Genomic DNA, 162,640 nt, shown 5'->3' on the forward strand with positions numbered 1-162,640 from the left:
GAAACGGTGCCGGCGGCACCCAAGTGCTCGATCAGCTTGGCAGCCAGCGCCCCACCGAGCTGCACCGACACCACGCCACCCAGCACCATCGCCGTCGGCGGAACCCGCAGTACACCCACGGGTCGATCACATCACGCCACCCCACCACCCCCCGCACACCCCGCCCCTCCAAACACCACGCCCCCGCGTTCAGCGCCACCGCACAGCCCGGTACTCCGACACCGCGGACCCCCGCCAACAGGCCACCGCACGGCGGTACTCCGAGCCGCGCGGGGCCGGCCGGAGCCCCATCCCATCAGTCGCCCGGGAAACCGTCGCGTGGCTGGCGGATCCAGGCGTGGTGGGGTGCTGGGTTGAGGGGTGGTGGTGGCCATTGATGGGCTGGGTCGCCGCGTCGAGACCGAGCCGGGCGGGCGGACGCCGTACGGGCCGGTACGCCGAGTGTCGCGGCGCCGGGTGGGCGGAGTCCCATCCCATCAGTCGCGCGGTAGAGCGGAGCCTGGCCGGCGATCCAGGCGTGGTAGAGGTGCTGGGGTGAGGGGTGGTGGCGGCCATTGATGGGCTGGGTCTCCGCGTCGGCGCCGAGCCAGGGCGGGCGCCGTACGGGCCGGTGATCCGGGCGTCGGGGAACCAGGCCGGGCTAGGGGTGGCGGGTGGAAGCCTGGCCGGGGTGGCGGGTGGACGGGGTTAGGGGCGGAGGGAGTTCAGGCCGTGCCAGAGGAGGTTTTGGAGGGTGGTGGCGACCTTTTCGGGGGTTGGGGTGCCGCCGTTGCGGGTGCGCCAGATGGCTAGGCGTTCGGTCGCGCCGGAGACGGTCTGGGCGACGATCTGGATCTCGTCGTCGTCGGCCGGGTGGTCGGCGGGGAGGTTGAGGCGGACCATTGTCGCGATCAGGCCGACGAACTCGGCGCGGACCTCGTCGGCGGCAACGGCTGCGGGGCCGGCTGACAGCATGCCCTCGTCGACCATCACGGACCAGGTGCGCGGGTGCTCGTCCAGGAAGGTGAACCAGGCGACGAACCCGGCGTACATGGCCTGTTCGGCGTCGGGGGCGGCGAGGACCGCGTCGGAGACGGCGTCCAGGAGTTGGGCTCGCAGGCGGGACAAGCAGGCGAGGAAGAGGCCATCCTTCGAGCCGTAGTACTGGTAGACGAGCGGTTTGGAGACGCCGACCGCGGCGGCGATGTCGTCCATCGACGTGCCCTGGTAGCCCCGCTCGCCGAAGATCCGCTCGGCCGCGTCAAGGATCTCCCGCTCACGCGCCGCGCGATCCCGTCGCCGCTTCGCCGGTACTGCGCTGTCAGTGGTCGAGGTCACTTGCACACTCTAACTGACTCCGAGTAACTTACTGGCAGTAAGTTCATCCTCAGGAGGCTTCTATGACGGCAGGCCAGCATCACCGGATCGTCGTGATCGGCACCGGATTCGCCGGGATCGGGATGGCCGTGCGGCTCAAGCAGGCCGGCTACCACGACTTCGTCGTCCTGGAGCGGGCCGCCGACGTCGGCGGGACCTGGCGCGACAACACGTACCCGGGCTGCCGCTGTGACGTGCCGTCGCACCTGTACTCCTTCTCGTTCGCGCCCAACCCGGACTGGTCGAGCACGTTCTCGCCGCAGCCGGAGATCGAGGCGTACCTGGCGAAGGTGACCGACGGATTCCGGGTCCGGCCGCACATCCGCTTCGGGCACGCGGTCGAGTCGGCGCACTGGCAGGACGATCACTGGCTGATCCACACGAGTCAGGGCGACTTCACGGCCGAAGTACTGCTGTCCGGGATGGGCCCGCTGGCCGAGCCGTCGATCCCCAAGCTACCGGGGATCGAGTCGTTCGAGGGGGAGGTCTTCCACTCCGCGCAGTGGAACCACGACCTGGACCTGAGTGGCCGCAAGGTGGCGGTGATCGGGACCGGCGCTTCGGCGATCCAGTTCGTCCCGGCGATCCAGCCCGACGTCGAGGAGTTGCATCTTTTCCAGCGGACGCCGCCGTGGGTGATGCCGCGGCCTGATCGCAAGATCAGTGTCATCGAGAAGCGGGTCTATCGCGCGTTTCCCCTTGCGCAGAAGGCGGTTCGGGCTGGGATCTACTGGAGCCGTGAGTCGCTCGTACTCGGCTTCGCCAAACTGCCCGCGATGATGAAGCAGGGCCAGAAGATCGCCGAGCGGCATCTGCGCCAGCAGATCCGCGACCCCGAACTGCGCGCGAAGCTGACGCCGGACTTCACCCTCGGATGCAAGCGGGTGCTGATCTCCGACGACTACTACCCGGCCGTCGCGCAGCCGAACGTCGAGGTCGTCACAGAGCCCGTCCTCGAGGTTACCCCGACCGGTATCGTCACCGACGACGGTGTGAAGCACGAGGTCGACACGATCATCTACGGCACCGGGTTCCGGGTCACCGACCTGCCGGTGATGGACATGCTGCACGGCCGCGACGGGGTGACGTTGCGCGAGGCCTGGGCGAATGGGATGGAGGCGCATCTCGGTACCGCGATCGCCGGCTTCCCGAACTTCTTCCTGCTGATCGGGCCGAACACCGGCCTCGGGCACAGCTCGATGGTATTCATGATCGAGTCGCAGATCGCCTACATCCTGGACGCGCTGCAGACGATGGATGCCGAGCGGTTGCGGCAGGTCGAAGTACGGCCGGAGGTGCAGCGTGAGTTCGTCGACGGGGTCCGCTCCTCGATGCGGAACACAGTCTGGACCCGAGGCGGCTGCACCAGCTGGTACCTCGACGCCGAGGGGCGCAACACCACGCTCTGGCCGTCGTTCACCTTCCGGTTCCGCCAGCTGACCAGGCGCTTCGACCGAAGCGAGTACCTGACCCGCTGACCACCGCGCGCGGGCGGCTGGTGAGTCAGCTGCGATGCGCCTCGTCGGCTTGGCGCTCCGGCGGGTGATCGGGTCCCAGGAGTGGCGGTGCAGGGGCAGATCGCCAGCCCGGACAAGACACCGGCGTTTCGCCTAGCCAGCACCTTCGGTTCCGAGCCTCCGAAGCCGGTTAGTCAAGGACCGCATCAGGTTTGGGCGGCACGGCCGGACGGCCACCACTATCTAACCTCCCGAGCAATCGTTTCCCCTCGGTGTGTCGGGGGCTGGGGCTGGGTTCGTTAGTGGTGGCGGTCCGCGCCCCGGTTCTAGTGCTGGCACACGGGCCGCCCCCGGCGCATGACCCGATTTCAGTGCTGGCACGGGCCGCCTGGGCGGTGGCGCATGAGCCAGCGTCCGCGGCTGCGCCCGCCAGTGTCGGCAAGCGATGCATCCGGCGGAGCGGAGCGGGCGTTGCGAGCCGGGCCGGGGTGTCTGCAAGGTCTCGCTATGTGACATTGGGCGTGTTACATTCGATTGGTCATATAGCGAGTCGATCGGAGGGCGCCGTGGTGCTGCTGGTCCCGCTGCACGGCATTGGCGGCCGAGGTGACTTGCCCGTCCCGCTCTGGCTGGCTGTCTACTCCGCCGCCGCGGCAGTGGCCGTCTCCTTCTTCGCTCTCGCCGCCTTCTGGTCGAAACCGCGCTTCGAGCGCACCACCGGTACTCCGCTCCGCTGGCTGACCAACGTGGTCGACGCCCAGCCCACCCGGTGGTTGCTCAAGGCAATCGGATGCACCGCACTCGCGCTGCTGCTCGGGGCAGCGTGGTTCGGCAGCAGCTCACCCGGCCTCAACCCGGCGCCGACCTGGCTCTACGTCTGGATCTGGGTCGGCATCATCCCGCTGTCGCTCGTGTTCGGCCCGGTCTGGCGCCTGGCCAATCCGCTCCGCACCCTCGCCGGACTGCTGCCGCGTACGACGTACCGCGATCTGCCGACGCGCATCGCCTATTGGCCGGCCGTCGCAGGACTGCTCGGGTTTCTCTGGCTGGAGCTTGCCTACCCCGAAGGCTCTCAACCGCTCGTCGTGGCGATCTTCCTCACCGTCTATGCCACAGTGAATGTTGCCGCTGGCATCATCTACGGCCCGCGCTGGTTCGCCACGGGCGACAGCTTCGAGGTGTACGCCGAGGTGCTCGCCAAGCTCAGCCCGCTCGGCCGCGACGAGCAGCACCGGCTCGTACTCCGAAACCCGCTCGCCGGCCTGGCCACGATCCCGCAAGAGCGTGGCATGGTCGGCCTGCTCTGCCTGCTGCTCGGGTCGACCGCCTTCGACGGCATCAGCCGCTGGTCCGCCTGGACCAACCTCACCGGCGAACTCGGCCGGACCGCGCACATCCTCGTCTACACGCTCGGCCTGTTGGTCGCGGTCGCGGTGGTCGCGACTCTCTTCCTGCTCGCCGCCCGGGCGACCGGTTCGGCCCGGATCAGGCCGGGTGGGCTCGGGTACGCCGGCCTGCCAGGCGCTTTTGTGCACTCACTGGTGCCGATCGCGATCGGGTACGCCGTCGCGCACTACTTCTCGTTCGCGATGTTCCAGGGCCAGGAAGGGTTGCTGTTGGCAACGGATCCGTTCGGCCGCGGCTGGGACCTGCTCGGTGTGGGCGATGCGCGGATCGACTATGCGTTCCTGGGCACCGGCCTGATCGCGGCCGTCCAGATCGGCGCGATCGTGCTCGGACACGTACTCGGGGTAGTGTCCGCGCACGATCGCGCGACTCAGCTGTTCCGCCGGCGCCAGCTGCGGCGGGCGCAGTACCCGATGCTGGCGGCGATGGTTGCCTTCACCGCCGGTGGGATAGCGCTGGTGACGGCCTCGTGATCGCGCTGCACATGGGTGGCATTCCCGAGCTGGCGATGGTTCTCGGGCCGATCCTGCTGATCATCGCTTTCCTCAAAATCGCACGCCACAACGAGGCGACTGACGAGGACGACTGGGACGCCGACCTCGGCGATCTGGACGAGCCGCAAAGGATCAGCGGATCTTCACTGCAGTAGCAGCGCCGCTCCTGAGATTGCGCCCGTCGCTCACCTGGACGTGGTAGCTGTACGCCTTGCCGCTCTTCAAGCGGGTGTCGGTGAAGGTCGTTGCGGCCGGCTTCGCCCACGAGTAGGAACTGCGTTTCCAGGAACCGACCTTGGTGGTGCCCCGGAACAGCGTGTAGGTCAAGGCGATGCTGTCCGCGTCGACCACCGTGGGGAAGCTGATCGTCGCCTTGCCTGCGCGCGTGCTCGACGCCTTCGGTGCGCCCGGGCGGCCAGGCTGTGCACCGCCCGGAGCGTTGGTGAAGCGGGTGAGACCCTGCTGGGCGGTGCGGTTCACGCTGGTGAAGTCGCCGCCCACCCACAGGTCGTTGCCGCCGGACGCGAACGCCAGCGGCCCGACTTCCGTCGTACCGCCTCCGTTGGTGTTCGGGTACCACGGGCCGAGCTTGCCGTTGATCGCGCTCTCGACCAGCAGGTGGAAGGTACCGGCGCCTTCCTTGAAACCGCCGTCGCGGCTGCAGTCGTGGGCGTGCGAACCCTTGTAGAGCCAGTTGCCGATCGCCTTGATCGCCTCGGTGGCGCCCAGGCAGTTGTTCTGCCAGAGCAGCTTGCCAGTCCTGGCATCAGCGGCCAGTACGCCGTCGTAGCAGCCTCGCCCGCTGCCGGCGTTGGAGACGAAGACCTTGCTGCCAAGTGTGTCGATGTCCTTGACCCGGCTGACGCAATCCAGGTCTGGCTCCGGGATGGCCGCCGCGGCCGGCATCGAGTAGGCGGCGCCGGTCGTGGTGTTCAGCATCGCCAGCGCGTAGTGGTCGTCGCCCTTGAGCGTGCTGAAGCCGCCGCCGACGAAGACGCGAGTGCCGTTGTCGGACAGATCGATCGCGAAGACCTCGTCGTCCGCGTCCGGATCCCAAGGCAGCAGTACTCCGGTGTTGAGGGTCACGGCGGCCAGGTAGTTGCGTTCAACGTTGTCCACCCGGCCGAACGAGCCGCCGAAGTACACGCTGTTGCCGGAGATCGCGAGCGCGGAGACCCGGTAGGCGACCGCCGGATCCCAGCCGGCGACGAGCTTGCCGGTCGCGACGCTGAACATCGCGAGATGCTTGCGGGGGAGACCGTTGACGGTGGTGAAGTCCCCGCCGATGACGACCCACTTGCCGTTCGGGCTGGTCGCGATGCTCCAGACAGGCCCGTCGAGCTTCGGCGCGAACCGGGTGGGTGCGGCGGTGGTGCGGTTGAACGCGGCGAGATAGGTCCGCGCCGCGTCACCCTGACCGACGCGTTTGCCAGGCTGCCGGATCCGGGTGAACAGGCCGCCGGCGTACACCGTGTTGCCGGCGACGGCGAGCGCGTTCACGCTGGCGTTGGTCTGCCAGGTCACCTGCTTGACCGCGGACAACGCCGACCCGAACCCCGAGGTCGCGGCCTCCACTGGTCGCCCCGAGGGGATCAGTGCCGCCGCGATCACGGCGACGGCCGTGACGAGTACCAGAACTGCCTTCTTCATCAACGTCCTCAGGACTGAGCCAACAAGTGTGACTATCTGCGATCACACGATAACTGTCAGCGCAGCCCGAGCCTAAAGCGGACGCCAATCCTGGGCGCGAACGGCGTAGACGAGTTCGTCGCACCACTTGCCTTTGAAGAAGATGTTCTCGATCAGGTGGCCTTCCTGGCGCATCCCCAGGCGCTCGAGAAGCTTGGTCGAGGCGGTGTTGCCGTTGATCACGTTGCCGCAGATGCGGTGCAGCCCGAGGTCTTCGAACCCCAGGCGGAGTACTGCGCCCGCGGCCTCCGCGGCCAGGCCGCGGCCGTGGTAGCCGTTGTGCAGTGCGAAGCCGAGCTCGCCTTGGCGGCTCGTGTCGCTTTCCCACTTGAGGAGGACCTCGCCGATCACGGTGCCGGTCTCGCGCAGTTCTATCGCCAGTACGAGCCACTGGCCGGGCTCGGTCAGGGCCCCCTGGCCGAGTTTGACCTCCAGTGCCGCGCGGGTCTGTTCGCGGTCCCGGACCGGCCACGGCACGTATCGCACCACTTCAGGGTCGGAGTGGAACGCGAGCAGGTCGTCCAGATCGTCCATCCGGTGCGGCCGGAGGTCGAGGCGGTCGGTCTTGATCGGATAGCTGGGATGCAGTGTCACCGGCGGTCTCCTGTCTAATGCTGTTAGACAGTAATCTAACGGGAGTAGACGACCAGAAGCGAGGGAAATATGAGGCGCGACGCGTCGTCGCACGCGGCCGTGGGAATCTCCGTCGCCGCGATCGTCGAGGCGGCGCTGGCGGCGATCTCCGAGCGCGGGGTCGAGGGGCTGACCATGCGCTCGGTCGCCGAGCGGCTGGAGGTCCGGGCGCCGACGCTCTACCACCACGTCCGGAACAAGGACGAGTTGCTGGAACTGGTCGCCCGCAACGCGTTCGACTCGTTCGGGGCCGAGCGACTGGCCTATCAACGGGTCGAGACGCTCGACGACTGGATCGCGGTGACGACGACGGGTGCCCATCGCCTGCGTGAGTTCTATGCCGGGCACCCCGGCCTGGCCCGCCTGATCCAGGCCAAGGCGACGCCGTACCGGGATGAGGGCGATGGATCGCGGGCGGCGCTGATCCGCGCGCAACTCGTTGCCCTGGTCAACCTTGGTGTCCCGGAACCCGTTGCCCGCAAGGTCTTCGAGACCACGGCCCGATGGACCATGGCCGCCGTCGCCGCGGAACCGGTGGGGGACTCGGGCGATCAGTTCTCGCTAGGCCTGGACTTCTTCCTGCAGGGCGTCAAGGCGCACCTGGCTCAGCCGGTCGAGGGCAGCGCGTCGGGGTCGAGGCCGAGCTCCTCGTAGGCGACGACCTCGATCTCGCGGCCCATCGACTCGCGGAAGGCGGCCACCAGAGCCTGCCCGGCCAGCGGAATGATGTTCTCCAGCGTGCGCTGGATCTCCGGCCAGCGGTCAGCCGGCAGGCCCGCGTCGGCGAACTCGCGCCAGACGGTACTGCGGAACAACTCGACGTAGATCTTGGCGACCGCGTCGGCGTGGTTGAAGAGTTTGGGCAGCATCTCGAAGATCGCGTCCAGCGGGACGCCGAGCTTGATCACCTCGAGGCCGGTGCGGAGCAGATCCGGGTTCGGGATCCGGAGCCGGCCGTCGTCCTGGCGTTCGGCGATACCCAGCTCGACCAGCCGGGTGATGGTGTCCGGGTTGTGCGGGATGCCCGCTCGCTCGGCCAGCTGCTGCTCGGTGATCACCTCGGGCTCGGTCGGCGTCCAGGGGCTGACCAGCGTCTCGAACACGCCCAGCGCGAGAGCGCCGTCTGGGAGCTCGCTCATCATCCGCTCGACCGCCGCCAGCGTGTAGCCCTTGTCGAGCAGCTCGCGGACGAGTGTGAGTCGCGCCACGTGGTCGGCACCGTAGTACCCGGTCCGGCCGGCCAGGCGGGGTGGCGGGATCAGCCCGCGGCCGGCGTACGCGCGGACGTTGCGCACCGTCATGCCCACCTTGGCGGCGAGCTGGTCGACCGTGAACTCTTCCGGGGCCGACTCGGCCGGCATCTGTCCTCCCACCCTTGACAGTGTTCCAGACTACACGTTACATATCTTATGTAACATCATCCATGGCGCATGCTTGGTGTCCGACGCGCAGTACGAACCGAAGGAGTGCCGAATGACCGTCCCCTTGGCGGCCTCGACCGGAACCGCGACGTTCGACCAGATCGTGATCGTCACCGGGCTCGTCTCGGTGCTCTATTTCGCACTCGCCGTACTGCTGTGGCGGGAACGCACCGGACGGGCGACGCTGGTAGGGCGCCTCGCGGACACCATCGGGAGACTGGACGGAGTCCCCCGATGGGCCGCGCTGACGCCGTACCTGCACGCCGTCTCGCTGCTCGCCTGCGCGTTCGGGGTCTGGTGGGACATCGCCGTGCACATCGACAGCGGCCGCGACACCGGCCCGTTCGGTACGCCGGCGCACTACCCGATCTTCTTCGGCATCCTGGGCGTGATCGTGTCCGGCGTCTTGCCGATCGCGCTGGCCCGCAAGCCGTTGCCGGCCCGGACGATCAAGCTGACCAAGGGCTGGCGGATCCCGTGCAGCGCGGCGCTGGTGACGGTGTGCGGCACGTTCGCGCTGGTCGGCTTCCCACTGGACGACGTCTGGCACCGGCTGTTCGGCGAGGATGTCACGCTGTGGGGTCCGACGCATCTGCTGATGATCGGCGGCGTCGTGCTGTCGATCTTCGCCCGGCTGCTCGCCTCGGCCGAGGTCGAGCAACTGGTCGGCATCAACCTGCGCCGGCGCCTCCAGGAGATCGTTGCCGTCGGCGCATTGCTGATCGCCTGGGACCTGTTCAGCACCGAGTTCAACTACGGCGTACCGCAGTTTCCCTTGATCCTGCAGCCGATCCTGATCGTCTTCGGGTCGGCACTCGCCTTCACTTTGCTGCGGTCGCGGCGCGGACCCGGTACGACGTTCGGCGCGCTCGCTGTCTACCTGGTGATCCGCGGCGGTATCGCCTGGGCGGTAGACCAGCCGCTCGGCGAGATCCTCGGCCACTTCCCGCTGCTGATCGTCGAGGCGGCGCTGGTCGAGTTGACGGCACTTGCTCTGGGCAACAAGAACCGCTTCCGGCTGGGGCTCGTCTCCGGCGCGCTGATCGGCACGGTCGGCGTGGCCGCGGAGTACGGATGGAGCCAGGTGTGGATGCCGATCCACTGGCCGGCCTCGATGCTTCCGTCGGCGCTCGGCTTCGGCGTGGTCACCGGCCTCGGGGCTGGGCTGGTCGGTGCCTGGCTTGCCACCCGGTACGCCGAGGTGGCGGGCGAGGTGCGCGACACCCCATCGGTACGCCGGACGCATCAGCTCGGCGCGATCGGGCTGGTCGTAGTACTGGCGGCGCTCTTCTTCTGTGTACCGCGGTCGGCTGATCCGGGGGTGACGGCAACGGTGTCGCTGGAGCCGGTGGCGACCGGGGCGCAGCCGACGGCGTACGTGACGGTGAAGCTGCAGCCTGCTGACGCGGCCGATGGAGCGCGCTGGTTTGAGGCGCTGGCCTGGCAGGGTGGCGGGCAGATGACGCACGCGATGCAGAAGGTTGCTGATGGCACCTATCGGTCGACGGATCCGCTGCCGATGTTTGGCAAGTGGAAGTCGATGGTCAGGCTGCATCAAGGGCCGCGAGACATGGTCGCGATGTGGGTCTATGCGCCGGAAGACCTGGCGATCGAGAAGCCGGCTGTCCAGGTCGGCAACGGGCAGACGGTCGAGTTCATCAGCGAGCAGCAGGTACTGCGGCGCGAGGAGCGGACCGACGTACCGCGCTGGATGTGGAACGGCGGGTACGCACTGCTCGCCGTGGTCGGGTCGCTGGAGATCCTCGGGATCGCCTGGCTGGTCGGTCGCGGTGCGCGCGGTGGTCGGCTTCGTGCGGCTCACCTGGAAGGCTCCAAGTTGGAAAGGGAAACTGCATGACCGGGCGCGCCGGTCTACGGAAGCGGCGAGCGTGGGATCTGCGGGGCAAGAAGGCGCTCGTCACGGGTGCTGCCGGAGCCTTCGGTACGGCGACCGTCGAGCAACTGCGGTCTCGTGGTGCCGAGGTGATCGGGCTCGATCTGCAGAAGAGTGAAGGCGTCATCGAGTGCGACCTGACGCAGGCGGAGCAGATCCCGGGTGCCGTCGACGAGGCGGTCGAGCGGCTCGGCGGGCTGGACGTGCTGATCAACAACGCGGGCATCGGCGTACCGGCTCTCGCAGGGGAGGCGCCGGATGCCGTTGCCCGCAAGGTGATCGAGGTGAATCTCTTTGCTGGCTGGGGCGTCACGGCCGCTGCCATGCCCGTACTGCGGGCCGCGCGTGGGCGGGTGATCTTCGTGTCCTCCGGGCTCGCGTATGTGACGCTGCCGCTCGCCGCGTCGTACTTGGTGTCCAAGCGGGCGATCGACACTTATGCGGATGCGTTGCGGATCGAGAATGGCCGGGCGATCGACGTGAGCGTGATCTATCCGGGGTATGTGCCGACGCCGATCCATGATGCGTCGCTTGCTCGTGGGGTTGATCTTGGGTTGTTCTTGCCGGCCGAGACGGTGGCGCAGGTGGTTGGGACGATCGTCGACGTGGCTGCTTCTGCGCGCCCGCCGCGGAATCGGGCATCCACTCGGTCGACCGGGGTGGGAGTCGCGGTCGCGCGGCATCTACCGTCGGTGGCCGACAGGCTGGTCAGGTTGCGGACCAACCAGCAACGCCGCAAGGGTGGGTTGGGCGAGTGGACGGACAGACTGGGGAAGCTATGACGCAACAGGCTGAGCGATCCGGGGGAGATGTGGCGATGCGGGCTGAGCGGTCCGGGGTGGTTACTGCCGACGGGGTGCGGCTGCATGTCGAGACAACCGGTTCGCAGGATGCGCCGGTGACGGTGGTGCTTGCGCATGGCTGGACTTGCTCGACGCGGAGCTGGCATCACCAGCTCGCCGGGTTGCCTCGGGTGTTGGGGGCGGACGCAGTACGGGTGGTGGCTTACGACCATCGCGGGCACGGGCGTTCGTCGGCGGCGCCGGCTGGTACTACGCGGATCGAGCAGTTGGCGGACGATCTGGCTGCCGTGCTCGACGAGGTCGTCGGGGATGGGCCGGTGGTGTACGCCGGGCACTCGATGGGCGGGATGACCTTGATGGCGCTGGCCGAGCAGCGGCCGGAGCTGATCGGGTCGCGGATCGCGGCGGCCGCTCTGGTCTCCACCTCGTCGGGTCAGCTGACCTCGCGGGCGTTCGGATTGCCCGCGCGACTCGACGGGCCGGCATCGCTGCTGGCTCCTCGCGCGATGAACCTTGCTGGTCAGCGGATGGAGCGACGCGCAGTACGGGCTGCTTGGTTGCAGGGGGCATCGATTCGGGTACGCCGGCCTGCGGTGCGGCAACTGGTGTTCGGGAAGCAGGCGGACCCGGCCGAGGTGGACATCCTGATGGCAGACCTGGCCGCGACACCGGGCCGCTCATTCGCCGGCTTCTTCGAGGCTCTCACGCTGCATGACCGGGAGCACGCGCTGAAGGTGCTCGACGCGATCCCGCTCGAGATCATGCACGGCACCCGCGACCGCCTGATCGGTCCTCGCCACGGGAACCGCCTAGCGCACCTCGCTCCCTCCGCCCGCCTCTGGATGTACCCAGGCGCCGGCCACATGCTGATGCAAGAACGCCCCCGCGACGTAACCCAACGGCTGGCCTCCCTGGTACGCAAGGTCCGCTAGAGCGCACGCATCCTGTTGTTCCGAGCGTTGTGCTCGACCTCGGCCACCCCGAGCGCCTCCAGCACCGGCGGAACGTAGTTCGCGAACCGCCCGCGAAAACCCTTCTTCACGCCGTACCACCCACCAACCGGGTTGTCCTCCGCCCGCGCCCACGCCTCAACCGTCCCGGGCGCCGCGGGCTTCTGCTCATCCGCGTTCCCCAGCACCATCCAGTCGCCATGCGCCGTGAGCATCCCGTGCAGGTCGTCGATACACCGCAGCTGATAACTCAACTTGGTGCTCCCCACCCGACACACCAACTCCGCCGCGTCCTCATCCCGATACACCTCGTACTGCGACCCGCCGGGCGGCGTACTCAACACCCACGGGTCGTCCTTACTCCCAGTTCCGGTGAACGCCATCACAACCCCCTCCTCCCGATGCCCCTTGATTCGCAGGCTACGCCAAGTACTACAGCCGGAGTTCGTGGTGTTGGGCGGCAGGCCCGGACCTCCGCCACTCACAAACCTCTCGTTTCCGCCCGGGAGCACGCCTGTGCACGCTTGGCCGGGTGCGATCAGTTGGGGTTTGTGAGTGGCGGCGGTCCGGCCCGACGCGACGACCGCACGCTGAACATCACGACTCCCTTCGCCCAAGCTCCCTAGTCCCGGAGGCGCCTCCGTCCCACGGACGCGATACCCAGCCCCAACCCGGACTCGCTCGCGTTCCCCGAGCCGTCGCGCGGCCGCCCCCACTTCGTGCACGCGTGAGCGAATCGGCCACCGCGATCCATGCCCACCTCGTGCCCAAAGTCGCCCCCCGGGCCCTACCCAAAGCGGCCGCGACTTTGTGCACGGCGTAGCCATAAACCCGCCAGTAGATGCGGGATCTGGTTCACCGCCGGTCCGCCTCCCGCCGGGCGGCACCAGCTCGTCATCAAGGGAAGCAGTGGTGACTTCTCCGTTCAGGCGACGTACAACCTCACAGTCAAGGACACTGCTGGGCTCTGATCAGCCCACTAGGGTGGCGGGGTGCAGAACCTTCTTTCTGATGTCGTGGTCGTGGATCTGACCCGGGCGCTGGCTGGGCCGCATGCGGCGATGATGCTGGGGGATCTGGGGGCGCGGGTGATCAAGGTCGAGACGCCGGTGGGTGGGGATGACAGCCGGGGGTGGGGGCCGCCGTTCGTCGAGGGGGAGTCGACGTATTTTCTGTCGGCCAACCGGAACAAGGAGTCCGTGACGGCGGATCTGAAGTCCGAAGAGGGTAAGGAGTTTCTGAGCAAGCTGGTGTGCAAGGCCGACGTGCTGCTGGAGAACTTCCGGCCCGGCGTACTGGATCGGCTGGGGTTCTCCGTCGAGCGGTTGCATGAGCTCAACCCAGGGCTGGTGATTTTGTCGATCACCGGCTTCGGGCATGACGGGCCGGAGGGTGGGCGCGCGGGGTACGACCAGATCGCTCAGGGCGAGGGCGGGCTGATGAGCATCACCGGCGCGGTCGAGCCGACCAAGACCGGCGTACCGATCGCGGATCTGCTGGCCGGCATGTACGGCGCCTACGGGGTGCTCGCCGCGCTCCACGAGCGGAGCGTCACGGGCAAGGGGCGCGTGGTCCGGACGAGTCTGCTGGCGTCGGTGGTCGGCGTCCACGCGTTCCACGGCACCAAGTGGACCGTCGCTGGGGAGATGCCCGAGCGGGTGGGCAACCATCACGCGCAGATCGCGCCGTACGGGATGTATCGCACCAAGGACGACATCGTCCAGGTCGCCGTCGGCAGCGAAGGGCAGTGGCGGACGTTCGCGCCGATCGTCGGGCTGGACCCGGCGGACGAGCGGTTCGCGGCGAACGCAGTACGGGTGGCGCATCGTGACGAGCTGACCACGGCGATCGAGGCCGCGTTCAGTGCCGAGCCGGCCGACGAGTGGTTGCGCCGGCTCGAGGAGGCGGGGATCCCGGCGGGCAAGGTGCGTGACTTCCAGCAGGTCTACGACTGGGAGCAGACGCGGTCGCAGGGCCTCCTGATCGACGTCGACCACCCGACCCTCGGCCGCATCCAGCTCCCCGGCCCACCGCTCCGCTTCGACGACAACCCGTACGCCGGTGCGCGCGAAACCAACCTGCCGCCGCCGCGCCTCGGTGAACACGACGAGTCAGTTCGCGCCTGGCTCGAGGAGTAGCAACTTTCCGCCGAACTGCTGCATCAAGGCTGGTAGCGACCCGACCAGCTCTCGGAGGTTCTTGCGATGACGAGTTCACGAGGAGGTGCGGCCCTTCTGGGCGCCGCGCTCTTGACCGGCAGCATGGTGGCGGGTCCGGCGAACGCCACCACCAACGCACCGACCAGCACCGCGAATGCCAAGGCGAGTTGCCAGCAGCGAGTCGGGGAGGTGGAGCGGAATGGATGGGTGGCCGGCTTCACGGTCAATGCCATTCCGCCGACCCGCACGGCTGGGACAGAAGTGCCCCGCGTCTACCCCCAGGGGTTCGTGAGGCTCAGCGGATCCTTCACCTCCGTGCCGACGGTCACCCAGACCGTCGAAAACGATGGCTATCTGGTGCTCGACTCGACGATGTACCACAGCCGCTGGACTCTCGGCTCGGATGGAAAGCTCGTTCCTGACTCGCTGGTGTTGTCGCCTGTCGGTGGCGGCTGGGACTACAACGCCTTCGTGAACTCGGAGTACGCCGTGCCCGGCAGCACGAAGGTCCGGCTGACGCACTACGGCCTGAGCAGGGAAGGCACGCTCTACCGCTGGACGATCCGGAACGGCATCTGGATGGACAGGAAGGCCGCCATAGGGTTCGCGGCGGTCAAGACGATGACATTGATCAGCCAGACGGCGACGTACGACACCTTCCTGGCGATCACCCGTGGCGGGGCGCTCTACACGATCCGCGTGCCGCTGACGTCACCGCTAAAGCCGGTGGTGAAGAAGGTCCGTGCCTCCACCTGGCAGGGATTCGAGCAGTTGATCGCCACCCGCTGCGGTAAAGCCGGCACGTTGCTGCTCGCCATCGACAACGACCTCCAGGTGGCCTACCTGTACGCCATCGGCCACGCGAACGGGCCGTCGACCGTGATTCAGGGCCTCGGCAAGGTCACCGGCGGAGAGTTCGACGCACGGTCGGTCTACCACCGGACCACCTCGGACCCGGGCGTGGACCCGCCACTGTACGGCGAGTAAACGGCTTGCGACGGCACCCTTTCCACCACTGTGGAAAGGGTGCCGTCGTGCGTCCCTGGTGACCTAATCTCGGTGAGGGGTTGACGGTGCGCGCGGCGCAGGTCTAGCGTCCGGGAAATCGATTACTCACCCGATCGCGGAGGTGTCATGCCCCAGGCCGCCGCCCTGGTCCGGATGTCGCGGATCGGCAAGCGCTACGGCGGCGTACAGGCCTGCCGCGACGTCGACTTCACCCTCGGTGCGGGTGAGGTGCACGCGTTGCTCGGCGAGAACGGCGCCGGTAAGAGCACGCTGATGAAGATCCTGTCCGGAGACGTCACCGGCTACGCCGGGCAGATCGAGATCAACGGCTCGCCGGTCTCCTTCAGCGGACCGACCGACGCGCAGGCCGCCGGGATCGCGATGATCCACCAGGAGCTCGACCTGGTGCCTGGCCTGCCGGTCGCCGACAACATCTTCCTCGGCCGCGAGCTCCGCACCCGGCTGCGTACGGTCGACCGGCGCCGGATGGAACGCGAGGCGCGAGCGCTGCTCGAACGCAGCGGTGTCGATCTCGACCCCCGTCGCCCGGTCGGTGAACTCCGGATCGGCGAACAGCAGCTCGTCACGATCGCCAAGGCGATCTCCCTCGACGCGCGGGTGCTGATCATGGACGAGCCGACCTCCGCGCTGACCACGTCGGAGGTCGAGCGGCTGTTCGTGGTGATCCGCGAACTGCGCCGCGGCGGCGTCGGGATCGTCTACATCTCGCACCGGATGGAGGAGATCGCCCAGGTCGCCGATCGCGCGTCGGTCCTGCGCAACGGCCAGAACGTGGCGAGCTTCGACCCACGGACGCTGAGCACCGCCGAGGTGGTCGAGGCGATGGTCGGACGGCCCGTGCAGACGATGTTCACCACGCCGGACGCGGCCACCGGTGACGAGCTGCTCCGGGTCGAGAATCTCGCTCTCACCCCACGCCGTCCACGTCCCGGCCGGCGCGACCCGGCTGGGATCTCGCTCACGGTCCGCGCCGGCGAGATCGTCGGACTGGCCGGCCTGCTGGGCTCCGGACGGACCGAGCTGCTCGAGACCCTGTACGGCGTTGCGCCGGGTGGCACGCGATCCGGGCGGATCGTGTTGCAGGGTCAGCAGATCCAGCCACGTGGACCGCGTCATGCGTTGCGGCACGGGATCGGGTTCGTGCCCGAGGATCGGCGTACGTCGGGATTGGTGCTGTTCCACTCGATCCTCGCGAACACGGTGGTGTCCAGCCTTCCGGCGTACGGGCGGCTGGGGGTGATCGCTCGGCGGATGGAACGGTCCGCGTCGGTGCGGATGGCGGATCGGCTGCGGTTGAAGTTCGGGCGGTTGCAGGACGAGGTCGGCACGCTGTCGGGCGGCAACCAGCAGAAGGTCGTGTTCGGGCGGATGTTGCTGACCGAGCCGCATTTGCTGCTGCTCGACGAACCGACCCGGGGTGTCGATGTCGGCGCCAAGGCAGAGATCTACCGCCTGCTCGGAGAGCTGGCAGGCCAAGGCATCGGCGTACTGCTGGCGTCGTCGGAACTCCCCGAACTGGTCGGCGTCTGCGACCGAGTCGTCGTACTACGCGACGGTCGCGACGTGGCGTCGTTCAGTACCGCGGACTCGGCCGAAGGCGACCTGCTCGCCGCCGCGATGGGAGAAAGCGCTGTGTTCGAAGACGCCGGAGGAGCCCAATGACGGACGTGCAGGACAAGGCTGTGTCAGCGCCGACGGCGGTCGCGGAGAAGTCGGGCGGTGTGGTGGCGACGCTCTTCCGGTTCCAAAGTGTTTTTGGATTGCTTGCCGTGTTCATCGCGGCGATCATCTTCTCGCCGCGACGGGACGGCGAGATCCTGTTCGTCAGCGCCGACAACCTCGCCAACGTCGTTCGGGCGGTGTCCGAGATCGGCATCATCGCGGTCGGTATGACGTTCGTGATCCTGATCGGCGGCATCGACCTGTCCGTCGGCGCCGTACTCGGCCTGGCGGCGGTCGGCTCGGCCGTGCTGATGGTCGAGAGCGACTGGGGTTTCCTGCCGTCCGTCGTTCTGGTACTAGCGATCGGACTCGTCTTCGGTGCCCTGCAGGGGATGGCGACCGCGATGATCGGCATCCAGTCGTTCATCGTCACGCTTGCCGGCTTACAGATAGCCCGCGGCCTGGCCAGAATCTGGTCCGACGGCCAAGGCGTGGCGATTGCCTACGGCAACGGTCCGAACGAGGCGCCCAACTCGTTCGCGATCCTCGGCGAACGGACCTTCGGCGGACTCGTCCCGATCCCGGTACTGATCTTCGCGGTGGTCGCGATCGCCGCCGTCGTCTTCCTCCGGGTCAGCGCGTTCTCCCGGCATCTGTACGCGGTCGGCGGCAACGAGAAGGCCGCCCGGCTGTCCGGCGTACCGGTGATCCGGGTGAAGATCGCCGTCTTCGCGATCTGCGGGCTGCTCGCCGCGCTGGCCGGCATCGTGCATGCCGTCCAGCTCAACCAGGGCAGCCCGAACGACGGAATCGGCTACGAGCTCGACGCGATCGCCGCCGTGGTGATCGGCGGCACCAGCCTGGCCGGCGGCCGCGGCTCCGTCGCCGGAACGGTGGCCGGCGCGCTGCTGCTCGGAGTACTGAACAACATCCTTGCCCTGAACAACATCGAATCGAACATCCAGCTGCTGATCAAGGGACTCGTGATCGTCGCCGCGGCCGCGCTGCAACGACTCCGTCCCGCTTCCTGAAAGGCTCGTCATGCGAAATCTCAAGGCACCCCTGGCCACCGCGGCCGTTGCAGCGCTGGTCCTGGCCGGCTGTGGGACCACCAGTGAACGGACTTCCGACCAGCCACAGGCCGGCAACTCCAAGGAGTGCAAGGGGGCCGACGGCAAGTACACGATCGGGATGAGTCAGGCGAACGTCGCCGAGCCGTATCGGCAACGGATGGACGACGACATCAAGGCGGCGGCCAAGGAGGTGTCGCAGTTCGAGGTGAAGTTCGCCGATGCCGCGCAGGACAACGCCAAGCAGGTCGCGGACGTGGAGAACTACATCACCCAGCAGATCGACCTGCTGATCATCAGCCCGAACGAGGCCAAGCCGCTGACCGCGGTGGTGAAGAAGGCCTTCGACAAGGGCATCCCGGTGCTCGTGCTGGACCGCAAGGTCGAGGGTGACGCGTACACCGGCTTCATCGGCGGCGACAACGTTGAGATCGGCACCGAGGCGGGCAAGTACGTCGCGGAGAAGCTGCTGCCGCAGGGTGGCAACGTGGTGGAGTTGAAGGGCCTGGCCGGCGCGACGCCCCAGGCCGAGCGGCACCAGGGCTTCATCGACGCGATCAAGGCGAACCCGAAGCTCAAGATCGTCGCCGACGCCAGCGGCGACTGGCTGCGGGAGAAGGGCCAGGCGCAGATGGACGCGCTGCTGAAGGCGAACCCGAAGATCGATCTCGTCTACGCCCACAACGACCCGATGGCCGAAGGCGCCTACCTGGCCGCGAAGGCGGTCGGTCGCGAGAAGGAGATGAAGTTCATCGGCATCGACGCGTTGCCGATCCCGTCGGGCGGCATCAAGGCAGTGGAACAAGGCCGCCTCAGCGCCACCTTCACCTACCCGACCAACGGCAAGGAAGCCATCGCCGCCGCCAAGAAGATCCTGGTCGACTGCGGCACCATCGAGAAGACCCAGACCCTGAAGACCCGCCTGATCGACAAGGAAAACGCCGCCAGCATCTACGCCGAGGAGAACCCCACCGGCTGACCCGCCCACGCGCTAACCCCACCCACGCTGCTCCCCACCCCCCAGCTACTGGGCTCCTCCGTCGCCCCTCCGCTGCCTTGGCCAAAGGCGGAGGGGCTGGCTGGATGTGATGACAGGTCGGCGAGCCGTGGCTGACGTCGTGTCAAACGCATCCCAGCTGATTTCTGAGAGTGAACGCGCCGAACGACCCCTTGAGGCCGGCCGTGGCTGTAGGCGTCTTCTGCGTGACCTGCTCCAGGGCAAGGCAGCGGAGGGGCGAGTGAGGAGCCCAGGAGTTGGGGGGTGGGGAGCGGCGACGTAGGAGTCGGGTGGGTGGGGTTTACCGTTGGGAGCTGCCTCGTTTGATCAGGCGGGCGCCGAGGGTGGTGGCTGTCGGTGGCCGGGTGTTGTCCGCGATCCTTGCCAATAGCAACCTTGCGGCGACGGTACCGATCTCGTACGCCGGTTGTGCCACGACCGTCAGCGGCGGGTCCACCAGCGCGGCCCACGGCGCGTCATCGAAGGCGACCAGGCCGACCGCTTTGCCCGGCCGGATCCCGTGCTCCTGTAACGCCTGAAGCACACCTACCGCCATCGCGCTGTTCGCCACCAGTAGTGCATCCGGCGGCTCTGGCTGGTCGAGCAAGTCCTGGGCCGCCCGATGCGCCCCCGCCGCCTTGTACTCAGTACGCCGTACCAGCTTCGTCGTACTCCGTCGGCGGGCCGCCTTCAGCGCGTCGCGGTACCCGGCGAGCCTGTCGTCCGCAGTACGGACTCCTGATGGGCCGGTGATACACCCGATCCGTTGATAGCCCTGGTCTATCAAGTGCGCGGTCGCTTGCCTGGCGGCGAGTCTGGTGTCGACGAGCACGACATCACTCTCCTGCCCCGGCAGCGGTCGATCGACCGCCACGAAGGCCGTTCCGCGCTTCGTCAGCTTCTCGACGCTGGTCGTCGTACCGGTGGGGGACAGGATGACGCCGGCCACCCGCTCCTGGATCGCGATGTCGATGTAGCGGTTCTCCTTGTCGGCGTTCTCGTCGGAGTTGCAGAGCACGACCGAGTAGCCGACCTCGTGCGCGACATCCTCGACACCGCGCGCGATCGCCGTGAAGAAAGGGTTCTCGACGTCGGAGATGATCAGCGCGATGACGGCGGCCTCCTGACGGCGCAGGTTCCGGGCCGGTCCGTTGGGCTGGTAGCCGAGCTCCTCGGCGGCCTTCCGGACCCGCGCGACCAGGTCCGGATCGACCGTGGACTTGCCATTCAGCGCCCGCGACACGGTCGCCGTCGACACCCCGGCCCGGTCCGCCACATCGCTGATCGTCGGCATCGTCCTCCCTTCACTGACCGAACCCTAACCTTCCGGGTAATGGATTACCCAGCTTCTCGCCGTGCACTTTAAGAACACAACCTCCAGGTATGACCAGTGACATGAGAGGATCACCCGCGTGACTGCCTTGCCGAGCGTTTCCTACTCCATCACCGTTCGCCTCGAGGTCCCCGCGGGTGGCTCGACGGTGAGCAAACTGACCACCGCGGTCGAGCACGCCGGCGGTCTCGTCACCGCGCTCGACGTGACCGCCTCCGGCCACGAGCGCCTGCGGATCGACGTGACGTGTGCCGCCGCCGACACCGAGCACGCCGGCCGGCTGGTCGAGGCGATGCGCGCCGTACCGGGCGTCGAGATCGGCCGGGTCTCCGACCGGACCTTCCTGATGCACCTCGGCGGCAAGATCTCGATGGAGGCCAAGCACCCGATCCGCAACCGTGACGACCTCTCGATGATCTACACCCCGGGTGTCGCGCGGGTCTGCCTGGCGATCGCGGCCAACCCCGACGACGCCCGCCGGCTGACGATCAAGCGCAACAGCGTCGCTGTGGTCACTGACGGTTCCGCCGTCCTGGGGCTGGGCAACATCGGCCCGAAGGCCGCGTTGCCGGTGATGGAGGGCAAGGCCGCGCTGTTCAAGCGCTTCGCCGGCATCGACGCCTGGCCGCTGTGCCTGGACACCCAGGACACCGACGAGATCATCGCGGTGGTCAAGGCGATCGCGCCGGGCTTCGCCGGGATCAACCTGGAGGACATCTCCGCGCCGCGCTGCTTCGAGATCGAGGCCCGGCTGCGCGAGGAGCTCGACATCCCGGTCTTCCACGACGACCAGCACGGTACTGCGGTCGTCGTGCTGGCCGCGTTGTTCAACGCGTTGCGCGTGGTCGGCAAGGACATCAGCGAAGTACGCATCGTGCTGTCCGGCGCGGGCGCGGCCGGTACGGCGATCCTCAAGCTGCTGATCGAGGCCGGCGTGCGGGACACGATCGTCGCCGATATCGCCGGGGTCATCCACACCGAGCGCGACGGACTGTCGCCGGAGCTGCGCTGGATCGCGGAGAACACCAACGCCGCGGAGTACAGCGGAGACCTGAAGGGCGCGCTGGCCGGTGCCGACGTGTTCATCGGCGTCTCGGCGCCGAACATCCTGAACGGCGACGACATCGCGACGATGAACAAGGACGCGATCGTCTTCGCGCTGGCCAACCCGGACCCGGAGGTCGACCCGGCGGCGGCGCACGAGCACGCGGCCGTGGTCGCGACCGGCCGCAGCGACTTCCCGAACCAGATCAACAACGTGCTGGTCTTCCCGGGCGTCTTCCGCGGTCTGCTCGACGCGCAGTCGTCGAAGGTGTCGATCCAGATGGAGCTGGCGGCCGCGAAGGCGCTGGCCGGGGTGGTCACCGACGACGAGCTGAACGCCGACTACATCGTGCCGAGCGTCTTCCACCCGGAGGTGCATACACGGGTCGCGCACGCCGTCCGCGACGCCGCCGGTGGCAAGGCGCCGGCCGCGGAGCACTTCCCGGACGACTCACCGGCGCTCGGAGTTTGAGTCACCTGCTTTGATTGACTCCACTTTGAGTGAACCTGTCCTTCGTACGTCTCGTACTGCGTGGTTCTGGCGGGCTGCCTTCGCGGCGGCCTGCCTGATTCACCTGTACGGGGTGTACGCGCCGCGACAGGCCGGCTCCGACGTCCAGTTCCCGTACTCCGACAAGTTCGCGCACCTGCTGCTGTTCGGGGCAGTGGCCTACCTCGGCCTGCGCAGCGGCGTACGGGCTCGCTGGTTGTTGCCTGTGGTCGCCGCCAACGCTGTTGTCAGCGAGGTGGTCCAGTACTACTGGCTGCCGTTCCGCAGTGGCGACCCACTCGACTCGGTCGCCGACCTGTGCGGGGTGGCGCTGGGCGCCTGGCTCGGGTTCCGCGCGCTCCGTGCCCAAAAGTTGCCGAGCACGACATGATGGGTGCATGACGGCCACGACCCTGACCGGCTCGCTGCTGGTGGCGACCCCGCTGCTCGACGAGCCGCCCTTTCGGCGGTCGGTGATTCTGCTGCTGGATCATGACGACGACGGTGCGCTCGGGGTGGTCGTGAACCGCGCCGCCGACCTGGAGGTCGACCGGGTGCTGTCCGACTGGTCGACGACGGTGAGCGAGCCTGGGGTGCTCTTCATGGGCGGCCCGGTGGGGACGGACAGTGCTCTCGCGGTCGCCGAGGTGATCGAGTCGGCCGATCCGCCGGGCTGGCGCGGGTGCTTCGGGCGGATCGGGCTGATCGACCTCGACGTACCACCGGCGCTGCTGGAGGGCGCGATCCAGCGAATGCGCATCTTCGCCGGCTACGCAGGCTGGTCCAGCGGCCAACTGGAAGGCGAGATCACCGAGGGCGCCTGGTACGTCGTACCGTCCGAACCCGACGACGTGTTCAGCCTCCAACCGGAAGGCCTCTGGCGTCGCGTCCTACGCCGCCAAGGCGACCAGATGGCCTACTTGGCGACCTACCCGGACGACCCCACCTACAACTGACTCCCGACTACTCCTTGTTGTCGTCGCCGTCGTCGCCGGGGTTCAGGGACTCCCAGATCTCTTTGCATTCCGGGCAGACCGGGAAGCGCTGGGGGTCGCGGCTCGGGACCCAGACCTTGCCGCACAGGGCGACGACCGGGGTGCCCATCACCATCGCCTCGGTGAGCTTGTCCTTCGGCACGTAGTGCGAGAACCGCTCATGATCGCCCTCGTCCAGCGACGGCTTGGTCCGCTCGTCGGTGACCGTCTCCGCGCCGGGGCTCAGCTGAGTACTCATAGCCACGAGTGTAGGTCGACTCGGCCGCCAACTCCCGCACTTTCTCCACAGGGTGACCGGACTGGAATTGCCCTGTGGACAACCGGGGCAACCCGGGGCAGATGACGGCACTTTGTAGGTATGACCATCACAAGGAGGCACCATGGCAATCATGGAATCCGAACCGCAGTACTCGCCGCCCTGGCGACCGAGCGGCCCGCTGACCAGGGACGACCTCGACCGGATGCCCAATGACGGGCACCGCTACGAGCTCATCGACGGGGCGCTGATCATGACCCCGGCGCCATCGCGCCTGCACCAGCGCGTCGTCGCTTCTGTCTACCGACTGCTGTTCGCTGCCTGCTCCGATGAACTGGAGGTGCTCTTCGCCCCGTTCGACGTCGTCATCTCCGGGAATACCGTCCTCCAGCCTGACCTGTTGGTCGCCCGGCGCGAGGACTTCACCGAGCGCGATCTCCCGACGGCGCCGTTGCTTGCCGTCGAGGTGTTGGCGCCGAGCACGCGCCGGATCGACGTGATGCTGAAATTCTCCCGGCTGGAGGCGGCCGGGTGTGCGTCTTACTGGGTGATCGATCCCGACACGCCGGAGTTGATCGCCTGGGAGATGCGGGACGGGGCATATGCGCAGGTGGCGAAGGCCACCGGTGACGAGGTGGCGCGGTTGACGGCGCCGTTCGCAGTGAGCGTGGTGCCTGCCGATCTGACCTTGTGAGGGATCTCGGGTAACGTTCCTGCACGGCCGACAGTCGACTATCGGGGGAGTATGCCGTCCGTGGATTCGCACGTGCCAGCAGCACCAGCCGTGCTACCTCCGGCCTATCCGGACCGCGCCGCGTGGGGCACTGCGAGCAAGCTGCGGGCCTGGCAGGCGGAAGCACTCCAGCTCTACTTCGACAAGCAGCAGAAGGACTTCCTGGCGGTCGCGACGCCGGGCGCGGGCAAGACGACGTTCGCGCTGACCGTCGCCGCCGAGCTGTTGCATCGCCGGGTGATCGAGCGGATCACGGTGGTGACGCCGACCGAGCACCTGAAGGTCCAGTGGGCCGATGCCGCCGACCGGGCCGGGATCGCGATCGACCCGGCGTTCGCGGGACGCAAGGGCCGGACGAACAAGGACTTCCAGGGTGTCGCCGTCACGTACGCCGGCGTCGCCATGAACCCGCTGGCCTTTCGGGTCCGGACCGAGAAGTTCCGCACGCTGGTCATCCTCGACGAGGTGCACCACGGTGGTGACGCGCTCAGCTGGGGTGAGGGAGTGCGGGAGGCATTCGACCCCGCCACCCGGCGCCTCGCCCTGACCGGTACGCCGTTCCGCAGCGATGACAACCCGATCCCGTTCGTCACCTACGAGCACGGCCACGACGGCGTCGCGCGCAGCCAGGCCGACTACACCTACGGCTACGGTCACGCGCTGCGCGACCACGTCGTACGGCCGGTCATCTTCATGTCGTACTCCGGGGAGATGCGCTGGCGCACCAAGGCCGGTGACGAGGTCGCGGCCCGCCTCGGTGAGCCACTGACCAAGGACCTGACCGCCCAGGCATTGCGTACTGCGCTCGCCCCGACCGGCGAGTGGATGCCGGCCGTGCTGGCTGCCGCCGACAAGCGGCTGACCGAAGTACGGCGGCACATGCCAGACGCCGGCGGGCTGGTCATCTCGGGTGACCAGACCACGGCCCGGGCGTACGCGAAGGTCTTGCGCGAGCTGACCGGCCAGGCGCCGACCGTCGTACTGTCCGACGAGAAGGCGGCGAGCAAGAAGATCCAGACGTTCTCCGACGGCGGGCAGCGGTGGATGGTCGCCGTGCGGATGGTCAGCGAGGGCGTCGACGTACCGCGGCTGGCGGTCGGGGTTTACGCGACGCCGACCTCTACGCCGCTGTTCTTCGCGCAGGCGGTCGGGCGGTTCGTGCGGGCGCGCAAGCGGGGTGAGACGGCGTCGGTGTTCGTGCCGTCGGTGACCCGGTTGCTGAGCTTCGCGGCCGAGATGGAGGTCGAGCGGGACCACGTGCTCGGCCGCAGGAACTCGAACGAGGACGGCGACATCTTCGCTCTCGAGGACGATCTGCTGAAGAAGGCGAACCAGGCCGAGGGCGCGAGCGACGATCTCGACGCGAAGTTCGAGGCGCTCGGGTCGGATGCGAGCTTCGACCGGGTCGTCTTCGACGGTGGTGACTACGGGACGGGTGGCGACATCGGGTCGGACGAGGAGCTGGACTTCCTCGGGCTGCCCGGGTTGCTGGAGCCCGATCAGGTCCGCGAGCTGCTGCGCAAGCGGCAGGCCAAGTCGCTGGCCCAGCAGAAGAAGTCCCAGCGCGGGACCTCCGACCGCGAGGACCCGACCCCGGTCGAGCTCGCCACCCACGAGCAGGTTGCGCTGCTGCGCCGTGAACTGAACGGCCTGGTCGCCGCCTGGCACCACCGGACCGGCCAACCCCACGGCGTCATCCACACCGACCTCCGCCGCAAACTCGGCGGCCCAGCCGCGGCCCACGCCTCCTCCGCCGAACTCCGCGACCGCATCGAACTAATCCGAGACTGGGCCACCCAACGCCGCGCCTAACCCGCGAGGTGCCCTACCCCAAGCCGGTCAGCCGCGTGGAGCTCGGGGTCGATCCGGACCGGCTTGCTCGTCGGCCAGGCGAGCGAGCCCACCAGTGGTGGGCTTGAACATCTTCTGGTGACCTTGGACAGCGCACACCTTGTTCAAGGTCACCGTTAGGGTCCGAGCCCGCCACTGGTGGGTTTGGCCGGGCGAAGGTCAGCGACGAGACCCAACTGGGCACTGTGCCGGCAGGTGCGGACACCGGTGCATACCTAGCACCGGCCAGCAAGCGCTTCCCTCGGCGTGTCGGGGCTCCGGAGCCGGGTCGTGTGTGCGCAGCCGTCCGTGCCCCCGCCGTCTGTGCACGGCCGTCCGTGCCCCCGCCGTCCGTGCACCGGCCGTCCGCGCCACCGCCGTCCGTGCCCCCGCCCTCCGTGCTCCTGTCTGGCTTGGCCCTAACCCCGGTAGACGCGGACGTAGTCGACCTGCATCGACTCCTCGGTGACCTCCGGGGGGATCGCGCTGTAGACGAACATGTCCAGGATCAACGCGTCACCGGTGCCGTCGTACGCGCCCTGCTCGCAGATCTGCTGGCCGTCGAGGTACCAGCGCGTCTTGTCGGGACCCAGTTGCTGCCCGATGGTGTGCCAGTCATTCGTGAGGTCCTCCGGCGACTCGTAGGTGCAGCTGCCACCACCTGACTGGTGGTTGGTCAGGTACAGGTTCCGATGGTTGTCGCTGTAGAACTCGTACGTGTCCTGCTCATTGGACCCATTGCCGTTCCAAGTCCAAGTGGACGGCCAAAACCCTTTCGCAGCAGGCAGTTTCAGCCGCGTCTCCACATAGTCACCGGGCTTGACGGTGAAGGAGTTCGCAGGCTCGTGACCGCACGCCTGCGCCGTCGTGATCAGCCCGCTCGACCACTCGTACCCCGGCTGCGGGTTGTTCTTGCGAGCGGTGATCGTCAGTACGCCGCCACCGACGGCGAGCGCGTCCCACGTGTGCCACTCGAGTTGCTGGTTGCCCTTGTTGCCGAGGCACTGGTCGGCCTCCGCGTTCGAGTGGATCGCCCACTTCCCCCGGTCGATCGCGCTACCGTCGAACTCATCCGCGAAGACGATCTCCCCGGGAGGCGCAGCGGACGCCGCGGGACCCACGACCGCCACCAGCAACGCCGCGGCCGCAGTACCGGCGACAGCGGTAATTAACTTACGCATCAAGCAACGCCTCTCGTCAGATAGTGACGGTCAAACGCTCGCTTGACGGTGGCAGAATGTCAACCTGTGGTCAGCGATTGGGTCCCGACGACCTCGAGCAGCCGGATGGCCTGGTCCGAGGGGGAGCCCGGGTCGGCCGTGTAGAGGATGACGCGCTGGTCGCGATCGGGGATGACCAGGACCTCGCAGACCACGTCGATCCGGCCGACAGCTGGGTGGATGATCGTTTGGCACATGCTCTGCTGCGTCGCGACCTCATGCAGCGCCCAGATCCGGGCGAACTCCTCGCTGCCGTCGACCAGGTCCGCCACCAGCGCCGCGATCGACGGGTCCTCGGGATAGCGCCCGGTCGCCGCCCGCAGATCCGCCGCCGACTCCCGCGCGAACTCGACGGTCTGCTGCTCCCCGAACCGCTCCCGCTGCCGCGACCCGGACAGGAACCGCAGGCGCAACAGGTTCCGCTCCCGCTGCGGCACTGCGGAGAAGTCAGCGATCAGCGCGGCGGCCAAGGGGTTCCACGCCAGTACGTCGTACTTCGCGTCCAGCACCAGCCCTGGTACGTCGAGTCGCGCCAACATCCGCAGTACGCCGGTGCGCACGTCCGACGGCGGTCCCGGCGGTGGCGCGGGCTGCTCCCCAGCCAGCCGGAACAGGTGCGCCCGCTCGGCGTCGGACAGCCGCAGGGCTCGCGCCAACCCAGTCAGCACCGGCCGGGACGGTCGCGGACCACGCCCCTGCTCCAACCGGGTGTAGTAGTCCGTCGACATCGTGGCCAGCCCCGCGACCTCCTCGCGCCGCAGGCCCGGCGTACGGCGGCGGAGTCCGGCGGGCAGGCCCACATCGTCCGGCCGCAGCCGCTCCCGCCGGATTCGCAGGAACTCCGCCAGCTGTGCCCTGTCCATGCACCCAGCATCTCAAGCCCCGCCGGCGCCAACCAGGGACCGCCGATCCCAGGCTCAGCCCGCTCTGCCTGGACCGGGCGAAACGGCCAAAGCTGAAGACCATGACCAACAAGATCGCACTCATCACAGGCGCCAACAAAGGAATCGGCAAGGAGATCGCCAGGCAGCTGGGCGAGGCGGGCTACACCGTCCTGATCGGGGCCAGGGACCTGGCTCGGGGCGAGGCCGCGACCAAGGAACTCGTTGCCGATGGCATCAAGGCCGAGACGATCCAGCTGGAGGTGACCGATCCCGACTCGGTCCGAGCGGCCGCCGCCAAGATCGAGGCCGACCACGGCCGGCTCGACGTCCTGGTCAACAACGCCGCGATCATCCCCGCCGGCGACGCGGGCGTGACCGAGATCGCCGCGGACGTGCTTCGCGCAGGGTTCGAGACCAACGTGATCGGCCTGGTCGACGTCACCAACGCCCTGCTTCCAGTACTGCGCAAGGCCCCCGCCGCCCGCATCGTCAACCTGTCCACCTCACTCGCGTCCTTCACGCTCGTCGGCGATCCCGACTCGCGGATGTCGACCGTCCGGACGCTCGGCTACAACTCGTCCAAGGCCGCGGTCAACATGGTCACGGTGATGCTCGCCAACGAGCTCCGTGGCTCCGGAATCCTCGTCAACGCCGCCGACCCGGGCAACTGCGCGACGGACATGGGCGGCTGGGACGCAGCCCGTACGCCGGCCGAGGGCGCGGCCGTCGCCGTACGGCTCGCCACCCTCGACGCTGACGGCCCGACCGGCGAAGTCCACGCGGAGGCCGGCCGCCTGCCCTGGTGACGCATTCTTCACGTCGTGACATAAGTTCAGGTCTGTGGCCCGTCTGCTGACCGACATCCGTCCGCTGAAGGAGTCAGCTGACTTCCGCCGGTTGTGGATCGGCTCGTCGGTCTCGCAGCTGGGCCAGCAGATGACCGCGGTGACGGTCGCGATCCAGGTCTACGCACTGACCCACTCGACCTTCTCGGTCGGCCTGGTCGGACTCTGCTCGCTGGTCCCACCAGGGTGTGTCTCCTTGTCTCGTGCGTGCTGCGCGGCACTCGGCACGGCACCTGACAAGGAGACACACCCTAGTCATCTTCGGGCTGTACGGCAGCGCGATGGCCGACGCCATCGACCGCCGTACGTTAGTGCGCCGTGTCGGAGGTTCCGTTGCGCTACCGGCGCCCAGGCACGCACCTGACCACCGCTATCGCTAACGCAACCTCCGACACGGCGCACTAACGCTCGTCTCGTCCGGCGGTCTTTGGCTGCTCTCGATGGTGCTGGTCGCCCAGTCCGAGCTGCACTGGAACCGGGTCTGGGTCCTGTACGCCGTCGTCGCCGTGCAGTCGGCGTGTTTCGCGGTCAACAACCCGGCACGGTCCGCGATCATCCCGCGGCTCGTCCGCCCGGAACTCCTGCCGGCCGCGAACACGCTCAGCCAGGCCGCGTTCAACCTCGGCTTCACGGCCGGCCCGTTGCTGGGTGCCGTGGTGATCGCCTGGCAGGGGTTCGGCGCGGCGTACCTGGTTGATGTCCTCACCTTCACCGCCGCGCTCTACGCACTGTTCCGGCTGCCTCCGGTCCCGCCGACCGGGCTGGTACGCCGGGCCGGCCTGCGCTCGGTACTGGAGGGCTTCAGCTTCCTCCGGGCTGCTCCGGCGCTACTGGCGACCTTTGTCGCCGACATCCTGGCGATGGTGTTCGCTCAGCCGCGAGCGCTGTTCCCAGCCGTGGCTGGCGGCTTCTTCGCGGGCGGCGTACGGACTGTCGGTCTGCTGCAGGCCGCGCCGGCGATCGGGGCGCTGGTCGGCGTGCTGTTCTCCGGCTGGGTGAGCCGGGTCCGGCGGCAAGGCGTGGCGATCGTGGTGGCGATCACCGTCTACGCCACCGCGGTCGGGCTCTTCAGGTTGTCGCGCACGATCTGGCTCGGCGTCGCGCTGCTGGCCTTGTCGGGGTGCGGCGGACATGGTCAGCTCGGCGTACCGGAACACCGTCTTACAGTCAGCCGCCCCGGACCCGATGCGCGGTCGGCTCCAGGGCGTCTTCATCGTGGTCGTCGCGTGCGGCCCGAGGCTCGGCGACTTCGTGGCCGGTACGACGGCCTCACTCACCACCCCGACGATCGCGCTGCTAGTGCGCCGCCGTGTGCATCGTCGGCCTGCTGATCCTGCTCGCCTGGAACAAGCCCTTCCGCCGGTACGACTCTGAGGTCCGCGCACTGCGCTGACCTCACCCGCCGGTCGCCAGCTCCTTCAGCACCGTGCCCCAGGACGGCATGTCCGGGTTGATCCGGGTAACGGGCTTACCGCCGACGGTGACGACCGGGCGGTCGCCGAGCGGCTTCTTGAGCTTGATCGGGATGAGCTCGATCTTGCTGTCCGGTGGGCACGGCTCGGTGTCGTCGATCAGCGCGGTGATCTTGTCGTCGGCCTCGGTGACGATCAGTTCGGACGAGCAGTTGAAGCCGAGGCCGAACAGCAGGTTCGCTTCTTTGTCCTTGATCGGGTTCTGCGTCCACTTGAGGTACTTCGGCGGGTTGCCCTTGATCAGCTGGTAGCCGGCGACCGGCTGCTGCGTCTTCTCGCGGACCTCGCCCTCACCGTCGCTGATGAAGTTGCCGAAGATCTTGTCGACGCACGGGTCGGCGTCCGTCTCCTTCTCGTCGATCGCGCCCCAGGCCTTGGCCGCCTGGTAGCAGCCGTTCGCCTCCCGGTTGAGCGAGACGTTGAACCCGACAAGGGCGAGCGCGGCGATCACCAGGGCGCCGGCGAGCATCCGCCGGGACCGGATCTGCCGGGGCCCGAGGGCGGCCGGTTCCTCGCCGCCGGGCGACTGCCGGAACAGGCCCAGCATGCTGTTCGTCCACTGCGGATTGATCAGGGTCGGGACGGCGTACAGCAGGATCAGACCGACGCAAATGGCGATCGCGGGGAGCAGCGCCCAGTAATTTCGCACGGCAGCAAGATACGGGGCCATCGGGCCGTGACCGAAAAACGGTTACGCTTCGGCTGTGCCCGCTGAGACGTCCCAGACGCTGGATCGGGGACTCACCGTCCTCGAGTTGCTGGCGGACGCCCCGGACGGCCTGTCCATCACCGAGCTGGCCGCCTCACTAAGCGTGAGCAGGACTGTCGTCTACCGCCTGGTCAACACGCTCGAACTCCACCGGCTGGTCCGCCGCGACAGCGAGGGCCGCGCCCGGCTCGGCCTCGCCGTGCTGCACTACTCCCGCCGGGTCCAGCCGACCCTGCGAGACGCCGCCCTGCCGGTACTGCGCTCGCTCGCCGAAGACACCGGCGCGACGGCCCACCTGACCGTGGCGGACGGTGACGAGGCGCTCGCGATCGCGGTGATCGAACCGAGCTGGACCGACTTCCACGTCTCGTACCGGATGGGTTCCCGGCACGCCCTCGACCAGGGCGCGGCAGGCAAGGCGATCCTGGCCGGCCGCCGCAAGCCCGACCCCGCCGGCCGCCCCTTCGTCATCACCGCCGGCGAACTCCAGGCAGGCGCCCAGGGCGTCTCCTCCCCGGTCCTCGGCGTCCCAGGCGTAGAAGCCTCCATAGGCGTAGTAGTCCTAGGCAAACTCGACCGCGACTTCGTAGGCCCCCGAGTAGCCCGCGCCGCCGTAGAAGTAGCCAAACGCCTCGCCTAACCCCAGCAACAACCTCACGCCGCTCCGCATCACCTCGCGTCTTCCCCGTGTCTCGTGCGACCTCGCATCTCCCCGTGTCTCGTGCGACCTCGCATCTCCCCGTGTCTCGTGCGACCTCGCGTCTTCCCCGTGTCTCGTGCGACCTCGCGTCTCCCCGTGTCTCGTGCGACCTTGCATCTCCTCGGGTCTCGCGTCACCTGGCGTCACGCTCGCAGTCCGCCACAGGTCCATCCCGCCCGACAGCAGGCATGGATCAGTCCGCCCAGCCCTGGCGTGCGCCACGAGCGATCTGGGCGGACCTCCACCACTGACCAACTCGAGCTGAGGCCGGTTGCCCACGCTCAGCCGGGCCTCCGCAGACGGCGCTGGGTGGGTTTGCTGAGTGGTGGCGGTCCGAGTGCCCCGGGCGCGGGACTCGCGACGCTTCGCGTCGCCTCGTGGCTTGACGTCCGGGGACCAGCCGTCGCCCGGCTCGTGACGCTGCGCGTCACCTCGCGACAGAAACTGCAGGGGCGGTCGCCAGCGCGCCCAGGTGGGTGAGGCGCCGGGCAGGCACAGGTAGGTGAGGCGCCGGCAGGCTCGTGACGCCGCGCGTCACCTCGCGACTGAAACTGCAGCGAGCGGGGTCGCCGGCAGGCACAGGTAGGTGAGGCGCCGGCAGGCTCGTGACGCTGCGCGTTACCTCGCGCCTTGTCTCGCGCGACCTCGCATCGCCTCGCGGGCATCGCCCGCCCGTTAGGGATGAGTAGCTGCGTGCAGCAGCGGCAATACGCGATGGGGCACCTGCTCGGCGAGCGCGATGACTGTCGAGGCTCGTTGGATGCCTCGGACGATGACTACCTGGTCGATCACCCGTTGAAGGTCCGCGTTGGAACGTGCCACGATCCGGCACCACAGATCCTCGGCGCCGGTGATGGTGTAGACCTCCAGGACCTCGGGGATTGCGGCGAGGGCTGCTGCGACCGCCGTGTGGCCTGAGCCTTGTTCGATTTGTAGGGTCGCGAAGGCTGTGACCGGGTAGCCGATGGCGGTGGTGTCGACGTCTGGGCCCCAGCCGCGGACTACGCCGTCGCGGGAGAGGCGGTCGAGGCGGGCCTGGACGGTGCCGCGGGCGACGCCTAGCCGGCGGGATGCCTCCAGGACGCCGACGCGTGGCTCGGCGGCGAAGAGATCGAGGATGCGGGCATCCAGCGCGTCCACTCCAGCCATGTGCCCTCCTTTAGTGTCCCGTAGTCGAGATGGCTTGACGCTGGTCAGGGTGACCAAATAGTCCACAAGAAGCCTGAGAATCCTGATCAGAGTGTCCAGTGAAACATACTTCTGTTGCGCAACCTGTCCGGGCCGGGCAAAGCTCAACCCGAAAGCCGACCCCGACCGGGAGGACCCCGATGACCAGCACCGACCTCACCCCCGCAGAGCTCGACGCCGATCTGGACCTCGACCAGTTGAAGCAGCTTGTCGGCCTGGTGCCGTACGACGAGAGCACCGACCCGTTCCCCGTCACCGCCATGGACGCCGTCGTGTTCATCGTCGGGAACGCGACCCAGACCGCGAAGTACTACCAGCTCGCGTTCGGGATGGACCTGGTCGCGTACTCAGGCCCGGAGACCGGCAACAAGGACAGCAAGGCCTTCGTGCTCAAGGCCGGCTCGGCACGGTTCGTCATCACCGGTGGCGTGACCCCGACGAGCACCCTGCACGAGCACCACCGCAAGCACGGCGACGGCGTCAGCGACATCTCGCTCGAGGTGCCGGACGTCGACAAGTGCATCGCGCACGCCCGCGCCCAGGGCGCCACGGTGCTCGAGGAGCCGAACGACGTGACGGACGAGTACGGCACCGTCCGCCGGGCCGCCATCGCGGCGTACGGCGACACGCGGCACTCGCTGATCGACCGTTCGAAGTACGACGGCCCGTACCTGCCCGGCTTCGTCGAGGCGCAGACGGCCGTGACCCGGCCGGAGGGGCACCCGAAGCGGCTCTTCCAGGCGGTCGACCACGTGGTCGGCAACGTCGAGCTCGGCCTGATGGACGAGTGGGTCAGCTTCTACAACAAGGTGATGGGCTTCGTGAACATGGCGGAGTTCATCGGCGACGACATCGCCACCGACTACTCCGCGCTGATGAGCAAGGTGGTCGCCAACGGCAACCACCGGGTCAAGTTCCCGCTGAACGAGCCGGCCATCGCGAAGAAGAAGTCGCAGATCGACGAGTTCCTGGAGTTCTATGACGGCGCCGGCGCCCAGCACATCGCGCTGGCCACCAACGACATCCTGCGCACCGTCGACATCATGCGCGCCAACGGCGTCGAGTTCCTGAACACGCCCGACTCGTACTACGAGGACCCGGAGCTGCGGGAGCGGATCGGCCAGGTGCGGGTGCCGATCGAGGAACTGCAGTCGCGCAAGATCCTGGTCGACCGCGACGAGGACGGCTACCTGCTGCAGATCTTCACCAAGCCGATCGGTGACCGGCCGACGGTGTTCTACGAGCTGATCGAGCGGCACGGGTCGCTCGGCTTCGGCAAGGGCAACTTCAAGGCGCTGTTCGAGGCGATCGAGCGCGAGCAGGAGCGCCGCGGCAACCTGTGACCGTTGTCCCGACCGACAGGACATAGTCGGCCGTTCGGCCGCCCGCCACGCTCACGGAGCCGGCGGCCGGCCGCGATACAGGCAGTATGTCCTGTCGGTCGGGACACATACCCACCGTGACCCATTCGCGACACACCGTCCTGTGTCCGATTACCGGATTGACTGTCAGGTCAGGGGAGGTTCGCGTACTCTGCCCAATGAGTGTGCGTCGGGGCGTGCGCTCAGGAAGGGTTTTCCGATGAAGACACTGGGCATTTTGCTCAGCACCGCGGGTCTGGCCGGAGGCGGCGTCATCGCCCTGGCCACCTCAGCTCAGGCGGCACCAGCCGCGACCTGCTCAGGTGCCACATCCATCTCGTCCGCAAGCATCCTGCGCGACCATCGACCTCCCAGTTGGGGCAGTGTCCGGCTCGTCCGTGACAGCTGTTCGCAGTACTGGGCCGAGATCACCATGAATCCGCGGCTGACCACCAACCAGAAGGCCAACGCCTATCTGGTCCAGTACGGCGGCGCCAACGCCGGCCGCAGTCTGTCCTGTGACAGCAGCGGTGGCAACGGCGCCGTGACGGCCGGGCAGCGAACCTGCCGGACGCCGAAGGTGAAGTCCACCGACGGCGGCGTCACGTTCGTCGCGATCGCCCGCGAGTTCCACAACTACGGCAGCGGCTACAAAGAGATTTCGGAGAACGCCACCGGGCGGACCCGCTAACCACTGCCATAGGCCCGGAAACCGCCTAGGCTCACGGATATGAACGATCTAGTCGAGCGTCTTCGGCAGGTGCTGCCGCCGGAGGCGCTGGTGACCGATCACGACCGGATCCAGAGCTACCGGTACGACCGGGCGATGTTCTGCCCGGCCGGCGAGCCGATCGCGGTGGTGCTGGCGCGGGAGACCGCTCACGTCCAGGCGGCGGTGAAGATCGCCGCCGACGCGGGCGTCCCGGTCGTGCCCCAAGGTGCCCGGTCCGGGCTCTCGGGCGCGGCGAACGCGCTCGAGGGCTGCCTGGTCATCTCGCTGGAGAAGATGGACAAGATCCTCGAGATCGAGCCCGTCGACCGGTACGTCGTGACGCAGCCCGGCGTGTTCAACGCCGTCCTGTCCCGCGCGGTGGCCGAGCAGGGGCTGTTCTACCCGCCCGACCCGTCCAGCTGGGAGTTCTGCTCGATCGGCGGCAACCTGTCGACCAACTCGGGCGGCCTGTGCTGCGTGAAGTACGGCGTGACGACCGACTACGTGCTCGCCCTCGAAGTGGTGCTGGCCGACGGCCAGGTACTGCGTACCGGCCGGCGCACCGTCAAGGGTGTCGCGGGCTATGACCTGACCAAGCTGATCGTCGGCAGTGAGGGCACTCTCGGCATCATCACCGAGGCGACGCTGGCCCTACGGCCGCAGACGGCCCGGCCGCGCACGATGGCGGCCCTGTTCGATTCCGGTGTCGCGGCCGGCGAGGCGATCGTCGAGATCATCCGCAGCGGCGTCTCGTTGTCGCTGCTGGAGATCATGGATCGGACCACCATCAAGGCGGTCAACGACTACAAGCGGATGGACCTGCCGACCGAGGCCGCAGCCATGCTGATCGCCCAGTCGGACGCGGGTGGCGAAGCCGGTGCCGCCGACGTGGCGACCGTGGCCAAGCTCTGCCGCCAGTACGGCGCGATCGAGTGCATCGAGGCGGACGACCCGGCCGAGGGCGAGTTGCTGCTGGAGGCCCGGCGGGCGGCGCTGATCGCGCTGGAGCAGCTCGGGACGACGATGATCGACGACGTCTGCGTACCGCGGTCCCGGCTCGCGGACTTCATCGGCGCGGTCGAGCAGATCGCGCTCGACCTGGACATCACTGTCGGTGTGCTCGGTCATGCTGGAGACGGCAACATGCACCCGACCGTCGTGTTCGACGAGACCGATCCGGAGCAGGCGGCGCGGGCGCAGGCGGCGTTCGACAAGATCATGGAGGTCGGTCTGGAGCTGGGCGGCACGATCACCGGCGAGCACGGTGTGGGGGTTCTGAAACGCGATTGGCTGGTGCAGGAGATCGGCCCGGTGGCGATCTCGGTACACCGCGCGATCAAGGCTGCCTTGGACCCGAAAAACATCCTGAATCCGGGCAAGGTCGTTTCGTGAGGGTTCTTCCAAGTTCTGTGACTGAACCGCAACGGAACTGCCGAGGCCATTCGACGTTCATGGCCGTCGAATGTGACGTGCCGGCCGCACTATGGAAGGCAGTTGTCTGAAACCGGGGGTCAGTTGTCTGAAAACGGGGGAAACATGGTGAGGCGAGGCAGGAGGTCACCCATGCGAGCAAGGCAGTTTCTGCCGGCCGCGCTGGTACTGGCCGTTCTCGTCGTGCTCTCCGGCTGCGCGAACGGCAGCGGCCTGCGGGTCGAGGGCGCCGACGCGCCGGTCGCCACGTCAACACCCGTTCCGTCGATCAACCGCGGCTTCGGCCCGAGCGAGACGACGACACCCGAGGTCACTCCGGCCGTGATGACGCTGCCGGAGGTCCGCGCCAGCCTGCTCGCCGAGAAGAGGCTGGATCCGTACTTCCGCCAGGTGCTGGTCGGCTGCACGCAGATCCAGCGCTGCCTGACCCGGGGCGCCTCCGTCGACGTGATGAAGAGCGGCCGATCGCAGCTGGTCGTGCTGATCCACACGATCGAGAAATTCGTCATCGGGGCTGTTCTGATGGCCGCCACGCCGACCGGACCACGCCAGGTTTGGAGTTTGAAGGCCGAGCAGTTGAAGATCAATCCCAGCCGGCAGGGCGACCTGGTGGTGGAATCGCAGCTATTCACGCTGGACGACGCGCCTTGCTGCCCGTCCGGACGCCGGGTCGAGGTCTACCGTTGGGTCGGCGGTCAGATGACCAAGGTGAGCAAGAAGGACCAAGAGGGAGACTGAACTTCGGTGGTACCGGAAGAACCGGCAGCGCGCATCCTGATGGTCGAGGACGACGCGGTGATCCGTGAGGCGACCCAATTGACCCTCGAACGCCATGGGTACGACGTCACGACGGCCGAAGACGGCCTGGAGGCGATCGAAAGTTTCGAGAAGATCCATCCGGACGCGGTGATGCTCGACATCATGCTGCCCGGCCTGGACGGCATCTCCGTGTGCCGGCGGATCCGGGAGACCAGCACGGTTCCGATCGTGATGGTGTCCGCCCGCGGCGACGCGCTGGACGTAGTACTCGGGCTGGAGGCCGGCGCGGACGACTACGTCACCAAGCCGTTCGACACCCAGGTGCTGGTGGCCCGGTTGCGTGCCGTGATGCGGCGGGCGGTGGCCGATCCTGAGCGGCCGGCTCCGTCGACCGGCGCGAGCGTGGAGTCGTTCGGCGATCTGGAGCTGGATCGCGAGGCACTCGAGGTACGGCGGGGCGGCAGCACCGTCCAGCTCACCCCGACCGAGCTGAAGCTGCTGATCGAGTTCGCCAACAACCCGGGCGTCGTGCTGAGCAGGTCCACCCTGCTGCAGCGCGTCTGGGACTACGAGTGGGGCGGCGACGGCCGGCTGGTCGACGTCCACCTGCAACGCTTGCGGACCAAGATCGGCGCGGACCGAATCGAAACCGTGCGCGGATTCGGATACAAGCTGCGCGCCTGATGGGCCTGAGGAGCAAGCTAGGCCTCATCTTCGTCCTGGTCTCTTCGCTCGCGATTCTGGTGTTGTGCGTTGCGGTCTATACCCAGGCCCAGTCGGCCCGGCTGGACCGCACGCGCAGTTTCGCGGACGAGCGGATCCAGCTGGCGGCGCAGAGCTACGACCGCAGCGGAGTACCGGTGTTCGGGGCCCGGCTGGAAGACCCGGATCTGCCGCCGCAGTTGCGGGACGCGGTGATGGACGGCAAGCGGGCCACCTTCAAGACCGGCTCGCCGAACGCCAAGATGTGGGCGGCCGTCGGCGTCAAGGACGGCCAGATCCTGTCGATCGTGCAGGACTACGACGTCAACGACCCGTCGATGAACGCCTTGCGCCGGGCGCTGATCATCGGCGGCATCGGCACGGTCGCCCTGGTCGCGCTGGTCAGCGTTGTTGCGGCCGGCAGCCTCTCCCGCCGGATCGTTTCAGTCGCCGGTACTGCGCGCCGCATCGCCGCGGGGGATCTCGACGCGTCGGCCGCGGGCGCCGCGGGCAAAGGCAAGGACGAAGTCCAGGCGCTGGCGACGGCCCTGGACACGATGGCCAGTTCGTTGCGCGGCCAGCTGGAAGCCGAGCGAAGATTCACCGCGGACGTCGCCCACGACCTCCGTACGCCGGTCACCGGCCTGCTGACCGCCGCCGAGCTGTTGCCCCCTGGCCGGCCCAGTGAGTTGGTCCGCGACCGCGCCAAGGTACTGCGGCGGCTGGTCGAGGACCTGCTCGAGATCGCCCGGTTCGACTCCGGCGTCGAGCAGGCTGATCTGGAGCACGTCGGACTGGGCGCGTTCGTGGGATCGGCCGTCGGCCGGTTGCGGATGCAGCAGTCGCTGGCGCCGGACAGTGTCGTGGTCCACCGGATCGGCCGGGAAGAGACGGTGTCCACCGACTCGCGCCGGATCGAGCGCATCCTGGCGAACCTGATCGTCAACGGACTGCGGCACGGCCTGCCGCCGATCGAGGTGACCGTGCAGGGCCGGACCATCGAAGTGGTGGACCATGGCAACGGTTACCCCGAGGAGTTGATTGCCGAGGGCCCCCGTCGGTTCCGGTCCGGGATGGCCGAGCGAGGCGTCGGGCACGGCCTCGGCCTGACCATCGCCGCCGGACACGCGAAGGTGCTCGGCGCCGAGCTGACCTTCGGCACGGCACCCGGCGGTGGTGCCTGCGCTCGGCTGGTTCTGCCCGATAGTCCTGAGACGGAGTCGTAACACAACCTTTCGCGAAGCCGCAGCGTCTCCCCTCATGTCGGGTTCACCAGAACCTGTTACATACGAGGGGAAACCAAGAAAATGCGCACTCGCTCTCAGGTCGTTCGTCGTTCCTTCGCTGTGGTTGCCGGGATCGCTCTGGCCGCCGGTGGGGTCGGCGTGGCCGGCGCGTTGCAGGCCAACGCGACGCCGGACCAGACCACCAGGATCACCAGCACGGACGTCGCGGCCAAGCCGTCGATCACGATCAAGTCGGACAAGGCGACGGCGAAGGTCTGGACCAAGGTCTCCTTCACCGGCAAGACCACTGGCATCGCCGCCAAGTCCGTCGTCCAGGTGCAGCGCCTGCAGAGCGGCAAGTGGGTCAACTTCCCGGCCACCACCAAGGTGACCAGCAAGGGCACCTACTCGGTGTGGGTGCAGAGCGGCCGCGTCGGCGTGAACAAGTTCCGCGTAGTGACCGCCAAGGCCACCAGCACCGCCGTATCAATCAACATCGTCAAGTGAGCAAGCGAAAGCGGCGCCACCCTCGGGGGAGATGGCGCCGCTTTCCCATTGTCTAGTGCACCGTGGTCTAGCGGGTTCCGTAGACGTTCAGCTCGGCGGCCGAACCGAAGACGGCGCCGTTGAGTGAGCTGGTGCCGACGAACTTGACGTATCGGCCCGCCTTAGCGGTGAAGTCCAGCCGCTGGGTGTCCTTGGAGTTGGGGAACTCACCGGTCTTCACCGGCGTACCCCAGTTCTGCCCATCGGCACTGACGTAAACCTCGTACCCCTTGAACATCCCGTTCGTCCCGCTCTGCCGCGGCAGGTAGCTGAACCCGTTCACCTGGTACGCCGTACCGAGGTCGAGCGTGATGTGGTGGGGATAGCCGGCCGGAGTCGGCACCTGGGACCAGGCGGAATGCCAAAGCGTGCTGGGGTTTCCGTCCAGTGCAGCGATGGCCGCCCCATCGGTCGCGACGTCCTCGCTGCTGACGTCGGTCACCTTGATCCGCGACTGCGGAACGATTCCCGGCGGCAGCAGAGTCGCCTCAGCTGACGTGGACGCCTGACCACCGGTTGCCGTGAGCACGTACTTGCCCGCAGGTGTCCCGGCAGGAGGCGTGACCGACCAGGTCGTCGTGACACTGGTGCCAGCGGCAACAGTCGCGTGCGTGGCCGGCGTAGTCGCCGCGACGGTCCAGCCCGCCGGAGCCGCGAGCGCCAGCGTGATGTTGTTGACGGCAACCACATCGTTGTTGGTGTACGTGCTGACCACCGTGTTCTCCTCGCCGGAGACCATGCCGTTGAGGCCGGCCCCGGACAAGCTCAGCGAAGTACAGTCTGCTGCTTCGCTGGAAGCGCCGAGGTCGGTGACGGCGAAGTTGTCCATCACGAAGTCGGCCTGGTCGCCGCCGGAGGAGAGTTTGCGGAGGCCGACCCAGTAGTCGCCACCGCACCCGGCCACGAACTCCTGGCTGAACGTCGCCTTGGTCCGCTGGGCGCCGATCGGGGTGGCCTTCACCTCAACGGATTTGGGCCGGTCCACGCCCTGCACCCAGGTGTACTGCCTGGCCTGACCACTCTCGTAGTCGAAGCTGACCTTGTACTTGTGCCCTGGCGTGAACGGCACGGTCGCCGGGGTCGTCCGGTAGACGAGTCCCTGGTTCTCCTCATGCGACTTCAGCGACCATTCGCCGTCGAGCACATCGTCGACGAGCTTCCCGTTCCAGCCCGCCTGCGTGTACGGCGCGTGCTTGCTAGCCAGGACGGTCCGGGGGTCGGTGGTGCCACCCGCATCGCCCTTCACGAACGGGCCCCAGCCCTGGTCGACATTCTCGAAGTCGTCGACCAGACCGGCTGCCGGGCGCTTGGTCTCGACGACCCGTACGTCGTCGATGCGGACCCGGGCCGCGCCGCTGACGGCCTTGATGGTCAGGTCGGCCGTGATGCCCTTGGCCTCGAAGACCACCCGCGCCCGCTGGTAGTACAGGCCCTGCTTGTCATCGGCGGCAACGCGGTTCATCGCGGTGGACCGGTCGACGACGACGGAGGTGCCATTGACGTCGAGCGTGGTCTTGCGTGATTTGCCCGGCTCGACCTCGATCCACGCGGAGGCGCTGTAGGTGCGGCCGGGGACGAGGCCGCGGATCCGCTGCTTGAGCGTGGTGTGATCCGCTCCCAGCTCGGCGACGTGCTGACCGTTCGGAAGCGTGGCGATCGACGCGTTGCCGGCCGGGTCCCAGGCGTTCAGGTCGCCGGCGTTGAAGCCGGGGTCCTGCAGATGACTACCCTCGCCCCACTGCGGGTCCGCCAGCCGCGGCGCCTGCTCGGGGTACAGGACATAGGGCTGGCCCGGATTGGCGGCCAGCGTCACCTTGCCGTTGCGCACGGGCGCAGTACCGAGCCTGACGCGGCCTGTGTCGGTCAGCTTGTAGACGGTGAAGCGGTCCGTGCTGAAGGCTGCCGGGACCTGCCAGGTGGTCGCGCCACCGGCCGGGTTGTAGTGGTAGAGCTTCTTGTTGCCGTCCCACGGCAGCAGGTACTTGTCGCCGTCGAGCACCTTCGCGCCGCCGACGCTGACCGTGCGCTTGCCATTGGCAACCGTTCCCCGGACGCCGCCGCTGAAGGAGATCTCGTTGCTGTTCCAGTCGAGGATCTTCTGCTGCTGGAGGAACTTGGCCGGCAGGTTGCGCTGCCAGATGTTGGCGTAGAAGGCGTTCCAGTCGGTCTCGCCGGTCCAGCCCTCGAACTCGACGATCGACGTCTGGCCGAGGATCGGGTCGGCGTTCCAGACGTCCTTCTCGTGGTTGCGGACGAACCGGATGATCTGGGAGTTGAGCCCCTTGTTGGTGGCGCCGCCGTAGTCGAGGTCGTTGGCCCAGTGCGACCACAGCGACGAGCGCTCGAACCGGTCGGCCCACTCGGTGCCGATCTGCCAGCCCTGGTCGGCGAGTTGCCGGCTCAGGCCGTCCGCGAGCCAGCCGGACTGGTAGTACACGTCGATGTACAGCTCCCGCAGGTTCTCGTCGGTCTCGTCCCGCAACTGCTGGAAGCGCTTGACGATGTTGCTGGAGGCAAGGTCAGGACGTTGCTTGATGTAGTAGCTCTGGTTCAGCCAGTTCCAGCCCTTGCTGGTCTTGTCGACCAGATCCTCGCTGAACGCGTCGGCCTCCGGGTAGGACTCGGTCGCGTTCACATGTACACCGAAGGCGGCGTTGTAGTCCTTGCCCTTCTTCAGCAGCGTGTTGAGGTCCGTGAGACCGCCGGCCCGCACGTTGTAGTTGCCGCCATAGTCCGGATGGGCCGAGTCGTGGCCTTCCGAGCCGTAGCCCTTCAGTAGCGCCATCTGCCCGAGACCGTCGGTCGCGAGCGAGATCCGCTTGACGTCATCGAGCGTGCGCAGGAACGGATGCGTCGCCTGGCTGGCGAAGTTGAACGGGATGTGGGTCACCACCCGGTTCTTGACCTGGTCGCCACCCTTCGGCTCCGTCATGATCGAGCGGAACGCGATCGCGCCGTCCTGCCAGTCGACGCCACCGTCGTTGTTGGCATCCGGCGTCACCACGACCTTTGCCCACGGCAACGGCTCGGTGTACGGCGAGGTGTCGGCGCGATAGGTCCATTGGCCGCTCCAGACGCCGACCCGGCTGGTCCCGTCGGCAGCCTTGCGGGCCCGGTGCCAGAACCGCGCGCCGTCGTCCACGGACTGCCCGGACGGCTTGTCGTAGACCGAGTTCGACTCGATCCCGGCGGCCAGCCCGCTGGTGTTCACGAACGCGTACGCCGCTCCGGTGGCGGCCGGCTCGGCCGTGGTCGCCGCGGTCACCGGGGTGATCTTGTCGGCGGTCCGCGTGGAGTCCGGATCGAGCGTGGTGAAGGCGGTGGTCGCACCCGCATCGGTGCTCGCGACGGAGACCAGGTCATGGTCCGGAATGTCGATGGTGCGCACCCGGGCGGCCTCGGTGTCGCGCACCGCGTCGATGCTGAAGGTGGTCACCCGGCCGCTCAACGCCAGGCTCGCATCCAGTTCGACGCCAGGCAGTGCATCGAAGGCGAGCTTGTACGTCGCCCGGTTGCCGCTGACCGTCGGCGGTGCGGTCAGCCGGGCGGTCCGGGCGGTGCCGTTGACGGTGACGGTCGAGATCGCGTCGGGCTGTCCGCCCAGCGACTTGCCGGACGCGTTGTCGGCGTACCGGATGACGCGCGGGAAGTCGGCGGCGACGGTCACGGTGAGTTCGGGGGAAGTCAGCGTGAGGTCCGTCGCGGCGGGGCCGGCGGTGGCAGCGGTGGGTGGAATGGCGACGAGCAGGCCGGCCGCGAGCACGGCGGCTGCTAAGGCGGGAATTACGGGTCGAGGCACGGTACGACTCCTGACGGGCGGGTCACTGTGTCAGGGATTCTGTGTACGTAACCGCAAGAAGTCAAGAGAAACAAACACTAATGAACATATTTGGTGAACGATTAAGTTGGACGTGTCCAGACGTGCGGAGGCCTCCTGCCGTACTCAAGGAGTGGATCGAGGCCTCGGTTAGTGGGCGGGAAGGATGCGGCCGGTGACCGAGCCGAGGCCGATGGTGGTGCCGTCGGGGGTGGTCGCGCTGGCCGTGATGGTGACCTCGTCGCCGTCCTGCAGGAAGGTGCGTTCCTCGCCCTTCACCATGATCGGTTCGCGGCCGCCCCAGCTGAGTTCGATGAACGAGCCGCGCTGGTCTTTCTCCGCGCCAGAAACGGTGCCGGAGGCAAACAGATCGCCGGTCCGGACCGAGGCGCCGTTGACCGACAGGTGGGCAAGCATCTGAGCCGGTGACCAGTACATGTCCCGGTACGGCGGACTGCTGACGTGCTCGCCGTTCCAGTACACCTCGAAGGTGATGTCGAAGTTCGTCAGCGCGTCGCCGGCCAGGTAGGGCAACACGGCAGGCTCCTGCTTGCCGAGCGGGACGGCGGCCGCTTCGAGTGCCTCCAGCGACACGACCCAGGGCGAGATCGAGGTGGCGAACGACTTGCCGAGGAACGGGCCGAGCGGCACGTACTCCCACGCCTGCAGGTCTCTCGCCGACCAGTCGTTGACTACGACAACGCCGTACACGTGATCCTTGAAGTCCTCGACCGAGACGGGCTGGCCGAGCGTCGACGGGCTGCCGACGACGTACCCGAGCTCCACCTCGATGTCGAGTCGCTGCGACGGCCCGTACGTCGGTACTGCGTCCGCGGGCGCCTTCCGCTGGCCGCTCGGCCGCACGATGTCGGTGCCGCTGGCAACAACTGTGCCGGCCCGGCCGTGATAGCCGACGGGGAGGTGTTTCCAGTTCGGTAGCAGCGGTTCGGAGTCCGGGCGGAACAACCGGCCGAGGTTCGTCGCGTGCTGCTCCGACGCGTAGAAGTCGACGTAGTCGGCGACCTCGAACGGCAGTTGCATGGTCACCGCGGACTGCGGGATCAGGTGCGGTTCGACGGCGTCGCGGTTGATTTCGTTGCGGACCAGGTCGAGCAGCCACTCCCGGGTCGCGTGCCAGGCCGGGCGGCCGAGCGCGAGGAAGGCGTTCAGCGTCGGCTCGGCGAACAGTTGCGAGCCGTCGAGCATCTGCGCCGACGCGACCGGGGCGAGATCGATCAGCTGGTCGCCGATCGCCGCGCCCATCCTCGGCTCCTCGTCGCCGAGCCGGAAGATGCCGAGCGGCAGGTTCCCGGGCCCGAACGGGGAGTTCGCGGGGATGTCGATCCAGGTCACTGGGCCTCCAGCAGGTTCAGTGCGGTCAGGTCGTGGCGGGGTTCGTCGATACTGCACGACCCGAAGGAGGTGAACCACCTGCGGGTCCCTTCGGCCTGCTCGTCCGAGAGGCCGGCTGCCGTCGCGGCGAGTCTCTCACCGGCCCGCTCCTCCAGTACTGCGGCCACCTCGTCCTGGCCGGCGCCGTCGAGTGAGGCGCGGGTGGCGAGCAGGACGTTCAGGAAGCCGTGATGCTCGAAACCGGTGTCTTCGGCGGTATGGCGAACTGCGTTGTGCAGACCGGCCGTGCACTTGAAGGCCACCTCGCGATCGAGGCAGGCGGTGATGAAGGCGGCGACCTGGTCGGCCGTCGGGAAGAGCGACGCGTCCAGGCCGCCGGTGCGCAGCTTGGCCGCGTACCCGGCGTCGGCGACGACATCGAGCGCGCGCTCCCAGGCGCCGTCCAGGCCGATCTCCACGAAAGCGCTCTCTTCGTCCAGGCAGTCGTCGCAGGCGCGGACCACGCGCAGCGCGTTGCGGGACAGGTCGTCCTCGTTCCGCAGGCGCACCTCGATCGCCTTGACGACAACGTCGGCTGAGCGGTCGCCGTACCGGACGGCCGGTTCGATCCCACCCGCGCCGCCGGTGATGACGACGGCGACCTCGAGCGGTTCGCCGGCCCTGGCGGCCTCCGCGGCCACTTTCATCAGGTCCTCGTCGGTGCAGATGAGCGGACCGACCAGCCCGGCGTACGCCGACTGGCGGTGCAGGCGGTGCGCAGCGACGGCATCGACCAGGGGAAGGTCGCCGGGCGGGAACATGGCCGCGTCGTCGACCAGGTGCCGGAACAGGGCAGGGATGGTTGACATGAGTCCGAGCCTAACGGATGCTTTCGGTAAGCGGACACTGGTGTTCGATAATCGGATTTGGTTTGGGAGAAGGGTCATGGCGTTCTATCGGCAGGCAGGGCGGATTCCGCCGAAGCGGCACACTCAGTTCCGCAAACCGGACGGCGGCCTGTACTACGAGGAGCTGATGGGCGAGGAGGGGTTCTCGTCGGACTCGTCGCTGCTGTACCACGCGGGGGTGCCGTCGGCGATCGTCGACTCCCAGATCTGGGAGCTGCCCGATCTGGCCACCACGCCGAACCACCCGCTGACGCCACGGCACCTGAAGCTGCACGACCTGTTCCTGACCGGCGAGGGCAACAATGTCGTCGAGCACCGCCGGCTGGTCCTCGGCAACGGCGACGTCCGCATCTCGTACGTCGTCGCGGACGACGCGTCGTCGTATTATCGCAACGCCATCGGTGACGAATGCGTCTACATCGAACGCGGCTCCGCGACGGTCGAGACCAGCTTCGGTGTGCTGCCGGCGGCCGAGGGTGACTACGTGATCATCCCGCGCGCCACCACGCATCGCTGGCTGCCGGGCGCGGACGGCGTACAGGCGTATTGCATCGAAGCCAACAGCCACATCGCGCCGCCCAAGCGCTACCTGAGCCGCTTCGGCCAGTTCCTCGAACACGCGCCGTACTGCGAACGCGACCTGCACGCGCCCGGCTCGACATTTGTTGTTGAGGGCAACGATGTCGAGGTACTCGTGAAGCATCGCGGGAACGGGGCCGGGGGCATTGTGGGCAGCCGGATGACCTATGCGACCCATCCGTTCGACGTGGTCGGGTGGGACGGGTGCCTCTACCCGTACACCTTCAACGTGAGCGACTTCGAACCGATCACCGGCCGGATCCACCAGCCGCCACCGGTCCACCAGGTCTTCGAAGCCAACAACTTCGTCGTCTGCAACTTCGTGCCGCGCAAGGTCGACTACCACCCCTTGTCGGTGCCGGTCCCGTACTACCACTCGAACGTCGACTCCGACGAGGTCATGTTCTACTGCGGCGGCGACTACGAAGCCCGCAAGGGTTCAGGAATCGGCCTGGGCTCCATCTCCCTCCACCCCGGCGGCTACGCCCACGGGCCTCAACCGTCAGCCATCGAAGCATCCCTCGGCGCCGAGTCATTCGAGGAGTTGGCAGTCATGGTCGACACCTTCCGTCCGCTGGAACTCGGCGAAGGCGGCGCGGCCGTCGACGACGGCATCTACGCCTGGACCTGGGCGGGCCGCCGCCTGTAGCCCTTTCCCCACGCAGCTCCTGCATCGCCGCAGCCGGGCAGTCGGTAAACTCCTGGCTGCGGCCGAGGCCCGGCGATACGCTGCGCGAATGGCTGAACTGGTGTCGAAGCGTGCGCAGGTCGCGCGCATCCGCCGTACGGCTTTAGCATCAGTCGGGTTGCTGGAGCAATTCCATGGCTTGCTGGGTGGTTTTGGGGAGTCCGGCTTCTTGGAGGAAGCGGCGGATCAAGGAGCGGCCGTCGCCGAGTGGGGCTCCGTAGCGGTGGGCATAGGGACGTAGCACGTCGCTCAGTTGATCTAGATCGACCACAGCGGTCGAGACCGCATCGCGAACCACGCCGGCAAGGTGACCGCCGTCGGTCTGGCTTGCGGCTAGATCTTCGATGGTCCTCGTCGCGGTGGTGACTGGAAGGCCGCTGGCGAGGGACCACGCGTCCGCCGGCAGGTCGGTACTGCGGACGTGGATCCGGATGTCTTTGCGGCGAGTCTGTTTGCGACCGTTGACGGTGAACTCGAAGAGATCGGCATCGAGGTCACCCAGTTCGAGAAGGCGCGCGGCGGAACGATGCGAGACGACCGCATCGATCGGTTGCTCGCTGATCCGCTGTGAGGCGGTCCGCTTCGGGTCCAGAAGGAGCCAGGCCGCTCGCAGGTCGTCCCGCGGGTCGTATCCGCTGCCATTGACCTTGTAGACGCCGTGCTCGAGACGCCGGAGCACCTCGTCGCGGGCAAGCCTGGCCATCGTCGGCCCGGAGACCCCCACGGCAGCAGCTTGTGCCGTCGTCACTAGCCCCCACTGCTCGCTCGCGAGATCTGCGATGTCGAGTAGCGCCACTGCATCACCTCCTCATTGCTACTGCAATATTAGCTCATAGCGACAATTTTGCAGTAGTAGGTCGCGATTGGAAGGCGAGTTGCAGGCGATGCGGTGGGGGGAGTTCTCGCGATGAGGTGGTTGGAAGCGGACCGCCGGCACTCATGAAGTCGTCTCTGGTGGTGTTGGCTTGGTGTGGCTGAGCGTGCGATGGGCGGTGGGCAGCTGCTTTGTGAGTGTTGCCGGTCCGGGTGGCCGGCGGACCACGGTGCCGGGGACGTAGTACGTGTCGGTGGGCGGGCGGACCTGTGGGCTGAGAGGGTGGGGGGATGAGCGATCAGGGTCCGGTGCAGACGTTTGTGGTGGGCGTTGATCGGCAGGCTGCGGCGCAGCGGCGGGTTGTGGTTCGGAAGGTGCAGCGGCGAGGGGCTTGGGCGACTCTGGCGGTTGGGGCCTTGGGCATCGTTGGGGCTGTGGCCGCGTTGATGGCCTTTCGGGGCGCGGGGTTGTGGCCGTTCGCGTTGTTGTTGATCGCGGCAATGGTTCCGCTGGTACTGAGCACCGTCCAGGCGTTGCGGCTGGACAGCGAGCGGCAGCGGTGGATTGCCGCCAACGAGTTGCCGCCGGTGGCGATGCGCATGTCGCCCAAGGGTCTGGAGCTGGCCTGTGAAGGTGCCGCGTACCCGGTGATCCTGCCGTGGGGGACGGTGCACGGGTTCAAGCAGGTGAAGATCTTCGGGCAGTTCGTGCTCGAACTGAAGCTTGCCCCAGGCATCGGTGCGACCACCGCCGGAGTACGAGGGCTGGACCAGCCGGCGGTGAGAGCGGTCGTGAAGCCGAGTCCGCTGCTCAAGCCGACCGGCCTCTATCTGGTGAAATCCCTCGACCAGCCCGTCCACGTGATCGACCAGGCCCTGAAGCACTTCTCCAACGGCAAAGCGTCGATCGTCAGCTAGCGGCAAGGCTCAACACCATGAACGAGAGCTTCACGGTAGGTCTCAACCACCAAGAGGTACTGCGGCGCCGAGCGACCGTACGGCGGACGCGGATGATCGGCGGCAGCGTAGTGTTGCCGGCGATCCTCGCCCTGGCCCTCAGAAGACTCAGCAGGGCAGCGCGCGGAACGAATACCCCTGGGCGGTCAGTTGGGTCAACGCCCGGTCAAGCGCGGCGACGGTTTGGGGGCGGCTGCCGCCGCCGTCGTGCATCAGGATGACGGCGCCGGGGTGTGCGCCGCGCAGGATCGCGCGCTCGATCTTGGCCGCGCCCGGCTTCTCCCAGTCCAAGGTGTCGACGTCCCAGAGCACTTCCCGCTGGTGGTTCGCCGCCGCGACCGCCGCCACGGTCGCGTTCGTGTCGCGGTACGGCGGCCGGAAGCACTTCGACTTCACGCCGCTGAAGATCTCCTGCCGGATCCGCTGCGGGGTCAGGTGCGTGAGCAGCGGGTGGTCCCAGGTGTGGTTGCCGATGGTGTGCCCCTGGGCGCGGGTGGTCTCGACCAGTTCCGGGTACTTCGCTGCCTCACGCCCCAGCACGAAGAACGTCGCCTTCGCGCGATGCCGGGCGAGCACGGCGAGCACTTTCGGGGTGAAGATCGGCTGCGGGCCGTCGTCGAAGGTCAGGTAGATCACCTTGCCGTCGTTGCCCAGCGTCCAGTCGGCCGCAACCGTAGTACCGGTTGGGTGGCTCTTCCGCCCGGCCGCGCTCGGCCGATGACCTGGCTTCGACGAGCCCACCTTCTGCTTCGAGAACTTCGCCTGAATCGGCTTGGCGGGCGCCCGCCAAGCCGGACTGGAGGCGACCCGATGGTTGCCGGCGGCAGACGGTGTGGGCGGTTTGGCCGCGTGGGCCAGGGCGGCTCCGAACAGAATGGCGGCGACGAGCAGCAGTTTGCCGGGCGGCAAGGTCATGGGCGGCATCCTCTCCCGGCGACCGGGCCATCCCCGCATCACCCCCCGGCGTGGCGCACGTATCGTGCCTCTCGGGCAGGCCATTCGGGCTCACAAGCACCAGCCGCCTAAGTAAAGAATCCGACCTGCACGGCAACGTCTTCAACTGGGACTACTTCAAGAACGCGGAGTACGACGACACCGCGCACAACGACATCGGCCTGGCCAAGATCTCCACCCTGGTCGACGCGGTCCGCAGCCAGATCGCGGCGGACCGGCGGGCGCCCAAGCCGCTGATGCTCGACGCCGGCGACACCATCCAGGGCACGCCGCTGGCCTACTACTTCGCCAAGATCCAGCCCATCACGGGCGGCCACCTGCATCCGATGGCCGCGGCGATGAACGAGATCGGGTACGACGCCGCCGCGCTCGGCAACCACGAGTTCAACTACGGCCTCGACCGGGCGGCCGCGATCCCCGCGGGTGAGGTCTCGGTTCGCGACGTCGCCGGGCTCTACATCTTCGACAACACGCTGATCGCGGTCACGATGACCGGTGCTCAGGTGAAGGACTACCTCGAGTTCTCCGCGCGGTACTTCAAGCAGGTCAGCGGCCCGGGCCCGTTCCCGTCGGACCAGGTGACGAACGCCCCGACGCCGACCGCGCCGAGCGGTACGCCGGACTACAACTACGACATCATGGGTGGCCTGGCCAAGCCGATGGCGTACAAGATCGACATCGCCAAGCCGGCCGGCTCGCGGATCACCGACCTCCAGTGCGGCGGTGTGCCGGTGACTGCCGACCAGCAGTTCGTTGTCGCGGTCAACAACTACCGGCAGTCCGGCGGCGGCAACTTCCCGCATGTCAAGACCGCGCCGGTCGTCTACAACCGCCAGGTCGAGATCCACCAGCTGATGATCGACTACGTCACCACCACCGGCGAGGTGAACCCGAACACCTTCCACGCCACCGACTGGTCCCTGACCGCCAACGGCGCCCCCGTGGTGATCAACCCTTGAGGTAAGAGGCAGACTCTTGACGACGGAAAGGCTAAGTGATTTAGTCACTTCGTGACTTACTCAACGGTGGGCGTGACGCCGAGCCTGTCGGACCGGCTGACCGAGGCGATCCTCGGCATCATCCGGGACGCCGGCCTCGGCCCTGGGGACGCGATCCCGTCGGCACGGGAGCTGGCGAAACGCTTCGAGCTGACCACTCCGACGATCCGCGAGGCCCTCCGCAAGCTGGAGGCCACCGGCGCCGTCGAATTCCGTCACGGCTCAGGCACTTACGTAGGCCCGACGATCAACAACGTCGTCCTCGCCAACCCGCACCGCCCACCGATCACCAAAGAGTCGGTCCTGCAGTTGATCGGCGCACGCCTGGTGATCGAGCCTGCGGTAGCGCGCGAGGCAGCCGTCTCGCGTCAGCCGGAGAACCTCGAGCGACTGGAAGCCGCCGTCACCAACGCGCTCACCCCGCCCGGCGGGCCGGCCTTCGCGTTGAACTTCCATGTGGAGCTGGCAGCAGCCTCCGGCAATCCGCTCGTCGAGGAGTTGCTCGCGTCGCTGCTGAAGGTGCGCGTCCGTGAGCAGCAACAGATCCGCCAGTTGTACGACAACCGCAACCGCGACCACGAGGAGCACCGAGCGATCGTCGACGCGGTCCGGGCCGGCGATGCGGCCGCGGCTGAGCGGCTGACTCGGGAGCATCTTGAGCATATTCAGCGCGCCATCGAGGCTGCTGACTTCCCGGAGTTGCCATGAGCAACAAGTTGGCGGAGATGACCACCGACCAAGCGCGGGATGCCGTCCGGCTGGCGCCGTTGGTGATCATTCCGGTCGGCGCCCAGGAGCAGCACGGCGGTGGGATGGCGATGTCCACCGACACCGTCCGCGCGACCGGCGTCGCCGACTTGGTAGCCGGCCGGCTCGACGGCCGTGCGGTGATCGCCCCGCCGGTCAACTACGGCGTATCGCCACACCACCTGGCCTTTGCCGGCACCATGACGTTGTCCCCAGCAACCTTCCAGTCCGTACTGCGTGAGCTGATCGCCAGCCTGCACCGGCACGGCTGGAACCAGTTCCTCGTCATCACCGGCCACGGCGGCAACAACCCCGCGCTCTCGGTACTGGCCCAGGAGTACGTCCTGCAACCCGATCTCACCTTCGCGTGGACACCCATCACGCCCTTGGTCTCCGACCTGATCGCCGCCATGGAGGTCAGCCAGGTGCACGGCCACGCAGGCGAGGCCGAGACCGCCCAGATGCTCTACCTCGCGCCCGAGCTTGTCCAGGCCGACCTCCTGGAGCCCGGCGCCACTCAGCTAGACGAACTGACTCCGAAAGCCCGGCTGTCCCGGCAGGCCCAAGGTCCACGCCTGTCCGTCGGGTTCGACACGTATCACAAGCGTGGCGTCCTGGGTGATCCCCGACGTGCCACTGCCGAGGACGGCCGGCTCCTGGTCGAGACCGCCGCAGACCGCATTGCTGCCTTCGCCGACGAGTTGCTCACGGCCTGACCTCGCGGTACCCCGCACCACTTCACCTTTCACTGGATCGCCCGATGCGTTCCAGGCGCGTGCCTGCCCGCCTGCAGGCCGCCGGCCCGAGGAGGCACCCCTGATGAACCTCACCCGCCCGAAAACACTGCTCGCCGCAGGCCTGGCCGCGGCCGGCCTGGTGACCGCCGTAGCCAGCTCCCCGTTGCTCCCGGCAACGGCCGCGCCCAGCCAGCAGGTCTCCCGCAGTACAGGTTGTCAGAAGCAATCAACTCAACCGGCTGGCACCAGCGCCGACTACCAGTTGGTCAGCGGCGGAATCACCCGGACTTACCGGCTGCACCTGCCGACCGGGTACCGCGCGCAATCGGCGTACCCGCTGATCGTCGTGTACCACGGTCGGGGCAAGACCGGGGCGTTCACCGAGGCCTTCTCGGATCTCTCCAAGCTGAACGCGATCGTTGCCTACCCCAACGGTGTACTCGGTGACGAGGCCAAGCAGGCCTGGCAAGGCGCGCCGTACTCGGCCAAGGGTGTCGACGACGTGAAGTTCACCGCCGACCTGCTGAACACGCTGGAGGCGGGCTTCTGCGTCGACCGGAACGCCGTGTACGCGACCGGCAAGTCCAATGGCGCCGGGTTCACCGGCATCCTGGCCTGCGTGATGGCCGACCGGTTCGCCGCGATCGCTCCCGTCGCCGGCGCGTTCTACCAGCAGGGCAAGCGATGCGAGCCGAGCCGGCCGATCCCTGTGCTCGACATCCACGGCACCGGCGACACCACCATCCCGTACGACGGCGATGGCGAGCGCGACCTTCCGAGCGTGCAGACGTGGGTCCGCGACTGGTCCGTGCGGAACCAGTGCTCGACGGAGCCGCGGACGAGTCAGCTCGGCGACGACACGCTGATCACCACCTACAAGGGTTGCGAAGCGGACGTAGTACACGTCGCTGTTACCGACGGCGGCCACTCGTGGCCCGGGTCCGACGCGTCCTCGGGGCCTGGTTATGTGACCCAGACCTTCGAGGCGCATGAGCTGATCGGTGCCTTCTTCAAGTCGCACAAGTTGAGGAACTGAGATGACCACGACCGCTACCGATCCGAAGGAGCTGCCACGCCTGGTCCGGGCGATGGCCGTGATCGAGCGGGCCGGCAACGCCCTGCCGCACCCGTTCTGGCTGTTCTGGATCCTGTCCGCGATCCTCGCCGTGGTGAGCGCGATCCTCGCGGCGCTGGACGTGTCGGTGGTCTCGCCGAAGGACGGCAAGACCGTCGCGGTGCAGAACCTGCTGTCCGGCGAGGGCCTGCAGATGGCCGTCTCGACCGCGGTCTCGAACTTCGCCGAGTTCCCGCCGATGGCCACCATCGTCGTGGTGATCATGGGTGTCGCGCTGGCCGAGCGGACCGGGTTCCTGCAGTCGCTGATGAAGGTCAGCGTCTCCCGGGTGCCGACCTCGATGGTGGTCTTCGCGGTCGCGTTCGCCGGCACGATGGCGCACGTCGCCTCCGCGGCGGCGTACATCATCCTGGTACCGCTCGGCGGGCTCGCCTTCCGCGCGGTCGGCCGGTCGCCGATCCTCGGCATCGTGGTCGCCTACACGGCGATCGCCTCCGGGTACGACGCCAGCCCGATCCCGACGCCGAACGACGCGATCTTCGCCGGCATCACCGAGGCCGCGGCCAAGACGGTCGACCCGGACGCGTCGATCTCGCCGCTGTCGAACTGGTTCTTCAACATCGCCTCGTCGGTACTGCTCGCGCTCGTCATCACGCTCGTCACCCGGTTGGTACTGAGCAAGCGCGACGACCTGGAAGCGGATCCGGACGCGCCTGGTGACGATCCGGACGCGCTGCGGCTGTCCGCCCGCGAGCGGACCGGGTTGCTGCGGGCAACGATCGTGTTCGGGCTGGCGGCGGTGGCGGTCGTCGCCGTACTGGTCCCGCACGACTCGCCGCTGCGGGGTGAGAACGGCAGCATCGTCGACTCGCCGTTCCTGGACGGGATCGCGATGGTCGTCGCCGTACTCTTCGGGCTGGTCGGGATCACCTACGGCGTCACGGTCGGGGCGATCGAGAAGGCCGCCGAGGTGACGAAGCTGATGGCGGAGGGAATCAAGCAGATGGCGCCGGTGCTGGTGCTGTTCTTCGCGATCGCCCAGTTCCTCGCCTACTTCAGCTGGAGCCGTATCGGCGACCTGCTGTCGGCCGAATCAGCCCGCTGGCTGGGCGATCTGGGCGCGCCGACGGTAGTGATCTTCCTTGGCATCCTGGTGTTGCTGACGCTGATCAACATCCTCGTCACCAGCGGCTCGGCGATGTGGTCGCTGACGGCACCGATCCTGGTCCCGATGATGCTGCTGCTGAACGTCCCGGCCGAAACCACCCAGGCGCTGTTCCGGATCGCCGACTCGGGCTCGACCGCCATCACCCCCATGAGCCCGTACTTCGTGATGGCACTCGGCTTCCTCCAGCGCTACCGCAAAGACGCCGGCGTAGGCACCCTGGCGTCGTACACGATCCCACTGGCCATCTCGATGACGATCGCCTGGACCCTCCTCTTCCTGGCCTGGTGGGCCCTAGGCATCCCCCTCGGCCCCGGAGCCCCAGTCCGCTAGTGGCGACCGGAGGTGCGGGCTAGGTGAGCGTCACGCCCGCAGTGCGTAGGTCTGTGATGGCCTGTTCCGTGCTCCCCGGTGCGACGCCGGCCGTCAGGCCCGTCAGGACCGTAGTACCGAAGCCCTCTCGATGTGCGTCCATGGCGGTTGCCTTGACGCAGTAGTCCGTGGCGATGCCGCAGACGTCTACCTGGGTGACGCCCTTGTCGCGGAGCCAGTCGGCCAGGGGTTTGCCGTTGTCGTGGCATTTGCCTTCGAAGCCGGAGTACGCCGCGGCGTACTCGCCCTTGTCGAAGATCGCGTCGAACGGCTGCGGGTCGAGGTTCGGGTGGAAACCGACGCCGTCGGTGCCGGCGACGCAGTGTCGCGGCCAGGAGTTGACGAAGTCGGGCGTGTCGGAGAAGTGGTCACCCGGGTCGATATGGTGATCCCGGGTCGCGATGACATAGGTGTAGTCCTTCTCGCCCGGCTCGGCCTCGTACCACCGGTGCAGCAGTTCGCCGATCCGGAAGGCGACGTCCGCACCGCCACTGACCGCCAGACTTCCGCCCTCGCAGAAGTCGTTCTGCACATCGACCACGATCAGCGCCCGGGTCATCACAACACTCCTTCTGGGTGTCCTTGACCCCACGGTACAAGCCCGGGCCGCCGTCAGCGGTGATTCCAGGGCGGTCAGCCCAGATCTACGCCATAGTCATGGTGCCGCCGTTCACCCGGACGATCTCGCCCTGGGTGGCGGTGGTCCGGGCCGAGCAGAGGAAGACGATGGCCGCGGCCACGTCGGCGGCCTCGGGCAGGCGGCGAGCGGTGAACTGCTGGGTGAGTTGAGCCAGTACGTCGGCCGGGATCACCCGGTGCTTGCCGTTCTCGAGTGTGATTCCAGGCATCATGATGTTGACCAGTACGCCGTCCTGGCCGAGGTCGTGTTGCAGGCTCGCGATCATCCCGTGCAGCCCGGCCTTCGCGGCGCCGTACGCCCAGGATCCGGCCATGCCGCGCTCGGTCAGGTCGGTCGACAGCAGCACCAGGCGCCCCTGATCCGACTCGCGCAGGGCCGGCGCGGCCTGCTGGACCAGGTGGAAGTTGCCCTCCAGATTGGCGCGCAACACCGGCAGCCACTGGTCCGGTTTGGCGTCCTCGATCCGGGTCGGCCGGTCGCGGAAGTCGCCGCTACCCCAATGGACCGCGTTGCCCACCAGAACGTCGAGGCCGCCGAACCTCTCGACCGTCCCGCCGACAGCGGCGGCCACCGACTCCGGAGCCGCCAGATCCATCGGTACTGCGAACGCCTCGCCTCCCGCCGATGTGATCTCCGCCGCTACTTCGGCGGCAGCGTCCGGACGCGAGTGGTACGTGATCGCCACTCGCGCACCCTCTCGTGCGAACCCCAGCGCGGTCTCCCGTCCGATCCCGGACGATGCCCCGGTCACCAGTACTCGTTTGCCCTGCAATCCCAACTCCACAACGCTTCTCCTCGCGGTAGAGTCGACTCATTAGCCGACTAAGCAAAAGAACTTAGCCGACTAATAACCATCGCGCAACCCGGCCCGACACGCGGCCGCTGATGCCGATCAAGGAAGGGGAGGCTAACCTAAATCGGCAGCCTTATAGCACCTTTCCCCACCGCGTGAGCTTTCCCCGGTGGGATGTGGCCCCGCGGGTGGTTTGCCGAAATTATTTAGGTTAGCCTCACCTAACCAAGGGCGATGGAAAGGACTGGCATGGTCGGGTTGGCGGCACAGGCGGGACATCCGGTGTACGACGTGATCGGGGTCGGGTTCGGTCCGTCGAACCTGGCCCTGGCGATCGCGGCCGGTGAACGCGGCAAGGCGGCGCCCCGGGCGCTGTTCCTGGAGCGGCAGGCCCGGTTCGGCTGGCACCGCGGGATGCTGATCGAGGACGCGACCATGCAGGTGTCGTTCCTCAAGGACCTGGTGACGCTGCGGAACCCGGCCAGCGAGTTCAGCTTCCTCACCTACCTGCACCAGAACGGCCGGTTGATCGACTTCATCAACCACAAGACGCTGTTCCCGCTGCGGATCGAGTTCCACGACTACCTCGAGTGGGCCGCGAGCAAGGTCTCCGACGTGGTCCGTTACGACCGCGAGGTCCAGGCTGTCCGCCCGGTCCGCACGGACGGCGTGATCGACGCCTTCGACGTGACCTCGGCCGGCCAGAACGGTACGTCGGTCGACCGGACCCGCAACCTGGTGCTGGGCGTCGGCCTCAAGCCGCATCTGCCGGCCGGCATCAGCAGGTCGGACCGGGTCTGGCACAACCAGGAGCTGCTCACCCGGGTCCGCGAACTCGACGGCCGGACGCCGGGCCGGTTCGTCGTCGTCGGTGCGGGGCAGAGCGCTGCCGAGGTGACCGCCTTCCTGCACGAGACGTTCCCGCAGTCCGAGGTGTGCGCGGTGTTCTCGCGGTTCGGCTACAGCCCCGCCGACGACAGCCCGTTCGCCAACCGCGTGTTCGACCCGGAGGCCGTCGACGAGTTCTACTCCGCCCCCGAAGACGTCAAGCGGATGGTGCTCGACTACCACGGCAACACCAACTACTCCGTGGTCGACGCCGAGCTGATCGAAGACCTGTACGGCCGGCTGTATCGCGAGCGTGTACTCGGCGCCGAACGGCTGCGGACCTTCAACGTGTCCCGTGTCGTCGACGTGGTCGACACAGACGAGGACGCCGCCGTCACGATCGAGTCGCTCAGCACGGGCCAGAAGACCCAACTGTCGGCAGACGTAGTCGTGTACTGCACCGGCTACCGGCCGGCGGATCCGGTGGCGCTGCTCGGCGAGATGGGTGAGCTCTGCCGCCGGGACCAGGACGGACGGGTCAAGATCGGCCGGGACTACCGGGTGCAGACCACTGGTGAGCTGCAGGCAGGGATCTACCTGCAGGGCGGTGGCACGGAGCACAGCCACGGCCTCGCGTCGTCACTGCTGTCGAATACGGCCATCCGGGCCGGCGAGATCGTCGACTCGATCGCTGCCGCCGCAGCTCGGTCAACCGGCGATATAGCCGATGTCGAGGAGCCGTCCGCAGTACCGGACTTTGCCGGCTCGCACTGAAGCCTTGTCGCGTACTCCGCCCGATCCCTTGAAGTAGAGGTGTGACCCCGCCATGTCCTCCACCTGGCCCGAACTGTTCGCCGCTCGCGTCCGGGAGACCCCCGACGCCGTTGCCGTCGTCTTCGAGGACACCTCGCTGACGTACGCCGAACTGGACGGCGAGTCCACCCGGCTGGCCCGGCTGCTGATCGCAGCTGGGGCCGGTCCGGAGCAGGTGATCGCCCTGGCGGTACCGAGGTCGCCGGCGCTGATCATCGCCGAGGTAGCGGTGCTGAAGAGTGGCGCCGCCTACCTGCCGCTCGACATCGACTACCCAGCCGAGCGGATCTCGTACATGCTCGGCGACGCATCCCCGGTCTGCCTGGTGACCACTGCGGCTCTGGTGGACCGCCTGCCGACGGAGCCTGCGGTCCCGTACGTCGTACTGGACGCTCCGGAGACGCAGGAGCGCCTGGTGGACGGGCCGCTGACCACGGCTCCGCTGCAGGTGACCAACGCGGCCTTCGTCATCTACACCTCGGGTTCGACGGGCCGGCCCAAGGGTGTGGTGCTGTCGCACACCGGGGTCGAGAAGCTGGTCGCGACGCAGACCGAGCGGTTCGGGATCGGTCCGGGCGACCGGATCCTGCAGTTCGCCTCGCCCAGCTTCGATGTGGCCTTCTGGGATCTCTGCTTGGGGCTGCTGTCCGGCGGGCGGCTGGTGATCGTGCCGTCGGAGCGGCGGGTTCCAGGGGCCGAGCTGACGGAGTACGCGCACAAGCACGGCGCTACGTTCATGATCCTGCCGCCTGCACTGCTTGCGGCGCTTCCGGCTGACTTGTCCTTGCCTGCTGGAGCGACGCTGTTGGCAGGCACTGAGCGGGTAGCTCCTGAGTTGGTCGCGCGGTTCGGCCGGGACCGGCGGATGTTCAACGCCTATGGGCCTACCGAGGCCACAGTGAACTCGACACTCGGTGAGGCTCATCCTGACCGGCTGCGGGGAGCCGTAGTACCGATTGGGATCGCTGACCCGATGACCACGGCGTACGTGGTCGATGACGAGCTGGGGCAGGTGTCGCCGGGCGAGCCGGGTGAGCTGTACCTCGGCGGGCCAGGGCTTGCTCGTGGCTACCTGGGACGGCCCGACCTCACTGCGGAGCGTTTTGTCGCCGACCCGTTCGGGGCGCCGGGTGGGCGGCTCTACCGGACCGGTGACCTCGTCCAGGAGAACAGCGACGGTCAGCTGGAGTTCCTGGGCCGGGTAGACGACCAGGTCAAGATCCGTGGCTACCGGATCGAGCCTGGCGAGATCGAGTCCGTACTGCGTGCGCATGAGGCCGTCGACCAGGTCAGTGTCGTTGCACGCGAGGACAGTGATGGCAGTCGGCGGCTGGTCGCGTACGTCGTACCGTCGGCTGCGGCAGGGCCTACGGAGGACGACGGCCGGGTCGACGAGTGGAAGGACTTGCACGAGCTCCTCTACGCAGTGGCGTCCACGGCGGAGGGTGCCGAGGAGGGCTTCACCGGTTGGAACAGTAGCTATGACGGCAGGCCGATTCCGCTGCCGCAGATGCGTTCCTGGCGGGACTCGACGGTCGAGCGCATTCTGGGGCTGCAGCCTCGACGGGTGCTCGAGCTCGGCGCCGGTAGCGGTCTGATCCTGTCCAAGGTCGCCCCTTCCTGTGAGTCGTACTACGCCACCGACCTGTCGGAGCAGGCCGTAGAAGCTTTGCGTGCAAGGGTTTCCGCCGACCCGATGCTGGATGGGAAGGTTCAGCTGCGAGCACAGCCCGCTGACGACTTCACGGGGCTGCCAGAGGGCACCTTCGACGTCGTGGTGCTGAACTCCGTCGTGCAGTACTTCCCCAGCGCGGAGTACCTGGTCGCCGTACTGCGAGGTGCGGTGGAGCGGCTCGCGCCGGGTGGCTCGGTCTTCGTGGGTGATGTCCGCAACGGCCGCCTGCTGCGTGTACTGCGCGCTGCGATCGAGGCGGGCAACAGCAAGGCCAGCAAGGAGCAACAGCGGCGTGCGGTCGACGCAGCAGTCGCCTGGGAGGGCGAGCTGTTGCTGGACCCGGACTTCTTCCCTGCAGCGGCACGGGAGATCCCTGGCGTCGCCGCTGTCGACCTGCAGGTCAAGCGAGCCGGCTACCACAACGAGCTGAGCCGCTACCGCTACGACGTCGTCCTGCGAACTGCTGCGCCTGCCGCCGAAGCCCCTGCGCAGGAGTTGGTGTGGGGCGCTGACCTCGCGGATCTCGATGCGTTAGAGGCGTGGCTGCAGACGCAGCAGCCGGAAGGCGTGCGGGTCAGTGGCGTACCGAACGCGCGGTTGACCGCAGACCTCCATCGGCTGCGTGAGATCGACGGTGGCGAGCCAGTAGCGGCAGGCGTTGACCCGGAGCACGCAGCAGCGGCAGCGAAGCGGCACGGCTATCGGTTCGCCGCTACCTGGTCAGGCGCTGGTCTCGAAGGCGAGCTGGACTTTGTGCTGGCTAAGGACTCGCTACCGGTGAACATTTACCGTCCTGGTGGCGAGGCAAAGACCGCGAACGTCCCCGCCGGCTTCCGGGACATCGCTGCGCTGATGCGGTCGCTGCGTGCTCATGTGGGCGAGCAGTTGCCGGCGTACATGGTCCCGGCGGCCTTTGTGCCGTTGGAGCGGCTGCCGCTGAACCCTGCAGGCAAGCTGGACCGTGCTGCACTCCCCGCGCCGGACTTCAGCGCACTGTCGACCGGTCATGCGCCCAGTACTCCGCGCGAGAAGCTGTTGTGTGCCGCAGCGGCCAAGGTGCTGGGGCTTGAGTCAGTGGGCGTGGATGACGACTTCTTCGCTCTGGGCGGCGACAGCATCCTGTCGATCCAGCTAGTGATCGAGGCGCGTTCCGCTGGGCTCGGCCTGTCCACCCGGCAGGTGTTCGAGCTGCGGACCTGTGAGGCGCTCGCCGCTGTCGCGACCGACGTCACCGACGTACCTACGGCGGATGCCGCCATGAGCCTGGTCGAGTTGAGCCAGGACGAGATCGATGAGTTCGAAGCCGAGTGGGAGCATTCGTGAGCACACCGTCCGGGCTAGAGGACATCCTGCCGCTGTCACCGCTGCAGGAAGGCCTGTACTTCCACACCTTGCTCCGTGAGGGTGGCCCCGACTTCTACACCTCGCAGTTCGTCTTCGACTTCACCGGCCTGGTAGACGCGGCCTCGCTGAGGTCCGCTGCGCAGGGACTCCTCGACCGACACCCGCACCTGCGCTCGGCGTTCCGGCCCCGGCGTACCGGGGAGCCGGTGGCACTGGTGCCAAGGGTGGTCGTGTTGCCGTGGCGCGAGCTTGAGGTCGGCAGTGAGGCCGAGTTGGCGGCACTGCTGGACGCGGATCGGGTAGACGCGTTCGACCCGGCGTCGGCGCCGATGATGCGCGCCATGCTGATCAGGCGCAACGACGGCAACCACAGGTTCGTCTTGACCCATCACCACCTGCTGCTGGACGGCTGGTCGGTGCCCTTGTTCGTCAAGGAGTTCTTCGCCCTGTACGCCGGTACGCAGCTGCCGCCGGCGATGCCCTACCGGAACTACCTTGCCTGGTTGGCGAAACAGGACAAGGAAGCCGCCCGAGCAGGCTGGTCCGAGGCGCTGTCCGGCTTGGACGAGCCCACTCTCGTTGCAAGCGAGGCAGCCGGTACTGCGGCACCGCAGCGACTCACTGCAACCCTGGACGCCGACACCACCGAGCAGCTGGTCGCAGCAGCGCGTGCAGGTGGCTGGACGCCGAGTCTGGCCGTCCAGGCCGCATGGGCGATCGTGCTGGCGAGCAAGACCGGCCGACAGGATGTGGTGTTCGGTACGACGGTCTCCGGCCGCCCGGCTGAGCTGCAGGGGATCTTCGATGCGATCGGCCTGTTCATCAACACCGTGCCGGTCCGGGTCCGGCTCGACCCTGCAGAGACGGTCCGGGAGCTGCTGAAGCGACTGCGGGCCGAGCAGGCGCGGCTGCTCGATCATCACCACCTCAGCCTGTCCGAGATCACCGGGTTGTCGGGGCACGCGGATCTGTTCGACACCATGACGGTGTTCGAGAACTGGCCGGCTTCCGGCGCCGCGGCCGGCTCGGGGCTCGAGCTGACTGGCTTTGAGGTCCGCTCGGTCACACACTACCCGCTCTACCTGGCCGCACTGCCAGGTGAGCAGCTGGAGCTGCGGCTGCACCACCGCCCCGACCTGATCGACGGGGCGGAGGCATCCCGCCTACTCGACCGCTTGGTCCGAGTCCTGCGAACCTTCGCCGGCTCGCTCGACCAGCGCCTGGCAACCGTGGACGCGTTGGCATCGGCCGAGCGCGAGCAAGTGGTCGCATCCTTCAACAACACGTCTGCAGAGGTCGCTCCGGCGAGCCTGGACGAACTGTTCTCCGCACAAGCAGCCCGTACGCCGTCAGCGCCCGCCCTGGTCGTCGATGCCGCCGACGGTCGCGTCGAACTCACCTACGCAGAGCTGGACGACCGGGTGAACCGCCTTGCTCGTCTACTGGTTGATCGCGGAGTCGGCCCGGGTGCTGTGGTTGCAGTGGCTTTGCCGCGATCCGTGGAGCTAGTGGTCTCGGTGTACGCGATCCACCGGGCCGGGGCGGCGTACTTGCCGCTGGACCCGGGGTACCCGGCTGACCGGCTGAAGTTCATGCTGACGGATGCCGGCGCGTCGTTCGTGCTTGCTGAGCGAGCGGGCGCTCTACCGCCTTCCACTGCCGAGGTAATGGTCGTAGGCGAGGTCGAACTGCCGCCTGCGGGTGCTGTCGAGCGCAGGACCAGCCCGGCCCATCCGGCGTACGTGATCTACACGTCTGGATCTACTGGTCGGCCGAAGGGTGTGCTGGTGCCGCATGCCGGTGTCGTGAACCGGTTGGCGTGGATGCAGGGCACGAATCCGTACGGTCCCGGCGACCGTGTGCTGCAGAAGACGCCGGTCACCTTCGACGTGTCGGTGCCGGAGCTGTTCGGGCCACTGACCTGCGGCGCCACGCTGGTGATGGCTAGGCCGGAAGGCCATCGGGATCCGGCCTACCTGGCTGAGCTGATCGTGCGGGAGGGTATTACCTCCGCACACTTCGTGCCGTCGATGCTGGCGGTGTTCCTGGCCGAGCCGGCTGCTGCGGCTTGTACTGGGCTGTCACGAGTGGTGTGCAGCGGTGAGGCTTTGGCGGGCGACCTGGCCGAGCAGTTCCACGCAGTACTGCCGTCAGTGCGGTTGGACAACCTGTACGGGCCTACTGAGGCTTCGGTGGAGATCATCGGCTTCCAGGTGACTGCGGGCGAAGCTCTTGGCGGAGCTGTGCCGATCGGGCGGCCTGTGTGGAACTCGCAGGTGTACGTGCTTGATGCCGCGCTGCGGCCTGTGGCGCCTGGTGTGGTTGGGGAGCTGTACCTGGCGGGCGCTCAGCTGGCCTATGGATATCTGGGGCGTCCCGGGCTGACGGCTGAGCGGTTTGTGGCCTCGCCGTACGGCGGCCGGATGTACCGCACCGGGGACCTCGCGCGGTGGACCGCCGATGGGCTGGTGGAGTTCATCGGCCGGGTGGACGAGCAGGTCAAGCTCCGAGGCTTCCGGATCGAACTAGGGGAGATCTCTGCCCTCATCAGCGTTGATATGGCCGTCTCGCAGGCGGTAGTGCTCGTGCGTGACGAACAGCTCGTCGCCTATGTCGTCGCGCCTCGCGGTATCGACGTCACTGGCTTGCGGGAGCGGCTTGCGGCGACTCTGCCGGAGTACATGGTTCCGTCGGCGTTCCTGCTCGTGGATGAGATCCCAGTGACGGCCAACGGCAAGCTGGATCGCGCTGCCCTGCCCGCGCCGGACTTCACCTCGCAGGTAGGGGCCACTGCGCCGCGTACTGAGCAGGAGCGGTTGCTTGCTGACCTGGTAGCCGGTCTGCTCGGTCTGGACCGGGTTGGTGTCGAGGACGACTTGTTCAGCCTCGGGGCGAACTCGCTGACTGTCATGCGGCTCGCAGCGCGCGCACGTGCTGAGCACGGTCTTGACCTGCCGCTGCGGGCGGTCTTCGAGCATCGGTCGGTGGCTGGGCTCGCGACTTGGCTGGATCAGGCCGGCTCCCAGCAGTTGCAGCAGCCGCTGATGGCAGTGCAACGGCCGTCGCCGCTGCCGTTGTCGCCATCGCAGTACCGGGTGTGGGTCCACCACCGGCTGCAGGGTGACGACCCGACGTACCTGGTGCCGCTGGCGTGGGATGTGGAGGGTCCGCTCGCCGCTGCTGCGTTGCGGTTGGCCTTGGCAGACCTGACCGCGCGGCACGAGATCCTCCGGACGGTCTACCCGGATCACGCCGGTACGCCGTACCAGCTGATCCTCCCGGACGCGCAGCCTGAGCTGGTCGTGGCTGATGTGGCTGCGGCCGAGCTGGACTCGAGGATCGCCGATGCCTCCGCCCGGGGCTTCGATCTCGCCGTCGAAGCCCCGGTGCGGGTCAACGTGTTCCAGACCAGCGAGGCGCGATCCGTTGTTTTGCTGGTGATTCACCACATCGCGTACGACGAGTGGTCGACCGACCCGCTGCTGGACGACCTTGCGGAGGCGTATGCGGCACGACTGAGGGGCAGTGCGCCTGACTGGTCGCCGCTGCTGCTGCAGTACGCCGACTACGCGATCTGGCAGCTGGACCGGGTCGATGCCGTTGCAGATTGTCAGCTCGGCTACTGGCGGGATCAGTTGGCTGGAGCGCCGGAGGAGATCACCCTTCCTCTGGACTTGCCGCGGCCTGCGACGGAGACACATGCCGGTGCGGCGACTCCGATCGCGCTGGACGCCGACCTGACGGCTCGCCTTCGCCAGGTGGCGCAGCAGCACGGTGTGAGCATGTTCATGCTCGCCCACGCCGCCGTGGCCGCCTTGCTGACCCGACTGGGCGCAGGTACCGACCTGCCACTCGGTACTCCGGTAGCGGGCCGCGCCGACGCCGCCTGCGACGACCTGGTCGGCTTCTTCCTCAACACCCTCGTACTGCGTACCGACACCGCCGGCGACCCGTCGTTCGCCGAACTGCTGGAGCGAGTCCGTGGCATCGACCTGGCTGCCTTCGAGCACGCGGACGTCCCGTTCGAGCGGGTCGTCGAGGCGGCCGCTCCGGCGCGGTCGGCGGCTCGGCATCCGTTGTTCCAGCTGATGGTCGTCTACATCGCGGCGGCCGAAAGTGCCGGGCTGCGGCTCGACGGGACCACCGCCCGTTCGAGAACGTTGCCGTCAGCAACTGCCAAGTTCGATCTGTCGTTCGATTTCGTCGAGGATGCCGCCGGTGGCGTGGCGGGGCGGATCGAGTACCGGACCGATCTCTTCGAGACTGCCACTGTCGACGCGCTGGCCGCTCGGCTCGTGTCCGTGCTGGAGCAGGTGGCAGCCGACCCGCGCGTCCAACTGTCGGCGCTGGAGCCTTTGCTGGCTGGGGAGGACTCTCTACTCGACCAGTGGAACGATACCGGCCGTGATGTGTCTCCGACCACGCTGCCTGAGCTGTTCGCTGCACAGGTCGCCAGGACGCCCAACGCCCTTGCACTACTGACAGATGACCTCGAGTTGACGTATGCCGAGCTGGACGACCGGGTCAACCGGCTGGCCCGGCTTCTGGTGAACCGTGGGGTGCTGCCGGGCTCCATGGTGGCCGTGGCATTGCCGCGTTCGGTGGAGCTGGTTACTGCCTTGTACGCGATTCAGCGGGCGGGTGCGGCGTACTTGCCGTTGGACGTGGATCACCCGGCCGAGCGACTGGCCTTCATGGTGGCTGACGCGCAGCCCAGCTGTCTGGTGACGCTTGGCCGACTGGCTCCTTTGGCTGGTGAGTTGCCTGTTGTGGAGTTGGACGCCGCTGCGGTGCAGGACTCGCTGGCAAGCCCGGTGGAAGCGGTTGAGGTCCAGGTCAGCCCTGCGCATCCGGCGTACGTGATCTACACGTCGGGGTCGACTGGTCAGCCGAAGGGCGTGGTGGTGCCGCAGGCCGGCATCGTGAACCGGCTTGCGTGGATGCAGGACGAGTACGGGCTGACCGCTGACGACCGGGTACTGCAGAAGACGCCTGCGGGCTTCGACGTGTCGGTGTGGGAGTTCTTCTGGCCGCTGCAGGTCGGCGCGGCGCTGGTGCTGGCGCGGCCGGACGGGCACAAGGATGCGGCGTACCTGGCCGACCTGATCGTGCGTCGCCGGGTGACGACCGCCCACTTCGTACCGTCCATGTTGGCTGCCTTCCTGGCCGAGCCGGCTGCTGCTGGTTGCCGTCGGCTGTCGCGGGTGGTGTGCAGCGGTGAGGCTCTGCCTGGTGAGCTGGCGGAGCGGTTCCACGCAGTACTGCCGGGTGTGCGGCTGGACAACCTGTATGGGCCTACCGAGGCGTCTGTGGACGTCACCTACTTCGAGGCCTCGCCGGTACCCGTGACGGTGTCGGGCACTGTGCCGATCGGTCGGCCGGTCTGGAACACGCAGGTCTACGTGCTCGATGCGGCGTTGAAGCCTGTGCCGCCAGGTGTGGTGGGAGAGCTCTACCTTGCTGGGGCTCAGCTGGCGCAGGGGTATCTCGGTCGGCCGGGGCTGACGGCCGAGCGGTTTGTGGCGTCGCCGTTCGGTGGGCGGATGTACCGGACCGGGGACCTTGCGCGCTGGTCGGCTGACGGCGTGGTGGAGTTCGTCGGCCGAGTGGACGCGCAGGTCAAGCTGCGCGGGTTCCGGATCGAGCTGGGGGAGATCTCCGCAGCACTGCTGCGCGACCCGGCCGTCTCCCAGGCAGTCGTCGTACTGCGAGGCGAGCGGCCGCAACTGGTCGCGTACGTCGTCGCGCCGAGCGGTGTGGATGCGGACGCGCTCCGGCAGCGCGTTGCGGAGTCGCTGCCGGAGTACATGGTGCCGTCGAGTGTCTTGGTGGTGGATGAGATCCCGGTGACGGCCAACGGCAAGCTTGATCGCGCCGCGCTGCCGGCGCCGGACTTTGCCGCGCTGGTTGGTTCTACTGCGCCGCGGACCTCGTCGGAGCGGTTGCTGGCGACTCTGGTCGCTGGGCTGCTGGGGTTGCCGAGTGTGGGGGTGGAGGACGATCTGTTCGGGCTGGGTGCCGACAGCATCACTGCGATCCAGCTGGCTGGGCGTGCTCGTGGGGAAGGGCTGTCGTTCAGCCCGCGGGCCGTGTTCGAGCTGCGGACGATCGCTGGGCTCGCTGCCGTTGCTACGCAAGAGGTGGTGGCCAGCCAGCCGCGTGAAGCTGCTTGGGGTGCTGTTCCGCTGACACCGATCGTCAGCGCGCACCTGGAGCTGGGAGCGGCTGGGGATCAGTTCAACCAGTCTGCGCTGTTCCGGACGCCTGCTGGGATCACCGAGGAGCAGCTGACCGCAGTACTGCGGGCTGTGGTCGACCGTCATGACGTACTGCGGGCGCGACTCGCTGCGGATGGGTTGGAGATCCCGGAGCCGGGCATGACGCCGCAGGTGCAGCTTGTCGATGGTGATGGCGACAAGAGTGCGGCTGCGGCGGCTGCTGCACGGCTGTCACCGCGCGATGGCGTGATGGTGCAGGCGGTGTGGTTCAAGGCGGCGTCTGGTGGACGGTTGCTGCTTGTTGTCCATCACCTGGCGGTGGATGGTGTGTCCTGGCATGTGCTGGGGGAGGACCTTGCCGAGGCGTGGGATGCGGTTGCTGCGGGCAACGAGCCGCGGCTGGCGGCTAGCGGGGCGTCGTACCGGCAGTGGGCGGGGCAGGTCGGCGACCACGGCGGTGAACTGGCCTACTGGCGAGAGCTGCTCTCGGGGCCGGATCCCTTGCTGGGTGGGCGTCCGCTGTCCGAGCTGGACACTGCGGAGACGACGGCTGAGCTGACTGTCGAGTTGTCGGCAGAGGAGACGGCTACCTTGCTGAGTGTCGTCCCGGCGGCCTTCCACGGTGGTGTGGACGACGTACTGCTGACAGGGCTGGCTCGGGCGGTCGCTGAGTGGCGTGGCGGCGGTACTGAGGTGCTGATCGATCTAGAGCGGCATGGTCGGGAGACCGAGCTTGATGTGTCGCGCACTGTCGGTTGGTTCACCGCTGTGCATCCGGTACGGCTTGACGCCGGTGTGGGTGGGCTTGGCGACGCAGTGAAGGCGGTCAAGGAGCAGTTGCGTGCCGTGCCGGGGTCTGGGATCGGGTACGGCGTACTGCGGTATCTCGATCCGGTGGCCGGTCCTGCGCTGGCTGGGGAGCGGCGGCCGCAGATCCTGATGAACTACCTCGGACGGGTCGGGACGGCTGGCGGGGGCGACTGGTCGCAGTACGGGGATGACTCGCTGCTGGCGCCCGCGCGGGGTGCCGGGATGCCGCTCAGCCATGCGCTGGAGATCAATGCGGTTGCTCGGGATGGCGTGCTGACGGCGACTCTGACGTGGGGCACTGGGGTGCTGGCGCGGGAAGCCGTGCAGGAGCTGGCGGATCGCTGGATCGCAGTACTGCGTGAGCTTGCCGGGCTGACCGTTGGCGGGTTCACGCCGTCCGACTTCGGGCTGGTCAAGGTCGATCAGCCGACGCTGGACACGCTCGCCGCCGAGGTGGACGGGTTGGCGGATCTGCTGCCGCTGTCGCCGCTGCAGCAGGGGCTCTACTTCCACACCGCTTACGAGGGGGGACAGTTGTACGTCGTCCAGCAGCTGATCGAATTATCCGGTCCGGTCGACAGCACAACTCTGCGCAGGGCAGCGGAAACCCTGCTGTCCCGGCACACTGCCCTACGGGCCGCCTTCCGCGAACTCCCCGACGGTCGCTTGGTCCAGGTCATCACCGACAGCCCGAAGCCCGACTGGTCGGAACACACCCTCACCAGCTCCGCCGAGCTGACCGCACTCGCAACCGCGGAACGCGAGCGCCCCTTCAACCTCTCCCAACCACCCCTGATCCGCTACGCCTTGGCCGACCTCGGCAATCGCCACGTACTAGTCCAAACAGCCCACCACCTGATCGCCGACGGCTGGTCTGTCCCCCTGATGATCACCGACCTACTGGCGTCCTACGGCTCCGAGACCGCCGCCCGACCAGCCCCTTCCTACGCCAACCACCTAACGTGGCTGGCCTCCCGCGACACAGACGCCGCCCGAACCGCCTGGTCCGAAGCCTTTGCAGGCGTAGAAGACCCAACCCATCTCGCCCCCGCCCTCGCCGCTGGCGCTGGCAATGGACAGCGGCGGAAGCGGTTTGAGGTGGCGCCGGAGGTTGCTGCGGAGTTGGTGAAGACGGCACGGGAGCTTGGGGTTACCTTCAGCAGTTTGGTGCATGTGGCCTGGGGGTTGGTGGCTGGGCGAGTGACCGGTCGTGGCGACGTGGTGTTTGGGTCTACTACCTCCGGGCGGGGTAGTGAGCTGGTGGGGGTGGAGGAGACCGTCGGGTTGTTCATCAACACCGTGCCGGCGCGGTTGCAGGTGCGGGGTGGTGAGAGTGTTGGCGAGTTGCTCGTGCGGTGGCAGGGGGAGCAGGCTGCGTTGCTGGATCATCAGCACCTCGGGCTGGCGGAGATTCAGCGAGCTGCTGGGGTCAGCGACCTGTTCGACAGCCTCGTGGTGGTGGAGAACTACCCCGTCGGCGACGAGCAGCTGACTGACGCGAGTGGCGCGATCCGGGTCGAGAGCATCGACTACACGGATGCGACGCACTACCCGCTCACCTTGCTGGCCGAGCTGGACGACACGTTGACGTTGGAGCTTCGCCACGATCTGCAGTTGATCAGCGAGCAGGCGGGCGACGTACTGGCTGAGCGGTTCGAGCGGGTTCTCGCAGCAATGGCCGCTGACCCGAGTACGCCGGCTACGGCTGTGCCGGTGATGGGTGATGCCGAGTACGAGCTGACCCTGGGTGCACCCGCCGACGTACCGGAGATCCACGACACCATCGTCGACCGGTTCGCGACCCAGGTGCAGCTGCACGCCGATGCGATCGCAGTGACCGCAGGCGACAGCACCTTGACCTACCGGGAGCTAGACGCCCGCTCCAACGCCCTGGCCCGCCTACTGGTCGACCGCGGCGTCGGCCCTGAGTCGCTGGTCGCCGTTGCGCTCCCACGCTCGGCCGAGCTGATCGTGGCGCTGCTTGCCGTGATCAAGGCCGGCGGCGCCTACCTGCCACTCGACACTGCCTACCCGGCTGACCGCCTCGGCTTCATGCTGGCCGACGCGTCGCCTGTCTGCGTACTGACCACCACCAAGGCCCGTACCGCTCTACCGTCGGGCTCGCCCGTACCGCTGATCCTGCTGGACGACCAGCGTCTGCCGAGCTACAGCGACCCGGTCACAGCCAACCTGCGCCCCGCCAACCCGGCGTACGTGATCTACACGTCCGGGTCGACAGGCAAGCCCAAGGGCGTTCCGGTGCCGCACGAGAACGTACTGCGGCTGCTCGACTGCACGCAGCACTGGTTCGACTTCGACCACACCGACGTGTGGACTATGTTCCACTCCTACGCCTTCGACTTCTCCGTCTGGGAACTCTGGGGAGCACTCCTGTACGGCGGCCGGCTGGTCGTCGTCGACCACGCGGTCGCCCGCAACCCGGAGCAGTTCCGCGAGCTCCTGGCCGCCGAGTCCGTCACAGTGCTCAACCAGACCCCGTCGGCCTTCTACCAACTGATCGAAGCCGACCAGGCGAGCTCTGCCGACCTCAAGCTCCGGTACGTCGTATTCGGTGGCGAGGCGCTCGACCTGTCACGCTTGAAGCCCTGGTACGACAGGCACGAGCAGTCGCCGCGGCTGGTGAACATGTACGGCATCACCGAGACGACTGTGCATGTCAGCTACCTCGCACTGGATGCCGATAGCGCTTCGAACGCGGGCGGCAGCCTCATCGGCGTACCGATCGATGATCTGGCGGTCCGGGTGCTCGACGACAACCTGCAGCTCGCTCCGGTCGGTGTGGCCGGGGAGATGTACGTCGCTGGCGGTCAGCTGGCCAGGGGATACCTGGGACGGCCCGGGCTGAGTGCTGAGCGGTTTGTCGCCGACCCGTTCGGGCCGGCCGGCAGCCGGATGTACCGGACCGGCGACCTTGCTCGGCGTGCTGCTGACGGCCCGCTGGAGTACTTGGGCCGCGCGGACGACCAGGTGAAGATCCGGGGCTTCCGGATCGAGCTTGGTGAGGTGGAGGCTGCTGTTCGCAGTCACCCGCAGGTGGCGTCCGCGGCGGTTGTCGCTCGGGAGGATCGGCCTGGCGTCGTTCAGCTGATCGCCTATCCGGTGGCTGGGCGCGAGCTGGACTTGCAGGCGTTGCGGGTGCACGTCGCGCGGGTGCTGCCCGAGCACATGGTTCCGGCGGCGTTCGTACCGGTGCCCGTCCTTCCGCTGACGCCGAACGGGAAGCTGGACCGCAAGGCGCTGCCCGCACCCGACTTCAGCTCAGCCGTCTCGGAGACGAAGGCGTCCAACCCGACGGAGGAGTTGCTCTGCACGCTCTTCGCCGATGCGCTTGCTCTCGATCGCGTCGGCGCGGACGACGACTTCTTCACGCTAGGCGGCGACAGCATTGTCGCCATCGGCCTGGTCAGCCGTGCCCGCAAACAGGGTTTGCGTCTGACCCCACGCGAGGTCTTCGAACGCCGTACTCCGTCCGCTCTCGCCGCAGCCGTCGTCACCGTCGAGCAGGCAGCCCCGGTGCCGGTAGTTGCCGACGGCATCGGTGCGATCACCCCGTTGCCGATCGTCTCCCGGCTGTCCGAGTGGGGCGGCCGGATCAGCCGCTTCAACCAGTCGATCCAGCTGCAAACGCCGGCCGACGCTGACGAAGCCAGCCTGATCGCTGCACTCCAGGCGGTACTGGATCACCACGACGGCTTGCGCCTGGCCCTGAGCCGCCCTGTGCCGATCCTGTGGTCACTGGAGACCACCGAGCCGGGCAGCGTCAACGCCGCCAGCCTGTTCCGCCGGGTGGCCGCGGGTGACGCTGCGCTGGTAGCGGCGGAGGCGGAGGCGGCTGCTGGGCGGCTGGATCCGGATGCTGGCGTGACGCTGCAGGCGGTTTGGTTTGATGGCGCGCCTGGGCGTCTGCTGTTGGTGGCGCACCACCTGGTGGTTGACGGGGTGTCGTGGCAGGTCCTGGCAGAGGACCTTGCGGCCGCCTACGCAGCCGCGAAGGGCGGAGTAGCTGCCGGGCTCGCGGTTGTGGGGACGTCCTTGCGGGGCTTCGGGCAGGTGTTTGCGGAGCAGGCGCAGGATCCGGCGCGGCTGGCTGAGCTGGAGCATTGGACCACGACACTGGCCCCCGGGGGAGAGCTCCGTCCTGGGCCGGCTGCAACCACCTTCGGCGACGTAGTCGATCACCATGCGACCGTGCCAGCTGAGGTAACGCGTGAGCTGCTGACCACCGTCCCTGCAACGGTCAAGGCGGGCATCACCGACGTACTGCTGGCCGCACTCCGTACTGCGGTCGCCCGCTGGCAGCAGGCCAACGGTGACGCCGTCACGGACCTCCTGGTCGACCTAGAGCGCCACGGCCGCGAAGAGATCACCCCAGGGCTCGACCTGTCTCGCACGGTCGGCTGGTTCACCAGCATCGCGCCGGTGCGGCTGCCCGGCGGTACCGACCCCGCCGAGGTTCTCACCCAGACCAGGGATGCCCTACAAGCCGTACCGGACAACGGCATCGGCTACGGCATGCTGCGCTACGCCAACGCCCGCACGGCTCCTCTCCTGGCGACGCTGCTGCAACCGCAGGTCCTCTTCAACTACCTGGGCCGCTCGAGTTCAGCAGACGCCGACTGGAGCTCCGAGTCAGTCCAGGTAGCCCCCGACGCAGACCTCGGCGTCCCCTACCTCCTTGCAGTAAACGCCGAATGCACCGAGACCGAGCACGGCCCTGTACTGCGAGCCGCCTTCGGCCACGACCCCAGCAAGCTGCCAGAGACCGATGTCGCCGCCCTAGCGCAGTACTGGGTGCAAGCACTGGAGGAGCTAGTCGCACTGAGCGGCAGTGGCATCCTGGCTCAGTTAAGGCCATCAGACCTCACCCTGGTCCAGCTCGACGCCGACCAGCTCGCCCGAGTCACCGAGACCGCCGGTACTCAGCTCGCCGACGTCTGGCCGCTATCGCCCCTGCAGGAGGGCCTCTACTTCCACTCGGCGCTTGACGCCGACTCGGACGCCTACACCGCGCAGTTCTCGCTCGACTTCAACCACCACCTGGACGCAGACAGGTTGCGTGCGGCAGTAGCCGCGATGATGCAGCGCAACCCGATCCTGCGCGCCGGTTTCGCCGCCGACGGGCTGCCGGACCCGGTCCAGTTCGTCGCCGCCCAGCTCGACGTACCGCTGACTGAGGTCGACCTCCGTGACCTGCCGCAAGGAGAGCGCGAAGCCCGAGCCGACCACCTGGCGGCCAGCGACCGGCAGCGGCCGTTCGACGTGGCCAAGCCGCCGCTGTTCCGCGTGCTGTTGATCCGGCTCGACGACAACCTCGACCGGCTGGTGATCAACCGCCAGATGCTGATCTGGGACGGCTGGTCCGGCAGCCTGGTCATCTCCGAACTGCTCGGCCTGTACGCCGCCGCGAACCCCGCCGACGTCGCAGTACCGGCGACGACCTACGCCGACTACCTGCGCTGGCTCTCGGAGCAGGACACGGCCGAGTCAGAGCAGGCCTGGGCAGCGGCCCTCGCAGGCCTGGACGCACCGACACTGGTCGCTCCTGACGTCCGCAGTGCAGCCCCGACCACTCCCGAGCGCACCCACCTGACCCTCGACGCCAATCTCAGCGAAGACCTCCGTACTGCGGCCCGCACCAACGGCGTGACTCTCAACGCCGTCCTGAACTCGGCCTGGGGTCTGGTACTCGCAGCTGTCACCGGCCGCGACGACGTGGTCTTCGGTACGACCGTCTCCGGCCGTCCGACCGATCTCGAGGACATCGACTCGGTCATCGGCCTGTTCCTCAACACCGTTCCGGCCCGGGTCGCGCTCGACCCGGCGGAGTCGGTGTCCGGTCTATTCGGCCGGGTGCAGAGCGACCGGATCGCGTTGATGGCACACGAGCACCTCGGCCTCGGTGCGATCCAGCGCGCGGCCGGGCATGCCCCGTTGTTCGACACTCTCTACGTCCTGCAGAACTTCGTGGACAGCCGCGAGGACGACGAGCTGAGCCGGGAGCACGGCATCGTCGGTTCGAGCAGCTTGGACCACACGCACTTTCCGTTGACGATCGTCGTCGCGCCGGAGGAGCAGATCAAGATCCGGCTGGAGTACCGGACCGATCTGCTGGATGCCGAGCTTGCCGAGGGAATGCTGAGCCGCTTCGTCGGCCTGCTGGAGCAATTGGCCGACCCGGCGACCGCGGCCCGCCCGGTGGCGACGCTCGACGTACTGCGCCCGGCGGAGCACGCGGCGCTCGCGGAGGAATGGGCGGCAGCGGAGCACCCGTTGCCTGAGGCAACCTTGCCCGAGTTGCTCGCTCTGCAGACTGCCGCGATCCCCGATGAGATCGCGCTGGTCTTCGGAGACGAGCGAGTCAGCTACGCGGAACTCGGTGCCCGGATCAACCGCCTGGCACGCTTGCTGCTGGCCGAGGGCGCTGGTCCGGAGGAGATCGTCGCGCTGGCCGTGCCGCGCTCGATCGACACCGTGGTGGCTCTGTTCGCAGTACTGAGCACTGGCGCGGCCTACCTGCCGTTGGAGCTTGACCATCCCGTCGAGCGGCTGGCGGAGATGCTCGACGACGCCAAGCCTCGGCTGCTGATCACGACGACCGCTGTTGGCGCCACGCTCGCGCATACCGGAGTAGCGCTGGTGGCGCTCGACAGTCAGGACGTACGCGGCCGGTTGGCCGGCCTTGCGCCTGATGAGCTGCAGGCGGAGGAGCTTGGGCTGTTCGCTTCGGGGATGCCGCAGCGGCTGGAGCACCCGGCGTACGTGATCTACACGTCGGGGTCGACTGGCCGGCCGAAGGGTGTCGTCACGCCGTACCGGGGGCTGACGAACATGCAGCTCAACCACCGGCAGGAGATCTTCGGGCCGACGGTCGCAGCAGCCGCGCGACGGCTGCGGATCGCTCACACGGTGTCGTTCGCGTTCGACATGTCGTGGGAGGAGCTGCTGTGGCTCGTGGAGGGCCACGAGGTGCACGTGTGCGACGAGCAGCTCCGCCGCGACGCCGAGGGGCTGGTCGCGTACTGCGACCTGCACCGCATCGACGTGGTCAACGTGACACCGACGTACGCGCACTACCTGTTCGAAGAGGGCTTGTTGGAAGAGGGGGATGGCCGTCACCGTCCGCCACTCGTCCTGCTCGGCGGTGAAGCCGTGCCGGCCTCCGTGTGGGACAAGCTGCGAGACACGGACGGTACTGCGGGCTACAACCTCTACGGCCCGACCGAGTACACCATCAACACTCTGGGCGGCGGCACGACCGACAGTGCTACACCTACGGTCGGCAAGGCCATCTGGAACACCCGCGGCTACATCCTGGACGCCTGGCTGCGCCCGACGCTGCCTGGTGTCGCAGGGGAGCTCTACATCGCGGGTACCGGGCTTGCGCGTGCCTATCTGGACAGGCCTGGGCTTACTGCTGAGCGGTTCGTGGCAGACCCGCAGGCTGCGGGCGGCCGGATGTACCGGACGGGTGACCTTGTCCGGCAGCGTCCTGACGGCAACCTGGACTTCCTGGGGCGTACCGACGACCAGGTGAAGATTCGTGGCTACCGGGTAGAGCTCGGTGAGGTCGAGGCCGCTCTGACGCGGGCTCCTGGCGTCGCACACGCCGCAGTGGTGGCTAGGGACGACACTCGCGCTCCCGGGCTCCGCAAGCTGGTCGGCTACATCGTGCCGTCGGAGCCGGATGCAGCATTGGCTACGCAGGTCCGGAAGACGTTGCTGGCGCAGTTGCCGGAGTACATGGTGCCTTCGGCGCTGGTGGTGATGGATGAGTTGCCGCGGAATGCCAACGGGAAGCTTGATTTGAAGGCGTTGCCGGATGCTGAACCGGCCGCTCAGCATGCGCCCAGCCGGCCGCCGGCGAGTGCGGTGGAGGCGACGCTCTGCACGGTGTTCGCGGAGATCCTTGGGCTGGATGAGGTTGGTGCGGATGACGACTTCTTCGCGCTCGGTGGGCATTCCCTGCTCGCCACACGGCTCGTCAGTCGCGTGCGGGCCGAGCTGGACGTCCAGCTGGCGATCCGCGATCTCTTCGAGGCGCCGACGGTCGCCCAGCTCGCCTTGCGAGTCGCCAAGCCTGCTGCAACGGCTCGACCGGCTCTGACGGCACAGCCACGCCCAGAGCGCATCCCACTCGCCGCAGCCCAGCTACGCCTTTGGCTGACCGACGAACTGGACGGCACTGCCGCCTACAACTACCCACTGGTCGCCAGACTCGAGGGCCCGCTCGACCTCACGGCACTGGAGGCCGCAGTAGGCGACGTCGTGCTCCGGCACGAGTCGCTGCGCACACTGATCGGCGAATACGAAGGCGACCCCTACCAGCGCGTCATGGACCCCGCTGACCTCCCGCAGGTCGTAGTACAGACCGACTGCGATGAGTCGCAGGTTGCTGAGCTCGTAGAGCGTGCCGCAAGCCGGCCGTTCGACCTACGGCAGGAACCGCCCATCAGGGTTGAGGTACTGCGCCTAGCGGCTGACCAGTACGTGCTGGCGATCGTGCTGCACCACATCGCCACCGACGAGTGGTCTGACCGTCCTCTCCTCGCAGACCTGGCTACTGCCTACGCAGCCCGGCAAAACGGCAAAGCACCGGCCTTCGAGCCGCTGCCCGTGCAGTACGCCGACTACACCCTTTGGCACCGGCAGCTGCCTGACACCGAGGCACTCGACTACTGGAAGCAAGCACTCGCCGGACTACCCGAAGAGATCCCGCTGCCGGTCGACCGGCAGCGCCCGGCTGACCGCGGTGGTGCAGGCGGTCAGGTCGAGCTGGAGCTCTCGCGCCAGACCTACGACGGTCTGCGCGCCCTGAGCCTTCGCACCGGTGCAAGCATGTCGATGCTCTCCCACACGGCCGTAGCAACTCTCCTGCACCGTTTGGGATCCGGCGACGACATCCCGGTCGGCGTACCGATCGCGGGCCGCAACGACGGTGCTCTCGACGACCTGGTCGGCTTCTTCGTCAACACCCTCGTACTGCGTACAGACTTGTCAGGCGACCCCACATTTGCCGATCTGCTGACGCGGGTGCGCGCCAACGACCTGGCTGCGTTCGACCATGCCGACCTCGGGTTCGACCAGGTCGTCGCGGCGCTCAACCCACCGCGCGTCGCCGGCCGTACGCCGCTGTTCCAGGTCATGACCGGCTACCACCACCGTGCCGGCGACGACGACCAGCTGCTGGGCCTGCCGACCGAGTGGTACCCGGTACCAGCCGGGCCGGCCAAGTTCGACCTCGACTTCACCTTTGTCGACCGTGCCGACGAGAAGCTCATCCTGTTGCTGGACTACGCCCTCGACATGGTCGAGCCAGGGACCGCAGAGCGCCTCCTGCAGTCGATGGCACGCCTGCTGGACCTGGTGGTAGCGACTCCGGATGTCCCAGTCAGCGCTCTGCAACTGCTGGACCAGCAGGAGCGAGCACGAGTCCTCGCCGCCTCCGAAGGCCCGGTAAGGCCGGTGCAGGACGAGTCCCTGATCACGCTGTTCGCCGCCGAGGCCGCCGCTCACCCAGACCGGCGCGCGCTCGTCACCAGCGCCCGCAGCTGGACCTTCGCCGAGCTGGCCGCTCAGGCGGGTGCGGTCGCAGCAGCGCTGGGCGCTGGACCAGAAGACGTTGTAGGCCTCGACCTGCCCCGCGCGGAGATGGTGCCCGCGATTCTCGGTGTCATGGCCAGTGGAGCCGCCTACCTCCCACTGGACCAGGACTTGCCGGCGGAGCGACTCGCCTTTGTCCTCGAAGACGCAGCCCCGGTCTGCGTGCTGAGGTCTATCGCCGACCTAGCGCCGGCCGAGCTGGACCCGGTTGCAGCGCCCGCCGACAGCGCGGCGTACGTGATCTACACCTCCGGCTCCACCGGTACGCCGAAGGGCGTCGTCGGCACTCACCGCGGTTTGAGCAACCTCTATGCCTCCGCGCAGGCAGACGTGATCCTCTCTGGGCAAGCGCGGGTCCTGCACTCGGCATCCTTCAGCTTCGACGCATCGCTGGAGATCCTGCTGTGGCTGATCGCGGGCCATGAGCTGCATGTGGTGGACGTCGAGCAGTTGCACGACCCCGCCACGCTCTACGACTACCTGCAGCGCGAGCAGGTCGACCACCTCGACATCACGCCGAGCTACCTGTCGGAGCTGATCGAGCTGGGCTTCCTTGCCCCCGACAAGTACCGCCCGGCCGTGCTGACGGTGGGTGGAGAGGCGACGCCACCCGATGTGTGGCAGCAGCTGTGCGCCGCTGACGATCTGGTCGTCCACGACATCTACGGGCCCACGGAGTACACCGTGGATGCCTATGCATGGCACGGTCCGGCAGGGGACAAGCCTGCCTGGTCTGCACCGATCGCCAACACCACAGCGAAGGTCCTGGACGCGCGCCTGCAACCTGTCGGCGTCGGTGTCCCAGGTGAGCTCTACCTGTCGGGTCCCGGCCTGACGCGTGGCTATCTCGGCCGCCCCGGGCTCACTGCGGGCAGGTTCGTCGCAGACTCGTACGGCGTGCCTGGTGCTCGCATGTACCGCACAGGAGACCTCGTACGCCGTCGTGCGGACGACAGCCTGCAGTTCCTGGGTCGCGTGGACGACCAGGTGAAGCTGCGCGGCTTCCGCATCGAGCTAGGCGAGATCGAGACCGTACTGCGAACGCATGCCGACGTCTCGGCCGCTGCAGTCATCGTGCGCGAGGACACTCCTGGCGTGCAGCGTCTGGTTGCGTACGTGGTCTCCGCTGGGGTTGAGGCCGACCAACTGCGCGAGTACCTCTCCAGTCGGCTGCCGAGCCACATGGTGCCGGCGGCGTACGTAGTACTGGAGTCGCTGCCGCGCACTGTGGCTGGCAAGCTCGACAAGCGGGCACTGCCGGTTCCCGTGGTTGAGGCTGGGAGTGCTAGGCCGTCGACGGCAGAGGAGGCGTTGCTCGCCGGGTTGGTGGCGGAGATCCTTGGGCTCGAGGAGGTCGGCAGAGATGACGACTTCTTCGTGCTGGGCGGCAACTCCCTGCTGGGGATGCGGTTGCTCAGCCGGCTGCGAGTACAGGCGCCTGTGCTGGCTGCTGGGGTGACTCTGCGGACCGTGTTCGATGCGCCGACTCCTGCTCGACTCGCTGCGCGGCTAGGCGGCGGTGTTGGCAAGAGGCGGCCCGAGCTGGTCGCAGGCGAGCGGCCGGTGCAGCTGCCGCTTTCCTTTGCCCAGCAGCGGATGTGGGTTCTCAACCAGGTCGAGGGCGGACCGGCGTACAACATTCCGCAGGCCTGGTACCTGACCGGAGTACTCGACGTCGAGGCGCTCCGAGCCGCAGTGGGTGACCTGCTGGCGAGGCACGAGGCTCTGCGCACTGTGTTCCCGCAGTGCAACGGTGTGGCCCACCAGGAGATCCTGTCGGCAGTACCCGAGCTGACCGTCTACGAGATCGACCCGAGCGAGCTTGACCGCCAGCTGACGGCAGCATCGGAGTACGAGTTCTCACTGGAGACGGAGATCCCGCTGCGGGCCTCGCTGTTCCGCACGGGCCCTGAGGAGCACGTACTGCTCCTGCTGGTCCACCACATCGCGGCCGACGAGTGGTCGGACGAACCGATGACGCGCGACCTCGGTACGGCGTACGCGGCTCGACTAGAGGGCTCTGCGCCGACCTGGACACCGCTGCCACTGCAGTACGCGGACTACTCGCTGTGGCAGCGGCAGCTGGCCGGTGACGACCAGCTGGCCTATTGGCGGTCGACCTTGTCCGGCTTGCCGGAGGAGCTGTCACTGCCGACCGACCGGTCCCGTCCGCTGGACCCGGACGGGACCGGCGGGGAGGCCCGTTTCGCCCTCGAGCCGGAGCTGACCGACCAGCTGCGAGCAGTGGCGCAAGACAGCGGCTCCAGCATGTTCATGCTGCTCCACGCCGCAGTGGCCGCCCTGCTGCATCGCCTGGGCGCCGGTGACGACCTGCCGATCGGTACGCCGATCGCCGGCCGCGACGACGAGCGACTGGCCGACCTGGTCGGCCTGTTCCTCAACACCGTCGTACTGCGCACAGACGTGTCTGGTGCACCCACCTTCGCGGAACTGCTCAGTCGCGTGCGCAGTACCGACCTGGCGGCGTACGAGAACGCGGACGTGCCGTTCGACCGAGTGGTCGAGGCGGTCAACCCGGCGCGGTCACTATCCCGCCATCCGCTCTTCCAGGTGATGGTGATGTACCTGAACGCGGCCGAGTCCGGGCGCGGCCTGGAGCTGCCGGGGCTCGCCGTCCGGCCGGTGCCGGTGTCGGACACGACGGCGAAGTTCGACCTGTCCTTCGACTTCGCCGACCTGGGCGGGGCGGGGACCGAGGCGAGCATCCGCTACAGCGCGGAGCTGTTCGACCAGTCGACGGCGCAGACCTTCGCCGACCGGCTGGTGGCGATCCTGCGAGCCGTCGCGGCCGATCCGTCGATTCCGCTCGGCGACATCGAGGTGCTGACCGACGCGGAGCGCGAGCTGGTCCTGCACACCTGGAACGCCACTGGAACGACGGTTCCGGAGACGACGCTGATCGACGAGTTCGAGCAGCGCGTCCGCGAAGTACCGAACAACCCCGCGGTCTGGGCCGAGACAGGCCAGGCGACGTACGCCGAGCTGGACCGCGAGGCGAACCAGCTGGCTCGGCTCCTGCGCGAGTACGGCGTACGGCCCGGTGGCATCGTCGGAATCGCGGTACCGCGGTCGGTGTCGATGGTGGCGACGGTCCTTGCCACGTTGAAGATCGGCGCGGCCTACCTGCCGCTCGACCTGAGCCATCCGGCGGATCGGCTCGCCTACATGGTGGAGAACTCCGGAGCCAACCTGGTCGTCGGCACTACGCAGGTTGCAGCAGAGCTCCCGACGGCTGGTCGGGTAGTGCTGCTCGACGAGCCCGACACGGCCGGCCGCGTGGCGCAGTACAGCTCCACGTCTGTGGAGCGACCGGACCTGGGGCTGGAGCAGGCGGCGTACGTGATCTACACGTCTGGCTCTACCGGGAAGCCGAAGGGCGTTGTGGTGCCGCACGAGGGCATCGGCTCTCTGGTGGCGACTGCTGTCGAACGGATGGGGCTGCAGCCGGACAGCAAGGTCCTGCAGTTCGCTGGTGTCGGGTTCGACGTTGCTGTGTTCGAGTTGGCTATGGCGCTGTGCATGGGAGGGGAGTTGGTGATCGCGCCGGAGGAGGTGCGGGTCGCCGACAAGGTCCTGTCGGACTTCCTGACCGAGACCGCCATTACCCACGCCATTCTGCCGCCGTCGCTGCTGTCGGCCATGCCTGCTGACTGCGACCTGCCGGAAGGCATGACGGTGCTGGTAGGGACCGAGACTGTGCCGCCGGACCTAGTGAGCCGCTGGGCCGAGAGGTTGAACCTCCTGGTCGCCTACGGGCTGACAGAGGCGACTGTGAACTCCACGCTCTGGCTGACGCAGCCGGGCTGGGCGGGTGCGGTTCCGATCGGCATCCCTGACCCCAACACGAAGACCTACGTGCTGGACGCGGGTCTGCGACCAGTACCGCCCGGTGTGGTGGGTGAGCTGTACGTCGCCGGTCGCGGGCTGGCTCATGGCTACCTGCGCCGGCCGGGACTCACTGGGGAGCGCTTTGTGGCCGATCCGTTCGGTGCGCCGGGCAGCCGGATGTACCGGACGGGCGACCTGGCTCGCTGGCGCGCCGATGGCAACATCGACTTCCTGGGACGCAGCGACGACCAGGTGAAGGTCCGGGGCTTCCGGATCGAGCTGGGAGAGATCGAGGCGACACTGGCCACGCATCCCGCAGTACGGCAGGTGGCGGTCACTGTGCACCGCTCCAATGGCGTTACTCGGCTGGTGGCCTATGCCGGCTTGGGGGATGAGGTGGTTGAGCCTGCGGAGCTGCGGGCGCACCTGGCGGCGACCTTGCCGGAGTACATGGTGCCGGCGCTGGTGACCGTGCTGGACTCGACACTGCCGCTAACCCCGAACGGCAAGCTGGATCGAGCGGCACTGCCCGTCCCCGACTTCTCCACTGTGACTACCGGGACAGCACCGAGTACTCCGGTCGAAGCAGCCCTCTGTACGGCGTACGCGGAGGTGCTCGGGCTGCCGCAGGTCGGAGTGGATGACGACTTCTTCGCGCTCGGCGGCGACAGCATCGTGGCGATCCGGCTGGTGAGCAAGGTGCGGGCGGCAGGCTTCCGGGTGACACCGCGGCAGGTGTTCCGGCATCGCACGGTCGCGGCGCTGGCCGGGGTGGCCGCTGGCGTTGCCGTTGCTGAAGGCAACGATGACGGGGTCGGTGAGATCCCGCTGACGCCGGTGCTGCACTCGCTGTGGGAGGTCGACGAGCCGCTGGACGGCTTCAGCTCTCCCGCCTTGGTGCAGGTGCCGGCTGGGCTTCAGGAGTCCTTGCTGCACGACGTACTGCGGACTGTCGTGGCGCGGCATGACCTGCTGCGTGCGCGTCTTGTTCGTGGCCCGGAACCGGTGCGGGACAGCGATAGCCAGGCGCCGTGGTCGCTGCGTGTGCCCGCTGAGCAGACCGACCCCGCGCAGTGGACCGAGCGGGTCGACGTGAGTACGGTCGAGGACTTGCCTGGCTACATCGCCGAGCACGCCGCACAGGCGACGTACCGGCTCGATCCGGATGCCGGGCAGATGGTACGAGCGGTTTGGTACGACGCGGCCGGCCGGCCGGGCAGGTTGCTGCTGCTTGTGCATCACCTGGTGATCGACGGGGTGTCGTGGCGGATCTTGCTGGATGACCTGGCGCTTGCTGCTCGCGAGCTGGCTGCTGGGCGGACTGCGGAGTTGGCTCCGGTGCCGACGTCGTTCCGGCGCTGGTCGCAGCTGTTGGTGGATGCTGCGAGTGCGCGGGCTGTGGAGTTGCAGCTGTGGACTGACGTGCTTGCCGGTGCATCGGGCTTGCCTGTCAAGCGTGCTGTGGATCCCAAGCGGGATGTGCTCGGCAAGGAGACGGTCAGGGTGACGCTTCCGACTGAGGTGACGAGTGCCTTGCTGTCGTCGGCGCCGGCTGCCTTCGGGGTCGGTGTGGACGACCTCTTGCTGGCGGCGCTTGGGCTGGCCGTTGCGGACTTTGGTGAACGCCCTGTGGTGGCTGTGCAGACGCATGGTCGGCAGGAGCAAGTTGCTGGTGAGGTTGATCTGTCCAGGACTGTTGGGTGGATCGCTGATCTTGTGCCGGTGCGGTTGGATCTTGCGGGGGTTGACGTTACGGATGCGTTGGCTGGGGGCGGAGCGCTGGCTACTGTGCTGGAGCGGGTTGCTGGCCATAGGTCCGCGCTACCTGACGATGGCGCTGGGTACAGCCTGCTGCGGCACCTCAATCCGGACACCGTGCCGGTGCTGGCTGCTGCGGGAGTGCCGTCGATCACCTTCAACTACGAGGGCCGCTTCGACCGACCGGAGTCGGTTGACTGGGCCAGCGCGGCAGAGTCGGATGACGTGTTCGCCGACTGGGGTGCCGATCGACCGGCGCACTACGCCCTATCGGTCTTCGCGCGCACAGCTGACCGCCCCGAGGGCCCGGTGCTGATGGCCGAGTGGCACGCGCCAGAAGGCGTACTCGAACCAGCCACAGTCGAACACCTCGCAGCCACCTGGACGCAGGCCCTGACTGCTATCGCTAGCTCGACCTGACAGGGCGGTTACGGTCGGGCTCGCGACGCCTCCTCTGCGGCGGACTCATCCTCCGCAGCCGGCGCAGTTTTCAGCCGGTACGTCGTCGGCGGGCGGTTGTCGACTGTGGGGTTGACCCCTCGTCGTGGGGTTAGCCCCTTGGTAGAGCAGGGGGCGAAGCCCTGTTCGAGGGGCTAACCACATCGATGGCTTGCCCAACCCCACCGGGCTCGACCACCTGTATGTCAGACAGTCGAACACTCTGCAGCCGGCACTGCAAAGGCTCCGACCCGGACACCATGATCAACGGTGCCCGGGTCGATGTGCCCTTTAGCAGATATCGAGGTGATCGAAGTCGTACGTCGCGGAGTCCGCGACCGTGTAGATCCTGTCGTCTGCAGGGATGAAGACCTGCTTATTGGGCCCCCAGAAATGGACTTGGGCTCCGCCAGTCTGGTTGTTTTTAACAGCGAGCGCGTCGATGAAGTTCGCGAGCGTCCGCGTTTCGCACCTGAACAGGTGGAAGACGCTGTGTTTGCCGTCGCCTTGGCCGACCGACACGCAGGCGACTCCATCTGCCCAGGAGCACAGAGCCAGCGCCGCGTTCCGATCGGCACTCGACACATTCCGCTGGACCGACTCGCCTGCCAACAGCGGGTAGATCTGCGGTGTCCATCCGGTCGTTCCGGCCGTGACGTTCGGTGCTGCCTGTGCCGCCAGCGGAACAAGGACCGCCGCGGCGATCATCGTCACGACCGTTGCAGCCGCGCGTGTTCCGATTCTTCTCAATCTCATTTTATCCCCTCTGTAGTCGCAACCGATCCAGCCATTTCTGACTCACCCGCTGATTCGGTCCCGACCTTCGACGTGTATTCGTCGGCGACCCTAACTGGCAGCGCAGCCAGCGGTCCACGTATTGCGTCAGGACTAAAACCTCAGTCAAGATCGGCTCGGATCGGAAGGATCTGGCGTGGCCAGACCAGCCCACCCAGCCGGCTAGTGTTGCCCTAGGCAAGCGCCTGGCGCCGCCCCAAGAGAGTCGCGATCAGGTCACAGCGTCAACGGCGCCAGTCGCCATCGATGGGGTTGACCCCTGTTGGTGGGGTTCGCTCCCTGGTAGAGCAGGGGGCGAACCCCCGTACGAGGGGCTATCCACACCGATGGTGCCCGTCGCCAGGCCGACGCGTCCGCGGCGCAGGCGTCGCGAGCACTCGCGGGTGTTAGGTGCGGGTGCCTGACCAGGCTGACCAGAGTTCGGAGTAGCGGCCGCCGGCGCTGACCAGGGCGTCGTGGGTGCCGCTTTCCACCACGCAGCCGTGGTCTAGGACCACGATCTGGTCGGCTGTTGCTGCCTGGGTGAGGCGGTGGGCCACCACTAGTGCAGTGCGGCCTTCGAGCGCCGCACCGGCTGCCTGCTCGAGGATGCGTGCGCCCGCGCTGCCAGCCTCCGCAGTGGCCTCGTCGAGGATCGCGACAGGCGGGTCAATAAGGATGAGCCGGGCAAGAGCCACCTGCTGTGCCTGCGCCGCCGTCAGCTGGAGGCCGTCCTCGCCCACGTTAGTAGACAGGCCATCAGGCAAGGCCAAAGCCCAATCCACAGCGCCGACCTTCGTAAGGGCCGCAACCAGCTCCTCGTCGCTAGCACCCGGCCGAGCCAGACGTAGGTCATCCGACAGCGGTCCGGCAAAGACGTGGACCTCCTGCGTGATCAGTACGACCTGTCGCAGCGCCTCATCAGCACCAGTGATGCTGATACTGCCTTCGGTAGGTTCATGTACCCCAGCGACCAGCTTCGCCAGTGTCGTCTTGCCTGCCCCACTAGCGCCGACCAGCGCAGTACGACTGCCTGCAGCCAGCTCAAGATCGACATCGCGCAGTACTAGATGCCCAGGCTCGTACGAGTGAGTCACTGCCTTCACAGTGACCGCCGCCGGAGTACCAGCTGCCTTGGCGACCGGTCGAGGCGCCGAGGTGTCCAGTTCGACCACGCCGACCAAGCGAGCCAGGCTGACTGTCGCCATCTGGACCTCGTCGAAGAGGAACAGTACGGACGTGATCGGCCCTAGAAGTGCGTGGAAGTAGAGGGCGGCAGCAGTGGCTGCACCGACGCTCACTGCGTCGACGCGGACCAGCCAGAAGCCAGTCAGCAGCACGCTCGTCAGGCTGATCACTTCGGCCAGGTTGAGCCGGTTGAAGAACCGGGTCTGCAGCAGGATCTCGGTGATGCCCAGCTCGGCGTTCGCTCGGGAGCGGCGCTCGACCTGGCGTTCGTGGTCGTCGGTGATGCGTAGCGCGCGGACAGTGGCTGCGCCGCCGATCGTGTTGAGCAGCTGGTGCTGCTGGTCTCCGATGATCGTGCGGTGCTTGGCGTAGAGCGGCATGGAGCGGCGTACGTACCAGCGGGCTGTCCAGACCTGCAGCGGCACAGCAACAGCGGCCGCGAGCATGAACCGCCAGTCCAGTACGCCGAGCCCGACCAGCGTCAAGGCGATCATCAGCGACGACCGAGTGAACTCCGGTACGGCGTACCGCAGCGCCTCGCCGATCTTGTTGACGTCGTTGGTGATCCGCGACGACAGGTCGCCCGAGCCGGCACGTTCCAGCTGACCCAGAGGCAGCTCGACCGCCCGCTCGACGAAGGCCTCCCGCAGCCGGCTCAGCAGCACTTCGCCCAGCCGGGAGCCGGTCGACGTACCGAGCGCATTGAGCACGCCTACCCCGACGGCCACCACGGCCAGCGAGATTGCGGGGAGGGTCATCGAACCGGCGCCGCGGCCGTCGACGACCAGGTCGACCATGTGTCCGAGCAGTGGCGAGACCAGTAGCCCCACAGCAGTCGCTGCGATCAGCAACACCAAGGCGCCAAAGGCCAGCGCGCGATGCGGACGGACAAGGCGGCCCAGCGCAGCCCAAGTCCGGCGAGCAGAGGCCACAGGCAGAATGTCGCGCGAAGGAGCCTCTAGATGATCGGTCACAGTCATTGCCTTCCAGTGCTGCGATCAGGCCAGCACAGTCGCGCGGTAGGCCTCGTGGTCTCGGATCAGTTCGGCATGCGTGCCGGACGCAGCCACAGCGCCAGCCTCGACCACAGCAACGCGGTCAGCCGCTGCAAGCAGGGCAGGGCTAGTGGTCACCACAACAGTCGTCATACCGGCCCGCAGCGAGCGGATGCCAGCAGCGATCCGTGCCTCGGTGACAGTGTCCACTGCTGTGGTCGGCTCATGCAGTACGAGGATCTGCCGGTCGGCGGCGAAGGCACGGGCCAGTGCGATCCGCTGCCGCTGTCCGCCCGACAGTGTCTGGCCCCGCTCGGTGATGGGGGTGTCCAGTCCAGCATGCAGACCGTCAGCGACCTCGTCGGCACTGCTAGAACGCAGTACTCGCTCAAGGTCGAGCGAGCCCGCTGCAGTGACGTTGTCCCGCACAGTGCCCTCAAAGAGCGCCGCGCCATGGTTAGCGACCAGTATGGCCGCCCGTACGTCGGCCGGCCGCAGGTCGGTCAGTTTGACTCCGTCCAACGAGACCCAGCCCGCACCAGGCTCGACCTCGCGAGCCAGACAACGCAGCAGAGCGATGGAGTCGGCCGGGTCGGAAGCGACCACGCCGAGGATCTCGCCAGCTTCCACATCGAGGTCGAAGCCGTCCAACGTGTCATGGGTCAGCCCGCGGATGCGCAATGAGCCGCGCAACGGTGTCGGCAGTACTGCGTTCCCGCTGCCGACCGCCGGAGCAGCGGCCAGCACCGAGGCCACTCGTCCCGCGGACGCCCGGCCTTGGGCGAACTCCGCATTGACGACGCCCAGCAAATGCAACGGATCGACCAGGAACTGCGCGAGCCCGACCGCCGCGATGAGCTCCCCGATGCTGATCGAACCGGTGGCCGCGAGCCGCCCGCCGATCAGCGCCACCACGGCGAGGAAGATGCCGTTGACGATCAGGATCGAGCCGTCGTACCACGCGTTGGCCCGGGTCGCGCGAAGCCTTGCCTGCAAGGACTCCTGGCTCGTCGCGCGGTAGCGATCGACCGCCGCGGGCTGGGCGCCGATGCCGATGAGTACGCGCAGACCGGAGATCAGGTCGGCGGCGATCCCGGAGGCGTGGGCGGCACGCTCCTGCTCGGCGTCGGCCCGCTGCTGCAGCGGGTGGCCGAGCTTGTGGATCAAGAGCAACAGCAAGGGCGTACCGAGCAGCACCAGCAAGCCGAGCGGAAGGGAGATGCGCAGCAAAGCGACCGCGGCTACGAGCAGGCCGATGACTGCACTGATGCCGTGGGCAACGGATCCGTTGACGTAGCTGATCCGCTCGGCATCCGACGTCGCGATGCTGGTGAGACTGCCCGGCAAGCGGCCGGTCTCGGCGCCACCCTGGTGGTCGAGCACGCGACGCGTCAGCTGCATCCGCAGGTCGTGCTCGGCGTTGACCAGCGAGCGGCGGCAGGCGCGGGCGCCGTACAGGTAGCTGTAGGACAGCATCACGAAAACGGCGAGCAGTACGCCGAGCCAGCCGGCGATCGCGCGGCTGTCGCCGGTCGCGACGCCACGGTCGATGACCGCGCCGATCACCAACGGGACAAGGGTTTCACCGACCTGATAGCCGGTGAACAGCACCGCCGCGACCGCTACCTGCCGCCACTGCCCACGGATCGATCCGAGCAGGACAGACCGGCCGGTCGCCATCAGGAGGTCGGCGAGGACGTCAGATACCCGCCCATGGTGGTGAAGTAGTCCAGCGCCGCCAGCTCCTGGCCGTCCTCGGTCCGGACCCGCTCGATCACGACGGCGGGGTTCTCGCCGGTGCGCGCGTCGGCACCGGCGACGATCGCGACGCCGGGGCCTTCGCGGAAGAAGATGCGGCCGGGCGTACCGCCGTACCGGGCGGTGGACAGGGATGCCTTGAGGATGCTCAGGCGCTTGCCCTTGTGGAAGGTGTAGGCGTTCGGGTACGGGTCCGGCTGGGCGCGGACGAGGTTGACCACGGACTGCGCGGGCCAGGTCCAGTCGATCCGGTTGTCGATGTCGGCGCGCTTGTGGAAGAAGGTCGCCTTCGACCGGTCCTGCGGCGGCCAGTCGGTTCGGCCGGTCGCGATCAGGTCGATCGCGTCGACGGTGATCGGGCCGAACAGCGCCAGGGTCGCGTGGAACAGATCGACCGTGGTGTCGGCCGGGCCGACCGGGACGGATCGCTGCAGCACGATGTCGCCGGCGTCCAGCTCGGCGTTCATCATGTGCGCGGTCACGCCGACCTCGGTCTCGCCGTTGATGATCGCCCAGTTCAGCGGCGCGAACCCGGCGTACCGGGGGAGCAGGGCGTCGTGCACGTTCAGGGTGCCGTAGCGGGGCAGCTCGAAGACCGCCGGCGGGATCAGTGTGCGCCAGTTGGACGCCACGATCAGGTCCGGGTCAGCCTCCTTGAGCTGCTGCAGCAGTTCGGCGTCGTCCGGCCGGTTGCGCTCGATCACCGGTACTCCGGCGGAGGTGGCCAGCTCGGCGACGGAGTCGCTCCAGATCTGCTCGTACGCGCCCTCCGCGGGTGGGTGCGTGACGACCAATACGACCTCGTGCTCGGACTCCAGCAGGGCCTGCAGGGTCCGATGTCCCCAGGTCATGGCACCGAGCATGACGACGCGCATCCGTTGTTCCTCCGGCGGGTGGTGAGCGATAGGTCAGGTTAGGCTTGCCTAAATTTCAGCCGAGGTCAAGGCGCGCCCAGCCGGATTGACGGGGCGGTCTTAGTAGGTAAGGCTAACCTGACTAACGAGCCGAAGTAAGAGAGGTCCCGGAGATGACGAACCCGTTCGAGAACCCGGACGGCACGTACAAGGTGCTCGTCAACGACGAGAACCAGCACAGCCTCTGGCCGACTTTCGTGGCGGTCCCGGCCGGCTGGACGCAGGTCTTCGGCGACGACGGCAGGCAGGCCTGCCTCGACTACATCGAGACCCACTGGACCGACCTACGGCCGCGCTCCCTGGCCACCCTCATGGACGGCCAAAACGCCTGACCCTGCCCGCCGAGCCAAGCGCGCCCTGGCCGGCATCAGCCCGCGAGTCGCTTCCTGAGCTCCTGCAGATCCGCAGTGGCGGCCGCGACGCGGTCGGCCTGCCCTGCCCGGTACGCAGCCAGCTCGGCTGCCCCTTCGTCGGCCTGCTGTCGCAGTCTCGCGATCCGGGCGACCACCTCGGCCTGCTCGCCGGCCCGCTTCTTCCGGGCCGACCAGTAGCCATAGGCGGCTGTGGCAAGAATCACCGCGCCGGCGAAGATCCAGAACGGGTGGGTCAGGCCCAGACCGATCCCCACCACCAGACCGGTCGCGGCGAGCGCCAGCGGTCCACGCAGATCGCGAGCGGACAGCGGCTGCACAGTCGAGGCGATCGCGGCTTCGGCTGCGGCCAGCGACTGCCGCTCCGGGCCGTCGGGCAGAAGGGTGACCGGCCGCCACTCGAGTTCGGTGCTCACCTTGTCCGGGCTGGACAGGCTCGCCGTCTGGGCCAGCACCTCGGCGTCGGCCAGTACGCCGCTTGCCACCACCCGCAACGCCGTCGCTGCAAGGTGCGGCTCGTCGGCGTTGCCGAGATCCGCCTCGAGCAGCTCGTCGATCGTCCCGGCCGAGTCGTCGATCGCGCCGGCGACAGGCTCGCCGCCAGAGCTCACCTGGCTCTGGAGCTCGGCAACCCGGGCGAGCGCGTCCCGCTCGGGCTCGCTGCCTTCGGAGATCAGCTGCCGCAGTACGGCGGAAGTGCTGTCCGGGTCGGGCTTGTCGCCTGCTGCGTAGGCGAGATCGCGGTCGGGTTCGAGCACGCTGGTGTCGTCGGTGATGGCCTCGACGGCGGACCGCAGCCGGCTGAGCTGGGCGCGGGCCTTGGCCTGGTTGGCGATCTCCTTGAAGTTCGGGCCGGTCGTCGTGACTTTGGCGGCACGGTTCTCGACGTGGCCGGCCCAGCGCTGCGGCGCGGCTGTGCTCGGCACCTTCAGGCGCGTGACGATCGCGTCCGCACCTTCGGTCCCGAACCCGCCACGAGCCGCGGTCGTCCACAGCGCGCGCTGCGCACGGGTGATGGTGCCGTCGGCGGCCAGCTTGCCGAACGCGGTTTCCAGCCACTGCGCCCGGACCTCGTTCCGCCGGCCGAGAGCGGCTAGCGCGAGACACAGGAAGATCGACGTACGGCGCTCGTCCAGCGCCATCGCGTTGGCCAGCACGCTCTCGTCCGGGCTACCGGCAGCGAGGCCGCGAACCGCTTCCACGGCAGGGCCGAGCCAGTACCCGTGTACTTCGCGTCCTGGCGCGGGAGGAGTCTCGTCGGATGCCAATGCCGACAGCACCTGCCGCGCATGCCGGCGTGCCTCGGCGGCGTCCGCGTAGCCGATCAGGTCGAAGCGGATGTCGGACAGCTCGACGAAGGCGTCGAAGGCGGTCGTGAGCCGCTGCAGCCGGGTCTCCATGCCGCCCTGGATCTGGGACAGCCGGAACCGCATCGTCGAGGCCTCGGAGGCCGCCGCCGCCATCTGATCCCTGAGCTCTTCGAGCGCACGGTTCTGGCGACCGTCGGTGTAGTAGTCGTTCATCGGCCCTGCTCCTGTTCGGTCGGAACGTGCGCGGAACAGCATCGCGTGCCACCGGGGTCAGCGCAGTACCGGGTCGGTCTGGGCAAGGGTGTGGAACCGTGGGGAAGGAAGGGTGGCACCGCAGTGGGGTGGGTGGCGGGCCCGGACCGCCAGCACTCACAAACCTGCTCCATGCAGCCCAAGGCACACCCACCCACGCCTGACCAGGACCGTCCAGGTGAGGTTTGTGAGTGGGGGCGGTCCGGGGCCGAGACCGCGCCGCTGATCATTGCCTTGCGCAACCGTATCCGCGCCCGAGCGGCGCCACCGACTGCATTTCCCAACCCCCGCCGGAGAACTAGCCGCTGGGTGCACCCCGTGCATGGCAGTATCGGAGCGAGGCTAACCACGGGGGTGGGAATGGCACGCGACGAGATCAGACTTCCTGGGCGGCAGGCGGTGATGGATGCCTCCCTCCGCTTGCAGCTGGTGCGCGCGGCTCACTGCGACGAGTGGGCCAGTGGCCGGTCGTGCCGGGCGGAGGTGCACCTCTTCGGCCGCGATCTGCAGGGGATGCGGGACTGGCTGCACGACGAATGCACCGGTGCCGGCGAGCTGATCGCCGTCACCTCCACCCGGCACCAGACGGTGGAGTCGTTCGCGCCGAGCCACCGGGTGAACTGCGAGCTGGTCGAGCGCGGCGTCCGGATGAAGAGTTTCTTCGATCCCAGCGGCGGTTCGGGCGCCGTCACCGACTTCATCATCGGCGCCGAGGAGATGCCGTACTACGTCGCCTGCGGGCCGATCCAGATGAAGCTGATCGACGGCGAGCGGGTGCTCGTCGAGGGGCCGGTCACCGACGGGCAGCGCAGCCTGATGCTGATGAGCGGCCCGGAGGCGGTCAACGCGGCCGGCCAGTACCTCAAGGCCGTCCGCCGGTCCGCGATCCGGGCGGGTGAACTGCGCGACCGGGAGGTCGACCTGACGCCGCGCCAGCACCTCATCGCCGACCAGCTGAGCGAGGGCTGTACCGACGACCAGATCGCCGAGCGGCTCGACATCAGCGTGCGCACCGTCCGGTACGAGGTGTCGCGGCTGCTCGAAGTACTGGTGGTCAAGACCAGGTTCGCGGCAGGCGTGCGCTACGCCCGGATGAAAACCCCGGCCGGCTGATCGCGGGAACCGTCACGCGCTCCCGCCGAGCACTCCAATGAGAATGCTCAGCGGATCGGGCGCCGGATCGGTGTGACTACTTACGGCCTTGCTTCGTCGGCGGGATGATCGTCGAGTCGCTGGTCTTCGGCTGTTTGGGTTGCTTGGGTTTGCGGACTTCGCGTCCGCCCTTGTTCTTGGCCATGAGGTGCTCCCGGGTGAGGGTGTCGCGTGGGCTGCCTGAGCTCTGCCGAGCGTCGTGCGCCGCGGAACTCCTGGTCCCCGGGGGTTGCTATGACCGTACACCCAGCCCGGCAGCCGGGCGCTGGGATTCCTCAAGCACTGAGGTGGCTGGCGCATTCGGCGACCACGGCGAGCGCGAGAGACTCGGCCGTGTCGTCGTCTCGTTCTGGAATCAAGTGGTGGACTGTTCCGGTGCCGTGGAGCGCGGTTGCGGTGATGTGCTGGGCCGAGGCCATGTCCGCTGCGTGAGTGGTGTCGCCATGCATGATGGCGCTCGCGCCTTCCGGGGGGAGTGGAGCGAGCCAGGCGTGTTCGGCGGCGATCACCGTTGTCGCCGGGAGCAAGGCCAGCGCGCCGCCGCCAGTGCCCTGGCCGAGCAGTACTGAGATCGTTGGCACCTTGAGGATCGCGAGCGTGGCGATGCATTGGGCGATCTCGGCCGCGACACCGCCTTCCTCGGCGGCTGGGGAGAGCTCCGCGCCGGGGGTGTCGATCACGGTGACGAGTGGCAGGCCGAGGTCTTCGGCCAAGCGCATGCCGCGTCGTGCCTGGCGCAAGGCGGTCGGCCCCATCGGCTTGTGCTGCGAGCGGTCTTGGCCGACGAGCACACACGGCTGGCCGTCCAGTCTGGTCAACGCGACCAGCACGCTTGCGTCCGCCTCGGTCAGGCGGACCGTGGCGGTGGCTCCGTAACGAAGAAGGTCCCGTACTCCGGCACGCTCGGCGCGCCTGGTTCGCAGGACGGAATCCCAGCCGTCGGCCGATCCGATCGAGCCCGTACGCCGGGCCAGCGTCGGTGCGGCCAGCGGATCGACCAGGACGCTGAGTGCTCGATCGAGCAGCACGGACAGCTCGGCGGACTCGACGACGCCGTCGATCACCCCGCGCGCGGCGAGATTCTCAGCCGTCTGTACTCCGGCCGGGAACGGCTTGTCGTACAAGGCCTCGTAGACCTTCGGCCCGAGGAAGCCGATCAGCGCACCCGGCTCGGCGACGGTGATGTGCCCGAGCGATCCCCACGATGCGAACACGCCGCCTGTGGTCGGATGGCGCAGATGGACGAGATAAGGCAGCCCGGCCGCTTTGTGTTCCATCAGCGCGCGCGAGATCCGCACCATCTCGACGAACGCGGGCGCGCCCTCCTGCATCCGCGTCCCACCGGAGGCGGTCGACGCGAGGATGGGCAGCCGCTCGGCCGTCGCCCGCAGTACGGCGGCTGTGATCCTGGCGGCCGCGGCTCGGCCGATCGAACCGCCCAGAAACGCGAACTCGCTCACGACCGCGGCGACCGGACGCCCACGCATCAGCGCTCGGCCGGTCAGCACCGCTTCGTCCGTCCCCGCTCGCATCTCCGCCGCGTCGAGCTGCGCCCGGTACGACGGATTGCCGCTCGACGGGTCGCGCTCGACCGGCTGATCCCACGACTCGAACGAGCCGGGGTCGAGCACCACCTCGATCAGCTCGCGCGCGGTCATCCCAGCCACTCCCGGATCGCGTCGCCGTGCTGATCCAGCGTCGGGGGAGCGGCGTGCTCGGCCGGCGTTGTCTCCGCATCGCCTTGGAAGAAACGCAACGGCGGCCCTGGCAGCCTGATCGCGCCCAGCGTCGAGTGCTCGACGTCGATCAGCAGTCCTTGACTCGCCGTCTGATCCCACGCATAGACCTCATCCAGCCGGCGCACCTTGCCGGCCGGAATCCCCGCTTCGCTCAACCGCTCCAGCAATGGCTCCGCCTCGAGCCCCGAGAAGCCTGTCTCCACCAGGTCGATCACCCGCTCGCGCTGGGCGACGCGCTCGGCATTCGTCGAAAGCCCTTCGCCGTCGATCCCGAACGCCGCGCAGAACCGTTGCCACAGGCCCTCACTCCCCACGGCGATCTGCACCGCGCCGTCCGCACACCGGAACAGCCCATAGGGCGCGATCGACGGATGGTGGTTGCCTTGAGCAACGCCAACCTCACCGGCCACCGTGTAGCGCGTGCCCTGGAACGCGTGGACGCCAACCGTCGCCGCCAGCAACGAAGTACGGACCACGCTGCCGATGCCGGTCCGGCCGCGTTCGTGAAGCGCAGCGACCACGCCGTACGCGCCGTACATGCCGGCCAGGAGATCCGCGATCGGCGTACCGACGCGCTGTGGATCATCCGGTCCCGATCCGGTCAGCGACATCAACCCTGCCTCGCCCTGGGCGATCTGGTCGTAGCCTGCGCGCCCGCCTTCAGGTCCGTCGTGGCCGAAACCGGTGATGGACAAGACGACGAGCCGGGGATTGCGCTCGCGCAACGCGTTGATGCCGAGCCCGAGCCGGTCGAGTACGCCGGTGCGGAAGTTCTCCACCAGGACATCGGCGCGATCGACGAGGTTCAGCAACACGTCGCGGTCGGCATGGTCCTTGAGGTTGAGCGCGATCGACTCCTTGTTGCGGTTGGCCGACAGGAAGTAGGTCGACTCCCCGCCCACGAAGGGTGGTCCCCAGCCGCGGGTGTCGTCGCCCGAGCCGGGCGCCTCGACCTTGATCACCCGCGCGCCGAGGTCGCCGAGCATCATCGTCGCGTGCGGACCCGCGAGCGCGCGGGACAGATCGACCACCAGTACTCCGTCGAGCGGACCGGGCATCGGCGTCACCAGCCCGGCAGCACGAGAGCGGCCCAGACGAGGAGCGGTCCGACGACGACCACGATCGAGCTGTAGAGGAGAATCTGCTTGTAGTAAAGAGGTTCCGTGATCGTCTCGGGCTTGTTCGCGAGCATCAGCGCTCCGTTGGTCGAGAAAGGACTGACGTCGACGATCGTGGAGGCGACCGCCAGCGCCGCGACGAAGAAGCCGGCGCTGATCCCGCCGTTGGCGATGAGCGGGACGGCGATCGGGATGATCACCGGCAGCAGTGCGGTCGACGATGCGAACGCTGACACCACGCCGCCGACGTAACAGAGGATCAACGCGCCGATCACGGCCGCGCCGAGACCGGCCGCCCACTTCCCGACGAACTCGGGCGAACCCGCCTTGGTCAGGATCGCCGCATAGGTACTGACACCGGCGACAAGCAGCACGGTCGGCCAGGCGATCTGCCGGACCGCATCCTTGTGCTCCTTGGGTGCAAGGGTCGCGAGGATGACGGCGGCTGTGATCGAGACGAACCCGATGTTCTTGTCGAAGACCAATGCGACCACGGCGACCCCGACAAACGCGACCAGCGTCAACACCTGATCCCGCCGTACGCGTAGTGCGCCGGTATCGCTAACGGAACCGCCGACATGGCGCACTAGCGCCTGGGTGCCGGTCGGCGCTGTCGTACCGGTTCCGCGGGCGGGGACGGTCGCGCCGCCGCGGTGCAGGTGGTCGGCGAGTGTGTCCGGGTCGTCCGCGTCGGCGCGCTGGGCCATCAGCTTGCGGCCGCCGAGCAGGATGAAGAGGATTGCCGCCATCACCAGGTTGACGGCGAGGCTGGCCAGGAAGACGGTCAGCTCGCTGGAGGGCAGGTTGTTCTGCTCCATCACCGAGTTGGTGATCGTGCCGTAGATGCTGATCGGCGAGAACCCACCGCCCTGCGCGCCGTGCACGACGAACATGCCCATCATCAGCGGATTGATCTTGTGCCGGCCGGCGAAGCCGAGCGCGATCGGCCCGATGATCGCGCACGCGGCCGGGCTGGCGGCGCCGATCGCGGTCAGCAGCGCGGTGACCGCGAACATCACCCAGGGAATCAGCGCGACCCGGCCGCGGACGGCCTTCACCGCGCTGCTCACTATCAGGTCGACGGTGCCGTTGTTCTTGGCGATCGCGAACAGGTACGTGACGCCGATCAGGGTCAGGACGAGATCGCCGCTGACGCCGGCCAGGATCTCCTTCTCGCTCAGGTCGAGCGAGTACATCCCGACGAGCCACGCCGCGACGTACGCGAGCGCGCCCATGTTGATCGGTAGCAGCGTGCCCATCACGAAGAGCGCGATGAGGGCGAGGATCGCTACCCACTCTGGTCCCATGGTGTGGTCCTAACTCCGGGGCGGAAGTTCCAGCCATGCGGCGTGGCTCACTGGCCTAGCCAATAGCTCAGTGACCCAATTGTCAATAAGCTCTCCTTCATGGCAGACGACCGCTACCCGCGTCCCGTACTCCGCACCAGGCTGTACGAGCAGGTCGCGGAACAGATCACCGAGTGGATCGCCGAGAACGGTCTCGGCGCCGGCGACCGGCTGCCGCCCGAGCGTGAACTGGCGGTCCGGCTGGGGGTGAGCCGCGCGACTTTGAGCCAGGCGCTGGTGGCGCTGGAGGTGATCGGGGTGGTGGTGGTCCGGCACGGCGACGGCACCGTGCTGACCGACCGGGCCCGGACCGGTCCGGTGATCGATGCGATCCGGGCGCATGCGGACCGGCTACCCGAGATCATCGAGGCGCGTGACGCGCTGGAGTCGAAACTCGCCGCGCTGGCCGCAGTACGGCGTACTGATGCTGATCTTGCTGCCATCCGCGCCGCGCTGGAGGAGATGGAGCGCGACATCGCGGCGGGCGGACGTGGGGTCGAGGGCGACGAACTGTTCCACGGAGCCGTGACTCGAGCGGCGCGGTCGGAGCTGCTTGCGCAGATGATGGCTGCGTTGGAAGACCTGATCAAGGAGACGCGGCTGGAGTCGCTGTCACAGCCAGGACGGCCAAGCGAATCCCTGGCTGGGCACCGGCGAGTCGCGGGCGCGATCGCCGCGAGCGACCCGGCCGCCGCGGCGAAGGCCATGCACGACCACGTCATGCTGGTCAGCGACGTCGCCCTCCTCCGCGAGCCCGACCCCGCGCCGCCGCATGAGCCTGGCGCACCGACGCGCGATGCTGGCGATGGCGCGTCACCGCGTGAGCCTGGCGACGGCGCGTCGCCGCGTGAGCGGCCGTGACGGGGCTCGAGCACCTCGCGGTTGTCGCGACCGGGTTCGGCGCCGGGGTACTCACCTCGACTGTCGGCGTCGCGTCGCTGCTGAGCTTTCCGGTGTTGATTGCCCTCGGCATCCCGCCGGTGGTCGCCAACGTGTCCAACACCGTGGGCCTGATCCCTGCCGGGCTTGGCGGTTCGCTCGGTTATCGACGGGAGCTGCGGGAGCAGCCGCGCATCACGTGGATCATCATGATCACCTGCGCCGTCGGCTCGGTCGGCGGTGCCGCACTCCTCTTGGCGCTTCCGCCGGGCGTCTTCGAATCGATCGTCCCGTGGCTGATCCTCTTCACCTGCTTGCTCGTCGGCGCCCAGCCCTGGATCTCCCGCTGGCTGCGCTCCCGCAACCCGGGCGAGCACGTACCTCGTACCGTCATGTCGCCCGCGACCACCGTCTTCGCCGCGCTCACCGGCGTCTACGGCGGGTACTTCGGCGCCGGCGCCGGGGTGATGATGATGGCCGTCCTGAGCCTCGGTCTCGACCTGGACCTGCGCATCGTCAACGCCCTGAAAACCCTGGCCCTACTGGCCGCGAACCTCGTCGCCGGCCTGATCTTCGTCTTCGTGGCCGACATCGACTACACCGCCGCCGGCCTCCTGGCCCTAGGCTCCATCGTCGGCGGCTACACCGGCTCCCACCTCGGCCGCCTCCTCCCACCCACGCTGCTCCGCATCCTCGTAGTCCTAGCCGGCATCACCGCCGCCATCATGATGCTCTAGGGGCCCCGGACCTCCGCCACTCACAAACCTCCCGTTTCCACCCGGGAGCATGCCTGTGCACGCCTGGCGGGGTGCGAGCAGTTGAGGTTTGTGAGTGGCGGCGGTCCGCCCCAACGCGACGACCGCGCTGGTACCTAGAGTGGTCAGGTGATCATCCACCGGGAACTCGCTCTGACCGTGCCGAGCGAGGTCCGCGGGGCGATCGAGAGCATGGTCAAGGGTGACCTTCGGGACAGTGGGCAGGTCGTTCTCGAAGGGCCCGACCACGCGGTGACGTTGGCGCTTCGGCTCGACGAAGGATTCCGGCACGATCTGGTCGTGATGGGTCCGCGAACGCGGGCGGTCTATCACGCGGCCGAACCGGGACGGTCGTGGCTCAAGCTGCGCCTGAAGCCCGAGGCAGCACAAGGGTTGCTCGGTGGAGCGGCTGCCGAGTTGGTCGACCAGGCGGCTCCGTTGGCGGCGCTGACAGGCGATCGAGTCGCCCGCCGATTGGTTGCCGAAGGCCCGCGGACGCTGCTCGCCGGGTTGTCGGCTGAAGCCGGCACAGACCGAACCATGCTGATTCGCCGCGCCACCGGGCTGCTCGCCACAGGGATGAAGGTGGCGGAGACGGCCCGGCGACTGCACGTCAGTGAACGGCAGCTGAGGACGGTCTTCGCCACCTCCCTCGGGATCTCCCCGAAGCAGTTCGCCAAGATCAGCCGGGTGCGGGCCGTGATCGATCGCGCAGAGCGGCGGCCGCTCGCACAGCTCGCGATCGACGCCGGTTACTACGACCAGGCTCACCTGACCACGGAGTTCAAAGCGCTGATGGGCGTGCCGCCGGCCGCCTTCGCCCTGGGAAAGATGCCGGCGGCAACGGCCTGTCAGTCGGCCAGCTGACTCCGCGCCCAGTCGGCGAAACTTCCCGCGGGCCGGCCGAGAACCTTTTCGACGTCACCAGTCAGTACTGCGTTACGCCCCGCCCGGGCGAAGCTGACTCCTCGCACCATCGCCTCGATCGACGCAGCATCTTCGCCGTACTCCGCGAGTTGACGCGCAAGCTCGGCCGGCTCGACGTCGATCGTTGGGACGGTCCGCCCCAGTACCTCGCTCAGCTGGGACACCTGCTCTGGCACGGAGAGGAGTTCGGGACCGGTCAACGTGTAGGTCTGCCCATGATGGCCGGGTTCGGTCAACGCCTGGACGGCGACGGCGGCGATGTCGGCCGGATCGATCACCCCTTGCCGTGCGTCGCCGGTCGGATTGATCACGGGCTGCCCTTCCGCGGCGAGCACGTTCGTGGCGAAGCTCGACGGACGCAGGATGGTCCACGTCCGCCCGCTCTGCTTGACCACCTGCTCGGCGGCGAGGTTCCAGTAGCCGACCGTGCCGCCGTCGAACACCTCGCCCGCGCCGATCCCCGAGAGCTTGACGATCCTGGCATCCCCGACGACCTTCAGGAGTGCCTCGTCGTGCCGCGTGCTCGGTGGTCGCGCGACAGTGAGCAGGAAGACCGCCTCGACGCCGTCCACGGCGCGGGCAAGTGAGTCGGGGTCGTCGAAGTCCCCTCGGACGACGTCGGCCGCGGAACCGGCGAGCTTGGCCGGATCGCGGGTCAGGGCACGGACGGGATGGCCCGCTGCGAGGAGTTGGCGCAGTACTGCGCTGCCGATGGTGCCGGTTGCTCCGGTGACAAGAATCATGCCCCCACTCCCCGTTCATTCGCCCCTTTTTGACCCTCATCGCTCATCCCCGCAACGTCGGGCTGTCTCCACAGAGGGTCAAAAAGGGGCGAATGAACGGGGAGTGGGTGGGGGCAGATGAGTCTTGGAGAAATCGGCGGCTCAGGCCAGCTTGGTGAGGGAGGCGATTGTTGCCTTGTGCAAGCGGGGGATGACGTTCAGGGTCTTGGAGTCGCCGCGGTACAGGTGCGAGCCGGACTCGAAGAGCAGGTACGCGCGGCCGCCGAACTCGGTGATGCCTTCGGACATGCTCGGGGCGCGGAAGCAGCTCAGCTTGGCCTTGTCGAGGTCGGGCTGACCCCGGCGGACGACGTACAGGTTGCTGCGCTTGTCGCGCCCGTACGACGTGCTGAAGACGAAGTGGCTGCCGGTGACGAGCAGACCCTGGGTCTTGGTCGGCACCTCCCACGCCTTGTTGATCGTGGTCAGCGAGCCGTTGCTGTTGATCTTGTACTGGTACATCTTGTCGCGGCCCTTGTCGTTGAACTTGCCCGACCACAGGTAGCCGCCGTAGCTGGTCAGGAACGACGCGCCGTAGACCTTGCGCTCCGCGCCGACCGGCTTGATGAGGGGGTTGCCGGCCGCCTTCATCGCGGTCTTCAGCGTGGACAGCTTGTACTTGCGGATGCCGTTGGTGCTGCCCTGGACGAAGGCCCAGCCGTTGCTGGTGGTGATCCCGCCGGCGTGGGTGGCGTCGATCTCGACGATGCCGACGGTCTTGCTGGTGGCCGGATCGATGCCGTAGATCCGTGACTTCGCGCCCTTGCGGTAGGCCGAGACGAGCAGCAGGTTCTTCTTGCCGTCCCAGTTCCACCAGGTGCCGATGCCCTGCGGAGTGTGAGTCCCGAGGCTCGGTACGGCGGCACTGCCGCTGAAGCGGGCGTCATAGACTTTGGACGCGGAAGGCCCGTCGTAGAAGGGCTTCCCGCCGGTCGCCGAACTGCAGGTGATCGCGGCGGCGGCCGTCGCGGTCTGTGCCTGCTGAGTTGCGGCTTGTGAGGTCTCAGGTCCGGTCAGCGCGATGGTGACCGCGGAACCGGTGGCCAGTACTCCGGCCAGCCCCAGGGCGGTGATCGTACGGCGACGGGACATCGTGGTGAAACGCATGCATTCCTCTCGAATCGTCGGACCCCCAGACACTAACTACTGGGGGAGGCCACCGATGAAGCGGGTGAGGGCGGCGGGGGCCAGATCAGCTGTGTAGGCAGCGAAGTGGGGCTGGTCCCAGCCGGAGCCGCCGAAGGGGAGATAGTGTCCGCCGGCTTGCTGGACGATCAGCTGAGCAGCGGAGACATCCCAGGCGCTGATCGAAGTACCGACGGTCGCGTCGGCCCAGCCGGCTGCCACGTGCGAGATGCTCAGCGCTGCGCTGCCCGGCCGGCGCAAGGTCCCGTACGCCGTAACAAGGTCGCCATAGGCAACCAATGCGGACTCCGCCCCGCCGGCCAGGTCGCGGGCGGCCGGGTAGCTCGTGAGCAGCATGGCCTCAGCCTCCTCGCGAGCACCCGTCGAGCGCAGTGGGTCCCCGTTGAGCCAGGCGCCGGACAGGTCGGCCGTGAACAGGTGGCCGGCCATCGGATCCAGGACCGCACCGGCGACGACTCGGCCGTCGAGCACAGCGCCGATCGACGTACAGAAGAAGGCGAGTCCGCGGGCGAAGTTCGCCGTACCGTCGATCGGGTCGACGTACCAGGTCACCTCGCCCGAGCCTTCGTGGGCGCCGTCCTCTTCGCCGACGACGCTGCTGCCGGGGAACTGCTTGGTGAGCAGAGCCGAGATGGCTTCCTCGGCACGCCGGTCGTGCACGGTCACCGGGTCGTGCTTGTCGCGCTTGAACTCGACATCCATCCCGCCGCGGAAGGCGGCGCGAAGATCGTCAGCGACAAGGCGGGCAGCCTCGGCAGCTGTGGCGGACAAGTCCTGCGAGTAAGCAATCAGCTCAGAAGGCATGGACGCCAAGTTAGTCGTCAGGTCGAGTCGCGGCGGACCAGGGTGGTGGGAAGGATCACGGTCGCGGGCTGTTCGCCGTTGATGACCTCGCCGAGCACCCGGACCATCTCACTGCTGATCCGCTCGAACGGCTGCCGCATGGTGGTCAGCGCCGGTACCAGGGTCGCGGCCAGCCAGGAGTCGTCGAATCCGCCGACCGCCACGTCCTCGGGCACTCGCCGGTCGTGCGTGGCCAGAGTCGCCAGGGCGCCCGCCGCCATCAGGTCGGACGCGACGAAGACACCGTCGATCTCGGGTCGCGCCGCCAGCAGTTCGGCCATCGCGCGCTGACCACCGAGCCTGGAGTAGTCGCCGTGGGCAACCAATCCCTCGTCGTAGTCGGCGCCGAGCTCGTCGCGATAGCCCTGCAGCCGCTGTACGCCGCCCGGGGTGTCCAGCGGTCCGGTGATGGTGGCGATGTGCCGGCGGCCGGTGTCGCGGAGGTGCCGCACCATCTCCCGCGCACCGGCGATGTCGTCGGCCGCGACGTACCCGACCTTGCCTTCGTACCCGAGTGGGGTGCCGCAGGCAACGACCGGGACCTGCTCGCGCAGCAGTGACGCGACCACCGGGTCTTCGGCGTGCGACGAGATCAGCAGGACCCCGTCGACGTGGCCCGCCGTGACGTAGTCGGTCACCCGGCGACGCTCCTCCGCAGTACCGGCGACCATCAGCAGCAGCGGCATGTCCCGCTTGGCCAGGGCGTCGGCCGCGCCGCGGAGCAGGACCGAGAAGTTCGGGTCCTCGAAGAGGAGTTGCGTCGGCTCGGTGAGCAGGAACGCGACCGAGTTGGCCCGGCCGGTGACCAGGCTGCGGGCGTGCCGGTTGGCGGCGTACCCGGTCGAGCGGATCGCGGCCTGGACCGCGGTGAGCGCTTCCGGGGACACCCAGTGGCCGCCGTTGAGCACGCGGGAGACAGTGCCCCGCGAGACACCGGCAACGGCGGCCACGTCCTTGATGGTCGGTCGCCTGCGGCCGCCGCTGTGTTCCACAGGCGTTGAGTCTAGTGTCACGTCTTGACCGCGCCTGCGGCGAGATCGACCTTCCAGTACCGCTGCAGAGTGAGGAACAGCGCGAGCAGCGGCAGGATCGACAGCAACGACCCGGTGATCACCGAGGTGTAGAGGCTCGGCTGGGAGGCGCCCTGGTTGAGCAGCCCCGACAGTCCGACGGTGAGCGGGAACAGCTTGTCGTCGCCGAGCATGATGTAGGGCAGCAGGAAGTTGTTCCAGATCGCCACGAACTGGAACAGGAACACCGTGACGAGCCCGGGTGCCATCAGCGGCGACGCGATCGACCGGAAGATCCGGAAGTCGCCCGCGCCATCGGTACGGGCCGCTTCCACCACATCGTCGGGGACCGCGGCGGCCGCGTAGATCCGGGCGAGGTAGATCCCGTACGGGCTGATGATGCTCGGCAGCAGCACGGCCCAGTACGTGTTGGTCAGCCCGAGCTTCGCCAGCAGCAGGTACTGCGGAACGGCCAGCACCACGCTCGGCACCAGCACCCCCGCGAGCAGCACGTTGAAGATGCCCTGTTTCCCGGCGAACGAGTACTTCGCGAGCCCGTACCCCGCGGCCGCCGAGACGATCGTCGACAGGAGACCGCCGGCACCGGCGTACAGGGCGGTGTTCGCCATCCACCGCCAGAACAGCCCACCCCGGTACTGCGTGAGGTCGGCGAGATTGCCGAACAAATGGGTCGACGGGGCGAAGGTGAAGGTGGAGAACAGTTCGGTACCGCTCTTCGACGAGGCGATCAGGACCCAGAGGACGGGCAGCAGGCAATAGCCGGCCCCCACCAGGAGGATCGCCGTACTGATCGGGCTGGAGCGCTTGGCAGTCATCAGTTCTCCTGGCTGAAGGCGCGGTTCTGGACCAACCGCAGAAAGCCGAACGACAGCACGAAGGTGGCCACGGCGAGGATCACCGAGGTGGCCGCCGCCGAGTGCAGGTCGTCGCGGGTGAACGCGTCCCGGTACACCTTCATCAACGGCGTCCAGGTGCTGGAGATCGTGTTCGTGAGCGGCCGCAGCGTCACCGGTTCGGCGAACACCTGCAGCGTCGCGATCAGCGAGAACACGAAGGTCATGATCAGCGAGGGCAGCACCACCGGCACCTTGATCCGCCAGGCGATCGAGATCTCGCCGCAGCCGTCCAGCTTGGCCGCCTCGTAGATCTCGGTCGGGATCGCCTTCAGCGCGGTGTAGATGACGACCATGTTGAAGCCGAGGCCACCCCAGACCGCGATGTTCGCGACCGCGTAGATCACCGAGCCGGAGCCGAGCACGCTCGGCACCTCCCAGCCGACCTTGCCGAACACGTAGTACAGCGGGCTGACCGACGGCAGGTAGAGGAAGCCCCACAGCAACGACGAGATCACCGCCGGTACGGCGTACGGGAGGAAGATCGCGAGCCGGGCGAACTTCGTCGCGCGGGCCCGCGGGCTGTCCAGCAGCAACGCGAACAGCAGCGCGAACCCGAGCATCGCCGGGACCACGAGCACCCCGTACGCCGCGACCCGCAGGACGCTGGCGGCGAAGTCCGGGTCGGTCATCGCCTTGGAGTAGTTGGACAGTCCCGCCCAGACCTGTTCCCGGGAACCCTTGCCGAGCCCCAGCCCGCGGACCTTGACGGTCCGCAGGCTGAGGTACACGGCGTACCCGATCGGGAGGGCGAGGAAGGCGCCGAACAGCAGCACCGCCGGCGCGAGGAAGGCGTACGGCGCGACGGAACGGCGCCGGATCGACGAGCTGCTCACTTGACCGAGAAGCCGGAGCTCTTGAGATTGTCCAGCGTCGTCTTCTGCATCGCGCGGACCGCGGCGGTGAAGCCGGCCTTGGACTTGGACTCCGCTGCCTTGCCGAACTGGTCGGTGTAGGCCGAGTAGGCGACGTTCACGTTCGGGCCGAAGGTGAAGCTGCGGGCCGTCTTGGCCGTGTCAGCGGCGACCTTGTAGAAGTCGGGCTGGTTCGCGAAGAACGCCGGCGGTGCCGCGAGGGCCGCGCTCTGGCCGGGCTGGTCGGCCGGGTAGATGCCGCTGACCTTGGCGAGTGCCTGGACGGCCTCGGGGGAGGTGTTCAGCCACTCGATGAACTTCGCGGCCTCAGCCGGGTGCTTGGACTGCGACGTGACCGAGGTCGCCGAGCCACCCCAGTTGCCGGTCGCCGGCTGGTCCTTCGACCACTGCGGCATCGGCGCCATCTGCCACTTCCCCTTGGTGGCGGCGGCGTTGCCCTCCAGTACTCCGGGCGCCCAGACGGCCGAGAGCCAGCCGACCTGAGTGCCGTTGTTGAGCGCGGCGTTCCACTCCGGGGTGTACATCGGCAAGTTGGCGATCACACCGGACTCGACCAAGCCGCCCCAGTAGTCAGCCACCTTGAGGGTCGCCTCGTCGTCGACCGAAACGGACCAGGACTCGCCCTCGATGCCCCACCAGGATGCACCGGCCTGCTGAGCCAGGCCGACGAACCAGCCCGGGTCGTTCGCGGAGAACGTGCCGAGGTACTTCTTCGGGTCGGCGGCGTGCAGCTTCTGGGCGGTCTGCGCGTACTCCTCCCAAGTGGTCGGGACGGTCAGGCCGTGCTGCTTGAAGATGTCCGCGCGGTAGTAGAACTGCATCGGACCAGAGTCCTGCGGCACGCCGTACACGGCGTCGCTGCCCAGCGTCACGGACTTCCACACGGTCTCGGGGAAGTGCCCGGCGACGCCTTCGCCCAGGTTCTTGGAGATGTCGGCCAGAGCGTCGGCGGAGACCAGGGTCGGGATCTTCTGGTACTCGGCCTGCATCAGGTCGGGCGCGCCGCTGCCGGCCTTGATCGCGGTCAGCAGCTTCGTCACCGCCGGGTCGCCGCCGTCCTGCTTGTTCACGGTGACCTGGATCTCGGGGTGCTTGGCGTTCCAGCCGGCCACCACCTTGTCCATATTCGGCGCCCAGGTCCAGAACGTCAGCTTGACGTTCTCGGCGGGCTTGGTGCCTTCCGCCGACGGGCCCGACTCGGTGCCCGAGCAGCTGGCTACCAGCAGTAGCAACGCTGTGGCAGTGAGCGCCGCCCGGCGCAAGCCTCTGTGTCCTTGCATCTGTCTTCCTCCTCAGGGGAGCCCAGCCGCCCCGGTGAGCGCTGCGCGCGCTGGGCTGAGCTGGACTGTGCACGTTCACAGTGGATGTCTGCTTCTGATCTTGTCAACAACCTGTTTCATCCTGTTTCCTAGCTGGTGCCGCCAGTCAGTCGGCTGTGTGCGTGCACAGGATCAGAGGAGTCTGAGTGAGTTTCACGGGTACTGGAGCCGAGCCGGCGGGGTGGCTTCCTGGGGTGTCTTCGATGCTCTACGGCGGCGACTACAACCCCGAGCAGTGGCCAGAGGAGAGCTGGCCGGGCGATATCGAGCTGATGCGTCAGGCCGGGGTGAACCTGGTCAGCATCGGGATCTTCTCCTGGGCCCTGATCGAGCCGCGCCGCGGTGAGTACGACTTCGGCTGGATGGACCGGCTGTTCGAGTTGCTGCACTCGGCCGGCATCCGGATCAGCCTCGGTACGCCGACCGCTTCCCCACCCGCCTGGTTCTTCCACGAGCACCCCGAGGCCAAGGTGGTGACCCGTGACGGAACCACGCTCGGGTTCGGCTCGCGCGGCATGGCCAGCCCGAGCTCACCGGCGTACCGGGAGGCGAGCGTCTCGATCGCGACCGCACTGGCCGAGCGCTATGGCAACCACCCGGCGCTCGCCGTCTGGCACGTCCACAACGAGTACGGCGCACCCGTGTCCGACTGCTACTCCGAGCAGAGCACTCTGGCCTTCCGGCGCTGGCTGCAGGACCGGTACGAGTCGCTGGATGCGCTCAATGCGGCCTGGGGTACTGCGTTCTGGGGGCAGACCTATCGCGAGTGGGAGCACATCTCCGCGCCGGCTGTCGCGGCCAGTGTGGTGAATCCGGCCCAGCGACTCGACTTCGCTCGCTTTACCTCCAACGCCCTGCTGCAGTGCTTCATCGCCGAGCGGGACGCGATCCGGGCCGTTTGCCCGCACGTCCCGATCACCACCAACTTCATGGCCGGGACGTGCGAGTCGGTCGACCTGTGGAAGTGGGCCGACGAGGTCGATCTCGTTGCCAACGACCACTATCTGATCGCGGAAGACTCGCGCAGCCAGGTCGGCCTGGCGTTGTCGGCGGACCTGACCCGATCCATCGCGCGCGGCAAGCCCTGGATGCTGATGGAGCACTCGACGTCGGGGGTGAACTGGCAGCCGCGCAACCTGGCCAAGCGGTCCGGCGAGCTGGCTCGCAACGCGCTCTCGCACCTCGGCCGGGGCGCCGACGCGGTGCTGTTCTTCCAGTGGAAGGCGTCCCGGTCCGGCGCGGAGAAGTTCCACTCGGCGATGCTGCCGCACGCCGGTACCGGCAGCCGGATCTGGTCGGAGGTGTGCGCGCTCGGCGAGGGTCTCAGCGGGCTGGACGAGGTGCTGGGGTCGACAGTGTCGGCCGACGTCGCTGTGCTGTGGGACTGGGAGTCCTTCTGGGCGCAGGATCTGGAGTGGCGGCCGAGTGAGGACCTGGCGCATCGCGAACGCGTGAACGCCTTCTACGACAGGCTTTGGCGCGACCAGCTCACGGTCGACTTCGCGCATCCCGAGGCTGAGCTGGCGCAGTACAAGCTGGTTGTTGCCCCGGCCTCCTATCTGCTGACCCAAGCCGCGGCCGACAATCTGCGGCGTTACGTGGAAGCCGGTGGGACGCTGGTCGTCTCGTACTTCTCAGCGATCGTGAACGAGTACGACGCTGTGCACGAAGGCGGCTTCGTCGCGCCGCTGCGGGACGTGCTGGGGTTGACGGTGGAGGAGTTCTTGCCGCTGCGAGTCGGGGAGACCGTCCGGCTCACGCTCGATGCCATCACCGGCGACGTCTGGACCGATGACGTCGCGCTGGCGGGTGCGGAGGTGGTCGCCGGCTTCGAGGACGGGCCCGCGGCGGGGAAGCCCGCCATCACGCGGAACACCCTCGGGGCGGGTGCCGCTTGGTACGTGTCCACCCGGCTCGACGCGGAGCAGTTGTCGGTCGTGATGGATCGGGCGTACGCCGACGCCGGTCTGGTGGCGGGAGATGGACCCGACGAGCTCGAGCTGATTCGCCGGCGGGGTGCCGTCGCGGAGTACCTGATCGCCATCAACCACGGGAACAAGCCGGTCGACCTCCCGGTCGGCGGGACCGATCTGCTGTCCGGGGAGGCGGGGGAGTCGCTGAAGATCGAGGCAGGCGGCGTCCGCGTGATCCGGACCGACCACCGCTATCGCTAACGCAACCTCCGACACGACGCACTAGGAGCCCTGATGAGGATCTTCACCGGACTGGCCCTGACTGTTGGGCTACTCGCCACTACCCTTGCGCCTGCCGAGGCGGCACCGAGCGCTTTGACTAATGGGGGCTTCGAGCAAGGATTGGGTGGCTGGACGGTCTCCGGTACGGCCGGTGCGGCGAAGATCGAGACCGGCGGGCGGAACGGCAACCGGCTGACGCACTGGGCCGCGGAGTCGTATCAGGTGACGACCAGGCAGACGGTTGAGCTGCCCGGCCGTGGCTGGTGGACCGTGAGCGCGTGGGGCATTTCTGGCGGTGCACTCAACGCGTCGAAGTTGTCGGTGACTGGTTGCGGACCGGCGGTGTCGACCGTCGTCCCGATCACGGACGCTTGGGTCCGCTCGGCGGTCTCGGTGTACGCCGACGGGCGCAAGCGCTGCACGGTGGCGCTGACGACGGCCGGTCCGGGTGGGACCTGGGCGAGCTTCGATGACGTCGCGGTGGCCGCGGGACGGGTGTCGCGGGCCATTCGTGGCGGGGATCTGTCGGGACTCGCGAAGAACGAGGCGTTCGGTGCTTCCTACTTCTCGGCCGACGGGCAGAAGGGTGACGCGGTCAAGCTGCTGGCGCGATCCGGGATGAACCTTGGCCGGCTGAAGGTTTGGGTGGATCCGGCCGACGGCTACAACGACAAGGCGCACGTGGTCGCGACGGCGAAGCGGATCAAGGCCGCGGGGATGAAGTTGCTGGTCGACTTCCACTACTCGGATCGCTGGACGGATCCGGGTGCGCAGGGTGTACCGGCTGCTTGGAAGGGGATGACGCCTGAGCAGATGGCGGATGCGGTTCATCAGCACACGCGCGAGGTACTCACTGCGTTGAAGGCGGCCGGCGTGACCGCGGATGTGGTGCAGGTCGGCAACGAGATCAACCCGGGCATGTTGTGGCCGTGGGGGCAGACCTGGGACGTCGACCCGGACGACGGCGTACCGGGAGCTCAGTGGGACAACCTGGCGTCGTTCCTCAAGGCTGGAGCGCGGGCGGTCAAGGAGGTGGACCCGCGGACGCAGGTGCTGCTGCATCTGACCAACATCAACAACGGCATCGGCTCGCTCACCTGGTGGTTCGACGAGGTCGTCGCGCGGGAGGTGCCGTTCGACCTGATCGGGCTGTCGTACTACGGCTACTGGCACGGCAGCCTCGCTGACCTGCAGAACGCGGTCACCACATTGTCCGCCCGCTATGACAAGGACGTGCTGAACGTCGAGACGGCCTATCCGTTCACGCTCGCGGACGACGCACCGGCGTACGAGAACGTGATCGACCTGCCGAGCGAACTCGTGGCGGGCTATCCGGCGACCCCGGCCGGGCAGGCGGCCCAGTTCCGCGCAGTACAGGACGCAGTCGCTGCTGCCGAGGGCGGGCGAGGCATCGGCACGGTCTACTGGGAACCCGCCTGGACCTCGGTCGCCGGCGCTGGCTGGGACCCAGCCGACCCCACCTCCGGCAACGCCTGGGAAAACCAGGCGGTCTTCGACTTCAACAACCGCCTCCTCCCAGCAGCCCGTCACTTCGCTCCCGACCCGCACTAGCCAGCGGGTGGACTGGCCGGTGAGGGCTGGTCGGGGTTGTGGAAGGCTCTCGGGAGGATTGCCGACTGGTGAAGGGGTGTTGGGATGGGTGCGCTGACGAACTGGGCGGGGAACATCACCTTTTCGGCGGAGGTTCAGGCGCCGGTGTCGGTGCCGGAGTTGCAGGAGCTGGTGAAATCGGCCGAGCAGCTGCGGGTACTGGGGACCGGGCACTCGTTCAACCGGATCGCGGATACCGACGGGACGCTGGTCTCGGTCGCCGCGCTGCCCAAGGAGATCTCGATCGCTGAAGACACCGTCACGGTTTCGGCCGGCCTTCGGTACGGCGAGGTGACGGCGGCGCTGCAGGCGGAAGGGCGGGCGCTCCACAACCTCGGGTCGTTGCCGCACATCTCAGTTGCCGGCGCGTGCTCGACCGGGACGCACGGCTCCGGTGACACCAACGGCACGCTCGCTTCCGCGGTCTCGGCCATCACCTTCATCGGCGCCGACGGCGAACTCGTCACGCTCACCCGCGACGTCGACCCGGACTTCCTGGGCTCGGTGATTTCGCTCGGCGCGCTTGGGGTGACGGTCCAGCTCCAGCTCGACACCAGGCCGGCGTACGAGATCAGCCAGGTCGTGTACGACGGGCTGCCGGTGGCACGGCTCGGCGCGGATTTCGAGGAGATCTTCGCGAGCGCGTACAGCGTCAGCGCGTTCACCGACTGGGTCGACCCGGACGTGATGGTGTGGCGCAAAATGCGCGCCGGTACGCCGTACGAGCCGTCCTGGCTGGGTGCCCGGATCGCCGATGGTGCCCGGCACCCGATCAAGTCGATGCCGGCGGACTTCGCGACCCAGCAAGGCGGAGTCGTCGGACCGTGGAACGAGCGGCTGCCGCACTTCCGCCTCGAGTTCACCCCGAGCAACGGCGAGGAACTGCAGTCGGAGTACTTCGTACCGCGGGCCGTCGCCGCGCAGGCCTTCGAGGAGCTGAAAGCGCTCGGCGAGCGGATGGCTTCCGTCATCCAGATCTCCGAGGTCCGCACGGTCGCCGCCGACGACCTTTGGCTGAGCCCGAGCCAAGGCCGGGACACGGTCGCGCTGCACTTCACCTGGATCCAGGACGAAACCGCCGTCCGTCCAGTCGTCGCCGCCATCGAAGACGCGCTGTTGCCGTTGGGCGCCAGGCCGCACTGGGGCAAGGTCTTCACCGCCGACGCGGCCGCCCTCCGCGACTGCTACCCGAAGGTCCCCGACTTCGTCGCCCTCGCCGCGAAGTACGACCCGGCCGGCAAGTTCCGCAACGACTACCTGAACACCTACCTGCCCGCCTGACGGACTCGGCACCCCGCCCACAGCCCACCCGCAACCCCCGACCTTGGGCACCGCCCAGCCACCCCCACCCCCCATCCCGTGCCCAAAGTCGACCGCCCCTGGCCGACCGGGGAGGAAACTACGCCCGGACCGGGCCCACAATCCGCCCCAGATCCAGCGAAAACCCTCCCCAACTGGTGAGGGCGGCCGGCGCTCGTGGTGGATGAAGTTTGGTTTGGTGGCCTGGGCGACCTCGGGCCGGCCGGCTTTGGGCACGGGCCGGGCATCCCAGGGCGGGCTGGGCGGCTGGCCGGTGCACAAGGTGGCTGTGGTGGTCGACTTTGGGCACGGGGTGGGCGTCGTATGGCGGGTTGGGTGGCTGGCCGGTGCACAAGGTCGGCGATTGTGGGAGTACGTCGTACGCGGCCGGCTGAGCTGTCTGGGGGTGTTGACGGGATCTGGGTGGTGATCTAACTTTTGTCGAAACGCTTCGACGAAGCGTTTCGATGACCGCCGGAGGCTGCATGGCGACGATGACTGATGTGGCTCGGCGGGCTGGTGTCTCCGTCAGCACGGTGTCCTACGTGCTGACCGGGACCAGGCCGATCTCCGAGGCCACCAGGGATCGCGTGCTGGCGGCGATGGCTGAACTGGACTACCAGCCGAACGCGATGGCCCGCGGGCTGGCGAGCCGGAGGAGCAACATCGTCGGGCTGCTGCTGCCGCTCACCGGCCGGGCGCTCGGCGCGACGGAGACGGCATTCGTCACTGGCGCGACCGAGGCGGCCAGGGAAGCCGGATATCACCTGATGCTGTGTCCGGTCGGCACCGATGACAGCGAGGAACTGCAGACGCTGGCGACCCAGCGGCTGCTCGACGGGTTCCTGGTGATGGAGGTCCAGCTGACCGACCGCCGGGTCGACCTGCTCCGCAAGCTGGCCTCGCCGTTCGTGCTGATCGGCCGGACCGACGATCCGTCCGGGCTGGCCTGTGTGGACATCGACTTCGAGCAGACGGTCGGCGACGCGGTCGCCCACCTGGTCGAGCTCGGCCACCAGACCATTGCCTACATCAACCACTCGGACGCCAGCCTGGCCAGTGGCTACGGCCCGGCCAAGCGCACCGCGGCGGCGTTCGAGGCGGCGCTGGAGCGGCACGGCGTCACGGGTGTGATGGTGCCGACCGAGGACACCTCGACCGGTGGCCGGGTCGCGATCCGGGAGGCGCGCGAACGTTGCCCGCAACTGACCGGCGTACTCGTGATGAACGAGAACGCCGCCCTAGGGATTCTGGCCGAGTTGCGGGAAGCGGGCCTGGACGTTCCATGGGACGTGTCGGTGGTGTCGATGGTGACGTCCGAAGTCGTCGCCGACCTGGCCAGCCCGGCCCTCACCGCGATGACTTCACCAGGTGCCGCTTTGGGAGCAGCCGCCACTCGTGTCCTGCTCGAGCGGCTCGCCGACGGCGACACCTCGACGTACCAGGAGTTGCTGCCCTGCGTACTGGAGATCCGGGGAACCAGCGCCAAGGCGAGGAAGAAGTAGTAGCCGTCCGCCGAACCTCCGGACATGACACCGTCAGAAGGAGTACACCCATGCCGCCCGGTGGCAACAGATGAAGTTCACAGACGGCTACTGGCAGCTGCGGCCGGGGTTGACCCGGTTGCGTCCGGCCGCGGTCGAGAGTGTCGAGAGCACCGAGCGGTCGCTGGTCGTGTACGCGCCGGCGAAGCAGATCATCGGGCGCGGAGACACTCTCAACCAGCCACTTTTCACCATCACCGTCCACTCACCCGCGGCCGGCGTGATCGGTGTCGGGATCCAGCACCACAGCGGCGGAGTACCGCCGCGGCCGGCCTTCCAGTTGGCGGTCGAGGAGGACCATCCGGTCAAGGTCGAGGTCGACGATGAGGTGGCCCGGCTGACCAGCGGCGACCTGACCGCGGTGATCAAACTCAACGGGCCCTGGGACCTGCGGTTCGAGCGGGACGGCCGGGTGCTGACCGACTCGAGCGCCCGGAGCATCGGGCTGATCACCGACCAGCAAGGCAAGCACTTCCTGCACGAGCAGCTCGCGCTCGGCGTCGGCGAGACCGTCTACGGACTCGGTGAGCGATTCGGTCCGCTGGTGAAGAACGGCCAGGTGGTCGACATCTGGAACGCCGACGGCGGCACGTCCAGCGAGCAGGCGTACAAGAACGTCCCGTTCTACCTGAGCAGCAGCGGGTACGGCGTACTGGTGGACACTCCGTCGAAGGTCTCCTTCGAGGTGGGCTCGGAGGTGGTGTCCCGCAACCAGTTCAGCGTCGAAGGCCAGGAGCTGAGCTACTACGTCATCAGCGGCCCGACGCCCAAGGACGTACTGCGTCGCTACACGGCTCTCACCGGGCGTCCTGCTCGCGTGCCGGCCTGGTCGATGGGGCTGTGGCTGTCGACGTCGTTCACCACGGACTACACCGAGGAGACGACGAGCGGCTTCGTGGCCGGGATGGCGTCGCGCGATCTGCCGCTCAGTGTCTTCCACTTCGACTGCTTCTGGATGCGCCAGTTCCATTGGTGCGACTTCCTCTGGGATCCGGTCGCCTTCCCCGATCCGGCGGGCATGCTGGGCCGGCTCAAGGAACGCGGGTTGCGGATCAGCCTTTGGATCAACCCCTACATCGCCCAGCGGTCGGCCCTGTTCGAGGAAGGGCGGCAGCTCGGCTATCTGCTCAAGCGGCCCGACGGCTCGGTCTGGCAGTGGGACATGTGGCAGGCCGGGATGGCGATCGTGGACTTCACCAACCCTGCCGCGACCGAATGGTTCCGGTCGAAGCTGCAGGCGCTGATCGATCTGGGCGTGGACTGTTTCAAGACCGACTTCGGCGAGCGGATCCCGGCCGAGGACGTGGTCTGGCACGACGGCTCCGACCCGCAGCGGATGCATAACTACTATCCGCACCTCTACAACAAGGCAGTGTTCGGACTGCTGCAGGAGAACCGCGGCGAGGGCGACGCAGTACTGTTCGCGCGGTCGGCGACCGTCGGCGGACAGCAGTTCCCCGTGCACTGGGGTGGCGACTGCGAGTCGACCTTCGAGGCGATGGCGGAGTCACTGCGTGGCGGATTGTCGCTGGCGTCGTCGGGCTTCGGCTACTGGAGTCACGACATCGGCGGCTTCGAAGGAACGCCCGACGCGGCAGTCTTCAAGCGCTGGGTGCCCTTCGGCCTGCTGTCGTCACACTCGCGCCTGCACGGCTCGGGGTCCTACCGGGTGCCGTGGGCTTTCGACGAGGAAGCTGTCGACGTACTGCGCCGCTTCACCAAGGTGAAGATGTCGCTGATGCCCTACCTGGCGAGTGTTGCCGAGGAAGCCCACACCGACGGTACGCCGATGATGCGGCCGATGATGCTGGAGTTCCCCTCAGATCCGGGAGTCGCCTACCTCGAGCGGCAGTACATGCTCGGGCCGGACCTCCTTGTCGCACCCGTGATGAGCAGAGACGGCGAGGTGCGGTTCTACTTGCCTGAAGGCACCTGGACCCACCTGTTGACCGGCGAGCAGCTGGCCGGGAGCCGCTGGGTCACCCAGACCCACGACTTCGACAGCCTGCCAGTACTGGTCCGGCAGGGCGCGGTGATCGCCGTCGGGGCCGTCGACGATCGCCCGGACTACGACTGGGCCGACGGCGTAGAGCTGCGCTGGTTCGCTCCGACCGAAGGCCAGGTGGCCCGTGTCCGCCTCCCCGGGCCGAACGGGGAGACGGCCGCGGTCATCGAGGTGACCTTGACGGACGGTCAGGCAGCAACGCGGGTTGTCGAGGGCACCTGCGAGCGGTTCACCGTCACTGTTCGAAAGTGAGGTTCTCCAGCGCGATCGACGCGCTGGAGAAAACCGCATAGAGAGCGTGCACCCCGCGAGCATCAGCAACCGGGGTGCCGCTCTCGACCCAGTTATGGCGCTGGCCGGTCGGCGGGACCTGCAGAGTGCCGAGGAGCAAGCCGTGCAGCGGGTCGTCGAGCCGCAGCTCGATGGTTCCGGCCCCGGAGTACTCCGATGCGACGCGCGCGACGCAACGGGCAGCGCCGTCTCCCAGATCGACGTCCTCGAAGGCCAGCCAGGCACCGGGTTCCAGCGAGCGCACAGCATCGCCGTACTCCGGGGTGGTGTCCGTCATCGTGACCGCGCAGTACTCGTCGAAGGCTGTCGCGGCCAGGGGTGCCGTGAAGACGGCCCGCGGCGGGATCCGTTCGCCGAGTACGTCAAAGGCGGCCGTCAGGCGGGTATCCGTGCTGGACCGTCCGATCAGGATGCTGTGCCGGGCTGTCTCGACGCAACGCCTGTCCCGCGTGATGTCCCAGAAGCCAAGGTCGGCGGCCGAGACGCGTAGCTGCACCTCGACGCTTTCGCCTGCGTCCAAGGCGACTTGCCGGAAGTCCCGCAGCTGCCGCAGGGCCTGCTTGGCGCGGGATCGCTGCTGATGCGTGTAGAGCTGGACGACCTCGCGGCCCGCGCGGGCTCCGGCGTTGGTGACGGTGAGGCTCACCGACAATTCGCCGTCAGACGGGATGGAGGTGGAGCTCAACCGCAGGTCGGAGTACGTGAACGTCGTGTAGCTCAGGCCATGCCCGAAGGGATAGAGCGGCGTACCCCGGAAGTACAGGTACGTCGAGTCGGTGGCGACGATGTCGTAGTCGAGGAGATCCGGCAGGTCGGCGGCTGACCGGTACCACGTCTGTGGCAGCCGGCCGGATGGGTCGGAGTCACCGAACAGCACGTCCGCGAGCGCCCGGCCGTACTCCTGTCCGCCGTGGGCTGACCAGAACAGGGCAGGCAGGTGCTGGTCGGCCCACTCGACGGCGAACGGGTAGCTGCTCGACATCACCAGTACGGTCCGCGAGTTGGCGGCGTGCACGGCCCGGACCAGCCGGTCCTGCGCGGGCGGCAGGTCGAGCTCGACCCGGTCCTCGGTCTCTCGCCCGTTCACCAACGGGTGGTTGCCCACCACAACGATTGCGACATCGGCGGCGGCCGCCAGCTCAGCGGCTTGCGCTGCTCCGTCGACGAGCGTGACGATCTCGAAGACCGTGGCCGAGTCGGCGTCGGTAGCTGTCGCTATGACTGCCCCATCGGCGGCCACTGCGACGAAACGGCCGGTGTTGCGATGACGTAGTACGGAGGTTGTCTCGCCGATGGCCAGCAGCTCGAAGGTCTCGTTGACCTCCCAGGTACTGGGTCCGGGGTGGTCGGCCACGAGGGAGCCGGCGTCGGTCACCGTGACGTACAAACCTGCCTGCGCGGATCGCAGGGTCCAGGCGCCGCCGCCCCAGTCGAGGAGGTCGAAGGCTCCGTCCGCTCCGAGCCGGACCACCTTGTCCTCGCCGGCGCCAAGGCAGCCGGCGCTCGTGCGGAGTTCGATCCGATCCACGCCTTCGCAGTAGTCGACCGCGTCGGAACCGAGACGTTCGACCAGTCCGTCCCGTGCGGTGACCTGGTAGGGGAGCGTGCCGGAGTACCAGTCCTGGAAGAGGATGTCCGCGAGCGGACCGACGACAGCGACTCGTTTGGTGGTCTCGGCGCTCAGCGGCAGCACCTGGCATTCGTGTTTCAGCAGCACGATCGCGTGCCGCGCAGCGTCTTGTGCCAACTGCCGGTGGGCCGGGCAGCCGACGACATCCGTGTCGGGGGAGCGGTAGGGATCCAGCTCGACCGGATCGAATTCGCCCAGCCGGAACCGGATCGCCAAGGCGTGCCGGACCGCCAGGTCGATGTCGCCCTCATTCAGTTGGCCGCGCTCCATCGCTTCGCTCAGGTGCTGGATGGAAGGGCCCGCGTTGCTGTCGTCCTGCGTGAAGCTGTCCACGCCGGCCTTCAGCGCCGCCGCGTACGCCGAGGCGCTGTCGCCGAAGTACCGCTGCAGGTCGACCAGGTTCGCGGGGGCGCCCGCGTCGCTGACCACCAGCAGGTCGTCCTCGGTCCAGGTCCGGACCAGGTCGTTGATCAACGGGCTGAGATGCGCGGGCCGTCCGTTCACCAGGTTGTACGACGGCATCATCGCGACCGCCGCGCCGGCCTCGATCGGGGCGCGGAAGGCGGGCAATTCGTAGTCGTGCAGGACCCGCGGCGGCAGGTTGCTCGACGTCGTACAGCGGTCCGTCTCGTTGTTGTAGGCAAGGAAATGCTTGAGCGTCGGCGCGGTCTTGAGGATCCCCTCGACCTCGCCGGTCAGGCCGCGGCCGTAGGCGATGGCCATCACACCGGTCAGCCACGGATCCTCGGAGTAGCCCTCCTCGTTGCGCCCCCACCGTGGGTCGCGCAGCGGGTTCACGACCGGCGCCCAGACGTTCAGGCTGACGCCGACCGGATCCTGGTGGTGGAACACCCGCACCTCGTCGCCGATGGCGGAACCGACGGCCCGGACGAGCTCGGGGTTCCAGCTGGCGGCCAGGCCGATCGCCTGTGGGAAGACCGTCGCCGGGCCCAGCCAGGCGACGCCGTGCAAGGCCTCGGTACCGGTCCGGAACGAGCCGATCTCCAGCCGCGGGATCGCCGCCTGGTGCTGGTGGAGCAGGCCGAGCTTCTCGCTCAGGCTGAGCCGTTCCAGCAGGTCGCCGAGCCGTTCGGTGAGTTTCCTGGCCGGGTCGCGGAAGGGCGGAAGGGGTGAGCCGGGCGGCGGATTGCTCATCGGGATCGGACTCCGGGTGCGTGCGGCCGTCTGCCGACGGGAGCGGGCTGTCGAAGCGCTTCGACAATCTGTCGAGATGATCAAGCAGAAGGCCGACTCATCGAAGCGCTTCGATCGGGGGGTGACACAGAGGGTCGCACCCTCCGCCCGGACGGTCAAGATCTCAGCGAACTCACCTGATCATTCGCCCCTTTTTGTCCCTCGTCGCCCACCCGCAACGCCGGGCCTTGTCCACAGAGGGCCAAAAGGGGGCGAATGATCAGGTGGTTTGGTTGACTGGCAGTCGTCCGGAGTCGAAGCGGTCCAGTGAGCGGGCGACGGCGCCGATCGAGGTGGCGTCGTGGCCGAAGGTCGAGACCACGACCTGGCAGCCGCCGGCCTCGGGTGCGAGGGCGCCGTCGATCAGCTCCTTCTCGACGGCCGGCACCAGCCAGCGGCCGAGTGCCGCGTAGGAGCCGCCTAGTACGACGAGCTCCGGGTTGAGGACGTTCGCCAGTACGCAGACGCTCTGGCCGAGCAGCGTGCCCACCTCGGTCAGCATGTTGATCGTGTCGACCTCACCGGCTTCGGCTCGCCGGACCAGCTGCTCCGTCCGAGCCTGCGGGTCGGCGTCCGGAAGGTCGCTCGCGTCCAGCCGGGCGAGGATCGCCGGGATGCCCGCGAGTGCCTCGAGGCAGCCGCGGCGCCCGCAGCCGCACAGCGGTCCGTCCGGCTTGATCCGCAGGTGCCCGATCTCGCCGGCATAGCCGAGGTTGCCGCGCAGAGGATGCCCGTCGCAGATCACCCCGGCGCCGACACCGGTATCACCGGACAGCTGGATGAGGTTGGCGCTGCCGGCGTGCGGGCCGTAGCGGTGCTCGGCCAGCGCGCCGAGATTGGCGTCGTTGTCGACCATCACGGGAAACGCGGGCCGGCTGAGTGCCGCCACCAGATCCTTGCGCAGCTCGACATCGCGCCAGCCGAGTCCGGCGGCCAGTACGACGGCGCCGTCGCGGTTGACCAGGCCAGGCACCCCGACTGTGAGGCCGAGGACGTCCCGTCCGGACGAGTGCACCGCGGCGATCGCGCGCCGGGCCAGGGCGGCCAGCGCGGCGACGGTCTTGGCCGGGCTCGCGTCCGCTCCCGGGCCGGCCCGGTGCCAGCGGAGCAGCTGGCCGCCGGCCGAGTCGTACGCGATCGCAGTCAGGCCGAGGGCGCTCACCTCCATCCCGATCGCCGCGTACGCCGACCCGTCGAGCACCAGCAGGGTGGCCGGACGGCCGACGTGGTTCTGGGTCTGCTGAGTCTCCTTGGTCAGCCGCCTGTCGATCAGGTCGCCGACGATGCTCGTCACGGTCGCCTTGTTCAGACCGGTGCCGGCCGCGATGGCGGCGCGCGAGCAGGGGGCGTTGGTACGCAGGAATCGCAGGACGACGGCCAGGTTGGTGGCGCGGACGTCGGTGTGGTCCGCGGTGTGAGTGGTCAAGGTCCGTCCTGTTCGACTCGGCTTGGGTGGCTGCGTCTGGCTCAGTTCTACACCTTGTGGAGGAATCCGTCCTGAGCTAATTTGTTTGGCTACTAGCCCAACTAACTCTACGGCATGCCGACCCTGAAAGGGATTAATCGTGACTGTTCCTGGAGGCGGCTCCACCAACCGCCGGACCTTCCTGTCTCTGATCGGGGCCGGCGCCGCGATCGCCGCCGGCGGTACGACGCTGTCGGCCTGCTCGTCGTCCGACGGAAAGAGCGCCACGGCGAACGGCCGGGCCGAGACCGAGGACAAGCTCAGCGGCCTGCTGCCGAAGTACATCGGCTATGACTCGGTCAAGCCCGACCTGCCGGGTGAGAACGGTGCCGCGCCCGGGTTCACGAAGTACCCGGCGGAGTTGAAGCGCGCCGTGCCGGAGAAGGCGGTGAAGAGCGGCAAAGAGGTGTCCGCGATGACGCCGCTGTGGAGCCCGCTGCCGCCCGGGCTGGGCCACAACTCGTACTTCGACGCCAACAACGAGCGGATCGGCGCGCCGGTCCGGTTCAACATCCTGAGCGGCAACGACTACGGCGACAAGCTCGGCCCGCTGCTTGCCGCCGGCAACGTCCCGGAGCTGCTCTGCGTACCGGGCTGGAACATCGCCGGCCTGACCCGCTTCGCGCAGGCGGTGGACAAGCTGTTCGAGGACCTGACGCCGTTCCTTGCTGGTGACAAGGTCTCCGCGTACCCGATGCTGGCGAACCTGCCGACCAGGGCCTGGGCCTACGGCGTGTGGAACTCCCAGCTGAAGGCGGTCCCGTTCCCCTCCGACGGCTTCCCGTGGGCGCTGTACTACCGCAAGGACATCTTCGACCAGGTCGGCGCCGAGCCGCCGAAGACCACCGACGATGTGCTTGCCCTCGGCAAGCAACTGACCGACCAGAAGGCGAAGCGCTGGGCGTTCGGCGGGATCTACGACGAGATGGTGCGGGCGTTCGGCGCGCCGTCGGACTGGCGCAAGGACTCCAGCGGCAAGTTGGTGAACAAGATCGAGACGCCGGAGTTCGAGGAGGCGGTCGCCTTCGTCCGCAAGGTGTTCCAGGCGGGCTACGTGCACCCGGAGGTCGTCGGCAACAACGACACGGACCAGAACGCGCTCTTCGAGGGCGGCCAGATCGTGATGCGCCAGAACGGGCTGGGCGGCTGGCAGGAGTCGCTGCAGCGGCAGTCGCAGATCAACCCGAAGTTCAACCCGCAGCTGGTGCTGCCCTTCGCCCACGACGGCGGCACCCCGATCACCTGGGGCGGTGACCCGGCCGGGATCTTCACCTTCGTCAAGAAGGGCCTCGGCCAGGAGCGGGTGGCGGAGCTGCTCGGCGTCCTGAACTACACCGCGGCGCCGTTCGGAACCGAGGAGTACCAGACCTACATGTACGGCCAGGAGGGCAAGCACTACACCCGCCAGTCGTCCGGTGCGCCGAAGCTCACCGCCCTCGGTCAGAAGGAGGTGTCGCAGACCTACATCTTCCTCGGTGGCCGGCCGACCGCCATCACCCAGAGCGAGTACCCCGGCTATGTGCAGGCGATGAGCGAATGGCAGAACGCGGCGGCCAAGGTCCGGCAGAAGAGCCTCTTCGACGGCATCCGGGTCGAGCAGCCGACCAAGATGGCGGCGCTGGCCCAGCCGTTCGACGACAAGCTGCAGGACATCTTCCGCGGCCGGCGGCCGGTCAGCGAGCTCAAGACGGCCGTGAAGGAGTGGCAGACCAACGGCGGCAACGAGGGCCGGGACTTCTACGCCAAGGTCCTCAGTGACAACGGTCGGTAGCTCGTTGCGCCGCAAGCCCGGCCGGGCGCGACGGTTTCAGTCAGAACGGGTCAAGCCGGGTGGCGCGAGTTGGCAGCACCGGCTGCGGCGGGACTGGCCGCTGCTGCTGATGACGCTGCCGGTGATCGTGCTGCTCGGCGTCTTCCACTACTTCCCGACGCTCGGCAACGTGATCGCCTTCCAGGACTACTCGCCGTACGACGGGATCCGCGGCAGCGAGTTCATCGGGTTCGCCAACTTCCACCGGATGTTCGCCGAGCCGGCGTTCTGGTCCGCCTTGTGGAACACGCTCGCGATCACCGCCTTCCAGTTGGTGTTCTACTTCCCGGTCCCGATCTTCTTGGCGTTGCTGCTCAACAGTGTTCTCTCGGTTCGGATCCGCACCCTGGTGCAGGGCGTCGTGTACCTGCCGCACTTCTTCTCCTGGGTGCTGGTCGTCTCGCTGTTCCAGCAGATGATCGGTGGGGCCGGCCTGCTGGCACAGAGCCTGCGGTCGCACGGCTTCGAGGCGGCCGACCTGATGACCAGACCGGACAGCTTCATCGTTCTGGTGACGGCACAGGCGATCTGGAAGGACGCCGGCTGGGGAATGATCGTGTTCCTCGCCGCGCTGAGCACGATCAATCCGGCCCTGTACGAAGCGGCGGCCGCCGATGGCGCCAACCGCTGGCGAAGGATGTGGCACATCACGCTGCCCGGGCTTCGTCCGGTGATCGTGCTGCTGCTCATCCTCCGCCTCGGTGACGCACTGACCGTCGGGTTCGAGCAGTTCATCCTGCAACGCAGCGCGGTCGGCGGCGGTGCCGCCGAAGTGCTGGACACCTATGTCTACTACCAGGGCCTGTTGGTCGGCGACTTCGGCTACGGCGCCGCCGCCGGCTTGCTCAAGGGACTGGTCGGACTCGTCCTGGTCCTGGCCGCCAACCGATTCGCTCACCTCATCGGCGAGCAGGGGGTGTATTCGCGATCATGACCACGCAACAAGCACCTGTACGCCGAAAGCCGCAACCACCCACCGCGGTCCCACCCCGCGCCACCCGGCGCCGGACCGAGGAGGAGACCGGCCGCCCGGTCTGGGAGGAGGAACCCTCCTTCTTCGGGCGGCTGAGCAAGCCGGTCGTCCTGGGCCTGGTGGTCCTGATCGTCGCCTTCCCCCTGTACGTCGTCGTCGTGACGAGCCTGTCGAGTACCGAGGCGGTGACGAGGGCGGGCGGCCTGGTCATCGTGCCGCGCGAGCTCACGGTCGCCGCCTATGTGCAGTTGCTGTCCGGTGGCGTCGTCACCCGCGCCCTGATGATCAGCACCCTGATCACGGTGATCGGGACGTTCCTCAGTCTCGCGATCACCGTGCTCGCGGCGTACGGGTTGTCCCGGCCCGGGTCGCTGTTCCACCGGCCGTTGCTGTTCGTCGTCCTGCTGACCTTCCTCTTCGGTCCGGGCATCATCCCGAGCTACCTGGTGGTCAACGCGCTGGGGCTGATCGACAGCTACAGCTCGCTGATCCTGCCGACCGCGGTCTCCGCCTTCAACCTGATCGTGATGCGCTCCTTCTTCATGGGCATCCCGGGTGAACTGATCGACAGCGCCCGGATCGACGGCGCCGGTGAGTTCGCGGTGCTGACCCGGATCGTGATGCCGCTGTCCCGGGCGGTGGTCGCGGTGGTCGGTCTGTTCTACGCGGTCGGCTACTGGAACGCGTTCTTCAACGCGCTGCTGTACATCAACGACAACAACAAGTGGCCGCTGCAGATGGTTCTGCGGACCTACATCGTGCAGGCCTCGCCCCTGCCGACCGGGGCCGGCGGAATCTCGAGCGTCGGGCTGGGCCTGGACCCCGCGCCGACCCTGGCGATCAAGATGGCGATCGTCGTGATCGCGATCGTGCCGGTGCTGGTGATCTACCCGTTCATCCAGAAGCACTTCACCAAGGGCGTCATCATCGGCGCCGTCAAGGGCTGACACAGCCCGGCCGAAGAAGTGAGCTGACGCCGCAGTCAAGGTCCGGACCGACATCGGCGTGGCCGCGCGGCTGGACCAGCGGACCAAGCGCTGGGTCCAGCTGCTCGAATGGAGAACCGATATGACCGATCTGTACTTCGGCGGCGACTACAACCCCGAGCAGTGGCCGCCGGAGGTGTGGAAGGACGACGTCGCCCTGATGCGCCAAGCCGGCGTGAACCTGGTGACGCTCGGAGTCTTCGCGTGGTCGAGTCTCGAGCCGGAGCCGGGGCGGTACGAGTTCGGCTGGCTCGACCAGGTGATGGACCTGCTGCACGACGGCGGGGTGCAGGTCGACCTGGCCACTCCGACGGCGTCACCGCCACCGTGGTTCAGCCTGCGGCATCCCGATGCGCTGCCGGTCAACGCTAGCGGCGTGCGGCTGACGCATGGGAGCAGGGACACGTACTGCGCCTGCGCACCGGCGTACCGGGAGGCGGCGGCTGGGATCGCGACGGCGTTGGCGGAGCGGTACGCGAAGCATCCGGCGCTGGCGATGTGGCATGTCCACAACGAGTACGGCACTAGCTGCCATTGCGATCACGCGGCCGCGGCCTTTCGCCGTTGGCTGCGTGGGCGGTATGGAGATCTGGATCGACTGAACGCGGCGTGGACGACAGCCTTCTGGAGTCAGGGGTACGCCGACTGGGAGGAGATCCAGCCGCCGCGCGCGACGCAGTACCTGGTGAATCCGACGCAGGCGCTGGACTTTCGGCGGTTCTGGTCGGACGAACTGCTCGACGCTTTCCGGGAGCAGAAGGCGATCCTGCGGTCGTTCACGCCGGACGTGCCGATTACCACCAACTTCGTCTTCGGGGGTTGGGTCCCGGTCAACCAGGCCCGCTGGGCGGCCGAGGTGGATCTGGTTGCCATCGACCACTATCCCGGCAGCGCGGATCTCGGCGCCGAGGAGCAGACCGCGTTTGGTGCGGACCTGGCTCGGGGTTGGGCCGGCGGGCGTTCCTGGCTGTTGATGGAGCAGGCGGCCGGCGCCGTGAACGACGGGCATCGGATGCACGCCAAGGAGCCCGGGCGGATGACGCGCCACTCCCTGTCGCACATAGCCCGTGGTTCGCGTGGTGCGTTGTTCTTCCAGTGGCGTGCCTCGCGCGGCGGGGCGGAGATGTTCCACTCCGGGATGGTGCCGCATGTCGGTGCCGACTCGCGGAGGTTCCGCGAGCTCGCTGAGTTCGGCGCGATGTTGCCGCGGCTCGCTGAGCTCGAGGGCAGCGAGGTGGAGGCCGACGTCGCGATTCTGTGGGACGCCGAGGCCTGGTGGGCTCTGCAGGCGACTCATCTGCCGTCGTCGGACCTCGACTACCTCGCGGCCGTTCAAGCCGCCCACCGGCAGTTCTGGGCCGCTGGGATCGGCGTCGACCTGGTTGATCCGGGTGCCGACCTCTCGTCGTACAAGCTGGTCGTGGTGCCTGGTCTGTACCTCGTCTCGGATCAGGCTGCGGCGTCGATCGCGCGGTACGTCGAAGGCGGCGGTCACCTGCTGGTCACGTACTTCAGCGGGATCGTGAACGAGGACGCGCAGATCCGCCTGGGTGGTTACCCGGGAGCGTTCAGCGAGGTCCTCGGGGTCAGGGTCGAGGAGTTCCATCCGGTCGCTGCGGTCGGCCTTGCCTCCGGCGGGCGCGGTCGGCTGTGGAGCGAACACGTCAACCTGGCCGGCGCTGACGCGGTCGACCGGTACGCCGGTGGCGTGCTCGATGGGATGCCTGCGATCACCAGGAACGCCTATGGCGAGGGTGTGGCCTGGTACGTGTCGACTCAGCTCGAGGACGAGGCGTACGGAGCCCTTGTGGGGCAGGTGATGCAGGGCAGTGGTGTCGAACGAATAGAGCTACCTGCCGGGGTCGAGATGGTACGGCGAAGAGCTGGCGAGAGCGCTTGGACCGTCCTGATCAACCACGGAGAGGTGGAGGCCGCAGTACTGGTCAGCGGTTTCGAGCTGTTGTCCGGTACGGCGGTCGAAAGCCCGTTGAAGCTCGCGGCCGGCGGTCAGGCGGTGGTGCGGGCCTGAGTGGGAGCGGCGCTGGTACTCGCGCGTGCGACCAGTTGTGCGTCTACCAGCGTCACTGCCGCGGTCTGGCTGCCTTCGAGCTTCGCAATCAGCATTTCGACCGCCTGCTGGCCGATCTCGTCGGCCGGCAGGGTTACAGAGGAGAGGTGTGGGACATGCCGCTCGGCCACGTCGTCGGCGCAGATCGCCATCAGCGACATGTCCTCGGGCACCCGGCGGCCGAGCCGGCGCAGAACGTCGAGCAGCGGGCCGATGATCGGCTCGTTCTGGACGACCAGCCCGGTGATGTCGGGGTGCTCGCGCAGCAGTACCTCGACCGTGCCGAGTACTGCGTCGAAGGTCGGCTCGCAAGGTGTCTCGATGCCGACGACGCCGCGTCGCCCGGTCGCGGCCCGGAAGCCGGCCAGGGTCCGGGCGGCGAAGCCCGTCTGCCGCTGGTAGACGGCCGAAGGCGTTCCCAACAAGGCGATGCTGCGATGGCCGAGGTCGGTCAGGTGGTCCACGCATTGCTCGGCGGCGGCGAAGAAGTCGAGGTCGATGCAGGTCAGGCCGTCGGTGTCGGCGGGGATCCCGATCAGCACGGACGGCATCGGCAGCTCGCGCAGCAACGGCACCCGTTCGTCGTGCAGCTCCACGTCCATCACCACCAGCGCGTCGACCAGGGCGCTCTGCGACACCCGCTCGAGTCCCGAGCGGCCCTCGTCGGCGGTCAGCAGCAGGACGTCGTGGTCGTACCGGCGGGCGGTGGTGACGACCGCGGTGGCGAACTGCATCAGGACCGGGACGTGCATGCCGGCCCGCAACGGGATCACCAGGGCGAGGACGTTGGACCGGTTCGAGGCGAGGGCGCGGGCGCTCGCGTTCGGCCGGTAGCCCAGCGCCTGGACACTTTGCTGGACCCGGTCGCGCGTCTCACTGGAGATCGAGCGCTTGCCGCTGAGAACATAGGACACAGTGCTGGCCGCCACCCCGGCGTGACGAGCGACATCGGCGATCGTGACGATGGCTGCCTCCGTGGATCGGGCCTCTGGGGTCGAAGCGCTTCGATTTGTCAGGGTCCAGCGTCGAGTGAGCGGCCTGATATGTCAAGGCCGAAATGCCCATTGACGTTGGTAATGCGCAGTGACATAGTGCTCACATTCCGTCGCGAGTCCGCCGGGGGACGCCATTCATCGATTCGACTCGAATTCGATGATCAGCCTTCCGGAGAGACGTTTTACCTTGCCTTTCGACTATTCGTCGAAGCGCTTCGACGAACGAGAGACGTCGCCCGGTCTCGTGGGAAAGGGAATGTCCATGATCAAAGCTTTGAGGCCGGTGGTGGCACTGGTGACGCTGCTCGCCGCCACCGCGGTCGCTGTACTGCCGGCGAACGCCGCCACCTGGGAGTCGAGCGACAAGTGGGGAACCTGGTCGAACGGGGGCTACACGGTCCGCAACGATGTCTGGGGCGGTGGCGCCGGACCCCAGACGATCTGGGCGAACTCGTACTCCAACTGGGGAGTCTGGGCCAATCACCCCAACACCGGCGGGGTGAAGTCGTACCCGCACTCGGCCAAGGCCATCGGCAAGCGGATCAGCGCGCTCGGCACTTTGCGGAGCAGCTTCAACGTCAACCGTCCGGGCAGCGGCGCCTATGCGACGGCGTACGACATCTGGGCCGACGGCCACGCCTACGAGATCATGCTGTGGATGAACAAGCAGGGTGCGGTCGGCGCGATCGGCAGCAAGCAGACCTCCGCCACTGTCGGCGGCCACACCTGGGATGTCTACAAAGGCAGCAACGGCTCGAACCAGGTCTTCTCGTTCCTGCGGACCAGTAACACCAATTCCGGCACCGTCGATATCAAGGCGGTCATGAATTGGATCAAGAACAGAGGCTGGATCGGCGACGCGACGATGACCGAGGTACAATTCGGCTTCGAGATCACCTCCTCCAGCGGCGGCATGAATTTCACCTCCAACAGCTACTCGGTCACCTCCTCCTGACCGGACCTAACCGGCCCCCGCCTCTCATCCGACCACCCGACCCTCTCCCGACCGCCTCGACCCTCTTCCGGTCGGCCCGGTCGGCCCGGTCGGCCCGGTCGCCCGAGGCAAGCCGAGTGCATGCCAGTGCCTCTCAGGGGTCAACCCCGAGAGTGTGGGTTGCCCAGCCAGATTCCGGCTGGGCAACCCTGCATCTCAGCGGTCAACACCCAAGCCTGCTCAGCCCCGGGTCGTGGGGCGAACCCCTCCGGAGTACGGGTGAGGGCCCCGACCCACCTCGGCCGACGGCCAGCGGGATCCGGCGATCAATCGGTGTGCTCCGCCCCTCTGGGCAGGGTTAACCCACTGGTGGACCAATGGGTTAACCCCACGACGAGGGGCGAACCCCTTCGGAGTACGGGGTGACCCCACTCAGCCCAGGCGCCGAAGGCCCGGCCCGCGGGAGACGACCGGCCGCGGACCGCCATCACTACCTAACCCCGCCCCAACGCTTCGACACGCTGAGGGAAGCGTTTGCTCGCGAGGTTGGACAGTGGTGGCCACCCGCCCCGCCCCGCCCTGGCACGAGAGGTCGGCGACGAGGTCTCTGGGTGCAAGGACGGGAAGGCCGGACGGCCGTGCATACCCATCTGCGGTCGGCAAACGCTTCCCTCGGCGTGTCGGGGCGTCGGCGCGAGGTCGTGCGTGCGCAGCCGTCCGCGCCTTCGTCTTCCGTGTCCCCTGCCTACGGTTCGGCTTCGGCGAAGTACCCCCGAGCCGCTTAACCAACTGGCTTGGCGGTTAATCGCCTAAATGGCGGGTTGTCACCCGATCCCGCTGCCCGCGGTTGTCGCGCTGCTGGCCCTGGCGGTGGGCGTGGGGCTGTTCCTGCCGCTGTTCGGCGTCACCCTTTGTCGTCGTCGACCTGGTGATCGGTCTCTACCGCTGGCGGAAGGTCGCGGAGCCGGCCGAGCAAGTCGAGAGCGAAGAGCTGCTGGTGTGACGGGGGTCAGCCGGGGAGTTCTTCGATGTTGGCGTAGATGCTCCACAGCAGGTTGCGGAGGAGACGGCGGTCCTCGGGGCTGACGCCTTGGAGGGCCCGGTCGCCGGCCTGAGAGTGGAGTTGCTGGACGGTCCGGGCGACCTCGGTGCCGTGCTCGGTCAGCTCGATGCTGACCTTGCGGGCGTCGGTGTCGTCCTTGAGCCGCCGGACCAGGCCGGCCGCTTCCATCCGTTGCGTCGTCCGGGTCGCGGTGGGGACCTCGACGTCGAGCACCTTGGCCAGTTTGGCCACGGGCAGGGAGCCGAGGTGCAGCAGTTTGGCCAGCACGATCTCCTGGCCGGTGTGGACGCCGGTGCCCGCGAGTTCGTCGCCGACCGCCTTCCGGGCCGCCCGGTCGGCGAAGCGCAGGGCGATCAGGATGTCGCCACCGCTGGCCGGTGCTTCGGGGTCCCAGCGCGTCCGCTGTTGGCCCGCGGCCTCGCAGTCCGCAGTACTCATATCGCGCTCCGCGGGGCGAACGGGTTGCGGGCCTTCAGATCACCGATGTAGTCCGTCGGGATGACGGGCTCGCCGCGGCTGAGCTGGCTGGCGCTGCGGGGGAGTTCGTCGCGGACCTTGAGGTGATGCGCCTGCGACTCCATGGGCGTCGTCCGGCCGACGATCTTGCCCGCCTCGACCAGCGGCTTCAGCAGTTCGCGGTCGTCGCCGTCGTCCAGCGGCGGCTCGCCCACGCCGATCAGCTCGGCCTCGGCGACGCCTGCCGCAGTACGGCGGCGTAGGGCGTACTTGCGGCCGCCGATGGAGATCTTGTCCGGGCTGTTCTTCGCCACCGGCACCAGCGCGCCATCGTCGCCCTCCCGGGCGACCAGCTTGTAGACGAAGCCGCAGGTCGGGTGGCCGCTGCCGGTCACCAGCGCCGTGCCCACGCCGTACCCGTCGACGGCGGCCGGGGCGAGGGCTGCGATCTGGTACTCGTCGAGGTCACTCGTCACGATGATCCGCGTCTTGGTCGCGCCGAGCGCGTCGAGCTGATCGCGCACCTGACCTGCCAGCGACGGCAGGTCACCAGAATCGAGCCGTACTGCGCCGAGGTCGATGCCGGTCACCTCGATGGCCGTCTTCACCGCCTCGGTCAGGTCGTAGGTGTCCACCAGCAGGGTCGTTCCCTTGCCCAGGGCATCCACCTGGGAGACGAACGCGTCTCGCTCGGCGTCGTGCAGCAGGGTGAACGAGTGCGCCGCCGTACCGGCGCTGGGGATGCCGAACCGGCGGGCCGCCTCCAGGTTGGAGGTGGTCGCGAAGCCCGCGATGTACGCCGCCAGCGCGGACGCCACCGCAGCCTCCTCGTGGGTCCGCCGCGAGCCCATCTCGATACACGGCCGGCCGCCGGCCCACCAGGTCATCCGGGAGGCCGCCGACGCGACCGCCGAATCGTGGTTCAGGATCGACAGGAAGACGGTTTCCAGCAGCACCGCCTCGGCGAAGCTCGACTCCACCACGAGGATGGGGGAGCCGGGGAAGAAGATCTCCCCGTCGGCGTAGCCGGCGATGTCGCCGCTGAACCGGTACGCCGCGAGCCAGTCGCGGGTAGCCTGGTCGACGATGCCACGATCGGCCAGGAAGGCGATCGTCTGCTCGTCGAAGCGGAACCGCTCCAGCGCGTCCAGGAGCCGGTTCACGCCCGCGACCACGCCGTACCGGCGGCCGTCGGGCAGGCGGCGGGCGAACAGCTCGAAGACCGAGCGGCGATGCGCCGTGCCGTCGGCCAGGCTGGCCTGCAGCATGGTCAGCTCGTAATGGTCCGTCAGCAAGGCTGTCGTAGCGTTCACAGGGGTAAGTGTCCTCTGTCGGCGATTCGTGCACATCTCCGGCGCCCAGGCACGCACCTCGCGGCACCGGCGAAGCATCCACGATGCTCCGCATCGAGGACGCTCCTCCAGCACCGCGATGCACGCACCTGGACACCGGAGCTGAAGCACGAATCGCCGACAGAGGACACTGCCTATTGCGAGCCAAGAACCGATGATGGAGAGAATGGCCAAGTGACCACCGCACCGAGCGAGCTCGAGAGCCCCGAAGTCGACGAGGCGATCGAGTTGAGCCCACCGTGGGTGACCATCGTCTGGAACGACCCGGTGAACCTGATGGACTACGTCACCTTCGTCTTCCAGACCTACTTCGGCTACTCCAAGTCCAAGGCGGAGAAGCTGATGATGCAGGTCCACCAAGACGGTAAGTCGGCCGTGTCCAGCGGCAACCGCGAGGCGATGGAACGCGATGTCGAAGCCATGCACTCCTACGGCCTGTGGGCCACCTGTGAGAAGTCGTGACGAGGTTCCGCAAGCGCAAGAAGACCGTGATCGTCAGCTTCGCCGAGCACGAGGCGGACATCCTGGCGAACCTGCTCCGCAACCTGGTCGAGCTCCTGTACGACGGGATGCCACCGCGCGTGTCGGAGTCGAGCGACCCGCTGGCCGCGTTGCTGGACAACGACGGGCCGACCTCGCCGCCGGAGGACGTAGTACTGCAGCGGCTGCTGCCGGACGCGTACAAGGCCGACGACCAGGCGGCCGGGGAGTTCCGGCGGTTCACCGAGCGCGGGCTGCGGGACAGCAAGGCGTCGGACGCCCGGCGCGTCCTGGCCGCGCTGGAGGAGTCGCCCGAGGACGGGATCCCGCTGGAGGCTGACGACCAGCTCGCCTGGCTGCGTGCCCTGAACGACCTACGGCTCGCGATCGGCACCCGGCTCGACATCAAGGAAGAGGACGACTACAGCGTCTGGGAGAAGCTCCCCGACGACGACCCCCGTCGGCTCACCTATGACCTGTACGACTGGCTCGGTTACCTCCAGTCGGCCCTTCTCCACAATATCCGCTGAAGCCTCCGGGGCAGTTGACCTAGCATCGGCTGGGTGACCTATCCGAAAGCAGCGGGAGACCGGCTGAGCGCCAGCCCGGAGTTCCCGCGGATCGAGGAGCGGGTGCTCTCGTACTGGGAGTCCGATGGGACGTTCCAGGCGTCGGTCGAGCAGCGGCCGGCGGGTCGTGATGGGGCGAACGAGTTCGTCTTCTATGACGGGCCGCCGTTCGCGAACGGGTTGCCGCATTACGGGCATCTGCTGACCGGGTACGTGAAGGACGTCGTACCGCGGTACCAGACGATGCGCGGGCGGCGGGTCGAGCGCCGGTTCGGGTGGGACACGCATGGGCTGCCGGCCGAGCTGGAGGCTCAGCGGGTACTGGGGCTGAAGACGAAGGCCGAGATCCTGGAACTCGGGATCGAGAAGTTCAACGAGACCTGCCGCGCCTCGGTGCTCAAGTACACCGACGAGTGGCAGGCCTACGTCACCCGGCAGGCGCGCTGGGTCGACTTCGGCAACGACTACAAGACGCTCAACCGCGACTACATGGAGTCGGTGATCTGGGCGTTCAAGACCTTGTACGACAAGGGTCTGGTGTACGAGGGCCTGCGGGTGCTGCCGTATTGCTGGAACGATGAGACGCCGCTTTCGAACCACGAATTGCGGATGGACGACGACGTCTACCAGCCGCGGCAGGACCCCTCGATCACCGTCGCGGTGACGCTGGAGACCGGCGAGCGGCTGCTGGCCTGGACGACGACGCCCTGGACGCTGCCGAGCAACCTGGCGATGGCCGTTGCCCCTGACATCGACTATGTCGTCGTGAACGACTCGGAAGGCCGGCCGACGATCCTGGCCGAGGCCCGGCTGGCGGCGTACGGATATGAGGAGGTCATCCGGCGGCTCAAAGGCTCGGACTTGATCGGACTTCGCTACACACCGCTGTTCGACTTCTTCGCCTACACGTCTCGCTGGGGCACTGAGAATGCCTTCCAGGTGATCGCCGCCGAGCATGTGACAACCGAGGACGGCACCGGCGTGGTCCACATGGCTCCTGCCTATGGTGAGGAAGACCAGCTCGCCTGCGACGCGGTCGGCATCCCGACCCTGCTGACGGTCGACGAGGGCGCTCGCTTCACCACGGTGGTTCCGCCGTACGCCGGGCAGCACGTGTTCGACGCGAACCGGCCCATCATCCGTGATCTCACCGCGGCCGGCGCGCTGGTCCGCGAAGACAGCTACGTGCACAGCTACCCGCACTGCTGGCGGTGCCGCAAACCCCTGATCTACAAGGCGGTTTCGAGCTGGTTCGTCGAGGTGACCCGGATCCGGGACCGGATGGTCGAGCTGAACGGGCCGATCACCTGGGTGCCGGAGCACGTGAAGTACGGGCAGTTCGGCAAGTGGCTGGAGAACGCGCGGGACTGGTCGATCAGCCGGAACCGCTTCTGGGGTTCACCGATCCCGGTCTGGCGGTCGGACGACCCGGCGTACCCGCGGATCGACGTGTACGGCTCGGTCGAGGAGCTGGAGCGGGACTTCGGCGTCGCCGTACCGGATCTGCACCGGCCGTTCATCGACGAGCTGACCAGGCCGAATCCGGATGATCCGACGGGCAAGTCGGTGATGCGGCGGGTTCCCGACGTCCTGGACGTGTGGTTCGACTCGGGATCGATGAGTTTCGCGCAGGTGCACTATCCGTTCGAGAACACGGACTGGTTCGAGCATCACTTCCCGGGCGACTTCATCGTCGAGTACATCGGCCAGACTCGCGGCTGGTTCTACACCATGCATGTCCTGTCGACCGCGTTGTTCGACCGGCCGGCGTTCTCGTCGTGTCTTTCGCACGGGATCGTGCTGGGCAGCGACGGGCAGAAGATGAGCAAGTCGCTGCGGAACTACCCCGATGTACGGGAGGTGTTCGATCGCGACGGCGCGGACGCGATGCGCTGGTTCCTGATGTCGAGCCCGATCCTGCGCGGCGGCAACCTGGTCGTCACCGAGCAGGGCATCCGCGACGGCGTACGGCAGGTGATGATCCCGCTGTGGAACGCCTGGTACTTCTTCGGGCTCTACGCGAACGCGGCCGATGCCTCAGCTTCGTGGTCGGCTTCGTCCGAGGTGGAGCTCGATCGGTATCTGCTGGCGCGGTTGCGGGTGTTCGCCGGCGAGATGCGTGAGCGGCTGGATCGGTACGACATCGCGTCGGCGTGTGAGTCCGTCGTCAGCTATCTGGAGGTGCTGACGAACTGGTACATCCGGCGGTCGCGGGAGCGCTTCTGGGACGACAAGGGCTCGACGTTCCAGGACGCGCTGAACACGCTCTACACGGCACTCGAGGTGGTCACCCGGACGGTGGCGCCGCTGCTGCCGTTGACGGCTGAGGAGATCTGGCGCGGGCTGACGGGCGGGCGCTCGGTGCATCTGACCGACTGGCCGTCGGTTGATGACCTTCCCTCGGATGATGCGTTGGTGCGGCGGATGGAGCGGGTGCGTGAGGTCTGCTCGGTCGCCTCTGGGCTTCGCAAGGCGGAGAGGATTCGCGGCCGCCAGCCGTTGCGCATGATGACGGTTGCCACTGCTGATGCGAAGGCGTTGGAGGCGTTGGTGCCGATCCTCCGGGCGGAGGTCAACGTGCAGGTCGTAGTACTGGCCTCGGTCGACGAAGTGGATGCGCCGGTTTCGCAGAAGCTGACGGTGAACGCGCGCGCGGCCGGGCCGCGGCTGGGGCGCGACGTACAGGCGGTCATCAAGGCGTCGAAGGGTGGTGACTGGTCGGTCTCCGCGTCCGGCGAGGTCGTTGCCGGGGGCATCGCTTTGCAGGAGGGCGAGTACACGCTGGAGACCACGCTCGCGGATGGTGGTGCTGGTGAGGGCCGGACGGCGAGTGGCTTGCTCTCCGACGGCGGCTTCGTGGTGCTGGACCTCGAGATCACCCCGGAACTGGAGCGCGAAGGGATCGCGCGGGACGTGATCCGCTCCGTCCAGCAGGCCCGCCGCGACGCGGGCCTGGACATCACCGACCGCATCACCTTGCAGCTAGCGGCTGACGCCATCACCCGAGAGGCGATCGAAGAGCACCGGACGACGCTGATGGCCGAAACGCTGGCCGTGACGATCGAGCTAGCCGAAGGCGATGCTCTCGCAGTGACGCTGGCCAAGGCCTGAGCGCCTGACCAACACTCTGTGCTCATTCGCCCCCCTTTTCACCCCTCTGAAGCTGGGTCGGTCAGGCCCACCGCAACTACAACCGCAAGGGCGAGGCCTTCGACGTCGGCGAGACCTTCTCCGGCGTCGACTTCAGCACCGGCCTGGAGCCGTCAAACGCCTCATCCCGCTCGTCCCGGCCGGCGCCACGATGGCCCAGTTCGCCCTCCGCTGGATCCTCGACCAGCCCGGCGTCACCGTCGTCATCCCCGGCGCCCGCAACCCCACCCAGGTAGCCGGCAACATCGGCGCAGCCACCCTGACCCCCCTCACCGAAGCCGACCTGAAGGTCGTCCAAACCGTGTACGACGAACTAATCCGCCCCCAGCTCCACACCCGCTGGTAGCCGGCCCTCCGCAGCCGGGGATGGCTAGCCGACCCCCGGCGGCTACTCTCCGAAACCATCCACGATGTGGACGGAGCCTTCTGGTGGCAGGGTCGGGTTTGGCGGGCCACTACCGTGGAGGCGTGCTCATCATTGACTCGGTTACGTATGACGCGATCGTGGCGCATGCGCGTCGGGATCACCCGGATGAGGCTTGTGGGGTGGTCGCCGGGCCGGAGAACTCGGATCGGCCGGAGCGGTTCATCCCGATGCTGAACGCGGCGATGTCGCCGACGTTCTACGAGTTCGACTCCGGGGATCTGTTCCGGCTGTACAAGGAGATGGACGAGCGCGACGAAGTACCGGTCGTGATCTACCACTCGCACACGGCCACCGAGGCCTATCCGTCGCGGACCGACATCAACCTGGCCCAGGAGCCGGGCGCGCACTACGTGCTCGTCTCCACCCGCGACGGCGCGGACTCGCCGTCGTACGACGGGCCGGTGGAGTTCCGGTCGTACCGGATCATCGACGGCGCGGTCACCGAAGAAGAGGTCAAGGTCGTGGCGGACTACAGCAACCAAGGAGACAACTGATATGGCGATCGAGCTTCGCGTCCCGACCATCCTGCGCACCTACACCGCGGGCGAGAAGGCGGTGAAGGGCGACGGCAGCACGCTGGCCGAGTTCATCGACAACGTGAACGGTACGCACCCGGGCCTGAAGGAGCGGATCGTGGAGGGTGAGCCGGAGGAGCTGCGCCGGTTCGTCAACGTCTACGTGAACGACGAGGACGTCCGGTTCACCGGCGGCCTGCAGACCGGCGTCAAGGACGGCGACGTCGTCGTCGTGCTGCCCGCGGTGGCCGGCGGCTGACATGCGTTTCGACAGCCTGCTCGACTCCGTCGGCGGTACGCCGCTGGTCGGTCTGCCGAAGCTGTCGCCGTCGGGTGACGTGCGGTTGTGGGCCAAGATGGAGGACCACAACCCGACCGGGTCGATCAAGGACCGGGCGGCGCTGCGGATGCTGCTGGACGCCGAGAAGGACGGCCGGCTCCGGCCGGGCAACACCATTCTCGAGCCGACCTCGGGCAACACCGGCATCTCGCTGGCGATGGCGGCCAAGCTGCGCGGGTACCGGATGGTCTGTGTGATGCCGGAGAACACCTCTGCGGAGCGCCGGCAGATCCTGCGGATGTGGGGCGTGGAGATCATCTCCTCGCCGGCCGCGGGTGGTTCGAACGAGGCTGTCCGGGTGGCCAAGCAGGTCGCCGAGGAACACCCGGACTGGGTGATGCTCTACCAGTACGGAAACCCGTCGAACGCGGCAGCGCACTACGACGGCACGGCGCGCGAGATCCTCACCGACCTGCCGTCGGTGACGCACTTCGTCGCCGGGCTCGGGACGACCGGCACGCTGATGGGGGCCGGCCGGTTCTTCCGCGAGCACAAGCCCGAAGTACGGATCGTCGCCGCCGAGCCGCGGTACGGCGAACTGGTCTACGGGTTGCGCAACCTGGATGAGGGCTTTGTCCCTGAGCTGTACGACGCCACGCTGATCGACGCGCGCTTCTCGGTGGGCCCGCGCGACGCCGTACGCCGGGTCCGCGAACTGCTCGACAACGAGGGCATCTTCGCCGGCATCTCCACTGGCGCGATCCTGCATGCGGCCCTTGGGCAGGCGGCCAAGTGCATCCGAGACGGGGAGTCCGCGGACATCGCGTTCGTAGTCGCCGATGGCGGCTGGAAGTACCTGTCCACCGGCGCCTACGAAGGCACCATCGACGAAGCGGAAGACCGCCTCGAAGGCCAGCTCTGGGCCTAGTCCGGCGCGGTCCGGCGCCACAGCGGGGAATTGCCGTGGCGCCGGCCGTTTACGTCTTGAAGAGCACTTTGCGTCCTAGTCGGGGATGGACGCCGCGGCCCTTGCAGCTGCTGCAAGGACGCTGGGCGTAGCTGAAGATCGTGCCGTGGTGCCGGCCGGCGCCCTTGCAGCGATTGCACTTGGCATTCGGGTGCAGGGACAACGACACGACGTACACGGCGAAGACCGCGAGTGCGAGGAGCAGGAGCATGCCGGTCGGTCCCAGCGTCGACGCGATCTCGGCGCTGGTGCTGGGCGTGTTCGTCTCCACAGCCTGACCGGCGGCAGAGCCTGCCGCCGCGGCATTGCTGGGGTGCGGATTCGGTGCGTCGGTGGAGGTGAAAGCCACCGCGATCTGGACCACCAGGTTCATGGCATCGCTGGGGGCGGTTGGAAACACATTCGATAAGAGTGGCTCGCGTCACGTCACAATGCAATTCCTGAGAGTAAAGATGTGGATAACTCCGGCGTGTCGTTCTGCATACTCAGGTAAGCCTTACTTCAGCTCTGCCCGTTACCGGTCTTTCCGCACTCGCGAGTTAGAGTTCGGATCGTGGCAGACGCACCGATCGGCATCTTCGACTCAGGGTTCGGCGGGCTCACAGTGACGCGGTCGGTGCTCGACCAGCTGCCGCACGAGCCGATCCTGTACCTGGGCGACACGGCCCGCCAGCCGTACGGCCCGAAACCGATCGCGGAGGTCCGCGAGTACGCGCTCGAATGCCTGGACCACCTGGTCGAAGCCGGCGTCAAGATGCTCGTCATCGCCTGCAACTCGGCCAGCGCCGCCATGCTCAGAGACGCCCGCGAGCGGTACGACGTACCGGTGGTCGAGGTGATCCTGCCGGCTGCACGCCGTGCCGTCGCGGCGACCCGCAATCAACATGTCGGCGTGATCTGCACGAAGGCGACGGCGACATCACTGGCGTACGAGGACGCGTTCGCCGCTGCCCCGCAAGTGCAGCTGCTGACCCAGGCGTGCCCGAGTTTCGTGGAATTCGTGGAGGCCGGGGTGACGTCCGGGCCGGAGTTGCTCGCGGCCGCTCACGAGTACTTCGATCCGCTGATCGAGGCCGAGGTCGACACGCTCATCCTCGGCTGCACCCATTACCCCTTGCTGACCGGCGTGATCTCGTACGTGATGGGTGACAACGTCACCCTCGTCAGCAGCGCGGAGGAGTGCGCCAAGGACGTCTACGGCGTGCTCACCAAGAGCGGCCTGCTCCGCCCCGACGACCTCCCGGCCCCCCGGCACCGCTTCGTGACCACCGGCAACCCGGCGGAATTCGCGGCGATCGGTTCGCGCTTCCTCGGCCCGGTCATCTCAGGAGTAGACCAGTTCGCCTGGGTCCGCTGACCGCTGGCCACTGTATTCCGGCTCGGTACGGATGTTGTCCATGGCACCGGACCGGACCGTGATGTGCCCGAAATCATAAGCAGGCAACTGGATCAGCTCTTCGCCGACGCCACCTCGTTTCCTGCAAAGTCGTCAACCCGCCGGTAATGTTCAAGGTATGAAGCTCACTGTGCTCGGCTGCTCCGGGTCCGTCCCCGGTCCAGACTCCCCTGCCTCGAGCTATCTGGTCACCGCCGACGGATTCCACCTCGTCCTCGACCTCGGAAGCGGCGCGCTGGGCGCGCTGCAAAGACACCTGTCCGTGCCGGAGATCGGCGCGATCACCCTGTCCCACCTGCATCCCGACCACTGCATGGATCTGTGCGGCCTGTACGTCGCGGCGAAGTACTCGCCGTCCTCGCCCTTGCCCAGGATCCCCGTCTACGGCCCGCCGGGCGCCGCCGAGCGGATGGCGCTTGCCTACGACCTCCCGCTGGATCCGGGGATGGAAGAGGAGCTGGAGTTCCATACCTGGCAGGAGATCCAGCAGATCGGGCCGTTCACCGTGCGCACCACCCAGATGGTGCACCCCGTTCCGGCGTACGCGATCCGCGTTGAGCACGGCAACAAGTCACTGGTCTACTCCGGCGACACCGGCCCGAACGATCGCCTGATCGAGCTGGCCCGCGGCACCGACCTGATGCTGTGCGAGGCCGCGCTGCGCGACGACGACCCGAACAACCCGCCCGACCTCCACCTCACCCCCGCCGACGCCGGCGAGCACGCCAAACGCGCCGGCGCGAAACGCCTCGTCATCACCCACGTCCCGCCCTGGTTCAACCGCGAGACCCAGGCGATAGGTGCCCGGCGCACCTACCCCGGCGAAGTCCTGATCGCCACGCCCAACGCAACCTTCGACATCTGATGGACCTGGTCCGCCTGTCCGACGGGATCCGTCTGCGCACCTGGACAACCGGTACTGCGACCGCGGCGCCGCCGGTGATCCTGTTGCACGGCGGGCCAGGGCTGTGGGACTACCTTGCACCGGTGGCCTCGATGCTGGCCGACCTGACCGTCGTGCACCGGTTCGACCAACGCGGATGCGGTGGCTCGGACCCGTCGGACGACCAGACGATGCGGCGCCACCAGGACGACATCGAGGAACTCCGCCGCTACTGGGGACACGAGCAGGTCGTTGTCATCGGCCACTCTTTCGGCGCGAAGTTGGCGTTGACGTATGCCGCTGCCTATCCGACGCACGTTGCCAAGGTCGGTCACTTCAGTGGGGTCGGCCTCGGTGACTGGCGTACGCCGTACTACGAGGAGCGCGCGCGACGGATGACGTCTGAGCAACTCGCGCGCCTGACCGCCTTGCAGACCTCTGACCGGGGCGGTGGGGTGGGGGCTGAAACAGCAGAGCGATCGCCGGAGGAGGAGACGGAGTTCCGGGCGTTGTCGTGGTTCACGGATCATGTTGATCGCGAGCACGCCTGGCAGTGGGCGTTGGAGGATGCGGCCGTCCCGCACGCTCAACTTCGACGCCAACCAAGCGCTCACCGCCGAGACCGGCTCGTGGTCCGACGATGAGCTGGCAAGCCTGGTGGCCGGCTTGCCGATGCCAGTCTGGTTCGTGCACGGCACGGGCGATCCGCGCCCTGCGAGCGCAGTACAGGCTCTTGCTCAGCACGTCCCCGACCACGAGCTGCGCTTGATCGAAGGAGCCGGCCACTCACCGTGGCGCGAGCAGCCGACCGCTTTTCGTCAAGTACTAAAGGAGTTCCTGGCCTAGTACCGGCTCAACCCTCGGGCAGTGGCTGGGTGCGCAGGGCAATTCCGGACGAATCCGGAAGCCGGGGCACCCATATCGCAGCGCCACGGCGTCGTACAGCTTGAGTGCTGTTCGTGACGAGGGGGAGACCGCATGGATGACAGTCCGCATCATCGACGGCCTGGCCTGGAAGCACCGGATCCGGGCGGCGCCAGGAGCCTGGACGAGCTGGTGGAGCGACTCCGGTCGCTGAAGGTGTGGGCCGGCGATCCGTCGTACGGGTCCATCACCGCCCGCATCAACAAGGACTGGAGCGCAGCCGGCCGCCCGGCGGGTGAACTCGCTCGCCGGTCGACTGTCGCGGACTGTTTCAAGCTCGGTCGGCGTCGGGTGAATGCCGAGCTTGCGGTTGCCGTGGTGCGCATCCTGCGGCCGGACAAGGGATACGTGGCGCATTGGCGGCAGGCCTTCCGGGTGGTCGCCGGTGAGGCCGAGGTGGCGGCGCAGGTCCGAGTCCAGGGCGTGCTCCCGGATGATCTGCCCGAGTTCACTGGCCGGAAGCGCGAGCTGGATCGGCTGCGCCAGGCACTGGCCGATGGGCGGCAGCGGGGTGCGGTGGTGATCTCGATCGAGGGCATGGCCGGAGTCGGGAAGACCGAACTCGCTGTTCATGCGGGCCATCTGCTGGCCGCGGCCTTCGACCAGGTCCTGTTCGTGAATCTGCGCGGCTTCGACCCCGGGTGCCCGCCGCAGGCCGATCCGGCTGCGGTGCTGGATGGATTCCTCCGGCTGCTGGGGATGCCCGGCCACAAGATCCCGCACGGTCTTCCGGCCCGGAAGAAGGCCTGTCGTGATCGCCTGGCCGGTCGGAGCACCCTGGTGATCCTGGACAACGCGGCCACCGAGGATCAGGTCGAGCCATTGATCGCGCGGACCCCCGGCTGCCACACCCTGATCACGAGCCGCCGCAACCTCAGCGGCCTGGCCGGCGCGACCCACCTCAGGTTGCCGGTGTTCGACCGGGCGGAGGTCAGGTCTTTCCTGGCCGACGCGTCAGACGAGGTCCCGGTCGGTGCGGACCCGCGCGCCATCGAGCGGATCGCCGAACGCTGCGGCTGCCTGCCGCTGGCCCTCCGGCTGGTCGCCGGCTCCATCCGGTCCATGCCGGGCTGGACGCTGACCGATCACGCCGACCGGCTCGACGAGCGATACCAGGATCGACGGCTGGACACTGGCGTGGAACTCGCCCTCGAGGTGTCGTACCTGCACCTCCCCGCCGACCGGCAACGGCTGTTGCGGCTGGCGGCCCAGCACCCCGGCCAGGAGCTCGACGCGTACGCCGCCGCAGCGATGACCGGCCTGGACTTGCCGGGCGCCCAGGAGCACCTGGACCAACTGCGCCGTGACCATCTGCTCGAGTTGGCCGGACCTGGCAGATACACCTTCCACGACCTGGTACGGGCGTACGCCACTGGCCGGGCCGCGGACGCAGATTCCCCGTCCGAGCGCCGCGCCGCCCTGATCCGCCTGTCCGACCACTACCTGACCACCACGACGGCAGCCCTGCAACTTTGAGGAACCTGCCCTGGGCAGCTAGTGCCCTGCACTAGCGGGTCTGGCCGCGGTCGAAGTACTCGGTCATGGCTGGGGGCAGTGGCGGGATGTCGATCGGGGTGCCGTTGGTGCGGAGGGAGGTGGTTGCGGCGTAGCCGGCGGCTACTGCTGCTCGGGCTGCTATTGGTGACGTCAGGGTGGTGCCGCCGTCGCGGACGAAGCGGACGAACTCGGCTACCAGGCGTGGATCGGCGCCCGCGTGCCCGCCTTCGGCGTCGGGGATCTCGACCACCTGGTCGGCGTCCTCGCGGTAGCCGGACCGCTTGCTGTTCCACACCTTCACGACGCCGCCCGGGCTGTCGCCGAAGTTCTCCAGCCGGCCCGCCGTGCCGATGACCGTGTAGTTGCGCCAGTAGTCCGGCGTGTAGTGGCACTGCTGGTAGGTGAGGAAAACGCCGTTGTCCAGTTGAAGATTCGCCATCGAGAGATCCTCGACATCCATCACCGGCGCCATCCCGGTCTGGGACAGCGGCGGCCAGTTGTCCTCCGACACGAAGTCCGCGAACCGTTGCCCGGAACGATCCTGGCGATCCTCGATCCCGCCGTACACGGTCAGGCCGCCGAGGGCGTTCACCCGCGTCGCGTAGCCGCCGGCCAGCCAATGCATCACATCGATGTCGTGGGCACCCTTCTGCAACAGCAGGCTGGTACTGCGCCGGCGGTCCGCGTGCCAGTCCTTGAAGTAGAAGTCGCCGCCATGGCCGACGAAGTGCCGGCACCAGATCGCCTTCACCTCACCGATCGCGCCCGACTGGATCAGTTCCCGCATCGTCAGCACGACGGGCATGTGGCGCATGTTGTGCCCGACGTACAGCCGGGTGCCCGTCTCGTATGCCGCCTGCAGCACCCGGTCGCAGCCCGACGTGGTGATCGCCAGCGGTTTCTCCACGAAGACGGCGACACCGGCCCGGAGGAAGTCGATCGCCGGATCCTCGTGCAGGTCGTCCGGCGTGGTGATGAACACGCCGTCCAGCTTCAGGTCGAGCAGTTCGGTGTGATCGGCGTAGGCCTGCGCGTCCGGGTACTCCGCGAGCGCCGCCTGCCGCTGCGCCTCGACGGGGTCACAGACCGCGACGATCCGGGACCCCGCGCTGGGGGAGTGGGCATGCCTGGCCAGCCCGCTCCGGGCGCCGAGCCCCACCACACCGAACCGAAGGTCTTCTGTACTCATGCGAGCGACTCCTGCACGTAGATGATTGCTAAACCCTATGTCTGAACAGTTCCGATCTTCAACACCCCTCTGATCCCGTGGTGTCAACCAAGCGGTCATCTCCGCCTCACGCAGACCTCGGACAGCTGCGTCACCATGACGGAATGTGAGCCTCCACTATGTGGCACTGGGCGACTCGACCACCGTGGGTGTCGGGGACCCGATGAACGGCAGTACGACCGACCTATCCGGTGCCGGTGCACGCCCGGGGGAGGGGTGGCGGGGCTGGGCCTCGCTGCTCGCCGACTCCCTGGGCAGCTCCCACCGTGTGACGTTCTCCAACTTCGCGACCAGCGGGGCGACCGCGCCGCTGGTCGCCGCCAACCAACTCCCGTCGACGGGCGCGGGCCCGATCGACCTCGCCTCCCTGATCGTCGGCGTCAACGACACAATGCGGTCGACCTTCGACGCCGGCCAGATCCGCGACTGTCTCCAGTACTGCGCTGAGCAGTTGACCGGGCGCGGCGCGTTGCTGCTGACCGTCCGCTTCCACGACCACGGCCAGGTGTTCGGCCTGCCGTCATGGTTGCGCCGGCCGCTGTGGCACCGGATCGAGCAGGTCAACACCGTGTACGACGACCTGCACGCGCGATTCGGCGGCATCCGGATCGACATGGCCGACTACCCGGAGGTGTACCGGCGCGACTTCTGGAGCGTCGACCGCCTGCACCCCGGCGAACGCGGCCACCGCCGACTGGCCCGTGCCTTCGCCGACGAGCTGCACCGCCGGGGGCTGCGCATCGCAGTACCGCCAGCTCTGGATTGTGCAGGCCAAGCTCCGTCGAAGTGGGCAGACGCGGTCTGGATGGTCCGCGAAGGCGTCCCCTGGCTGGGCCGCCGAGCCGGCGACCTGACCCCCTGGGCAGCCCGCATGGCCATGTCCATGCTGCACCCGACAACACCTCCACCTGCCGCCCACTGCCCGCTCCCCGCCCACCGCTCGCTCCCCACCCCACCGTCGCTCCAGCGTTAGCCCCTCGCGGCCCCCCGGCGGCATTCGCCTTCCCTCACCCGCCGCCGCGCGGAGCGCGGCGGCGGGGTCTTTGGCCGTCGATGCGGAGGTGCGGCGGGTTCAGGCATAGGGTTTCCGGCATGGCTCGTATTGATGGACGTACTCCTGACCAGCTCCGCCCGGTGACCCTGACGCGGAAGTGGCTCGACCATGCCGAGGGGTCGGTGCTGGTGGAGTTCGGCCGGACCCGGGTGCTCTGCGCGGCCAGCGTCACTGAGGGTGTGCCGCGCTGGCGCAAGGGGTCCGGCCTGGGCTGGGTCAGCGCGGAGTACGCGATGCTGCCGCGGTCCACCAACACGCGCTCCGACCGCGAGTCGGTCAAGGGCCGGATCGGCGGCCGGACGCACGAGATCTCCCGGCTGATCGGCCGTTCGCTGCGCGCGGTGATCGACTACAAGGCCCTCGGCGAGAACACGATCCTGCTGGACTGCGACGTCCTGCAGGCCGACGGCGGCACCCGGACCGCCGCGATCACGGGCGCGTACGTCGCGCTGGCTGACGCTGTCTCCTACCTGCGCGACCGCAGAGCCCTCAAGGGCGAGCCGCTGACCGGCTCGGTCTCCGCGGTGTCGGTCGGTATCATCGACGGCGCCCCGATGCTTGACCTCTGCTACGAGGAGGACGTCCGGGCCGAGACCGACATGAACCTGGTGCTCACCGGCGACGGCAAGTTCATCGAGGTGCAGGGCACGGCCGAGGGCGCGCCGTTCGACCGCAACGAGCTGGACAGCCTGCTCGAGCTCGGTACCGCGGGCTGCGCCGAGCTGACCAAGCTGCAACTGGAGGCACTGGCGTGACCAAGGTGTTGCTTGCCTCGAACAACAAGAAGAAGCTCGAGGAGCTCCAGCGCATCCTCGCGCCGATCGTCCCCGGCATCGAGGTGCTCGGGCTGGCCGACGTACCGGCGTACGAGGAACCGGCCGAGACCGAGCCGACCTTCGAGGGCAACGCGCTGCTGAAGGCGCGCGCGGCACTGGCGGCGACCGGGTTGCCGTCCATCGCGGACGACAGCGGGATCTGCGTCGACGCGCTGAACGGGATGCCCGGCGTCCTGTCGGCGCGCTGGGCGGGACCGGCCAAGGACAACCACGCGAACAACATGCTGCTGCTCGGCCAGCTGGAGGACGTACCGGACGAGCGCCGCGGCGCGTACTTCGTGGCCGCGGTCGCGTTCGTGCGGCCGGCGGCGGAAGACGTGATCCTGCGCGGCGAGATGCACGGCTCGGTGATCCGCGAACTGCGGGGCACCGGCGGGTTCGGGTACGACGTGCTCTTCCAGGCCGACGGGTACGACGTGACCACGGCCGAGTTGTCGATCGAGGAGAAAGACGCGATCAGCCACCGCGGTAGGGCGTTGCGCGAACTGGCGCCGATCGTGGCAAAAGCACTGGAGGCCTGACATGTTGTTCGCTGGACCAGATCGTGACGGCGTCGCCGAGGGCCGGATCACCGCGGCGTACCGGCGGTGGGCCGAGGCGCGCGTCGTCGAGGGCCGGATCTACCGCACCAACGCCGGCCGGATCGAGATCGACAGCGTCCGGCAGGTCAACCCGGAACTGGTCTCCGACTACGACGACGACATTTTCGCCGCCGACCGCCAAAACGCCAAAGACGTCCGCCGACGGCTGCGCGGCAACGAGGACTGGCCCACATTCCTGATCAAGTTCCACCTGGTCGAGGGTCCTGATCCGCGCGAGGAACTGGCCGCTACGGCAGAGCTTACGGTCGAGGACCTCGAAGACCTCCGCACCAAACTCGCGAAGCTCGACGAGCTGAGCCGGCACGGCGCCTGGACCACGGACACCCTCAAGAAGATCCAGTCGAAGCCCGCCACCCGCGCGGGCGACTTGGCCGCGGACTTCGGCCGCGACACCGCGGCCTTCAAACTAGACGTCCGCAAACTGAAAAACCTGGGCCTCACCTACAGCCTCGAAACCGGCTACGAACTCTCGCCTCGAGGCAAGGCCTACCTCGACTCCCTCTGACGGTACGACGCCCCACGCACCTCCTCCGTCGGTGCTCCCACGCACCTCCTCCGTCGGTGCTCCCACGCACCTCCTCCGTCGGTGCTCCCGCCCGCCACCCACAGACTTTGGGCACCCGCCAGCCACCTACCCGCCAGTACGACGACCAGCCGGTGCTCAAGGTCGCCCCACTCCGGCTCACCCGCCTTCCGGTCGCTGCCCCCGATTCGCAGGGAGATCTGGGGAGGCTTTTGCGCCCGGATCCAGCCAAAATCCTCCTCGGATCCAGCGAAAATCCTCCCCAACCCCCAACCCGCGCCACCGGGCAGTGAGTAGCCGGCCGCGCCCGCCCTCACCCGCCGCCCATCTGCCGGCCCGGGGCGGCGACCCGTTGGCCTGGGATCTGGCTGCGCCAGCGGACAGCTCGCCGGACCATCCCGGGAAGGGGCGCGGGGACTGCCCGATGCGGGTCGGCAGGCGTGAGGTGTCGACACGCTCCTCCGCGACCCCGGTCGGGTTGCCGTCGGGTGTCGCCAGCAGATGCTGGCGCAACTGGCCGCGCCGAACCCGGCAGGCGAGCGGCGACGGAGTAGCCGCGGACAAGGGTGGGCGGGAGCACCGACGCAGGAGGTGCGTGGGGCGTAGTACGAAGCGTGTGCCAGAGGCGGGACTTGAACCCGCACGCCCGGGGGCACCGGCACCTAAAGCCGGCGTGTCTGCCATTCCACCACTCTGGCGAGGGAGGATCGGCGTCCCCCTAAGAAACATCTTAGGGGGACGCCGATCTCTCAGCGGCTCTGCAGGGCGCTGATGAAGACGTCGCGCAGGTCCGAGGGGTTCTTGGCAACGTAGCTTTGACCGCCGGTTGCCTGGGCGAGCTGACGGAGCTCGTTGGCGTCGGCGTCCGGGCCCATACCGAGGGCGATGATCCGGACCGGGCGGGCCGGGTCGCGCAGGCCTTCCAGGGTCTGCACGGCTTTGGCCAGGCTGAGGCTGCCCGGGTCGTCGTTCTTGCCGTCGGTGAAGAGCAGGACGGCGTTCACAGCACTCGAGTCGTAGCTGCTGCGGACCGCCTGAACGGCGGCGATGGCGCTGTCGTACAGACCGGTGCCACCACCCTTGATCGGTTTCTGCACCACGAGGTTCGCGGTGATCTTCTGCCGCTGGGCAGCAGTCAGCTTGCCGATCGGGACGACCTCCCGGAAGTCGGCACCCAGCGGCCCGATCTTCGTCGAGAACGTCCACAGGCCGAGTGCCGCGTTGTCCGGGAACAGCCGCAGGCCGCCGACCGCAGCTTCGATGGTGAGCTGCATCCGGGTCTTGCCGCCGACCACCTCGGCCATCGAGCCGGAGACGTCGACCACTGCCAGCGAGTGCGCCGACAGGGACAGCCGGGTCCAGCTCAGCAGCGTCTTGTTGACGGCCACCGCGGACGGTGCGGTGAGCCTGGTGATCGTTCCGACGCCGCGTCCGCCGCCGAGCTCGCTGGTCAGCGGGTCCCGGAAGCCGGCATCGTCGCGCGCCGTGCCGGCCGCGTTGGAGATCAGTTCCGCCGCGAGCGCCTTGCCCGCGTCGGAGAACACCTCGTCGTTCGACTGCGCGGTCACCACGACCGGGTAGTCGAGCAGCAACGTGCCGGTCCGCGGCACGATCGCCTTCAGTTCGGAGTCGGGGTGCTCGTCCTGGTACTTGACGAAACTCTGTTCCGAGGCCGGTACGACGAGTCCGCTGCCGGCCTGACCAGCCCGGCTGAACAGCCCGTTCACGTCGGTGTACGGCTTGGCCATCGAGCCGAGCTTCTGTGCCGTCGGTACGACGACCGCCGCCACCTGGTTGTCGGTGGCTGAGGTCTTCTGCCGCTCGGCCTGGATGGCCAGCAGCGCCAGCGCACCGGGCGACTGGCTCAACGGGTCGAGCAGGGCCGGCTGGGCCCTCGAGAACATGCCCAGCCAGGACGAAGTGTCGGCGAAGTTGTCCGATCGGCCGACGAGTACCAGGGGTGAGGTCGCGATCGAAGGAACGGCGATCGTCGGGACCTTCTGGCCGTCATCGGCCTGAGCCACCCACAACGACGAGTCCGGTACCCACAGGTCGGGCCGGTTGTCGGTGCTGCCGGCGACGTCCTTGGCCACCTTGGCCGACGGCGCCGCGCTGATGGTGAACTGCAGACAAGCGGTGCTGTCGTCCTTCTTGGCCGCCAGCGACTTGGCCGCTGACTCCAGCAGAGGTTGAACCTCGGGCGTCGTGCTGAGCCGGATCTGGGTCGGGTCGTCACATGACTTCCCACCCAGGAACCCGTCGGCACCCGATTCCGATCCGAAGGAGCGGACCACAAACACGGCGCCCAATGACAGCACCAGTAGGCCGACGGCGGTCAGATACACCGGACGCCGGTTGTTGTTACTTTTCGTCACCGCAGAGGAGTGTTTTCCCATCGCGGCAGGTCCCTCCCTCCCAGAGGCAGACTGCGCGCGCAGATTACCCGGTTTGCACTGGTCAGGGCCAAGAGCGCTGCCGGTGTTGATGCCGTGGACGGAGGGTTGCAAATGATCGCCGGACGCACATCCCGTACCGCTTGTCCCCACCAGGCCCGGAAATGTCACTCAGAGTAGCGATGCCGCTCCGGTCAGGTGAGATCGGAGTGTGATCCAAATCACATTTCGACTTTGCTCAAACGACCGTTGCATGGACCAGGGTTTATGAAACGGTCGAGGGTTTCCCTTCGCCCCTTGTCCTGACAACAACGAGACGGTCAGTCAAGCCCGAGATCGCGGCGCAGCTTGGCGACGTGCCCGGTGGCCTTCACGTTGTACTGCGCGACCGCGATCTTGCCGTCCGGGTCGATCACGAAGGTCGACCGGATCACCCCGGTCACCTTCTTGCCGTACATCGTCTTCTCCCCGAAGGCGCCGTACGCCATCAGCACGGTCTTGTCCGGGTCGCTCAGCAGCGGGAAGGTCACCCCGTCGCGCTCGCGGAACTTCGCCAGCTTGGCCGGCTTGTCCGGCGAGACTCCCAGTACGGCGTACCCGTGGGCCTGCAGCGAGTCGAGCGAGTCGCGGAAGTCGCAGGCCTGCTTGGTGCAGCCCGGCGTCATCGCGGCCGGGTAGAAGTACACGATCACGCTCTTGCCGCGCAGCGAGGTCAGCGAGACGTCGGCGCCATCGGCGTCGGGAAGGGTGAACTCGGGTGCGGGGTCGCCGACGGACAGACGTTCGGACATCAGGTGCCCTCCACGGACGGATCGGGTGATTGTCCGACATTCTGCCGTACGTCGCCGACAGTTCCCCAAGGGCCCGGAAGGTCAGAGCCCGGCGAGGTCGACCGCCTCGGCCATCGCGCGGTAGCCGGCCTCGTTCGGATGCAGATGGTCACCGCTGTCGTACTGCGTCGCGAGGCGGCTCGGGTCGGTCGGATCAGCCAGAGCAGCGGCGAAGTCGGCGACGGCGTCGAACTCGCCACCGGTGCGGATCCAGGTGTTCACGGCCGCCCAGATCCGCTCGCTGCGGTCGGTGTGGACCTCGGCGCCACGGAACGGCGGCAGGGTGACTCCGACGACACGGATCCCGCGCGTTCGGGCGTTCCGGATGAGGCTGCGATAGCCGGTGATGAGCTGCTCGGGAGTGATCTCCGGGTTCGGGATCGTGCAGGGCGTCGGCGCGACTTCGGGGTAGCCGAGGTCGTTGATGCCCAGCAGGACGAGCGCGGTCCTGACGCCGGGCTGGCTCAGCACGTCACGGTGGAACCGGACCAGGCCAGGTTCGCCGAAACAGGCCGACTCGGTCAGCAGCCGGTTACCGCCGAGACCGGCATTGAGAACCGGCATCGGGCGGCCCGCGACAGCAAGTCGCGCGGCCAGCAGATCCGGGTACCGCCCGCCGGGCGTAGCGCGGTATCCATTCGTGATCGAGTCCCCGAAGGCCACCACCGAGCCGGCACCCGCTGCGATCGTGTCCACGCCGGCCAGGAAGTACCAGCTACCACTGCTCTCCCGGTACGCCGACCCGGTGGTCGCCGCTCGCTGGTCGCCCGCCGCCCGGTACGACGCTCCAGCCGCGCCGAACTCATGGAAGGTGGCCGGCCCGGTCGCATCGGCGAAGTACAGCGTCACCGCGACCCGGGTCCCGCTGGCCACACCGGGCAGGGCGACGGCATCGCTGGCGACCTGGGCGCCGACAGGAACGCTGACCGACTCGGCTCCCCGGAACCGCACCGGTCGCAGCGACCCCGCCTCGACAGCCGCCCCCTGTGCAGCCTTGGCCACGCTCGCACCGGTCAACCTGAGAGCCCGGTCGCCGTACTGGTTACTGACCCGGATCCGGAGCTGGGCACCGCCCGCGGTGAGCCGGACGACCTGTCGCACCGACTGAGCTGCGAATCCCTGCTGAGACCAGTTCGCACTCGGCTGCTGCATCGCCGTCAGCCACGCAGCCCGCCAGTTGCCGGTCGGCCCCTCACCCAGCCACGTGGAGGTCGGACCCGATAGCTGCCAGGCCGCGGCTGGGGTGAGAGCCACCTGTGCCACCACTGCGCCTACCAGTGCCAGCAACCCGGCAACACCGAACCAGCTACGCCGAACTCGCATTCCAGTTCCCTTTCGTTGTTATCCCGAGCCAGATGCGAGAAAGGCGGCCGAAGTTAGGCCTGGCCGGCAACTTTGGGAATGATCGAACGTTCGCCGGTGCCCATGGATGCGGCAGAGTGGTCTCATGCGGGCGATGACGGTGGTGCCGGGCAAGGCTGACTCCGCGTCGGTCGGCGAAGTACCGGAGCCAGCTGAGTCCGACGGGTCGATCTTGGTCGAGGGCCTGCTCGCAGGCATCTGCGGCACGGACATAGAGATGTGCAGTGGTCTCTTCGGCAGCGGCCGTCAGGGCTCGGACAAGCTCGTGATCGGCCACGAGTCGCTTGGGCGAGTGCTGGAGGCTCCGGCAGGCTCAGGCCTCACCACTGGCGATCTGGTCGCCGGCATAGTCCGTCGCCCCGACCCGGTGCCCTGCCCGGCCTGTGCGCGTGGCGAGTGGGACTTCTGCCGCAACGGCCTCTACACCGAGCGCGGCATCAAGGAAATGGACGGGTACGGCGCCGAGCGCTGGCGAGTCGACCCGTACTACGCCGTACCGGTCCCAGGGCAACTCGGGCGCCTCGGAGTGCTGGTGGAGCCGGCCAGCATCCTCGCCAAGGCCTGGGAGCAGGTCGACCAGGTCGGCGCGCGGTCCTGGTACGGCCCGGAGCACGTGCTTGTCACAGGAGCCGGGCCGATCGGGCTACTGGCCGCTTTGATCGCCACGCAGCGCGGCTACACCGTCCACGTGCTCGACCTCGCCACTGACGGCCCGAAGCCGCAACTGGTCCGGGACCTCGGTGCGGAGTACCTCAATGACCTCGCTGACCTCCAGGTGGCGCCTGACGTCGTTATAGAGGCCACTGGCGCCGGGCGGCTCGTGGTCGACTGCGCGAAGCTGCTGCCGCCGGCGGGCGTGATGTGCCTGACCGGGATCTCGCCCAGCCCGGCCGCCATCGACGTACAGCTGGATGCGCTGACGCGGCAGCTCGTAGTACGGAATGCTGCGCTGGTTGGGTCGGTGAACGCGGCCAAACGGCACTATGCGGAGGCCGTGGACGTCCTGCTGGCTGCTGATCCGGCCTGGCTGGAGCGGCTCATCACCCGGTCGGTGCCGCTGTCGGACTGGCCCACCGCGCTGGTCAAGGAGCCCGGTGACATCAAGGTGGTCGTCGATCTCCAGCGCTGACCTGCAAGGATGTTGTCAAACACTGTGAAGGGAGCCCTGGTGCCGGACACGCAGGCTCGGACCACCGAGCAGATCGAGGCGGACATCGCCGCCACCCGTGCACGACTGGCCTCGACCGTCGACGAGCTGGTCGAGCGGGCGCACCCGAAGAACGTCGCCAAGCGGCAGGTCGAACAGGCCCGGGCCCAGGTGTTCGACGAGCGCGGCGAGTTGCGCACCCAGAAGCTGGTCGCCGTCGGCGCCGCGGCAGTAGGCGTCATCGGCATGCTGTTGATGATCCGCAAGCTGGTGGGCCGCCGGTGACTGGTCGCAAGCGGCTGGCCGACGACAAGCTGCCGATCCGGATGCTGCATGACCGGGTGCTCGTCTCGCTGGAGGCGGAGGGTGAGCGCAAGTCTTCGGCCGGCATCCTGATTCCCGCGACCGCGCAGATGGGCCGCCGGCTCGCCTGGGCGAAGGTGGTCGCTGTCGGCGCCAACGTCCGTACGGTCGAGATCGGCGACCGGGTGCTGTTCGACCCCGAGGACCGCGCCGAGGTCGAGGTCCGGGGTGACGACTACGTGCTGCTCCGCGAGCGCGACCTGCACGCCGTCGCCGCCGGCCGCCTCGAGGACGGCCAGACCGGCCTCTACCTGTAATCCCCAGTACTACGAACGCTGCCGCCCCGCACCCCACCGCGTACCCGGCCCCCGCCGTCGCAAGCCCACCAGTGGTGGGCATGCACACCAAACGGCGGCTTCGGACAGGGTCTACCTTGTCCGAGGTCGCCACTTCAGGTGCGAGCCCACCACTGGTGGGCTCGCGGCGGCCGGCTGGTTCAGAAGCTGTTCGGGGCGAAGTGGAAGACCCGAGTAGGCCTTGCTGAATGCCGACCGGTCGTGCTTTTATAGAGCTCGTGGGTAAGGGTGAGGAAACGCGTGCCGCGGTACTGGATGAGGCTGCCCGTCAGGTCAGCCTCGTCGGGCTGGGCGGGCTCACCATCGGCCTGCTCGCCGAGCGGACCGGGCTGTCCAAGAGCGGGCTGTTCGGCCACTTCCGGTCCAAGGAGCAGTTGCAGATCGCGGTGATCGACTGGGCCGGTGAGCTGTTCGCCGAGCGGGTGGTCCGGCCGGCCCTGCGGCTGCCGCGGGGAGAGCCCCGGCTGCGCGAGTTGTTCGATCGCAAGCTGCGCTGGAGTAGCGGCGATCTGGCCCTGCCTGGCGGGTGTTTCTTCGCCAGCGTGGCGGCCGAGCTGGACGATGCTCCGGAGGGTCCGGTCCGCGATCGGGTGGTGCAGATCGAGCTGGACTTCGCCGACACGGTCGCCACCGTCTTCCGGACCGGGATCAGTGCGGGGCAGTTCCATCCTGAGGCAGACCCCGATCAGTACGCCTTCGATATTCGCGGCGTGCTGATGTCGTACCACCTGGCCGACAGACTGTTGGCCGACCCCAAGGCCGAGGATCGGGCCCGCGCCGCTTTCGAGGCGCTGCTCCGGGCGGCCAAGATCTGAACTTTCCCCTGCGAGGAGCGGTGATGGCGGCAAAGAAAAGCACGAACGGTCGGACTATCGATAGACGGCAGCAGCTCTTCCGGCTGTTCGAGCGCGTCGCGCCGGCGGCCGGCGCGAGGCTGCTGGACGCGATCTGGTTCGGCCTGCCACCAGTGTCCGAGAAGGCCAAGAAGGTGCGGGTGGAGCTGCCAGAGGCGGTGTCGATCGAGCTGCCCTTCGAGAACGGCAAGATCCGGGGGAGCAGTTGGGGCGAGGGGCCGACGGTCTACCTGGTCCACGGCTGGGGTGGCTGGGGCCTCCAGCTCGCGACCTTTGTTCCGCCGCTGGTCGACGCGGGTTTCCGGGTCATCGCGTTCGACGCGCCGAGCCACGGTGATTCCGAGCCAGGACGGGAGGGCCCGAAACGGTCCACGCTGCTGGAGTTGCGCGACGCCTTCCAGGCTGTGGTCGCCGCCTACGGACCGGCGTACGGGGTGGTCGCGCACTCGCTCGGGGCCGCAGGGGTGACGATGGCGCTGAAGGACGGGGTCAGCGTGCGCCGGGTCGTGTTCATCGCGACGGCGACGGACTTCCGCGACTGGCTGGCGCAGTTCGAGCAGCATTTCGGCTTCGGGCCGCGGACGCGGGAGCGATTCCTGCGGCGGTTCACCCGCAAGTTCGGGCCGCTCGACGGCTTCGCGGTCGTGCCGATGATCGACGGGCTGGTGGAGGAGCGTGAGTTGCCGCCGCTGCTGGTGATCCACGACCGCTCCGATCGCGAGACTCCCGCCGAAGGCAGCATGGAGGTCGCCAAGGTCTGGCCGGACGCCCAACTGCTGCTCACCGACGGCCTCGGCCACAATCGTGTCCTCCGCGACTCGTCGGTCGTCGAGGCGACCGTCACGTTCCTGTCGGCCGACGATCCGGCTAGCTTGTCGACCGGCGATCAGGCTCGGCAGAAGTCCACGGAGCGGGCGGCCGCCGACGGGCCGCGGATCGTCCAGGAGACAATGCCGGGGTGACCTTCGCACCCACCTCCAGTCGTCTGCCCGACTTCCCCTGGGACAAGCTCGCCCCCTTCAAGCAGAAGGCGGCCGCGCATCCCGACGGCATCGTCGACCTGTCGATCGGCAGCCCGGTCGACCCGGTACCGGAGCTGGTGAAGCAGGCATTGGCCGACGCGGCCGACGCACCGGCGTACCCGACGACGATCGGTACGGCGGCCGCGCGCCAGGCCGCCGTCGACTGGCTGGCCAGGCGGCTGGACGTGCCCGGGGTCGATCCGCAGACCGGTCTGCTCCCGGTGATCGGCACCAAGGAGCTGATCATGCTGCTGCCGACACTGCTCGGCATCGGCGCCGGCGACACCGTGCTGATCCCCGACCTGGCCTACCCGACGTACGAGGCCGGTGCGGCGCTCGCCCGGGCGACGAGCGTTCCCGTGGCCGACCCCACGCAGTACGACGGTCCGGTGCGCGTCGCCTACCTCAACTCACCGCGCAACCCGTCCGGCCAGATCACGTCGGCAGACGAGCTGCGTACCGCGGTCGAGTGGGCCCGGGCGAACGACGTACTGCTCGTGAGCGACGAGTGCTATGCCGAGTTCGGCTGGGACTCGACGCCGGTGTCGGTACTGCATCCGGAGGTGTGTGGCGGCAGCTTCGACAACCTGCTTGCTGTGCACTCGCTGTCCAAGCGTTCCAACCTGGCCGGCTACCGGGCCGGGTTCGTCGCCGGCGATGAGGCGGTGGTCGCCGAACTCCTGGCGGTTCGCAAGCACGCCGGTCTGATGGTGCCGTCACCGATCCAGGCCGCAATGGCCGCGGCCTTCGCCGATGACACTCACGTCGACGAGCAGCGCGCCCGCTACATCCGTCGCCGGTCGGTACTTCGTGACGCGCTGACCGCCGCCGGCTGGGACATCACGTTGTCGCAGGGCGGCCTCTACTTGTGGGCGAGCCACCCGGCGTACGACGCCTATGGATCCGTTGCCGCGTTGGCGGATCGCGGCATCCTCGTCGCTCCGGGTGCCTTCTACGGTACGGCCGGTGAGCGGCATGTGCGGGTCGCTCTGACCGGCACGGATGAGCGAGTCGACGCCGCTGCGAAAAGATTGCACGAATAGCCGAACTTTTCGGGCAGAGTGTGACGTCTTCCAAGGTAGATGCCTCTTAGTAGGTGAGAGGAGAGCTGGGGTGGCTCTCCCTATCTGGGGAGGACTGGCCCGTGAACGCTCGTGCCCTTTGTTCGGCTGCCGTCGTGGCAGCGCTTTGCGTCGGCTTGACTCCGACTGCCGCCAGCGCGGCGGACAACCCGACTCCGCCAGTCACACCGGTCAGCACGCCGACGCCGGCTCCGGTCGATCCGACGACGACTGGACCGACGACGCCTGCACCGACGACGCCGACTCCGACGGTCACGGCAGACATGCTGCCGATCACCTTGGATCAGCCGGCCGCGACCTGGGAAGACCGGCCGATCACTTTCACCGGCCGGCTCGAGACCGGCCTGGTGAACTCCTATCTGACTCTGTGGGAGCAGCTGTCCACCGGCTGGGTACTGCGCGGCTCGACCCGCACGATCACCGGTGGCGCCTACAAGTTCACCTACGTCTCGCCGACCCCGGGTGCCGCCACCTTCCGCGTGGTGATCGGGGTCAAGTTCCCGAGCGCCGTCGGCAACACCCCGGACCGCGTGGTGAACGTGCTCGACCGCACGCTGGTGATGAACAAGCCCGCCGCGTCGTACATCGTGCTGACCGGCGTCAAGATGACGGGCAAGCTGACTCCGCCTGAGCCCGGCCAGAAGCTGGTCGGCCTGCAGGACCGCTTCGGCGGCAAGTGGCGAACCCTGACGAGTGCGTGGATCGCGGCGAACGGCACGTTCGCAGTACCGGTGCCGGACAATCTGCCCGCCACCAAGACCGTGCGGGTCGTCACGCTCGGCGGCGCGTCCACTGCGGTCGAGGCCTCCGGGTACGCCGTGATCACGATCAAGGCGCTGCTGAACGCGAAGGTGTCCTACATCTCGGCGGCGTCCATCAACAAGACCTACCGGCCCGGCTGCCCGGTCAAGCCGTCGCAACTGCGCTACATCACCTTGAACTACTGGGGTTTCGACGGTCTGGTCCATCGCGGTGAGCTCGTCGTCCGGGACGCGGCGGTCGCGAAGATGATCACCGTGTGGACCGTGAGCTTCAACGCGAAGTTCCCGATCCGGCGGATGCAGCGCGTGGACATCTTCGGCGGCAGCGACATCCGGGCGATGGCGGCCGACAACACCTCGGTCTTCAACTGCCGCCAGGTGACCGGCAACCCGTACGCGCTGTCCCCGCACTCGTACGGCTTCGCGATCGACATCAACACCGTGGAGAACCCGTACCTCGCGGCGAACAACGTCTGGTACCCGTCGAACGGACTGGCCTACCGCAACCGCAGCGTGGTCCGTCCCGGCATGTTGTTCAGCACTAGTGCTCCGACTCGTGCACTGATCAACCAGGGCTTCTTCTGGGGCGCCGGCTGGCGTAAGCCCGACTACCAGCACTTCCAGCCGAAGTGAGAGCGGTAGTAGCGGGGGCGGCGGTAGTGGCTGCTGCTGGACTGCTGTTTGGGTGCAGCGCCGACCCGACGGCCACTCCAGCACCGACACCGACACCGACACCGGTGCCGACTGAGGGCACAGCGCCCATCCCGACCAACACGTTGAGCACAGTCGCGCCGACTGACGCCGCCCAGCCTCCGGAGCTGCCGGAGGAAGCGACAGCGCCTCCGCCCGCTGCTGCCGGACCTGTGTCGGCCAAGAACCTTCCGGCGCCCGCCAAGCTCGGTACTGGCTGGAAGACCTATGTCGACCCCGGTGGCGCCGAGGAGGGCTTCATCGGCAACCAGGCCTGGACCCGTCGCCGGGAAGCCCATCAGGCTGCATTCGAGGCTCTACCTGTCGGCTGCGGCAACCCGCTGCCGACCAGCTCGCTGCCAGTCCCGAAGCACGCCCTGCAGGGCGCGTATCGCACAGGCGCAGGCAAACCGGCCACAGTGCTCGTACTGCGCTTCGCCGACGCCGGACTGGCTTCGGAGTACTACCGTGGCTACCAGACGCGTATGACAGCCTGCGGCGACAAGGGCAACCTCCAGGTCAAGCAGCTGTGGTCCTCGACGGATGCGGTTGCCTCAGTTCGTGCCTACGTGGAGGCAGAGGCTTTCGTCGAGGTGTCGACACTCAAGGGCTCCACGGTGGCGTTACTGGCCCAGGCCTCCACTACGCCTGATGCGCAGGCCGCTTGGGCGCGGAGCGTCGTACCGGCCATGCAGGCTGTGATCGATTCGCCATAAAGATGTACTACCTTTCAGTATTTGATGGCTCTAAGCTCCTGACATGGGTGACTTCGACAGGTACGGGCGGCTGACGGCTGGGCTGGAGCCGCCGTACGCGGTGGTCGACCTGGCCGCGTTCCGCCGGAACGCGGACGATCTCGTCCGCCGCGCCGCCGGTACGCCGATCCGGGTGGCGTCCAAGTCGGTCCGTTGCCGCGCGCTGGTCAAGGCCGCGCTGGACCGGCCCGGGTTCCACGGCGTGATGGCCTATTCGCTGCCCGAGGCGATCTGGCTGGCCCGCGACGGCGTCGACGACATCCTGATGGGCTACCCGACCGTGCACCGGGCGGCGCTGCGCGAGCTGGCCGGCGATGCGGCACTGGCGTCGCGGATCACGCTGATGATCGATGACTTCGAGCAGTTGGCCTTCATCAAGTCGGTCACCGATGGCGCTGAGCGGATCCGGGTCTGCCTGGATGTGGACGCGTCGCTGCGGATCTTCGGCCAGCACCTCGGCGTACGGCGGTCGCCGCTGCGCACCCCGGAGCAGGTGATCGGCCTGGCTCGCCGGGTGGTCGCGGACGATGCCTTCGCGCTGGTCGGCGTGATGTTCTACGAGGCTCAGATCGCCGGGCTGCCGGACACGTCGCCCGCAGTACGGCTGGTCAAGAAGCTGTCGGCCAATGAGCTGTCTGAGCGTCGCGGCCTGGTCGTCGACGCGGTCAAGCAGGTTGCGCCGCTGCGACTCGTGAACTCCGGTGGTACCGGAAGTCTTGAGGTCAGCAGCGCCGACCCGTCCGTCACTGAGGTCACCGCGGGCTCGGGCCTCTACGGGCCTACCCTCTTCGACAAGTACGACATCTTCCAGCCAGAGCACGCGGTTGCCTATGCGCTCGGAGTGGTACGCCGCCCGACGCCGCGGATCGCGACTCTCTTCGGTGGCGGCTACATCGCCTCTGGCCCGGCCAAGAAGTCTCGCCTGCCTTCGCCGAGCTGGCCTGCCGGCCTGAGTCTGCTCGGGACCGAAGGCGCGGGGGAGGTCCAGACGCCCGTCGCCGGTGAGGCCGCGCGGGGTCTTCGGATCGGCGATCGGGTGTGGATGCGCTATGCCAAAGCGGGCGAGATGCTGGAACGATTCGACGTACTGCACGCGATCGACGGCAACGAGCTGACCGAGCTCGTGACGTACCGGGGTGAGGGGAAGAACTTCGGATGAGCACCTGGCGCAACTGGGCCGGCACCGAGTCGGCGACCGGTGTGGAGATCCTGCGGCCGTCCTCGGTCGACGAGGTCGCTGCCATGGTCAAGACGGCCGCCGAGCAGGGCAAGCAGCTCAAGGCGGTCGGCTCCGGCCACTCGTTCACCGGGTGCTCGGTGCCTGAGCAGGTGATGGTCCGGCTCGACCGGCTTGGCTCGATCACCAGCGCTGACAGGGACTCCGGCAAGGTAACGCTCGGCGCCGGTACGGGATTGGCGAAGCTGAACGCCGGGCTCGCGTCGTTCGACCTGGCGATGGCGAATCTCGGCGACATCGACAAGCAGACCGTCTCCGGCGCGATCTCCACAGGTACGCACGGAACCGGCGCGAAGCTGGGCGGGCTCGCCACCCAGGTGGTCGGGATCGAGCTCGTCACCGCCGACGGCTCGGTGCTGAACTGCTCGGCCGAGGAGAACCCGGACGTCTTCAACGCGGCCCGGATCTCGATCGGCGCGCTCGGCGTGATCACCGCGCTCACGTTGCAGACCGTGCCGGCCTATTTGCTCCGCGCCCAGGAGATGCCGCTGCCGCTGGGCGAAGTACTGGGCGGGTTCGACGAACTTGCCGATGGCAACGATCACTTCGAGTTCTACTGGTTCCCGCACACCGACATCGCGCTGACCAAGCGAAACAACCGGGTCGCCGCCGGCGTCGGCGCGTCCCCGGTCGGCCGGGTCCGCGGCTGGATCGACGACGAACTGCTGTCCAACCGCGTCTTCGAGCTGACCAACCGGCTCGCGATGCGCCGGCCCAGCCTGGTGCCGCGGATCAACCAGCTCGCGTCCCGGGCGTTGTCGGCGCGCGAGTACGTCGATTCGTCGTACAAGGTGTTCTGTTCCGAGCGGAACGTGGTGTTTCGCGAGTCAGAGTACGCCGTACCGCGGGAGCATGTGGTCGAGGTCGTGCAGCAGTTGCGCGCGTGGATCGATCGGTCGGGGGAGCGCTTGCCGTTCCCGATCGAGGTCCGGGTGGCGGCCGCGGACGACATCTGGTTGTCGACGGCGTACGGGCGCGACACCGGGTATGTGGCGATCCACCAGTACCACCGGCTTGCGCACGACAAGTACTTCGACGCTTTCGAGCAGATCGTGGGCGCCTTCGGGGGCCGGCCGCACTGGGGCAAGCTGCACACGCTCGGCGCCTCCGACTTCCGCGAGCGGTACCCGCGGTTCGACGACTTCCTCGCCGTTCGTGACCGGCTGGATCCGCGACGTGCGTTCGCCAATCCGTACAGCCGTCAGGTTCTAGGGGAGTAAACCGCGACCTTCCGGGCAAACAGTGCCGGCTGGCACCTTCGCGGTCGTAGCCTTCCATCATGACTGCACCGGAGCCGTTCGAAGCATTGCCCGAGGACTGGAACAAGGCCGTCGCAGTGGTCGCCCACCCTGATGATCTGGAGTTCGGCGGCGCCGCGGCGGTGGCGCGCTGGACCGGGCAGGGCAAGGAGATCGTCTACGTCCTGCTCACCTCCGGCGAGGCCGGGATCGACGGCATCCCGCCGGCCGAGAGCGGCCCGCTGCGCGAGGCCGAGCAGATCGAGTCGGCCCGGATCGTCGGCGTCTCTGCCGTGGAGTTCCTCGGCCAGCCCGACGGCACGATCGAGTACAGCGTCGCGCTGCGCCGGTTGATCGCCGGGGTGATCCGGCGGCACCAGCCGGAGATCGTCATCACGAACAACTTCCGCGACACCTGGGACGGCGACGTCATGCTCAACCAGGCCGACCACATCAACACCGGCAAGGCGACTTTGGACGCCGTACGGGATGCGGCGAATCGGTGGATCTTCCCCGAAGAGGGCGAGCGCTGGGGCGGGGTACGGCAGGTCTGGACGGCAGGTTCGCCCAACGGCCGGCACGCTGTCGACACCACTGAGACCTTCGACGTCGGCGTCGAGTCGCTGAAGGCGCACAAGGCCTACATCGACGGCTTGGGCTGGCCCCACTTCGACCCAGCCGAATTCCTTGAAGGCATCAGCCGCAGCACAGGCACTCGCCTCGGTACTACGTACGCAGCACCCTTCGAGGTCTTCACGCCCTGACAACCTCACCCGGTCGTGGGGTGAGGCCGGCGTGTGCCCCGTCAGTCGGTGGGGAGATCCAGTGCGGCTTTCAGGTGGGGCGGGGTGGGTAGCGGGTTGCGGGGTTCGCGGTCGCCACTGAGGTCGGGACCGGGCGGGTTGCCGGGGCCGACCCAGGAGCGGACCAGGGTGCGGCCCTTGCGGGACAGCCGGAGCAGATCGAGCTGAAGGACCTGGCTGGGGGCGATGCCGAGCTGGGCGAGCGTGCGGTTGGCCATCAGCGCCGCCTCGTCCTGCTTCCGCGGGCTGAACTTGTGCTGCATCACGAGAGCGACCTTGCCGTCGGGCAGGTCCTCGATCCGCTGCAGGTGCATGCCCTTGTCGAGCCGGCCGGACAGCATGGCGAGGTTGAAGTAGGCGGAGTTGGACTGACGCCGATCGACCTCGGCGCGAGCGATCACTTCGAAACGAGCCATGATCCGATCATGCGTCGCCGGTCACCCGTTTTCCAGCAAACCCGCCAACAACCGGGCCCGCAGCTTGGTTTGCTGCTCGGACCCCGGTGATGAGGTGGCCGGTGGCGGTTGAGGAGGTTCTTACCCCCGATCAGGGCGAGAATCCGCCGCGGGTCCGGCGAAAAATCCTCCCCAAGCTCCGAGCGGCCCGAGCGGACGGCCCACTCGCCGGCTTGGAGCGGGCGGGTGGGAATTGCCGCACCGGCTCGGCTCAATCCTCAGCGCCACGCGCCGGCCAGGACAGCGTTCTCAGCGCCAGCCAGGATAGTCCGTGCGCAATGGCCCGTGGGGGTGTTGGCGGCTGGGTGGGTTCCGCGAGGTGGGGAAGGTGGGGGCGGGCTAGAGGCAAAGCCAGGTGCTCGCCCCGCCCGCCCTGGCGGGGGCCGGACGCCAGCGCATACCCAGTTCCGGTCAGCAAGCGCTTCCCTCGGCGTGTCGGGGCATCGGTGCCGGGTCGTGCGTGCACAGCCGTCCGCACCTTCCGGCCCTGCGGCGGGGCCGACCTCGGCGAAACACCGTCCCGGAACCGCTTAACCGGCTTTGGGACTAGAGGTCCATGGAGCGGTGGGCGTCGGCCAGGACTGCAGGGGAGGTCAGGGACTGCCAGCGGGGGAGCTGTTCTTGCAGGAAGGCGTGGAGCTTGGGTTTGAGGTCCGGGGCGTGGTCGAGGACGTCGAGTTCGTTGACGATGGTGAGGTCGACGAAGTCGCGGAGTTCCTCGGTCGACAGTTCCTCCGACGTACCGGTGAAGCGGTCGGTGACCGTGTTGTGTTCGGCGAGGTCGCGCCAGGTGGTCTCGCGATCGCAGGCGCCGTAGCGGTAGACCAGCAGCTCCGCTTCGGGACCGATCACGGCTTCCAGTACCGGGCGTTCCTGCTGCCAGTCGAACAGATGCGTCGGGAACCCATCAGTCCCGTACGCCGCGTGCGCGAGCCCAGCGAGTATCAGCGACTCGGACGCGCCGAGAGAGCCGAGGCGCTTGGCGACTCGGTGCAGGTGCACGTACAACGTGCCGCCCGCATGGTCCAGCTCATCGGCACCGCGAACGAGCAAGAGCGATCCCAGGTCTTGGAATGTGCTCATCTGACCCCTTCTGTTCGGAGCGGTCAGGGCCTAACAGGACCGGCCCAGGCAAACAAGGTACGACGCGGCTCACCGCTTCGCCCAGCTCTGCGGCGTGCCGGATCGGTCACACTGCGTTTGACCGCAGGTCACCGATCCGGCACCTCTTCATCACCTTCCCCAGCAAACCGCACCGGACGCCTCAGGCGCGGTACCAGAGAAACCACCCAACGACCACCAAAGGGAAGTTGCCAGCCGCCAGGAGGAGCTCATCACCACCCACCTCACCCACCCACCAAATCAGCCCGGCATCAACTAGCCCGGCACCAACCAGCCTCTGCGGCAACCGGGGTGCGGTCGCCCGGCTGTCAGGGCATCCGTGGCAACTAGTCCGCAGTCGCGCCCCGCGGGGCGGGTGGGAGCTAGTGCGGTGGGAGCGGCGAAGGAGTGAACAGGCGCCGGCGTGGGGAGTTCCTCACGCCGACGACTGATCGGGCTAGTCGTCTAGTTCGGCGAGGGCTTTGCGGGCGGCTTCTAGTTCGGCCTCTAGGGCGGCTACCTTCGCGGCCTGCTGTTCGCGGGCTGCGTCGATGACCTCGTCGATGGGGCCGGACAGGTCTTCGTGCAGTTCCTTGGCTGCGCGGGAGACGGCTGCGGCGGCGACCAGGAGGTTCTTGGCGATGTAGCTGTTGCCCTGCTTGAGTTCGGCCTTCCACTCGCCGTCGGCGGTGCCGGTGACGGTCAGGGTGAGCTCGAGGGTCTTGGTCTTCTTCGGCGCGGCCTTCTTGGCCGGAGCCTTCTTCGGCTTCTCGGCGACCACCGGAGCGGCCTCGGCATCCGCAGCCTCCGGGGCGGCATCGTCTGAGCCGGCCACCGGGGCGTCAGTCACTGACGGGGAAGCGGACTCGGTGGTGGCCGCAGAGTCGATCACCGGATCGGGAGTGTCGGCGGCGTCGGTCTGAGCTTCTACTGCAAAGGTGTCTACAGTCATCGTTGCGGCGATCTCCCTGGGTGACATGTCCCCGCCGAAGCGGGCTGGCGCTGAGAGTCTATTAGAACATACGTCCTATGTCGCTTAGGGTGGATATGGTGAGCGGAGGCTGGGTGCGCCTTTGGGGTCGGTGTGCTGGCGCTGCTGGGGGGCGTGGCCGTGGTGTCGGGTGAGGTGTTCGCGGATCAGTTCGGCCCAGCGGGTCTGGTTGGTCCAGCCGTTGCGGCGGGCGGCGATGAGCTTCAGCAGGGCGTCGGTGCGGACCTTGTTGGTGAGCTTGGCGGCGCGGTCGCCGATGGTCTCGTCGAGCTGGTGGAAGAACTCCTCCAGTGCCCCGGTGGTGT

Annotated in this window: 126 protein-coding genes, 1 tRNA gene and 1 pseudogene (1 of these 128 running past the window's edge); 79 read left to right on the top strand and 49 right to left on the bottom strand. The window is 67.9% G+C overall.

The genetic code is table 11. From position 1 onward, the window contains the following. A protein-coding gene (locus A3ES_RS0112060; protein WP_020387069.1) for an EamA family transporter crosses the window boundary here: on the bottom strand, positions 1 to 119 show its 5' portion. Its footprint begins 736 nt before the window's first position; only the first 119 of its 855 coding nucleotides appear in the window; the start codon lies at positions 117 to 119; its stop codon lies beyond the left edge, outside the window. 568 nt (positions 120 to 687) lie between these two features. Next, complete coding sequence (locus A3ES_RS0112065) at positions 688 to 1,317, bottom strand: TetR/AcrR family transcriptional regulator (protein ID WP_040454566.1); 630 nt, start codon at positions 1,315 to 1,317, stop codon at positions 688 to 690. Between the two features lie 62 nt (positions 1,318 to 1,379). On the opposite strand from A3ES_RS0112065, the gene A3ES_RS0112070 reads away from it, so the two are divergent. The 3 genes from A3ES_RS0112070 (at position 1,380) to A3ES_RS0112080 (ending at position 4,869) form a co-directional block, all read left to right on the top strand. Then, positions 1,380 to 2,834 (top strand): flavin-containing monooxygenase, encoded by a 1,455-nt coding sequence (locus A3ES_RS0112070; RefSeq protein WP_020387071.1) that lies wholly within the window; start codon positions 1,380 to 1,382, stop codon positions 2,832 to 2,834. 545 nt (positions 2,835 to 3,379) lie between these two features. Further along, positions 3,380 to 4,693, top strand: a complete 1,314-nt coding sequence (locus A3ES_RS0112075; RefSeq protein WP_020387072.1) for a hypothetical protein — start codon at positions 3,380 to 3,382, stop codon at positions 4,691 to 4,693. After that, positions 4,690 to 4,869 (top strand): hypothetical protein, encoded by a 180-nt coding sequence (locus tag A3ES_RS0112080; RefSeq protein ID WP_020387073.1) that lies wholly within the window; start codon positions 4,690 to 4,692, stop codon positions 4,867 to 4,869. Before A3ES_RS0112075 ends, A3ES_RS0112080 begins: the two co-directional genes overlap by 4 nt. Here A3ES_RS0112080 and A3ES_RS0112085 read toward each other — a convergent pair. Together A3ES_RS0112085 and A3ES_RS0112090 are read right to left on the bottom strand one after the other, a co-directional pair. Further along, positions 4,847 to 6,364 (bottom strand): WD40 repeat domain-containing protein, encoded by a 1,518-nt coding sequence (locus A3ES_RS0112085; RefSeq protein ID WP_020387074.1) that lies wholly within the window; start codon positions 6,362 to 6,364, stop codon positions 4,847 to 4,849. The genes A3ES_RS0112080 and A3ES_RS0112085 overlap by 23 nt on opposite strands. Before the next feature lie 72 nt (positions 6,365 to 6,436). Next, positions 6,437 to 6,997 carry a GNAT family N-acetyltransferase gene (locus A3ES_RS0112090; RefSeq protein WP_020387075.1) on the bottom strand — a complete coding sequence of 187 codons (561 nt, stop codon included), beginning with the start codon at positions 6,995 to 6,997 and terminating at the stop codon, positions 6,437 to 6,439. Positions 6,998 to 7,066: 69 nt separating this feature from the next. Between A3ES_RS0112090 and A3ES_RS0112095 the strand changes: the two genes are divergently transcribed. Further along, positions 7,067 to 7,690: a TetR/AcrR family transcriptional regulator gene (locus tag A3ES_RS0112095; protein WP_157630473.1), complete on the top strand. Its 624-nt coding sequence runs from the start codon at positions 7,067 to 7,069 to the stop codon at positions 7,688 to 7,690. On the opposite strand, the gene A3ES_RS0112100 is transcribed toward A3ES_RS0112095, so the two are convergent. Further along, positions 7,642 to 8,397 carry a MerR family transcriptional regulator gene (locus tag A3ES_RS0112100; protein ID WP_020387077.1) on the bottom strand — a complete coding sequence of 252 codons (756 nt, stop codon included), beginning with the start codon at positions 8,395 to 8,397 and terminating at the stop codon, positions 7,642 to 7,644. The genes A3ES_RS0112095 and A3ES_RS0112100 overlap by 49 nt on opposite strands. Before the next feature lie 112 nt (positions 8,398 to 8,509). Between A3ES_RS0112100 and A3ES_RS0112105 the strand changes: the two genes are divergently transcribed. The 3 genes from A3ES_RS0112105 to A3ES_RS0112115 are packed head-to-tail and all read left to right on the top strand — an operon-like array spanning position 8,510 to position 12,086. Then, positions 8,510 to 10,315: a hypothetical protein gene (locus A3ES_RS0112105; protein ID WP_020387078.1), complete on the top strand. Its 1,806-nt coding sequence runs from the start codon at positions 8,510 to 8,512 to the stop codon at positions 10,313 to 10,315. Further along, on the top strand, positions 10,312 to 11,133 hold the full coding sequence (locus A3ES_RS0112110) for an SDR family NAD(P)-dependent oxidoreductase (protein ID WP_020387079.1): 822 nt from the start codon (positions 10,312 to 10,314) through the stop codon (positions 11,131 to 11,133). Before A3ES_RS0112105 ends, A3ES_RS0112110 begins: the two co-directional genes overlap by 4 nt. A 35-nt stretch (positions 11,134 to 11,168) precedes the next feature. Beyond that, a complete protein-coding gene (locus tag A3ES_RS0112115) occupies positions 11,169 to 12,086 on the top strand; it encodes an alpha/beta fold hydrolase (RefSeq protein ID WP_020387080.1) in 918 nt (305 codons plus the stop codon). Here A3ES_RS0112115 and A3ES_RS0112120 read toward each other — a convergent pair. Continuing rightward, on the bottom strand, positions 12,083 to 12,487 hold the full coding sequence (locus A3ES_RS0112120; RefSeq protein ID WP_040454568.1) for a DUF6855 family protein: 405 nt from the start codon (positions 12,485 to 12,487) through the stop codon (positions 12,083 to 12,085). The genes A3ES_RS0112115 and A3ES_RS0112120 overlap by 4 nt on opposite strands. A 609-nt stretch (positions 12,488 to 13,096) precedes the next feature. Here A3ES_RS0112120 and A3ES_RS0112125 point away from each other — a divergent pair. From A3ES_RS0112125 to A3ES_RS0112145, 5 genes are all read left to right on the top strand, one after another. Next, on the top strand, positions 13,097 to 14,242 hold the full coding sequence (locus tag A3ES_RS0112125) for a CaiB/BaiF CoA transferase family protein (RefSeq protein ID WP_026162799.1): 1,146 nt from the start codon (positions 13,097 to 13,099) through the stop codon (positions 14,240 to 14,242). Positions 14,243 to 14,308: 66 nt separating this feature from the next. After that, the gene (locus A3ES_RS0112130) at positions 14,309 to 15,250 is read left to right on the top strand and encodes a hypothetical protein (protein ID WP_157630474.1); all 942 of its coding nucleotides are present in this window, start codon (positions 14,309 to 14,311) and stop codon (positions 15,248 to 15,250) included. A gap of 147 nt (positions 15,251 to 15,397) precedes the next feature. After that, complete coding sequence (locus tag A3ES_RS0112135) at positions 15,398 to 16,954, top strand: sugar ABC transporter ATP-binding protein (RefSeq protein ID WP_020387084.1); 1,557 nt, start codon at positions 15,398 to 15,400, stop codon at positions 16,952 to 16,954. After that, positions 16,951 to 17,985 (top strand): ABC transporter permease, encoded by a 1,035-nt coding sequence (locus A3ES_RS0112140; protein WP_020387085.1) that lies wholly within the window; start codon positions 16,951 to 16,953, stop codon positions 17,983 to 17,985. Before A3ES_RS0112135 ends, A3ES_RS0112140 begins: the two co-directional genes overlap by 4 nt. A gap of 10 nt (positions 17,986 to 17,995) precedes the next feature. Continuing rightward, on the top strand, positions 17,996 to 19,003 hold the full coding sequence (locus A3ES_RS0112145) for a substrate-binding domain-containing protein (protein WP_020387086.1): 1,008 nt from the start codon (positions 17,996 to 17,998) through the stop codon (positions 19,001 to 19,003). Between the two features lie 319 nt (positions 19,004 to 19,322). On the opposite strand, the gene A3ES_RS0112150 is transcribed toward A3ES_RS0112145, so the two are convergent. Further along, entirely contained in the window at positions 19,323 to 20,315 is a 993-nt protein-coding gene (locus tag A3ES_RS0112150) for a LacI family DNA-binding transcriptional regulator (RefSeq protein ID WP_020387087.1), read from the bottom strand. A 118-nt stretch (positions 20,316 to 20,433) separates the two neighbouring features. Between A3ES_RS0112150 and A3ES_RS0112155 the strand changes: the two genes are divergently transcribed. Genes A3ES_RS0112155 through A3ES_RS0112165 form a run of 3 tightly spaced genes read left to right on the top strand, consistent with a single transcriptional unit; the run spans position 20,434 to position 22,844 of the window. Further along, entirely contained in the window at positions 20,434 to 21,870 is a 1,437-nt protein-coding gene (locus A3ES_RS0112155; protein WP_020387088.1) for an NAD-dependent malic enzyme, read from the top strand. A gap of 25 nt (positions 21,871 to 21,895) precedes the next feature. Further along, positions 21,896 to 22,279: a VanZ family protein gene (locus A3ES_RS47020; RefSeq protein ID WP_237744927.1), complete on the top strand. Its 384-nt coding sequence runs from the start codon at positions 21,896 to 21,898 to the stop codon at positions 22,277 to 22,279. 7 nt (positions 22,280 to 22,286) lie between these two features. Continuing rightward, positions 22,287 to 22,844 carry a YqgE/AlgH family protein gene (locus A3ES_RS0112165; RefSeq protein WP_020387090.1) on the top strand — a complete coding sequence of 186 codons (558 nt, stop codon included), beginning with the start codon at positions 22,287 to 22,289 and terminating at the stop codon, positions 22,842 to 22,844. A gap of 7 nt (positions 22,845 to 22,851) precedes the next feature. On the opposite strand, the gene A3ES_RS0112170 is transcribed toward A3ES_RS0112165, so the two are convergent. Continuing rightward, positions 22,852 to 23,121 (bottom strand): DUF3039 domain-containing protein, encoded by a 270-nt coding sequence (locus A3ES_RS0112170; protein WP_020387091.1) that lies wholly within the window; start codon positions 23,119 to 23,121, stop codon positions 22,852 to 22,854. A gap of 142 nt (positions 23,122 to 23,263) precedes the next feature. Here A3ES_RS0112170 and A3ES_RS0112175 point away from each other — a divergent pair, with 142 nt between their 5' ends. Continuing rightward, positions 23,264 to 23,833, top strand: coding sequence for a Uma2 family endonuclease (locus tag A3ES_RS0112175; protein ID WP_020387092.1), 570 nt, complete (start codon positions 23,264 to 23,266; stop codon positions 23,831 to 23,833). A gap of 51 nt (positions 23,834 to 23,884) precedes the next feature. Further along, positions 23,885 to 25,684, top strand: coding sequence for a DEAD/DEAH box helicase (locus A3ES_RS0112180; RefSeq protein ID WP_051084695.1), 1,800 nt, complete (start codon positions 23,885 to 23,887; stop codon positions 25,682 to 25,684). A gap of 437 nt (positions 25,685 to 26,121) precedes the next feature. Here the strand turns inward: A3ES_RS0112180 and A3ES_RS0112185 are convergent, their stop codons facing one another. Both A3ES_RS0112185 and A3ES_RS0112190 read right to left on the bottom strand, forming a co-directional pair. Beyond that, complete coding sequence (locus tag A3ES_RS0112185; protein WP_020387094.1) at positions 26,122 to 26,883, bottom strand: glycoside hydrolase family 16 protein; 762 nt, start codon at positions 26,881 to 26,883, stop codon at positions 26,122 to 26,124. A 59-nt stretch (positions 26,884 to 26,942) separates the two neighbouring features. Beyond that, the gene (locus A3ES_RS0112190) at positions 26,943 to 27,785 is read right to left on the bottom strand and encodes a helix-turn-helix transcriptional regulator (protein WP_020387095.1); all 843 of its coding nucleotides are present in this window, start codon (positions 27,783 to 27,785) and stop codon (positions 26,943 to 26,945) included. 101 nt (positions 27,786 to 27,886) lie between these two features. On the opposite strand from A3ES_RS0112190, the gene A3ES_RS0112195 reads away from it, so the two are divergent. Together A3ES_RS0112195 and A3ES_RS51210 are read left to right on the top strand one after the other, a co-directional pair. Beyond that, complete coding sequence (locus A3ES_RS0112195; protein ID WP_020387096.1) at positions 27,887 to 28,612, top strand: SDR family oxidoreductase; 726 nt, start codon at positions 27,887 to 27,889, stop codon at positions 28,610 to 28,612. Positions 28,613 to 29,067: 455 nt separating this feature from the next. Further along, positions 29,068 to 29,982: pseudogene (locus tag A3ES_RS51210) on the top strand (MFS transporter); the annotation flags it as partial. Between the two features lie 64 nt (positions 29,983 to 30,046). Here A3ES_RS51210 and A3ES_RS0112205 read toward each other — a convergent pair. Beyond that, on the bottom strand, positions 30,047 to 30,772 hold the full coding sequence (locus A3ES_RS0112205) for a hypothetical protein (protein ID WP_237744928.1): 726 nt from the start codon (positions 30,770 to 30,772) through the stop codon (positions 30,047 to 30,049). A gap of 55 nt (positions 30,773 to 30,827) precedes the next feature. On the opposite strand from A3ES_RS0112205, the gene A3ES_RS0112210 reads away from it, so the two are divergent. Continuing rightward, entirely contained in the window at positions 30,828 to 31,472 is a 645-nt protein-coding gene (locus A3ES_RS0112210) for an IclR family transcriptional regulator (protein WP_020387098.1), read from the top strand. Positions 31,473 to 32,207: 735 nt separating this feature from the next. Here the strand turns inward: A3ES_RS0112210 and A3ES_RS0112215 are convergent. Further along, positions 32,208 to 32,681, bottom strand: coding sequence for an Lrp/AsnC family transcriptional regulator (locus A3ES_RS0112215; protein WP_020387099.1), 474 nt, complete (start codon positions 32,679 to 32,681; stop codon positions 32,208 to 32,210). 179 nt (positions 32,682 to 32,860) lie between these two features. Between A3ES_RS0112215 and hppD the strand changes: the two genes are divergently transcribed. The 7 genes from hppD (at position 32,861) to A3ES_RS0112250 (ending at position 39,418) form a co-directional block, all read left to right on the top strand. After that, a complete protein-coding gene (gene hppD, locus A3ES_RS0112220) occupies positions 32,861 to 34,063 on the top strand; it encodes a 4-hydroxyphenylpyruvate dioxygenase (protein ID WP_020387100.1) in 1,203 nt (400 codons plus the stop codon). 238 nt (positions 34,064 to 34,301) lie between these two features. Further along, entirely contained in the window at positions 34,302 to 34,772 is a 471-nt protein-coding gene (locus A3ES_RS0112225) for a DUF2690 domain-containing protein (RefSeq protein ID WP_020387101.1), read from the top strand. Between the two features lie 39 nt (positions 34,773 to 34,811). Then, positions 34,812 to 36,185 carry an FAD-binding oxidoreductase gene (locus A3ES_RS0112230; RefSeq protein WP_020387102.1) on the top strand — a complete coding sequence of 458 codons (1,374 nt, stop codon included), beginning with the start codon at positions 34,812 to 34,814 and terminating at the stop codon, positions 36,183 to 36,185. A 171-nt stretch (positions 36,186 to 36,356) separates the two neighbouring features. Then, positions 36,357 to 36,962, top strand: coding sequence for a hypothetical protein (locus A3ES_RS0112235; RefSeq protein WP_020387103.1), 606 nt, complete (start codon positions 36,357 to 36,359; stop codon positions 36,960 to 36,962). 6 nt (positions 36,963 to 36,968) lie between these two features. Continuing rightward, positions 36,969 to 37,667, top strand: coding sequence for a two-component system response regulator CseB (cseB, locus tag A3ES_RS0112240; protein WP_020387104.1), 699 nt, complete (start codon positions 36,969 to 36,971; stop codon positions 37,665 to 37,667). Then, positions 37,667 to 38,911: a HAMP domain-containing sensor histidine kinase gene (locus A3ES_RS0112245; protein WP_020387105.1), complete on the top strand. Its 1,245-nt coding sequence runs from the start codon at positions 37,667 to 37,669 to the stop codon at positions 38,909 to 38,911. Before cseB ends, A3ES_RS0112245 begins: the two co-directional genes overlap by 1 nt. An 81-nt stretch (positions 38,912 to 38,992) precedes the next feature. Then, positions 38,993 to 39,418 carry a hypothetical protein gene (locus A3ES_RS0112250; protein WP_026162801.1) on the top strand — a complete coding sequence of 142 codons (426 nt, stop codon included), beginning with the start codon at positions 38,993 to 38,995 and terminating at the stop codon, positions 39,416 to 39,418. Positions 39,419 to 39,485: 67 nt separating this feature from the next. On the opposite strand, the gene A3ES_RS0112255 is transcribed toward A3ES_RS0112250, so the two are convergent. From A3ES_RS0112255 to A3ES_RS0112265, 3 genes are all read right to left on the bottom strand, one after another. Further along, positions 39,486 to 43,256: an endo-alpha-N-acetylgalactosaminidase family protein gene (locus A3ES_RS0112255; protein ID WP_083933390.1), complete on the bottom strand. Its 3,771-nt coding sequence runs from the start codon at positions 43,254 to 43,256 to the stop codon at positions 39,486 to 39,488. 168 nt (positions 43,257 to 43,424) lie between these two features. Further along, positions 43,425 to 44,627, bottom strand: coding sequence for a fumarylacetoacetase (gene fahA, locus A3ES_RS0112260; RefSeq protein ID WP_020387108.1), 1,203 nt, complete (start codon positions 44,625 to 44,627; stop codon positions 43,425 to 43,427). Continuing rightward, positions 44,624 to 45,475, bottom strand: coding sequence for a hypothetical protein (locus A3ES_RS0112265; protein ID WP_020387109.1), 852 nt, complete (start codon positions 45,473 to 45,475; stop codon positions 44,624 to 44,626). Before A3ES_RS0112265 ends, fahA begins: the two co-directional genes overlap by 4 nt. Positions 45,476 to 45,551: 76 nt before the next feature. On the opposite strand from A3ES_RS0112265, the gene A3ES_RS0112270 reads away from it, so the two are divergent. Beyond that, positions 45,552 to 46,742 carry a homogentisate 1,2-dioxygenase gene (locus tag A3ES_RS0112270; RefSeq protein WP_020387110.1) on the top strand — a complete coding sequence of 397 codons (1,191 nt, stop codon included), beginning with the start codon at positions 45,552 to 45,554 and terminating at the stop codon, positions 46,740 to 46,742. A gap of 148 nt (positions 46,743 to 46,890) precedes the next feature. Here A3ES_RS0112270 and A3ES_RS0112275 read toward each other — a convergent pair whose 3' ends face one another. Next, positions 46,891 to 47,577, bottom strand: coding sequence for a type IV toxin-antitoxin system AbiEi family antitoxin domain-containing protein (locus tag A3ES_RS0112275; protein ID WP_020387111.1), 687 nt, complete (start codon positions 47,575 to 47,577; stop codon positions 46,891 to 46,893). Positions 47,578 to 48,029: 452 nt separating this feature from the next. On the opposite strand from A3ES_RS0112275, the gene A3ES_RS0112280 reads away from it, so the two are divergent. Further along, positions 48,030 to 48,512: a hypothetical protein gene (locus A3ES_RS0112280; protein ID WP_237744929.1), complete on the top strand. Its 483-nt coding sequence runs from the start codon at positions 48,030 to 48,032 to the stop codon at positions 48,510 to 48,512. A gap of 147 nt (positions 48,513 to 48,659) precedes the next feature. Here the strand turns inward: A3ES_RS0112280 and A3ES_RS47030 are convergent, their stop codons facing one another. Beyond that, on the bottom strand, positions 48,660 to 49,466 hold the full coding sequence (locus tag A3ES_RS47030) for a polysaccharide deacetylase family protein (RefSeq protein WP_020387113.1): 807 nt from the start codon (positions 49,464 to 49,466) through the stop codon (positions 48,660 to 48,662). Positions 49,467 to 49,516: 50 nt separating this feature from the next. On the opposite strand from A3ES_RS47030, the gene A3ES_RS47035 reads away from it, so the two are divergent. The 5 genes from A3ES_RS47035 (at position 49,517) to A3ES_RS0112310 (ending at position 54,560) form a co-directional block, all read left to right on the top strand. Further along, positions 49,517 to 50,464 carry a 5'-nucleotidase C-terminal domain-containing protein gene (locus A3ES_RS47035; protein ID WP_020387114.1) on the top strand — a complete coding sequence of 316 codons (948 nt, stop codon included), beginning with the start codon at positions 49,517 to 49,519 and terminating at the stop codon, positions 50,462 to 50,464. Between the two features lie 51 nt (positions 50,465 to 50,515). Then, positions 50,516 to 51,211 (top strand): FadR/GntR family transcriptional regulator, encoded by a 696-nt coding sequence (locus A3ES_RS0112295; RefSeq protein WP_237744930.1) that lies wholly within the window; start codon positions 50,516 to 50,518, stop codon positions 51,209 to 51,211. Then, positions 51,208 to 51,966 carry a creatininase family protein gene (locus tag A3ES_RS0112300; protein ID WP_020387116.1) on the top strand — a complete coding sequence of 253 codons (759 nt, stop codon included), beginning with the start codon at positions 51,208 to 51,210 and terminating at the stop codon, positions 51,964 to 51,966. Before A3ES_RS0112295 ends, A3ES_RS0112300 begins: the two co-directional genes overlap by 4 nt. Positions 51,967 to 52,069: 103 nt before the next feature. After that, positions 52,070 to 53,023 (top strand): CE1 family esterase, encoded by a 954-nt coding sequence (locus A3ES_RS0112305; protein ID WP_020387117.1) that lies wholly within the window; start codon positions 52,070 to 52,072, stop codon positions 53,021 to 53,023. A gap of 1 nt (position 53,024) precedes the next feature. Further along, entirely contained in the window at positions 53,025 to 54,560 is a 1,536-nt protein-coding gene (locus A3ES_RS0112310) for an AbgT family transporter (protein ID WP_020387118.1), read from the top strand. Positions 54,561 to 54,579: 19 nt separating this feature from the next. Here A3ES_RS0112310 and A3ES_RS0112315 read toward each other — a convergent pair whose 3' ends face one another. Together A3ES_RS0112315 and A3ES_RS0112320 are read right to left on the bottom strand one after the other, a co-directional pair. Beyond that, a complete protein-coding gene (locus tag A3ES_RS0112315) occupies positions 54,580 to 55,158 on the bottom strand; it encodes a nicotinamidase (protein ID WP_020387119.1) in 579 nt (192 codons plus the stop codon). Between the two features lie 85 nt (positions 55,159 to 55,243). Continuing rightward, positions 55,244 to 56,023, bottom strand: a complete 780-nt coding sequence (locus A3ES_RS0112320; RefSeq protein ID WP_020387120.1) for an SDR family NAD(P)-dependent oxidoreductase — start codon at positions 56,021 to 56,023, stop codon at positions 55,244 to 55,246. Positions 56,024 to 56,266: 243 nt separating this feature from the next. On the opposite strand from A3ES_RS0112320, the gene A3ES_RS0112325 reads away from it, so the two are divergent. Genes A3ES_RS0112325 through A3ES_RS47040 form a run of 3 tightly spaced genes read left to right on the top strand, consistent with a single transcriptional unit; the run spans position 56,267 to position 83,368 of the window. After that, positions 56,267 to 57,634: a lysine N(6)-hydroxylase/L-ornithine N(5)-oxygenase family protein gene (locus A3ES_RS0112325; protein ID WP_202806490.1), complete on the top strand. Its 1,368-nt coding sequence runs from the start codon at positions 56,267 to 56,269 to the stop codon at positions 57,632 to 57,634. A 52-nt stretch (positions 57,635 to 57,686) separates the two neighbouring features. Continuing rightward, positions 57,687 to 60,671 (top strand): amino acid adenylation domain-containing protein, encoded by a 2,985-nt coding sequence (locus A3ES_RS0112330; protein WP_020387122.1) that lies wholly within the window; start codon positions 57,687 to 57,689, stop codon positions 60,669 to 60,671. Next, entirely contained in the window at positions 60,668 to 83,368 is a 22,701-nt protein-coding gene (locus tag A3ES_RS47040) for a non-ribosomal peptide synthase/polyketide synthase (protein WP_020387123.1), read from the top strand. Before A3ES_RS0112330 ends, A3ES_RS47040 begins: the two co-directional genes overlap by 4 nt. 309 nt (positions 83,369 to 83,677) lie before the next feature. On the opposite strand, the gene A3ES_RS0112340 is transcribed toward A3ES_RS47040, so the two are convergent. The 4 genes from A3ES_RS0112340 to A3ES_RS0112355 all read right to left on the bottom strand — a co-directional run bounded on the left by A3ES_RS0112340 (position 83,678) and on the right by A3ES_RS0112355 (position 88,976). After that, positions 83,678 to 84,142 (bottom strand): hypothetical protein, encoded by a 465-nt coding sequence (locus tag A3ES_RS0112340; RefSeq protein ID WP_157630475.1) that lies wholly within the window; start codon positions 84,140 to 84,142, stop codon positions 83,678 to 83,680. A gap of 425 nt (positions 84,143 to 84,567) precedes the next feature. Then, complete coding sequence (locus A3ES_RS0112345; protein WP_237744931.1) at positions 84,568 to 86,280, bottom strand: ABC transporter ATP-binding protein; 1,713 nt, start codon at positions 86,278 to 86,280, stop codon at positions 84,568 to 84,570. Between the two features lie 66 nt (positions 86,281 to 86,346). Then, positions 86,347 to 88,023 carry an ABC transporter ATP-binding protein gene (locus tag A3ES_RS0112350; protein WP_020387126.1) on the bottom strand — a complete coding sequence of 559 codons (1,677 nt, stop codon included), beginning with the start codon at positions 88,021 to 88,023 and terminating at the stop codon, positions 86,347 to 86,349. Further along, positions 88,023 to 88,976, bottom strand: coding sequence for a methionyl-tRNA formyltransferase (locus tag A3ES_RS0112355; protein ID WP_020387127.1), 954 nt, complete (start codon positions 88,974 to 88,976; stop codon positions 88,023 to 88,025). The genes A3ES_RS0112350 and A3ES_RS0112355 overlap by 1 nt, the downstream gene beginning before the upstream one ends. A 152-nt stretch (positions 88,977 to 89,128) precedes the next feature. On the opposite strand from A3ES_RS0112355, the gene A3ES_RS0112360 reads away from it, so the two are divergent. Further along, positions 89,129 to 89,347: an MbtH family protein gene (locus tag A3ES_RS0112360; RefSeq protein ID WP_020387128.1), complete on the top strand. Its 219-nt coding sequence runs from the start codon at positions 89,129 to 89,131 to the stop codon at positions 89,345 to 89,347. Between the two features lie 35 nt (positions 89,348 to 89,382). Here the strand turns inward: A3ES_RS0112360 and A3ES_RS0112365 are convergent, their stop codons facing one another. Beyond that, positions 89,383 to 90,909, bottom strand: coding sequence for a hypothetical protein (locus A3ES_RS0112365; RefSeq protein ID WP_020387129.1), 1,527 nt, complete (start codon positions 90,907 to 90,909; stop codon positions 89,383 to 89,385). Positions 90,910 to 91,308: 399 nt separating this feature from the next. Between A3ES_RS0112365 and A3ES_RS0112370 the strand changes: the two genes are divergently transcribed. Beyond that, positions 91,309 to 92,061 (top strand): helix-turn-helix domain-containing protein, encoded by a 753-nt coding sequence (locus tag A3ES_RS0112370; RefSeq protein ID WP_020387130.1) that lies wholly within the window; start codon positions 91,309 to 91,311, stop codon positions 92,059 to 92,061. A gap of 314 nt (positions 92,062 to 92,375) precedes the next feature. On the opposite strand, the gene A3ES_RS0112380 is transcribed toward A3ES_RS0112370, so the two are convergent. Genes A3ES_RS0112380 through A3ES_RS0112390 form a run of 3 tightly spaced genes read right to left on the bottom strand, consistent with a single transcriptional unit; the run spans position 92,376 to position 96,264 of the window. After that, the gene (locus tag A3ES_RS0112380; RefSeq protein WP_020387132.1) at positions 92,376 to 93,758 is read right to left on the bottom strand and encodes a carboxyl transferase domain-containing protein; all 1,383 of its coding nucleotides are present in this window, start codon (positions 93,756 to 93,758) and stop codon (positions 92,376 to 92,378) included. Next, entirely contained in the window at positions 93,755 to 94,897 is a 1,143-nt protein-coding gene (locus A3ES_RS0112385; protein ID WP_020387133.1) for a CaiB/BaiF CoA transferase family protein, read from the bottom strand. The genes A3ES_RS0112380 and A3ES_RS0112385 overlap by 4 nt, the downstream gene beginning before the upstream one ends. A 5-nt stretch (positions 94,898 to 94,902) precedes the next feature. Further along, entirely contained in the window at positions 94,903 to 96,264 is a 1,362-nt protein-coding gene (locus A3ES_RS0112390) for an SLC13 family permease (protein ID WP_020387134.1), read from the bottom strand. Between the two features lie 99 nt (positions 96,265 to 96,363). Between A3ES_RS0112390 and A3ES_RS0112395 the strand changes: the two genes are divergently transcribed. The 3 genes from A3ES_RS0112395 (at position 96,364) to A3ES_RS47045 (ending at position 98,804) form a co-directional block, all read left to right on the top strand. Continuing rightward, positions 96,364 to 97,164 (top strand): FadR/GntR family transcriptional regulator, encoded by an 801-nt coding sequence (locus tag A3ES_RS0112395; protein ID WP_020387135.1) that lies wholly within the window; start codon positions 96,364 to 96,366, stop codon positions 97,162 to 97,164. Then, positions 97,161 to 97,919 (top strand): sulfite exporter TauE/SafE family protein, encoded by a 759-nt coding sequence (locus A3ES_RS0112400; protein ID WP_020387136.1) that lies wholly within the window; start codon positions 97,161 to 97,163, stop codon positions 97,917 to 97,919. The genes A3ES_RS0112395 and A3ES_RS0112400 overlap by 4 nt, the downstream gene beginning before the upstream one ends. Before the next feature lie 147 nt (positions 97,920 to 98,066). Beyond that, positions 98,067 to 98,804 carry a helix-turn-helix domain-containing protein gene (locus tag A3ES_RS47045; protein ID WP_020387137.1) on the top strand — a complete coding sequence of 246 codons (738 nt, stop codon included), beginning with the start codon at positions 98,067 to 98,069 and terminating at the stop codon, positions 98,802 to 98,804. Here the strand turns inward: A3ES_RS47045 and A3ES_RS0112410 are convergent. The 7 genes from A3ES_RS0112410 to A3ES_RS0112440 all read right to left on the bottom strand — a co-directional run bounded on the left by A3ES_RS0112410 (position 98,789) and on the right by A3ES_RS0112440 (position 105,714). Then, entirely contained in the window at positions 98,789 to 99,607 is an 819-nt protein-coding gene (locus tag A3ES_RS0112410) for an NAD(P)H-binding protein (RefSeq protein WP_020387138.1), read from the bottom strand. The genes A3ES_RS47045 and A3ES_RS0112410 overlap by 16 nt on opposite strands. A 141-nt stretch (positions 99,608 to 99,748) precedes the next feature. Beyond that, positions 99,749 to 100,753, bottom strand: coding sequence for a hypothetical protein (locus A3ES_RS0112415; RefSeq protein WP_020387139.1), 1,005 nt, complete (start codon positions 100,751 to 100,753; stop codon positions 99,749 to 99,751). Positions 100,754 to 100,789: 36 nt separating this feature from the next. Continuing rightward, positions 100,790 to 101,596 carry an inositol monophosphatase family protein gene (locus A3ES_RS0112420; RefSeq protein ID WP_020387140.1) on the bottom strand — a complete coding sequence of 269 codons (807 nt, stop codon included), beginning with the start codon at positions 101,594 to 101,596 and terminating at the stop codon, positions 100,790 to 100,792. A gap of 17 nt (positions 101,597 to 101,613) precedes the next feature. Then, positions 101,614 to 102,627 (bottom strand): LacI family DNA-binding transcriptional regulator, encoded by a 1,014-nt coding sequence (locus A3ES_RS0112425; protein WP_020387141.1) that lies wholly within the window; start codon positions 102,625 to 102,627, stop codon positions 101,614 to 101,616. Positions 102,628 to 102,644: 17 nt separating this feature from the next. Continuing rightward, entirely contained in the window at positions 102,645 to 103,481 is an 837-nt protein-coding gene (locus tag A3ES_RS0112430) for a carbohydrate ABC transporter permease (RefSeq protein WP_020387142.1), read from the bottom strand. Further along, positions 103,481 to 104,395 (bottom strand): carbohydrate ABC transporter permease, encoded by a 915-nt coding sequence (locus A3ES_RS0112435; RefSeq protein WP_020387143.1) that lies wholly within the window; start codon positions 104,393 to 104,395, stop codon positions 103,481 to 103,483. Before A3ES_RS0112435 ends, A3ES_RS0112430 begins: the two co-directional genes overlap by 1 nt. Further along, positions 104,392 to 105,714 carry an ABC transporter substrate-binding protein gene (locus A3ES_RS0112440; RefSeq protein ID WP_026162806.1) on the bottom strand — a complete coding sequence of 441 codons (1,323 nt, stop codon included), beginning with the start codon at positions 105,712 to 105,714 and terminating at the stop codon, positions 104,392 to 104,394. The genes A3ES_RS0112435 and A3ES_RS0112440 overlap by 4 nt, the downstream gene beginning before the upstream one ends. 185 nt (positions 105,715 to 105,899) lie before the next feature. Here A3ES_RS0112440 and A3ES_RS0112445 point away from each other — a divergent pair, with 185 nt between their 5' ends. The 5 genes from A3ES_RS0112445 (at position 105,900) to yicI (ending at position 114,659) form a co-directional block, all read left to right on the top strand. Further along, positions 105,900 to 107,927, top strand: coding sequence for a beta-galactosidase (locus tag A3ES_RS0112445; protein ID WP_026162807.1), 2,028 nt, complete (start codon positions 105,900 to 105,902; stop codon positions 107,925 to 107,927). A gap of 33 nt (positions 107,928 to 107,960) precedes the next feature. Next, positions 107,961 to 109,520: a glycosyl hydrolase 53 family protein gene (locus tag A3ES_RS0112450; protein WP_020387146.1), complete on the top strand. Its 1,560-nt coding sequence runs from the start codon at positions 107,961 to 107,963 to the stop codon at positions 109,518 to 109,520. Between the two features lie 84 nt (positions 109,521 to 109,604). Next, entirely contained in the window at positions 109,605 to 110,840 is a 1,236-nt protein-coding gene (locus A3ES_RS0112455) for a D-arabinono-1,4-lactone oxidase (RefSeq protein WP_020387147.1), read from the top strand. A gap of 503 nt (positions 110,841 to 111,343) precedes the next feature. Continuing rightward, positions 111,344 to 112,363: a LacI family DNA-binding transcriptional regulator gene (locus tag A3ES_RS0112460; RefSeq protein WP_040454586.1), complete on the top strand. Its 1,020-nt coding sequence runs from the start codon at positions 111,344 to 111,346 to the stop codon at positions 112,361 to 112,363. Between the two features lie 70 nt (positions 112,364 to 112,433). Next, positions 112,434 to 114,659, top strand: coding sequence for an alpha-xylosidase (gene yicI / locus A3ES_RS0112465; protein WP_020387149.1), 2,226 nt, complete (start codon positions 112,434 to 112,436; stop codon positions 114,657 to 114,659). Here yicI and A3ES_RS0112470 read toward each other — a convergent pair. Together A3ES_RS0112470 and A3ES_RS0112475 are read right to left on the bottom strand one after the other, a co-directional pair. Next, entirely contained in the window at positions 114,643 to 117,483 is a 2,841-nt protein-coding gene (locus tag A3ES_RS0112470; RefSeq protein WP_020387150.1) for a glycoside hydrolase family 3 C-terminal domain-containing protein, read from the bottom strand. The two genes, yicI and A3ES_RS0112470, sit on opposite strands and share 17 nt — an antisense overlap. 259 nt (positions 117,484 to 117,742) lie before the next feature. Continuing rightward, positions 117,743 to 118,948: an ROK family protein gene (locus tag A3ES_RS0112475; protein ID WP_020387151.1), complete on the bottom strand. Its 1,206-nt coding sequence runs from the start codon at positions 118,946 to 118,948 to the stop codon at positions 117,743 to 117,745. A gap of 139 nt (positions 118,949 to 119,087) precedes the next feature. Between A3ES_RS0112475 and A3ES_RS0112480 the strand changes: the two genes are divergently transcribed. The 4 genes from A3ES_RS0112480 to A3ES_RS0112495 all read left to right on the top strand — a co-directional run bounded on the left by A3ES_RS0112480 (position 119,088) and on the right by A3ES_RS0112495 (position 124,785). After that, the gene (locus A3ES_RS0112480; RefSeq protein WP_020387152.1) at positions 119,088 to 120,758 is read left to right on the top strand and encodes an extracellular solute-binding protein; all 1,671 of its coding nucleotides are present in this window, start codon (positions 119,088 to 119,090) and stop codon (positions 120,756 to 120,758) included. Then, positions 120,742 to 121,731 carry an ABC transporter permease gene (locus A3ES_RS0112485; protein ID WP_020387153.1) on the top strand — a complete coding sequence of 330 codons (990 nt, stop codon included), beginning with the start codon at positions 120,742 to 120,744 and terminating at the stop codon, positions 121,729 to 121,731. Before A3ES_RS0112480 ends, A3ES_RS0112485 begins: the two co-directional genes overlap by 17 nt. Then, complete coding sequence (locus A3ES_RS0112490) at positions 121,728 to 122,717, top strand: carbohydrate ABC transporter permease (RefSeq protein ID WP_020387154.1); 990 nt, start codon at positions 121,728 to 121,730, stop codon at positions 122,715 to 122,717. Before A3ES_RS0112485 ends, A3ES_RS0112490 begins: the two co-directional genes overlap by 4 nt. 121 nt (positions 122,718 to 122,838) lie before the next feature. Then, positions 122,839 to 124,785 carry a beta-galactosidase gene (locus A3ES_RS0112495; RefSeq protein WP_026162808.1) on the top strand — a complete coding sequence of 649 codons (1,947 nt, stop codon included), beginning with the start codon at positions 122,839 to 122,841 and terminating at the stop codon, positions 124,783 to 124,785. Here the strand turns inward: A3ES_RS0112495 and A3ES_RS0112500 are convergent. Continuing rightward, entirely contained in the window at positions 124,764 to 125,840 is a 1,077-nt protein-coding gene (locus A3ES_RS0112500) for a LacI family DNA-binding transcriptional regulator (RefSeq protein WP_337587767.1), read from the bottom strand. The genes A3ES_RS0112495 and A3ES_RS0112500 overlap by 22 nt on opposite strands. A 241-nt stretch (positions 125,841 to 126,081) precedes the next feature. Here A3ES_RS0112500 and A3ES_RS0112505 point away from each other — a divergent pair, with 241 nt between their 5' ends. Beyond that, complete coding sequence (locus A3ES_RS0112505; RefSeq protein WP_026162810.1) at positions 126,082 to 126,774, top strand: glycoside hydrolase family 12 protein; 693 nt, start codon at positions 126,082 to 126,084, stop codon at positions 126,772 to 126,774. Between the two features lie 988 nt (positions 126,775 to 127,762). Here A3ES_RS0112505 and A3ES_RS0112510 read toward each other — a convergent pair. After that, complete coding sequence (locus A3ES_RS0112510) at positions 127,763 to 128,254, bottom strand: MarR family winged helix-turn-helix transcriptional regulator (protein ID WP_020387159.1); 492 nt, start codon at positions 128,252 to 128,254, stop codon at positions 127,763 to 127,765. After that, complete coding sequence (locus tag A3ES_RS0112515) at positions 128,251 to 129,540, bottom strand: nicotinate phosphoribosyltransferase (RefSeq protein ID WP_237744938.1); 1,290 nt, start codon at positions 129,538 to 129,540, stop codon at positions 128,251 to 128,253. Before A3ES_RS0112515 ends, A3ES_RS0112510 begins: the two co-directional genes overlap by 4 nt. Before the next feature lie 258 nt (positions 129,541 to 129,798). Between A3ES_RS0112515 and clpS the strand changes: the two genes are divergently transcribed. The 7 genes from clpS (at position 129,799) to A3ES_RS0112550 (ending at position 135,973) form a co-directional block, all read left to right on the top strand. After that, the gene (gene clpS, locus A3ES_RS0112520; RefSeq protein ID WP_020387161.1) at positions 129,799 to 130,086 is read left to right on the top strand and encodes an ATP-dependent Clp protease adapter ClpS; all 288 of its coding nucleotides are present in this window, start codon (positions 129,799 to 129,801) and stop codon (positions 130,084 to 130,086) included. Then, entirely contained in the window at positions 130,083 to 130,634 is a 552-nt protein-coding gene (locus A3ES_RS0112525; RefSeq protein WP_020387162.1) for a DUF2017 domain-containing protein, read from the top strand. Before clpS ends, A3ES_RS0112525 begins: the two co-directional genes overlap by 4 nt. Before the next feature lie 33 nt (positions 130,635 to 130,667). Continuing rightward, positions 130,668 to 133,784 carry an isoleucine--tRNA ligase gene (gene ileS, locus A3ES_RS0112530; protein ID WP_020387163.1) on the top strand — a complete coding sequence of 1,039 codons (3,117 nt, stop codon included), beginning with the start codon at positions 130,668 to 130,670 and terminating at the stop codon, positions 133,782 to 133,784. Between the two features lie 190 nt (positions 133,785 to 133,974). Then, positions 133,975 to 134,169 carry an aldo/keto reductase gene (locus tag A3ES_RS52520; RefSeq protein ID WP_026162811.1) on the top strand — a complete coding sequence of 65 codons (195 nt, stop codon included), beginning with the start codon at positions 133,975 to 133,977 and terminating at the stop codon, positions 134,167 to 134,169. Positions 134,170 to 134,291: 122 nt separating this feature from the next. Beyond that, positions 134,292 to 134,744 carry a M67 family metallopeptidase gene (locus A3ES_RS0112540; protein ID WP_026162812.1) on the top strand — a complete coding sequence of 151 codons (453 nt, stop codon included), beginning with the start codon at positions 134,292 to 134,294 and terminating at the stop codon, positions 134,742 to 134,744. Position 134,745: 1 nt separating this feature from the next. Then, complete coding sequence (locus A3ES_RS0112545; RefSeq protein ID WP_020387166.1) at positions 134,746 to 135,024, top strand: MoaD/ThiS family protein; 279 nt, start codon at positions 134,746 to 134,748, stop codon at positions 135,022 to 135,024. Position 135,025: 1 nt separating this feature from the next. Next, positions 135,026 to 135,973, top strand: a complete 948-nt coding sequence (locus A3ES_RS0112550; protein WP_020387167.1) for a PLP-dependent cysteine synthase family protein — start codon at positions 135,026 to 135,028, stop codon at positions 135,971 to 135,973. Positions 135,974 to 136,022: 49 nt separating this feature from the next. On the opposite strand, the gene A3ES_RS0112555 is transcribed toward A3ES_RS0112550, so the two are convergent. Further along, positions 136,023 to 136,412: a hypothetical protein gene (locus tag A3ES_RS0112555; protein ID WP_237744934.1), complete on the bottom strand. Its 390-nt coding sequence runs from the start codon at positions 136,410 to 136,412 to the stop codon at positions 136,023 to 136,025. Between the two features lie 153 nt (positions 136,413 to 136,565). Here A3ES_RS0112555 and murI point away from each other — a divergent pair, with 153 nt between their 5' ends. From murI to A3ES_RS47060, 5 genes are all read left to right on the top strand, one after another. Further along, positions 136,566 to 137,369 (top strand): glutamate racemase, encoded by an 804-nt coding sequence (gene murI, locus A3ES_RS0112560; RefSeq protein ID WP_020387169.1) that lies wholly within the window; start codon positions 136,566 to 136,568, stop codon positions 137,367 to 137,369. 157 nt (positions 137,370 to 137,526) lie between these two features. Further along, positions 137,527 to 138,273, top strand: coding sequence for an MBL fold metallo-hydrolase (locus A3ES_RS0112565; protein WP_020387170.1), 747 nt, complete (start codon positions 137,527 to 137,529; stop codon positions 138,271 to 138,273). Continuing rightward, positions 138,273 to 138,935 carry an alpha/beta fold hydrolase gene (locus tag A3ES_RS47055; RefSeq protein ID WP_051084697.1) on the top strand — a complete coding sequence of 221 codons (663 nt, stop codon included), beginning with the start codon at positions 138,273 to 138,275 and terminating at the stop codon, positions 138,933 to 138,935. Before A3ES_RS0112565 ends, A3ES_RS47055 begins: the two co-directional genes overlap by 1 nt. Further along, complete coding sequence (locus tag A3ES_RS57030) at positions 138,859 to 139,137, top strand: alpha/beta fold hydrolase (RefSeq protein WP_051084698.1); 279 nt, start codon at positions 138,859 to 138,861, stop codon at positions 139,135 to 139,137. The genes A3ES_RS47055 and A3ES_RS57030 overlap by 77 nt, the downstream gene beginning before the upstream one ends. 132 nt (positions 139,138 to 139,269) lie before the next feature. Further along, positions 139,270 to 140,691, top strand: coding sequence for an NB-ARC domain-containing protein (locus A3ES_RS47060; RefSeq protein WP_020387171.1), 1,422 nt, complete (start codon positions 139,270 to 139,272; stop codon positions 140,689 to 140,691). A gap of 31 nt (positions 140,692 to 140,722) precedes the next feature. Here the strand turns inward: A3ES_RS47060 and A3ES_RS0112580 are convergent, their stop codons facing one another. Beyond that, positions 140,723 to 141,901 carry a Gfo/Idh/MocA family protein gene (locus A3ES_RS0112580; protein WP_020387172.1) on the bottom strand — a complete coding sequence of 393 codons (1,179 nt, stop codon included), beginning with the start codon at positions 141,899 to 141,901 and terminating at the stop codon, positions 140,723 to 140,725. A gap of 145 nt (positions 141,902 to 142,046) precedes the next feature. On the opposite strand from A3ES_RS0112580, the gene A3ES_RS0112585 reads away from it, so the two are divergent. The 4 genes from A3ES_RS0112585 (at position 142,047) to A3ES_RS0112600 (ending at position 144,937) form a co-directional block, all read left to right on the top strand. Continuing rightward, positions 142,047 to 142,913: an SGNH/GDSL hydrolase family protein gene (locus A3ES_RS0112585; RefSeq protein WP_020387173.1), complete on the top strand. Its 867-nt coding sequence runs from the start codon at positions 142,047 to 142,049 to the stop codon at positions 142,911 to 142,913. A gap of 119 nt (positions 142,914 to 143,032) precedes the next feature. Then, complete coding sequence (gene rph / locus A3ES_RS0112590; protein ID WP_026162813.1) at positions 143,033 to 143,749, top strand: ribonuclease PH; 717 nt, start codon at positions 143,033 to 143,035, stop codon at positions 143,747 to 143,749. Then, on the top strand, positions 143,746 to 144,351 hold the full coding sequence (gene rdgB, locus A3ES_RS0112595; RefSeq protein ID WP_020387175.1) for an RdgB/HAM1 family non-canonical purine NTP pyrophosphatase: 606 nt from the start codon (positions 143,746 to 143,748) through the stop codon (positions 144,349 to 144,351). The genes rph and rdgB overlap by 4 nt, the downstream gene beginning before the upstream one ends. A gap of 1 nt (position 144,352) precedes the next feature. Further along, positions 144,353 to 144,937, top strand: a complete 585-nt coding sequence (locus tag A3ES_RS0112600; protein WP_020387176.1) for a hypothetical protein — start codon at positions 144,353 to 144,355, stop codon at positions 144,935 to 144,937. A gap of 635 nt (positions 144,938 to 145,572) precedes the next feature. On the opposite strand, the gene A3ES_RS0112605 is transcribed toward A3ES_RS0112600, so the two are convergent. The 4 genes from A3ES_RS0112605 to A3ES_RS0112620 all read right to left on the bottom strand — a co-directional run bounded on the left by A3ES_RS0112605 (position 145,573) and on the right by A3ES_RS0112620 (position 149,501). Beyond that, positions 145,573 to 145,653: transfer RNA gene (locus A3ES_RS0112605), tRNA-Leu, on the bottom strand. Between the two features lie 51 nt (positions 145,654 to 145,704). Continuing rightward, complete coding sequence (locus A3ES_RS0112610; RefSeq protein WP_237744935.1) at positions 145,705 to 147,330, bottom strand: substrate-binding domain-containing protein; 1,626 nt, start codon at positions 147,328 to 147,330, stop codon at positions 145,705 to 145,707. 338 nt (positions 147,331 to 147,668) lie between these two features. Then, the gene (gene bcp, locus A3ES_RS0112615) at positions 147,669 to 148,139 is read right to left on the bottom strand and encodes a thioredoxin-dependent thiol peroxidase (RefSeq protein ID WP_020387178.1); all 471 of its coding nucleotides are present in this window, start codon (positions 148,137 to 148,139) and stop codon (positions 147,669 to 147,671) included. An 81-nt stretch (positions 148,140 to 148,220) separates the two neighbouring features. Further along, complete coding sequence (locus tag A3ES_RS0112620; protein WP_020387179.1) at positions 148,221 to 149,501, bottom strand: SGNH/GDSL hydrolase family protein; 1,281 nt, start codon at positions 149,499 to 149,501, stop codon at positions 148,221 to 148,223. Positions 149,502 to 149,625: 124 nt separating this feature from the next. Between A3ES_RS0112620 and A3ES_RS0112625 the strand changes: the two genes are divergently transcribed. From A3ES_RS0112625 to A3ES_RS0112680, 11 genes are all read left to right on the top strand, one after another. After that, complete coding sequence (locus tag A3ES_RS0112625) at positions 149,626 to 150,669, top strand: glucose 1-dehydrogenase (RefSeq protein WP_020387180.1); 1,044 nt, start codon at positions 149,626 to 149,628, stop codon at positions 150,667 to 150,669. Positions 150,670 to 150,708: 39 nt separating this feature from the next. Then, a complete protein-coding gene (locus tag A3ES_RS0112630; protein ID WP_026162814.1) occupies positions 150,709 to 150,972 on the top strand; it encodes a DUF3618 domain-containing protein in 264 nt (87 codons plus the stop codon). Further along, entirely contained in the window at positions 150,969 to 151,307 is a 339-nt protein-coding gene (locus A3ES_RS0112635) for a GroES family chaperonin (protein ID WP_020387182.1), read from the top strand. Before A3ES_RS0112630 ends, A3ES_RS0112635 begins: the two co-directional genes overlap by 4 nt. A 257-nt stretch (positions 151,308 to 151,564) precedes the next feature. Then, positions 151,565 to 152,161, top strand: a complete 597-nt coding sequence (locus tag A3ES_RS0112640) for a TetR/AcrR family transcriptional regulator (protein ID WP_020387183.1) — start codon at positions 151,565 to 151,567, stop codon at positions 152,159 to 152,161. Positions 152,162 to 152,184: 23 nt separating this feature from the next. Then, the gene (locus A3ES_RS0112645; RefSeq protein WP_020387184.1) at positions 152,185 to 153,162 is read left to right on the top strand and encodes an alpha/beta fold hydrolase; all 978 of its coding nucleotides are present in this window, start codon (positions 152,185 to 152,187) and stop codon (positions 153,160 to 153,162) included. Then, the gene (gene dapC, locus A3ES_RS0112650; RefSeq protein WP_020387185.1) at positions 153,159 to 154,265 is read left to right on the top strand and encodes a succinyldiaminopimelate transaminase; all 1,107 of its coding nucleotides are present in this window, start codon (positions 153,159 to 153,161) and stop codon (positions 154,263 to 154,265) included. The genes A3ES_RS0112645 and dapC overlap by 4 nt, the downstream gene beginning before the upstream one ends. 101 nt (positions 154,266 to 154,366) lie before the next feature. Further along, positions 154,367 to 155,698: a M15 family metallopeptidase gene (locus tag A3ES_RS52530; protein WP_237744936.1), complete on the top strand. Its 1,332-nt coding sequence runs from the start codon at positions 154,367 to 154,369 to the stop codon at positions 155,696 to 155,698. Between the two features lie 104 nt (positions 155,699 to 155,802). Then, complete coding sequence (locus tag A3ES_RS0112665; protein WP_157630476.1) at positions 155,803 to 156,471, top strand: hypothetical protein; 669 nt, start codon at positions 155,803 to 155,805, stop codon at positions 156,469 to 156,471. 43 nt (positions 156,472 to 156,514) lie between these two features. After that, entirely contained in the window at positions 156,515 to 157,669 is a 1,155-nt protein-coding gene (locus tag A3ES_RS0112670; RefSeq protein ID WP_020387189.1) for an amino acid deaminase/aldolase, read from the top strand. Then, on the top strand, positions 157,666 to 158,967 hold the full coding sequence (locus A3ES_RS0112675) for a D-arabinono-1,4-lactone oxidase (RefSeq protein WP_020387190.1): 1,302 nt from the start codon (positions 157,666 to 157,668) through the stop codon (positions 158,965 to 158,967). The genes A3ES_RS0112670 and A3ES_RS0112675 overlap by 4 nt, the downstream gene beginning before the upstream one ends. Positions 158,968 to 159,026: 59 nt before the next feature. Further along, positions 159,027 to 159,749: a PIG-L deacetylase family protein gene (locus A3ES_RS0112680; RefSeq protein WP_020387191.1), complete on the top strand. Its 723-nt coding sequence runs from the start codon at positions 159,027 to 159,029 to the stop codon at positions 159,747 to 159,749. 41 nt (positions 159,750 to 159,790) lie between these two features. On the opposite strand, the gene A3ES_RS0112685 is transcribed toward A3ES_RS0112680, so the two are convergent. The 4 genes from A3ES_RS0112685 to A3ES_RS0112700 all read right to left on the bottom strand — a co-directional run. Continuing rightward, positions 159,791 to 160,204: a hypothetical protein gene (locus A3ES_RS0112685; RefSeq protein ID WP_020387192.1), complete on the bottom strand. Its 414-nt coding sequence runs from the start codon at positions 160,202 to 160,204 to the stop codon at positions 159,791 to 159,793. Between the two features lie 585 nt (positions 160,205 to 160,789). Continuing rightward, the gene (locus tag A3ES_RS0112690; RefSeq protein ID WP_020387193.1) at positions 160,790 to 161,326 is read right to left on the bottom strand and encodes a DUF6817 domain-containing protein; all 537 of its coding nucleotides are present in this window, start codon (positions 161,324 to 161,326) and stop codon (positions 160,790 to 160,792) included. 475 nt (positions 161,327 to 161,801) lie between these two features. Next, entirely contained in the window at positions 161,802 to 162,296 is a 495-nt protein-coding gene (locus A3ES_RS0112695) for a DUF6319 family protein (protein ID WP_020387194.1), read from the bottom strand. A gap of 84 nt (positions 162,297 to 162,380) precedes the next feature. Then, positions 162,381 to 162,640: hypothetical protein (locus A3ES_RS0112700; protein ID WP_026162815.1), on the bottom strand; the 260-nt coding region annotated here is incomplete at its 5' end.

The organism is Kribbella catacumbae DSM 19601, from assembly GCF_000372465.1.
Lineage (GTDB): Bacteria > Actinomycetota > Actinomycetes > Propionibacteriales > Kribbellaceae > Kribbella > Kribbella catacumbae.

What these genes read in the sequence shown, in the direction of transcription:
- A3ES_RS0112070 (WP_020387071.1), top strand. Translation starts at nt 1,380, where the DNA reads ATGACGGCAGGCCAGCATCACCGGATCGTCGTGATCGGCACCGGATTC.
- A3ES_RS0112085 (WP_020387074.1), bottom strand. Translation starts at nt 6,364, where the DNA reads ATGAAGAAGGCAGTTCTGGTACTCGTCACGGCCGTCGCCGTGATCGCG.
- A3ES_RS0112095 (WP_157630473.1), top strand. Translation starts at nt 7,067, where the DNA reads ATGAGGCGCGACGCGTCGTCGCACGCGGCCGTGGGAATCTCCGTCGCC.
- A3ES_RS0112100 (WP_020387077.1), bottom strand. Translation starts at nt 8,397, where the DNA reads ATGCCGGCCGAGTCGGCCCCGGAAGAGTTCACGGTCGACCAGCTCGCC.
- A3ES_RS0112105 (WP_020387078.1), top strand. Translation starts at nt 8,510, where the DNA reads ATGACCGTCCCCTTGGCGGCCTCGACCGGAACCGCGACGTTCGACCAG.
- A3ES_RS0112110 (WP_020387079.1), top strand. Translation starts at nt 10,312, where the DNA reads ATGACCGGGCGCGCCGGTCTACGGAAGCGGCGAGCGTGGGATCTGCGG.
- A3ES_RS0112115 (WP_020387080.1), top strand. Translation starts at nt 11,169, where the DNA reads ATGCGGGCTGAGCGGTCCGGGGTGGTTACTGCCGACGGGGTGCGGCTG.
- A3ES_RS0112120 (WP_040454568.1), bottom strand. Translation starts at nt 12,487, where the DNA reads ATGGCGTTCACCGGAACTGGGAGTAAGGACGACCCGTGGGTGTTGAGT.
- A3ES_RS0112130 (WP_157630474.1), top strand. Translation starts at nt 14,309, where the DNA reads ATGACGAGTTCACGAGGAGGTGCGGCCCTTCTGGGCGCCGCGCTCTTG.
- A3ES_RS0112135 (WP_020387084.1), top strand. Translation starts at nt 15,398, where the DNA reads ATGCCCCAGGCCGCCGCCCTGGTCCGGATGTCGCGGATCGGCAAGCGC.
- A3ES_RS0112140 (WP_020387085.1), top strand. Translation starts at nt 16,951, where the DNA reads ATGACGGACGTGCAGGACAAGGCTGTGTCAGCGCCGACGGCGGTCGCG.
- A3ES_RS0112145 (WP_020387086.1), top strand. Translation starts at nt 17,996, where the DNA reads ATGCGAAATCTCAAGGCACCCCTGGCCACCGCGGCCGTTGCAGCGCTG.
- A3ES_RS0112150 (WP_020387087.1), bottom strand. Translation starts at nt 20,315, where the DNA reads ATGCCGACGATCAGCGATGTGGCGGACCGGGCCGGGGTGTCGACGGCG.
- A3ES_RS0112165 (WP_020387090.1), top strand. Translation starts at nt 22,287, where the DNA reads ATGACGGCCACGACCCTGACCGGCTCGCTGCTGGTGGCGACCCCGCTG.
- A3ES_RS0112170 (WP_020387091.1), bottom strand. Translation starts at nt 23,121, where the DNA reads ATGAGTACTCAGCTGAGCCCCGGCGCGGAGACGGTCACCGACGAGCGG.
- A3ES_RS0112175 (WP_020387092.1), top strand. Translation starts at nt 23,264, where the DNA reads ATGGCAATCATGGAATCCGAACCGCAGTACTCGCCGCCCTGGCGACCG.
- A3ES_RS0112180 (WP_051084695.1), top strand. Translation starts at nt 23,885, where the DNA reads ATGCCGTCCGTGGATTCGCACGTGCCAGCAGCACCAGCCGTGCTACCT.
- A3ES_RS0112185 (WP_020387094.1), bottom strand. Translation starts at nt 26,883, where the DNA reads ATGCGTAAGTTAATTACCGCTGTCGCCGGTACTGCGGCCGCGGCGTTG.
- A3ES_RS0112190 (WP_020387095.1), bottom strand. Translation starts at nt 27,785, where the DNA reads ATGGACAGGGCACAGCTGGCGGAGTTCCTGCGAATCCGGCGGGAGCGG.
- A3ES_RS0112195 (WP_020387096.1), top strand. Translation starts at nt 27,887, where the DNA reads ATGACCAACAAGATCGCACTCATCACAGGCGCCAACAAAGGAATCGGC.
- A3ES_RS0112215 (WP_020387099.1), bottom strand. Translation starts at nt 32,681, where the DNA reads ATGGCTGGAGTGGACGCGCTGGATGCCCGCATCCTCGATCTCTTCGCC.
- hppD (WP_020387100.1), top strand. Translation starts at nt 32,861, where the DNA reads ATGACCAGCACCGACCTCACCCCCGCAGAGCTCGACGCCGATCTGGAC.
- A3ES_RS0112225 (WP_020387101.1), top strand. Translation starts at nt 34,302, where the DNA reads ATGAAGACACTGGGCATTTTGCTCAGCACCGCGGGTCTGGCCGGAGGC.
- A3ES_RS0112230 (WP_020387102.1), top strand. Translation starts at nt 34,812, where the DNA reads ATGAACGATCTAGTCGAGCGTCTTCGGCAGGTGCTGCCGCCGGAGGCG.
- A3ES_RS0112235 (WP_020387103.1), top strand. Translation starts at nt 36,357, where the DNA reads ATGCGAGCAAGGCAGTTTCTGCCGGCCGCGCTGGTACTGGCCGTTCTC.
- A3ES_RS0112245 (WP_020387105.1), top strand. Translation starts at nt 37,667, where the DNA reads ATGGGCCTGAGGAGCAAGCTAGGCCTCATCTTCGTCCTGGTCTCTTCG.
- A3ES_RS0112250 (WP_026162801.1), top strand. Translation starts at nt 38,993, where the DNA reads ATGCGCACTCGCTCTCAGGTCGTTCGTCGTTCCTTCGCTGTGGTTGCC.
- A3ES_RS0112265 (WP_020387109.1), bottom strand. Translation starts at nt 45,475, where the DNA reads ATGTCAACCATCCCTGCCCTGTTCCGGCACCTGGTCGACGACGCGGCC.
- A3ES_RS0112270 (WP_020387110.1), top strand. Translation starts at nt 45,552, where the DNA reads ATGGCGTTCTATCGGCAGGCAGGGCGGATTCCGCCGAAGCGGCACACT.
- A3ES_RS47030 (WP_020387113.1), bottom strand. Translation starts at nt 49,466, where the DNA reads ATGACCTTGCCGCCCGGCAAACTGCTGCTCGTCGCCGCCATTCTGTTC.
- A3ES_RS0112300 (WP_020387116.1), top strand. Translation starts at nt 51,208, where the DNA reads ATGAGCAACAAGTTGGCGGAGATGACCACCGACCAAGCGCGGGATGCC.
- A3ES_RS0112305 (WP_020387117.1), top strand. Translation starts at nt 52,070, where the DNA reads ATGAACCTCACCCGCCCGAAAACACTGCTCGCCGCAGGCCTGGCCGCG.
- A3ES_RS0112310 (WP_020387118.1), top strand. Translation starts at nt 53,025, where the DNA reads ATGACCACGACCGCTACCGATCCGAAGGAGCTGCCACGCCTGGTCCGG.
- A3ES_RS0112315 (WP_020387119.1), bottom strand. Translation starts at nt 55,158, where the DNA reads ATGACCCGGGCGCTGATCGTGGTCGATGTGCAGAACGACTTCTGCGAG.
- A3ES_RS0112325 (WP_202806490.1), top strand. Translation starts at nt 56,267, where the DNA reads ATGGAAAGGACTGGCATGGTCGGGTTGGCGGCACAGGCGGGACATCCG.
- A3ES_RS0112330 (WP_020387122.1), top strand. Translation starts at nt 57,687, where the DNA reads ATGTCCTCCACCTGGCCCGAACTGTTCGCCGCTCGCGTCCGGGAGACC.
- A3ES_RS0112340 (WP_157630475.1), bottom strand. Translation starts at nt 84,142, where the DNA reads ATGAGATTGAGAAGAATCGGAACACGCGCGGCTGCAACGGTCGTGACG.
- A3ES_RS0112350 (WP_020387126.1), bottom strand. Translation starts at nt 88,023, where the DNA reads ATGGCGACCGGCCGGTCTGTCCTGCTCGGATCGATCCGTGGGCAGTGG.
- A3ES_RS0112355 (WP_020387127.1), bottom strand. Translation starts at nt 88,976, where the DNA reads ATGCGCGTCGTCATGCTCGGTGCCATGACCTGGGGACATCGGACCCTG.
- A3ES_RS0112360 (WP_020387128.1), top strand. Translation starts at nt 89,129, where the DNA reads ATGACGAACCCGTTCGAGAACCCGGACGGCACGTACAAGGTGCTCGTC.
- A3ES_RS0112365 (WP_020387129.1), bottom strand. Translation starts at nt 90,909, where the DNA reads ATGAACGACTACTACACCGACGGTCGCCAGAACCGTGCGCTCGAAGAG.
- A3ES_RS0112370 (WP_020387130.1), top strand. Translation starts at nt 91,309, where the DNA reads ATGGCACGCGACGAGATCAGACTTCCTGGGCGGCAGGCGGTGATGGAT.
- A3ES_RS0112380 (WP_020387132.1), bottom strand. Translation starts at nt 93,758, where the DNA reads ATGACCGCGCGCGAGCTGATCGAGGTGGTGCTCGACCCCGGCTCGTTC.
- A3ES_RS0112385 (WP_020387133.1), bottom strand. Translation starts at nt 94,897, where the DNA reads ATGCCCGGTCCGCTCGACGGAGTACTGGTGGTCGATCTGTCCCGCGCG.
- A3ES_RS0112390 (WP_020387134.1), bottom strand. Translation starts at nt 96,264, where the DNA reads ATGGGACCAGAGTGGGTAGCGATCCTCGCCCTCATCGCGCTCTTCGTG.
- A3ES_RS0112395 (WP_020387135.1), top strand. Translation starts at nt 96,364, where the DNA reads ATGGCAGACGACCGCTACCCGCGTCCCGTACTCCGCACCAGGCTGTAC.
- A3ES_RS0112410 (WP_020387138.1), bottom strand. Translation starts at nt 99,607, where the DNA reads ATGATTCTTGTCACCGGAGCAACCGGCACCATCGGCAGCGCAGTACTG.
- A3ES_RS0112415 (WP_020387139.1), bottom strand. Translation starts at nt 100,753, where the DNA reads ATGCGTTTCACCACGATGTCCCGTCGCCGTACGATCACCGCCCTGGGG.
- A3ES_RS0112420 (WP_020387140.1), bottom strand. Translation starts at nt 101,596, where the DNA reads ATGCCTTCTGAGCTGATTGCTTACTCGCAGGACTTGTCCGCCACAGCT.
- A3ES_RS0112430 (WP_020387142.1), bottom strand. Translation starts at nt 103,481, where the DNA reads ATGACTGCCAAGCGCTCCAGCCCGATCAGTACGGCGATCCTCCTGGTG.
- A3ES_RS0112440 (WP_026162806.1), bottom strand. Translation starts at nt 105,714, where the DNA reads ATGCAAGGACACAGAGGCTTGCGCCGGGCGGCGCTCACTGCCACAGCG.
- A3ES_RS0112450 (WP_020387146.1), top strand. Translation starts at nt 107,961, where the DNA reads ATGAGGATCTTCACCGGACTGGCCCTGACTGTTGGGCTACTCGCCACT.
- A3ES_RS0112455 (WP_020387147.1), top strand. Translation starts at nt 109,605, where the DNA reads ATGGGTGCGCTGACGAACTGGGCGGGGAACATCACCTTTTCGGCGGAG.
- A3ES_RS0112460 (WP_040454586.1), top strand. Translation starts at nt 111,344, where the DNA reads ATGGCGACGATGACTGATGTGGCTCGGCGGGCTGGTGTCTCCGTCAGC.
- yicI (WP_020387149.1), top strand. Translation starts at nt 112,434, where the DNA reads ATGAAGTTCACAGACGGCTACTGGCAGCTGCGGCCGGGGTTGACCCGG.
- A3ES_RS0112470 (WP_020387150.1), bottom strand. Translation starts at nt 117,483, where the DNA reads ATGAGCAATCCGCCGCCCGGCTCACCCCTTCCGCCCTTCCGCGACCCG.
- A3ES_RS0112490 (WP_020387154.1), top strand. Translation starts at nt 121,728, where the DNA reads ATGACCACGCAACAAGCACCTGTACGCCGAAAGCCGCAACCACCCACC.
- A3ES_RS0112495 (WP_026162808.1), top strand. Translation starts at nt 122,839, where the DNA reads ATGACCGATCTGTACTTCGGCGGCGACTACAACCCCGAGCAGTGGCCG.
- A3ES_RS0112505 (WP_026162810.1), top strand. Translation starts at nt 126,082, where the DNA reads ATGATCAAAGCTTTGAGGCCGGTGGTGGCACTGGTGACGCTGCTCGCC.
- A3ES_RS0112510 (WP_020387159.1), bottom strand. Translation starts at nt 128,254, where the DNA reads ATGAGTACTGCGGACTGCGAGGCCGCGGGCCAACAGCGGACGCGCTGG.
- A3ES_RS0112515 (WP_237744938.1), bottom strand. Translation starts at nt 129,540, where the DNA reads ATGCTGCAGGCCAGCCTGGCCGACGGCACGGCGCATCGCCGCTCGGTC.
- A3ES_RS52520 (WP_026162811.1), top strand. Translation starts at nt 133,975, where the DNA reads ATGGCCCAGTTCGCCCTCCGCTGGATCCTCGACCAGCCCGGCGTCACC.
- A3ES_RS0112545 (WP_020387166.1), top strand. Translation starts at nt 134,746, where the DNA reads ATGGCGATCGAGCTTCGCGTCCCGACCATCCTGCGCACCTACACCGCG.
- A3ES_RS0112550 (WP_020387167.1), top strand. Translation starts at nt 135,026, where the DNA reads ATGCGTTTCGACAGCCTGCTCGACTCCGTCGGCGGTACGCCGCTGGTC.
- A3ES_RS0112565 (WP_020387170.1), top strand. Translation starts at nt 137,527, where the DNA reads ATGAAGCTCACTGTGCTCGGCTGCTCCGGGTCCGTCCCCGGTCCAGAC.
- A3ES_RS47055 (WP_051084697.1), top strand. Translation starts at nt 138,273, where the DNA reads ATGGACCTGGTCCGCCTGTCCGACGGGATCCGTCTGCGCACCTGGACA.
- A3ES_RS57030 (WP_051084698.1), top strand. Translation starts at nt 138,859, where the DNA reads ATGCGGCCGTCCCGCACGCTCAACTTCGACGCCAACCAAGCGCTCACC.
- A3ES_RS47060 (WP_020387171.1), top strand. Translation starts at nt 139,270, where the DNA reads ATGGATGACAGTCCGCATCATCGACGGCCTGGCCTGGAAGCACCGGAT.
- A3ES_RS0112580 (WP_020387172.1), bottom strand. Translation starts at nt 141,901, where the DNA reads ATGAGTACAGAAGACCTTCGGTTCGGTGTGGTGGGGCTCGGCGCCCGG.
- rph (WP_026162813.1), top strand. Translation starts at nt 143,033, where the DNA reads ATGGCTCGTATTGATGGACGTACTCCTGACCAGCTCCGCCCGGTGACC.
- A3ES_RS0112600 (WP_020387176.1), top strand. Translation starts at nt 144,353, where the DNA reads ATGTTGTTCGCTGGACCAGATCGTGACGGCGTCGCCGAGGGCCGGATC.
- bcp (WP_020387178.1), bottom strand. Translation starts at nt 148,139, where the DNA reads ATGTCCGAACGTCTGTCCGTCGGCGACCCCGCACCCGAGTTCACCCTT.
- A3ES_RS0112620 (WP_020387179.1), bottom strand. Translation starts at nt 149,501, where the DNA reads ATGCGAGTTCGGCGTAGCTGGTTCGGTGTTGCCGGGTTGCTGGCACTG.
- A3ES_RS0112625 (WP_020387180.1), top strand. Translation starts at nt 149,626, where the DNA reads ATGCGGGCGATGACGGTGGTGCCGGGCAAGGCTGACTCCGCGTCGGTC.
- A3ES_RS0112645 (WP_020387184.1), top strand. Translation starts at nt 152,185, where the DNA reads ATGGCGGCAAAGAAAAGCACGAACGGTCGGACTATCGATAGACGGCAG.
- A3ES_RS0112670 (WP_020387189.1), top strand. Translation starts at nt 156,515, where the DNA reads ATGGGTGACTTCGACAGGTACGGGCGGCTGACGGCTGGGCTGGAGCCG.
- A3ES_RS0112675 (WP_020387190.1), top strand. Translation starts at nt 157,666, where the DNA reads ATGAGCACCTGGCGCAACTGGGCCGGCACCGAGTCGGCGACCGGTGTG.
- A3ES_RS0112680 (WP_020387191.1), top strand. Translation starts at nt 159,027, where the DNA reads ATGACTGCACCGGAGCCGTTCGAAGCATTGCCCGAGGACTGGAACAAG.
- A3ES_RS0112685 (WP_020387192.1), bottom strand. Translation starts at nt 160,204, where the DNA reads ATGGCTCGTTTCGAAGTGATCGCTCGCGCCGAGGTCGATCGGCGTCAG.
- A3ES_RS0112690 (WP_020387193.1), bottom strand. Translation starts at nt 161,326, where the DNA reads ATGAGCACATTCCAAGACCTGGGATCGCTCTTGCTCGTTCGCGGTGCC.
- A3ES_RS0112695 (WP_020387194.1), bottom strand. Translation starts at nt 162,296, where the DNA reads ATGACTGTAGACACCTTTGCAGTAGAAGCTCAGACCGACGCCGCCGAC.